Source organism: Synechococcus sp. CBW1002 (assembly GCF_015840915.1).
Classification (GTDB): domain Bacteria; phylum Cyanobacteriota; class Cyanobacteriia; order PCC-6307; family Cyanobiaceae; genus CBW1002.
Genome location: NZ_CP060398.1, coordinates 2,854,018 through 3,084,703, shown reverse-complemented (window position 1 = coordinate 3,084,703; position 230,686 = coordinate 2,854,018). Strand labels below are relative to the sequence as shown.

The following is a 230,686-nucleotide window of genomic DNA, read 5'->3' as shown; positions in this document are numbered from 1 at the left end:
CGCCAGGTTCCCGGCAGGAACTGGTAGGCACCGGCGGCGGCGCTGGTGTAGCGCCGCCTGACCGTCACCTCGGGATGGCGCGCCAGGCTGGCAAAGCGGCCGCCCCCGTAGAGAACCCGGTAACCGTCATGGCTGCCGCCCACCCAGGTGACTTCCGCGAAGCGGATGGTGTTGAGCAGGGCGCGGCGCTCTGGACTGATGGCATAGGCCGTGGCCTGGCCTCCGGCCAGAGCGGCGGCGGCGGCCTGGTGCTGCTGCACGGCCGGAACCGCCTCGGGCTGTCTGCCGGGTGCCGGTGCCACCAAGGGCAGGAGCGGCAAGGCGAGCAGCAGGGAGAAACGGGATCGGGTCGAAGAAATCAGAAGGGCTGATCGCGAGTCCAGAGAGACTGACGGTTAGCCGGGAGGGGCCGCCACCCCCATGCACTGGGGGGTGGACAAAGCTCCCACGGCGTGCTTTCGGACTGGGGATCATGAGTCCAGGCTCCATGAGCAAACCGCAACACAAGCCGAGCCAAGGGAGTTGACACGTGGGGCTTCGCCGTCGCTACCTGGGCATCACCACCGAGGGAACTGACAGTCTGATCAGCTGCACTGATCAACGAGCAGCCCTTCGATCAGCAGAAGATCACAATTGATGACGATCCACACCCGCAACGACTGATCGACCTACGGGCGTGGAAAGAAGCCCAACGCGTCGCGCAGGCGCTGGAGGGTGGTGCTGGCCACGGCCTCGGCCCGCTCTCTGCCCAGCTCCAGAACCTGCTGCAACTGGCTCGGGTCGCTGCGCAGATCGCGGTAGCGCTCCTGAACCGGACGCAGGGCCTCCACCACCGTTTCGGCCAGCAGTGGCTTGAAGGTGCCCCATCCCATGGAGGCGCACTGGGCTGTGGCCGCCTCGCGCCCCAGGCCACTCAGAACCGCATACAGGCCCAAGAGGTTGTCGGCTTCGGGACGCTCGGGGTTGCCGAACTCGAGGCCCATGGTGGGATCGGTCTTGGCACGCTTGATCTTTCTGGTCACCAGCTCGGGGGGGTCGAGCAGGGTGATGCGAGAGCCCTCGTTGGGATCGCTCTTGCTCATCTTGCTGCGGCCATCGGTGAGGCTCATCACCCGGGCCCCGTCCTGGAGGATCAGCGGTTCAGGCACCCGCAGCAGCGGCGCCTCCTCACTGCCGAAGCGGCTGTTGATCCGCTGTTGGGCAATGTCACGGGCCAGCTCGAGGTGCTGCTTCTGATCCTCGCCAACCGGCACCAGGTCAGCGTCATAGAGAAGGATGTCCGCCGCCATCAGCACCGGGTAATCCAGCAGACCGGCGGAGACGTTGTCGCCCTGCTTGACCGCCTTCTCCTTGAACTGGATCATCCGCTCCAGCCAGTTCAGCGGGGTGACGCAGTTCAGCAGCCAGCAGAGCTCGCTGTGGGCCGCTACGTGGCTCTGGACGAACACCGTCGAACGCTGCGGATCGATGCCGCAGGCCAGGTAGAGCGCCGCTGTGGTGAGGGTGTCCTCAGCAAGCCTGGCCGGGTCGTGGGGCACGGTGATCGCGTGCAGGTCCACAACACAGAAGAAGGTGTCGTGGCTGTCCTGCAGGCCGACCCAGTTGCGGATCGCGCCGAGCCAGTTGCCCAGATGCAAGGCACCGGTGGGTTGGACACCGGAGAGAACCCGTGGCCGAGCCATCGCAGTCAGCCGGCGGCGGCGGCCACTTCAGAAGCTGTCGCTTCAGGTGTGGCTGGTTCCGAATCGGTGGATTCGCTGCTGTCGGTCTCAGAGCTGATCAGCTGATCGTCAGCCGGGGCTTCGGCAGGAGCCACCTCCTCTTCGATCGGCGTCGCGGCGGGGCGGGCCGGACGGGCAAAGGGGTTGGCCCGGGCCGCTGGTGCCGGACGGCCTTCGCCACGACGAATCTCGTTGCGGCGCGTTGGGCGGGAATCACCCGATGGCCGGGCATCTCCCTGGGCGCGGTGCTCGGCCAGCAGGGCATCGAGCTGACCCTGGTCCAGCATCTGGCCCAGGCTGCGCACCGCAAAGCCCAGCACGGCCACGGTGGAGCGCAGACCGAAGGCCTCCTGCAGAGCCCGGGCCGAGCGCATCTCGTTGTCACTCAGGCGGATGCGAAAACCACCGGGCTCACGGTTGGGACCGGGGCGGCCACCACGGCTGGGTGCGTCGTGCCGGTCCTTGGAGATGGAGGGGGTGGTGTCGTCGGCCATTGCCGCAGCCCTGAGTCAGGCGCAAGTGTGCCGCATCGACGGACAGGTGGAGGCGAACGGTCGTTGCAGCCAGTGCAGACGGTGGGTCTCACCGCTGTCTTGGCGGGGCAGGACCAGCAGGGGCAGGTGAGGAACACCACACTCGAGGCTGTGCCGGTAGCAGCGCAACAACTCCAGGTAGGCCGGCAGGGTCCAGCCGTCATCACCGTGCGTCTGCCGGCTCCAGTAGCGCCGCAAGGCCTGCTGGAACGGCAGGAGGTCAAACTCCTCCCAGCACTGCAGCTGTGCGGCCCAGTCCTCCAGGCCTTCTGCCCGCAGCTGGCGGAATCGCGCGAGCTCAGGAGCCTCGCCGCTGCCATCGGGAGGCAGGGCCGTCGCCAGGGATTCGACCGGAACCACCTCGAGCCGCAACCAGCAGCGGTCCAGCAGCAGTACCGGCAGCTGACCATGCCAGGCGGGAGCGGCGCGCAGGTCGGCAATCAGGCGATTCACCAGCGCCATCTGGCTCGGCCGCAGCAGCGGTGGATTCCCAGGCAGCAGATCAGCCATGGGTTCCTCGGAAGGTGATCTCCGCACTGGCGTATTCCGGGGGCTCAAGGTGGATGGTGCAACGCACCGGGCCGAAACGCTCCTCCAGGTGTTCCTCCACCAACTCAGTGATGCGATGGGCGGTGGGCAGATCGTTGGCCGACACGACGAGGTGCATGTCGATGAACACCTGCTGACCGAGCACACCACGACTGGCGATGTCGTGGCAATTCAGCACTCCGGGTACGGCCATCGCCACGGCATGGATGGCTTCCGGAGCGATCGCGATCTGGTCCACCAGCCAGGGGAGATTCGTGGTGATCACCGACCAGCACACCTTGACCAGCAGCACGCAGAGCGGGATCGCCAGCGCCACATCCAGCCAACTCTGACGCAGGAACACCGCACCGCAAAGGCCGACCAGCACCACGAGGGTTGTCCAGATGTCGCTGCGGGTGTGCAGGGCGTCGGCGATCAGCAGCCGGCTGCCGAGTCTGCGTCCTTCGCCGTGTTCGTAACCAGAGAGGAGGATGTTGAAACCCAGGGCCAGCAGCAGCAGCAGCAGCTCCGGAGCATCCACCTGCAGCGGGGTCAGACCGACACTGATCCGCTGCACGGCCGTCTGCAGGATCTCGAAGGCCGCGAACAGGATGAAGGCGGCGATCGCCAGGGCACCGACAGCCTCGTATTTGTGGTGGCCATAGGGATGATCCCGATCGGGGCGAGGATCGGAGAGACCGTTGGTGAAAAGGCCCAGCAGGCTGGAGAGGCCATCGGTGGCGCTGTGCATGGCATCCGCCAGCACCGCCAGAGACCCCGTGAACAGTCCGACCGCCAGCTTCAGCAGGCTCATGACCACGTTGACCGCCAGGGCGATCAACAGGACCCGCTGCACCTGCCCGCGATTGTCGGACCCCGCCCCGACGGCCATGTCCGGATCTCGATGCGCGTGGCTCCCAAACCTATTGGCAAATCCACAGAACACGGTGCTCACAGAAGCCAGCGATGGTGGCCGGCGCTACGGGCGGCTGATCCGGAGGCGGCTGAGCTAGAGATTCGGCATGTTCGGGTCCCAGCCGTTCCTTCGTGACCAGCCCAGACCACCCCAGCCCAGCGGCTCCTGGTGCCGCCACGGATTCAGCGGCAACCGAACCGGCGACCGATCCTTCAGCTCTGGGTCCAGCGGTGCGGCATCTGCTGCGTCGAGGGCCCTGGTTGCCCGTGGTGGTCGTGGCAGGGAGCGGCTGGCTGGTCAGCGATCTGCTCGGCCATGTCGGCCATGGGCTGATGGCAGCGGCGCTGCCGGCCGCCGCCGCCGCCGCTGGCCTGGTCTGGCTCTCCGGCAGGGGGACGGTCACCGCCAGACTGCCGGCCACCGCAAGCGGACTGCTGCAGCGCTGCGAAGGCCTGATGGAGCAGTTCGTCCAGCTGGAAGGGGCGGAGGGGTCTCGGCAGCAGGAACGACGGCGCGAACTGCAGGAGTGGCGCTCCAGCCAGGAGGAGCCCGGCCTGAGCCTGGCGCTGGTGGGGGTTCAACTTCCGGAAGCCACCGCGATGACCCCGATGCGTGACGCCCTGCGGGGTCGGGCCGCCCTGGCGTTGCACTGGGCCCGGCCTCTGCCGGCGAGCAGCCCGGACTGGCGCTGGCCAACCCTGTTCGAGCGCTGTGATGTGCTCCTGTACCACCTGCGGCTGCCCCTCAGCGCCGCGGATCTCCGTTGGCTGGAAGGCCTGGACGACTGTCCCTGTCTGTGGCTGCTGGCCACGTTCCACGGGTCCGTGCAAGACGGGTCGGCGCAGCGCATGCGCCAGGAGCTGGCCGCCCAGCTGCCTGCGGGGCAGGCGGCGCGGGTTCTGTTCTGGGATGGGTCGAGCGAGTCTCTCGCGGCTGCCCTGGAACCGCTGGCGCTGGATCTGCGGCAGCGACCGTTGCAGCTCCGTCGTGACGCCCGGCTGCGCAGCCTGCGCCTGCTGCATCGCCGCTGGCAGGCCGACCTGGAACAGCTGCGCCGCCAGCGCTGGATCCAGCTGCAGCAGCGCACCCAGTGGATCGTGGCGGCGGGGGTCTTCGCCGCTCCGGTGCCCAGCCTGGATCTGCTGGTGCTGGCAGTGGCCAACGGCCTGATGCTGCAGGAGATGGCGCGCCTCTGGGGCTGCTCCTGGTCGATGGCACAGTTGCGCGACGCGGCCCTGGAGCTGGGCAAGGCAGCCCTGGCCCAGGGCGTGGTGGAGTGGAGCACCCAGGCCCTGGCCGCCGCGATCAAGCTGCATGGAGCCACCTGGTTGATCGGTGGCACGGTGCAGGCAGTCAGCGCGGCTTACCTGACGCGGGTCGTGGGCCATGCCATGGCCGACATGCTGGCCCTGACCGCCGGAGTGGCCGCCCCTGATCTGGAACGGATCAAGCGCCAGGCACCGCTGCTGGTCGCCCGGGCCGCCGAGGCCGAGAAACTCGATTGGGCAGCCTTCCTGCAGCAAGGTCGCAACTGGGTGCAGGAACAGTCCAACCGCATCAACGGCGCCGTACCAGCTCTGCCGCAGGCCTCGACCTGAACAGATGTAACAGGATCGTTACTTCTGAAGTAAAGCAACCTGAAGCAACGAAACAATGTATTTCCCAGGCAGCGAATCGCCGGCGCTCTCTAATCAGTTCACGTAACGTTTTTCTAACCGTTCGGGATCATCCCGTCGGCTGATCGCTTCGGTTGCATTCCGGGTTTCCCCGGCTGATGTTCCCTGGAGCGGTTGCGGGTTGCCCCTGTGTCGCCAGACGTTGCCCGGCCCATGGTCTCCCCATGGCATCGGCAACTCTCAGTGCACCAGCGCAGTGCACAAACGCAGTGCACTAACGCAGCGCACAAGCGGACCCCATACCTCCATCCCATCCGTCCTCTTCATCCATGACCACTGCCGTCCGCAGCGGCCGCAGCGGAAGCTGGGAAAGCTTCTGTGAGTGGGTCACCTCCACCAACAACCGCATCTACGTGGGTTGGTTCGGTGTGCTGATGATCCCCTGCCTGCTGGCCGCCACCATCTGCTATGTGGTGGCGTTCATCGCCGCCCCTGCCGTCGACATCGACGGCATCCGTGAGCCGGTCGCCGGCTCGCTGATCTACGGCAACAACATCATCTCCGGTGCTGTTGTTCCCTCCAGCAACGCCATCGGCCTGCACTTCTACCCGATCTGGGAAGCCGCCAGCCTCGATGAGTGGCTGTACAACGGCGGTCCCTATCAGCTGGTGGTGTTCCACTTCCTGATCGGCATCTCCGCCTACATGGGCCGGCAGTGGGAACTCTCCTACCGCCTCGGCATGCGTCCCTGGATCTGCGTCGCCTACAGCGCTCCGCTGTCGGCCGCCTTCGCCGTGTTCCTGATCTATCCCTTCGGTCAGGGCTCCTTCTCCGATGGCATGCCGCTCGGCATCTCGGGCACCTTCAACTTCATGCTGGTGTTCCAGGCTGAGCACAACATCCTGATGCACCCCTTCCACATGCTGGGGGTGGCCGGTGTGTTTGGTGGCAGCCTGTTCTCCGCCATGCACGGCTCCCTGGTGACCTCGTCGCTGGTGCGTGAAACCACTGAGAGCGAGAGCCAGAACTACGGCTACAAGTTCGGCCAGGAGGAAGAGACCTACAACATCGTGGCTGCCCACGGTTACTTCGGTCGCCTGATCTTCCAATACGCCTCCTTCAACAACAGCCGCAGCCTCCACTTCTTCCTGGCCGCCTGGCCGGTGGTCGGCATCTGGTTCACCTCCCTGGGCGTGAGCACGATGGCCTTCAACCTGAACGGTTTCAACTTCAACCAGTCGATCCTGGATGGCCAGGGCCGGGTCGTGAACACCTGGGCCGACATCCTCAACCGCGCTGGTCTGGGCATGGAAGTGATGCATGAGCGCAATGCGCACAACTTCCCGCTCGACCTTGCAGCCAGCAGTGCCGCACCTGTGGCCCTGACGGCACCCACCATCGGTTGATCCCAGGGGGCCGCTTCGCCACGCTGATCCCACGATCCCAGCGAAGCGTCTCGATTCGATCCACAGCCCCGCAGGGTAACTCCTGCGGGGCTTTCTGATGCCTGCCCGTAGCTGGTTCAGCGGCGGGGTCTGCCCGCCAGGGTGCCTAGGCTCATTCTGGTTATGCCGGCCAGCTTTCCGGCTTTCTGTTTCACCGTGCCATCCCCGTGCTTCGTCCATCGACACCACGCTGACCAGACCAGATGGCCCAGGCGAGCCGGCCTGGCCCTGATCGCGCTCCCCCTTCTGCTGGTCACGGCGGGGTGCTCCGCTCCTCCCACGGTGACGCCACGGGATCAGGTTTCAGCAGGCTCACCCTCAGCATCCGAGGGGCGTCCCTTGGTGCTCACCACCTTCACGGTGCTGGCGGACATGGCCCGCAACGTGGCCGGAGATCGACTGGAAGTGGCCTCGATCACCAAGGTGGGGAGCGAAATCCATCACTACGAGCCCACGCCCAGCGATCTGCGCCGCGCCCAGGGTGCGGTGATGGTCCTGGAAAACGGCTTCAATCTGGAGCGCTGGGCCCAGCGTTTCACCGACACCATCCAGGGAGCACGACGGGTCGTGGTGACCGAGGGTATGGATCCTCTGCCGATTCGCAGCGATGGACTGGAGTCCACCGGCAGCACAGGCCCAGACGTGCCCAATCCCCATGCCTGGATGTCGCCCAGCCGTGCCCAGCACTATGTGGACACGATCCGGGACGCCTTCATCGACCTGGATCCGGCCGGAGCCGCCACCTACCGCCGTAATGCCGAGGCCTACAAGCAGAAGCTCGCCCAGCTCGATCAGGATCTGCGTCGCTCCCTGGCGAGGGTGCCGCCCAACCAGCGGATGCTGGTGACCTGCGAGGGAGCGTTCAGCTATCTCGCCCGCGACTACGGATTGCAGGAGGGCTACCTCTGGCCAGTGAACGGTGAAGGGGAAGCCACCCCTCGGCGACAGGCCCGTCTCACCGACGAAGTGCGTCGCCGGAAGGTCCCGGCGGTGTTCTGCGAAAGCACCGTCAGCGACAAAAGCATGCGCCAGTTAGCGGCGGCCAGTGGAGCCCGCTTCGGCGGTACGTTCTACGTCGATTCGCTCTCGGATCCCACAGGTCCCGCGCCTAGCCTGTTGAAGTTGCAGCGACACAACGTCGATCTGATCGTGAAGGGGCTCACGAATGACTGACGCCGCCTGGGGTGCCGATCACAGCACGGCAGGCCAGCTCCGCTCAGGCCTGCGGCTGGAGGTGGAGAACGTCAGTGTGGATTATCACGGAAGCGTTGCTCTGCACGGAGCCAGCCTGGTGCTACCTGCCGGCAGTATCTGTGGTCTGGTTGGCATGAATGGGGCTGGCAAATCCACCCTGTTCAAGGCCTTGATGGGCTTCATCCAACCCTCCTGCGGACGCATCCGCGTCAATGGACTGGGGGTTCAGGATGCGCAGCGCCAGCACGCCGTGGCCTACGTGCCCCAGAGCGAGATGGTCGACTGGGACTTCCCGGTGAGTGTGGAGAACGTCGTGATGATGGGGCGCTATGGCGCCATGAACCTGCTGCGCATCCCCCGTTCCTCCGACCATGCCGCCGTGCGTCATGCCCTCGAGCGTGTGGAGCTGTGGGCCCTGCGCCACCGCCAGATCGGTTCGCTCTCCGGCGGACAACGCAAGCGGGCCTTTCTGGCCCGTGCCCTCGCTCAGGGCGCCTCGGTGCTGCTGTTGGATGAACCCTTCAATGGGGTCGACATCCGCACCGAAAAACTGATCGTTGATCTGCTGCTGCAGTTCCGCCAGGAAGGTCGCTCGATCCTGATTTCGACGCACGACATGGCCCACGTGCGCAGCTTCTGCGATCAGGTGGTGCTGATCAACAAGACCGTGCTGGCCTACGGCGAAACATCCGAGGTGTTCACACCCGAGAATCTGGCCCGCACCTTCGGTGGCGAGGTGCCCGTGATGGGACCGGCCGCCACTGGTGGCGAGGGCTGCTGAGATGGATCTCGCCACCCTGTTGCTGGAGCCCCTGCGCCACGACTTCATGGTCAAGGCGCTGCTGGTGAGCCTGTTGGTGGCAAGCGTCTGCGGCATGCTCTCCTGCTTCATGACCCTCAAGGGCTGGGCCCTGATGGGGGATGCCGTATCCCACGCCGTGATGCCGGGCGTGGTGATCGCCTACGCCCTGGGGCTGCCCTACGCCCTCGGTGCCTTTGTGTTCGGTGTGGGCTCGGTGGCCTCGATCGGTTTCATCAAGCAGAAGACACGGGTGAAGGAGGACACGGTGATCGGCCTGGTATTCACCGGATTCTTTGCCCTGGGAATCACGCTGGTCTCGAAGGTGCGCAGCACGATCGATCTCACCCACATTCTCTTCGGCAACGTCCTGGGAATCTCGCCGGAGGACGTGACCCAGACCCTGGTGATCTCCCTGATCGTGCTGGCGGTGTTGCTGGTGTTCCGCCGCGATCTGGTGCTGTTCTGCTTCGATCCGACCCACGCCCGCTCGATCGGCATCCGCACCGGAGTGCTCCACTACCTGCTGCTGTCGATGCTGTCGCTGGCGGCGGTGGCCGGGCTGCAGACCGTGGGCATCATCCTGGTGGTGGCCATGCTCGTCACCCCTGGGGCCACCGCCTATCTGCTCACCGATCGATTCGACCGGATGTGCTGGCTGGCCATGGCCAGTGCCTCCCTGGCCAGCCTGCTGGGGATCTATGCCAGCTATTGGTTCGATGCCTCCACGGCCGGCTGCATCGTGCTGTGGCAGACAGGCCTCTTCCTGATGGCCCTGCTGTTCGCGCCTCGCCATGGACTGCTGGCCCACCGCCGCCACCAATCCCAGCCACGATGATGGCTCCTGAGTCTCTGGCAGATCAGCGCTGGCCCTGGTGGCCCCTGCTGCCCCTCTACCCCTACGGCCAACGTCGCACCCTGGTGCGAGAACTGATCGCCGATCAGGTGTGGAGCTTCGAGCAACTGCAGGGGATCTACTACGTGGCCGTGCCGATCCGGATGACGGTGCTGCGGCTGCAGCAGGGACTCCTGCTCTACGCGCCGGTGGCACCAACGCCAGAAGTACGGCGCCACCTGGCTGCCCTGGAGCAGATCCACGGACCGGTCTGCACGATCGTGCTGCCCACCAGCTCCGGCCTCGAGCACAAACTGCCGGTTCCGGCCATGGCCCGCGCCTTTCCCAAGGCGCAGGTGTGGGTCAGTTCAGGTCAGTGGAGCTTTCCGCTGAATCTGCCCCTGAGCTGGCTGGGATTTCCTGCCAGGCGCACCCACATCCTCGGCAGCGAGGGCTATCCCCATCCCGGTGAGCTGGAGTGGTGCAGCCTCGGTCCACTCAATCTCGGTCTGGGAACCTTCCAGGAGGTGGCCTGCCTGCACCGCGCCAGCGGCAGCGTGCTGATCACCGACGCCCTGGTGAGCATCGGGGACCAGCCACCGCAGCTGTTCGACGCCGACCCGACGCCACTGCTCTTCCACGCCCGTGAACGGGCTGAAGAGCCCCTGGTCGACAGCCCGGCCCAGCGGCAGCGCGGCTGGAAGCGGCTGGTGCTGTTCGCGTCCTACCTCAGGCCCGCCAGTGTGGCCGTACCGCCCCTGGCGCAGGTGCTCGGCCACAGCCTCGCGGCAGGTCTTCGCCAGAAGCGGGCCCACTTCGGCTTCTATCCCTTCCGCTGGCAGCCGGGCTGGGAGCAGGACTTCGAGACCCTGCGGGGCGGCCAGAGCCTGCAGGTTGCCCCGGTGCTGGAGCGGCTGGTATTTCCGCGCTGCCGTCAGGCGCTGGTGGACTGGCTGGTCCAGCTGGGCCGCTGGGGCGAGATGCGGTGGTTGATCCCTGCCCACTACGACGCCCCGGTGCCCTGCCACGGCTCCGATCTGGAAGGATTGGCCAGCCAGATTGAGCAGCGCAGCTGGGCACCGGATAGCGGCGGATGGGAAGTGCTCGCCAGCATCGACCGGCAATTGCTGCGCCTGGGGCTGGTTCCAGAAAATCCCTGATCTGGGATCAGAACTGTCAGTTCAGAGCTTCAGTTCGCCTGGGCAGGCTTCGTCGTCGTCGTCAAGGCCGCCGATGCCGATCAGGGAGGAATCCAGTTCCATGCGCTGCTCCATCTGGCGAAGGAAATAGCCCGTCATCATCGCGGAGGCCAGAAGACCGGCGAGATTGTCACGGCTGGCCTGGATCTTCACCTCAAACTGTTCACCCGGCAACATTCCGAGCAGACCCTGCACATTGTGGCGAATGATTTCCTGCATATCCGGGCTGGCCGAGCGCGCCACGCGCTGGAGCACATCCGGGGATTGTTCCTGCAGGTACTGAATCAGCGAATTGCTGCTGATCGCTTCGGTATCGGTCTTCAGGAACTCCGGGTTGAACATCTCCCTCCGGGGTGCTCTGGAACACGCCTGCACCCTAACCCAAGTGTTCGGTAGCACCATCGAGATCAGCGGACGGCAATCGCGGCAACGATCCGAAGCGTTGCAACGGCCAGTAACGCCACAGGGCCGAGCCGATCAGGCAGTCATCCGGCAAGCTTCCCCAGAGGTGGGAATCGAGGCTGCTGTTGCGGTTATCGCCCAGCACGAAATGATGTCCCGCAGGCACGGTGAGGGGTTCCAGGTCGTAATCGATCAGCTCAGGAGCCCAATCGAGGGAAACGGGTTCGCCGTTGCGCCAGAGGCGGCCCTGCCGCACCTCCACCCGATCGCCAGGTTCGGCCACGATCCGCTTGATCAGGGCAGCCCTGGGGTCATAACCCGCCGCGATCAGAGGGCTGGGGGGATGGAATACCACGATCGTGCCCAGGGGCAGGGGCAGATCCAGCCGGGCGCGCAGCTTCTCCACCAGCACCCGATCCTCCAGCTGCAGGGTGGGCAGCATCGAGCCGGAGGGAATCCAGCGCGGTTCCAGCACCCACCAACGCAGCAGCAGGGCCAGCACCAGCCACAGCAGCAGCGACTGCAACTGGCGCCGCACGGCCTGCCACCAGCTCGCGCCCTCGGCTGCCATCGGGGAGGTGGACTCGTTGCTCGGCATCGCGAGAATTCGGGGGCGGGCCGGCCGGTGAGGATGATCGGCCCATCTTGACCAACGGAGGCAACGCCAGTGGCGGCCGCGGCCCAGCGCAACCTGCAGGCGGCCCTCACCCTGCTGGCGGAGCTGCAGAGCGCTGGCCTGCAGCATCTGGTGTTGTGTCCCGGCAGCCGCTCCGGTCCTCTGGCAGTGGCCGCAGGGCTGCAACAGCAACGGGGCCTGTGGCTGCACACCGCGATCGACGAGCGCTCGGCAGCCTTCTTCGCCCTCGGATTAGGTCGTGCCGAGGGTCGGGCCGCCGCGGTGGTCACCACCTCCGGCACGGCGGTGGCGAATCTGCTGCCGGCCGTGGTGGAGGCCGACTACGGCGCCATCCCCCTGCTGCTGCTCACGGCCGACCGGCCCCTCGCCCTGAAGGGATGCGGTGCCAATCAGACCGTGAACCAGCAGGACTTCCTGCGGGCCAACTGCCGCTGGTATGGAGAAGGCCCGCCCGAGGGACTGGCCGATGCCAGCGAGACATCGCTGCGCAACCTGGCGTGGCAGGCCATGGCCGCCACCGCCGGATCCCCTGCTCCATCAGGACCGGTGCATCTGAATCTGCCCTTCAGCGAACCCCTGCACGGCAACGCCACCGACCTGCTGGCTCTGGCGGCGGCAAGCCTTCCAGAAACACCCAATCGAGCGTCTTCAGAGCTCCTCGATCCATCCGTTGCACACCCGTTCAATCCTGAGCCTCCTGATCAGCCCGTCAGGCAACGTGCCGAGCCCTTAGGACAACCTGCCCAGCCAGCGGCCACCCACTCCAGCCCTTTGGCCGGTTCACCTGGCGATGCACCCCACCTGGATCCCGACCTCCCCGGAGTGGTGGTGGCGGGACCCTGGCGCGGGCCGATGGCAGCCTTTCCTGCCTTCCTGGAGGCCCTGCGCCAGTGGCAACGGCGCAGCGGCTGGCCGGTGCTGGCCGATGCGCTCTCCAGCCTGCGTGGCTGTCCTGGTCTGGAACTGATCTGCAGCTACGACCTGCTGTTGTGCCACCCCGACCTGCTGCTGGGCCCGACCGATCTGGCCAGCCCTCAAGGGCAGCCCTTGCAGGTGCTGCGGCTGGGTCCACTGCCGGCCAGCCGACGGTTGCAGCAGTGGCTGGGCACTGGCCACCAGCGGCAGGTACTGATCAGCGAAGCGGAACCACGGCCCCTGGATCCGCTCGGCACCGGAGCCCTGCAGTGGGATGGGGGGTTGGTCTCCTGGCTGGCCTCCGCCCCACCGGCCTGGCGATCGGGCTCCCCGGCGCCCGACTGCCTGGCCCTGGGGAGGCAATGGCACCAGGCAGAACAGGCGATGCAGACGTGGCTGGATCAGAAGCTGCAGCCAGACCCTTCCGCCGGGCTCAACGAACCGGGCCTGGCCCGATGGTTGAGTCAGCGGCTGCCGGCCGATCTGCCGCTGCTTCTGGCCAACAGCAGCCCCGTGCGGGACTGGGAGAGCTTCGGGTCATCATGCGCCCCGCACCGCCCCGTGTTCTCCTTCCGCGGCGCCTCCGGCATCGACGGCACCCTCTCGCTCGCCTGCGGCATCGCCGAAGCCCTGGGGGCGGCGGTGCTGGTCTGCGGTGATCTGGCCCTGCTGCACGACTGCAACGGCTGGCTCTGGCAGCAGCAGCTGCGCGGCCGGCTCACGGTGCTGCTGATCGACAACGGCGGCGGCGGCATCTTCGAGCAGCTCTCGATTCGACCCAGCGACGAGGCACTGGTCGATTTCGAGCGTCTGTTCGCCATGCCGCAGGCGGTCGATCCTTGTGCCCTGGCCGCCGCCCACGGAGTCCCGGCCCGTTCGATCAACAGTTGGAGCACCCTGGAGGAAACCCTGGCCTGGGCCCTTCAACTCCCGATGGCCCTGGTGCGGCTGCGGACCGACCGCCGCGCCGATGCCAGCCGGCGCCAGCACTTGCGCACAATGGCGGCAGCACGACCCGATCCCTCTTGAGCACGCCCCCCCAGCCGGTGATCTGGCAGAGCACCGGGTCGTACGAGGACATCCGCTTCGAGATCAGTGAGGAGGGAATCGCCCGCATCACGATTGATCGTCCCCATAAACGCAACGCCTTCCGGCCCCGCACGGTGCAGGAGCTCTGCGACGCCTTTTCGCGGGTGCGCGACAACCCCCGCATCGGCGTGGTGCTGTTCACCGGTGCCGGTCCGGCGGCCGATGGCGGTTGGGCCTTCTGCGCCGGCGGCGACCAGAGCGTGCGGGGTGACGGCGGTTACCTGGATGAGACGGGCCTGCCCCGCCTCAATGTGCTCGACCTGCAGCGACTGATCCGCAGCCTGCCCAAGGTGGTGATTGCCCTGGTCGCCGGCTACGCCATCGGCGGCGGCCAGGTGCTGCATCTGCTCTGTGATCTGAGTCTGGCGGCGGAGAACGCGGTGTTCGGCCAGACCGGGCCCCGGGTCGGCAGCTTCGACGGCGGTTTCGGCGCCGGCTACCTGGCCCGGGTGGTGGGGCAACGCAAGGCCCGCGAGATCTGGTTTCTCTGCAGGCAATACAACGCCCAGGAGGCCCTGGCGATGGGGTTGGTGAATCAGGTGGTGCCCCTGGAGCAGTTGGAGGCCGAGGGAGTGAGCTGGGCCCGCCAGGTGCTGCGCCACAGCCCCACGGCGATCCGCTGCCTCAAGGCCGCCTTCAATGCCGAAACCGACGGGCTGGCGGGCCTGCAGGAACTGGCGGGTCAGGCCACCCATCTCTTCTACCGAACCGATGAGGGCCAGGAGGGTCGCAATGCCTTCCTTGAAAAACGCGAGCCCGACTTCTCCTCCTCAGCCTGGCTACCTTGAAGGTGGATCACTGCCATCGGATCTGCTCCAGCTCGTGCGCCCCGCCCACCGATCCGAACCGCTACCTGAACCGCTGTTGTGGTCATGGCCGATGCCGGACAAGCGGTTCCAGCCGTTCCAAAAGGCGGATCCCATCTGCCGCGGGCTGCGCCAGACCGCCCTGGCTGGACTGATCACCCTGGGGCTGGCAGCGGGAATGAGCGCTCCTGACGCCCATGCCAGCACTCAGACCAGTGCCGGCAGCCAGCTGGTTGACACCAAGCAGGGCGTGGCGGTGGCCACCCCAGCCTCAGACGAGGCCCCCGGTGGACGGGAGCTGGTGCTGGATCGCCGCCAGCGACGCCTGCTGGTGCTCGAGAACGGCCAGGAAATCCGGCGCTTTCCGGTGGCGGTCGGCATGCCGGGCTGGGAAACCCCCGTGGGCCGGTTCGAGGTGATGGAGCTGCGGACCAATCCGGTCTGGCAGCACCCGGCCAACGGCCGCCTGATTCCCCCCGGACCGGCCAACCCCCTCGGCAGCCGCTGGATCGGCTTCTACCGCGACTGCAAGGGCCGCCGCGGCTTCAACGGCCAGGAGCACCTGGTGGTGCAGGGGTGCGTCACCGCCGGCTTCCATGGCACGCCCAACCGCGCCAGCGTCGGGCAGGCGGTATCGCACGGCTGCGTTCGCCTGTACGACGAGCACGTGCAGGCGCTGTACAACCTGGTCCAGCTGGGAACCCCCGTCACGGTCCTGCCGTGACGGTGCCGAGCCGACAGGACTGACCAGGCTGAACGGGGCAGTCCGTTGGCATGGCTCTGTGGAAAGCGCCCGTAATATGCCGCCACCTCTGGCAGGATTTCGATGCGGGTGTTGTTCGCCGCCGCAGAATGCGCGCCCATGATCAAAGTGGGCGGCATGGGGGACGTAGTGGGCTCCCTGTCCCCTGCCCTGGCTGCGCTTGGCCATGACGTGCGTATCATCATGCCGGGTTACGGCAAGCTCTGGAGTCTTCTGTCAATTCCAGACGAACCGATCTGGCGTGGACACACGATGGGCACCGATTTCTCGGTGTTTGAAACCCGCCACCCCACCAACGGGCTGCCGATCTATCTGGTGGGTCATCCGGTGTTCGATCCGGAGCGGATCTATGGCGGTGAGGATGAGGATTGGCGCTTCACCTTCTTCGCCAGCGCCACCGCAGAATTCGCCTGGAACGGCGGTTGGAAGCCGCAGGTGCTGCACTGCCACGATTGGCACACCGGCATGATCCCGGTGTGGATGCATCAGGACCCCGAGATCAGCACGGTCTTCACCATCCACAACCTCAAGTACCAGGGTCCCTGGCGCTGGAAGCTGGAGCGGATGACCTGGTGCCCCTGGTACATGCAGGGCGATCACACCATGGCGGCGGCCCTGCTCTATGCCGATCGGGTGAATGCCGTCTCACCCACCTATGCGATTGAGATCCGCACCCCCCAGTACGGCGAACACCTCGACGGGCTGCTCAATTACATCAGCGGCAAGCTGCGCGGCATCCTCAATGGCATCGACACGGAAGACTGGAATCCGGCGACCGATCCCACCCTGCCGGCCACCTTCACGCCGGCCGATCTGAGCCCTCGGGCGCGCAACAAGCGGGCGCTCCAGGAACGCATGGGTCTCAGCCTGAACCCGCGCACCTACCTGATGGGCATGGTCAGCCGGCTGGTGGATCAGAAGGGGGTGGATCTGCTGCTGCAGGTGGCAGACCGGGTGCTCGCCTACACCGACAGCCAGATCGTGGTGCTCGGCACCGGCGATCGCGGCTATGAATCGGGCCTCTGGCAGATGGCGGCCCGTCATCCAGGCCGCTTCGCTGTGTTTCTCACCTACGACGATGCCCTGTCACGGCTGATCTACGGCGGCAGCGATGCCTTCCTGATGCCCAGCCGCTTCGAACCCTGCGGCATCAGCCAGATGCTGGCGATGCGCTACGGCTCGGTGCCGGTGGTGCGCCGGGTCGGCGGACTGGTGGATACCGTGCCGCCCCACGATCCGATTGCCGGCACGGGGACGGGCTTCTGCTTCGATCGCTACGAGCCGGTCGACTTCTTCACCTCGATCGTGCGCTCCTGGGAGGCCTACCGCCACCAGAGCAGCTGGGAGGAGTTGCAGCGCCGCGGCATGACCCAGGACATGAGCTGGAGCCGCTCCGCCCTCGAATACGACGTCATGTACCGCGATGTCTGCGGCGTCAAGGAACCCACCCCCCTGGCGGAGGACGTGGAGCGCTTCTCCCAGGGCCAGGATGCCGATCCCAGTCTGCGGGGTGGCCAGGCACCCGCTCCGGATGCCTCCCTGAGTCAGGAAGGGCGTGGCAGCCGCAATCCGCTCAACCTGCTGCGCCGCCGCCTCAATGGGTGAATGGGAACGGGGCGAACCGGTCACCCTGGAGTCTCGCCCCGCCAACACCTCCCCCCTGCCGGTTGTCTACGAAAGTCCGTGGCGGCTGCTGGGCCGCGACCTGACCGCCCTTGCGGCCAGCCTGCGGCTGTTGGCCCGGGAGCTCTTGAGGCGCAACAACAGCGGCGATCTGCCGCGACCGGGGCCCTGGCCCCGCGACCTTGCGCCCCTGTTCTGGCCGCTGGTTCTGGCGGTGACGCTGACGCTCAGCGGTCTGCTGGTCTGGACTCTGCAGCGCCGCCCAGCAGCGTCTCCGACTCCTGCTGCCCAGGGGGTGATCGACAGCACCCCGCTGGCCAGTGGTGCTGAAAGCCCAGGCACCCAAGCCCAGCTGCCCCCGAGCGAGCGCAACACAAACAGCCAGCAGGGCAGCGCGACGCTTGAGCAGGACAGCGGGACGATCAAGACCGCCAAGGGGACAGCAACAGCCAGCGGCATGGATCAAGCGCTGCCCCAATCGGAGGACATCACCGGATCCGCTGACCCGCAGCCCACGGACACCTCGACCAGGGACACCCCGACCACGGCCAGTCAGGCGGACAGCGGCTACATCGCCGATGGCGACGGTCTGATCGAAGGACCGGCCACCTGGCTGGAGCTGATCGAGCAGCCGAAACTCGGCAGCGTGATCCTGCGGCTGGATGCGCCCTACAGCCTGCTTCGGCCGGAACAACGGCAACAGCTGGCCGAGCGCTGGTGGGAGCGCGCCCAGAGCCAGGGGTTCGAACGCCTGGAGCTGCGCGACATCCATGGGCGCCTGCTGGGGCACTCCGCAAGGCTCGGATCCGGCATGATCCTGCTCGATCCTGGCCTGCTGCCCCCATGGCGATCCGCCTGAATGAACTGGAGGAGCTCTGGGGCGCGCCCCTGCGGGCAGCAGCGGAGCATCAGGACGTCCAGCCCGGGGCAGGGCTGACGGAGCTGCGCACGGAGCTGCGTATCGAACCCGATGCCATCTGCACCGACAGCCGCCGCCTCCAACCGGGAGATCTGTTCGTGCCCCTGGTGGGAGAGACCTTCGATGGCCATGCCTTCCTGGAGCAGGCCCTGGCCGGCGGCGGTGCTGCGGCAGCGATCGCCCAGGCCGATCGGCTCACGGAAGCCCAGCAGCAGCAAATGGCCGACCTCGGCCGCCCGCTCTGGCTCGTGCCGGACACGCTGCTGGCTTATCAGCAGCTGGGAAGGCTCTGGCGCGACCAACTGCGGGCTCCCGTGGTGGCCGTGACCGGCTCAGCCGGCAAGACCACCACCCGGGAGCTGATCCGCGCTTGCCTGGACTCCTTGGGGCCGGTGGTGGCGAGCAGCGGCAACGAGAACAACGACATCGGCGTGCCCCTCACCCTGCTCAAGGCCCGCACGTCCACCGCCGCCCTGGTGGTGGAAATGGGCATGCGCGGCCTGGGCGAGATCGAGCGGCTCAGCCAGTGCGCGGCTCCGGATGTGAGCGTGATCACCAACATCGGCACGGCCCACATCGGCCGCCTCGGCAGCCGGGAGGCGATCGCCCAGGCCAAGTGTGAAATCTGCCTCGGCCTCAAACCCGACGGCCTGCTGGTGATTCCGGCGGGGGATCCGCTGCTGGAGACGGCCCTGGCCAGGGTCTGGTCGGGAGAGGTCTGGCGGGTGGCCCTCAGCAACGATCCAGCCTCAGACACGCTTCCACCCGCTGATTGGATCGGTCATCTCAGCGACGATGGCAGACGCCTGGAGGTGCACCACAACGGCCGGATCGAGTCGGTGAGCCTGCCCCTGGAGGGACAACACAACGCCCGAAACCTGTTGCTGGCTCTGGCCGTCGCCGATCGGCTGGGCGTGGCACCCCAGGCCCTCACGGCTCTGGAGGTGGACGTGCCCGGCGGCCGCAACCGGCGGCGGCAGATGGGTGGCCTCACCGTGCTGGATGAGACCTACAACGCCTCGCCGGAGGCGGTACTGGCGGCCCTGGAGCTGCTGGCATCCCAACCGGGACGCCGGTTCGCCGTGCTCGGCACGATGCTGGAGCTGGGTGATCGCAGCCTGGACCTCCACCGTCAGGTGGCCGAACGCGCCGCGGCCCTGGGATTGGATGGACTGGTGATCGTGGATGGTGGCGCGGAAGGCGAGGCCATGCTCGAAGCGGCACGGTCTCTGCCCAGGCTGGCGCGCGTCTCTGAGGCGATTGAAGCGATGGATCCGCTACGGGGCTGGATCAACGCCGGCGATGTGGTGCTGCTCAAGGCGAGTCGGGGCGTGGCCCTGGAACGGCTGTTGCCGTGTCTGGAGCGGGAGAGCTGGAACTGATCGAAGCCTTCAGCCCGTTGTGAGCGCTCAACCCGGCTGACGACGAGAGGCGAGCAGCCGATCCATCTGGCAGGTGTTCCAGGTGGAGCCGCCCCAGCGCTCGCCGATCGCCGCTGCCAGGGCTGAGGCCACCAGCAGCCAGGGCAACAGCTGGGCATCACCCTGCAGGGTGAACACAAACACCCCACAGAACAACGGGGTGCGGCAGGCCCCGCTGAACAGCGCCGCCGCCGCCACCGCCGCCACCGCCGCCTGCTGATCGGCTGGCAGGGCCTGGATCCAGGGGGCGATCAGCACCGCACCGAGGCTCATGGTGTCGTGCATCAGGCCACCCGGTGCCCCCACGGAAATGCTGAGCAACGGACCCAGCAGACGGGGCAAGCCAGCCCAGACCGGCGAGGACGAGTCACCAGCCAGGCCCGGGCCGAGGGACAGGGAGCCATCGTTGAGGCTGAGACCACTGCTGGCGAGGGCCAGCAGGGCAAAGGCCGTGGCCAGCGCCAGGGCCGCCCGCCAGGGGTGGCTGCGCAGCAGGCCGGCCACCCAGGCGCTGCAGGGAATCAGCAAGCGCACGAACAGCACCCCGAGCAGACCCATCACCAGCGTGGTGAGCAGCAGGGTGGGCCAGAGGGCAGGAGGCAGAAGCCGCCCCAGGGGCAGCTGGGCCAGCGCCGCCAGCCGGGCCGGCTGAGCCTCTGAGGCGGAGCCGAAGGCCTCGGACAGCACCGTGCCGAGACCCGCCAGCAACAGGGTCGGGAAAACCAGCGGAAAACCCTTGACGGCGCTCAGCTCCTCGAGGCCATAGGCCACCCCCAGCAAGGGGGAGCGGAACGCGGTGCCAAGACCGGCCGCTCCTCCGATCGCCACCAGCAATGAGGTGGGCAGCAGGCGAAGTGGGGTGAGCCAGCGGCGCAGGCCCAAGAGGCAGGAGGCGCCCAGGGCGGCAGACGGGGATTCCGTCCCCACCGACAACCCAGCCAGATGGGTGAGGGCCAGGAGCGGCAGCCGTGCGAGCTGAACCCGCCAATCCAGGCTGGCCAGATACGCACCTTCGTCGCGGGAGTAGCTGCCGTCGGACGCCTCAGGGGCCGAGCGCTGCAGCAGCAGCAACCCCGTGAGGCCCCCACCTCGGCCCCTTGCCAGCGGACCCCAGGCCAGCCGCACGAACAGCAGCGTTCCCGCCAGGGTGATCAGCGGCAGCCAGAACGGCAGGGCCTCGGACCCGCCCAGGGGCCACAGCCGCTGCAGACGGAATCCCTGCGCCGACAGCCATTGATAGGGCTGCTCCGCCGCGGTGATCACCACGGCGGAGAGCAGCAACGAGAGCAGCAGGGGCAGGGAGAGCAACATGGTGAACCCCTGGCGATCAGGCCGGACCGGGCCAGTTCTCCTTGATCAGCTGGCGGGCCCGGCCGATTGCCAGGGCACCGCTGGGTACGTCCTTGGTCAGGGTGGAGCCGGCCCCCACCGTGACCCGTTCCCCGAGATTGATCGGGGCCACCAGCACCGAGTTCGCCCCGGTCTTGCTGCCGGCCCCGATCACGGTGCGGTGCTTGCGGAGGCCGTCGTAGTTGGCGGTGATCGTGCCGGCACCCACATTCACGCCGGAGCCGAGATCGGCATCGCCGATGTAGCTGAGGTGATTCACCTTCACCTCCGCCTCCAGCACGCTGTTCTTGATCTCCACGAAGTTGCCGACGCGGCAGCCAGCCGCCAGGTTGCTGCCGGCCCGGAGCTGGGCGAAGGGCCCGATCGCGCAGCCATCGGCGACAACGGCGCCGCGCACCACCGAGTGGAGCACCTCCACGCCACAACCGAGTTCGGAGTCTTCGATCAGGCAGCCTGGACCGATGCGGCAGCCATCGCCGATCACGCTGCTGCCCCGGAAATGGCATTGCGGTTCCACCACCACGTCGCGGCCGAAACGGCTGCCATCGCTGAGGGTGCAACTGGGTGGATCCACGAAGGTGACCCCCTCGGCCATCCAGTGGCGCCGCAGCCTGTCCTGGAGCACGGCTTCACACTGGCTGAGCTGCAGGCGGTCGTTGACGCCGTTGATCTCATCGGGATCGCTCACCTCCAGATGGAAGGCCGGCTGCAACAGAGCCACCGTGTCGGTGAGATAGAGCTCCCCCTGGTCGTTGTCTGAAGTGAGCAGGGGCAGCACCGCCGCCAGTTTTGGCCAGTCGAAGCAGTAGATGCCGCCATTGATCAGGTCGGTGTCTCGCTGGGCCGGGTTGCAATCGCGATGCTCCACGATGGCGCTCACCTGCCCCTCGGCATCGGCGAAGACGCGGCCGTATCCGGTGGGATCGTCGAGCCGGGCGGTGAGCAGGGTCACGGCAGCGCCGCTCTGGCAATGGCGGTCCAGCAGCTGCTCCAGGGTCTCCGGCTGTAGCAGCGGCACATCGCCGTTCAACACCAGCAGCTCGCCGCTGAAACCGGCCAGAGGCTCGAGCAACTGCTGAACGGCGTGGCCGGTGCCGTTCTGCGGCTGCTGCAGCACGTACTCCAGACCGGTCAGATGGCCCAGCTCCTGCTCAACCCGCTCGGCCTGGTGGCCAACAATCAGCAGCTGCCGCTCAGGCTCCAGGGTTCGGCAACTGCGCAGCACCCGCTCCACCAGGGTGGCGCCGGCCAGCGGCTGCAACACCTTGGGGCGGTCGCTCTTCATGCGGGTGCCCTTTCCGGCGGCCAGAACGGCAACGGCGAGCATCAGTGAAGGCGGCATCTGCGGCGGAATCTACCGGCGGTGACCCTCCAGGCCCCAGCGACGGCGCCAGGCACTGCTGGGTTCAGCGCCCGCCATGGCCTGCTCCAGCTGGCGACGCTGATGGATCGCGGCCGCCGTGGAGCACCCACTTGGATCGCGGTAGGGGTGACCGGCGCTGGTCGTGAGGTGCTCCCACTCCATCGGCGTGAGCGGCCGCAGCCTGTCGGATGGGGGCAGCGGCTCTGGACTGGCGGCCGTGCCCCCACTCCAGCGGCGGCGGCCAGAACCCGCGCCAGGCATCGCCGGATTCGGGGGCGAGGGGATCGTGCTCAACTGAAGACCAGCCCGACGCAGGGTCTGGCGCACGGCCGCCGCCGAGCAGTAACTCAGCCAGCGCCCCTGGGGGGCCAACAGGCTCGCCATCGCAACTAAGACCTCCTCCGTCCAGAGCTGCGGGCAATGGGCTGGCGAGAAGGCATCCATCAGCACCAGGTCACAGCGGCCGGCCAGCTCAACGGCCAGGCGAGGCAGGCTGCGGCGCGCATCGCCCCAGAGCATCGAACCGCGAAACACCGGATCCAGCGGTGGAGGATCCAGAACCGCCCGATCCAGAAGACCCGAACCCTGACAACCTGAATCCTGCGGGGCCAAAACCTGACCCACTTGGCGGTGAAGGGTCTGCAGCACTGCCAGGGTGGAGGGCAGCCACTGGGAGCGGAAGCCTGGGTCGGCCAGGGCAAGGGCGAGCGGTTCGGGATCCAGCTCCAGGCCCCACCAGCGCAGCCGCAGGCCTTGAGCTGCGGCGGCCTCGATCAGGGCGGCAGTGTTGGTGCCGGTGCCCACACAGCACTCGACCACCAGCAGTTCCCGGCCGGCCGGGAAACGCTTCAGATCGGCCGGCCCCACGAACTTGGCCAGGGCTTCGGCCAGGGCTCCCTCGGCGCTGTGGAACGCCTCACGGAAGGCGGTGCTGTAGAGGCTGAAGCTGCCGTCGGCCGTGCAACGGGACTGGAGAGCGCTGCTGGAAAGGCCGTGCAGGGAGCCGGCCGAGCGGTTCGTGGCTGAGGCGGCCACGGACCTCAGGCCCGCAGGCGAGCCAGATCGTCCCAGAAGCCGGGATAGGACACGGCTGCCGCCTCGGGCCGCGCCAGGCTGGTGGCACCCTCTGCCACCAACGACGCCACCGCCAGGCTCATGGCCACCCGGTGGTCGGTCTCGCTGTCCACGCCGGTGCCGCGCAGCACGGTGGGACCCGTGATCGCCAGGCCATCGGCGAACTCCTCCAGGCGAGCGCCCATGGCGCCGAGCTGGCGAGCCATCACCGCCAGCCGGTCAGTCTCCTTGACCCGCAGCTCTTCGGCATCGCGGATGCGGCTGACCCCCTCGGCAAAGCAGGCCGCGACGGCCAGCACCGGAATCTCATCCACCAGACGGGGAATCAGATCGCCGCCGATGTCGAACGCCTGCAGGGGCCCATGGCAGACGTGCAGATCCCCCACCGGCTCGCCCGCCACATCACGGGCATGGCGCACCTCGATGGCGGCACCCATCTGCTGCAACACCTCAAGAATGCCGGTGCGGCTGGGATTGAGTCCCACATTTTCGACCGTGAGCTCGGCTCCAGGGGTGATGGCGGCAGCCACCAGCCAGAAGGCCGCGGAGCTGATGTCGCCAGGCACCACCACGCTCTGCCCCCGCAGAGCCGGGCCTGGGGTCACGGTCACGTCGTTGGCGGCGGAGCCACCCACCACCAGGTGGGCGCCGAAGGCCCGCAGCATCCGTTCGCTGTGGTCGCGCGACTGGGCCGGTTCGATCACGGTGGTGGGACCCTCGGCGGTGAGGGCCGCCAGCAGGATGGCGCTCTTCACCTGGGCCGAGGCCACCGGGGTGTAGATGGTGGTGCCGCGTAAGGGCTGACCCAGCACCGCCAACGGCGCAAAGTTGCCACCCTTGCGGCCATGGATCTGGGCACCCATGCCGGCCAGGGGTTCCCCGACACGCCGCATCGGCCGACCCCGCAGGGAACGATCGCCGCTGAGTACGAAGTGGCGGCCGCAGCGACCCGCCAGCAGCCCCAGCATCAGCCGCATCGTGGTGCCGGAATTGCCGCACTCGAGCACATCGCCCGGTTCCTGAAGCCCATCCAGCCCCACCCCCTGCACCAGCACCGGCTGGCCGGCCTCGATCGGCGAGACCTCCACCCCCATGGCCCGCAGGCAATCGGCGGTGCTGAGCGGATCCTCGGCGGGCAGCAACCCCTCAATGCGGGTCTCCCCCTCGGCGATGGCGCCGAACAGCAGAGCCCGGTGGGAGATCGACTTGTCGCCCGGCACCCGCACCGTGCCCCGCAGGGAGCCTCCGGCCGGCAGGTGCAGCGGGGCTGGAATCGCGGCGGCGGAGGTCAAGGGAACCGGTCGGAGCGGGATCTTGATCCTATGGAGAGCCCGCTGCGGGCTTCCGCTGGGAGGGCTCAGCCGGGGTTGGGCTTGCCAGGGCACCGGGCGAGCAGGGCCGCTGCAGCCAGGATCAGGGCCACCAGCAGGGCCGACAGCAGCATCGCCGCCACGATCTGCCCCTGCTCCAGGGCAAAGGCGACGCCGAACGCCCCCACCACGCCGATCAGCCCAACGGGTCAGATCAGCCGATCAACCCAGCAGCAGGCCCTGCTCCTCCCCGATCGAAGCCTCGGCACTGCGCAGATCGAACAGCAGTTCAGCCAGAGTGAGGCGGCCCAGCTCCCGCTCCATGGCGCGGCGCAGGCGCTGCTCCAGGGCCGCCGCGACCCGATCGCTGGCCTTGGGCAGCTCCAGGGAGGCGGGGTCTTCGCTGGGGTCGGCGGAGACCGCCGCCAGAATGGCCGCCAGGGGGATTTCCTCTGTTGGCAGAGCCAGACGGAAACCGCCGCGGCGACCCCGGCGGGATTCGAGCAGCCCGGCGCGGCGCAGCCCCAGGAGCTGCTGCTCCAGCATCGGCGCGGGCAGCTCCAGAGCAGTCGCCAGGTCGGTGCTGGATCGCCAGACCTGCGGCGCCAGGGCCAGCTGCAACAGGGCCTTGAGGGCGTAGAGCCCACCTTTCTTCAGCATGGCTCTGGCCGCTGGGGCGTCATCGCAGGTTGGCCAGCCGCTCCAGCACGTGCTCGAGGGTGTACCCGAACAGGGCCGGATCGGGCTGGTTCTGGCCCACGTCCGCCAGCCCCAGCTCCTGCCAGCGGGCATCGAGGCGGGCCTCCAGCTCGGCAGGCCGGCGGAGTGGTTCACCCCAGGGATGGCGCTTCTCGGGGCCGATCTTGGTGGTGGCATCAATCGCCAGGCGGCCACCCAGACCCAGCCGCTCGCTGGCGAAATCAAGGCTGTCGAACGGGGTGTTCTCCAGCACGAACAGATCCCGCTGGGGATCCACCTGGGCACTGATCGCCCAGATCACCTGGCGGGGATCGCGGATGTTGATGCTCTGATCCACCACCACCACGAACTTCGTGTAAGTGAACTGCGGCAGAGCACTCCAGAAGGCCATGGCGGCACGCCTGGCCTGGCCGGGATAGGCCTTGTCGATGGCGATCACGGCCAGCTTGTAGCTGAGGCCCTCCATCGGCAGGAAGAAATCGACGATCTCCGGGATCTGCTGCCGCAGGATCGGGGTGTAGATGCGGTTGAGGGCGATGGCCAGCATCGCGTCCTCCTTGGGGGGCCGGCCGCTGAAGGTGGTGAAGTAGATCGGGTCGCGCCGCTGGGTGACGCACTGAAACCGCACCAGCGGTGAGGCCTCGACACCGCCGTAGAAGCCCATGTGGTCGCCGAACGGGCCATCGGCCAGCTCCTCGCCGGGAGTGATCGTGCCCTCCAGCACCAGCTCACTGTGGCTGGGAACTTCCAGATTCACCGTCTTGCACTTGGCCAATCGCACGCCCTCACCGGCGTAGAGGCCGGCAAACAACCACTCGCTCAACTGCACCGGGATCGGCGTCGCCGCCGCCATCACCAGCAAGGGGTGCACCCCGATGGCGATCGCGATCTCCAGCGGCTTGCCCAGCGCCGCCGCCTTGCGCAGGTGGCGAGCGCCGCCCCGCACACTCAGCCAATGCACCGTCATCGTGTTGATCGACTGACGCTGCAGGCGGTAGACGCCCACGTTGGGGGTCCCCGTTTCCGGGTCCTTGGTGATCACCAGACCCAGGGTGATGATGCCGCCGGCATCGCCCGGCCAGGGCCGCAACAGGGGCAGGGCATCGAGATTCACCTGGTCCCCCTTGAACACCTGCTGGTGGCAGGGGGGGGTGAGGTCGAGATCGGGGCGGGCCTTGACCAGATCCCAGAGCAGGCCGCCGAACCTGGCTGCTTCCTGCAGCCCCTTGGGGGGGCGAGGCTGTTGCAGCAGGGCCAGCCGCTCGCCGAGAGCCTCGAGCTCCTCGGGTCGCTCCATGCCCATGCTCCACAACACCCGCTCCTGGGTGCCGAGCAGGTTCACGGCCACCGGCATCGTGCTGCCGATCACGTTCTCGAACAGCAGCGCCGGCCCGCCAGCGCTCAGCACCCGATCGGCGATGGCCGCCAGCTCCAGATCGGGATCCACCGGGGCGGTGATGCGGCGCAGCTGACCGCGCTGCTCCAGCAGGGTGAGATACCCGCGCAGATCACGGCGGGAGGCGCCGTTGAAACCCCGGAATGAACCCGCGTCCACCGTAGGCCCGCCAGCCTGAACGCCGATGCTCCGCACCATCACCAATCCCTTGCGGTGCCTACTGTGACGCACCCCTGTGGCGACCGCGGCCGTGCTCCTGTCCTATTTCCATACCTCCGAATGCGTCCCCCCGGTGACGTCCGTGGCGGAAGGCGGCCCGGATGCCGCGGTGGTGATCGATGTGCTGCGAGCCACCACCACGATCGCCTGGTCCCTGAAGAACGGCGCCGAAGCGATCCAGGCCTTCGCCGACCTGACGGAACTGAACACCGCCGCCGCCGCCTGGCCCGCCGAACATCGCCTCAAGGCCGGCGAGCGCGGCGGCAAGCGGGTGGAGGGCTACGACCTGGGCAATTCGCCCCTGGCCGTGGTGCCGAAGCTGGTGGCCGGCAAACGCATCTTCATGAGCACCACCAACGGCACCCGCTCCCTGGCGGCGGTGCAGGCGGTGCCCCAGCTGCTCACGGCCTGCCTGCCCAACCGCAGCGCCGTGGCCCGGCGACTGGTGGAGACCGGCGCTGAGCGGGTCTGGATCGTGGGCAGCGGTTGGGAGGGGGATTACTCCCTGGAAGACAGCCTCGCGGCCGGCGCGGTGGCCTCGGCCGCCATGGAGATGGCGGTGGCCCCCCACGTTGGCGTGCGCTGCGGCAATGACGAAATGCTCGCCGCTCTGGCCCTCTGGCAGCAGTGGCGCCACGACACCGAAACCTGCCTGCGTGCCGCCAGCCACGGCCAGCGGCTGATCGGGCTTGGCAACCACGACGAAGACTTCGCCTGCTGCGCCGCCGTGGACACCCTGACGATCGTGCCGCGGCAGAGCGCTCCAGGGGTGCTGGAAGCCAGCTGAACCGGCCCTTTTCGGTGGAGAGAGCGGCGGGCTGGAAGGGGCTGGGCATGTCCCTTACAGTTCGCCGGTCGTGACGGGATGACGGGTGAGCAGTTTTCTGGCGGCAGCACTGCAACTCACCAGCACTCCGGATCCTGACGCCAATCTCGCGGCTGCCGAGGAGCAGATCGAACTGGCGGCCCGCCGTGGCGCTGAGCTGGTGGGGCTGCCCGAGAACTTCGCCTTCATGGGAGAAGACAGCACCCGGATCGACCTGGCCGCCGACCTGGCCGAGCGCTGCAGCCGCTTCCTGGTCACCATGGCGCGCCGCTACCAGGTGACCCTGCTCGGTGGCGGTTTTCCCGTGCCGGCCGGTCCTGGTCACACCTTCAACCGGGCCGAGCTGGTGGGCAAGGAAGGACAGCTTCTGGCACGTTACGACAAGATCCATCTGTTCGATGTCGACCTGCCGGACGGCATCACCTACCGCGAGTCGGCCACGGTGCAGCCCGGCCAGCAGCTGCCCCCCGTGGTGGATGTGCCCGGCCTCTGCAGGATCGGTCTGTCGATCTGCTACGACGTGCGCTTTCCGGAGCTCTATCGCCACCTGGCCCAGGCGGGAGCCGAACTGCTGATGATCCCGGCGGCCTTCACCGCCTTCACCGGCAAGGATCACTGGCAGGTGCTGCTCCAGGCCCGGGCGATCGAAAACACCGCCTATGTGGTGGCCCCGGCCCAGACCGGCCTTCACTACGACCGGCGTCAGACCCATGGCCATGCGCTGGTGATCGATCCCTGGGGCACGGTGCTGGCCGACGCGGGCGTGGCCCCCGGCCTGGCCGTGGCACCGGTGGATCGGGATCACGAAGGCCGGGTCAGGGCTCAGATGCCGAGCCTTCAGCACCGCCAACCGGCGTTGTTCTGACCGGTATGCCGTTCTTTCGCATGCCCCTGTTTCGGATGACGCTCAAGCGCCTGCCGCTGTTCCTTGCCCCACTGCTGCTGGCGTTCGCCGCGCTTCCCGCGTGGGCTGCCAGCACCCTTGGCGCCTGGCGCATCACCCGCGAGGGCATTCTTGAGCTGCGCACGACCCCGGGCGTTCAGATCCAGGCCTTCTTCGAGGAGGGATCCGGGGGGCGCGGCCCCCGGATCTGGGTGGATCTGCCCGGCGCCCCCCAGCGCAGCCGCTCGATCAGCGGTGGCGGAGCGATTCGAGAAGTACGGATCGGAAAGCCCGATCCCGGAACCACGCGACTCGTGGTCGAGTTTCAGCCAGGCACCCGTCTCGACCCCCGCCAGCTGAGACTGGTCGGCACCTCCCGCGACCGCTGGCGCATGGATCTGCCGGGGCTTCCGAGGCGCTCGGCAGTCGCCATGGGCGAGGGCGATATCAACGCTGCCACGGTGGCCAGCGCCGGATGGACCAGAGGTGGCGGCAATTTCAGTTCGGCCACCACACCACTGTCAGCCGATGGCCTGCCAGTGGTGCCGAGAGGCCGCTTCAAGGTCGTGATCGATCCAGGCCATGGCGGCCCCGATCCAGGTGCGGTCGGGATCGGTGGATTGCGTGAAACCAACGTGGTGCTTGATGTGGGGCTGCAGGTGGCCCAGCTGCTCCAGGCCAGAGGCGTGCAGGTTCTGATGACCCGCACTTCCGAGGTGGACGTCGACCTGCCCCCGCGGGTGTCCCTGGCCAACAGCAACCGCGCCGATGTGTTCGTGAGCATCCATGCGAACGCTCTGAGCATGGCGCGGCCGGACGTGAACGGAATCGAGACGTTCTATTTCCAGGGCAGCAATTCCAGACAGCTGGCCGCGTCTCTGCAGCGGCAGATGCTGGCGATCTCTCCCGGCACTCCGGATCGGGGTGTCCGCACCGGGCGCTTCTACGTGATCCGCCGCACCGTGATGCCGGCCTCCCTGGTGGAGATGGGATTCGTGACCGGCAGGATCGACGCCCCCCGCCTGGCCGATCCGAACTTCCGCCGCCGCATGGCCCTGGCCCTGGCGACCGGAATCCTCGAGTACCTGCAACGCTCTTGAGCCTTCTCATCGGCCTGTTCGACAGTGGTCTCGGTGGTCTGACCGTGCTGCGCCAGATCCAGGCGCTCTACCCCCATTCCCCCTGCCTCTACCTCGGGGATACCGCCCGGGTTCCCTATGGCGAGCGCACCCCTGACGACATCCGCGCCATCGCCGCTGAGGTGGTGCACTGGCTGCGGCTGCAGGGGGTGGGTGTGCTGGTGATGGCCTGCAACACCTCCAATGCCCTGGCCCTGGATGTGGCCGTGGCCGAAGCAGGTGTGCCAGTGGTGGGCCTGATCGACAGTGTCGCCAGCGAACTCTGCAGCGACCGGATCGGGGTACTCGCCACCCCAGCCACGGCGGCCAGCGCGGCCTATGGCCGAGCGATCCATGCCTGCCGTCCGACGGCCCGGGTGATCGAGGTGGGCTGCCCGGCCTTCGTGCCCCTGATCGAAGCGGGCAATCTGGAGGATCCGGCCCTGGAAGAGGCGGCTCGGGGGTACCTCCAGCCGATGATCGCCGGCGAGGTGGACACGATCGTGCTGGGCTGCACCCACTACCCCCTGCTGCGCCCCTTGCTGCGCCGGCTGCTGCCTCAAGGGGTTCGCCTGGTCGATCCGGCCCAGGCTGCCGCCCGGCGTCTCGGGCCCCTGCTCGGCAACCTGGGCGATTCGCCGGAAGTGGACCTGGAGGACGATCCGATCGACCCGCCGAGGCTGCTCTACCGCTACTGCGTCACCGGCTCGGCCAGTGGCTTCGCCAAGGCCGCGACCCGTTGGCTGGAGCGGCGGCCACGGGTGGAGACCGTGGAGCTCCGGACGCCCTCCTGATCCTTCTAGGATCGGCTCACCAGGGAGGTGTCGTGGCCACGGTTGCAGAACTTCTTCAGCCGGTCGAGGCCGATCTCGACGCCTTGCTTGCCGATCTGCGCAGCCTGATCGGAGCCGGTCATCCGATCCTTCAGGCAGCTGCTGAGCACCTGTTCGCCGCCGGCGGCAAGCGCCTGAGGCCTGGCATCGTGTTGCTGCTCTCGCGGGCCATCGATCCTGATGGGACCCTCGGTTCCCGCCATCGGCGTCTGGCCGAGATCACCGAGATGATCCACACCGCCTCCCTGGTGCATGACGACGTGGTGGATGAAGCCTCCACCCGCCGTGGTGTGGCCACCGTGCACAGCCGCTTCAACTATCGGGTGGCGGTGCTGGCAGGGGATTTCCTCTTCGCCCAGGCCAGCTGGCATCTGGCCAACCTCGACGACCTCGAGGTGGTGAAACTGCTCAGCCGGGTGATCATGGACCTGGCGGACGGGGAAGTACGCCAGGGCCTGTTCCGCTACGACACCGGCCAGAGCTTCGAGACCTACCTCGAAAAGAGCTACTGCAAGACCGCTTCCCTGATCGCCAACAGCGCCCGCTCTGCCGGCGTGCTGGCGGAACTGCCGCAACCACGCCTGGAAGATCTCTATCGCTTCGGTCGTCAGCTGGGCCTGGCCTTCCAGGTGGTGGACGACATCCTCGATTTCACCGGCAGCGACCAGCAGCTCGGCAAGCCCGCCGCCAGCGACCTGGCCGCCGGCTACCTCACGGCTCCGGTGCTCTACGCCCTGGAGGAGAAGCCAGCTCTGGCTGGGCTGATCGAGCGGGAATTCTGTGAAGCGGGCGATCTTGACCAGGCCCTGGCTCTGGTGCGGGGCTGCGAGGCCATTCCCCGTTCCCGTGCCCTGGCCGAACAGTTCAGCCGCGAAGCCCATGAAGCCCTGCAGTGGCTGCCGGCCTCCGAAGCCAGCACCGCCCTGCTGGCCCTGCCGGAGTTTGTGCTGAGCCGTCTGTACTGAGACCGGGCCGGTGCATCCTGGGTTGGCTGACGCCGCAGAATCACGGACCTAGAACGCAGGCAGCTGCACTCCACCTCATGGGCCTGCCGTCGTTCTCGCTCCGGAGCCTTCCGCTGGCTGCCACCACCGCAGCCGCCGCCCTGGTGATGGTCTGCGCATCCCCTGGGGTCGCCCAGCAGATGGACGCCAGCCAGGTGCGAGCCGCCAACCTGGCCCGGATGGAGGCGGAACGCATCAACGGCGGGCTGAGCCGCTACACCACAGCTGCATGCATGCACCAGCGCGGCGGCGGCGACTGCATGATCCAACGCACGGATCAGGGTTATCTGTTCGAATTTCTGGGGGGCGTGCCCGGCTGGCAAACCATGAACAAGCCCGCCACCATTCAGACGACGATTCTAATCTCGCCTGACGGCCGTGACATTCGCCAGGTGGACTACAACGGCACTCCCCGTTAACCGTGACCCAGAACCCGCTCGACTCTGACGCCACTGCTTCCGCCGTCTCCCCGGACGGCCCCGACGCCCCACCCGATCCGGAGCTGATCCTGCGGTCGATGGGCCACCAGTTAAAGCAGGGGCGGGAAGCACGGGGACTGACCACATCGGCGCTGGCCGAAGAGCTTTATATGCGGGCCGAACAGGTGGAGGCCCTGGAGGCAGGCGACCGCGCCCATCTTCCAGAGATGGTGTATGTGATCGCCCAGGCGCGGCGCATCGCCAAGCGCCTCGGACTTGATGCCAACGGCGTGATTGAGCCCCTGCTCGACATCCGGCCCGGGGCTCACCACCCGGCTGGATCCATCAGGTCCGCCACCGTCGAGCCCCAGCGCCCGCTCACCCCCTCCTCAAGCGCAGCGCCGCCGGTCCAGGCCCGGCCTGCCACGCAAAGCTCCACCTCAGCCGCGGTCCCGGGGTTGACCTCCACAAAGCTGGTGGGTCCCACGCCAGTTGCCGGCTCTCCATGGGTCGGGCGGCTTTTTCCCCTGGCGGTGCTGCTGCTGGCCCTGCTGGGGGCTGGCCTGGCCTGGCAGCGCTGGGGCAGCGGTGGCTTCAAGGGTGGCGATGCGATACCGGCCGCAGGCAGCGGCTCCCAGCCAGCGGATCAAGCCAAAGCCAGCAGCACCAGCCTGCAGCTGAGCAGCCGCGAACCCACCTGGCTTGAAGTGAAAGACGACAAAGGCAACAGCCTGTACCGCGGGCTGTTCAAGGGCTCGAGCCGGTTCTCCCTGGGCGAGGGCCTGGAGGTGCTGGCCGGCCGGCCGGATCTGCTGATGGTGGAGCGCGCCGGCCAGACCGCCGAGCCATTGGGCCGCATCAACGATGTGCTCTGGTATCGCTTCTCAGCCGAAGGCCAACGCCTCGAAGACCCCTCCTGACGCCAGATCCACCCTCAAGGCTCACGAGAGCTCGATCGTCTGCTCGGGCCCGTCAGGGTCGCTGGCTCAGCCCCTGCCGGGCCACGATCCATCGGATCCTTGGCCTGCTTCTGGCCGGAATGCTCAGCATCGGCCTGGCGAGCTGGGCCGGCGACGCGCCTCCCCAGGGCGGGTCATCCCCGCCGGACGGAGTGTCCAGCTACGACCTGGCCCAGCAGGCGGCATTCAACCGGCCGGCCTTCTACCCGGTGGATCAACGGCTGGATCCGGAGCTGTTTCGATCCAATGGCGACTGGATCGGTCGGCTGATCCTGCCGGAGGCCCGCCCTGGCACCGCCGGCGTCGAGACCGCCAGCGGCGGGGCCGACGACGACTGGGTCTGGATCCAGCTGGAACAGACCCCCGCCAGCTTCCGCCGGCTGCAGGGCCAGACCCTGCGACTGACCTGGCGGGACACCCCCCGACTGCGGGCACTGGTGGAGGCCGTCCGCACCGACATCCACCTCGGCGCGGCTGCCGATCGGGCCGAGGTCGCCGGCAATGTGGTGCCGCGCCGCCTGGATGGACGCCGCCGGGTCGGTCCGCTGCAGAGCCTGGCGGGGTCACGGCCCAACGACGATCTGCAGGTGCGCCTGGAGCAGGTGGAGGTTGTGGCCGGAACACCGCCAACCCTGACCATCGGGCGGCCACCGCTGCAGATCACCGGTCGCTGGGTGGCGCTGGTGCGGATCGTGAAGCAGAGCGGACCCAACGGCGAGAGCCTGCTCGTGCGGCATTTCAACCGCCGTAGCGGCAGATTTGATGGCCCCGAGCAGACCGTGCGCCTGCCCCAGCAGCCCCGGGATCGCAACGGCCGTTGGCTGTCGACCCCCAGGGGGCTGGCAGGCAGCCCGGCCGGTTCGGATGGCTGGTACCTCTACGGAGCCCAGGACGCCAACGGGCTGTTCACCGTGCAGGCCCTGGAGCCCCGCCAGCTGATCCGCCCCGGCGCCGATCAACAGGTGCCGGGCCTGAATGCGGGGCTTCGGTATCTGCGCGAGGGGAACTGGCTCCACACTCCGGAGCGGCGCGGCAGCCTCGGGCGGATCCTGCTGCAGGGCTCTTCTGATGCCATGGGCGTAGCGGCGACCACGGGCGGGGCAACAGCCACGGGGACCGCTGAAACGATTGGCCCTGCCTGGACGCTCGGCCGCCGCGCCCTGGTGCTCCACCTGTTCGGCGGCATCGGTGGCCCCGGCGGAGAGGCGCGGGGCAGCACCACGATCACGGGCCACTTCGCCCTCGGTGAGGCCAGCGTGGTGGAAGACCCCTTCACGGGCCAGCCGCGCCTGGCGATCCGCTACCACCAGATCTACGCCAACAACCCCAACGGCATCGTCGCCGGCACCCAGGACTGGTCGGCCTACATGGGCAATCTGCAGCGGGGCTGGCTGGGTAGCCGCCCTGTCTCGGATGTGCTGATTCCCGAGGACACCTTCAGTGAGCTGCGCATCGGCGGCACCCGGCTGTCCCTGCTGGATGAACTGGGGCTTCAGGCGGAAGTGCTGATGGCCCGCTACCGCAGCGGCGACGGCACCGGTCTCTCGAGCGTCACTCCGGCCACCTCCTGCGTGCAGGACTCCAGCCAGGCGCTCTATGCCGCCCTGCGCCGACTGCGCACCCAGGTGCAGGCGGATCCGGCCCTGCTCGCCTGGCTGAAGGCCCATCCCGACGACCCCAGCAGCCGGGTGTTCCGCCAGCAGCAGGAGCTGGCCGATGACCTGGATCGGTTGCTCACCCCCCTGGGGATGGCCCGCTCCGACTGGCAGGGCAATGCTGAACGGGTCGAGGTCGCGATCAGTCGTGCCGGCCTCACGGGTGCCGAGGCCACATCGTTCCGGCGCGGCCAATCGGTGACGGACATCCTGCTGAGCTGGCGGTCGCTGCTGCCGCGCGGTGCCCACGACGCCATGGCCAGCGTGTTTCTGCGCCATGGCTCACCGCTGCTGCTGCTGCGCACCAACCAGGTGGCCGGCGGCGATCCCAGCCTCGAACCCCTGGCCCCGACCCTGCTGCTGGGCCGGATCCCCCCCCTGGCGACCCTGCTGAGCCGCATCGCCTCGGCCCTGCTCACCCCCCTGACGCCCACCGGAGTGACGCTCACGGCGGTCCTGCTGGTGGGCTACTGCGCAGTGGCGCTGGCCTGCGGACGGCGTAACGGCTTCCTGCCCCGCCACTGGCGCTGGCCGAAGCCACTGCCGGGGCTGGTCTCCAGCCTGGCCCTGCTGCCGATGCCGGCGATCGGCGAGGAACTGCTGTTCCGGGTGGCCCTGCTGCCCCAGCCCGATTCCGGCGCGTCTCTCGCCACAGGCCTGGCCTGGGGAGCCCTCTCCACCGGCCTGTTCGTGCTGTATCACCCCCTGGCGGCGGCTCTTTGGTACCCAGCGGCGCGCAGGGTCTTCAGCGACGGCCGTTTCCTGAGCCAATGCCTGGGGCTGGCCGTGGTCTGCCTGGTGGCCTACGCCGCCACCGGATCCCTGTGGCCACCGGTGCTGATCCATTGGCTGGCCGTGAGCCTGTGGCTGGGCCCCCTGGAAGGCCGCCTAAGATTCGACACCAGGCCAGTCGAGGCCGCGGAAGCAGCCCCTGCCCCAGTGCGATCACGGTGAACCAAGGCAGCTCCACAACCGCCGACCCTTCACCAGACGCGGGAGCCGACGGGGGCATTCCGATCCCGTCTGATGAAGCCGGCCGACTGCGGGCCCTGCGGCGCTACCAGATCCTCGACCAGCCACCCAGTCAGGCTTTCGACCAGATCACCCAGCTCACCAGCCAGCTGTTCGGCGTTCCGATCGCCGTGATCTCGCTGGTGGATGAGGATCGCCAGTGGTTTCTGTCGCGCACCGGGCTGGAGGCGCGGCAGACGGACCGCCAGGTGGCCGCTCCAAGGTTCTCGACTTCGAAGACGTGATCAAGATGGATCTGCGCTATCAGGAGAACTGGAGCCTGGCCTATGACCTCAAGCTGATCGTGCGCACCTTCCTGGTGATCTTCAGCAAGCGTTCCGGAGCCGCCTGATCCATGGCTCTACCAGGCCCCGGCGGCGATCGCGAGCGTCGCTTCGCCAGCCACCTCGATGTCATTGCTGAGCTGCTCGACTGGTTCGAGCAACAACAGCCCGCCGGGGTGGATCCCATGGTGTGGATCCAGGCACAGACAGCCCTGGTGGAGGCCTTCACCAATGCGGTGCGTCACGCCCATGCCACCCTCCTGCCGCCACCGGAGGTGGTGGTGCGCCTGGATTGCACTAGCGGCACCCTACGGCTCTGCATCCACGATCAGGGCGATCCGTTTGACATGGAAGCGGCCTGGAGCGAACCGGAGGAGGGGGCCGACTCTGATGATGGCTCAGAGGATCTTCCCAGCCTCGATGACGACGGCCTGCCGATCCTGCCGATGCGGGATGCTCACTGGGGCCTGATCATGCTGCGCAAACTGCAGCAGGATTTCGGCTGGTCCATCCGCTACGACGGACTTCCCGACGGCGGCAATGTGCTGGTGCTGGAGCACCCCCTGGACTGAGACTGCCTGCGATGACGAACGCCTGGGCTGAGAACGCCTGAGCTCAGCCCCGGTGAGCTGAATGCCCTGAATTGGCATCGGGACCAGCCGGTGGAGCGAACAGATCAACGCGGAACCAGTCTGGCCGGCCACAGGCCTCTGGATGCAGCCAGGTCCAGCGTGTCCAGAGTTCCAGAAAGAGGTTGGTGTCCTGCGGACCCCTGGCCCAGCCATAGCCCACGGAATCACCCCAGACCACCGGAGGTCGACCGGCGTAGACGTGGCGCCCCCGAGCGGCTCCAACTTCGCTCACATGCAGGATCGGACTGCCCTGGTAAGTGAACACCGGGCGCTTCTGCCGAACCCGCTCCGGATCCGGCACCCGGAACCACACCTTCTTGCTGTGCTGCAGATACCAGAAACGCCAGGAACAGGCGGGCGACACCCGATCATGATGGGTGGTGAAGAGTGTGCCGCGCACCTGCAGATCAGGAGGAGCCGAGGGCAGCTTCACAGCGCGAAGAGGGAAAAACGACGTCGGGCCCAGCCCGCAGGACCCGACCATCATCAGAGCGGCCAGCTGTGGCAGGAGCCGCGACAGAGAACGCTCAGGACAGATGGACCTGCTCCAGGGACGTCAGGCACACCACGCCGGCAGGGTAAGCCGTGCAGGCGGATCCCGGTGGCACCAGAACGTGCACGTGGCAGCCAGCCGCCAGGGCCGAGCGACAACCGGCCTGGGAGTCTTCAAAGGCCCAGCAGTCGCCTGGGTTCACCCCCAGGCGTTGGGCAGCCAGCTGGAAGATGTCCGGTGCCGGTTTGCCCTGGCGCAGCTCCGGATCGTCCCCATACACCCGCTCCACAATCAGTGAGAGCCAGGGATGGGGAGCGGCCTTGATCGCCACAGAGGCCTCTGCACTGCTGGTGGCCAGGGCCATGGGGATGCCGAGCTGGTGGCAGCGTTGCACCAGTTCGGGGGCACCGGGCATCGGCAGGGCCTGGCCCAGCAGGGCTTCCGCAATCGGCTGGCGCACCGCCAGCAAAGCCTCCACACTCACAGACCCCGGCAGCAAGCTCCGCACCTGCTCCGCGCAATCGGGGCGCCGCCGACCCCGCAGATCGAGCAGCTGGGCCTCGGTGAGATCCCCACCGAAATGGCAGGCCGCCTCGCGCCAGGCCCGGCCGTGCAGGGGCTCGGTATCGAGCAGGAGACCATCCAGGTCGAACAGGCAGGCGGCAGGGGGAGGCATCAGCGCATCCTCGCGCCTGAGGATGCTTCACTGCAGCCGCATCACCACAGCCGCAGCCCCGCAGCCTCCCGCAGCCGCAGCCTGGACCTGCACACTTGAACAAGCGTGTCACCCCACAGCCGCCGTCCGGGGCGCCTCGCTTGAATGCCATCTGGCCGGCAGGTTGGTTGCGATGGGCGAAACCACGATCGAATCCGTGCTCCAGGAGGGGCGGGTGTTCGCGCCGCCAGCGGAGCTGGCCGCTTCCGCCGCCATCGGCAGCATGGAGGCCTACGAGGCCCTGGTGGCACGCATCGAAGCCGATCCCGATGCCTTCTGGGGTGAGCAGGCACGCCAGCACCTGCACTGGTTCGAGCCCTTCGACACGGTGCTCGACTGGAGCAACCCTCCCTTCGCCCGCTGGTTTGAGGGGGGCACCACAAACCTCAGCTTCAACTGCCTCGATCGGCACCTGGAGGGCCCCCGAGCCGACAAGACAGCCCTGATCTGGGAGGGAGAGCCCGGCGATGAGCGGCGCTTCACCTACCGGCAGCTGCACGCCGCGGTGTGCCAGGCGGCCAATGCGCTCAAGGCGCTCGGCATCGGCAAGGGCGATCTGGTGGCCCTGTACATGCCGATGGTGCCGGAGGCGGCGATCGCCATGCTGGCCTGCGCCCGCATCGGCGCCCCCCATTCGGTGGTGTTCGGCGGCTTCTCCGCCGATGCCCTGCGGGATCGGCTCAACGATGGCGCCGCCAAGGCGGTGATCACCGCCGATGGCGGCTTCCGCAAGGACAAGGCCGTAGCCCTCAAGCCAGCGGTGGATCAGGCCCTGGCCGGTGGCGCCTGCCCGAGCGTGGAACAGGTGCTGGTGGTGCAGCGCACCAACCAGGAGGTGGCGATGACCTCCGGCCGCGATCAGTGGTGGCACGAGCTGGTCGAGGGCCAGAGCAGCGATTGCCCCGCTGAGCCGATGGCCAGTGAAGACCGCCTGTTCGTGCTCTACACCTCAGGATCCACGGGCAAACCGAAAGGGGTGGTGCACACCACCGCCGGCTACAACCTCTGGGCCCATCTCACCTTCCAGTGGATCTTTGATCTGCGCGAGCACGACATCCATTGGTGCACGGCGGATGTGGGCTGGATCACAGGCCATACCTACATCGTCTACGGCCCCCTTTCCAATGGCGCCACCACCGTGATGTACGAGGGCGCACCACGGCCCTCCAAACCGGGAGCCTTCTGGGAGGTGATCCAGAAGCACAGGGTGACGATCTTCTACACCGCACCCACCGCCATCCGCGCCTTCATGAAAAACGGCCGGACTGTGCCCGACCAGTACGACATGAGCAGCCTCAGGATCCTTGGCAGCGTGGGGGAGCCGATCAACCCCGAGGCCTGGATGTGGTATCGGGATGTGATCGGCGGCGACCGCTGCCCGGTGGTGGATACCTGGTGGCAGACCGAGACCGGCGGCGTGATGATCAGCCCCCTGCCGGGCGCCATCCCCACCAAGCCGGGCTCCTGCACCCTGCCCCTGCCGGGCATCGCAGCCGATGTGGTGGATCTGGAGGGCAACTCCCAGGGACCGGATCAGGGCGGATATCTGGCGGTGCGTCGTCCCTGGCCCGGGATGATGCGCACAGTGCATGGCGATCCGCAGCGCTTCCGCAAGAGCTATTGGGAGCACATCCGTCCAGCCGATGGCAGCTGGCTCTATTTCGCCGGTGATGGCGCCCGTCGCGATGCCGATGGCTACTACTGGGTGATGGGCCGGGTCGACGACGTGATCAATGTCTCGGGCCACCGTCTGGGCACGATGGAAATCGAATCGGCTCTGGTCAGCCATCCGGCCGTGGCCGAGTCGGCAGTGGTGGGTCGACCCGACGAGCTCAAGGGCGAAGGCATCGTCGCCTTCGTGACCCTCGATGCCGGCCAAGAGGGCGAGGAGTCCCTGATCGCCGAGCTGCGCGCCCATGTGGGGAAAGAGATCGGACCGATCGCCCGACCCGATGAGATCCGCTTCACCGATGCCCTGCCCAAGACCCGCAGTGGCAAGATCATGCGCCGGATACTGCGGGCCCTGGCTGCCGGTGAAGAGGTGAGCGGCGACACCTCAACCCTGGAAGATCGTTCGGTGCTGGATCAGCTGAGAGTCTGAAGCATGGTCACCAACCAGGCGCTCCATCCAGGAAAACGAGACGATCCATGACCCGAAAGCCCGTCCAGGACTTTTTCCTGTTCCTGATTGGCAGTGCTCTGTTTGCAGCCGGGATCTTTCTGTTCACCAATCAGGTGATCGTGGGTTCCAGCACCGGGATCGGCTTTGGCATTCACTCGGGGCGCGGATGGAACCGGGGAGGTGGATCCTTCTTTGGTGGGCTCTTTGCATTTGGGAGTGGCCAGGGATTCGGCCTGCTGATGATCCCCTTTGGAACAGGAGTTGCCTTCCTGCTGGCGGATGTCTACCGAAAACTGGGCTGGTTCCTGATCTGGACATCCTCTGCCGCGATTGGAGCTGCCGTACTGCAGAGCCTCCTGTTCAGCTTCAGACCAGCCAGCCTCTGGAGCCTGATCGCCATGGTCTTCATGATTGGAGGGGGAGCTGGGCTGATGCTCAAGTCGTTACGCAACTACCAGGATGAAGAGCGCGGTCGCGTGGACCGCAATATCGACAACTCCAGACAGGTGATCGAGGAGATGAGGGAAGAACTGGAACGGCTGAAGTCAAAGATCGATATGGACTCCAAAGGCTAAGCAGAGTCTGGACAACTGGGCAACCCAGCAATCGGATCGAACCAGGGCTCGAGACTCAACTCCATGGTTGAAGACAGTATCTCAAGAGGCTGGCCAGCAGATTCAGAGTCAGAGTCAGGTTTTATCTTCATTGAGTAGTTGCTGCTTGGCGGCTTCGAGATGCTGACGAGCCTCTTCAGTGACCACAGGATACTTCAGATCCAATGAATCCAGAGTCTCAATGATGGCTGCCGCCACCACGATCCGCGTAAACCACTTGTTGTCAGCTGGCACGACATACCATGGGGCGACCTTGGTTGCGGTGTTTCGGATCATGTCCTCGTAGGCATTCATGTAGTCGTCCCAGTAGGCGCGCTCCTTGATATCATTGGCCGAGAACTTCCAGTTCTTTTCGGGAGTCTCAAGCCGCTCAAGAAAGCGTTTCTTCTGTTCCTTTTTTGAGAGATGCAAGAAAAACTTGCGCACAACCACACCATTATTGGAGAGGTATTGTTCGTAGTGTCGGATATCGCGGAATCTCTCTTGCCAGATGTCCTTGCCCATCAACGGCTCCGGCAGTGTTTGTTGATGCAGAAGCTCAGGATGGACACGCACCACCAGCGTCTCCTCATAGTAGCTACGATTGAAGATGCCGATTCGCCCACGCTCTGGCAGGGCGAGATTACAGCGCCAGAGAAAGTCGTGATCCAGGTCCACAGATGAAGGCGCCTTGAAGCTGCTGACCTGACAACCCTGGGGGTTGACCCCGCTCATCACATGCTTGATGGTGCCGTCCTTGCCGGCAGCATCCATGGCCTGAAAGGCCAGCAACAGAGCCCAGCGGTCCTGGGCATAGAGCATGTCCTGAAACGCCGCCAGCAGCTCAACGCCCAAGGCCAGAGCTTCCTTGGCCTGGGGTTTGTGCTCCTGTTCAAGATGGAGCGTATTGTTGGGATCGATATCCTTCAGCCTGAACGACTCTCCGTCATCGACGCGGAAAGGCTTGGCGAAGTCCTTGGCTCGTTGAATCAGTTTCCTTTGTTCTTTGTTCATGGTGGGTTTGGTTCTAACCACTCCTGACATCCAATCTATGGGCTAACGAGAAGTCTCGATTGAACAGGACCATAAAGTTATTGTATCCGTTCAGGGGCCGTGACGCAGCAGCGCAGCATTCCACCCCTGATCGTTGATCAACGAGCAACCACAGACACCACGATCGATGACGGCCGGCTCAGGGATTCGGCAACATTGATGGCATCTCACCGCCGCGATGATGGGCGATCAAGGCCTGCTCCAGGAACTGCCAGATATCACGGCCCTGTTGCCGCAGGCTGGTGGTGACCGTGAGCAACCTGCTGCGGCAGATTGCACCCTGGCGGGATTGGACGCCATGGCTGATCTTGCGCTGAATCACCGAATGGCGCAGGGCACGCTCGGCTGCGTTGTTGGTGGGCTCGATCCCTTCAATCTCCAGGAAGGTCCAGAGGCCATCGCTCACTTGCAGCAACTGATGGCAGGTACGCACCGTCTTGGCCCACGGCGTTCGCTCGCCGCGCTGGCAGCCCAGCTCCACAACCCGCTGCAGCGTGCCCACAAACGCCTGGCGGATCGGCCGACAGCCCTGCTGCAACGTGGACCAGTCGATCGTTCCGTCTTTGTAGCGGTGCCACTGGGCAAACAGCTGCTGCTGCAGGCCCAGCAGCTCCGCTCCAATCTCACCGCTGGCGCCCTGACGGTCAGCGATGGCGGTGAGATCGCGGATCACGTGCGCCCAGCACAGCTGGCGCTGCTCCAGCGGGAGATGGTTGTAGGCGGAGAAGCGATCGCTCACCACAATTCCGCCAAAGGCATTCCCGAGCAGGTCGATCGCGGCGGCAGCCGAGCGGCTCAGGCTCTGCAAGAACACTGTCACCCCCATGGCGGTCACCATGACCCACTCCCAGCCGCGCCGGCCATCGGGGTTGCCCCCATCGGCATTACCGGTGGGGGCACCGGTTTCATCGACATAGACCACCGACTGCTGACGGGCAAACGCAAGGGCCTCCTGCATGGGCTGCTCCAGTGCTGCACTCAAGCGCTGGCGGATAGTGGCCATCGCTCCCCGGCTGATCTGTACCCCCAGCAGCTGATCCAGCAGCGCCTGGGTCTTGCTGAAACTCAACGGGAAGGCACTACCCAGCAGACCCACCAGAGCACTGAGCCGGGGACCGTAATGGCTTACTTCCACCTCCGCCGGTAACGAGGCACAGGTGCTGGTGGTACAGCAGGGGCAGACCAGGCGGTGCAGCCGGTGCTCGATCACCAGAGGCGTGATCGGTGGAATCTCGATCACCTGGTGCCTCAAGGGCTCGGGATCCTGACCCTGTAGCAACGTGCCGCAGCGGCGGCAGGCCTGGGGGTGGTGCTCGACCACCTCATCCACCCGCTCGATCGGCAGCAGCTCCGGCCCAGATCCGGGATGGCCCGGCTGGCCGCCGCGCTTGCGGCCACTGCCCTTGCGTCGTTCGGGCGGCCTAAACCCCTGGCCATCACTGGAGGGAGGCTTGGAAGAATTGCGGGAGCTGCGGCCGATCCGCTCGCGCAGATGGGCCAGTTCGGTCGCCAGGGCGGTGAGCTGGATGCGGAGCTGCTCGATCTCCTGTTGCTGCCTCTGGCACTGACTGACCAGCTCAAGAAATCCAGCCTTCACTCCCACCGGGGTGGCGGCCCAATCGGCTTCTGAAATCCCGGCCGGTGGGGTGGTCATCGCAAGGAGTCTCTTACTGAGATGCAACCAGGAATCAAGCCACCGTCAAGGGTTCAGCAAGCCCGATGTTCGTTGCGAGCTGTCCCGACTCCTGAACGGGTACAAGTTATTGATGATGCAGGTCTCAATGCGAAAGCCGCCCTGACAGGCATCTCTGAAGTTCATTCGGGTCAACTCCGTCAGGGCGTGCAGACAGCAAGGCTGCCAAAAAGTGTGATCAGGCCGTGTTGCATGTCGTCGCCACCATCACCACACCCGAGAGCATGCCCCGCGAGAATCGCCCAGCCCCACCCACAGGGCTCCGCCTATCTCTCCCTCCAGCTAAGGCCAGAGGCCCTCGACATGGAACTCTGGCTGTAGGTCCCTGTATCGCATCAGTCCCTTGCCCACATGCCAAACTCAATTGCGGCGAACTCTTTGCAACTGTGCAGCCCGACTCTCCCGTCGGCTTGTTTGTCCCTTGCGCCCTATCGTGGCGACTCCATCAACTGCGGGTGGGCTTGCCATCAAGTCAGACTCAACATACAGCCAGCGGGAGCATGCTTCGGCATTCATCCCAGGAGGAACGGGCCGAACAGGGGAGCCAGCCAGGTGCGGCCGTAGAGGAAGCTGATCCAGTCGATTCGGCTGACCGTCGCGGGGATCGCCGCCAGGGTGCAGATGCCCGGGGTGATGGGCCGACCCGGGTAGGCCATCCCATGGAAATAGAAGTGGCGGAACCCCCAGAGACTCACCAGGATCAGGATCAGGTCTGCGAGCAGGTAGATGCCCCGCGATGGCGTGGCACAGGGATGCTCTGCGGGTCTCTGGCGGGTGCCATCGGCCAGGGAGTTCCTGCCCGGGAGATGGCGTTGGCGAGGCGGAATCCTCCCGCCCCCGGCCACAGCTCCGCCGGCGGTGACACACAGCGCAACCCACCGCCCTTCTGCCGCGCATGGCGTTCACGAAGGCCCGCAGCCGCTGCTGGGCAGCGTCTCCAGCAGCCGCACCACCAGATAGAGGCGCGCAGGCAGGCTGCCGAGATCCATCCACTCGGCCGGGCTGTGCAGGTCGCCCCCCACCACGCCCAGGCCCTCGAGCACGGCGGGGCAGCTGCTGCCGCTCTGGAACGCATGGCCGGCATCGGTGCCGAACCCCATCGCGATCGCCGGGAGGGGCAGCTGCAGCTCGCGGAAGATCGCCTGGGCCCGCAGTACCAGCGCCTGGGTTGCCGGATTGGGCGGGAAGGGCGGCCGCCGCGGCGTGAGGGTCAGGCTGGCGGTGGTGTCGGGGATGTGACGGCGACTGATGGTTCGCTCCCCCTGCTGGCGCACCCGCTCCAGTTCCAACGGATCACTATAGCGCAGGTCGGCGGTGGCGGTGGCTTCGGCGGGGATCACGTTGGGACGCTCACCGCTGCGCAGCACCGTCCAGTTCACCGTGGTGCCCCGGGCCGGGTCGCCCAGGTTCTGCAGGGCCACAATCTGGTGGGCCAGCTCCACGGCCGCGTTACGGCCGCTGGCCGGATCGGCACCGGCGTGGGCCGCTCGGCCCCGTACCGCGAGGCTGAGGAAGGCGATGCCCTTGGTGGCATCGATCACGCCGTTCTGCGGGCTCGGCTCGAACGAAAGCACCACCGCGTGGCGGCGGGCCAGCTCGGCAATCAGCGGCGCCGATCCCGGTGAGCCTATCTCCTCGTCGGGGTTGAACAGCACCGTGATCGGAGTGTGGTCGTTGCCGTTGCGCGTTCTGAGCAGCTCCAGCGCCTGCAGGATCATCACCACCCCGCCCTTGGCATCCGCCACCCCCGGCCCCGTGGCGCGGCCCGCCTCGATCCGGAATGGGCGCCGTCCCGCCTCGCCGTCCGGGAAGACCGTGTCGTAGTGGACCATCAGCAGGATGCCCCGATCGCCGCGCCCCTCGAGGCGCGCCACCAGGGTGTCGCCGGCGGCGGGCCTGGCCGGGTGCCGCTCCACCCTGGCCCCGAGCCCCTGCAGCCGCTGCTCCAGGTGGGTGGCCATCCGGTCCAGACCCTGAGGCCGGTCGCTGCCGCTGTCGATCGCCACCAGGCTGCCCAGCTCGGCCAGGAAGGGCTCGATCCGCGCCTGGCTCTGCCGCTGCAAGGTTCGATCCGCTGCGGGAGCCTGGGGCAACTGCGCCGCCACCGGCTGAGCAACGTGCAGGGCCAGCAGAACTGCCAGGGGTCTCAGCATCGTGATCGGGGCGGATGGTGAGGATCGTTCGCCCGCGCAGCGGCTGAGGGCGCGGGCTCTGCCGCAGTCTGTTGCGTGCCTCGGTGGGTGGGCATGGCGCGTGGCTGCGTCGCGGAATCCCATGCCTGGGCCGGCACCTGCAATCGTCCTGATCTCGATTGTGTCGGAGCACGTTCGCAGCGTGGGTTTTGGCATCGAACTTGCGATTCGTTGGGAATCACAGAGCGATGCTCGAGCACAGTTCGCAGGAGCACGTGTGGCGTGCTGATCGAATGGCCATTGGTTCAGGGCTACGCAAGGTAGAGAGAACCAATCCGCCAAGGCTGGCAGGATTGGATCAGATTCTTGGCTGCGTCGATGCGTATCTGCACCACAGATCCCACGACCGCAGGCTGGACAAAGACCGCCCTTGTCTGCCTGGCTGCGTGCATCACAACCGGCTGGTCTCTGCCTGCCAGGGCTGACGCCAGGGCGGTCGTTCCCGAGAACGAGCGGCGGGGGCTGGAGCACGTCCTGCCCGGTGCCCCGAAGGAAACGCGTGGGGTTCGATCTGTGCGCCTGCTCGGATCCACGGATCTGGAGCAGGATTTCCCAGCGATGAAGGGTTACGTGCTGCGCGCCCGCGAAATCACCGTTGCCCCCGGCGGCCAGATCGGCGTGCATCGCCATGAACGCCGCCCGGGTGTCGCCGTGATGCTGGAAGGGGAGATGACCGAGCGACGCGCCCCTGCTGCCCAGCCGAAGCCGCTCGCTCCAGGGGAGGTGGCCTTTGAAGCGGCCGGGGTGGTGCATTGGTGGCGCAACGAGACCGATGCCCCGGCGAAGGCGATCGTGATCGACATCGTGCCGAAGGATCTGCCCTGACCCTGTTCCTGCCCTGCGGAGATGCCCAGGCCCAGGCCGGTTCCGCCGTTCCCCAGGCCGCGGCCAAGAGCCCGCAGGATCGTCTCACCGCTGGCGGCCAGTTCGCCAGGCCATGACCAAGCTGAGGCTGATTCTCCACCCGACTCTTCTCTCCTCATGACCGGCTCCGCCAGGCCCAGGTCGTCAGACGGCTCCCTCAGGCTCGCCGTATTCGCCCTGATGGTGGTGTGCTTCGTGGATGTGATGGGCCAGGGGCTGGCCTTCCCGATCTTCGACACGCTGCTGCTGAAGAGCGGCTCCGGTTTTCTGCCGGTGGCAACCTCCCGATCCCAGGCGGAGCTGCTCTACAGCATCGCCATCGGCACGTTCTTCCTCACCTGGCTGTTCGGCTCGATCTATGTGGCCCGACTTTCCGACAGCATCGGCCGCAAACGGGGCATCCTGATCTGCCTGGTGGGAGCCTTCGCGGGGTACGCCCTGGCCGCGGCTGCCATCCCGCTGCGGAGCTACCCGCTCCTGGTGGCGTCCCGCGCCATCACCGGTTTCACTGCCGGCACCCAGCCGATCGCCGCCGCGGCGATGATCGACCTGGCGCGCAGCGAGGCGGAGAGCACCCGCAACCTCGGCCTGGTGAACGTGGGTGTGAGCGGCGGCCTGGTGATCGGGCCGATCATTGGCGGAGTGTTCTCCGATCCGGCGATCCTGGGGCCCTGGGCCTCCCCCACCCTGCCGTTCATGGTGGGCGGCGGGCTCTGCCTGGTGGCGCTGGTGTTTGTGGCGCTGAGCTTCCGCGATGCCCGCCAGGCCCTGGCGCCGCTGCGGCTCAGCCCACTGGAGGTGGGTCAGCTACTCGGCCGTGGCCTGCAGCGGCGCGCCGTGCGGCGGGTCACCGCCGTGTTCTTTCCCTACATGCTCTGCTTCATGGGGTTCTATGTATTCGCCGCCGCCAGCCTCACGGCACGCTTCGGCTACGGCACCCAGGCGGCCAGCCTGGCCATGTTCCTGCTCGGCACCGGCCTTGCCCTGGCCAGCGGCCTGCTGGTGGAGCCGCTCAACGCCCGCCTGTCGTCAGGCGCACTGCTGGGCTGGGTGGCGCTGCTGCTCTGCGCCGTGATCGCGGCCTTCGTGGCGGTGCCGTCCGGCCCGCTGGCCCTGGCGCTGCTACTGCCTGCCGGCGCCCTGCACGGCATCGGCTATCCCACCCTGCTGGCGGCCTACTCCCGCTCCGCCTCGGCCGAGGAGCAGGGCTGGGTGATGGGCTTCTCCACGGCGGTGTTCACCCTCGCCGCCGCGAGCGTGTCGTTCCTCGGTGGTGAGCTCACGGCCTCCGGGCCGGCGGCGCCGTTCCTGTTCGCCCTGGCGTGCGGAGCGGCGGCATGGCTGGCGATCCAGACGATCTGGCGGCCCGAGCGGTGGCCTGGAGGAGCCCATCCATGACACCCGATCCCCTGGCGGTCGACCTGCGCGGCTATGGCGGCGCCCCGCCCGACCCGAGCTGGCCGGGCGGGGCGCGCGTGGCCGTGTCGCTGGTGATGAACCTTGAGGCCGGGGCCGAACTTTCCCTCGCCTACGGCGACGAGACCAACGAATCCTTGTACGACATCGTGGAGCCGGTGGCCGGGGCGCCCAATCCGGCACTCTCCTCCCATTTCGGCTACGAGAGCCGCGCCGGCTACTGGCGCATCGTGCGGCTGCTGGAGCGCTTCGGCGTGAGCTGCACCGTGAGTGCCGCGGGCCGAACCATGGATCGCGCTCCCTGGCTTGGCCGAGACGCCGCCGGGCGCGGCTACGAGGTGGCCGCCCATGGCTACCGCTGGGAGCGCCATGCCGGCATGGCGGTCGAGCGGGAACGGGAGGTGATCGCCGCTGCGGTGGAAGCGATCGAGCGGGCCTGCGGCACCCGGCCGCTTGGATGGCACACCAAGGGAGCTGCCTCACCCCACACCCGCCAACTGCTGGTGGAGGACTTCGGCTTTGCATACGACTCCGACGCCTACGACGACGACCTGCCCTATCTGGTGTCGGTGGCGGGCCGCGAGCACGTGGTGCTGCCCTATGCCTTCGACACCAACGACATGCGCTTCATGGCCGGCGGCACCTTCGTGCAGGGGGACGACTTCGCCAGCTACTGCATTGCGGCATACGACTGGCTGGCGCGGGAGGGCGAACACCACCCGACGATGCTCTCGGTGGGGATCCATCCGCGCCTGATCGGCCGCCCCGGCCGGATCGCCGGTCTGGAGCGGTTCCTGAACCATGTGGCAGGCACCGGCTCCGCCTGGATGGCCCGGCGGATCGACATCGCCCGCCATTGGCGTCAGCGCTTCGGCAGCGGCAGCCCAGCTCCAGCCAACACCCCTCAGCCTGGATCCCTTTAGGAGTTTGCTGAAAAACCCGGCCATCTCTGCGAGAATGGGCCAGCTGTCCAGCCCAGATGCGAGGTCAACGGGAGCGCAGCGGCTCCCTGTTCTCCTACGTGTCGATTGAGGATCGGATCCCGGCCGGCCATCCGCTGCGGCGGATCCGCAAGCTGGCCGATCAGGCCCTCGATCGCCTCAATCCCACCTTCTGTGATCTGTACGCCGCAGAAGGCCGGCCATCAGTGCCGCCGGAGCAACTGCTGCTGGCCTCGTTGCTGCAGGCGTTCTACGGCATCCGCTCGGAGCGGTTGCTGCTCGAGCAGCTCCACTACAACCTGCTGTTCCGCTGGTTTGTGGGGCTGAGCCCAGATGATCCGATCTGGCATCCCACCACATTCACAAAAAACCGGGAGCGGCTGCTGAACGAGCAGGTGATGGGGAAGTTCCTGGAGAAGCTGATGGGTGCTCCGGAGGTCAAGCCGCTGCTCAGTGACGAGCACTTCTCCGTCGATGGCACCTTGCTGCAGGCCTGGGCCTCCCATGCCTCACTGGAGCGGATCGATGGGCAGGACGATCCGCCGCCACCGCCGTCAGGCCCTGGCGAGGGTTTTGGCGCTCCAAAGCCCGGCAAGAAGCGAGCGAAAGGGGATTTCCGAGGCATCAAGCTCAGCAACAAGACCCACCGCTCCGGCAGTGATCCCGACGCCTTGCTGGCCCGGAAATCCAACGCCCACCCGGCTCAACCGAGCTACCGGGGTCATGTGCTCATGGACAACCGCCATGCCCTGATCGTCGATTGCAAGGTCACGCAAGCCACGGGCACCGGGGAGCGGGATGCCGCCAAAGCCATGGCCGCGGATCGTCCCGGTGCCCACCAGAAAACCATCGGTGCCGACAAGCACTACGACACCAGGGGCTTTGTCGCCGAGATGCGCCGCATCGGCGTGACGCCGCACGTGGTGCAGAACACCGCCCGATCTGGTGGTTCCGCCATCGATGGCCGCACCACCCGCCACGTGGGCTACGCCAAGTCGATCCATGCCCGCCGCGGCATCGAGAAGGTGTTTGGCTGGATCAAACAGTGGGGAGGTCTGCGCCAGTTCAAGCTGCGCGGCACCGAGAAGGTGAGTGCGGTGTTCGGCCTGAATGTGATCGCCTACAACCTGATCCGCCTGGGCAACCTGCTCAAACCGGCGATGGCGGCGGCGTGAACAGGTGGTTGCCCAGAAGTGTGCCCAGACGGCAGTGATCAGGGAGCCCCAAAGGGGCAAAACACACCAAAAGGGGAGCTCTGAGCCGCTGAAACTCTGAAAACCAGACCGAAATGAGCTGCACCAGCTCTCAGGAGGGAAAAACGCTGCTTCTCAGGCGGTTTTTCCGCAAACTCTTAGGCCACCACCGCTCTCGGCTCAGCCCAGAGCACTCACCTCCAGCAGCCAGATGGCGATGCCCACGCTCTGGTCGATGAGGGTGAGCAGCGGGGCGTCCGCCAGCCAGGTGCCGTCGTCGTTCTGGCCCGCGAGCAGGCGGCGCACGATCGCCTCGCTCAGCGCCCGCAGGGCGGCCTCTTCAAGCGCAACGCCGAATTGCCGCTGGAGTGCGACCTGCTGGTGGTGGATGAAACCTCCATGGTGGATGTGCCGTTGATGGCCGCCCTGCTGGACGCCCTCCCAGCCGAGGCGGCCCTGCTGCTGCTGGGCGATGTGGACCAGCTGCCCTCGGTGGGGCCCGGCCAGGTGCTCGCCGATCTGATCAACAGCGGCGCGCTGCCGGTGGCCTGGTTGACGGAAGTGTTCCGCCAGGCGGCCTCCAGCCGCATCATCACCACCGCCCACGCCATCAACGCCGGCACCATCCCCGATCTGCGGCCCCCGGCTGCTGAGGCCACCACCGACTTCTATTTCCTGCCTGCCGACACCCCCGAGCAGACGGTGGCCCTCATCCTCAAGGTGGTGGGCGAGCGCATCACGTCCCGCTTTGGCCTCGATCCCATCGCCCAGGTGCAAGTGCTCTGCCCGATGGCGCGTGGGGGCTGCGGGTCAAGGTCGCTCAACATCGAGCTGCAGCAGCTGCTCAACCCCGATCCACCTGAGCAGGTGGATCGTTTCGGGTGGCGCTTTGCCCCGGCCGACAAGGTGATGCAGGTGGCCAACGACTACGAGAAGGAGGTGTTCAACGGCGATGTGGGCACGGTGGAAACGATCGACGCCGATGTCAGCGAGCTGACGGTGCGATTTGACGGCCGCGAGGTGACCTACAGCTGGGGGGAACTCGACAACCTGGTGCCCGCCTATGCCTGCACGATCCACAAGAGCCAGGGCAGTGAATACCCCGCCGTGGTGATCCCCCTGCTCACCCAGCACTACGCGATGCTGCAGCGCGACCTGGTGTACACCGGCATCACCCGCGGGAAGCAGCTGGTGGTGCTGGTGGGCCAGAAGAAGGCGTTGGCGATGGCCATCAAGAATCACCTGGGGCGCAGGCGCTACACCAATCTGGCGGAGTGGCTCAGCTGAGCAGTTACCAGGGCGACGAGGCGGTCATGGCCTTTCCTTTCACAGGGCAACTGAACCCACCCCAGCGCCGGCGGCGCTCGAGGGTTCGGCTTGCCTTACTGACAAGGCATGCCAGCGGATCTATCAATGAATCAGAGGCCTCGACCAGGGCAGCGCGAACCGAGACCCTGCAACCGGCCCAAGGGCGCCCGACACGGGGCGCCCTTCTCAATGTTGTCTCCCCGATGTGAGGGAGCCGGGTGATGAGGCCACCGGGCTCTGAAGCAGTTTGGTTGGTGGGGGCGGATCGTCGCGGCCGCCGGCCACTCCCCACCTCCAGCAGGCCGATGCGATCGACGGCCCGGCGCTGTTGATCACCGACGCCCGCTCTCTGCTCCGATGCCCGCTTCTGCGACTGGCTGGACGGTACCTGGAGGCTGGTGAAGCGCTCCGACGACCCCGACATCCGCCGCGATGTGGAGTTCCAGGCGGCTCACTGCCCTTCCGCCCGTCTGGTCGTCTGGGACCGCGGCACGGCCCGCTCTGCCACAGCGGCCTCTCGGCTAACGAGCCCTTCTGCGACGGCTCGCACACGCCGCCGGCAGCGGACACCCCATCGACGGGTGCGGAGGCATGACCGTGCTCAGCCCAGCAGCAGGCCGCCATGGCCGAGATCCGCCGAGAGCACGCCGGTCAGGGAGATGCTCTGGTCGTTGAAGGCCAGATCGATGAGGGTGCCGAACGAGTGGTCACTGATGCCGGGCTGCAGGGTCTCGTGGGCGAAGGCCGTCAGATCCAGCACATCCTCGGTCGCATCGAATCCCTGGATGGTGAGGTCACGGCCCCAGGCGTAGGAGATCACGAACCGTTCCGCGACGCCCTCCCTGGCCAGAAGGTGAGTGTCGGTGCTGTTCACCTCGATGCCGGTCACGCCATCGACCGGCCCCTGCGTGCCGGGGTCTGGGAGACCGGGGTCGTCGCTGCCGGGATCCATCGGTTCGATGGGATCCCCGGTGATCACGTCCACACTGCCCGTCACCGCATGGATCTGCCCATCGGCATCGACGAGCTGCACATCTCGCCCCACCTGGAAGGCGGAGGCATCAAGGGTCGGGTCGATGTTCTCCAGTACGGCGATCCCGGTGCCGGCAACGGTGCTGATCGTCAGACCGTCGCTGGCGCTGAAGGTGAAGCGCAGATCCGCCCCGGAGCTCAGGCCTGCATAGGCCTGCATGGCGATCTGGATCCGGTCCTCGCCGCCGACGAAGTCCTCGATGGTGTTGCTGCCGCCGCTGAGGATGAAGGTGTCAGCACCTCCACGACCGGCCAGGATATCATCGCCCAGGCCGCTTGTGATCCTGTTGGCATGATAGTCACCACGGATCACATCCTTGAACATGCTTCCGGTAATGTTCTCGATGTCGAACAGATGGTCGGTGAAAGTTGTGGCGTTGGCCACGTCAGGAACGGTTCCGTGAAAGACTGAGCTGTAAGTGCCTGATGACGTGGTATTTGTTTGAGCCATATCAACTTCAATCCCTAAAGCACGAGGGTTTCCATTCATGTCATAGTTGTAGTAAGCCGTATCATTTCCCGTGCCGCCATAGAGCTGATTGTTGCCCGCGCCTGCCATCAGAATGTCATCGCCGGCGAATCCGAAAAGCTTCACATCGTTGACGATGGGGGCTTCAGGGGCCCAAGAGCCTGTTGAGAATCCTGCCAGGATCTCGTCCCCGTTGGTGCCCGTGAGGAAGTTGACGTTCCGTAGGCCTCCCATCTCAATCAGTGGGGCGCCAAAGGCCCCAAAAGCAGCAATCTTGTTGCTGCCGAGCCAGCCAACGTCACTGGAGAATCCTTTGTCAAGGTTGGAACCGAAGGCGAGTTCAGCCTTGTTGCCATCCATGTAGAGATAACTCCGCTCCATCGAATACATCAATGCTGCGCTCAAGTCGCTGTCGCTGAGGTTGCCTGCGGTGCCGCCAATCTGGCTTCTGATTTCAGCGAGATTGAGGGTGACATCCAGTAGTGGCGTGCTGATGTCGGCTTGGCTGACGTAGAAGCCATGTCCTTGAGCACTGTGCTTGGCTGTGAACGTCAATCGTGACTCATTGTCTGGGGCGAGATCGACGATCAGGACGTCCTCCAGTGGGTTGAAGTCTGTAATGAGCTGAGACTGTTCGGGAACCGGAACGTCTATCTGAAGGGAGGGAGGTGTGTATGTACCAGCATAGGTGGGAGCGACATATCCGCTGATCCTGTCGGCCATGCCTTTGGCAAATCCGATGAAATCGCCGACTACAGGGGCGTATGAAGTTATCTCTAGAGAGATGTCACGGAATTCCTCGGTCCAGCTTGTGCTTTGGTGATGCTGTCTGAAGCCACCGGGATCAAAGCTGTAGTTCAAGTGCTGTTGAGCGAAGGTGCTCACGACAAATGTATCGGCGCCAGTTCCTCCCTCCAGCACGTTCTGATCGAAGACCATCTTCCCTCCCTCAAGGGTGTATTTCCCCATGGCATTCAGCCAGATCACATCGTCGCCAGAGCCTCCCTTTACGGTGTCGCTCCCATAGCCGGTGATGATGAAATCATCTCCATCACCACCATCCATGAAATTTGTGGCCGTCCCGGCCGGTCTGCTTGGCTGTACGACCTCAAAGAATGTTGAGGCAGTGGCAGTGTCCCAGTCTTCCTGGCGAATGCCACCATGGTCGATAAGAATGTCAGCTCCTCTGCCGCCCTCCAAGGTGATCAGGGTACCCCCATACCCGTGAGTTTCCTGGGACACGAGGATGGCATCTTGCTGACCCTCTACTTTGATCCTGGATCCATCCTCTACGGCCACCGCCAGGGTTGCCTCGTGACTCAGATCCGGTCGACCCACGGGATCGACAATCGACAGGGTCCCTTTGCCGAGGTACACCACTTTTTCACCGGCCTTGGCGAGCATGTCATCCTGCTCGCCTGAATTAGCTGCAATGATTGAGTTCACAACTAGATCATTCATGAGTCTTCTCCTGATGGATGAGATCGGTTTCGGGCAGGTCTCGACGTGACGACATCAGAGCTGATCCATCGGCATTTCGATGACCCTCTGCCAGTGATTTGATGCTCGCTCAGGGTGTTGCTGGCCACATCCTTCAAGTGAAGGAAGCAGGTCATCAATCCTGCGCATGAAGGAGCATTTGGGAAGATCCTTCATCTGAAGGATTCCACCGGATCGCTGCAAAGCCATGCGAGGTGGTGGCCTCTGCCTGATGACGAGTCGGCAGCGATGCCGGCTGCGGAATTTCCGTCAGATCGCTTTCACGATCCGGAGGGACGCTTCTGCGCGCAGCCTGGGGAGGTCTTCCTGTTCAGGTGTTCGTCCAGTGCAGGTAGCCCTCGCGCACCCCCGCCAGCACGGCGGCGGTGCGGTTGTCCACCCGCAGCTTGCGTAGGATGTTTTGCATGTGGTCGCGGGCCGTGACCTCGGCGATCGTGAGCCGGCCCGCGATCTCCCGGTTGGAGCAGCCCTCCGCCACCAGCTGCAGGATCTCGACCTCGCGCTCCGAAAGCTCGTCGGAGACCCGCTCCCGTGAATCCAGGGCCAGACGGCAGTCCGGTCGAGGTAGCGCTCACCGGCTTCCAGCGCCTCCAGGGCTTCCAGCAGCGCACCCTGGCCGATGTTGTGCTGCACCAGCAGCGCGTCGACTCCGGCCTCGACCGCGGCCTTCACCCTGGCGCGATGGGCGGCATCCATCAGCATCAGAACCCTGGTGGGGGTGGTGCGACGGTGCAGCTCCGCCAGTCAGCCGTGGACCGGAGCATCCTGAAGGGCCACGGTGGTGACCACGAGGAGCCGCTCATGGATCCGTTCGATCAGCGAGCGCGCCTCGTTACTCGTGTGGGCAATGCCCACGAGCCGCTGGAGCGGACCCATTGCGCTCCACTCCTGGAGATGGCTCATCAGCAGCACGCTGAAGGTGCGGTTGGGGTTGCAGACCAGGACCTGATAGTTGCTCAACAGCTCCATCACCTGGCGGGTGCGCTCTACCAGCGCGAGGTGATGGGCCGCATCGCGGATGGCCCTGAGCCCACCGATTCCGGAGTCGACCGGCGCTTCGGGAGCCTCCATCTCTCTCCTATTCTCAGGCATTGGCATGCCTTGGAAACCTAAGCGGGCCAGAAGCGCTCGATGCTCCGCACCCTGCTGCGCCAGTGGACCCTCCTCACTGGCGAAAAGCTGGCGGATGAACCGGCATGCAGCGTGAAGATCTGCCCGCTGGCGTGCAGATCGCGCCAGGAAGGCGGCACCTTGAGGGCAAAGCCGTGATCCCGCAGGTAATGGGGATCTCACCGTTGGCGAAGGTGCGGGCGTAGGGGCGGAAGGGGCGGCCGGAGCTGGGGTCAAAGCGATCTGCGGCCTTGAGCAGACCGATCACGCCGAGCTGGCGAAGATCGTCGAAGGGATGGAAGGTGCGGCGGGCGAAGTTGCCGGCGATCTTGTCTGCAAGGTCCAGGTGCTCCAGCGCGAGGGCGTGCGCCGTGGCGCGGGGGTGGATGCGTCGCTGCCGCCGGGGCCGTGATGGCGGGAAGGAGAGCACCAGCTGCAGGGTGCAGGAAGGGCAGCGACCCCGGGCTCGGCGCAGGGTCTGAGTTGGGCCGGTGACGATCAGCAGCTGGAGCTGAGGCCTGGGCGGCGAGGCTGATGACCGGGGAGGCGGCACTGACGGAGCAACTGCACCAGGAGAGCGCCGGTTTCGACGCCAATCCCATGGACGGGTGATCCCACCAGGGGGCAACCACACACCTTGACGGCGGCCCTGGGCCTGCTGCTCTGCTCCGCAATAGGCGCCACGGACCAGGGCCGTGCCACGCCGACGGCGGCTGCCTGTCAGACCCTGCAGGGCGAGTCCAGGCACAGCGGCCATCAGGCTGCCGGAGGCCCAACCGGCAAGCAGTCTCCAGACTCCCCCTGCCACCATCCGCTCACACTCCCAGGGCCTCCAGCCAGAGGGAAGCCACGATCACCCCAAGGGCCAGAACCAACACGCGGCTGAGCTGACGGGCACCACGGATCTGGGTCTGGTGGATGGATCCCAGCACGTAGCCGGCGAGGTTGAGTCCGGCCAGCCGCCCGATGGCCCATGGCTCCACCCAGTCAGACTCCAGCATCTGGCGACCCAGAGCCTCGAAGTCGAACCGCACCACTCCCAGTCCGAGCGCAATGGCACAGGCGCCAGCGAAGATCCGAGATCCACTCCCCCGCGGCCAGGCCATCGCTGGGCCATCTGTCATCTGGATCAACTACCCGTGGCGTTTATGACCCTGACACATCCTTTACAAAGGGCTCACAGCCAACCACGAAGCCTAATATCAGCCACATTGTTTCGAGCCCCTGATGGCCGGTTTAGCGTCACCTGAGTCGCCAGATGCCCGTGGCGCAATGGGACGACATCGTCATCGGGAGTGGGCTCACCGGCGCCTGTGTGGCCCGCACGCTCGCTGATGCCGGTCGCCAGGTGTTGATGGTCGAGCGTGGCCAGCCTGTGAGCGAACCAGCAGGCTCCCACCTGCGCAACCGGAGTGATTACCGCAAGGATCCTGACGGATGGTTCGGGACGGTCGACCGCTATGTGACCTATCTCGATTCGGATGCTGACGATCCTGCCCTGCCGGGGGCCTACACCTCCTCGATCGTGGGTGGCAGTGGCATCCTCTGGACCAACAACTGCCCCAGGGCCACAGCCGGCCTGGACCAGCCTGATCACCTGCAGGAGCGCGAGTGGGAGGAGGCCTACCGGCAAGCGGAGATCTACCTCGATGTACGCCGGGAGGAGTTTGCCGACAGCCGCCGTGCCTCCGTCATCCGTGCGGCCCTGCAAGACACCCTGTCGGAACAGGGGCGGAGCCTCTGCCATCTGCCTCTGGCCGGGCGGAGACTGGGGCCCGAAACCATCCACTACAGCGCCCCCGCAGACGTGCTCGCCGCGGGCTCCCGGAGGGTGACACGCCTGGATGGCTCAGCCGAACGTCTTGAGCTGAACGGGAATCAGGTGAGCGGAGTGTGGGTGGGGGAAACCCTGCACACCACGCACCACGTGGTGCTGGCCACGGGAGCCGTGGATGCCCCCTTGATGCTCTGGCGATCCGGAATTGCGAACCCTGCGCTCGGACGCCATCTCTCCTTCCACCCCGTCCTCGCGACCCAGGTCGTCCTTGATGAGGGCTCGATCGCTGTGTCCGAGAACGACCCCCTGCCACGCCTTGGGATCCCTGCCACCCCGAGCCACCCCTGGTTTGTGATGGTGCTGCGCGACACGAATCCCCTCCCCGTCGATCCATCTGATCTTGCGGTGCCTCCCCATCGCCTGGTGGAGATCCAGGCGTTCGGTCCGATCGATCCCCACCCCGACAACCGCATGTGGCTGGACGGCAGCGGTGCTGTGCACTTCGACGTGCCGATCAGGCCCACTGATCAGGAACGGCTGAACGCCATCGAAAGCGATGTGATGGGGTTGGTGCAGGGTCTCGGTCGCCTGCGGCGCGGCTGTGAGCCCCGCTGGTCTCCCCCCGGCACCGCCCACCTGATGGGGAGCTGCAGGATGGGCGCTGAGGACGGCACGTCCGTCACCAACCAGAACGGCACGTTGCATGGTTTCGAGGGTGTCGACATCGCCGGCAATGCCGTGATTCCGACGCGGCTTCTGGTGAACCCCACCCTCACCTCCCTGGCCCTGGCCATCCATGGTCAGCGTGCACGCCTGAGCTAGTTGGAGACCAGCCAGGAGCGATGGAGGTGGTGCCCGCTGTGCTGTCCACCGCCCCCTGCAGAGTGGTGATGGAAGACCAGACAGCAGCACAACCACGGCTCAAGAAGCAAGACCCAACGACCCGGGATGAGACCGATGCCCCAACGCCCTCACCGCTTCGATGTTCTCGCAGGTGCGCTTGCCACCGGCCTCTTGGCTTCCCCGGCGGCCTCCGCCCAGACCCTCGCCCCCGCCGCCATCCTTCCCCTGCAGTGCAGCGGCGATGGCCTCGTGTCACTCACGGCCATCAGCCCCAGGCCCCTGCTGGAACTGCGCTATGCGAGTCCGTACAACTTCATGGGGGAAGTGCTCTATGACCAACCCCTGGCGCAGCTGCGTTGCCCCGTCGCCCTCGCGCTCCAGCAGGTGCAGCAGGACCTCGCCCGAGAAGGGCTTGGACTGAAAATCTGGGATGCCTACCGGCCCCTCAGTGTTCAGGAGAGGATGTGGCAGAAGATCAGGGATCCACGCTATGTCTCGGATCCATCCGTAAATGCGGGGCGCCATACCCGCGGCACCGCCGTGGATGTGACGCTGGTGGACCGGAAGGGCAAGGCCTTGGTGATGCCCTCCGACTTCGACGATTTCACAGCAGCGGCCCATGTCGGCAGTCCGATGGCTACCTCCGAGCAGGCTACCCATGCCCGTCGCCTGCAGGAGGCGATGGAACGGCGGGGGTTCGTGGTCTTCCCCACCGAATGGTGGCACTTCGACTGGAAGGACTGGATGTCCCTGCCGCCCGTTCGATGATCCAGTCCATCCAACGGATTGATGGGGGCGTTGCCGCGGTGGTTCTCTGTACCAAGCCGGTATGTCCGTTCGCCTCCTGCTGCGCCTTGGTGATCCGTGCCTGTGGTTGGCGGCGTGAGGGGAAGCCACAGCGGGAGGACAGTGGGAAGATCTCATGGGTGACTGGCTGATGCTGCTGAATCGGTACGTGGTGTAGATGGCGGAAGCCGTTGTTTTCTTCGTGATCCATTGAGCACCGAACACAGGCAGTTATCGCTATAGGTGCCCTCAGTGCCAGAATCTGAGGACATCTTCCGTACTCACATTTCAACCTCCCTGGTGGGAATCCATCTGAAGACCCCTGACATCTCCAGCCATGAAGATTGATCCCAAGCTCCGCCGACACGCACTGCAATCTGCTGTGGCTCTGCTGGAGACGGCCAGGAATCCGGCCTCCGTGGTCGTGCATGCTCTGCCGGTCCTGAAGATGGTCGATGAGTCGGCGCTGGGAAAGATCACCCGCAGTTGCCTGCTTGAGGATCCTGAGCTCCGAGAGCTTGCCGCCGTGCGGTATCAGCGCGAATGGCCAGACCCCGTAGAGATGCGGGCGATGCCTGAGGGAAGCCTTGGGCGTCTGCATCAGGATCGTTTTGACCGACTGGGGCTGCATGCTCTGCCGCCTCTGGAGATCAACGACGGGCTGGATGACGGTGCCTATCTTCAGAAGCGGCGGCTGACCACCCATGACATCCACCACACCGTATTTGCACTCCCGATAAGTGTGGCGGGAGAGGCGGCTGGGGCTTCGTACTACGCCGCAGCTCTCAATGAGTTCGGCTCCGGGGCGATCCTTTCGGCCTGGATGTTCCATGCCATGGAAAACCCGCAGGAGAGCAGACTGATCTGGGAGGGAGTGCGCTTCGGTCTGGATCTTGCTGCGCAGGTCGGCAAGCGTCTGCTGGCCATGCGCTGGGAGGAAGGATGGAGCGAACCCATCACGGTATGGAGGGATCGACTCGGGATCACGGATCTCCTCCACTCCACGCCCTTCCCCGAGGAGCTGGAGAGGTTGAGCTGAGGCGCGCTCCTTTGCCGTGACCGGCCGGCCTCATTGAAGCCACCATGGGGTGGCAGCCTGCAGGGGACCGGTCTCCATTTCATTCCTTCGGGCCAGGCTGCGCAGCACTCAGCACGTTGTGGACAGCCAGGGAATCTCTGGGCCAGCCGGGCCCACGCACGAGCCTTGACCCTCCTGAAGCCATGAACCTGCCACCTTCGGAAACCACCATCGCCGAGCTGCAGTCCGCCTACGAGCAGGGCGTCTGCACGGCGCTCACTGTGTGCCAGGCCTGTCTCGAGCGGATTGCAGTGTTCGATGCCGCCGGCCCCACCCTGCGTTCGGTGATCGAGACCAATCCCGACGCCCCGGCGATCGCCGAGGCGCTCGACCGGGAGCGACGCCAGCAGGGACCCCGCGGCCCCCTGCACGGGGTGCCGTTGCTGGTGAAGGACGGCCTCGACACCGCTGACCGGATGATGACCACCGCCGGCTCCCTGGCCCTGGTGGGCAACGTGGCCGGCCGCGATGCCTTTGTGGTGCAGCGGCTACGGCAGGCCGGCGCTGTGCTGCTCGGCAAGACGAACATGAGCGAGTGGGGCTACATGCGCTCCACCAGGGCGTGCAGCGGCTGGAGCAGCCGAGGCGGCCAGGTGCGCAACCCCTACGTGCTCGACCGCAGTCCCCTCGGGTCCAGTTCGGGTTCGGCGGTGGCGGTGGCGGCGGGTTTCTGCGTGGCGGCCATCGGCGCCGAGGTGGATGGCTCGATCGTGCGGCCAGCCTCCAGCAACAGCATCGTGGGCCTCAAGCCCACCGTGGGCCTGCTCAGCCGGTCCGGCATCATCGGGGTGGCTGACCCTCAGGACACCGCAGGGCCGATGGCGCGCAGCGTGGCCGATGTGGCCACGCTGCTCAATGTCCTCACCGGCCATGACCCTCTCGATCCGATCAGCGCCGAAGGGGCGCGCCGGGCAGCACCCGATTACCGCGCCTTCCTGAATCCGGCGGCCCTGCAGGGTGCCCGCCTGGGGGTGGCGCGGGAATGCTTCGGCCAGCACGAGGGCACCGACGCGCTGATCGAGCAGGCCATCGCGCAGCTCAGGGAGCTGGGGGCGGTGATCGTGGATCCGGTGCGCGCCAGTGAGCTGCCCTTCTTCGGCGAACTCGAGCTGCAGTTGTTCCTCTACGGCGTGAAGGCCAGCCTCAACCTTTACCTGGCCGACCACCCCGGCGCCCGCGTGCGCTCGCTGGAGGAGCTGATCCGCTTCAACCGCGACCATGCCGCCGCCGTGATGCCCTTCTTCCAGCAGGAATTCCTCGAGCAGGCCCTGGCGGCCGGCGAGCTCGGTGATGCCGGCCATCGGCGCATCGTGGCGGAGCTGCGGCGGCTGGGCCGCAGCGACGGCATCGACAGAGCCCTGCAGGAGCACCGGCTCGACGCGTTGATCGCCCCCACGGAGGGCTCCCCCGCTTTCATGATCGATCCGGTGGTCGGCGACCACATCCTCAGAGGTGGCTGCTCCACGCCCCCGGCTGTGGCCGGCTATCCCCACATCACCGTGCCTGCCGGCTACGTGCACGGCCTGCCGGTGGGTCTGTCGTTCTTCGCCGGCCCCTGGCAGGAGGGGAAGCTGCTGGGCTACGCCCATGCCTTCGAGCAGGCCACCCGGCACCGGCGGCCGCCCAGCTTCCTCCCCACCCTGGGGGCTGGCACGCCTCAGCGGGGATCCTTGTAGGCCACCACGGCGCTGGAGGGGCCGTCCAGCGGGATGGTCTCGAAGCGGCTGAAGCCGGCGGCGGAGCACCACTGGCGGAACTCGGCCGCCGTGAAGTCGAAGGCGTCGCCGAACTCGATCAGCATCATCAGCGACATGAACAGCCCGAAGGTGTTGTGCCGGCGGGCATCGTCGATGAACGCCTCGATCGCGATCAGCGCCCCCCCTTCCGGCAACGCGTCGTAGGCCTTGCGGATCAGGGTCTGTTTCCGCTCCAGGTTCCAGTCGTGCAGGATCATTCCCATCGTGATCAGCTGCGCCGGCGGCCAGGGATCCGCAAAGAAATCACCGGACACGGCGTGGATCCGCTCCCCCAGGCCGGCCGCGGCGATCCGGCGATCGGCGATCAACGTGACGGGCGGCAGATCGAAGCTCACGCAGTGGAGGCCGGGGTGCACGGCGGCCACCTCGCGGCACAGCAGTGCATCGGCTCCGCCGATGTCGCTGAGCGTGGCGTAGGAGCCGAAGGGGAACGCCTTCGCCAGGGCCTGGAAGTTGCGGAGCGAGGAGCCATTCATGGCGTTCATGAAGGCCTCCAGCCGCTCCGGATCGCGGTACATCGCCTCGAAGAACGGAGTGCCGGCATGCTTCGCCTCGTTCTGCAGCCGGCCGGTGCGCAGGGCTTCGGTGAGGTCGGCCCAGAAGCGGTAGTCGCGCAGCTCCCAGATCTCGGGCAGGCCGCCGATGTACTCCGGCTGGCCGCGATCCAGAAAGCGCGCGGTGGCCGGTGTGTTGCCGTAGAGCGCCTCCGGGCCGTCGCCCTCCCGGGCCAGCATGTCCACCGACACCAGCAGATCGAGGAAGTCGCGGGTTGGCCGGCTCTGCAGCCCGAAGGCGGCCGCGATCTGCTCGCACGTCATCGGTCCGGCCGCCAGCCGTGTGTGCAGCCCGAGCCCCACGGCCGAGAGCAACGCCTTGGAGACGCCGTAGCCACTAGCGATGGCCAGGATGGCCGAAGGATCAGATTCGCTTACTGGCACGTGGGGGAGAGAAGGGCGTGGGCGCCGGATCGTGGGCCACTGCTGCGCACACCACGGCGCCGCCGGAAACCATCGGCAGGGGGATGGCTCTGCTGGGAGACGTCAGGCCCGATGGTGATCAATCTCCTTGACCCTATCCACGTCGGCTCAGCGCGGCCCATGGGCTGCATCGCCTCTTCAGTCCCATGTCGGTGGCCGAGGCCGTGAGCACGATGGGGAACGATCCACCTCCCCACCTCGACATAAGCGGAGCTGCCATCCACGGATCCCCTGCAGATCGCCGTAAAGGCGTGCTCTGGCCGAGGCCCGTCCCCTCCGGCCTGATGTTCAGGTTCTTCAGCAACCGGCCAGCCAGATCAAGCCTCTCTCTCAGCACACAGGGAACTCCCAGAACCGCCGTGTGGTGTACCTCAACATCAGCAAGGTATCGGACGCGATGCATCGGGAGGCGGCGGTAGCGGCATCCAAGCGTTCCAACATTGCCGCAGGGTCGCGGACCGGCCAGGAGCCGTGACGAGACTCTCCAGCCAGAACACCCTGTAGCCTCTGACCAGGCTTCTATTCAGGCCGGGGTCCAAGGGCTCGTTCACCACATCGAGCAGGGGCACTCTCATCCGAGTGCGCTGACCTCCAGCAGCCAGATGGCAATCTCCACGCTCTGGTCAATGCGGGTACTGAGCGGCGCCTCGGGCAGCCAGGTGCCATCGGCGTTCTGATCCTTGAGCAGCTGACGCACGATCGCCACGCTGAGTGAGCGCGGGGCGGTATCGCCCGTGGCGGCAGCCAGTTCGGCACAACCCCAGGCCACCTTGTGGGCAAGCGGCTCCCCCACCATCCGGGGCGCGCAGGCTTCGGCGAAGACGCCGTAGGCCCGGGCCGTGGCAAGCGGCACCGGTTCCCCGGTGGCCTGGTTCAGGCGGCAGAGAAAGGCCATCGGATAGCCGAGGAAGAACCAGGCCTGGCCTGGTTGGCCGGCGTCGACCACATGCAGACCGGCTGCCTCTGCGGGAAACTCGGTCTGCAAGCGCTCCTCGGGGGTCATCCGCAGATAGAAGCGGCTGGAGGGAGAGGGCTGCAGGTCGAGAAACCGCTGCAGGGTACTGGCCGCCCCCCGGGCCCGCTCCAGGTCTCCCAGATACAGCGACACCAGACCGAGATGGGCGCAGGTGAGCAGTTCCAGCACCGCGCCGGCAGGCCCCCCATCATCATCAGGTTCAGTAGCGGCGGGATTGGGCCGGGGCTGCAGGGTGAAGCCGGGCGGGTCGTCGCTCCAGAAACGCTGCAGGAAGCGCCAGGCCGGCAGGCTCAGGTCAAAGCGGCCGACCTTGTGGGCCGCCATCGCGATCCAACCGGTCATGTAGGCGGGATAGCCGGCCAAGACCGGGTCGGCGGTGCGGAGGTGCGGGCCACTGAGAAAGTCACCGTTGCTCTGCTGGAAGCGGGCCGCGATGTCATCCAGAAGCAGGCTGGCCTGGCGGGGCCGCCCGGCCAGCTGCATCAGGTAGGGAGCCTTGTAGTGACCCACAAGGTCGTCACCCAGGCCGTCAGAGGACTCAATCAGAGCCGCGATCCACTCCACCGTGCGCCCGGCAGCAATCCCGCAGCGGGCCACCAGTTCTGTGTGCATGACGACCGACCCCCGTACACCGGCTTCCCCCTCCACCATGCCAACCCCCGCCCCGCACGCCACTACGGTCAAGGGGAGTTGAGAGGTGGTTCGATGCCCTCCGTTCCGGCTCGCTGTCGCCCCTCGGCCTCGCTGGGAGTGCTGGCCTCGGGGTTCCTGCTCCTGCCGCTGCCGGGGAGAGCCGCGCCGAAGGCGGACTCCTGCCCGCCCCCTCTGTTGGGGCGCTACGTGGTGATGGAGAGGGGATCGCAGGGCAAAGGCACTGATCAGCAGCCGCTGGCCCGGCTGCGGCAGGAGAACTGGAAAGCCGACGGCACGATGGAGGGAAGCGTGTTCGAGCGCAGCGGCAAAGCCTTCCGTCAGTTCCGCTACAACGGCACGTTCCGGCCCCTGGGCAGCTGTCTGGTGCGGCTGGAGCGCAACACGCCAGGCGCCGGGTCCGGCGCCCGCCACGAGGCCGAGGCCGTGCTCGATGCCGCCGGCCTGCCCCGCTACAGCCTCAGCCTCTCGCCCGGGAGCACGATCACCGGCGTGTGGCGCCGGCAACCGGCGGTGGCCTGCTCAGCCGCGACGCTCACTGGAACGGTGCTCAGCCAGCAGCAGGGGCTGAGCTGGAAGGACGGCTGGGGGGCCAACGCTGTTGTGCAGCGCGAAACCTGGCAGAACCGCCGCGTGCAGGGAGTGGCCCTGAGCAGCTACGCGGGCGAGCTCGAAACGGCCACCTACACCGGCACCATCGCGCTGACCGCAGACTGCCTGGCCACCGTGGTGCAGCGCGACAGCGCCGGGGTCGACTACCACTACCGCGCCGTGGTGATGGCCGATGGCAGCGGCTACTTCTATCTGCAGGAGGATCCGCTCGATCTCACCATCGGCTGGCTGGAGACGGTGGATCCAGCGATGGATCAGATGGTGGATTTCCGCCGCTGATCCTGCGGTCGTTGCGTTTGCTCAGCGGCACTGCAGCTGCGACGCATACCCCCCTAGCGCGTCCCGGTGGTCGGTGTCGGCCCGCAGGCCGATGAAGCCGTCGGGCCTCACCGCCAGCAGGGTGAGGGGGCCGAGCCCCAGGCTCGCGGCATCCTCCAGCCGCTGCAGCACCACGGCTTCCACCAGCACCTGGGTCTGCACGCCGGCGGCGAGGTCGGCCTCCAGCTGCGCCTGCAGGGTGGTGAGGGCCTGCATGGATGCCTGGCTGTCTGCCAGCAGCAGCAGCGTGTGGTTGCGCCTGTGCGTGAGCTGATGCAGGTGGGTTGCCCCTTGACCGCACGGCAGCGCGATCGTGGTGGGAAGCCGCTGACCCGCACCGAGTGGCCCGCTGTCTGACCCGCTGGTGATCGCCGAGCCGGCGTAGCTCACGTTCAGCTCCGCTTCCGCCACCGCCTCCTGCCGGCGGGCCACCGGATCGGCCAGCATCGCCGCAATCGCCCGGTCGCGCGCGGCCAGCTCGCCGCTGCCCTCGAGCAGCTGGGCCTGGTCGGCGGCATCGCTGCGGCCGGTGAGCTGCTCGGCCACCGGCCGCCGCTCCTGCTCGTAGCTGTCGAGCAGAGCGGGGGCCGCCACGCCCTGATGCACCAAGGCCAGCTTCCAGGCCAGGTTGGCGGCATCCTGCAAGCCGCAGTTCATGCCGTGCCCCTTGGCGGGGGAGCACACGTGGGCGGCATCGCCCGCCACGAATACCCGCCCGGCCCGGAAGGCGCTGGCGATCCGGGTGTGGCAGTGGAAGCGGCTGGGGTTCTCCACGTCGCGAAAGCGGGCCGCAGGCAGGTAACGCCGCAGCACGGCACTGGCCTCCGCCACCAGATCGCCCTGCTCGGAGGCGGGCCGCATGTACACACGCCAGCGTTGCCCGGGCAGGGCCGTGAGGATCAGCGGCAAGGCGTCGAGGTAGGCCGCGTTGGCCTCATAGGTGTCGCGCCAGCCCTCCACCGCGGCATCGAACACGGCCCAGGAACGCGCGATGGCATGGCCCTCGAAGCCGATGCCACTCAGCTCGCGGGTGCTGCTGCGCAGGCCGTCGCAGCCCACCAGCCAGCAGGCCTCCACGGTCTGCTCCTGCTCGCCACAGGCGATCGTGGCGGTCACGCCGCAATCGTGCGTCTGCAGGTTATGCAGCCGGCAGGAGCGCTGAACCGTTCCCCCGTGGCGCTCGAGATGGCCCGTGAGGATGGCTTCGGTCACCTCCTCCGAGAGGCCGAGGTTGAAGCCATAGCGGCTGCCGTTGCCAGCCAGGTCCACCTCCCCCAGCCTGTGGCCGTTGGTATGGATCAGGATGCGGCGCTGGCGACAGCCGGCGGCCAGGAAGGCCTGCTCCAGCCCCAGTGCCTCGAACAGCTCCAGCGACAGCGAATGGATCACCGTGGCGCGGTCCCAGTGCAGCGCCTCAGGGAGGGCGTCGATCAGCAGGGTGGGCACCCCGCGCCGCTGCAGCTCCGCCGCCAGCAGCAGCCCCGTGGGGCCGGCACCCACCACGAGAACGGCGGTCTGGCGGGGCAGAGGCGACGACACGGATCAGCGGCAACAACAGGTCAGGCGAGCCCGGCGGGCAGGCTCAGGGGGGTGCGCAGCACCTCGAACACCTCCGCGTGGCTGCCGGCGAAGCTCATCACCCCGCGATAGCGCGCAAGTCCGAGAAAGGCCTCGTCGTAGTGCATGGATTCGATCTGGGACCGGTGGCAGCGGAGGGCATCCATTTTCCGCTCCACCGTGGCGGTGATGTCCACCGCCAGCTCATGGCTGCTGAGGGGATGCCACACCTCGTAACCGAGGATCGTGGCCGGGCGATGCGGTTCTCCGGTGGATTCCTGGTACCAGGGCCCCGCAGCGCCGGCCACGGCGTTCATCACCAGCTCATGCACCACGCGGTGATCGGGGAAGCTGTCGCTGCTGGCATGCAGGAAAAGGATCTCAGGGCGCACCTCTCGGATCAGATCAATTACGGCGATCTTCTGGTCGCGGGAATACTGCGTCAGCCCATCAGGGGCGCCCAGAAACACCACCCGCTCCGAGCCCAGCACTTCTGCGGCCCTGCGGGCTTCCTGCTCCCGGGTGGCGGCGAGAACGGACTTGTCGATGGTGCTGCTACCGGCCTCGCCGGAGGTGACGCACACATGCACAGCCCGCCATCCCTGTTGGATCAACTTGCGCACCGTCCCGCCGCAGCCGATCTCGATGTCATCGGGGTGGGCGCCAATGGCAAGGATGGTGGACATGGCCGGGGGCTTTGGACGGGATAGGCGGACATGGGGCTCAAGGGAAGGCAGCCCCCTGGGTTTGCACATACGTGTCATAGACCGACTGGGCGACCGTGATGAACAGGCGAGTGCGCAGGTGCCCGCCGAAGCAGAGATTGGAGACAACCTCCGGCAGGTGGATCCGGCCGATCAGCTCTCCCCCCGGAGAAAACGAGCTCACACCGTCGAGACTCGGATCGACCCAGCCGGACCTCGTCCACACAGTGCCATCCAGAACACAGGTGAGGCCATCGGCCATGGCCGGGCCCATGTCGCAGAACATCCGGCCATTGGCGAAGCGTGAGCCGTCGATCACGTCGTACACAAGGATCAGGCTGGGGTGGCCCTCCTTGTGCGAACCCCCCTATCGGTAATGGGCACCTCGAAAAATAAGCGGTTTCCCAGTGTTCTGCAGGCATGCAAAAAAAGCCGCCAATGGCGGCAGGCAGCAGAATCTTGTATCGGCGAGTGAGCTTTTTACTGCGCTATCGGGCCCTCCTTCGAGGATTTACGCCACCACTGGTGCATGGCTGATGCACTGAAGATAGCGAAGGAAGTTGTAGGCCATATTCTTGAGCCCCCACCATGCCTCGTTCCTGGCCAGCCCAATCTTTCGCGTCAGCATCCCACCCATTGACATTGTCATGCAGCCGAAGACATGCTCCACACACGCTCTGATGGCTGACTTGACGCGATTCAGGTCCTTGGCGGCATCGCTGAGCGGGTGATTGCGAGCGCCCTTTTCGTGGATCAAGCTTTCGAAGCGCCCCAAGCTCAGCAGATCTTCAAAGCACTCATCTGAATAAGCTGAGTCTGCCCAGACATAATCATGCTCATTCTCCGGGTCCAGCAGCCGTGGAAGCAACTGGCTGTCATGAATATTGGCAGGCGTAATGGCATATCGGCGGATAAAGCCATGGTCGACGTCAATGCAGATGCTGTTCTTGTAACCGAAGTAGTTGATGCCGTTCCTTTTAACCCAGCGAGCGTCTAGATCCTTCTGCCGCAGACGATCTGGGTTTTCATCCCAGTCTTACGGCAGCCTACCTGCTCTGATCACCATGTTCTTGTCACGGGTGTTGCGTTGTTTGGGAACAGGTACGAGAGTCGCATCAAGAATCTGACCACCACGGGCTTGGAGTTCCTGTGAGCGAAGGTATGCCTCGAACATCTCGACGAGCTCCCCAATCACTCCTGCTTTGCGCAGCCTCTCCCTGAAAACGGCGACTGTGGTTGCATCAGGAATGATGTTCATCACACCCAGTCCCACAAACTCCTCAAAGGAACGCCTGTCATTCACCTGAAACTCAACCTCGTCATCACTGAGGTAAAATAGCGGCTGGAGAACAAGCATCTTGATAAAGATCAGCGGATCAAGGGCACCTCGAAAAATTGCCTCCACCAAGACGGAGCCCTCAAGCCTGGCCTGACGTGGCAATGAGTCTCAATTGCCGGATCCCGCAGATCCCGAATTTATCGAGGTGCCCTCAATCCGCTTCCGGCCAGCATTGCTCCTACGTTCATAGCTGTAACTCTGCTCCAGCAGTGGCCGGAAGGCATCCCAAGGAATCGCCTAGTGTTCCGTCCCGCAAATACACGGTAAGATATGGGGGTGTCTCCTCGCGGGGTCGTTTCATGCCGACCGGTCGGCCCATGGCTCCTCTGGAGCTTTCGGCTGATGAGGCCAGCCAGCTCCAGAGCCTGGCTGGATCAAGAACCTTGCCGCATTCGATCGTTCATCGGGCCCAGATCGTGCTGGCCTGCGCTGCTGGTGACACCAACACCGCTGTCGCGAAGCGCTTTGGGGTCCGCGGCTCAACCGTGGGCAAATGGCGGCAGCGCTATATCGATCTGGGCATCGAGGGCCTGCATGACGAACTGCGTCCCGGCCGTCCCCGCACCTACGAGGACGACAAGGTGGCCGAGGTGATCAACCGGGCTCTGCAGACCAGGCCTCCCGATGGCAGCACCCACTGGAGCGCACGGACTTTGGCTGCAGCGACTGGGATCTCCAAGACCACGGTTCACCGCTGGCTGCAGACCTTCTCGGTCCAGCCCCACCGGCAGAAGCACTTCAAGCTCTCGACCGATCCGTTCTTTGTCGAGAAAGTCCGGGACATCGTCGGCCTGTACCTGAATCCGCCCGACAAGGCGATGGTGCTCTGCGTCGACGAGAAGACCCAGATCCAGGCCCTGGACCGCACCCAGCCGCTGCTGCCCATGGGTCTGGGCTACGTGGAGGGGGTGACCCATGACTACATCCGCCACGGCACCACCACCCTGTTCGCCGCCCTGGACGTGGCCACCGGAGAGGTGATCACCCAGTGCAAACCCCGCCACCGGCACCAGGAGTTCCTGGGATTTCTCCGGCAGATCGAGACGTCGGTTCCCGATGACCTGGACATCCACCTGATCGTGGACAACTACTGCACCCACAAGCACGCCAAGGTGAGGGCCTGGCTGGCGCAGCGGCCCCGCTTCCACGTGCACTACACACCGACCTACGCCTCCTGGATCAACCAGGTGGAGCGTTGGTTTGGGATCATCACCCAGCGGGCGATCCGACGCGGCAGCTTCTCCAGCGTCAAGGAGTTGATCTCCAAGATCGAGCAATTCGTGGCGGCCTACAACAAGACCAAGGCGCCGTTCAACTGGACGGCCACAGCGGATTCAATCCTGGAGAAGCTCCAGCGACTTTGCTCGCAGATCTCCGGGACGGCACACTAGGAGTTTGTTGCCAATAGAGCAGCGAGCCCCTGGTCACGACGAATCCCGGTGAGGTGAGCTCTGAGGTCTACCTCTCCCGCTGAGCTGGTTCATTGGGGCGAGGTTGACTCAGCCCTGGCGGCATTGCCAGGGTCTCTACCCCTCATCCCGTCGCTGCTGCCCAGAGCTGCTGCTGTGATCGCCTGTACCGGAACAACTTGAGCAGGTTGTGGGTGGCAGCGATCAGATGCCATTCACCATCGACCTTCTCCAGGCCCCGCAAGAGAAACCGCCGCAGGCCCCGGCCTTCCTTGATCTGGCCGTTCACCGGCTCCACGATCGCTTTGCGCTGGGCGTAGATCCTGGATCCCTTCTTGCTTCTGATCTTGCGGGCCATGCGGGTTCTGGCGTCGGCATCTCTGGGCAGCGGTCCTCGCTGTGGCGGTGGCGGCTTCCCATGCGGCAGACGGCCGGTGGCGATGTAGGCGTCAATGCCAAGGTCCTCACAGTGACCTGCGTTGTCGTCGCTCCAGTAGCCCGCATCCATCGTCATCACGTCCGGCAGTTCACCGGCGCTGGCGGCGATCCGCTCCAGCATGGGCTCCAGGTGCTCCACGTCCGGTGGCTGGTTGCTGACGCCCACCGCCACGATCACCTGGTGGTCACTGTCGACCGCCAGCTGGCAGTTGTAGCCCTGCAGGTAGGTGCCGCCGGACTGCATGAGGTGGCTGTCGGAATCTGTGAAATTCCGTTGGGTCTTGGCCGTCGGTGTGCCGTCAGCCTTTCTCGCCAGACCACGCCTGGGCATCGCGTCAGAGGCGAGTGGCTCCAGATCTGGTGGCTCGAGGCCAGCGCTCTCGGCGGCCTCGATGGCTTTGTCCCCCGCCGCTGCTGCCTTTGCCGCTGCGGCTTCCGCTTTCCTGTTCAGCTCGGCCTGCTCAGGGGCCGATCCATCCGATTCCTCGGCTGCGGTCGCTTTGGCTCTGGCCTTCTCGGCTTCCTCCTGCCGCTGCCGCGCTGCAGCTGCAGCGGTTTCCGCCTCCATCTCCTTGCGGGCCTGACGGATTTTTGCGAGGCGGCCCTGCTTGTGGCGCAGCTCATCGGGAAGTTCACTGCCCAGGTTTCCTTTGCCGTAGCGCCGGTCTTCCTGGGCATCCAGGATCTCGGCCTTGCGGATCAAGGCGTTGATTTCCTTCTGGAGCTCCTTCTCCGCCCTGAGCATCCGCTCGTGGCTCATCGCCTTGTGCTTGGAGGCATTGGCCTGCACCTTGGTGCCATCGAGGGCCACATGGCCCAGGCTCACCATCCCCGCCTTCTGGCACAGGCGCAGGATCTGAATAAACAGGCCCTTGAGGGCATCAAGGTTGCGCCGGCGGAACTCGCTGATTCGGCTGTGGTCCGGCTGCTGGTTGCCGGTCAGCACGCGGAATGCCAGATCCTCGTAGCAGGCCCGCTCGATCTTCCTGGAGGAGACGATGCCCACGCAGTAGGCGTAAAGCAGCAGCATCGTCATCATGCGTGGATCGAATCCCTTCTCTCCGCGGGGGTCCTTGGCCTGAGCGGGTACGAGGATCGCGGAGAGATCCAGCTCATCCACCAGGTCCAGCAGGAAATACACCGCTTGCGTCCCCTGTGTTGGTGTAAATCCCTGGGGACCTCAACCCCGGCGTAGCCGGGGTTGAGCGCGCACCTCAGACGTTCCGCTCAGCGGCCAGCGTTGCAAGGGGTGGGCAGGCCCGTGACCCTGGTTTGAGCACTACCTCAACCAGACGAACCATGTCGAGTCACCCCGGGGAACTTCCCCCCGAGGTGCTCACAGAACCGTACGTGACACTCTCGCGTCATACGGCTCCCATCATCCACATGCCACTTCACTGACTCGACGCCAGTGCGCGAACAGATCACGATGTCCAGACCTGATCCTGGCAAGTACTCGCCAGCTTTGGAGCCGACGACCCCGCAGCCTTTTGTACTTCTGCCGTAACCAGGCTGCAATTCTGTCATCCAGGTAGCGATACAACTTCCTGATCAGTTCTGTCCTATAGAAACGACCGTAGTACTGAATCCAGCCACGAATCACTGGATTCAGCACTTTAGCGATCTCCTCAAGCGACAGATACACGAGCGATGGAAGCCCTATCGACCTAATCCTCTCCCGCATACGCTGGAGAGCCTGCGGACTCACTGCCGGCAAAAAGCCTGTGTAGATGGGGACTCCTGAAAAAGATTCTCGGCCCATCGGCGCCGGATTCGTCCGTTTGCTTCGCGTTAATCAGGCTGGCAAGCGCGGTGACATCAAGTCGGCCAGATCTCAAAAGCATGGCTTGCAGATGCCCTCAGGCGCTCTGATCGCTGACCAGGCCATAAAAAAGCTGTAGATCCACCCAAAAAGAAGGACAAAAAAGAGGCGCAGCAGCCTCAAGACCTTTTCCGCGCACATCACGACAAAGGCCATCGAGATGGAGGATTCGGCACCAGCTGGTAGACGAGCCATGATCAGATCCAGGGAATACTTGCGCTTTCCAGAGCCAAAGACGCCTTCCACTTCATTGCGTCGAGCTTGATCAGATCGGAGCTGGTGCTTGTGTGCAGTGGTGACATCAGGATCCTTGGGCGGGCGACCCAATCGCTTGCCGGAGAGGCGAATACCGTTCCTCGTGCAGAAATGCCTATTCTTGGCCGTGATATAAATCCGGTCGGCGCAGATTCGCTCTGGGTAAGATCCTGTATCCAGCTTGTATTTTTCCGCCTGAGCGATAAGGTCTTCTCCTTCGTTGTAGGGGTTCCAGCTTATGCGGTGCAAGAACGGAAAGCCGTTTTGAACCGAAACACTGATTTTGGCTCCAAACTCCACCGCAGCACGTGCTTTGCCTCGCACCATTGGGCGGATATGGGTCTGCACAAGATTCACCAGGCGGTCTGGAATGCTGTTGGTCTGAGAGGCGAGCAGAAGGCCCTGTTGCCGCTCCAACTCGCTGCAGGCCAACAACTTCTGCCACCAATGCCTCTTAAGCTCGGAAAGCCTTGCCCCGCAGCCGATCAGAGCATCAATGGCCTTGAGATTCTGCCGCACATAGCCAAGCTGATGTTTAATGGCAGCCTTCACTTTGCGGCGACGTGGTCGTTTTTGCTTCGCCACTCTCAGGAAATGAGCACGAGCAAGGCCACGGTCGTAGCGAGGTCGATGTCTCCTGAATCCCGATGACTGACTGCACAGATCATCAATGACTCGCTCGGTCGTTGTGCGAGCCTCGTTGAGGAGCTTGAGGTCTCTGGGATAGGTGATGTCGGCTGGAGTGCAACTGGCATCAATCGTGAGAGTGCCCCAATTCTTTCCTTCTGGCCAGTCAGCAGGCTTGATCAACGCATCAAGTTCTAGCTGAGCGCCTCCTCCACTGGAATCACGATCATCATGGTCGTCATCGTCTGCTGCCTGAGCAAGTGCTTCCAGAAGGATCTCTTTGCCGCGCTGCACCACCAGCTCGTTGATACGGCGCAGATCCTCGTCAGAAAAACGCTTGCGAAAGTGCACCATCATCGAGGCATCAAACGGTGCCTTAGCTGTGTAGCCCGCAAAGCCGAGAAAGAACTGAATATAGGCGTTCTCTCTGATCTGATGGACTGTCTCTTCGTCGGTGAGCCCTAACTTCTGTTTGATGTAGAGAGCACCAAAGGCCATTCTCACTGATTTGGCTGGAGCGCCAATTGTGGCGCTGAATTGAGGGGCATAGGTTTCTTCCAGCTCATCCCATGGGATCAGCCCCTCCAGTTGAACCCAGCGATTCTCGGGATCAAGTGTGCCGCCAAATGGCAGGTGGAACTCCTTGATTGAGATCTGACCGTTATTGTGCCTCCGGTACATATTGAGCGATCAGGAGTAAAGGCAATCACGGATTGCCTGATTCACGGCCACTTTAGCGGTTTCTCATGCTTGAGACCAGCTGCGGCGCAATGGATCTGGATTGTTCAGGAGTCCCTAGATGACTCCGCGAGAATTGCGAGACACACGTGGCCGAAACGCGAAACCAAGAAACGTGAACGTGACATCAGCAAGCGGTGCCCGGCGGTTGCTATCCCTGCAGTAGACCACCTGGGTCTTCTGGGGATGAAGCTGGAGGCCACAGGACGCAAAGCGATCCTGCAATGCCTCCAGCAACCGCCGAGCTTCCTTCTCGCTGTGGCAATGACAGATCACATCATCTGCATAGCGCTCAAAGGCAATGGCCGGGTGGCTCCGGCGCATCCACACATCAAACGCATAGTGCAGGAACAGATTGGCCAGCAGTGGACTGATGACACCACCTTGCGGTGTGCCCCGGTCCCTGGGATGGAGCGTGCCATCCGGCAACAGAACCGGTGCCTGCAGCCATCGTTGCAGGTAGAGCACCACCCAGCGCTCGGAGGTATGGGCCTTGATCGCGCGCATCAACAGGTCGTGATCGATAGCATCGAAAAACCCCTTGATGTCGAGATCGAGAACCCAGTTGGACCTCCAGCAGCGCTGACGGCAGACCTCTACTGCCTGATGCGCTGACTTGCCCGGTCTGTAGCCGTAGGAATCCTGATCAAAGATCAGCTCCAGCTCTGGCTCCAGCACCTGCTTGACCACCATCTGTGCGATGCGATCAGCAACCGTCGGGATACCCAGCGGCCTGACGCCTCCACCGGATTTGGGAATCTCCACACGCCGAACTGGTGGCGGAAGATAACTTCCTGATGCCATCCGATTCCAGAGTTTGTAGAGATTATTCTCCAGATCCTTGTTGAAGTCGTCCAGGCTTTGGCCATCCACACCGGCCGCCTGTCCGTTCCGTTTCACCTGTTGATAGGCCTTCCAGACCATCACCTTGGTAATCGGTAGCGGCTTGTCTGTTGTCATCCCATTCCTCCTGCCGTAGGCAGTTGATGGGAGACTCCAAACGGGATGATGCAACCCCTTGGCTCCGAGTCCGTTACAGACCCATCATCGCTACTACGGGTTGCTCCGCCCCTGCCACAGACATCGGTATTGACCCTCATGGTGGTGACCACTTGGGATGTTCCCTTGGCATTCCATGGCAGGTTCTCACGTTCCGCATCAGGGCCTGCGATGAGCTCGTGCCGTCTATACGCCGGCTGCCGTGTGGTCCATAGACAGGCTCTGTCCACACTGATCCAGGAGATTTGGGCCGCCTCCCGTTTTGGCAGCGTCTGAAATAGATATCGGCGCGTCATCAACGGTTCGCTTGCGCTCACCTTCTCGTCGCACACCTGACGGATCCAGTCCGCCGTTTCCCCGTCGCTCACCACCACGTCTTTTGAACGCAGCAGCACGGGGTGGTTTGGTACCAGCCCCTGCAGGCCGATCCCGGGAGGCCACACTCCCATCCCCGATGCAGTTTCATCAGCCTTGGCTTTCACCTGCTGACTCGTGACACACGCCCACGTCCAATCGTGCCGCAATTGAGCTGGCGCCGCTACTGGATGGCAGCAGCGCCGGTGAGCTGATCCCCGAGCTGGTGCGCCACGGCCTGCAGCAGCTGATCGAGCTGGAGGTCGCTGCCGTGCTCGGCGCAGAGCGCCATGAGCGCAGCGAGGAGCGGCTCGGCTACCGCAACGGCTACCGGCCGCGCACCCTGGCCACCCAGGTGGGGGACATCGATCTCCGCATCCCCAAACTGCGCTCCGGCAGCCACCTGCCCTCGATCCTGGAGCCGCGCCGCCGTGTGGACCAGGCCCTCTACGGCGTGGTGATGGAGGCCTATGTCGGCGGCATCTCAACGCGCAAGGTCGACGCCCTGGTGGCCGCCCTGGGAGTCCAGAGCGGCATCTCCAAATCTCAGGTGAGCCGCATCTGCGCTGACATCGACATCCAGGTGCAGGCCTTCCTGAACCGCCCCCTTGAGGCCACCGGCTACGCCTACCTGTACCTCGATGCCACCTATCTCCACGGGCGTCTCGGCAAGGCGATGCAGGTCTGCTCCAGGGCTGTGGTGGTGGCCATGGGCGTCAATGCCGATGGTCGCCGCGAGCTGCTCGGCATCAAGGTGGGCGACAGCGAAACCGAGAGCTTCTGGAGCGAGTTCATTGGCTCGCTCAAGGAGCGCGGCCTCACTGGGGTCAAGCTCGTGATCAGCGACGCGCACGTGGGCCTCACCAAGGCGATCCGGCGGATGCTGCAGGGCAGCTGCTGGCAGCGCTGCAGGGTCCATTTCGCCAGAAACCTGCTCCAACGGGTGCCCAAGGCCCACCAAGGCATGGTCACCGCTGCCTTGCGCTCGGTGTTCGCCCAGGAGAAAACGGACGAAATCGAGGCCCGCTGGGACGATCTGGCCAGCTCACTGGTGGATCGCTTCCCCAAGGCTGCTGAGCTCATGCTGCACGCCCGGGAAGACGTGCTCGCCTTCCGTCACTTCCCGCCTCAACACTGGAAAAAGACTTGGAGCACCAACCTGCTCGAGCGCCTCAATGAGGAGATCAAACGCCGCACTCGGGTGGTTGGCATCTTCCCGAATGACGCCTCGATCACCCGCTTGGTGGGGGCTGTGCTGCTGGAGCAGGACGAGCACTGGCAGCTGGAGGGCCGGCGCATGTTCTCCGCCGAGAGCATGGCCGCCATCCCCTCACTGGCGGAGCTGCCCACGCAGCCTTCCTTGCAAGAAGCAGCGGCCTGAGCCTCAGGCCCCAGGAGATCGCGCCGTAGCGCCCCCACAGGGCGCAGCGGCGGCGATCACCGCCCGGGGGCCGGCACCGCAGACGTCACGACCAAGATTGCAGGTGTAGCCCACAACCGATCGGCAATCCAGACGAAAGACTTGACAAGTCAATCGTCTGGATTCATCGTGAAATAACGAGGTGCACATGCGCCTCGAGAATGACAGCCCGTCATTCACCCCTGTTCTCCCTCAGTCCAGGGCAATCGGGCCTCGGGATTTACACCACGCCAAGGGACGCGGCCAATACACCTGGTGGTCTTCTGAGAGCCACTCACGCGGTGACGGCGGCAGCAGGGTGGCCTGCTGCGGCTGCCAGGGGCGAAAGGTCTTGCGCTTCTGCATGCCCGAGTGTATCGCCCAGATCCATTGCAGTCACTGGGATCTGGGCAGATTGATGGGCGGCTGTGGAGAGACTGGGTGCTGATCTATGCGCGACAGGCTCCTAGGAAACCTAATGCCGCTCTGACCCAGCGAGGCCGGCTCCGGCTTGTGAACCAGCACTTGGAGCATGGCCGCAGACTCTCGGAGCTGGCGGACGAAAACGGGATCAGCCTGCACTGTGCCTACCTCTGGCTGACCCAGTATCGCTTCGGTGGCCCAGCCTCACTGTCGATTCATCGCAGCATGAGCCACACCCAGCGGCGGGCGCTCAATCCGCTGGGGTCACGTCAGTTTGGAGGAATTACGGGAGCTACGAACGATCCCTTCCCGCAGCCGGGCCAGTGAAGTGGCCATGTCGATGATCTGGAGCTGCAGCTGCAGCTCCTCATTGCGTTGGCTGAGTTCCTGAATCTGCTGCTGCTGAGCAAGGATCAGCATTCGGATCCTTGCTGGAGTTACCAAGCAGTCCACTGCTGGAATCCGGGCCGGAGGTGTCCTCATCGCAAGCGCTCCCAGCCTAAGTTGATGCCGGAATTCAGGGAGGCGTAAGGGGTTCAGCAGAGTCGGCCTTCCCCTAGTGCTGTCCCGCTTCCCTGAACACTTAAGAAACCGAGCTTGGATTCGGGTCGAGCCCCCCCCCTGAAGGTGTCGACCAAGCTGAGCTTCAGACAGCGGAGATGTTACTAACTTCAACCGAAACTCCTTGACAACGCACCATCGCTGGGAGCCACTGAAAGTATCGCGAGGCCGGAGTATCCAGTTGCCGCAATGGATCATGCTCGCGCATGAAGGGAGAAGACGACTCAGCGCCAGGAGACATCGGCCGTTTCGCACATGACAGCCGCTGTCATGTCCCTTGACTATTCCAGGTACAATGCCCTCAAGAAGCACTCGAAGACGTTTCTGTTCAAAGCATCGACCTCATCCATCGAACTCAAAGGAGGAAACATGGCAAAACAATTCATGGTTCAACGAAACTATTTTAGTTTCAACTCTCCACCAAACAAGAAGTCACGATCTCAGAGCCGAACCAAGGCAATCCTTGCAGGCCCGCATGCAGAGAAGGTTTCACAACCGCCGGGTAGAAAATGGAAGTCTTCGCTGCTGCTCTTGGCCATCTTGCTGCTGACGGAAACCATACTCTCAAGCTGCGCTATGGCCAGGTCATTCCAGCGCCGCATGCAGGGCGGCCCTAGGCAGTCTGCAGCAGCTAAACCAGTCAATGTATCAACAGGTGGATGGCCCTATTCAGCATTGATTCCAGGGGCTCCTGCAGGCAGCAATACTCTCGAAATATTTGCTTGCAGGCAGTCATCTGGGCCTCCTTGTCCGACACTTGTATATATTCATGGAGGATCTCTGATGAGAGGCGATAAAAGGAGTGTCGGATCCATGCCCGAGCTGCTGAATCGCAATGGCTTCTGCCTTGTCTCCTTAAACTATCCAGTGTATGGACGCCCGATCGAGGGGCTGATCGCGCAGCAGATGAGTGCAGTTGCTTCCGCCACAGCATGGCTTGAAGGCAATCTAAGAAGAACCTCACCTTCATGCACCATGAAAGATGCATCCATGATTGGGCATTCAGCAGGGGCCTATCTAGCAGCACTTACCCTCACAAGTCCATCCTATCGGAAAACAGCAGACATCTATAGCAAATTTATCCTGAACGACTCCAATTGGTATACAGGCAAAGTTCGTCGATACAAGGATAGCCTTGTCGCAATTTTTGGGCAGAGTGCCGTAAGCGAGCCAGGCAAGAATTCCCTTATTGCAGAATGGGTTCCTGCTCAACTTGTCAGGACATCATGTCCAAAGAAATCATCTCCGACTGAGGTGATGGTCATGTATTCAACCCAGCGGCCAGAAAAACAGCAGGACGAAATCAGGTCGTTCGCGAGTGCCCTCAATGAATGCTCGGCGTTCAACGCCTCGGTCTCGTCTCATCCTTATGACCACAAAGAGATGCACACGAGCATCGGAGAACCTGGAAGCAGCACAGGAGCGGCCATCCTTGGAGCCCTAAAACATTGACATGTATCCGCGTACTTCCAAATGCCCATCTATCCGTCAATCGCATTCGCCAATCTGCACAGACTGAACATGACCACGACTGCACTGCTTCTCGTGGATCAATAGCTGAGGTCTGCAGTGCTGGCAGATGTCAGACTCATCGGTTTAGAGCAATGAATATAAGATAAGTTCTTGGGATCGGAAGTCCCTTCGTTACAGAGCAGTTCAGCTTGCTCAGTGCAGCATGAAAGAGCCTGCGTCAGCACCGCAGCCGATGGTGGTGCAGACAGGGAGGGATTACTTGAGTGCGAAGGCGGCGTGCCTACAGTCTGCACTGCTCATAATCATGCTAATCTGAAAGACAGCTAAAAAAGTTCGATGCAGGGCTACGCAATTGTAGGCATGGCATGCAGATATCCAGGGATCAAGGACACCTCATCTTACTGGCAAGCACTTGTTAGAGGGGAATCACTCCTAAAGGAGATGACTGATCCTTGGGCCAGTCTTTACTACAGCAAAGACCAGGACAGGTCCAACCCACGAGAATCTTACTCCACGATATACACCAAGAAATATGGGTCAATCGCCGAAAATAGCTGGATAGATTGCCTTCGGTTCGCATTTCCTCCAAACCTTGTTGAAGGCGATCCATCGCAGTACCTTTGCCTCCAGGTGGCCGCCGAGGCAATGGCTGACGCATTGCGCGGACGGGCACCGGAATGGATTCCCCATGAACGGACCGGAGTGGTGGTCGGCATGGGTGACCATCCTCATCGAGGCATCGTCGGGGCGTTGATGAATGGGATGATCTTGGAGCATTTCATTGATGTTCTTGCAGATTCCGTGGGTGCAGTTCTCAAAGGAGCGCGAAGGAAGCAACTCCGATCACTGCTTTCGTCCGCTTTTGAGCTGGTTACTGACCCCGCAATAACGCCCAATCTCATCTCTAACGTTGTTTCTGGGACGATTGCGAACAGGCTTGGCCTACTTGGTCCAAACCACCTTGTAGATGGTGCCTGCACTTCGGGCATGATCGCAGTAGATCATGCAATCAAGCAACTAGATACTGGCGACGCTGATCTAATGCTTGTTGGCGGAGTTCAGGCCACGATGAATTTCCCAATTTACCAGTTGTTTTGCACAATTAATGCCTTATCGGAAGAAGGAATATTCCCAATGTCAAAGTCCGCATCCGGAACACTGCTTTCCGAAGGAGTTGGCTTCATTGCTTTGAAGCGTTTGTCAGATGCAGTAGAATCTGGCGACCCGATATATTCTGTTATCCGTTCAGTCGCCTTGGCCAGCGATGGCAAAGGTGAGGGTTTGCTTGCACCAAATCGTCAAGGACAGGTGCTGGCAATGAAGAGAGCATATCAGAAATGCGACATTAAGCCTTCAGATGTTTCACTAGTAGAAGTTCATGCTACAGGAATTCCGCATGGTGACAACACCGAACTTTCATCGATGCTGGAAGTCTTCGAGGGCTGTCATCGTGGCCTATCCACAATTGCCGTTGGATCAAGCAAATCTCTGATTGGCCATACAATTCCCGCCTCTAGCGTTGCCAGCCTGATCAAGGCCTCGCTCGCCCTTCAGAATAAACTACTTCCACCATCAGTTTGTCCAGATCCGTTAGAAGCTGTCGCTGATCACTCCACCCCTTTCTATATTAATCGCACGCTTCGACGTTGGTTCCATTCACCCGCAAAGCCACGTATTGCAGCCATTAATTCCTTCGGCTTTGGAGGAATCAATGGGCACTTACTGCTTCAGGAATTCACGGATTCTAATCAGCAGGCTGGATCGCCCGTCATTCTGTTCCCATATACGGCCTCAAAGTCGCCAGATCTCCTTGCTGATACTGATCCAAGCATTGGCAATGATTCATCTGGAAAGACTTACCGTGGATTACTCAAATATCAGCACCAAGGCTATACCACAACTGGTCGAGCTATCTTTCTTGAGGCAGACTCGCGCTCTGAATTACAAGACTTAATTGCTGGTCTTGAAGTTGACAAGATACATCAGGCAGTCCTGTTCAAATCGACCCATAGCAACAACCAGTCATCGAGAGCTGCAACCCGACTAGTTATCTTTGCATCATCGCACAGAAATCTTGGCGAGGGTCTGCAGGATGCCTCATCTTGGCTGGCATCCAATCCATCGTCATCAAGTCATCGTGGACGTCACTTTATTTATTCTGAGTCGGCAGATTCACGAGGAAAGATAGCATTCCTAATTCCTGGAGAAGGAGTACAATCGCCTGAAATGCTCGGCGACCTGACAACGAACATTGATTTATTTGCGTATTGGTATAATTTCATGGATGAGGCTTTGGGCCGTGAGATCCCACTCGGATTAGTCACTTGCTTGCCGAATGCTGACTTAGACTGTGCCAGATCAGCCAATGCAAGGCGAATTGAGCTTCTTTATGCTCAGGATTCAGCCACGCAAATTATTGCTGCGTGCCTGATGTCCTTCTATGAAATTGCCTCTCGCATAGGACTGCGGCCAGATCAGCTGGTTGGACATAGCCAAGGAGAGTCTAATGCAGTGATGCTGTCAGGTAGCCTAGCCACAATGAAGAATCAGGATGACCTTAGGACAAGGATAAAGCAAATTCATGAGTTCTTCTCGAAAGCCGATTCGATCGATGAGTTCCCTGAGGGGTCGACGTTTGCAATCTCTGGACTTGAACTAGGCCAACTTAATACTATTTTAAAGATGCGATCTGAATGGTCGTTAATTTCTGACAACTGTCGCTCACAGCGCGTCGTATTTTCTGAGGCTGACTTCTGCGAGGAGCTGGTTGAGCACATAGCTGCTGCTGGAGGCAACATCTTGCCGACCCCATTAACACGACCATATCATACACGATACTTCAAAAATGGTGCCGAAACGCATCGTAGACTCTATAGAGAGTTTCCTCATTCGATACAATTCGAATCACATCATGCAGTCGCATACAGCTGCTTGACAACCAAGCCCTATCCCTCTGACTATGAGCAAGGGATGCAGATTTTTATCGATCAGTGGCTCAATCCTGTCAGGTATGAAGAGACGATCCGAAATATGTATGCCGACGGAGCCAGATACTTTATTGAGCTGGGGCCAAATACTACGCTCACTAGTTATACGAAGGAAGCACTTTCTGAATTCCCAGACATTGTTGCTGTCTCGCTAGGGACCTCCCGTAAAGACAGCACCACTGCCTTTCTCCAGTCGGTGGCAATCCTGTGGACATCGGGGCTGGACCTCAATCTGGGAGCTCTCGATGGCCTTTTCATCGAACGCTATCGAACAGGCCTGGCGACCGTGATCAAGCCAGCAACCGCAGTCCCGGTTCATTCAGAAATTCCTCAATATAACTCCGTCGGGCTCAGGGACTTTCTGACCTCACTAGCTTCAGACGTCGTCCCCCCTTCTTCAGGAAGCCGAAGTGAGTCGTCTAGCCAGACCGTGTCTGCCCAGGACCCTACCTCCATGGCGGTTATCAGTGATCCCACCTCCTCTGGAGCCAGATCCACATCCAGCCCGAACGCATTACCTGTCCCGGTTGTCAAAGAGCAGGATCCTGTGCTGGGCCAACAACTTCTGCTGGAGCACAGCCGAACCATCTTGACGATTCTGGCCAGCGCAGAAGCCAGCTCAAAGCAGATCCTAAAACAGGTTGATTAATCAATGTCAATGCTACTGGCAAAGGCACCTGACACACTGTTATGCCAGTATCTTTCCGAGAAGTATTTATCCGATCAAGAGAAGTGGTATGTTTCTAGGCTTCGTCATAACAAGCGAATAGCTGACTATGTGGCCAGCCGTCTAATGGGCAAGCTTCTGTTGCAACAATGGCTGAAACATGGTTCTATTGCTGCATCTCAACTGGAGCTCTACGGTCCGCCTGCCAGCCCACCCAAGCTTTATTACTGCCAGCAGAATCTCCACGGTCTATTTGTATCTGTTTCACATTCTCGTGGACTGGTGCTCGTTGGCATTACAGATCACTCTGCAATCGGTCTAGACATCGAACATGTCGCAGGCCATGATTGGCAAGCCATTTTTGCTTACATGCGGTGGCCCATGCCTGTACCAGCAAATCAGTTGCCAACTGAGATTGTATGTTGTTGCATCTGGACAATCTTTGAAGCTGGCTTCAAGTTATATGGTGGTCTCGTTTCCGAAGCCGACTTTCGTCTATTGTCCATCAGCTTCTACACAGGTGAATCAGTGGCTTGGCCCTGCACATTTTCATTTGAAGCAGCTTTTCAAGACCATTACTATGGCGGGAAAGGAATAGCCGAGGCTGACTGGACTATTTCCGTGGCCAAGCAGCGCTTGTAGTACTGTGACTGCTTGACTGAACCCTCTTTAATTCGACAATCATAGACATAAGGATACGTGAATCATACGAATTCCCACCCCATAAGGCCAGTCTCTCAGCCATCCAACAGGCCATTACATATTGCCTAACAAATGGGCGATGTCCCTGCCAATCTCGCTATCTGGGTAGGCTATCTCTCGCGAGATATCCACATGGCTGAGCGGGTAGGCTTTGACCGAAGCATGCATGTTCAACTTACTCTTAAGAAGTGATGCAAGGACAGTGGAACTGTCAAGACTGAAACGCTTCCTCGTAGTTGCGAGATAGACCCAACCCATGTCGGGACCAGGGCCACCTGCAGGGCATTGCAGCAGATTACTTACGGGAGAATAGGCACTGATGAGCTCATCTAGGCTACCTTTATTGCCATCCTCATAGCCGACTAGGCGTTCTATCTCAAGCCTAACATTCGGACGAGCCGCCCCATATCGCTTAGACAAGTCATATGCCGCTGAATCAACAAGAATAAATGATGTACGAGGATTGCAGAAGAGCCCCTTGGAGACCGCCAATGCGAGCAAGTATGCGCCTGCCGAATGCCCCAGGAAGATGACTGGCGAAGAAGGTTCGACTTGAGAAAGTGTACGCAACTCGGTTCCGACCCACTTGTCAAGTGATCGCAGAGCCAGCAGCTGGTCATCGATCAGACAAGCAGTACATTCAGCGGACAAAGGATAGTTGCATGAGACAAAGTTATAACCGAGAGAGTTAAAGTATAAATCCTTGCCTAGGACATGCTTCTTGGATCCCCTCCTAAGCCCTCCTCCATGCAGAAAGATAACAGCTCCCTTGGCAGGCGTAGACGCAAGCTTAAAGACATCAAGGGTCACCTTGTCACCATGAGAGGCCTTGAGCGACGGCGCGTAACAAATATCACTATGACAATGAACAGAAACCTCTGAGGGCAAGCGTGATGACGATAGCTGAGAGGACGGCTTACGAAGAAATCGCTTGCAACGGAGCAAAGACTTCCAAAGGTTAGATGCCATGAATGCTTGTGCCAGTAATTAGCCAGACAAAGACGGAGAAAGACCTAGCAATTGCCAAATGTATCAACCATGAATAGACAGGAGCAAAGGGCAACATTCGGAGCGCGTGGTGCGGTAGCGCCCCTGCGAGTGGTGTAACTCAGGAGGTCCTGTGACCCTTTCAGGAGGGTGATCAGGAGCAGTCAGGGGATGACTGCTTGGGAGCTGATTGCGCAGCTCCATCGTTCCACTATGAACCCTGATCGCTGAATGTGCAACTCAGCGATCGAGGGGATTCGTGTAGATCGAGGAAGGAGTTGGTGCGTTTCAGCTCATGGCTACTGCCGCCCGCTTGGCCGGATCACCATCGGTGGGCTTCAACATTTCCTCGAGCTCGGGGATTTTGGCCATGCCCCCAGTGTCAGCAAACGAACCAGTACGCGCGTACGCCCTCGCGCCCGAAACACCCACGGCCAAGCCAGAGCGCCCTTGCCACTCTGGTCATGAGGACATCGGGCCATGGCCGATGACATCTTTGGAGGCCTGACCCCGAAAGCAAACGTGGCCTGGGATTCGAATTGCGCTCCCTGCCCTGGCGACGGCTCGACTGACCAATGAGTTAGTCGGCCGATCCCGATTAGGAATTTGCTGATTTTAGTGCGCGAATCCTGCCTGATGCCCTCCCGATCACCTAGTGAGTCCTTAAGCCATGGGAGAACCAATTTCAGCAGGCAAGCGCCGAGCTCGTCTGAAAGTCATTAACCCTCGTTCCGCTGGAATTGATGTCGGCAGTAGATTCCACGTTGTTGCTGTTCCTGTCGAGCTTGATCCGAATCCCGTCCGCAAGTTTTCAAGCTTCACAAAGGATCTAATCGCACTCGCCGAATGGCTGCTGGCAGTTGGAATTAGCACCATTGCCATGGAGTCCACTGGAATCTACTGGGTTCCGCTTTACGAGATTCTCTCTGGCAAAGGCATTGACGTCTTTCTTGTTAATGCCAGGCACGCCAAGAATGTTCCGGGCCGCAAGACGGATATCAACGATGCACAATGGCTTCAGCAGCTCCACAGCTACGGCCTGGTGAGAGCAAGCTTTCGTCCAGACCAAAAAATCACAGAACTACGCTCATATCTGCGGCAGCGTGATCAACTTGTTCGATACCGCTCGTCTCATCAGCAACACATCCAGAAGGCGCTGATGCTTATGAATCTTCAGCTTCATCATGTTGTCAGAGATATCAGCGGACTAACCGGTAGGCGAATCATCGATGCCATACTTTCAGGTGAGAGGGACCCCGAAAGACTCGCTTCTCTCCGAGACAGACGCTGCAAGGAGAGCGCGGCAACAATTGCGGCTGCTCTTGAGGGGAACTACCAAGACGATCACTTGTTCTCTTTGAAGATCGCAGTTGAGCTCTTTGACACCTATTCAGAGAAGATCAGGGCCTGCGAGCTTGCGGCACAATCATTGATGACAGAGCTTGCCGGCTCGGACTATCAAGATCCAGGCAGTCAACCTGGGGATTGGAAGATATGCGGACATGGCTTTGCATTTAACCCAACCCACCTAATTCAAGCCTTGTCAGGCCACAATCTTCTAAGGCTTCCGGGATTAGGACCAACAACAGTTCTCACGCTCATTAGTGAGTGTGGGTTGGACATGAAGCGCTGGCCCAGTGCCCAGCATTTTGTGTCATGGCTGGGACTCAGTCCTCAGAACAGGATCTCAGGGGGAAAGGTACTTTCTTCACGAACACGACAGGGCACTACGCGAGCAGGTAGTGCCTTTTGGATGGCTGCCGTACCGCTGGGAAGAACGAATACTGCACTGGGTGCTTTTCAACGTCGTCTGGCAGCACGTGCCGGAAAGAGTAAAGCATTAATTGCTACTGCCCGAAAGCTTGCCATTCTTTACTACAAGACGCTCCGTGATGGTTTGGTATATCAGGATCCCGGTGCTGCCGCATATCAGGAGGAATCAAGGGATCGTCAGATTCGTGGTCTCCAGCGACGCGCCATTGCCCTTGGTTTTCAACTTGTTGCCTCTGCTTGAGGTGTGGTCAGTCAGCCGAGATCCCTGTTGGCCGTTGGTGTTTCTTAGGAAGAAGTCCGCTCGGTTTGACCCGTCCACCTGGGGGCCCAACCGACGACTATGCAACCGCCCTATGACGCCGCTCTGCGGGAAGCCGTCCGCCTGCGGATGAGCCCTCCGAACCTTGAGAGCGTGGCTGAGATCGCCCGCGACACCGGGATCACGGCGCAGACCATCTACAACTGGCGGAGCCAGTGGCAGAAGCAGGGCCAGCTGGTGCCTGCCACGAACCGGCCGCCGGAGCAGTGGAGCGCTGCCGACAAGCTGGCAGCCGTGATCCAGGCCGCAGGACTGAACGGAAGCGAGCTCGGGTCGTTCTGCAGGGAGCGGGGGCTGTACCCCAAGCAGGTTGCCCGTTGGCGCCAGGCCGCCGAGGATGCCAATGGCCCCAGCGCGCCGAGCATGGCTGATCAGCGGGAACTGCAACGCAAGAATCAGGAACTGGTCCGGCGGAATCGCCAGCTGGAGCGTGAATTGCAGAAGAAAGAAAAAGCACTGACAGAAGCGGCGACGTTGTTGATGCTCTCAAAAAAGTTCAACCAGATCTTTCAACCGGACGAGGATCCTTGATTCCGTCTGGCGATCGCGGTGCGATCGTCGCGCTTCTACAGGAAGGCATCAGTCGTGGCCTTTCGGCCAAGGCCATTGCTGATCTTTTCGGCCTGGCGACACGCACGCTGAGGCGATGGGGCTTGATGATTCGGACCCAGGGATTCAGCTGCGATCAACGCAAGGGAGCGTCCAGGCATGTCATGCATCGTTTCAGCGAGGAGGAGCGCCAACAGGTGTTGTCCACTGTCAACGATCCACGCTTTGCCGATCTCACGCCTGGTCAGATCGTGGCGATCCTTGCCGAGGAGGGAGTCTACGTGGGATCGGAGTCAACGATTTACCGCATCATGCGCCAGGAAGGCCTGTTAAATCATCGCGGCAGGAGCCGCCCACCGCGGGAGCCAAGAGAGCCACCCGTGCTGGAGGCAACGGGCATCCATCAAGTGCTGGCCTGGGATATCACCCTGTTGCCGGGGCCTGTGAAGGGTCAATTCTACTACCTTTATATGGTGATGGATGTGTGGAGCCGGCGCATCCTTGGCGTTGAGGTGCACGATCGTGAATGCGGCGAACTGGCCAAGCACTTCTTTGATCGTGTCTGCCGTGATGAAGGGATCAGCTCGGGGTCGACCACGATCCTGCACGCCGATAACGGAGCACCCATGCGCTCCTACACCTTGGCCGCCAAGCTGGCCGAGCTCGGCATCTCCCTGTCATTCTCGCGGCCGCGGGTGAGCAATGACAACGCCTACGTTGAGTCATGGTTCCGAACCATGAAATATCACCAGAGCTATCCAGTGCGTCGTTTCCGGGATCTTCTCTCAGTGCGTGCCTGGGTCGATGGTTTTGTTGACTGGTACAACGCTGAGCATCGTCACAGCGGCATCAAGTATGTGACGCCCAATCAACGTCACTACGGAGAAGCTGACGCGATCTGCAGAGTCCGTCAGCAGACCTATGAGCAGGCGCGTGCGCAACATCCACGCCGCTGGGCCAGGCCACCTCGCGATTGGGCTCAGCCAACAGTCGTGCGGGTCAACCATCCCAGACCGCAGGACACTGTCGCTGCTTGAAGATCAGAAACCCAGGCCCCAGGGGGTTGTGGTTGGACCGCCCGCAAGAGGCGGGCCGGCCTCAGCCTCCGACCGGGGGCCGGCCGCTCAAGCCTGCGCTCCTGATCAACGCGCGATGACGATCAACATCCGATCTCGAAGCCCATGATCCTCCATCCGGAGTAGGCTTTCGAAGGTGCTCAGATCAGTACCCTGAGCGGACATCTTTGCTGATAGGCGCCGCCTGAGCAATCAACCGGCTGCAGCCCGAGCAACACTCAGAGGTCAGCCGGCCCTCCCCATATTGTTGCCCTGGGGGTGGTTCTTACCTTCTCAGGAGGCCCTACCTCGACGCCACCTACCTACACGGCCGCCTCGGCCGCAACATGCAGGTGGTCTCCCGGGCCGTTGTCGTCGCCATCGGCATCAATGCCCTCGGCTACCGCGAGGTGTTGGGCATTGCCGTCGGCGACAGTGAGGCCGAGGGCTTCTGGAGGCAGTTCCTTGGTTCACTCAAGGAACGAGGCCTGGACGGCACCCGGCTGGTGATCTCGGACGCCCATCTGGGGCTGACGGCGGCGATCAAGCGGATGTTCCAGGGCTGCTGCTGGCAGCGCTGCCGGGTGCACTTCCTGCGCAACCTGCTCTCCCACGTGCCCAAAGCTGGCCAGGACATGGTGGCCGCTGCCATGAAAGCCGTGTTCGTGATCCAGGCCCCCGATCAGGTGCGCGCCCATTGGCTGCCCGATGTCAACTACGTAGGCGGGTCGCGTCAATTACGTAGGCGGGTTACCCCGGGTCCTCCCCCTGCCATGGCAGGGGGAGGCGACAGCGAAAAGTGAGCCACCCTGGCCCGGTCCTCTGCCATGGAGCCGGGATCTTCTGATCGGCCCCAGGCGTCAAGCCCGTTGGCCGGTGCTCTTGCTGCTGTCCCGCCTGAGCGCTGCAGCGGAGCGCACGAGCCGGCGGACCCCACTGAGGTGGTCTGGCTTTTCTGGACAGGCCCCATCGTTAACCTCTGAGGCGGGGTACCGCCCCTGAAAGGGGCTCCCACCGATGAGCAAGCGCCGCACCCACAGCCCCGAGTTCAAGGCCAGGGTCGCCATGGAGGCGATCAGTGGCCGCAAGACGATCCAGGAGATCGCCGCCGACCACGCCATCCACCCGATCCAGGTGAGCCAGTGGAAGCGGCAGCTCCTGGACGGTGCCAGCGAGCTCTTCACCCGAGGCAAGAAGACCAAGGACAAGGAGGAGGGGCAGGCCAAGGAGGCGGAGCTGTTCCAGCAGATCGGACGGCTGCAGATGGAGCTGGAGTGGCTCAAAAAAAAGTCTCAACTGCTCTGATGCCCGTGAACTGCGCAAGCTGGTCGATCACGACCACCCCGAGCTCAGCATCAGCAGGCAGTGTGCGCTGCTGGGGCTGCCTCGATCCACGCTGTACTACCGGCCGACACCGGTCCGTGTATCGACGCTGCGGATCATGGCCAGGATCGATGCTCTCTACCTGGAGGATCCCTGCAGCGGCAGCCGCCGGATGGTGGACTATCTGGCCCAAGATGGTATCCCGATCAGCCGAGATCGAGTGCGAAACCTCATGCGGCGCATGGGATTACGGGCGATCTACCAGAAGCCCCGGACGACGGTTCCAGGTGATCCGTCCGTGCGGTTCCCCTGCCTGGTGGACCTCACGCAGGTCACGTCGGTGGATCAGGTCTGGGCGACCGACATCACCTACATCCCTCTGCAGAAAGGGTTCCTCTATCTGGTGGCGATCATGGATCTCCATTCCAGGCATGTGCTCAGCTGGAGGCTCTCCAACAGCCTTGACACGAAGTTCTGTCTGGAGGCCCTGGAGATGGCCTTGGGAGGCGGCCGTAGGCCAGAGATCTTCCACTCCGATCAAGGCTGTCAGTTCACGTCCGCTGACTTTGTGGCCAGACTCAAAGGGGAGCGGATCCAGATCAGCTGGTCCGGCAGAAAGCGGTGCTACGACAACATCCTTGTTGAACGGCTGTGGAGGACTGTCAAGTACGAGGAGGTCTACCTACGGGCATACAGCGATGGCTGGGACGCTGAAATCAGCCTGGCCCGCTTCCTGTGGCGGTATTGCCATGTAAGACCTCACAGTTCCCTTGGAGGCAAAACTCCCCACGCGGTCTACACTGAGGCCGAACCATGTTCCACCCGTCCTGGGTTAACGATGTCAGGGGCCGGAACTGTCCAATAAAAGGCACCCACCTCACACGGTCCGACGGCAGCGCGGAGCTCATCACCGGCACCTGGCGCCAGGGGTTGGCTTGTGGTTGGCGGGTAATTGACGCCTGGTCGCGGCGACGAATCAGCCTGCGCTGGAGCGGTCAATCCGCCGTGCCCGTTTGCGGCGGTAGCTCTCGCCATTGATCTGAATCAGCGTGCTGTGGTCCACCAGCCGGTCCACCGCTGCCACGGTCATGGCGCTGGTGGAGAAGACGTTCTCCCACTCGCTGAACGGCTGGTTACTGGTCACCAACAGGGATCTGCGCTCGTAGCGGTGCATCACCAGCTCGAACAGCACCGAGGTCTCGGCCTCGTCCTTGCGGACGTAGCCGATGTCATCGATCACCAGCAGGGCAAAGCGATCCAGTCGGGTCAGGGCCTTAGCCAGGGCGTAATCGGCTTTGGCGCGCTGCAGCTCCTGCACCAGCGTGGTGGCGGAGAAAAACCGCGCCGTGCGGTCCAGGGCGATCAGGCTGCGGCAGATGCCTGCTGCCAGGTGGGTTTTGCCCACACCGCTGGGACCGAATAGCAGCAGGTTCTCGGCCCGATCCAGCCAGCCGGTGTCGTGGGCGAGCTGCTCGATCTGAGGACGCTCAAGATCCGGGATGGCGTTCCAGTCGTAGTCCGCCAGGGTCTTGGGGACCGGCAGCTGGGCCTCATGCAACAGCCGCCGTTGACGGGCTTGATGCCGCTGCTGGTGTTCCTGCTCTGCCAGCACATAGAGGTAGCTGGCTGGACTCCAGCCAGCGGCTGTGGCCTGCTGCTCGGCCGCCTGCCACTGGCTGCGGAACTGGGGCAGTTTCAACTGTTTCAACACCGATGGCAGAGCCGTTTCCAGTGCCGGCCTGCTCGGGGGTTCCAACCAGGAGTTCGTCATAGCTGCTGAGGGTGTGTTCGGGGATGTCGAGCTGGGGCATGGCCGCCAGGCCCCGGGGGGGCCGCAGGCCGTAGTGATCGCGCAGGGCCGTGAGGTTCAGCTCACCGCGGCGGAGCTGACGCCGCAGATACCGCTCCACACCGGCCAGATCGTCCGTCCGGGCAGCGACATGGAGGGCGTCCACCATGACCTTGGCGGCCTCATCCGGCGGCAGGGCCGCCAAAAGCAAGCGCCACAACTGACGCCAGGTCTCTCCGGGGAGCAGGTCGGACTGCAGCTGGGCACGCAGCAGCGCCCGGGGTTTGCGGCGCAGACTCTCGATCACGTGGCGGAAATCGATCCGCCGCAACGGCCCGCTTTCTCCCGCTCGCCGACGCAACCGTGGCAGGGTCTCCACGAACTTGCTGCGCAGGAACAGATCCAGCCGGTCATGGCGCAAGTGCACCGTCAGCTGCTGGCCGATCAGCCGCGAGGGGACGCTGTAGGTGACCGAGCGCACCTCGATCGTGCTGGTGCTCCGCACCCGCGCCACCACCGGCTCGTAGTCGGCAAAGCGCTCCACCGGCAGGGGCTGGAGATGCAGCTGCTCAATCTCCAGGTTCCCCTGCACCTGGTAGCGGCTGTTGAGCGTGTTGGTGACCTGGGCGACGAGCTGCCGGTAGTCGGCCTCGGTGGCGAAATCACGGCTGCCGCGCTGGATCAGCTGCTGCTCCAGCCGATGTTTCCAGTGCCGGTGCGGGCCCTCGATCGCGCCGTTCTCGTGGGCAACGCCGCGGTTGTTGCGGGTGGCGATCACCCCCAGGTGGGCGCACAGCTCGCGGTAACGGCTCGTGTAATCGCCGGCGTAGCTGCCGTCGCGGTTGCGGAAGCAAGCACTCAGGCTGTCGGTGCGGTGCTCCGCCGGCACCCCACCGCAAAGAGCGAGAGCGTTTTGCAGGGCCTCGGATAGGGCGACAAAGCTTTCGCCGCCGTGGATCACCGCCACATGGCACCAGCCCGAATAGGGCAGGCGGAAGTGGAACAGCCGGTGCTCCAGCACCTCCCCCGCCACGGTGATCGGCTCACCTTTGAGCAACGTGAAATCCGAGATCCCCAGTACACCGGCCCGGTGCTGCTGCAGGAACATCACCTCCTGGGCCGGGCCGTGCAGGGCCCGCCACTGCTCGACGCGGCGCTGCAGGGTCCGCTTGCGCCGGTACCACTCCTCGCCAGGCCTGAGCTGTTCCAGGTGAAGCAGCAGGGTCTGGGGTTCCAGTTGCGGCGCCTTCTCAAGCATCGGCACCAGCACGCTCTCCCAGACCTCGGCCAGGGGATCGGCTCGGGTGCGCCAATGGCGACCCCGCTGCTGCTGTTGCCCCTCGGGCTGCAGCTCACCCCGATCGATCCGTTGCGCGCTGCGCACCGAAATCCCCGCCGCATCAGCCGCCACCTGTTGGCTGAGCCCATTGGCCCGTTTTGCCATGTACCGCTCCTTGATCCGCAACGACAGAGGGGCGGGCATGGCAGGGCTCCAGACCGGAATCGGAACCCTGTTGTCGCGTCCTGAGACCCGCCTATGTAGTTGCGCGGACCCGCCTACCTAATCGTCGCCGGACACCCATTGGCAGCGGGTCACCGAGATGCTGCGCAAGCAGTTCCCCTCCGCCGCGCCGATGAAATCTGCTCGGATCCACTGCGGCGCAGCCGCTTTGCCCTTTCTCAGGAGGCCCTAGGTAATATCGCCGAACCGCTGTCCTGACGGCAGGGCCGGAACGCCTTGCGGGTTCTGCCATTGAGCTGTGCACGTCTCATGAGCCGGGCGACGCGGTGACGAAAAACCCTGTGGCCGGAAGCCATCAGTTCACGGTGCAAGCGCGAGGAACCGTAGTAGTCACGATGCTGCTCGAAAACCAACTGAATCTCAGCGGTAATCAGAGCGTTCTGAGTTACCTGCATTCCCGGCGTCTCCTGCCGTTGCCACTAGACATAGAAGCCACATATGGCAAGGAGCATAACTGCAGATATAATGCAATCTACACATTACGACGAGAAATTCAAAACTTAACTCATGGTATGAACGAGTTGCAAATCAGAAAAGTTGTGACCTGGCACAAAGGTTATGAAATGAAAAAATTATTTAAGAAATAAATAGCTGAGCGATCAACTCGAGAGGAATAAAAGAGGGTTTGGGAATGATCAAGATGATGAATAAGCATCGGCACAAGGTCATGATCACGATGCACTACTTTATCGACTAAAAAAAATGTAGAACCATTGTCAGATGAACAAAACATAGAAGTTGTGGTATAATCTAGGCTTAATACACAAAGCATGTTAGACTGACAAACCTTAGCAGACAAGTCACAATCATGTGAAGAGGCTAAGACTAAGCCTAGTGATGGGTGAACTAAGCCTGACGCAGAAGGTGCTATCGATAATGAATTATCAATGGAGAAGAGAGAACGTCCAAGAACAAGGGTTGGCTTAGCCGAGCCCTTACAGGTAAACAGTCTGGATTCAACCCCACAACTCAAAGTTCTTATAGAAGAATCATTGGCTATAAGTACAACCGAATGATCACGGAGCTCAATAGCATCAACAAGCGACAGGTACGGATAGTGAGATTGAAAGACAGAGATAGCGTTGGCAATGCTTGAATTGCATTCATAACAAGATGATATTGGCAGTGTAATATTTCTAATAGATAAAACATCGCGATAACTATGGAATGGAACACAAACAGAAGTTAAGGTAGCCTCGTTGAGCGCATTATCATTAAGTAAAGGAGAATTATTCAAAGTAGAAGAACCTGCCAGGTCAATACGAGGCTTACAGTATTTAAGTAGTTCATTCAAATGACTGGGCTTAAACTTAATATTAACGTTAGTCACCTTGATGCCAAAAGAAGGATCAAAATTTATAATATACAACAAGGATTTAGCGCTTTCGGTTTCGTCAGTTATGAAAAATAACTCACCATTGAGCGATGAACCAAGATAAACAAAATTGTACGGAAGTACAAAGCATGAATCAGAATTAGATGATGTACAGTAGACAAGAGTGCGAGAAGAAGTCGTAGAAAGAAGAATCCACATTCCGACAGAATTAATTGACTGATGGACAGCCAATATTTGCTGAGTATCGTTGGTCCCTCCAGGGAGGGGAATAGAAAGTAAATTCATTCGTTCAGGCGTAGCCAAGTTGTGCCTCCATATCCATAACTAGTTCAAGCATAGAGTAATCCCAGGAATGTAGGCGTTCTATAGTTGCTTCATCATCAAGCTTATCAAGGTAGGAACGAGTAAATGCAGGTCGTCCATTAGAAAGAAGATACTCCCGTACATCGTATTGAGAATATTTTTTTCGCCTCATTTGCCGAAACTCCGGATTAGTTATAAACTTCGGATCATTGCCACAAGGTGCCATACGTGGACCATAAAAGGCATAAGGGGACGCCTCAGGCTTGAGCATCTCATCAATGCATAAACTATCGTCCGAGACACCAAGCCAGCGACATAGTTGAGGTAGAACTACTCGTGGATCAGATAGAATTGCCTCCCCACTAACAGTAAGGAAGTTGGAAGGCGGAACAATAGAGCGAAACTTCAGTATATTGCGATGCATGGCATACCACATTAAAGCATAGTTCTCCTTAACCATAGGATGCCCTGCCGCAGGACTATTAACTGTACGCCTAAACTCGAAGAACTCCTTCAAAGATTTTGAAGCACCGACAACACTTCGCGTAAGATGAATAAATTTGGCATTTGGATAGTATTTAAATAATCTGATCATGCGATCAATTGTCTTAGTATTTGGCGGCGACTTCTCGATACAGACCCTAGGATAATAGGCATTGCATAGATATTCAAACAGCTGCTTGCTAGTCATTGACTGATTGTTCGCCAGCCACATCCAAGCACGGCTACAGGCTGCACTATCTTGTTTGTTTTCGTGAACCTGTGCGATTGCTCTCAGAAGGCCACTAGGTGCAAATCTTGCATACTTGATGTTTGACTTATTAGATAGTAAATGACCTATGTCATCACGATAAAGAAGGTGGAGCTCAGGAAAACAATAGAGATCAGGATGCTGGCCAATAATAGACGAAACAACTGATGAGAAAGAACGAGGCGGACTCAATAAAAAAATAGGATCAATCATGACCATTTGAGCTGTTGAAAAGATTGCGCCTTATGACATTGTAGCGATGTTGCATCCTGTCCTTCAGGTCCTGAAGATCATTAATGAGTTCAGTGGAAAGAACTAAATCAGGTGACTCGTCATTTACAGTAGAAGAATCAATTGGCTCAAACAAAAATTTAAATAACGCTACATGAGCATTTTCAGACTCCATCTCACTGAAGGGCTCCGCTACAAGCTCAGAACTTGATGGCTGTGGATCAAGCTGATGTTCAGCATCTTCGTCATCGGAGACATCAACGTAAGATTGATCAGCATCTTTTCGGGAAACTGAAACAATCTGCGTCAGTGTATTGTATTCAATACTATTTTCTCGACCAGCAACAGTGCTGTCAAGATTAGCTCGTTCCATCAAGACTTCGAGATAAGAGTCGATGGAATTGGCGATCTCGTGCTGCGAATCTTCATTGTCATGAGGTTCATGAGAAGAGTTGTCCACAGATGCAGGGGGAAGGAAATTAAAAAACGGGGAGGTCTTCATTGCTGAATCGATTAAGTTCAATTAACGCGAGTAAGTACTCATTAAAAAGGCACTAGAGCTGAATTATGTTTGGCAATAACTGCAGATAAATATAACTTATTGAAGTCATCAAGCTTTTCGGAATCGAACGTCAAGCAGTCATGTGATTTTAAGGGGGGCAAGGGCCGTGTGTCAATGACAACTTGACTGGATATGATATCTTCTAGTTTAGATGACTCCGTGAGTACGCTAATATTCTGTAATCCAAGAAGTGTTGAATGGTATAGACACATTCTCGAATGTCTATCTTCAGCATGGACAAACATTTTATAACGACTTCTGGAAGTTCTTGCCCTGATCCCGGTCCAGGAAGAAGGAACATGCTGGTATGAATCAGCTGGTCCTGAAATGAGCAGTACGCCGTTAAGACTGTTATCCATAGCAATAACTGCGGCGTGCCCTGCTCCTTGACTATGACCAATGATTAGTGTTTGAGAAAGGATCTCATGATCAGAAATTGATTTGCCATGACGTTTCCTAACTTGCCCTAAAAATGATCCAATGACTGACTCCTCATAGGCAATCGAAAGTCTTGAATCTGATGTTGATTGGCTACCATAGATTAGTTCACGACGAACCTGTAGTAAACAGTCTGAAACATAGAACTCAGAGTTTAATTTGGCTACAGTAGAGCTAACCGGATAATCAACAGTATAAAAGTCGCTATTATGAGCCAAGCATTTACTCAACCAGACATAATCTGAACTGCGGCGAAAACTGCCAGGCAGGAAAAGAGTAAACATGGATACTGTGGATCACAGATTAAGATTAAACCAGGATTGGTGAGGGTTCACCATTCGTGCTGACAATCAAACAAGGGGAAGGCCGCGCTTCGAACAGTCCTTTCAGAACGGGAAACGAGCAATAGAGACGCCGAAACGACGGCTGATGCTCAGAGAGCATGGCATGGCTGTGTTCAATATGGCATCCATTGTTCCACTTCGGCGATCTACCGAGAGCACCACGCAGTGATCATCTAGTGGTTGAGGCAGAGGCCGACCACGTTGACTATACTGATTGAGGCTTGTCTGAGCGATAGTGAGAATTATTCAGATTAGGTCGGTCTGATCAAGTTATTGCATCTGCTATTTGAAGTGATCCCACGCCCAAGACCAATAAGACAGGCATAGACATTGTCTTTGCATCCCATTAGTTAGAGGCAAATAATATTTGGGTTAATATAAGCTGCCATGAATAGACATACGTCAAAAAGTATAGCTGCTTTAACGTAATGTTCATTTTAGATGAGTAATTGATGTGTGTTCGACTCGACACATCTTAACTTGCGCAACTACGCTAATCTCGATTGACTATGCTTAGGGTTCAAGCTCACGAGAAGAGCAACCTAGCAACAAACTTGCAAGCGAGGAAGCCAAGGATATTGTTCACTCGAACAGACGAGGTTTGGCAAAGTCAATCAATGGTGGTTGTCGAACGGTGTGTTTTTCTTTAGGGACTCTGAGGTGGGTGCCTTTTATTGGACAGTTCCGGCCCCTGACATCGTTAACCCAGGACGGGTGGAACATGGTTCGGCCTCAGTGTAGACCGCGTGGGGAGTTTTGCCTCCAAGGGAACTGTGAGGTCTTACATGGCAATACCGCCACAGGAAGCGGGCCAGGCTGATTTCAGCGTCCCAGCCATCGCTGTATGCCCGTAGGTAGACCTCCTCGTACTTGACAGTCCTCCACAGCCGTTCAACAAGGATGTTGTCGTAGCACCGCTTTCTGCCGGACCAGCTGATCTGGATCCGCTCCCCTTTGAGTCTGGCCACAAAGTCAGCGGACGTGAACTGACAGCCTTGATCGGAGTGGAAGATCTCTGGCCTACGGCCGCCTCCCAAGGCCATCTCCAGGGCCTCCAGACAGAACTTCGTGTCAAGGCTGTTGGAGAGCCTCCAGCTGAGCACATGCCTGGAATGGAGATCCATGATCGCCACCAGATAGAGGAACCCTTTCTGCAGAGGGATGTAGGTGATGTCGGTCGCCCAGACCTGATCCACCGACGTGACCTGCGTGAGGTCCACCAGGCAGGGGAACCGCACGGACGGATCACCTGGAACCGTCGTCCGGGGCTTCTGGTAGATCGCCCGTAATCCCATGCGCCGCATGAGGTTTCGCACTCGATCTCGGCTGATCGGGATACCATCTTGGGCCAGATAGTCCACCATCCGGCGGCTGCCGCTGCAGGGATCCTCCAGGTAGAGAGCATCGATCCTGGCCATGATCCGCAGCGTCGATACACGGACCGGTGTCGGCCGGTAGTACAGCGTGGATCGAGGCAGCCCCAGCAGCGCACACTGCCTGCTGATGCTGAGCTCGGGGTGGTCGTGATCGACCAGCTTGCGCAGTTCACGGGCATCAGAGCAGTTGAGACTTTTTTTTGAGCCACTCCAGCTCCATCTGCAGCCGTCCGATCTGCTGGAACAGCTCCGCCTCCTTGGCCTGCCCCTCCTCCTTGTCCTTGGTCTTCTTGCCTCGGGTGAAGAGCTCGCTGGCACCGTCCAGGAGCTGCCGCTTCCACTGGCTCACCTGGATCGGGTGGATGGCGTGGTCGGCGGCGATCTCCTGGATCGTCTTGCGGCCACTGATCGCCTCCATGGCGACCCTGGCCTTGAACTCGGGGCTGTGGGTGCGGCGCTTGCTCATCGGTGGGAGCCCCTTTCAGGGGCGGTACCCCGCCTCAGAGGTTAACGATGGGGCCTGTCCAGAAAAGCCAGACCACCTCACTCCTGAAAAAGATTCTCGGCCCATCCGCGCCGAATTCGTCCGTTTGCTTCGCGTTAATCAGGCCGGCAAGCGCAGTGACATCAAGTGGGCCAGATCTCAAAAGGCTGGCTTGCAGATGACCGCAGGCGCTCTGATCGCTGACCAGGCCATAAGAAAGCTGTAGATCCACCCAAAAAGAAGGGCAAAAAAGAGGCGCAGCAGCCTCAAGACCTTTTCCGCGCACATCACGACAAAGGCCATCGAGATGGAGGATTCGGCACCAGCTGGTAGACGAGCCATGATCAGATCCAGGGAATACTTGCGCTTTCCAGAGCCAAAGACGCCTTCCACTTCATTGCGTCGAGCTTGATCAGATCGGAGCTGCTGCTTGTGTGCAGTGGTGACATCAGGATCCTTGGGCGGGCGGCCCAATCGCTTGCCGGAGAGACGAATACCGTTCCTCATGCAGAAATGCCTATTCTTGGCCGTGATATAAATCCGGTCGGCGCAGATGCGCTCTGGGTAAGATCCTGTATCCAGCTTGTATTTTTCCGCCTGAGCGATCAGGTCTTCTCCTTCGTTGTAGGGGTTCCAGCTGATGCGGTGCAAGAACGGAAAGCCGTTTTGAACCGAAACACTGATTTTGGCACCAAACTCCACCGCAGCACGTGCTTTGCCTCGCACCATTGGGCGGATATGGGTCTGCACAAGGTTCACCAGGCGGTCTGGAATGCTGTTGGTCTGAGAGGCGAGCAGAAGGCCCTGCTGCCGCTCCAACTCGCTGCAGGCCAACAACTTCTGCCACCAATGCCTCTTGAGCTCAGAAAGCCTTGCCCCACGGCCGATCAGAGCATCAATGGCTTTGAGATTCTGCCGCACATATCCAAGCTGATGTTTAATGGCAGCCTTCACTTTTCGGCGGCGTGGCCGTTTTTGCTTCGCCACTCTCAGGAAATGAGCACGAGCAAGGCCACGGTCGTAGCGAGGTCGATGTCTCCTGAATCCCGATGACTGAGTGCACAGATCATCAATGACTCGCTCGGTCGTTGTGCGAGCCTCGTTGAGGAGCCTGAGGTCTCTGGGATAGGTAATGTCGGCAGGAGTGCAACTGGCATCAATCGTGAGAGTGCCCCAATTCTTTCCTTCTGGCCAGTCAGCAGGCTTGATCAACGTATCAAGTTCCAGCTGAGCGCCTCCTCCTCTGGAATCAGGATCATCATGGTCGTCATCGTCTGCTACCTCCCCCAGTGTCAGCAAACGAACCAGTACGCGCGTACGCCCTCGCGCCCGAAACACCCACGGCCAAGCCAGAGCGCCCTTGCCACTCTGGTCATGAGGACATCGGGCCATGGCCGATGACATCTTTGGAGGCCTGACCCCGAAAGCAAACGTGGCCTGGGATTCGAATTGCGCTCCCTGCCCTGGCGACGGCTCGACTGACCAATGAGTTAGTCGGCCGATCCCGATTAGGAATTTGCTGATTTTAGTGCGCGAATCCTGCCTGATGCCCTCCCGATCACCTAGTGAGTCCTTAAGCCATGGGAGAACCAATTTCAGCAGGCAAGCGCCGAGCTCGTCTGAAAGTCATTAACCCTCGTTCCGCTGGAATTGATGTCGGCAGTAGATTCCACGTTGTTGCTGTTCCTGTCGAGCTTGATCCGAATCCCGTCCGCAAGTTTTCAAGCTTCACAAAGGATCTAATCGCACTCGCCGAATGGCTGCTGGCAGTTGGAATTAGCACCATTGCCATGGAGTCCACTGGAATCTACTGGGTTCCGCTTTACGAGATTCTCTCTGGCAAAGGCATTGACGTCTTTCTTGTTAATGCCAGGCACGCCAAGAATGTTCCGGGCCGCAAGACGGATATCAACGATGCACAATGGCTTCAGCAGCTCCACAGCTACGGCCTGGTGAGAGCAAGCTTTCGTCCAGACCAAAAAATCACAGAACTACGCTCATATCTGCGGCAGCGTGATCAACTTGTTCGATACCGCTCGTCTCATCAGCAACACATCCAGAAGGCGCTGATGCTTATGAATCTTCAGCTTCATCATGTTGTCAGAGATATCAGCGGACTAACCGGTAGGCGAATCATCGATGCCATACTTTCAGGTGAGAGGGACCCCGAAAGACTCGCTTCTCTCCGAGACAGACGCTGCAAGGAGAGCGCGGCAACAATTGCGGCTGCTCTTGAGGGGAACTACCAAGACGATCACTTGTTCTCTTTGAAGATCGCAGTTGAGCTCTTTGACACCTATTCAGAGAAGATCAGGGCCTGCGAGCTTGCGGCACAATCATTGATGACAGAGCTTGCCGGCTCGGACTATCAAGATCCAGGCAGTCAACCTGGGGAGTACCCGTTCAGGAGTCGGGACAGCTCGCAACGAACATCGGGCTTGCTGAACCCTTGACGGTGGCTTGATTCCTGGTTGCATCTCAGTAAGAGACTCCTTGCGATGACCACCCCACCGGCCGGGATTTCAGAAGCCGATTGGGCCGCCACCCCGGTGGGAGTGAAGGCTGGATTTCTGTATCCGTTCAGGGGCCGTGACGCAGCCGCGCAGCATTCACCGCCCTTGATCGCTGATCACCAAGCGACCACAGACACCACGATCGATGACGGCCGGCTCAGGGATTCGGCAACAGCGATGGCATCTCACCGCCACGATGATGGGCGATCAAGGCCTGCTCCAGGAACTGCCAGATATCACGGCCCTGTTGCCGCAGGCTGGTGGTGACCGTGAGCAACCTGCTGCGGCAGATTGCACCCTGGCGGGATTGGACGCCATGGCTGATCTTGCGCTGAATCACCGAATGGCGCAGGGCACGCTCGGCTGCGTTGTTGGTGGGCTCGATCCCTTCAATCTCCAGGAAGGTCCAGAGGCCATCGCTCACTTGCAGCAACTGATGGCAGGTACGCACCGTCTTGGCCCACGGCGTTCGCTCGCCGCGCTGGCAGCCCAGCTCCACAACCCGATGCAGCGTGCCCACAAACGCCTGGCGGATCGGCCGACAGCCCTGCTGCAACGTGGACCAGTCGATCGTTCCGTCTTTGTAGCGGTGCCACTGGGCAAACAGCTGCTGCTGCAGGCCCAGCAGCTCCGCTCCAATCTCACCGCTGGCGCCCTGACGGTCAGCGATGGCAGTGAGATCGCGGATCACGTGCGCCCAGCACAGCTGGCGCTGCTCCAGCGGGAGATGGTTGTAGGCGGAGAAGCGATCGCTCACCACAATTCCGCCAAAGGCATTCCCGAGCAGGTCGATCGCGGCGGCAGCCGAGCGGCTCAGGCTCTGCAAGAACACTGTCACCCCCATGGCGGTCACCATGACCCACTCCCAGCCGCGCCGGCCATCGGGGTTGCCCCCATCGGCATTACCGGTGGGGGCACCGGTTTCATCGACATAGACCACCGACTGCTGACGGGCAAACGCAAGGGCCTCCTGCATGGGCTGCTCCAGTGCTGCACTCAAGCGCTGGCGGATAGTGGCCTGTCCCGTGTCAATCAGGTTGATGGCTTGTGCCAATCAGGTTGACCGGTGAGCCGGTTGAATTTTGCTGCGGCACCAGGCCTGAAATCCTGATGGGGCCTCGATCGTGCCCATGGCTGTCGTGGCGCGTCAATCAAGTTGTGGTTCTGGCCTCAATCTCATGGCGAGAGGGCCAGTTTTCGTGTCGCCGCCTTGGTTTTGCCGGGCTGGGCCGGTGTTGCCGTTGATCGTGGCGGCCATGACGTCCGCGTCAATTACGTTGGCGGGTTGCTGGAATCCTTGGAAACCCTTGCGGCAGCTGCCTTCTGCCGGTAGCTCTCGCCCTTGATCCCGATGATGTGGCAGTGGTGCACCAACCGGTCCACCGCGGCCACGGTCATCGATCCGCTCGGGAAGATGTCGTCCCACTCCCGGAACGGCTGGTTGCTGGTCACCAGCAGGGATTTCCGCTCGTAGCGGTGGCAGATCAGCTCAAACAGCACCGAGGTCTCCAGTTCGCTGCGGCGCACGTAGGAGATGTCGTCGATCACCAGCAGGGCATAGCGATCGAGCTTCTGGAGCATCGCCGGCAGGTCGTAGGCCGCCTTGGCCTTCTGCAGCAGCTGCACCAGCGTGGTGGCCGGGAAGAAGCGGCAGGCCTGGTCCTGCGCCGCCATCGCCATCGTGATGGCAATGGCCAGGTGGGTCTTGCCCACACCGCTGGGACCAAACAGCAGCAGGTTCTCCGCCTGCAGGAGCCAGGTGGTCTGCCGCGTCAGGCCTTGGAGCTCCTGCCAGTGGTGGGGCTCGAGGTGCTGGTGGTCAAAGCCATCGAGACCTTTCTGCCACGGGAGATGGGCACCGCGCAGCAGGCGTTGCTGGCGGGCAATCTGCCGTTGTTCCAGTTCCTGCTCACAGAGGGCGTAGAGGAACTGGCCCGGGCTCCAGCCCTGGGCATCAGCCTGATCGGCCAGCGGCTGCCAGTGACTGCGGAAGCGCGCCAGTTTCAGCTGTTTGAGCAGGAGCGGCAGCGCCGCTTCCACCGCCGCAGAGCGCGGGCATGGGGACGAGGTGGTCATAGGTAGCCAGCAGGTGTTGGGGGATGGCGGGATCGGGGAGGCTCTGGCAACGGGGAGGAACGCGGAATCGCTGCTGCAGAGCCGACAGCGAAAGGGTCTGGCGGCGTTGGGCCTGCTCCAGGAAGGCGAGCACCAGCGCATAGGAGGCCACCCGCACCGCCACATACAGGGCCTCGACCATCAGCCGGGCAGCGGCGTCACGGTCACCGCCGACCAGGAGTTGCTGCCAGAAGTCCCACCAGCGGGAATCAGGGAAGAGGTAGCGCTGGTAGCGGCAATGGAGCAGGGCCCGGGGCTTGGCCCGCAGGGCATCGATCAGGTGCTCCAGATCGATGCACCAGGCCCGCTTGCCACCAGAGGCGCCATAGAGGCGGGGGAGCTGGCAGACCCAGTCGCTGCCCAGGAACACCACCAGCCGGTCGTGGTGCAGCCGCACCATGACCTGGCGGCCGATCAGGGTGGGCGGCACTGAGTAGATCACCTGCCGCACCTCGATCGTGCTGGTGCTGCGCACCCGCACTGTGAGCAGCTCGTAGTCGGCAAAGCGGAAGGCCGGCAGGGGCCCCAGGTGCTCCAGCTCCTGCTCGTAACGCTGCTGCCGGGGGGCGTTGAGGGCACAGAACACCTCAGCGAGCAGCTGGGCGTATTCGGCGGGCTCCTCGAAATCGCAGCTGCCCCGCAGGATCAGCTTCTGCTCCAGCCGACGTTTCACATGGCCATGGGGAGCCTCGATGATGCCGTTCTCGTGAGCCACGCCGCGGTTATTGCGGCTGGCACTGAGGCCGTAGTGGGCGCAGAGCGCCTGGTGGCGGGGGGTGATGTCGAGGGCGTAGCTGCCATCCCGATTGCGGCTGGCGGCCGACAGTCGATCGGTGCGCAGCTCCTTGGGCACCCCACCGCAGGCGGCCAGGGCGTTCTGCAGCCCTTCTGAAAGGGCGACAAAGCTCTCGCCACCATGGATGAGTTGCCCATAAGCCCAGCCGCTCCAGGCCAGGCGGTAGTGGAACAGCAGGTGGGGAAATGGTTCGCCGCGCAGGGTGATCGCCACCCGTTTCAGCCGGGTGAAATCGCAGAAGCCGATCTCTCCAGGCTGGTAGGCCAGCGGGAACATCACCTCCGGCGCTGGACCGTGCAAGGCCTTCCACTGCTGCACCCGCCGCTGCAGGGTGCGTTTGAGCGAACTCCAGTCTTGATCTGGCTTCTGCTCCTGCAGGTGCTCCAGCAGGGTGGTGGGCGTCAGGGCTGGATGGCGCTCCAGAAGCGGCAGCAACAGGGGCTCCCAGACCTCAGCCAATGGATCGGGCCGCCGCCGGCCACGGGGCTTGGCGGCTTTGGGTTGGAGGCGGCCAGCATCAATGCGGTGGGCACTGCTCACCGAAATGCCCGCCGCTGCGGCAGCCACCTCCTGGCGGCTGCCGGCTCGTCGTTTGGACATGTACAGCGCAATCTGTTGAGCGGTGAGGGGAGCAGGCATGAGCCGGTGCCCTGCGCATGGCAACCGGATTCAGCAGAGCCCCTCAGGAGCGGTCAACCTGTTTGGCGCGCCCCTCAACCAGATTGTCGCCGGATAGTGGCCATCGCTCCCCGGCTGATCTGTACCCCCAGCAGCTGATCCAGCAGCGCCTGGGTCTTGCTGAAACTCAACGGGAAGGCACTACCCAGCAGACCCACCAGAGCACTGAGCCGGGGACCGTAATGGCTTACTTCCACCTCCGCCGGTAACGAGGCACAGGTGCTGGTGGAACAGCAGGGGCAGACCAGGCGGTGCTGAGGTGGTCTGGCTTTTCTGGACAGGCCCCATCGTTAACCTCTGAGGCGGGGTACCGCCCCTGAAAGGGGCTCCCACCGATGAGCAAGCGCCGCACCCACAGCCCCGAGTTCAAGGCCAGGGTCGCCATGGAGGCGATCAGTGGCCGCAAGACGATCCAGGAGATCGCCGCCGACCACGCCATCCACCCGATCCAGGTGAGCCAGTGGAAGCGGCAGCTCCTGGACGGTGCCAGCGAGCTCTTCACCCGAGGCAAGAAGACCAAGGACAAGGAGGAGGGGCAGGCCAAGGAGGCGGAGCTGTTCCAGCAGATCGGACGGCTGCAGATGGAGCTGGAGTGGCTCAAAAAAAAGTCTCAACTGCTCTGATGCCCGTGAACTGCGCAAGCTGGTCGATCACGACCACCCCGAGCTCAGCATCAGCAGGCAGTGTGCGCTGCTGGGGCTGCCTCGATCCACGCTGTACTACCGGCCGACACCGGTCCGTGTATCGACGCTGCGGATCATGGCCAGGATCGATGCTCTCTACCTGGAGGATCCCTGCAGCGGCAGCCGCCGGATGGTGGACTATCTGGCCCAAGATGGTATCCCGATCAGCCGAGATCGAGTGCGAAACCTCATGCGGCGCATGGGATTACGGGCGATCTACCAGAAGCCCCGGACGACGGTTCCAGGTGATCCGTCCGTGCGGTTCCCCTGCCTGGTGGACCTCACGCAGGTCACGTCGGTGGATCAGGTCTGGGCGACCGACATCACCTACATCCCTCTGCAGAAAGGGTTCCTCTATCTGGTGGCGATCATGGATCTCCATTCCAGGCATGTGCTCAGCTGGAGGCTCTCCAACAGCCTTGACACGAAGTTCTGTCTGGAGGCCCTGGAGATGGCCTTGGGAGGCGGCCGTAGGCCAGAGATCTTCCACTCCGATCAAGGCTGTCAGTTCACGTCCGCTGACTTTGTGGCCAGACTCAAAGGGGAGCGGATCCAGATCAGCTGGTCCGGCAGAAAGCGGTGCTACGACAACATCCTTGTTGAACGGCTGTGGAGGACTGTCAAGTACGAGGAGGTCTACCTACGGGCATACAGCGATGGCTGGGACGCTGAAATCAGCCTGGCCCGCTTCCTGTGGCGGTATTGCCATGTAGGGACTCCTGAAAAAGATTCTCGGCCCATCGGCGCCGGATTCGTCCGTTTGCTTCGCGTTAATCAGGCTGGCAAGCGCGGTGACATCAAGTCGGCCAGATCTCAAAAGCATGGCTTGCAGATGCCCTCAGGCGCTCTGATCGCTGACCAGGCCATAAAAAAGCTGTAGATCCACCCAAAAAGAAGGACAAAAAAGAGGCGCAGCAGCCTCAAGACCTTTTCCGCGCACATCACGACAAAGGCCATCGAGATGGAGGATTCGGCACCAGCTGGTAGACGAGCCATGATCAGATCCAGGGAATACTTGCGCTTTCCAGAGCCAAAGACGCCTTCCACTTCATTGCGTCGAGCTTGATCAGATCGGAGCTGGTGCTTGTGTGCAGTGGTGACATCAGGATCCTTGGGCGGGCGACCCAATCGCTTGCCGGAGAGGCGAATACCGTTCCTCGTGCAGAAATGCCTATTCTTGGCCGTGATATAAATCCGGTCGGCGCAGATTCGCTCTGGGTAAGATCCTGTATCCAGCTTGTATTTTTCCGCCTGAGCGATAAGGTCTTCTCCTTCGTTGTAGGGGTTCCAGCTTATGCGGTGCAAGAACGGAAAGCCGTTTTGAACCGAAACACTGATTTTGGCTCCAAACTCCACCGCAGCACGTGCTTTGCCTCGCACCATTGGGCGGATATGGGTCTGCACAAGATTCACCAGGCGGTCTGGAATGCTGTTGGTCTGAGAGGCGAGCAGAAGGCCCTGTTGCCGCTCCAACTCGCTGCAGGCCAACAACTTCTGCCACCAATGCCTCTTAAGCTCGGAAAGCCTTGCCCCGCAGCCGATCAGAGCATCAATGGCCTTGAGATTCTGCCGCACATAGCCAAGCTGATGTTTAATGGCAGCCTTCACTTTGCGGCGACGTGGTCGTTTTTGCTTCGCCACTCTCAGGAAATGAGCACGAGCAAGGCCACGGTCGTAGCGAGGTCGATGTCTCCTGAATCCCGATGACTGACTGCACAGATCATCAATGACTCGCTCGGTCGTTGTGCGAGCCTCGTTGAGGAGCTTGAGGTCTCTGGGATAGGTGATGTCGGCTGGAGTGCAACTGGCATCAATCGTGAGAGTGCCCCAATTCTTTCCTTCTGGCCAGTCAGCAGGCTTGATCAACGCATCAAGTTCTAGCTGAGCGCCTCCTCCACTGGAATCACGATCATCATGGTCGTCATCGTCTGCTGCCTGAGCAAGTGCTTCCAGAAGGATCTCTTTGCCGCGCTGCACCACCAGCTCGTTGATACGGCGCAGATCCTCGTCAGAAAAACGCTTGCGAAAGTGCACCATCATCGAGGCATCAAACGGTGCCTTAGCTGTGTAGCCCGCAAAGCCGAGAAAGAACTGAATATAGGCGTTCTCTCTGATCTGATGGACTGTCTCTTCGTCGGTGAGCCCTAACTTCTGTTTGATGTAGAGAGCACCAAAGGCCATTCTCACTGATTTGGCTGGAGCGCCAATTGTGGCGCTGAATTGAGGGGCATAGGTTTCTTCCAGCTCATCCCATGGGATCAGCCCCTCCAGTTGAACCCAGCGATTCTCGGGATCAAGTGTGCCGCCAAATGGCAGGTGGAACTCCTTGATTGAGATCTGACCGTTATTGTGCCTCCGGTACATATGGAACGATCAGGAGTAAAGGCAATCACGGATTGCCTGATTCACGGCCACTTTAGCGGTTTCTCATGCTTGAGACCAGCTGCGGCGCAATGGATCTGGATTTTTCAGGAGTCCCCATGTAAGACCTCACAGTTCCCTTGGAGGCAAAACTCCCCACGCGGTCTACACTGAGGCCGAACCATGTTCCACCCGTCCTGGGTTAACGATGTCAGGGGCCGGAACTGTCCAATAAAAGGCACCCACCTCAGCCCCTCCAGTTGAACCCAGCGATTCTCGGGATCAAGTGTGCCGCCAAATGGCAGGTGGAACTCCTTGATTGAGATCTGACCGTTATTGTGCCTCCGGTACATCTGGAGCGATCAGGAGTAAAGGCAATCACTGATTGCCTGGTTCACGGCCACTTTAGCGGCTTCTCATGCCTGAGACCAGCTGGGGCGCAATGGATCTGGATTTTTCAGGAGTCCCTCTTTAAGTTCTAAAGCAGCTCAGAATTCACTGGAAAAGGAATTCATGCAACCTTAAAGCGGATAAAATCTCCCTGTTGAGCATTCTAAAAACTCAGATTTTCAGATTGTAATTATATCTTAGATCAACGCCAGGCATCCGGAGTTGACTGCCGCTAGTTCACGGTGCTAAAATGCACGTGTTTAGGAATGCTTAACAATGGCTTCGGTGCTTCCAGGTCACTTGAAATCTACCTTTAAGCAGGTGCGCTCTCTGATCGTTAATGAGAAGAATTTTCCTGAAGCAAGGCGGATCTTGGCCGGAGTTCCTGATGGGGAACTCTACGCTCCATATCACGTAGCCATGGCTGCAATTGCTCGATCAGAAAGTGATGCCGCAGTTGCAATGGCTCACCTTGAAAAAGCACTTTCATTAACACCTGAAGACATCAGATTGCTTTCTCGTATTGGTAAGCTGAGGCTTCAAGAAGGTAATAAAGTTTTAGCACAAGAGTACGCGAGCAGGGCTCTTCTACAGAAGCCGACCAAGAAGCTGGATGTAACTGCACTAGCATCATTCTTGCAACAGCTCGGAGATGCTGATAACGCAGCCAAAATTTTACGAGAAGCAGTTCTTCAAAATCCTAACGACACAAAGCTACGCAGGATGCTTGCTATTGCTCAACTTCAGCTAGGACAGCTTGATGAATGCGAACGCAATCTTAATAACTGCTTGAGACTTGATCCGAAGAATCATTATTCACAAATCCTCCTTGGTGAAATTCTCATCGCACAGGGTAATAAAGTGCGTGGTTTGGCGGTGCTTCGTTCAGCAGACAATGATGAATGTCCTTCTAAACTCAAAGAGCGCCTATCAATTGATGCGGCTGAATGCTACATAGATCTTGGTGAATACAGTGCTGCCAAGGATGAACTTACCCGAGTGCAAAGCAGCAACAGTCCTCGCTTTAACTATTGTTGGGGTAAGATTCAATATCAAGACAAAGATTATGAATTTGCATTGTCCAGCTTGATGTCTGCTTCAAAGTCCATTGGACCAGATGGAGACTCGACCGATGCTCCAATTGTAGATCCCTCAAGCCTTACCAAAGAGGATCAGCAGAGCCGCTGTGAGCAGCTGATTCACGATTTGGCAGGAAAACTGGAAAAGTTGAAAACAACTGGATATGGATCATCTCAAAGTGGAGTGAATCAAAGTACTATATTCGATAATAATGACGATGAATTCTAAAGTCCTTTGTACTCCCTAATCTTTCATTCATTATCATGATAGTAGGTGATAGTTGTTTTTACTGTATCAATCCATCAGTACGAACTTCTCCCCTGGTAGAAGGGCAATATCGTTTATATTTTGGTGACCGAACCACTTCGTTTAAGTTGTCCGCATCTGAATGGGATGCCATTCTCAATGCTGATTCAAGTGGTGGTTCGGTCGACTTTCTTTTTTCTAATTGCAAGAACTTTTTTGATACATCTCGCTCTGAGATTAAGCGAGATGAATACATTTCTTGGTTATGTGAAAAAGGAATATTGCTTCCAGTTGATCCTCATCTTTATCCGACAAACTCAAAGACAGACTCATTGTCTTCGAATGGATCTACAAGTTCCTTATATCAAGCTAATGGCTCAAGAACGGATCGCACTAAGGTAACAACATCAAAGGAAGATCGTAAAATATTACTTTTCAGTTTTAATTGGATTACCTCCCGTGGACTGCTAAGACCTCCGAGAGCCTTAATCAGCCTGCAAGCTTGGCTTTTCCCTTTGACAGTAATACTGTTTGTAGGTACTATATACAGTTTTTACTTTGGGGTAAAGCCACTAGCCGTATTATTGTCACAAAGGTCTGATCCACTGACAGGTTTGTCGCGCCTCTTGATCATGTTAATTGTGATTAACTTGATCAGTGTCATGATATCTATTCTTCTGTCATATTCCCTAAATATAGATGATCAAAAGTTATATCTTAGACTAAAATGGGGCTTTTTGCCCAGATTAGCCAAAGAACAAAATAGCAAGGAAATCAAGCAACGAGCAACTAAGCTTGAAGAATTGATATTAGTCGCCCAACCACTGCTAGTACGCTTATATCTTGTTGTTTTTTCAATCCTGTATTTATATATTTATACCCCAATACCTGACACCTCACCTTATTCTCGCCTCAATATCCTAGTTGCAATCATACAAGGCGCATTGGCCAGTATGATTATTTTGCTGATACCAGTACGGAATACTCCAGGCAGAAGACTGCTTGAGTTCTTTGGGGTCATGCCTAAGAACTATCTCAAGATTTCAGTAAAGCGTACTTTTACAACATTCTCTCATCTTTTTAAGGGGCAATTCAGTCAAATATCCTTATCAAAGTCTGATATCAATAGCTTGCTTTTCCTAATTGCTTTATTGATAGCATTTACCATCAAAATGCTTATACTATACAATATTCTTATACCAAACATATCTGCTGAGGTTCCACAGTTTGCCGGTCATTGGACTGCATTAATAGTCCGGATTGCACTAACTGTTTTACTTATCCGCTTTTTATACTTAACATTTTTCACTAAACTTATAGCAAGTCGTACTTCAAAAAAAACTGATGAGTTGTCTATACGTGCTACGCCACAATCATATACATTAGGTACACCTGATGAACCATTGCCAAATCAATCCCTTGGTGCGGCAAATTCATTTCTACATTCTTTGCACTTCGGTATTACAAGTTTTTTTAGCAGCAAAATTTTCCTAGCCTTTATCCTAATTATCATATTCTTGTTTCCATTCAGGGCATCCGTAACAGGTTCTGCAAATGTAACCGAAGGTGAATCTCTTGACATACGTTCTACGGAAACGGCAGTCGTTAAACAAATCTTTCAAGCTGGACCATCATCGATTATCTTTAAAAAGGGAACAAAGATACTTGAAATGTACTCACCAACATTAAGTTCTCAGCTTAGCCAGCAGATGCAACTCATTTCAAAATTGGATTCAGATATTCGAACTCAAAGGACACTTATTCAATCTATACGCACGGGAAGTATTAAACTTGAAGGAGAGAATCGCGATGAAGAACTCCAAAGCGCATATGCAATGGTTCAGAAAGTAAAGTCAAAGATTACATCCCTACAAAATCAGATTAAGATTCAGAATGATCAAATAACCAAATTGAGAGGTTTAACAAAGTCTGGAGCAATCAGCGAATTTCAACTTCAAAACCTATTATCTTCTCAAGAAGCGCTTACAGGCGAATTAGAGGGTGCCAAAAGTGAGTTAACATCTGCTTTGGCAGATGTAACAATCGCGCAGAGAAAACAGAAAATCGATCAAGATGTAAACTCAGAAGAGCAACTATCCAAAGCTCTAGATGAATTGAGTTCAGCCGAAAGTAGCTTGAAAGTTGGCAAAATTGCATTAGAAGCTCTAGAGGCTCGTATCAGTAAGCTCACGCTTGTAATGCCTTTTGACGGAGTTATCAGTTCAAATACTAGAGCATTGTTGAACAGAACTGTAACACCAGGAGAGACAATATTAACCGTGAAAGCCCAGCCGCTAACTCAGACAAATGCCTTGATTCCTGAATATGATCGGGCACGAGTTCGTACTAAGTTGCCTTGTGTCCTGAGACTGTATTCTGTTTCGGATCAGGAATTTAAAGGTACAGTTTCATCTATTAGTCCATCAACAGTTGAGCTTGATGGCCTACAATACGTTGAACTTCAGATACAATTAGATGATAGTCTGCCTACAAATTTTATTGGATCAAAAGGTTATGCCAAAATTGATGTTGGCTATACCTGTATTCTTTTAAATCTCATATCCCCCATTACTAGGTTTATCAACGTTGATCTTTGGTCTCTCCTTCCCTAGCCAAGTAATGACTACCATTCATCGTGCATTACCGCATGCAAGTACGTCGCCAAACCCCATCGACTTTTACCGATTAAACTTTGTTATCAGTGCTCCTAGAGGTGGCGCAATATCATTCAGCAACAGAATGAGTCAGTTGGGGCAGATTGGTCTTCCACATACTCACCTTCCTATAAGAAGCGATTCTAAGCACCTCAAACAAGTTAATTCTATTCTCGATCTTTACAGCATTGATGATGGCTTAATTCGTGCCTTGTCTGGAATTATCTATGGTGGCTTTGAAACCTATCAGCTTGAAGCAGCACATCATGATCTCAGCATGATGTATTCAAGAGATACTTTTGGACAGGTATATCAAAGGCTCTTGGCCAACAGCAGCTGCAATCTGTATGATCCTTCGTTCAGCTTAGCATTATTTCCTGATGAGATTCCGCAGCTAGAATCTCATTATCCAGGTGCGCGCTATATATATCTTTTTAGAGATCCTTATTTTTATGCTTCTTCAATACTGACCACGATTCACGGCTTAGACTCACTTCTGATTTGGTGGTCAATTGCTAAGGAGTTTCATTCCGACATAGCGCTGGATCCACTCATAATGTGGTGCTCAATCAATGAATCACTGCTTGTATCAAAGGACAAGCATCGTACGGCTAGCTCTGTGCACGTAATGCGTCACCCTGAAGCAACTGGTCGTTATTCATTTGAACGAATTAATCAGTTCATCGGTTCAGAATATGCAAGCTATGAGCCACCACTTACTCGCTCTAGTCCTAGTACTTTTGTAACCTCGCTTTTCAAGCGAAGGATGTCCATGAGCACACGACTAAGTAAAATGACTTCTATAGTATCAGGGACTACCATCTCACCGATACAAGATAAAACTTCTTGGTGGCTTGATATCACCTTAGGTGGTGATCCATCGGCAAACTTATCTTACCATTCAAATCCAGGCGAAATAGTACCTGATTACTGGAAACAGATAATGCACAATTCCCAGCTGATTGATCGCTGCGATAAACTATGTAGAGCCCTAAGGTTTACGCCCCTTTCCACAAGGCTGTCTACCAATGAATAGGTATTTCAGGGGTCTAGGGACATCACTCCACAACGGACTAAGGGTTCTCTCTCAGGAGGTTGACTAGTCGCCAATCAAATGTGAGGTCGCTAAGGGTTGTAGTGCTACCCACCTACTTCGACCTCACGCCACATGCATGGTTACGTTAAAGTCCGTCCGAGACAGTGGGGCACCTGCGGCTGCTCCAGAGGAACCTCGATCAGGGCCGTCCACCGTCGTACTCGCTGTTGGCACTTGGATAAGCCTTGGCTGCTCCTACAGGTGGCAGGTCCGCATCCAGTTTTGACGGCCCAGCCGAACCGGCGTATCAACACGGTCACCGCAGCGCGCTGTGGATCTGCGGCACAAGCGTCCACACCTCTTGCAGATCGCCCGACTGCTCGCAGCTTGCTTGACACCCGCGAACGCATTCACTCCCAATGCAGTCGTGTTTGAACCGGTGGCGTTGACCATGTCGGCTGGGATCACAGTGAGTCCTGCCTTGTCGCCAGCCTTGGACCGACCACTGCTCCTGCGTGCAAGGGAGCTCAAGCGTCAGTTGGGGCCTCCTGAGAAAGGGCAAAGCGGCTGCGCCGCAGTGGATCCGAGCAGATTTCAACTGTAGAATGTGCTCAATTCGGCTCGATATCGCCGAAAAGCAGTCCAGAGTTTTCCACATGTATCGGCGCGAGCATCGTCATCAGCTCTCGTTTGAGGATTTCTTCTTGCCGTTTGGCGGCAAACTCTCTGGTGACAATCGCTGGATCAAGCTTGCTGAGCTCATTCCCTGGGATGAGCTGGAGGACGACTACGCGTCCCCCAGTGTCAGCAAACGAACCAGTACGCGCGTACGCCCTCGCGCCCGAAACACCCACGGCCAAGCCAGAGCGCCCTTGCCACTCTGGTCATGAGGACATCGGGCCATGGCCGATGACATCTTTGGAGGCCTGACCCCGAAAGCAAACGTGGCCTGGGATTCGAATTGCGCTCCCTGCCCTGGCGACGGCTCGACTGACCAATGAGTTAGTCGGCCGATCCCGATTAGGAATTTGCTGATTTTAGTGCGCGAATCCTGCCTGATGCCCTCCCGATCACCTAGGAGTTTGCGGAAAAACCGCCTGAGAAGCAGCGTTTTTCCCTCCTGAGAGCTGGTGCAGCTCATTTCGGTCTGGTTTTCAGAGTTTCAGCGGCTCAGAGCTCCCCTTTTGGTGTGTTTTGCCCCTTTGGGGCTCCCTGATCACTGCCGTCTGGGCACACTTCTGGGCAACCACCTGTTCACGCCGCCGCCATCGCCGGTTTGAGCAGGTTGCCCAGGCGGATCAGGTTGTAGGCGATCACATTCAGGCCGAACACCGCACTCACCTTCTCGGTGCCGCGCAGCTTGAACTGGCGCAGACCTCCCCACTGTTTGATCCAGCCAAACACCTTCTCGATGCCGCGGCGGGCATGGATCGACTTGGCGTAGCCCACGTGGCGGGTGGTGCGGCCATCGATGGCGGAACCACCAGATCGGGCGGTGTTCTGCACCACGTGCGGCGTCACGCCGATGCGGCGCATCTCGGCGACAAAGCCCCTGGTGTCGTAGTGCTTGTCGGCACCGATGGTTTTCTGGTGGGCACCGGGACGATCCGCGGCCATGGCTTTGGCGGCATCCCGCTCCCCGGTGCCCGTGGCTTGCGTGACCTTGCAATCGACGATCAGGGCATGGCGGTTGTCCATGAGCACATGACCCCGGTAGCTCGGTTGAGCCGGGTGGGCGTTGGATTTCCGGGCCAGCAAGGCGTCGGGATCACTGCCGGAGCGGTGGGTCTTGTTGCTGAGCTTGATGCCTCGGAAATCCCCTTTCGCTCGCTTCTTGCCGGGCTTTGGAGCGCCAAAACCCTCGCCAGGGCCTGACGGCGGTGGCGGCGGATCGTCCTGCCCATCGATCCGCTCCAGTGAGGCATGGGAGGCCCAGGCCTGCAGCAAGGTGCCATCGACGGAGAAGTGCTCGTCACTGAGCAGCGGCTTGACCTCCGGAGCACCCATCAGCTTCTCCAGGAACTTCCCCATCACCTGCTCGTTCAGCAGCCGCTCCCGGTTTTTTGTGAATGTGGTGGGATGCCAGATCGGATCATCTGGGCTCAGCCCCACAAACCAGCGGAACAGCAGGTTGTAGTGGAGCTGCTCGAGCAGCAACCGCTCCGAGCGGATGCCGTAGAACGCCTGCAGCAACGAGGCCAGCAGCAGTTGCTCCGGCGGCACTGATGGCCGGCCTTCTGCGGCGTACAGATCACAGAAGGTGGGATTGAGGCGATCGAGGGCCTGATCGGCCAGCTTGAGGTGGTCTGGCTTTTCTGGACAGGCCCCATCGTTAACCTCTGAGGCGGGGTACCGCCCCTGAAAGGGGCTCCCACCGATGAGCAAGCGCCGCACCCACAGCCCCGAGTTCAAGGCCAGGGTCGCCATGGAGGCGATCAGTGGCCGCAAGACGATCCAGGAGATCGCCGCCGACCACGCCATCCACCCGATCCAGGTGAGCCAGTGGAAGCGGCAGCTCCTGGACGGTGCCAGCGAGCTCTTCACCCGAGGCAAGAAGACCAAGGACAAGGAGGAGGGGCAGGCCAAGGAGGCGGAGCTGTTCCAGCAGATCGGACGGCTGCAGATGGAGCTGGAGTGGCTCAAAAAAAAGTCTCAACTGCTCTGATGCCCGTGAACTGCGCAAGCTGGTCGATCACGACCACCCCGAGCTCAGCATCAGCAGGCAGTGTGCGCTGCTGGGGCTGCCTCGATCCACGCTGTACTACCGGCCGACACCGGTCCGTGTATCGACGCTGCGGATCATGGCCAGGATCGATGCTCTCTACCTGGAGGATCCCTGCAGCGGCAGCCGCCGGATGGTGGACTATCTGGCCCAAGATGGTATCCCGATCAGCCGAGATCGAGTGCGAAACCTCATGCGGCGCATGGGATTACGGGCGATCTACCAGAAGCCCCGGACGACGGTTCCAGGTGATCCGTCCGTGCGGTTCCCCTGCCTGGTGGACCTCACGCAGGTCACGTCGGTGGATCAGGTCTGGGCGACCGACATCACCTACATCCCTCTGCAGAAAGGGTTCCTCTATCTGGTGGCGATCATGGATCTCCATTCCAGGCATGTGCTCAGCTGGAGGCTCTCCAACAGCCTTGACACGAAGTTCTGTCTGGAGGCCCTGGAGATGGCCTTGGGAGGCGGCCGTAGGCCAGAGATCTTCCACTCCGATCAAGGCTGTCAGTTCACGTCCGCTGACTTTGTGGCCAGACTCAAAGGGGAGCGGATCCAGATCAGCTGGTCCGGCAGAAAGCGGTGCTACGACAACATCCTTGTTGAACGGCTGTGGAGGACTGTCAAGTACGAGGAGGTCTACCTACGGGCATACAGCGATGGCTGGGACGCTGAAATCAGCCTGGCCCGCTTCCTGTGGCGGTATTGCCATGTAAGACCTCACAGTTCCCTTGGAGGCAAAACTCCCCACGCGGTCTACACTGAGGCCGAACCATGTTCCACCCGTCCTGGGTTAACGATGTCAGGGGCCGGAACTGTCCAATAAAAGGCACCCACCTCAGCTTGCGGATCCGCCGCAGCGGATGGCCGGCCGGGATCCGATCCTCAATCGACACGTAGGAGAACAGGGAGCCGCTGCGCTCCCGTTGACCTCGCATCTGGGCTGGACAGCTGGCCCATTCTCGCAGAGATGGCCGGGTTTTTCAGCAAACTCCTAGTGAGTCCTTAAGCCATGGGAGAACCAATTTCAGCAGGCAAGCGCCGAGCTCGTCTGAAAGTCATTAACCCTCGTTCCGCTGGAATTGATGTCGGCAGTAGATTCCACGTTGTTGCTGTTCCTGTCGAGCTTGATCCGAATCCCGTCCGCAAGTTTTCAAGCTTCACAAAGGATCTAATCGCACTCGCCGAATGGCTGCTGGCAGTTGGAATTAGCACCATTGCCATGGAGTCCACTGGAATCTACTGGGTTCCGCTTTACGAGATTCTCTCTGGCAAAGGCATTGACGTCTTTCTTGTTAATGCCAGGCACGCCAAGAATGTTCCGGGCCGCAAGACGGATATCAACGATGCACAATGGCTTCAGCAGCTCCACAGCTACGGCCTGGTGAGAGCAAGCTTTCGTCCAGACCAAAAAATCACAGAACTACGCTCATATCTGCGGCAGCGTGATCAACTTGTTCGATACCGCTCGTCTCATCAGCAACACATCCAGAAGGCGCTGATGCTTATGAATCTTCAGCTTCATCATGTTGTCAGAGATATCAGCGGACTAACCGGTAGGCGAATCATCGATGCCATACTTTCAGGTGAGAGGGACCCCGAAAGACTCGCTTCTCTCCGAGACAGACGCTGCAAGGAGAGCGCGGCAACAATTGCGGCTGCTCTTGAGGGGAACTACCAAGACGATCACTTGTTCTCTTTGAAGATCGCAGTTGAGCTCTTTGACACCTATTCAGAGAAGATCAGGGCCTGCGAGCTTGCGGCACAATCATTGATGACAGAGCTTGCCGGCTCGGACTATCAAGATCCAGGCAGTCAACCTGGGGATTGGAAGATATGCGGACATGGCTTTGCATTTAACCCAACCCACCTAATTCAAGCCTTGTCAGGCCACAATCTTCTAAGGCTTCCGGGATTAGGACCAACAACAGTTCTCACGCTCATTAGTGAGTGTGGGTTGGACATGAAGCGCTGGCCCAGTGCCCAGCATTTTGTGTCATGGCTGGGACTCAGTCCTCAGAACAGGATCTCAGGGGGAAAGGTACTTTCTTCACGAACACGACAGGACACTACGCGAGCAGGTAGTGCCTTTTGGATGGCTGCCGTACCGCTGGGAAGAACGAATACTGCACTGGGTGCTTTTCAACGTCGTCTGGCAGCACGTGCCGGAAAGAGTAAAGCATTAATTGCTACTGCCCGAAAGCTTGCCATTCTTTACTACAAGACGCTCCGTGATGGTTTGGTATATCAGGATCCCGGTGCTGCCGCATATCAGGAGGAATCAAGGGATCGTCAGATTCGTGGTCTCCAGCGACGCGCCATTGCCCTTGGTTTTCAACTTGTTGCCTCTGCTTGAGGTGTGGTCAGTCAGCCGAGATCCCTGTTGGCCGTTGGTGTTTCTTAGAAAGAAGTCCGCTCGGTTTGACCCGTCCACCTGGGGGCCCAACCGACGACTATGCAACCGCCCTATGACGCCGCTCTGCGGGAAGCCGTCCGCCTGCGGATGAGCCCTCCGAACCTTGAGAGCGTGGCTGAGATCGCCCGCGACACCGGGATCACGGCGCAGACCATCTACAACTGGCGGAGCCAGTGGCAGAAGCAGGGCCAGCTGGTGCCTGCCACGAACCGGCCGCCGGAGCAGTGGAGCGCTGCCGACAAGCTGGCAGCCGTGATCCAGGCCGCAGGACTGAACGGAGCCGAGCTCGGGTCGTTCTGCAGGGAGCGGGGGCTGTATCCCAAGCAGGTTGCCCGTTGGCGCCAGGCCGCCGAGGATGCCAATGGCCCCAGCGCGCCGAGCATGGCTGATCAGCGGGAACTGCAACGCAAGAATCAGGAACTGGTCCGGCGGAATCGCCAGCTGGAGCGTGAATTGCAGAAGAAAGAAAAAGCACTGACAGAAGCGGCGACGTTGTTGATGCTCTCAAAAAAGTTCAACCAGATCTTTCAACCGGACGAGGATCCTTGATTCCGTCTGGCGATCGCGGTGCGATCGTCGCGCTTCTACAGGAAGGCATCAGTCGTGGCCTTTCGGCCAAGGCCATTGCTGATCTTTTCGGCCTGGCGACACGCACGCTGAGGCGATGGGGCTTGATGATTCGGACCCAGGGATTCAGCTGCGATCAACGCAAGGGAGCGTCCAGGCATGTCATGCATCGTTTCAGCGAGGAGGAGCGCCAACAGGTGTTGTCCACTGTCAACGATCCACGCTTTGCCGATCTCACGCCTGGTCAGATCGTGGCGATCCTTGCCGAGGAGGGAGTCTACGTGGGATCGGAGTCAACGATTTACCGCATCATGCGCCAGGAAGGCCTGTTAAATCGTACCCGTTCAGGAGTCGGGACAGCTCGCAACGAACATCGGGCTTGCTGAACCCTTGACGGTGGCTTGATTCCTGGTTGCATCTCAGTAAGAGACTCCTTGCGATGACCACCCCACCGGCCGGGATTTCAGAAGCCGATTGGGCCGCCACCCCGGTGGGAGTGAAGGCTGGATTTCTTGAGCTGGTCAGTCAGTGCCAGAGGCAGCAACAGGAGATCGAGCAGCTCCGCATCCAGCTCACCGCCCTGGCGACCGAACTGGCCCATCTGCGCGAGCGGATCGGCCGCAGCTCCCGCAATTCTTCCAAGCCTCCCTCCAGTGATGGCCAGGGGTTTAAGCCGCCCGAACGACGCAAGGGCAGTGGCCGCAAGCGCGGCGGCCAGCCGGGCCATCCCGGATCTGGGCCGGAGCTGCTGCCGATCGAGCGGGTGGATGAGGTGGTCGAGCACCACCCCCAGGCCTGCCGCCGCTGCGGCACGTTGCTACAGGGTCAGGATCCCGAGCCCTTGAGGCACCAGGTGATCGAGATTCCACCGATCACGCCTCTGGTGATCGAGCACCGGCTGCACCGCCTGGTCTGCCCCTGCTGTACCACCAGCACCTGTGCCTCGTTACCGGCGGAGGTGGAAGTAAGCCATTACGGTCCCCGGCTCAGTGCTCTGGTGGGTCTGCTGGGTAGTGCCTTCCCGTTGAGTTTCAGCAAGACCCAGGCGCTGCTGGATCAGCTGCTGGGGGTACAGATCAGCCGGGGAGCGATGGCCACTATCCGCCAGCGCTTGAGTGCAGCACTGGAGCAGCCCATGCAGGAGGCCCTTGCGTTTGCCCGTCAGCAGTCGGTGGTCTATGTCGATGAAACCGGTGCCCCCACCGGTAATGCCGATGGGGGCAACCCCGATGGCCGGCGCGGCTGGGAGTGGGTCATGGTGACCGCCATGGGGGTGACAGTGTTCTTGCAGAGCCTGAGCCGCTCGGCTGCCGCCGCGATCGACCTGCTCGGGAATGCCTTTGGCGGAATTGTGGTGAGCGATCGCTTCTCCGCCTACAACCATCTCCCGCTGGAGCAGCGCCAGCTGTGCTGGGCGCACGTGATCCGCGATCTCACCGCCATCGCTGACCGTCAGGGCGCCAGCGGTGAGATTGGAGCGGAGCTGCTGGGCCTGCAGCAGCAGCTGTTTGCCCAGTGGCACCGCTACAAAGACGGAACGATCGACTGGTCCACGTTGCAGCAGGGCTGTCGGCCGATCCGCCAGGCGTTTGTGGGCACGCTGCAGCGGGTTGTGGAGCTGGGCTGCCAGCGCGGCGAGCGAACGCCGTGGGCCAAGACGGTGCGTACCTGCCATCAGTTGCTGCAAGTGAGCGATGGCCTCTGGACCTTCCTGGAGATTGAAGGGATCGAGCCCACCAACAACGCAGCCGAGCGTGCCCTGCGCCATTCGGTGATTCAGCGCAAGATCAGCCATGGCGTCCAATCCCGCCAGGGTGCAATCTGCCGCAGCAGGTTGCTCACGGTCACCACCAGCCTGCGGCAACAGGGCCGTGATATCTGGCAGTTCCTGGAGCAGGCCTTGATCGCCCATCATCGCGGCGGTGAGATGCCATCGCTGTTGCCGAATCCCTGAGCCGGCCGTCATCGATCGTGGTGTCTGTGGTTGCTCGTTGATCAACGATCAGGGGTGGAATGCTGCGCTGCTGCGTCACGGCCCCTGAACGGATACGTTAAATCATCGCGGCAGGAGCCGCCCACCGCGGGAGCCAAGAGAGCCACCCGTGCTGGAGGCAACGGGCATCCATCAAGTGCTGGCCTGGGATATCACCCTGTTGCCGGGGCCTGCGAAGGGTCAGTTCTACTACCTTTATATGGTGATGGATGTGTGGAGCCGGCGCATCCTTGGCGTTGAGGTGCACGATCGTGAATGCGGCGAACTGGCCAAGCACTTCTTTGATCGTGTCTGCCGTGATGAAGGGATCAGCTCAGGGTCGACCACGATCCTGCACGCCGATAACGGAGCACCCATGCGCTCCTACACCTTGGCCGCGAAGCTGGCCGAGCTCGGCATTGCCCTGTCATTCTCGCGGCCGCGGGTGAGCAATGACAACGCCTACGTTGAGTCATGGTTCCGAACCATGAAATATCACCAGAGCTATCCAGTGCGTCGTTTCCGGGATCTTCTCTCAGTGCGCGCCTGGGTCGATGGCTTTGTTGACTGGTACAACGCTGAGCATCGTCACAGCGGCATCAAGTATGTGACGCCCAATCAGCGTCACTACGGAGGGACTCCTGAACAATCCAGATCCATTGCGCCGCAGCTGGTCTCAAGCATGAGAAACCGCTAAAGTGGCCGTGAATCAGGCAATCCGTGATTGCCTTTACTCCTGATCGTTCCATATGTACCGGAGGCACAATAACGGTCAGATCTCAATCAAGGAGTTCCACCTGCCATTTGGCGGCACACTTGATCCCGAGAATCGCTGGGTTCAACTGGAGGGGCTGATCCCATGGGATGAGCTGGAAGAAACCTATGCCCCTCAATTCAGCGCCACAATTGGCGCTCCAGCCAAATCAGTGAGAATGGCCTTTGGTGCTCTCTACATCAAACAGAAGTTAGGGCTCACCGACGAAGAGACAGTCCATCAGATCAGAGAGAACGCCTATATTCAGTTCTTTCTCGGCTTTGCGGGCTACACAGCTAAGGCACCGTTTGATGCCTCGATGATGGTGCACTTTCGCAAGCGTTTTTCTGACGAGGATCTGCGCCGTATCAACGAGCTGGTGGTGCAGCGCGGCAAAGAGATCCTTCTGGAAGCACTTGCTCAGGCAGCAGACGATGACGACCATGATGATCGTGATTCCAGTGGAGGAGGCGCTCAGCTAGAACTTGATGCGTTGATCAAGCCTGCTGACTGGCCAGAAGGAAAGAATTGGGGCACTCTCACGATTGATGCCAGTTGCACTCCAGCCGACATCACCTATCCCAGAGACCTCAAGCTCCTCAACGAGGCTCGCACAACGACCGAGCGAGTCATTGATGATCTGTGCAGTCAGTCATCGGGATTCAGGAGACATCGACCTCGCTACGACCGTGGCCTTGCTCGTGCTCATTTCCTGAGAGTGGCGAAGCAAAAACGACCACGTCGCCGCAAAGTGAAGGCTGCCATTAAACATCAGCTTGGCTATGTGCGGCAGAATCTCAAGGCCATTGATGCTCTGATCGGCTGCGGGGCAAGGCTTTCCGAGCTTAAGAGGCATTGGTGGCAGAAGTTGTTGGCCTGCAGCGAGTTGGAGCGGCAACAGGGCCTTCTGCTCGCCTCTCAGACCAACAGCATTCCAGACCGCCTGGTGAATCTTGTGCAGACCCATATCCGCCCAATGGTGCGAGGCAAAGCACGTGCTGCGGTGGAGTTTGGAGCCAAAATCAGTGTTTCGGTTCAAAACGGCTTTCCGTTCTTGCACCGCATAAGCTGGAACCCCTACAACGAAGGAGAAGACCTTATCGCTCAGGCGGAAAAATACAAGCTGGATACAGGATCTTACCCAGAGCGAATCTGCGCCGACCGGATTTATATCACGGCCAAGAATAGGCATTTCTGCACGAGGAACGGTATTCGCCTCTCCGGCAAGCGATTGGGTCGCCCGCCCAAGGATCCTGATGTCACCACTGCACACAAGCACCAGCTCCGATCTGATCAAGCTCGACGCAATGAAGTGGAAGGCGTCTTTGGCTCTGGAAAGCGCAAGTATTCCCTGGATCTGATCATGGCTCGTCTACCAGCTGGTGCCGAATCCTCCATCTCGATGGCCTTTGTCGTGATGTGCGCGGAAAAGGTCTTGAGGCTGCTGCGCCTCTTTTTTGTCCTTCTTTTTGGGTGGATCTACAGCTTTTTTATGGCCTGGTCAGCGATCAGAGCGCCTGAGGGCATCTGCAAGCCATGCTTTTGAGATCTGGCCGACTTGATGTCACCGCGCTTGCCAGCCTGATTAACGCGAAGCAAACGGACGAATCCGGCGCCGATGGGCCGAGAATCTTTTTCAGGAGTCCCTACGGAGAAGCTGACGCGATCTGCAGAGTCCGTCAGCAGACCTATGAGCAGGCGCGTGCGCAACATCCACGCCGCTGGGCCCGGCCACCTCGCGATTGGGCTCAGCCAACAGTCGTGCGGGTCAACCATCCCAGACCGCAGGACACTGTCGCTGCTTGAAGATCAGAAACCCAGGCCCCAGGGGGTTGTGGTTGGACCGCCCGCAAGAGGCGGGCCGGCCTCAGCCTCCGACCGGGGGCCGGCCGCTCAAGCCTGCGCTCCTGATCAACGCGCGATGACGATCAACATCCGATCTCGAAGCCCATGATCCTCCATCCGGAGTAGGCTTTCTGAGGTACTCAGATCAGTACCCTGAGCGGACATCTTTGCTGATAGGCGCCGCGGCTTCAGATCCGGCGGGTCGACACCATCGTAATGAGCTGAAAATGGCTGCCCCCCGGACGGCCACTGCGATTGCCTCTGCCGCATCAGCCGACTTTACGGTCTCGGTCGGCTCCGCAGCCATTACATCCACCTCCTGGGCAGCTGCCTCTCTGTAAATAGCCCCCATAGCCTCATGCTATCGGTGCCATGCCGCTACCACACACGTGCTGCTGCCACATCTGCTGTAGCATCCATCACTATGCGGGCCTAGCGTACCTTCGCCAGGAAGAGCTGTTTGTACCTCACCACCTCCGGAAGCTCGCTAATATGGCTAGTGTTGTCAATACGGGGATCCTGCTAGACATCTGAGATCTCGACCTAGCGCATCAAGGCGTTGTTCTCTTTCTTCATAAGTGTACATATGAAAAACTCCAACCAGGTTTTCGTTACGATTCGCCCAATTGGAGATTGGCTTAAAGCCTGTGAGAAGGTAGTGGCAGCAGGAGCGTCTATATGCTTTGAAAGTTTTGGTTTTGAACACCAGCTCGAGGAGATCTGGAAGCAATATCTCACTAGATTCAGAACTGGCATTTTTGCTGTGTCCTGCAACAGTTTTGAAACTGCTAAAGTGTTGCAGGAGCTGACTCGGGAGCTAGAAGTACCGTCTAGCAGTCCGCTGCGGGCAATCATCCCATGGCACCGAATCAGTAGAGAACAAGCCATAGAGCTCAAAAGCATGAATCCAATCCCGAGGATTGGTTCCATTCAGGAAGTAGAACAATATGCCAGGTTTCCATGGGAACAACAGATCGATCCTAGCGCGATCCTCGAGGGCTACGAGTCGGGAGGATTATGCGGACGCGATTCTCAGTACATTCTGTTTCAGAAGGCTCTAGGCTGTCTTCAAGACTGCAGGTTAATTGCAGCCGGCCCAGTAGGGCTTCTTTCATTCTCTGCCCTCAAAAGCCAAGGGATCCGTTCTATCATACTCGACGAACAGATCCTGCTTCTTCAAGATAGCTATCTCCCGCAGCGCACTAAGCTTGCCCTTAGCAGGGTGAACGGCAGACAGTCTATTGTCATCCGATCAGCCGAGGACGATACAGTAGAAGTCAGATGCATTATCAAACCCGGGAAGGAGTCTTCAGAACACTTCTTTGGAAGCAGAGTAGAGACTTCTCGGCTAAAGGAAATTGCGACCTGGAGTAGCGAGGGGACATTCCCCGTTGGAGAGGGAATTGATCTTGCGAAAGACTACTCTTCCGAATGCCTAACCATTGGCAGAGTTATTTCTTCTTACCGAACGATCACACAAAATAGGCATTCGTCTCAGCTTCAGGCTAATTCCATTGCTGAGCAGTTTGGCGTAGAGTATCCAGTCATTCAAGGCCCGATGTCCCGGGTGAGTGATAATGCCGAGTTTGCTTCTAGCGTCGCGAAGGGAGGTGCTCTGCCGACAATAGCCGCCGCTATGTTGACAGACCAAGCACTGGAGGAGATTCTGATCAAGACAGCAGAGTTGATTCCAGGAATGCCCTGGGGAGTTGGCCTGCTTGGGTTTATTGATTCTACTCATTTACAGTCTCAGATTGCTGTCCTAAAACGATCTAGAGCCAGCTTTTGCATCCTGGCCGGTGGAACACCAGCACAAGCAAAGGAGATCGCCACCAATGGCCTTCGTGTTTTCATTCATGCGCCAACACCTGAATTGCTGGAGCTGTTCATCAAGGAGGGATGGAGAGACTTTATTCTTGAAGGGCGAGAGTGTGGAGGACACATCGGTCCACTCAGCTCACTAAATCTTTGGGAACGATCCATCAAAGCTGTCCTTAAGCAGAGTGTGGTAGTAAGGCGAGAAGTGTGTCTAGTCCTTGCAGGTGGTATCCATGATCAGACCTCGGCAGCTTTTGCTGCCTACATGTTAGACGATTTGGTGAAGGCAGGTACAAACTATGGGTTGCTGGTTGGCTCCGCTTATCTGGCAACTCGAGAGATAATTGAGGATAGGGCCATCACTAGTACATACCAGAAGGTTTCACTAGAATGCGCCAGAACTGTGTTTCTCGAAACATCTCCGGGGCATCAGAGCAGATGTGCTGATACTGCTTTTTCACGCGAGTTTAATGCCATACGTGATGAGCTGATAAGAGCTCAGGTGCCCGTCAGAGAAATCTCTAATCAGCTGGACCGGCTGATCCTTGGTCGCCTGAGACTTGCATCCAAGGGCTTACAAAGAAGCGAAGGTGGCCTTGTCCAGGTTACCGACCAAGCTCAACGTGAACTTGGCATGTACATGCTGGGCGAAGCTGTGTGCTTAATTAACGGCCAGACCACAATACGCCAGCTACATGAGAGTATTAAAGCTGGATTGGAAGCCCCAAGCGGAAACCCTCAACAGCAACATGTCACGCAGACTTCTCGCTATCAGACAGAAAGTGCAAACAGAGGCAAGTTAGACATAGCAATCATTGGCATGTCTTGCAGGCTGCCCGGTGCAAACAGTCCACAGCAGTTCTGGGACTTAGTAATGCGCGCAAAATGCCAGATTCAAGAGATCCCAGAGAACAGGTGGTCTATTGAGGACTTTTATTCAGCTGACCCCAAAGTGCCTAATAGAGTCCATTCCAAGTGGGGTGGCTTCTTGGATGCAGTTCGATTTGATCCGATAGAGTTTGGGATACCACCACAATCACTCTCCTCAATCGATCCAGCGCAACTTTTGGCGCTTGTCTGCGTCAAGGACGCTCTTCAAGATGCTGGATATTCAAAGGATAGCTTATACGATCGTGAATCTACCTGCGTTGTTTTGGGATATAGTGGTGGCCTCGGCGAGCTTGGACAGGGATATGTAATGCAAGCAGAGCTAGCACCACTATTAACTGGCCATCCCGATATCGAAAGACAGTTACCAGCTTGGACTAGCGACAGCTTTGCCGGCATTCTACCAAATGTGTCGGCCGGAAGAGTAGCGAACAGATTTGGTTTTGGCGGCACCAATTGCGCCGTGGACGCTGCATGTGCGTCATCACTTGCCGCCTTGGATATAGCTATTAATAAGCTCAGGCAAGGGGACGCGAGCATGGCAGTTGTAGGAGCAATTGATACGCTTCAGTCTCCGTTTGCTTATTTTTGTTTTTCAGAGACTCACGCACTTTCGCCAACCGGTCAAGCCAAGTCGTTCACCAATGAAGCCGATGGAATCGTGCTAGGTGAGGGCGCAGGGATTCTGATCCTAAAGAGACTTGAAGATGCGGAAGCAGATGGAGACACAATCCACGCTGTGATCAAAGGTATTGGTAGTTCCAGTGATGGCCGTTGTAGAACAATGACCGCGCCGTCACATCAAGGACAAGTCCAAGCTTTTGCAAGGGCATACTCAGATGCCGGAGTGGATCCAGCGACGCTTGGCTACTATGAAGCTCATGGGACCGGCACTCCTGTTGGAGATCGTTCAGAGATCAGAGCTTTGACTACATTCTTAGAAGCTCAGAAAAGCCCTAATACATACTGCGCAGTGGGCTCAGTAAAAACCCTGATCGGCCATACGAAAAGTACTGCCGGATTAGCCGGTCTTCTCAAGGCCACCTTGGCTTTAAAGCATAAGTCTATTCCATTACATAGCAGAACTGAAGAACAAATTGACGAAGTGATAAGTTCTTCAGCCGTTTATCTACCTACTGGCAGTCTTCCCTGGCTTAAGAATGATCAGCGCACGCCCAGAACGGCTGGAGTAAGCGCATTTGGATTTGGGGGAACAAATTTCCATGCTGTACTGCAGGAGTACGTCCCACAACCAGTTATCAACAATGATGTAACAGACCTTTCGCCACAACTGCCGTCTGGCTACAGGCTTTTGTATTTCAAGGCAAAGCAGGGATGCCTTTCTGAATGCATCAGGTTGGCACTTGCACAAGCGCTGGAAGTCGAAAGAGAGTGCGCAGTCAATGGGTGTTTGACATCTGTCAACCAACTAATAGCCGACACAATCACCTGCCACGACATATGCACTCATCAGCATGGATGTACTGATGACTTTGCGATTGTCTTAGCCGATCTCAGCGCGGCTGACATTGGCCAGAAGCTGGCTATTGTTTCTGAACTGCTTAATAAAACCACTCGCTACACAGATGCCATGAGGCAGTGGCTGGTATGTCAGTCGAAAACAGCAGACTTACAAATTGAGTTCAAGCAGGCCAGACAGACAGCACTTTTGTTTCCAGGGCAGGGCTCAGATTATCCTGGGATGGGAGCAACATGCATGGTGGCTACCCAACTCCGCTCGCATGAGCTCTTGCTCCAACTAATACCTGACAAACCTACACTAACAGATGTATTGAGTCGATATCTGTTTAGCAGATCTGAAAAGAGCATTGCTCCGCCTCCTGAGCTGAAACAGTCATTGCTAGCCATCACAGAGATGGCCTACCTAGATATTCTGAACTATTTGGAGATTCCTTGGTCAATAGCACTTGGCCATAGCCTCGGTGACTTTGTCAGCCTATTTGCGACAGGGTGGATGACAGACAGTGAGTTAGTTGACTTACTTCGGGCTCGAGGTGAAGCCGTCAGCACTTACAGTGATGATGGCTATGGCATGCTGATTCTCTTTTGTTCCATTGACCAAGGAAAGGAACTATTGAAGAATGTGGCGGAACATTCACTTACGTTAGCAAATATCAATTCTCCATCACAGATCGTTTTATCTGGCCTGCTATCTGATATCGAACGCGTAGAAGCAGCGTGCATGATGAACGGAGTCTCATCACAGCGGATGCAGGCAAAGCAGCCATTTCATTCCATCCTTATGCAAGAGTGTAACAATAGATTCATCAATAGCCTGAGTATCCTTAATTTACGGACGGGTCGATCACATTCTCACAGTGCCATTCTCAGTACATCCCCTGAGTCAGGCCCGGTGAGTGAAAGCAATATTGATAAGCTTATTACTGATCACATGACTTCAAGCGTCGACTTTATCGAGTCTGTGAAGCAGGCAGAGAGACTTGGCTGTACCTTGTATATCGAAGTTGGGCCAAAAAAGGTCTTGTCTAAATTGGTGCAGTCATCACTCAGTTCGACTGGTTCTGTAGCGGTTTCGCTAGATGGTCCGCAAGGAACAGACTCATTCGTCGGTTCAATCATGCGCCTTGGGAGTTATGGTGTTACGTTAACTTGGTCAAGGCTAGATCAGATGCTGCGACATACAGGTTCGGGGTATCAAGCCCAGCAGAAGCGTATTCGCAGAGAACCTGGACTCAGTTATTTCATTAATGGAGCTAGTTCGTGGCAGTCGGGACATAGAGTTCAAAAAAGTGCCCAACACAATGTTCACCATACCTTCTCGACGACAGGCAAGTCAACTAATCAGAACATCCCCGAGCCTAATTCAGCGGATACAGCTCTGCTAGAATCTGTCCAATTGCATCCGCACCGCAACGAAATCTTACCCATGAACGAGCTCAACCTCTCCAACCAGTCGAATCCTCCGAACGAAGTTAGCAGCCTTCGCCTAGAAGCTTTTCGCACCTATCATGAAACGCTTCGGATGATGATAGATTCACAAACTCAAGTCTTTTCAGCATATCTGAATCAATCTGGTGATAATCCTGCATCCCTTGCTAGTCCCCCTTTGATAGTGACGAGCTCGCCTCTGTCCGAATCTCCTACTTCATTGAGTTCGGATTCGCCTGAAGCACAGACAATAGTCCGCAATAGTGCTTCGACTATTCTACCCAATGTCCAACAACAGCAATCTCAATCTCCCGCACCTTCATCGCATGCCCATGGCAATGTGGCGATGATCGATACCTTGGTTCCAGCTCCATCTACTCCAGTACAAAGTACTTTTGACAGTCAAGCGACTGAGCCCACTTCTCTCTTAGCCTCAAATGGAGATGCTCTAACAGATAGGAAGTCAAGGCAAGGACTGGTACAACTTGATACCGGATCCATCTTGTCACAGCTCACTTCTATCTTATCTGAGAAGAGTGGTTACCCTGTTGAACTACTTGATCCAGACCAAGACCTAGAATCTGACCTTGGAATCGATTCCATCAAGAGAATTGAAGTCATGGGTGGCTTCATGGCAACATTGTCAGATATTGCCCCTGAAACGATTCAGAACATCCAGACTGGCACTCGAGATCTTAGAAGTCTAAAAGAAGTGTCCCAGTACATTTCTTCAGCTCTTAGTGCAGGTACAAGTATTGATCTTGCTGCAGAGGAATCTCAGCCGGGAAAGTAACAAGCGGGAGAGATGAATTAATAAGACATCAGCTTTCCCACTTCCAAAGTGTCTCGTATCGTCTATCAACCCCGAGGTCTGGCCAATGCCTTGGGAAGAAGACGCGTCCGTATGTCATCTTTTGTCCGGAGGACAAGCAGGGCTTTTATTCTGAGTTATTTAATGGGGCTCCTAATGTTCAGTTCTACGCATCATCGATAGACTCTTCATCTAAGGAGCCCCTCTCTGAGCTTCTGCTCAATGCTCTTCAAGTATTTGGTGAGTCTAAGCCAGATAGTCAAGATGGCATCACTGTTGTAGTACATTTAGATGCCTTTGGACAAAAGCTGGACAGTCTAGCGGAGTTCTCTCCAAGTGATGCCGTCACGTCGCTTTGGGCCGCATTTGAGAATTTGCGAAATATTTTGTATCCGCTCAGCAAAGACTGTAGAAGTCACCAGTTGATTATTCTTCACTACGGACAAGGTAATTTTGGCCGATGCCTTCCTAGTGATGCCAGCACAGGGCCTAAGCAGTTCAATATGACCTATGTATCTGCCCTTTCAGGGATGATCAAGTCAATTGTATCTGAGTATCAATCTGTACGCCCTACTGTAGTTGACATCTGCCGTCAAGAGTTTGATTCCGACACAACAAGGTGCCATTTAGACTTTATATGTGCACTTGAAGAGCCCGAACGCGAATACACAATAAGTCACAGTGGACTATATGTTCACGCTATAATACCCTACCAGCCCTCCATAGAACAGCCCCTCCGTACAGAGATTCATTCACAACCAAAGTGTGTACTGGCTATTGGCGGCGCGAGAGGGATAGCCGTCTCTGCCTTGGAAAGAATTGGCACTAAACATATATCCTTAGTTCTTACTGGAAGATCGGACCTCACTCTGCCATCATGGATTCGGCCTGATAGTACAACTGCTCAAGTGAGGTCACATTTGATTGAGCTTCACCAAGAAGCTGGTGACCAGTTTACTCCAGCTTCCATTGAAAGAGAGCTGAGGACTATTAGTTCTTCACGTGAAGCCATTTCAACTATTGAGCGGCTATCAAGCCTCTATGCTTCCGTTGCCTACATAAAGGTTGACTTTCTTGATCGATCATGTGACAGTATCGTCCTTGATTTCCTAAAGCAGAATGAGTTGAGAGTTGATACGGTTGTAAATGTGGCGGGCATTATCGAGGATTCATTGGTTCACAAGAAAGCTAAAGACAGCTTTGAGCGAGTCTTGCTGACTAAGCTGAACGCTCTCAAACTTACTTTTCGGTTGGTTGAGACTCATCCAGTTACTAGAGTGCTGAATTATGCATCAGTTGCGGGGAAAGTGGGTAACCTGGGTCAATCTGATTACTCAGCTGCCAATGAGCTTATTAATGCCGGCAGTTGGCTGTCTGCCTCGTTATACCCAAGCATAAAGATTAATTCGGTCAACTGGGGGCCATGGGCGTCGGCGGGGATGGCGACTAAGGAAGTAAATGACGCCTTTGCTCACAAAGGAATAATTCCAATCCCCCTTGATCTTGGTGCTCAGTGCATTGCAGAGCTTTTAACTACAGACTACACCCTACCTCTTGAAATCACAACAGGAGTTTATGATGTATCAAAGTTCTCCCAGTCGGAAGTTGATATTGACAGTATTTCAGAGTCATATCCCTATCTTGGGGCTCACTCACTTTCGTCTTCAATGCTAACTATTGAAGGAAAGTTATCTAAGACCTATCGATTTCTGCTAGATCCCAACTATTTACCTTACCTTAGGTCACATCAAAAGTTTGGTCGTCCTGTAATGCCAGCTGCGCTTTCCTGCGTCTTTGCAGTTGAAGCCTATCAGAGAGAGAACGCTACTACTTCTCTTCCACCCCCAGACTCTGTTCTTAGGATAACGACAGAAGTGCTGTCAGGAATAGTTTTTGACAACTCGGAACCGCAAGAGTTTCTCTACGAAGTCTCCAGCCCAAGCAATCGTGCAGTAATCTGTACTCTAAGAAATAGCCATTCAAGTCGTTGCTCTTATCGTACTCATGTCCAAGAGATTCCTCGGCCAGTCATAAGCAGTGATCTGTTGTCTGCTCTCTCAACTGAGAAGCTTGATGTTGATAACATAATTACCATTGGCCAGTCAGAATGCTATGATAGATACCTATTTCATGATGGCGTCTTCACTGTAATTAATGGCCCTTCCTTGATTTTGCCAAGGATGGGCGTTATTGTTTCCACCTTAAGATCACACGGTGCATCGGAACTATTAGGTGTGCCCCAGTCTGCAGAGGGATTTCTCGATCCATCTCTCCTTGATGGTCTTCTTCAAATGACGCTAGTTATACTTCGAGAATTGCATCAGACTAGTGCACTGCCCAACAATATCGTCGTCGACATCTACTCATTGCCTGTACTTGGCTGCAACTATCTAGCGAGTAGTCGCATATCAAGTTTCGATCCTGTCAGCAGCAGAGCTTGCTACGAAGGCCTAATCACATCAGAAGACGGTAGCCCTCTCTTGTCCATCTCTCATTCAGAGATGACCCATTCGAAAAGCATGATCGACTAAAGGCATGATTTTAGCTATCTCTGACTTGAGATCCTAGACATATAGATCCGCACATGCGAGTTGGTGAATGTTCTGTGTCTAGTTGTGCTTGCATCTATCGAGCCCATAATTCGGCACTAGTCTGCTGCGTCTGCGAGGAGGCTGAATTCAAGAGCCCTCTCTGAGAGGATGGTGGAGTCCTCTGTGGTGCGACCATTCCCACCGCCATAAAGTGCCATGCAAAGGAGCGATGTGTCTTTATAGCCAGCGATTAAGTCTGATGTAAGTCGGCGATTGAATACTCATCCCGTATCCCCCCTCCACCCACACACATAAGTGGCGTCAGACGGGGCCGGCCGCAGGGGGAGCGAAAAGGCTTCGTGTATAAGGATGGGAGTCCGAGTACAGTACCTAGTGCACAACCACAGGATTTGGGAGAGCGCCTCGTTTTCACAGTATATAGAGATATAGCAACATCAAGTAAGCAGTAGCAAGAACGGGGGAAGGAGAGAGCGTGGATGAATGCAGAACGATGCCCATAGTCATAGTCATCCCATATCCCAGCCCAAAAGCAGAGCGAATAAAGAAGTTCGCCAGGCTCTACCCGGTGTCAACAGTTTTAAGAGTTTGCGGAAAAACCGCCTGAGAAGCAGCGTTTTTCCCTCCTGAGAGCTGGTGCAGCTCATTTCGGTCTGGTTTTCAGAGTTTCAGCGGCTCAGAGCTCCCCTTTTGGTGTGTTTTGCCCCTTTGGGGCTCCCTGATCACTGCCGTCTGGGCACACTTCTGGGCAACCACCTGTTCACGCCGCCGCCATCGCCGGTTTGAGCAGGTTGCCCAGGCGGATCAGGTTGTAGGCGATCACATTCAGGCCGAACACCGCACTCACCTTCTCGGTGCCGCGCAGCTTGAACTGGCGCAGACCTCCCCACTGTTTGATCCAGCCAAACACCTTCTCGATGCCGCGGCGGGCATGGATCGACTTGGCGTAGCCCACGTGGCGGGTGGTGCGGCCATCGATGGCGGAACCACCAGATCGGGCGGTGTTCTGCACCACGTGCGGCGTCACGCCGATGCGGCGCATCTCGGCGACAAAGCCCCTGGTGTCGTAGTGCTTGTCGGCACCGATGGTTTTCTGGTGGGCACCGGGACGATCCGCGGCCATGGCTTTGGCGGCATCCCGCTCCCCGGTGCCCGTGGCTTGCGTGACCTTGCAATCGACGATCAGGGCATGGCGGTTGTCCATGAGCACTGAGGTGGTCTGGCTTTTCTGGACAGGCCCCATCGTTAACCTCTGAGGCGGGGTACCGCCCCTGAAAGGGGCTCCCACCGATGAGCAAGCGCCGCACCCACAGCCCCGAGTTCAAGGCCAGGGTCGCCATGGAGGCGATCAGTGGCCGCAAGACGATCCAGGAGATCGCCGCCGACCACGCCATCCACCCGATCCAGGTGAGCCAGTGGAAGCGGCAGCTCCTGGACGGTGCCAGCGAGCTCTTCACCCGAGGCAAGAAGACCAAGGACAAGGAGGAGGGGCAGGCCAAGGAGGCGGAGCTGTTCCAGCAGATCGGACGGCTGCAGATGGAGCTGGAGTGGCTCAAAAAAAAGTCTCAACTGCTCTGATGCCCGTGAACTGCGCAAGCTGGTCGATCACGACCACCCCGAGCTCAGCATCAGCAGGCAGTGTGCGCTGCTGGGGCTGCCTCGATCCACGCTGTACTACCGGCCGACACCGGTCCGTGTATCGACGCTGCGGATCATGGCCAGGATCGATGCTCTCTACCTGGAGGATCCCTGCAGCGGCAGCCGCCGGATGGTGGACTATCTGGCCCAAGATGGTATCCCGATCAGCCGAGATCGAGTGCGAAACCTCATGCGGCGCATGGGATTACGGGCGATCTACCAGAAGCCCCGGACGACGGTTCCAGGTGATCCGTCCGTGCGGTTCCCCTGCCTGGTGGACCTCACGCAGGTCACGTCGGTGGATCAGGTCTGGGCGACCGACATCACCTACATCCCTCTGCAGAAAGGGTTCCTCTATCTGGTGGCGATCATGGATCTCCATTCCAGGCATGTGCTCAGCTGGAGGCTCTCCAACAGCCTTGACACGAAGTTCTGTCTGGAGGCCCTGGAGATGGCCTTGGGAGGCGGCCGTAGGCCAGAGATCTTCCACTCCGATCAAGGCTGTCAGTTCACGTCCGCTGACTTTGTGGCCAGACTCAAAGGGGAGCGGATCCAGATCAGCTGGTCCGGCAGAAAGCGGTGCTACGACAACATCCTTGTTGAACGGCTGTGGAGGACTGTCAAGTACGAGGAGGTCTACCTACGGGCATACAGCGATGGCTGGGACGCTGAAATCAGCCTGGCCCGCTTCCTGTGGCGGTATTGCCATGTAAGACCTCACAGTTCCCTTGGAGGCAAAACTCCCCACGCGGTCTACACTGAGGCCGAACCATGTTCCACCCGTCCTGGGTTAACGATGTCAGGGGCCGGAACTGTCCAATAAAAGGCACCCACCTCACACATGACCCCGGTAGCTCGGTTGAGCCGGGTGGGCGTTGGATTTCCGGGCCAGCAAGGCGTCGGGATCACTGCCGGAGCGGTGGGTCTTGTTGCTGAGCTTGATGCCTCGGAAATCCCCTTTCGCTCGCTTCTTGCCGGGCTTTGGAGCGCCAAAACCCTCGCCAGGGCCTGACGGCGGTGGCGGCGGATCGTCCTGCCCATCGATCCGCTCCAGTGAGGCATGGGAGGCCCAGGCCTGCAGCAAGGTGCCATCGACGGAGAAGTGCTCGTCACTGAGCAGCGGCTTGACCTCCGGAGCACCCATCAGCTTCTCCAGGAACTTCCCCATCACCTGCTCGTTCAGCAGCCGCTCCCGGTTTTTTGTGAATGTGGTGGGATGCCAGATCGGATCATCTGGGCTCAGCCCCACAAACCAGCGGAACAGCAGGTTGTAGTGGAGCTGCTCGAGCAGCAACCGCTCCGAGCGGATGCCGTAGAACGCCTGCAGCAACGAGGCCAGCAGCAGTTGCTCCGGCGGCACTGATGGCCGGCCTTCTGCGGCGTACAGATCACAGAAGGTGGGATTGAGGCGATCGAGGGCCTGATCGGCCAGCTTGCGGATCCGCCGCAGCGGATGGCCGGCCGGGATCCGATCCTCAATCGACACGTAGGAGAACAGGGAGCCGCTGCGCTCCCGTTGACCTCGCATCTGGGCTGGACAGCTGGCCCATTCTCGCAGAGATGGCCGGGTTTTTCAGCAAACTCTTAAGAGTTTGCGGAAAAACCGCCTGAGAAGCAGCGTTTTTCCCTCCTGAGAGCTGGTGCAGCTCATTTCGGTCTGGTTTTCAGAGTTTCAGCGGCTCAGAGCTCCCCTTTTGGTGTGTTTTGCCCCTTTGGGGCTCCCTGATCACTGCCGTCTGGGCACACTTCTGGGCAACCACCTGTTCACGCCGCCGCCATCGCCGGTTTGAGCAGGTTGCCCAGGCGGATCAGGTTGTAGGCGATCACATTCAGGCCGAACACCGCACTCACCTTCTCGGTGCCGCGCAGCTTGAACTGGCGCAGACCTCCCCACTGTTTGATCCAGCCAAACACCTTCTCGATGCCGCGGCGGGCATGGATCGACTTGGCGTAGCCCACGTGGCGGGTGGTGCGGCCATCGATGGCGGAACCACCAGATCGGGCGGTGTTCTGCACCACGTGCGGCGTCACGCCGATGCGGCGCATCTCGGCGACAAAGCCCCTGGTGTCGTAGTGCTTGTCGGCACCGATGGTTTTCTGGTAGGCACCGGGACGATCCGCGGCCATGGCTTTGGCGGCATCCCGCTCCCCGGTGCCCGTGGCTTGCGTGACCTTGCAGGGCTGCCTAAAAGTGTGATCAGCCCAAGCTCCCTCGGCTGGCCACGCCGCCAAGTGCCAGCATTCCCTTGATGTCGTAGGCCAACTCCCGCAGGCCTTGGCGGATCGAGCGGTAGCCGCCCCGCCGCAGCAAGTTCATCACGATGGTTCGCAGGAAGGCGAACACCGGGGCCCCGATCCGGTTGGCGTAGCGATGAGCGTCCTCACCCAGCTGGACGTCACGGGCCCAGTGCCATTCGTTCTCAATGCTCCAGCGCTGACGGATCAGGCGCAGCAGGGCTTGTGGCGTGGTGCGCACGCTGGTGAGGAACAGGTGGTGCCTGATCTTGCGCTTGCCCTTGCGGGTGAGGGTGCCTGTGATCACCTCAACGATCCAGGCGCTGCCGGGCCAGTTGGCTTTGATGTGCTCCGGTGCCTCTCTGGCTCGCAGTTCCCAGACGGTGTCGCGCCCGTGGCGCTTCTCGTGATCTGTTGCAGTGAAAGGGATGTGACGCTTTCCCTGGAACTGGCAGCCGATCTGGCGGTAGAGGGTCTTCTGGTTCGATTTGACGGTCAGGAGCACGTCGGCCCCCTGGGAGAGGCACCAGCGAAAAACGCCTGCGTCGTGTGCAGGGCATCCGCCTGGATCAACACGCCATCGAGATCCAGGCTGCTGAGCAGCTCTTTCAGCGCCGCACGCTCACTGGATTCGTGGGTGTCATAGGTCGTCTGGGCCAGGGCGACGCCAAGGGCCCGGGCGTACACCGTGACCTGGGCGACAAACCGGTGACTGCCGTCTTCTGTCTCCACGGCAGAGCCGCGCAGGGTCTTGCCATCACACACCAGCTGATCCAGACCCGTTGCCCCGCTTGGGACCTGGCTGATCATCCAGGCCTGCAGCACCTGGCCAAACTCCTGCAGGTGGGCCTTGTTGAACAGGTAGAGGAAGGTGGCATCGGAGGGCCAGCGCTTGAAATTCAGGCCCAGCGCCTGGTTGAGTGCCTCACGGTGCCGCCGGGCAAAGGCCTCCAGATCACGGGAGCTGCGGCAGCCGCTCAGGATCCCGAGCACAGCCACCAGCAGCAGGAACCACTGCGGGTAACGCACCCCGCGGCGGTAACGCCCATCCGGGATGGCCTTGAGGAAGCTGATCAGGTCATCCGGTGCGGGCTGATCGACTCCGGTGGAGCGGGTTTCGGGCATTGGGGGCACTGAGACCCGCCGACCAAACCCAATGCTGGCAGACCTGCCAAGAGCTACCAGGACAGACTTTTAGGCGACCCTGCGTGACCTTGCAATCGACGATCAGGGCATGGCGGTTGTCCATGAGCACATGACCCCGGTAGCTCGGTTGAGCCGGGTGGGCGTTGGATTTCCGGGCCAGCAAGGCGTCGGGATCACTGCCGGAGCGGTGGGTCTTGTTGCTGAGCTTGATGCCTCGGAAATCCCCTTTCGCTCGCTTCTTGCCGGGCTTTGGAGCGCCAAAACCCTCGCCAGGGCCTGACGGCGGTGGCGGCGGATCGTCCTGCCCATCGATCCGCTCCAGTGAGGCATGGGAGGCCCAGGCCTGCAGCAAGGTGCCATCGACGGAGAAGTGCTCGTCACTGAGCAGCGGCTTGACCTCCGGAGCACCCATCAGCTTCTCCAGGAACTTCCCCATCACCTGCTCGTTCAGCAGCCGCTCCCGGTTTTTTGTGAATGTGGTGGGATGCCAGATCGGATCATCTGGGCTCAGCCCCACAAACCAGCGGAACAGCAGGTTGTAGTGGAGCTGCTCGAGCAGCAACCGCTCCGAGCGGATGCCGTAGAACGCCTGCAGCAACGAGGCCAGCAGCAGTTGCTCCGGCGGCACTGATGGCCGGCCTTCTGCGGCGTACAGATCACAGAAGGTGGGATTGAGGCGATCGAGGGCCTGATCGGCCAGCTTGCGGATCCGCCGCAGCGGATGGCCGGCCGGGATCCGATCCTCAATCGACACGTAGGAGAACAGGGAGCCGCTGCGCTCCCGTTGACCTCGCATCTGGGCTGGACAGCTGGCCCATTCTCGCAGAGATGGCCGGGTTTTTCAGCAAACTCTTAAAGATGCAATGCGGGACCAAAAGCAGATGTCGCTTGACAACCCGGAAGGGATGCTCACCTTTGGAGCGGATGTGGGCCTTGGCCGTTTCGATCAGATCTTGCAGCCTTCCCTCTAGCGTCTCCGGTAGCGCCCTGCGTTTACCGGGTCGCATGGCCACTCTGAATTCCGTGGTCTTGCCTGCCATCTCAGGCCTTTTGGCGATGCCCTGGTAGCCGGCATCGGCGTAGACCACCTCCTCATCACCATGCAGGAGGTCGGCTGCCGGTGTCAGGTCGTGCACGTTGGCTGCGGTGACCACGACCGAGTGGATCAGGCCTGAGTCCTTGTCCACGCCGGCATGGACCTTCATCCCGAAAAACCACTGATTGCCCTTCTTGGTCTGGTGCATCTCCGGATCCCTCTTCCCCTCCTTGTTCTTGGTGGAGCTGGGCGCCGCGATCAAGGTGGCATCCACAATCGTGCCTTGGCGCATCGTCACGCCCCGATCCGCCAGGATCGCCTTGACGGTCTCAAAAATCTGCTCGCCCAGCCCGTGCTTCTCCAACAGGTGGCGGAAAGTGAGGATTGTTGTTTCATCTGGGATTCGGTCACTGATCAGCTCGATGCCGGCAAAGCGGCGCATGGTGGGCACCTCGATCAGGGCTTCCTCCATGGCCGGATCGCTGTGCGAATACCACTGCTGCAACAGATGGATCCGCAGCATCGTGGCCAGTGGGTATGGAGGACGGCCGCCTTTCTTGCTCGCTTTGGGGTAGTGAGGCTCAATCAACGCCATCAACGCCTGCCACGGCACCACCGCCTCCATCTCGGAAAGAAACTTCTCCCGCTTGGTCTGCTTTTTGGCCGTAGTCAGCTCATAGTCCGAAAAGTCGAGCTGCTTGCCGCCCACCACTCCAGTCCTGGCCCGCGATCACAGGGTCATTGTCCCGTGAATCGCTTCGGTTTTCCAGAGCCTCCTTAAGGTACACACATCAAGGATGTCACCCGCCAAGCAGCGGTTCGGCGCCAGTGGCGCATCTCCTGCTGTCGAATGTTCTCGGTGAAGCCAGTAGGTCCACCCCAGGGGTGACAGTATGGCCGGAACGTCCTGCCCCCACTCCGCCACACCGCATCACTCGGGCAACCCGGTGGGGAGCCCCACGAACCGGCCTGCGGCGCACGGCTCCTGGCGGACTCCGGACGTGGCATAGAACAACCCACACCACCATGGGAAATCGAACACGTGCCAGCTCCGTCGACGCGGGCTGCCTGATCAGCAGCAGGGGCGAGTTGTGCCCTGGCAGCCATCGGCCTGCAGTGATGAAAGGATCAGAGAGCTTCTCAAGAGCATGTCTGACTGTGGTACATGTTATTATCGGGCAGCTTTTGTCCGACGATGCTCCAAGACGTCATAGACATTATTGACGATTACTGCACCAGTCACGACATATTCTACGATCAACCTCTTTCGCCAAACACGCTGCTGATTGCCGACCTTGGTCTTACATCAGTTGATTTTGTCTCGATTTTCCAGAAGTGCCAGGCACTAAAAGACGATCGACTGTCGTTCATAAGACTAGTCATGCCTGTGGAGGGTCAATACGTATCCGACCTGAGCATTGGTGAACTGAGTGATTATATACTTAAACAATCAGATCTTCGGAATACAGGGCCAAGAGAAGGCACCGAACCCTACACTTCAGGCTCGGAAATCGCCGTTGACGAGAGCAAATATAAGCACTCTTTATTTGCGGGAAGTCAGTTTGCAGATTTTAAGGCCTTAATTCAAAAAACAACATTCAAAGATCCATGTCCTTTTAACACAGGCTATCAGCTCGTCTTCGTTCTTTCTTCGCCCCGCTCAGGTTCAACCTTGCTGCAACGGATGCTCGATCAACATCCGGACATCGAGTCACCAGAAGAATTGCATCTTCTTCATTACGATACATATGCGCAACGACATGCAGCATTGATTCAAGACGAGACCAAGCATCTGCTGGGTGGAACTGTTCGGCTCAGGGCCAGGGTGAATGGGTTGAGCATTGAAGAGTCGAGTCTAATCGAAGCCAACTTCATCAAGCATGAAGAGCCTGTCTTGAATTTCTTCCTGGAGATCGATGGCAACTTTTCAAAGCAGTATCTAGTTGACAAAACGCCTTCGTACGCTTACAGCAAAACAACCCTTGAGAGGATTTCAGCACAGTTTCCTCAGGCTCGCTTCATCTATCTTGTGCGTCACCCATCAGCTGTTGTGAAGTCACTTATTGACTCACAGTTGCAAGACATCATTCCTTTCACTCGTCGCTACATAGACGACGCATCAGCCATTCCAGAAATGATCTGGGCACTGTGCAACGAAAACATTCAATCAATTCTTCCAGGACTTGACAGTAGCCGGTTGCATTATGTCAGCTATGAAGACCTCGTCATGGACCCTACTGAAGCCATGATCTCAATACTTCATTTTTTGCAGCTGCCTTTTCATCCAGCATGCGTTAATCCATATGGCGCCAATCAGAATCCGCAGATTGAAACCAATGAGTACGCAGGAGACTTGAAGTTCTTTCTTGAGAACAAGGTTGCAAATGAGCGCGCCGACGCATGGAAAGGCTTCTCATCGCTTCACCCCTTGTCACTCGTGAGCAAAGAATTGATGCGCAACATCCCTTTCTATGGGGCTTGATCGATGTCAGTGGCTCAACATATGCATATCAGTCCTGCCCCAGTATGCGCCAACGGATTCGGGGATCCCTACAATGCCTATGCTTATTCGGCCGCAGTATTCAAGGGGTCTTTGTACATTGGCACGGGCCGTGCAAATCTTGTCTTTCTGCGGTTTGGGATGCCCAATGTTCATATAGATATGTGGCCTGTCCCAATTGAATATTCTAATTATGAGCAGGCCTTTGAAGAGACAGTTTCCGCTGCAGAGATTTGGCGTTTCAACCCGCAGTCCCCTTTGCCAACGCGAGTTCATCAGGCTGATTGGTTTCATCCTGAGACAGGGACATCGTTCAGGCGACATTACGGCTATCGGAGCATGTGTACCTTCAAGGAAGGGGAGAAAGATGTAGCTCTCTACGTAGCATCAACATCCCGCTCCAGGGGAGATGGGCCTGATTTAATGGTCAGTTATGACGGCAATAGTTTTCAGCGACTTCCCAAGCCAAGCATCATATCTGATTTTTCCTCTAATGATTTTACGCTTACTTCGATAAGGTCTCTCCTCCAGTACGACGAGCTCTTAATTACAACTATTACCGGTGCATCGAATGGAAACGTAAACGGTGCCGGTATCACCACCATTTTCGCGACTGATGATCCGACAACCGGGAAATGGTTCTCCATTAATGGGAACGGTCTTGGAACTTTCCCTGAAGTCGTAGTCGTCTACGAACTTTGTATTCACCAAGGATTGCTGTATGCTGGCACTGGCGGAATCAACGGCTTTCAGCTTTGGAGGGGTAAGCGCACAGGAAAGTATGAGTTTCAATGGGAGTTAGTGATTATGGATGGTGGTGGACGAGGAGCCCTTAATCAGGGAATTATCTCGCTATGCAGCCACCGAGATTATCTTTACATTGGAACTGGCATTCAGAATGGTGGACATGATCGTACCAACAATGTGGGGCCAGCGGCTGCAGAAGTGTTACGGCTCGCTCCTAACGACGAATTAGAGCTGGTTTGCGCCAATCCGCGCGATGGCTTGTTACCATTAAGTGGGAGTGGGCCCGGCTTCGGCAACTATTTCAATGCTTATATATGGAAAATTGTAAGCATTGATGACCTCCTGCTCCTAGGAACTATGGACTGGTCCATATTTGGCTTGTGGGCATTAAGGGATAAGCGCAAGACAAGATTTGGTCAACTTCTAGACTGGGACACGATGCAGGTCTTTTTGTCCTCTTATGGTGGCGCTGAGCTTTGGTGCTCGGAAGATGGGGCCGACTGGAACTGCATGACGCGCAATGGCTTCAATAATATATACAACTTTGGAGTTAGAAATATCATCAAATGGAATAAGCGAATCTACGCTTGTACAGCAAATCCATTCGGACCCAAAGTCTTAATGCGCACATCTGACACGGATCACGGCGAGTACAAGCTAAATCCCAAGGGCGGCTGCCAAGTTATAGCCATATGAGGAAATGCATCCTTGCCAAGGAAGAATGCATGGCGTCATGGGCTTCGTGTTATTGCTGGCGCAATTCCGTTTGATTTTTGCGATGCGCCTACCACAGACAGGCGCCATTCAGCCGAGAAGGACTATGCCTTAGGATGATCCTTAAATGTGTTTGCAAATCCCCCCAGTTTCTTCGCGGCAATCGGGCCAATCGGTAGCAACATTTCCAGATTCGAGAACAGTCTCATGGCCGCTGAAGTCAGAGACAATTGACGTTCAGCTTCCTCGACCGAGATTTCGTTCAAGTGATCAAGATCTTCAGCGGAGATCTGATGAAACTTATTCGGAAGCAACTTTAGTTGCGTAACCATCTCAAGGTGGAACGACTGATCGTCAGATGACTTTTGGGTTTCCATGGATCCGGTTCAGAGCTCTATGGAAATCGTACTGCATGCTTCCGGCTCAGAAGCAGCGGTTCCAAGTATTCGTATTCTCTGAAGACCATTCTCGTCTGAAGTTCATACCATCATCAGCCATGGAGGGATGGAGGTGGTCCTCCATCCCTCGCCACTGGACTACTAGTTTGCCTAGAGTGGTGCTAGCGGAATGATCCTATTCGCACGCGTGACCAATCACGCATTCGATGAATAACCCGATCTCAGCTGAACAGGATCGATCCCTAGGCCGACTGACGTGGACCCCAGAAACCGGTCCAGGCTGAATGAGAGTCCTCAGCCGGCCAGACCGGGCCGGGGACTCGACCATGAAACGCACCAGGCACACAGCGGAGCAGATCATCCGCAAGCTCAAAACGGCAGAGCAGCTGATCGCCCAGGGCAAGACCGTCCCCGACGTCTGCCGCGTGATCGAGGTGACGCAACCGACCTACCACCGCTGGAGACAGCAGTACGGGGGGATGCAGGCGGAGGAGGCCAGGCGTCTGACCCAGCTGGAGAAGGAGAACGCCCGGCTCAAAAAGCTTCTGGCAGAGGCCGAGCTGGAGAAGGCAATGCTCTAGCCGAAGGCCGGCGAAGCCGTAGGACCTTGCAGAGGGAAACTTCTGAGCCCGGAACGCAGGCGTAGGGCCGTCACGGTCCTGCAGGAGCGTTACCGGGCATCCGAGCGGCAGGTCTGCCGGGTCGTGGGCCAACACCGCAGCACCCAGCGCCATCCGCCAAGGTCGTCTCCATCGAGGAGGGGAAGCTGCGGCATCGTCTCCGCGAGATCGCGGCTGACCACATCCGCTGGGGGCGACGGATGGCCTACCGCCTGCTCAGGCGGGAAGGCTGGAGCGTGAACCACAAGCGGGTTCAACGGCTCTGGCGGGAGGAGGGTCTGCAGCGGCCCACGCCCAGGAAGCGCAAGCGGGCACGGCCGGCGGACGGCTCCGTGCGGCGTCACCGGGCCGAACGTCCCCACCAGGTTTGGGCCATGGATTTCCAGTTCGATGCCACCGCCGATGGGCGGCGGCTCAAGTTCCTCAACGTGATCGACGAGCACAGCCGCCTCTGCCTGGCCATTCGGGTAGGCAGGCGCTGCAAGGCCAAGGACGTAGTGGCGGTGCTGGAGGAGCTGACCAGCATCTACCCGGCTCCGGCGTTCATCCGCTCCGACAACGGGCCGGTGTTCATTGCCCAGGCCCTACGGGACTGGTGCGAGGCCACCGAGACCACCAGCACGGCCTACATCGAGCCAGGATCCCCATGGGAGAACGGCTTTGCCGAGTCGTTCAACGGCCGGTTCAGGGATGAGTTCCTGAACATCGAGCTGTTCGCCACTGCTCCAGAGGCTCAGCTCCTGGCTGATCGCGGGCGCTGGGAGTACAACACGTTCAGGCCACATTCGGCCCTCCAGGGGCGTACACCCCTGGAGGCAGCTCAACAGGGAGTTGCTGCATGACTACGACCACCCACTCTCATAAGCACTGGACCGATAAAGGGGGTAACGTCACGACCATCTAGTGTACCGTCCCGCAAATAGACAGTAGAATGTGGGGTGTCTCCTCGCGGGGTCGTTTCATGCCGACCGGTCGGCCCATGGCTCCTCTGGAGCTTTCGGCTGATGAGGCCAGCCAGCTCCAGAGCCTGGCTGGATCAAGAACCTTGCCGCATTCGATCGTTCATCGGGCCCAGATCGTGCTGGCCTGCGCTGCTGGTGACACCAACACCGCTGTCGCGAAGCGCTTTGGGGTCCGCGGCTCAACCGTGGGCAAATGGCGGCAGCGCTATATCGATCTGGGCATCGAGGGCCTGCATGACGAACTGCGTCCCGGCCGTCCCCGCACCTACGAGGACGACAAGGTGGCCGAGGTGATCAACCGGGCTCTGCAGACCAGGCCTCCCGATGGCAGCACCCACTGGAGCGCACGGACTTTGGCTGCAGCGACTGGGATCTCCAAGACCACGGTTCACCGCTGGCTGCAGACCTTCTCGGTCCAGCCCCACCGGCAGAAGCACTTCAAGCTCTCGACCGATCCGTTCTTTGTCGAGAAAGTCCGGGACATCGTCGGCCTGTACCTGAATCCGCCCGACAAGGCGATGGTGCTCTGCGTCGACGAGAAGACCCAGATCCAGGCCCTGGACCGCACCCAGCCGCTGCTGCCCATGGGTCTGGGCTACGTGGAGGGGGTGACCCATGACTACATCCGCCACGGCACCACCACCCTGTTCGCCGCCCTGGACGTGGCCACCGGAGAGGTGATCACCCAGTGCAAACCCCGCCACCGGCACCAGGAGTTCCTGGGATTTCTCCGGCAGATCGAGACGTCGGTTCCCGATGACCTGGACATCCACCTGATCGTGGACAACTACTGCACCCACAAGCACGCCAAGGTGAGGGCCTGGCTGGCGCAGCGGCCCCGCTTCCACGTGCACTACACACCGACCTACGCCTCCTGGATCAACCAGGTGGAGCGTTGGTTTGGGATCATCACCCAGCGGGCGATCCGACGCGGCAGCTTCTCCAGCGTCAAGGAGTTGATCTCCAAGATCGAGCAATTCGTGGCGGCCTACAACAAGACCAAGGCGCCGTTCAACTGGACGGCCACAGCGGATTCAATCCTGGAGAAGCTCCAGCGACTTTGCTCGCAGATCTCCGGGACGGCACACTAGGAGTTTGTTGCCAATAGAGCAGCGAGCCCCTGGTCACGACGAATCCCGGTGAGGTGAGCTCTGAGGTCTACCTCTCCCGCTGAGCTGGTTCATTGGGGCGAGGTTGACTCAGCCCTGGCGGCATTGCCAGGGTCTCTACCCCTCATCCCGTCGCTGCTGCCCAGAGCTGCTGCTGTGATCGCCTGTACCGGAACAACTTGAGCAGGTTGTGGGTGGCAGCGATCAGATGCCATTCACCATCGACCTTCTCCAGGCCCCGCAAGAGAAACCGCCGCAGGCCCCGGCCTTCCTTGATCTGGCCGTTCACCGGCTCCACGATCGCTTTGCGCTGGGCGTAGATCCTGGATCCCTTCTTGCTTCTGATCTTGCGGGCCATGCGGGTTCTGGCGTCGGCATCTCTGGGCAGCGGTCCTCGCTGTGGCGGTGGCGGCTTCCCATGCGGCAGACGGCCGGTGGCGATGTAGGCGTCAATGCCAAGGTCCTCACAGTGACCTGCGTTGTCGTCGCTCCAGTAGCCCGCATCCATCGTCATCACGTCCGGCAGTTCACCGGCGCTGGCGGCGATCCGCTCCAGCATGGGCTCCAGGTGCTCCACGTCCGGTGGCTGGTTGCTGACGCCCACCGCCACGATCACCTGGTGGTCACTGTCGACCGCCAGCTGGCAGTTGTAGCCCTGCAGGTAGGTGCCGCCGGACTGCATGAGGTGGCTGTCGGAATCTGTGAAATTCCGTTGGGTCTTGGCCGTCGGTGTGCCGTCAGCCTTTCTCGCCAGACCACGCCTGGGCATCGCGTCAGAGGCGAGTGGCTCCAGATCTGGTGGCTCGAGGCCAGCGCTCTCGGCGGCCTCGATGGCTTTGTCCCCCGCCGCTGCTGCCTTTGCCGCTGCGGCTTCCGCTTTCCTGTTCAGCTCGGCCTGCTCAGGGGCCGATCCATCCGATTCCTCGGCTGCGGTCGCTTTGGCTCTGGCCTTCTCGGCTTCCTCCTGCCGCTGCCGCGCTGCAGCTGCAGCGGTTTCCGCCTCCATCTCCTTGCGGGCCTGACGGATTTTTGCGAGGCGGCCCTGCTTGTGGCGCAGCTCATCGGGAAGTTCACTGCCCAGGTTTCCTTTGCCGTAGCGCCGGTCTTCCTGGGCATCCAGGATCTCGGCCTTGCGGATCAAGGCGTTGATTTCCTTCTGGAGCTCCTTCTCCGCCCTGAGCATCCGCTCGTGGCTCATCGCCTTGTGCTTGGAGGCATTGGCCTGCACCTTGGTGCCATCGAGGGCCACATGGCCCAGGCTCACCATCCCCGCCTTCTGGCACAGGCGCAGGATCTGAATAAACAGGCCCTTGAGGGCATCAAGGTTGCGCCGGCGGAACTCGCTGATTCGGCTGTGGTCCGGCTGCTGGTTGCCGGTCAGCACGCGGAATGCCAGATCCTCGTAGCAGGCCCGCTCGATCTTCCTGGAGGAGACGATGCCCACGCAGTAGGCGTAAAGCAGCAGCATCGTCATCATGCGTGGATCGAATCCCTTCTCTCCGCGGGGGTCCTTGGCCTGAGCGGGTACGAGGATCGCGGAGAGATCCAGCTCATCCACCAGGTCCAGCAGGAAATACACCTGGTGGTCTTCTGAGAGCCACTCACGCGGTGACGGCGGCAGCAGGGTGGCCTGCTGCGGCTGCCAGGGGCGAAAGGTCTTGCGCTTCTGCATGCCCGAGTGTATCGCCCAGATCCATTGCAGTCACTGGGATCTGGGCAGATTGATGGGCGGCTGTGGAGAGACTGGGTGCTGATCTATGCGCGACAGGCTCCTAGGATAGGGTCGTTAGCGAGGGCTTCTTCTGCTGAAGTCTGTGGATGCGCTTCCCCTCACTTCAGATTCCACGCTGTCCCATTCAACTATGTTGAACTGATCCATTTCTATTGCATCTTTAACAGGCTGTCAGTGCGTAGCGTGAATGTTTCGAGGTGCCCCTAATGGCGTTCCAAACTTCACAGTTTCCTAACAGGACCCATGAGTCAGGGGAGTAGAGTGGAGGCTTAGACAGCTGAGATAAGAGCTGCTGATCTGATGCCGGCAAACTACCGCTTGCCATGGATCGACCAGTGTGGCGTCATGGGGTCATTCCTACCTTTGTCTCATGCCCCTTTTCCTCCTGCGTGACGGTTCTGTTCAGCGCTGCTCGAAGGTCCCTGAGGACGTGTACTTCACAACCTATCTTGACAGTCAGCGGCTGCCTCGGCTCCCCGCATTGGTGATCTTCACCAGCAGGCATTCTCGGTTCGCAGAAACGATCACTCCTCCGATGCGTCCGTCATCAAACGCGATCCGCTGTCCAGGCTCCACCTGGCAGAACACCCCTGGAAGGGTGCATCCGATCTGTGCCGGCTTGAGTACGTGTCCCTCTGCATCAATCACGGCAGGCCGGCCGTGATCGCAGGCATCGGTCAGTCGCAGGTGGTCGCCCGGTCGCAACAGGAGACATCCATCTTGGGCGGGAAGGGCATCGATCCTCAGCTCCAGGCGGGGCTTCTCCACCAGAAGGCGCAGACCCGGAGTGAAATGCCAGTGATGAGTCGCCGTGGTCCAGAGGCCTTCAGGACCGAGTCTCCGCACCCGCAGAGTGCGTTGTCGCCCTGAAGCATCGATACCGCGAAGAGCAGTGCCCGGCTGCAGCGCCTTCCAGCCGTCTCCAACGAAAGGAATCACAGCATCGACTCCCCGGGCCGACGCTGTGGCCTGATGGGTCTGCCCAGCTTGAACAGGAACGAGCAAGATCTGGGCCGGCTCGCACAATCGTCCGCAGGCATCCCGCCGAGGCTTGGCGCTCAGCACGGGGGAGGCAGGTTGCAGCGGTCCCGTCCGCAGCTTTGGCCCGGCCAGATCCATGGTGATCCTGCAGGGGCGGCCAGTTGCAGCAGAGGCCTGGCGGACGTTGTGGACCATCTGCTCCCAGACCGGCACGTCGTCGTGAGCGGCATTGATCCGGGCAATCGTCATCCCCGCCTCAAGCAAATCCTCCACCAGCTTTGGATTCGTGGCGGCTGCGACGGGCAGCGTGACAAGGATCGAGGCGTCTTCCAGATCGATCGGAGCCCCGAGAAGTCGGGCGGCGTTTCGGGCAACAGCCTCGGCACCGCCACGGTGATCGACAGCCTGGCCGGAGGAACGGGGCGGTGGGATCTCGGGAAGGTCCCCAATGCGGCGAAGGATGGTGTGAACGTTCTCCACTGAGTGACGCACACTGGCTTCGCAGCGACCCAGGGAGGAGAGGCCCAGGCTGGCAAGCTCATCCTGCAGTGGCCTGAGGTCTTGGCGCCGCAGCGCCAGGTAGTCAATCAGGTTCTGGGCGGACGTGACGTAAGGGGTGGCAACGCGATCGCGTCGATCGGCCTCTTCGGCCTGCAGCAACTCCATGTCCCTGAGCAGGCTCTCCAGATTGGCTGCCAAGCGCGGTGCAGCGGCTGTGAGCCGATCATTCTCGGCGGATGAGGAGGGCAAGGGCTCTCGATCGGCGACTGGCATGGCGGGATGGGCACCGACCCCAGGCTGGCGATGCCAGCCGAGCTTGCCGGTGCTGCTCAATACCAAGGGTTTGGCCAATCCCTCTGGAATACCCAGGCGCAAACAGCGGCTTCGAATAGGGCGGGTTCAGCGAAGTGGCTGATCTGCTGGCGACAATGGCTCGCTCAGCAGTTACCCGGCCAGCTCTCGATCGAGCTTGTGCTGCGGAGCTGTGAATGAAGCTGGAGGAGGGGGGCGTTACTGAGAGGCTGAGGTCGCTGTCTTTCAGGTCAATTGTGCGGCCAGCAGAGCAGGTCCTGGAGGCTCCCAATGCCTGTGCTCCTCGGCAGTGTGGATGCGCCTCTCGCGCCAACCCCAGACGATCGCTGCTCTCGGAGCGATGATCGCTGCGTCCAATCTCGCTGAGTTGGCGGTTTCTGGGGCGGTCAGCCTGTTCGGCCTCAATTCCAAGGCCATCTTAGCCAGCCATGTAATCACCAACCGTAAGCAGATGCCTTATCTGCGCTTCTGATCGATTGGCTCGAGGAGCAGACTGATGCGATGAACTGTGTCAGAAGGCCAGTTCTCATTCATCCCTTAACCAACAATTCTCCTTGATGGGTCAGGGTGAGTGGAGTCTTGCTCTGCAGCCATGGCTGGCCTGCCTTCTAGTTCTGATTGCAAGCGTGAGCCGTTCCGGATTCCTGCAAGACCCAGTTGCCTGGCCTTGGCAGCTGTCCTGGCAGCCCTGCTGAGTTCCTGCGGGGGCCGTGACCCGAGCAGCGGTGACACGATCGCCGTCAGCGGCTCGAGCACGGTCTTTCCAATCATCGAGCGTGCGATCAAGTCCTATAGCGGCACCGAGCAGGGCCGCAACGTCACCGTGACCCTCAGCGAGGTGGGCACCACCGGAGGCCTGAGGCAGTTCTGCCAGGGTGCCATTCCAATCGCCAATGCCTCGCGGCCGATCAGCAGCACCGAACTCAAAGCCTGCGCCGACAAGAACATTACCTTCATCGAGCTGCCGCTGGCCTTCGATGCACTCACCGTGGTGGTGAACGCCCGCAACGACTGGGCCTCGGAAATCACCACCAAGGAGCTGGGCAGAACTTGGTCAAAACAAGCCGAAGGGAAGGTGAAGGCCTGGAGCCAGATCAACATTGACTGGCCCAATCGCCCTCTACACCTCTGCGGCCCCGGCAGTGATTCGGGCACTTTCGACTACTTCAACGAGGCGATCAATGGCGGCAAAGCTAATTCACGGACCGATGTAGACACCAGCGAAGACGACAATGTGATCGTGTCGTGTGTGGCCGACGAGCCAAATGCAATGGGCTACCTTGGCTTCGGCTACTTTCGGGCCAATGCCAACCGGTTGAAGGCCCTCGCGATTGCTCCCCCCAATGGCATGGCCGTAGCCCCATCGGTGGCCTCAGCCCAGAACGGCAGCTACAGGCCGCTATCGCGGCCGCTGTTCATCTATGTGAACGACCAACAGATGCGCGCCAACGACGTGATCCGAAGCTTCGTGGGATACACGGTTGGCAATGGCCTTCGTCTCGTGGAGGAGGCAGGGTACATCCCCCTGCCAGCCGACACCTACAGACTCGTGGAATCGAAGCTCTACCGGCATGTGCTGGGAACATCCTTTGGGGGGGACCTGCCGGTGGGGCTGACAATTGACGAGGCCCTGCAGCGCAGCTTCGATCAGCACAAACGGCCAGAATTCCGTTAAGTGGGGCCTCCTGAATAGTCTTTTACTCGGGCCAGCGTCTGATCCAGAGATGCCTGCGCCGTGATCATCTCAGCATGTGGCGATATTCAGTCCCGTAGAAATTAGCAGTGTGGGACGCCTCTCAGAGGCGATGCATGCCATTTTTAAGCCATGGAATATGGCAATCAAGACAACAAGATGCTCCAGGAGATTCGTCTCGAGGTTCATGACCAACAGATTCATGGCGATGGTGCAATCTGAGGTCTCGGCCAGCTTCTCACGAACGAGCCCAAACCCGAAACGGTGCTTTCCTTGGCCGAACTTCCCCTCTGCCCCGTTGCACCGCCTCTGATCATCATGAGCGATCGTCTTCTCTGCAACGACGAGATCAGGATCATTGAAGCCATCGGATCCCTTGACACCGCACTTCACATCCACGCCAAAGGGCTGAACCTGCTCGATCGCCTGGCCCAGGTTCGGGGCATCGAGGCCACCGGCCAGATTGAGCGACACGGGCAGGCTGCCCCGGATGGGGATCACGTTGGGGCTCTCGCCAGGGCGGATGCGGGTCCAGTGGACCGTGGTGCTCTTGGCTGAATCGCTCAGGGTCTGCAGAGCCAGGATCAGGTGGGCCTGGCGGGCAATCAGATCCGCCGATCCGCGCGAGCCGATCTCCTCATCGGGGTTGAACAGCACCGTGATCGTGGCGAAATCGCGGACGTTCCGTTCGGCCGTCAGCTCCAGGGCCCGCAGGATCATCACGGGCCCACCCTTGGCATCCGCCACACCGGGAACATGGTGTCGTAGTGGACCATCAGCAGGATCCGGCGGCTGCCGGCGCCTCGGATCCGGCCCACCACGATGTCGCCCACGGAGGGCTTGGCCGGCAGACGCTCCTGCTCCGCCTGCGTTCAACCCTGGAGGAGGAGGTTGCCTGGACCATCACCATCCACTTGGGAGTTGTCATCCGCCTGGCGGCAGCAGGTTCACCCAACAGAGCCAGATGCTCAGGCCACTGATCAACACCATGGCCAGGGGCCAGATGTCATCAAGGCGATGCAGCCGCTGCTGCAGGATCTCCTTGCCGTCCCCATCGGGCATGGCTTCCATGTCGCTGTAGCGGCGGCCGATCCAGATCACCAGCACAAACGCCATCAGGGTGACCACGTAGGCCACCACGTACACCTGATCGAGAAAGGTAAGGAATGGCAGCTGGGGCAACTCCGCGCGGTAGGTCTGCTGCAGAAACACGAGGGTCAGCAGCACCGTGACCGGGATACTGGCGCGGGCATCCTGTTCATCGGGCCGCACCTTGAACACCAGCAGCACCATCACCATCAGCACCGCCAGGGGCAACAGCAGGCGCCAGAAGGCTGCCCAGGCGGAGATGCCGAAGGAGATATCGAACACCACCTGGCTGTAATCGTTCTCGGCACCACCCAGGCCGAAGTTGGTGGCGTAGTGGTGCCGGTACTCCGCGATCGACCAGCCGCGGTTGAGCCAGCCGATGATGCCGGCGTAGAGCCCCATGCCACTGTTCTGGAGATCCGGTTCGAGCCGGAGGCTGGTGTAGTCGAGGCCGCCATCGACGTCGTCGACCTCCAGCACCAGGGGCAGACTCACGGTCATGAAGGGAAAGTGGCGGAAACTGGCCTTGTCGATGTAGAAGCGCCCGATGTAGTTGAACAACTGGTAAAAGCTGCCATCAGCGAGGCGTACCGGACGATCGACCAGGGGCCGCAACACCGGATCAGCATCGGACAGCAGGCCGTTGAGCAGGGTGAAGCGGCGGTCGATGCTGGTGTTCTGCGCTTCGAGATAGCGCTGCAGCGGCTCGTCCCAGCGCAGCCACACGTAGCCACTGGACGAATAGCTGGGGATGTTCAGTTCGAGGTCGTAGGTGCTGTTGACATACACCCCCACCTGCACGTGGTTCGCGGCCCGTTCCAGAGCCACCTGGTCTTCGCGGGCTTCCGTCGCGTTCAGCCGCTCCCCTCGCAGGGAGGTCCAGCCACCGCCGGCCAGCAGGGCCGGATCGGTGCTGAGGGCCCGGGAGGCCGAGGACAGCCGCAGCGAGTCTCGGCTGCGCACCTGGGCGACATCGATCCGCATCAGCCCCAGAATCAACAGGGCGACGGCAAGAACAACGGACCCAATGGCCAGACCATTCCAGCGCTTCCGCCGTCGACCGGGCGCCCTGCCTTCGGAACCTCTCGGTTCTGGACCTGGCGGTTCCGGGAGACCGGACTCAGGCAAGGGCTCATCGGAGTGCATTGGCGCCTTGCCACCACGCCTGACCCTAGGGATGACCGGCAGCACTGCCGGCAAGGCGGCCCTGGCCCTGGTCGTCCTTCCCCTGGCTGCCCTACTGCCGAGCGTGCTGCGCCTGCCCTCGATGGCGACGGCAGCGACAGCAAGGATCTCCGGTGCTCCTGGATCAGCCGCAAGCGCTCCGGAGCTCGTACTGGGACAGTCAGCACCCTTCAGCGGCCCCTCTGCCCAGCTGGGCCAGGAGTATCGGCTCGGCGCCCAGGCCTGGTTCGCGGAGGTCAACCGCCGCGGTGGGATCCATGGACGCCGGATCCGCCTGGTGAGCCACGACGACCGCTATGAACCGGAACTGACCCGCCGCAACACCGACAGGCTGATCCAGCAGGACAGGGTCCTGGCCCTGTTCGGCTACGTCGGCACCCCCACCGTGAAGGCCGTGTTGCCGACGGTGGAGCGCGAACACATCCCCCTGGTCGCCCCCCTGACCGGAGCGATGCTGCTCAGGGAGCCGCGGCGGCCGCTGGTGTTCAACCTGCGGGCCAGCTACCAGGCGGAACTCGACCAGATCGTCGCTGCCCTGGTGCGCGCCGGCCGCCACCGGATCGCCGTGCTGCACCAGAACGATGCCTTCGGCGACGACGGGCTGGCCGCCACGCGACGGGCCCTGCAGCGCCATGGACTCCAGCCGGTGGCCACGGCCGGCGTGGAGCGCAACTCCAGCGCCACCAAGGCTGCGGCCCGCACCCTGCAGGCGGCCAACCCCAGCGGGGTGGTGATCATCAGCTCTTACCCCGGTGCGGCGGCCATCAGCCGCGACCTGCTGACCCTGGGCAGCAAGGCGCAGCTGATGACGGTCTCCTTCGTGGGCAGCCGGGCCCTGCAGCAGGCCCTGCCCGATGGCCAGTCGACCGGGATCGGCATCAGCCAGGTGGTGCCCTTCCCCTGGAACCGCCGGATCCCGGTGGTGGCGGAGTACCAGCGGCTGATGCAGCGGCAAGCCACCGAGCCCCAGTACGGCTTCACGAGCCTGGAAGGGTTCCTCGCCGCCCGCCTGATCAGCGAAGGGCTGCAGCGGGCCGGGCCCAACCCCAGTCGCAAGGGGCTGACCCAGGCCCTGGAGTCGATGGGGCGCGTCGATCTGGGCGGCTTTCCCCTGGAACTGAGCCCCAGCGACCGGCAAGCCAGCGACTTCGTGGAGCTGACCTACCTGGGCTCCCAGACGTGGGAGCCCTGATCTGTGGCGCTCCTGGCTAAGGCACCCCAGACCAGGCCGTGATCTGATCCACTAGCCGTTCCATCCCCCGTTGCCGGGCTGGATCGTCGGCCCAGGCGCCCAGCAGCTGCTTGCGCAGGCCGCCGCTGGCGGGGGTGAGGTGGTCACCGGGCAGCTCCAGCAGCTCGGAGCAATCACCGGACCGCGCCTGCAGCACCCCCAGCAAGCGGTTGCTCTGATCAATGCCGTCGCGGTTGAACCGCACCAGCAGGTTGCGGGGCTGGCGGTAGGTGGCCCCAACCTGGAGCAGGGTTTCCTCCGGCGAGGGACTGAACTCACTGCGGAACTTGAATTGTTGTCCCAGTTCCGCCAGCAGCGGCACCGAACGCTCCGCCGAGAAGTTGTTGAAGCTCAGGGCCACCAACCCGTCACAGCGGCGACCGCCATCCGGAGCCAGCAGATGCAGCTTGCAGCCGAGACTGTGGCCCAGCCGCAGCAGCGGACCGGAGGCGGGTCCCGGCGTTGGGAAGCCACTCGTGGTGGCGTCGTCGCCGAGCCGGAACCGTCGGAACAACCGCCAGGCGGCACTGGCCTGGGCCTGGTGATCGAAGCCTGGCACGTAGCTCCAGGCATGCACCCGCCAGTGGCGAGCCGCCAGGGCCTCAAGGAAACGCCGGTAGCTGAGCTGGGGGGTGGCAGCCAGATAGCTGCCACCGATGAACTCGATCAGGCCCCGCGGCGCGCCGGCCGGCTCCAGCTGCCAGAGCTCCCCCTGCTGCCTCCATCGCGCCATACCCGCTGCTCCTGTTGATCGACCGACGCCCCTCTGGCCTCAGGTTGGCTGAAGCTGCTGCAGGGCCTGGATCGCCTCACGCCGGTGGGCGGGGCCATCGAGAAGGTTGTTGAACACATGCCGCACCGTGCCCTGCCCATCGATCACATAGGTGACGCGCCCCGGAAGCAGGCCCAGCACCCCTGGCACCCCGAAGGCCTTGCGCAGGCCGTTGCCCCGATCCACCAACAGCGGATAGGGGAGCTGGTGACGGCTGGCGAAGCGCTGATGGCTGGCGGTGTCATCGCCGCTCACGCCCCATACCTCAGCGCCGAGGGCCTGCAGGTCGGTGTAGCTGTCACGGAAGGCGCAGGCTTCCATCGTGCAGCCCGGGGTGTCGTCTTTGGGATAGAAGAACAGCACCAGGGCTTTGCCGCCCAGCTGATCGCTGCGCCGCTCAACGCCGTTCTGATCAGGCAGGGCCACCAGGGGGGCCCGATCACCGGGGGCAAGGGGGCGTGCCAAGAGCTTATGGAGAGAACCCAAACCCTAAGCAGGCTGACTGACAGAACGCTGCGGATCCACTGGGACGGAGGGTGCTTGCTGCGCAGAGCCCCTGCGGCTGAGAGCATGGGGCGGCAAGCAGGGCGGTGATGGCGTCGCACTCCAGTCAGTCGCACTCCAATCAGTGGCACCAGGACGACCTGCTCAGCCTGCTGGGCGGATCTGTGGAGACGGGCGCTCCTGCGCCCAGGGATCCAGAACCTGCGCCGGAGCCGGCCCTCGATACAGCAGACCCTGCTCTGAAGACAACCACCGCCTCCCAGAAATCAGAGGGCGAGCAACCGGAACCATCGCGGCAAACGGAGCCGCAGAACCCGGCATCCACGCCAGCGCCCATGCCGGTTGAGATCCCCAGAGCCGTGTCCATCTCCCATTCCGAGTCCCAGACCCCAACCACCACTGCTTCGCAATCGGCTTCGCAATCGGCTTCGCAACCCGCTGCGCGGTCAGCGGTGCCGCAGCGCCTCCTGATCCTGGACACCGAAACCACGGCCCTCTCCCCTGCCGATGGCAGCTGCATCGAGGTGGGGGCGGTGCTGTTCCATGTCCCCAGCCGCGCCGTGCTCAGCCAGGTGTCGTTCCTGCTGCCCTGCAACGCCAATCCGGCAGAGCATGTGAACGGCATCGCCGCCGACTGGACACGACTGGAGCAGCCCTGGCAGGCCGGGCTGCAGTGCTTCCTGGCGATGGCCGCCGCCGCCGATGCGGTGCTGGCCCACAACGCCGCCTTCGATCGCCAGTGGTTCGGCCACGGGGAGCTGCCGGCCCTGGAGCGGCCCTGGATCTGCTCGATGGAGGAGATCCGCTGGCCGGCCGAGAAGCACCTGCGCTCCAACCCCTCCGTGCGGGACCTGGCCCTGGCCTACGGGGTCCCCGTCTGGGCCGCCCATCGCGCCCTCACCGACTGCATCTACCTGGCCCAGGTGTTCGAGCGTTGCAGCGATCTGGACACGCTGCTGGCCGCGGCCCAGGAACCGCGCCATCTCTACCGCGCCAACCTCAGCTATGCGGAACGCCACCGCGCCAAGGAGGCGGGTTTTCGCTGGAACGACCCCGTGCCAGGAGCCTGGAGCCGCCGGCTGAGCGAGTCTGAGGTGCAGGCCCTGGGCTTTCCCGTCCAGCAGGTGGAACTCGATCGAGAGGAGCGACCAGCAGGCTCTGGAGCCATCACCGGCAGCAGCCAGCCCACCCGGCGGACACTGCCTCGCTCGGCCTGACCGGATCAATCCGACCGAAACAAGCGGATCTGAGTCGCCGTCCAACTCCGAACTCCTGCGACTGAGTTGAAGACAAAACAGCCAGGACTCAACAGGCTGGAGAAGCCACGTGCCGGGCTGCAGTGATGACCAGCGGAAGTGAGCCCGGCCCCCACTGGTCTCTGGTCGATGTGCCGCAGCAGCGCATCCGCCGTTGGAAGAACGTGCGCACCTGGGCGCGGCTGATCCGGGAGGCCGAAGCGCTCTGGCGGGTGGACGTCCGGGCCCTGCATCGCCTGGCGGCCCTGGAACTGGGCCAGTTGCTGCAGGAGGTGCCGCCACGCCTGCGGCGACGCGTCAATCGCTGGCTGCGCAGGATGGGCGTGGTGACACGGCTGGAATGAGCCCAGGGCGATGACCGAACTTCTCGTGATTCAGCACCTCGATCGGGAAGGGCCTGGCCGCTTCGCAGGCGCAGCCCGCGCCAGGGGCTGGCAGGTGAGCGTCTGCCGGCCGGATCGGGGTGAGGCTCTGCCGGCAGCGACCCCCAACGGCACCCCCACCGACCAGGTGCTGCTGGTACTGGGCGGACCGATGGGCGTGGCCGATCTCGGCAACGATGCCTTTCCCTGGCTCGAGGCGGAGCTGGAGCTGATCCGCCAGCGGGTGGAGGCGCAGCAGCCAGTCCTGGGGATCTGTCTGGGTGCCCAGTTGCTGGCCCGGGCGATGGGGGGCGATGCGGTGCCCCTGGAGGTGGGAGAGCCGCCCCGGCCATTGCGGGAAGTGGGATGGGGAGCCGTGACCTGGACGACGACGGCGGAGCAGGAAGCTGTGCTGCAGGGGCTGGCCGCCAGTGAACTGGTGCTGCACTGGCACGGCGATCGGATTGTGTTGCCACCGGGCGCCACCCTGTTGGCCTCAAGCCTTCACTGCGTCGAGCAGATGTTCCGAATCGGCCGGCACGCCTGGGGCCTGCAGTTTCATCTGGAGGTCACACCGGAGCTGCTGGAGCCGTGGCTGCTGCAGGATCGGGCCTACGTGATCGAAGCCCTCGGGGCTGATGGCGTCGAGCGCATCCGCCGCGACGGACGGCACTGGCAGGCCAGCACCGAGCGCAGCGCGACGCTGCTGATCGAGAACCTGCTCAGTGCCCTGGAGGCGTGCCTGCGTCGATGAGCCTCGGGCCATCCATCGAGGGCACGCTTGTCAACCGGAACAAGCCACTGAACAGAAGCACTGGGAAGAACAGGTCAAGGAGGAGAAGCAAGACGACGAGAAGGAATCCGCTTGCCGCCGAGAGATCATGAAAATGGAGGATTCAGAGTTCAGATCCAAACCCAGAGTTCTGATCGTGACTGCCGAGACAGGGTGAGATTTTCAAAGCAAGCGTTCTGTATTCAGAGCCAGTGCCAGTGTTCTGAGCCCAGAGCTCAGTGCTCAGAGCTATGTGCTCAGTGCTCGAAGAATGTGCTGAACAACCCTGTCGGCGACTCCTTCGTCACCAAGTACTGAGTGGTGCGCTTTGAGTTCTAAGTCAAAAACAGCAGGCATAAAAAACCGCCCTGTTCAGGACGGTTATGAGATAAAGAAGCGGCTGGATGGAAACCGCTGCGTTGTTGCCGTTGATTCAATCGGAGCGGCGGGATTTGAACCCACGACCCCCACTACCCCAAAGTGGTGCGCTACCAAGCTGCGCTACGCCCCGGCAAGTGAAAATTATCACAGCGTCTGCCGGGCTCGCCCCTGGATCTGACGGCGCTTCAGGCGACGCAGCAGCCGGGCCGTGAGCTTGTCGCGGCTCAGACCGGCGTAGCCGCACACCCGCAGCTGACGGGCCAGCAGGCGCAGCTGGGCCAGGGTCATGGTGGCGAGTCGCAACTCAGGCAACCGCTCCCACGCCTGGCTGGTGACCGGCAGATCTGCACCGCCGCGACCCTCGCGGAATCCGACCAGGGCACTCCCGGCCATCCACTCGGGAATCAGAACGAACAGCACCGCCAGCAGGCCGTAGAGCTCCACCAGCCCGCGGGGCAGGGGATGCAGCTGGCGGCGGCTTCCAGGGGGCCTGGAAGGGGTCACAACAGACCCCGCTCCGTTGAGCCAGCCATCGGTCGGTCGATGGTGGCGGATGGGGCGGAATCGCGCCACTGCATCGGGGGTTCTCCACCGGGGTTGAGGCGCACGGTCCAGAACACCAGGGCGAAACAGAGACCCACCGTGGCCAGGATGCCCACGATCACGATCCGATCGGGAAGTGGCGTCATACCTGTTCGGTGCGGATGCACTGCAACCGGATTGGCAGCTTCTCCAGGGTGAGCTCATCGCCGCGCAGGATGACCAGCATGCCGTCGTTGCGGTAGCGGATCCCCGGCTCGGCGGAATCCTCGCGGAACAGAGTGGAACGGAAGCGGCCGGCGATCAGGGAGGCCTGGGCGTCGTTGCGTTCCAGCACCAGCTGAGCCTTGTCGGCGCAGAGAAACTTCTCCTTGATGCCGTAGTCCTCCCACCAGGGGGAGGACATGGCGATCAGGGGTCCGAAAAGCAGGCCGAACAGGGGGACAGTCATCCTCCGCAGGGTGGTGGCGGGCTGATGATCAGCGTTCATAACGCACCCACGGCTCTCAGGCAGCGGCCCGTGCGAAAAGCACCATAGCCAGGCTCTGCAGGGAATCCTTCGCGGCGGATCATGGTTTGAACCATGCGCCCCGCCTTCCGCCCGTCACCTCAGCACGCAACTGGTCGAGTTCGGTCTGCATGCACCCCACCACCCGGTCGTAGCAGGCCTGCACGTAAGCGCGGTCGCGGCTGGCGGCATGGCCGCTGCGGGGCAGATGGATTGGCTGGCAGACCCGCGTATGGATCACCGTGGGCAGGGGGAGATTGGGCAGAGGCCCCACCGCCAGGCCCCAGGGAAGTCCCAGGTAGAGCGGCATCACTTCCGGATCGAGGCCCAGTAGCCAGGGCATGCCGTGGTCATGCAGACGCCGGGCGGCGGGGTAGCAGTCCTCGATCACGTACAGGCTGTCATGACTGCCCCAGGAGATCAGAGGCACAAGCGGCAGGCCATGCCAGATCGCCAGCCGCAGAAAACCGGTGCGGCCGCCGAAGTGGATGCGACCCCGCAGCCGATGGGGCCGGAAGGCATCCTGGCCACCTCCGGGATAGACCAACAGACTGTCGCCCTGGCGCAGGACTGCTAGGGCCTGGCGCGGATAGAAGGGAATCGCCCCGACCCGGGCAGCCAGATCCGCCGCGAAGGGATAGGCCTGCCACACCTTGGCGTGGGCCAGTCCATAGACCCGCCGCTCCAGGCCGTAACGGCGAAACCAGTCGTAGAGAAACATCGGCAGGTCCGGTGTCGCCAGACCACCGTTGTGGGAGCCCACGAACATCAGCTGGCCCGAGGCCGGCACATGCTCCCAACCGCTGGTCTGCACCCGGAAGTAAGACCGGTAGAACCAGCCCCACAGCGGCATCAGCCGCCGGATCAGATCGGGATCCCGCTGCCTCCCCGGATGGGGATCAGGATCGGGCGAGCGGTTCAGGGGCCTGGCCAATACCGAGGCTCAATGTATGGCCGTTTCCAGCTGCAGCGTGATGGAATCCAAGCCAGGCGGGCTCCAGCGAGAACGGCTCAGGCCGAGACCTCAGGCCTGCTGGGCCATCCAGGTATGCACCGCCTCCACCGCCTGGTCCGGCGTCTCCCAGGGGAGCACGTTGCGACCGCCCAGCAGACGGGCGGAGGCCCTGGGCAGCCGACCCGCATAATCTGCTGCCTTGATCTGGGGGGTATCGCGTTTGCCGCGGCGGCTGATGCCGCTGGCCTGGTCGCCGAACAGGGCCAGCACCGGCACCTCCAGCTGGCGGAGGCGGTCGCTGTAATCGCGGCGCCAGAACCCGGCCAGAAACGAAAACACGGCATGGCGACTGGCCAGATCGCGCGATCCCTCCCGCAGCATCGACAGCCACTCCGCGTCGACATCCGAGGAGCGGGCGAACAGTTCCTTTTCCGAAAAGGAGCGCAGGAACCGCTCGGTGCGGGCGTAGCGGTAAAAGAGGCCGCCCAGGGGGGTGTGGAAGAAGCCACGCCAGAGAGCGTTGGCCAGCCGCTCATCAGCCGGCCCCGTCATCACCTTCCAGGAGGGAGGGCCGAACAGCACCATGCCGCGAATCGCCTGCGGCCGCAGGGCCTGCAAGTCCAGGGCCACCGGCAGGGAGGCGCCCTGCACCAGCAGCCACACCGGCCGGCGCACCCGTTGATCCAGCAGCACGGCAATCTGGTCCGCCCAGTGCTCGGGGCGGAGGATCCGGTCCGGCATGGCGGAACGGCCGCAGCCGATCAGATCCGGATGAATCAGGGGTTGGGACAGGCGGCGAGCGTTCCATTCATGGCTGAACCGCTGCCAGAAGGCACCGGACAGCCCTACACCGATCGGGTGAAGCGAAAGGATCGGATCGGCGCTTCCGGCCTCCAGATCGCCCTCCACCCGGCAGAAACAGGCCTGGCCCTCCCAGTCGTAGGCAAAGGTGGAGCGGGGCACAGGGCGAAAAGAGCGACCTTACGAGGACTGGATTACGAGGCCTGGATCGGTGTGTTGTCGCTGCGCAGCACGCAGTGGGCGATGCTCCAGTCGTACTGCTTCCAGACCGCATCCCCGAGCCGGTAGGCGGCAGCGGGGAAGGCACCGAGGCGCACACCCGTGGGCTGGGCGGAGCAGTAGGGCCGGCTGCCGGGCTTGGCCAGATACTGCTGGTGGTAGGCCTCGGCGTAGAAGAAGGGCCGATCCGCGGCGATCTCGGTGGTGATCGTGCCCAGACCAGCCGCCTGCAATTGCTCCTGATAGGCGGCGCCACTGGCCCGCGCCAGGCTCAGCAATGCCGGATCGTTGGCATAGATGGCGGAGCGGTACTGGCTGCCGCGATCGTTGCCCTGGCGATTGCCCTGGGTGGGGTCGTGGCACTCCCAGAACAGCTTGAACACATCGCTGGCGTCCACCACCGCCGTATCCCAGACCACCCGCACCACCTCGGCGTGGCCGGTGCGGCCGGAGCAGACCTGGTCGTAGCTGGGATGGGGCGGGTCACCGCCGGCATAGCCCACCGCCGTGGTGACGACGCCGGGCAGGCGCCAGAACCCCTTCTCGGCGCCCCAGAAGCAACCGCAACCGAACAGGGCCTCGGCCTGCCCCTCCACCAGCGGAGCCGCCAGGGGCGTTTTCAACACGGCATGCAGAACGTCGCCTGCAGGGGTGTGATCACGGGTCGACGAACCGGACGGGGAGGTGGCAAAGAGCCCGAACACAGAGATGGGAACCGAGAGAAAACGAGCCTAGGAAGGGCCACCGCCAGTCGCGCTGGGCTCCAGGGCAATGTGGTTCAACAGGGTGGTCGTGAAGGCGAACAACAGGAACGGCAACGACAGCACCAGGATCACGCCCACTCCCACCAGGGCGAAGATCGGCTTGCTGGCTCCCATCAGCGCCATGCCAGCCGCAAGGCTGGCGAAGATCACCAGCATCCAGATCAGGATCTGGCCGTAGATGTCACCGAAGGTGAGCGTGCAGCGCAGGTTGTAGCCCTTGGAGGGATCCATGGGGTCGGGGTCCCGGCAGAGAAGATGGGTGCTCTCACATAAGCGGGCCGCAGCGGTGTTGTCCGCAGCCCTCAACATCACTTCAGGCAGTCGATCCCAACAGGGAGGGTTCAGGCCTCGACCACCTGCAGCCGCTCCTCAGCCTGTTGCCGCTCCCACAGGCGCCGGTAGGTGCCGCTCTGATGGATCAGATCGCGGTGGTGACCCTGTTGCACCAGGCGGCCATCCTCCAGCACCAGCACGCGGTCGCAGGCGGCGGCGGCCGAGAGCTGGTGGCTCACCATCAGGATCGTGCGGCCCTGCTGCTGACGCACCGAGGCCAGGATTTCAGACGCCGTGGTGTTGTCCACGCTGGCCAGGGCATCGTCGAGCACCAGCAGGGGTGCCTCCACCAGCAGGGCCCGGCCGAGGGCGGCACGCTGGCGCTGGCCGCCGCTGAGGGTGATGCCCCGCTCGCCCACCAGGGTGGCGTAGCCATCGGGGAAACCCTTCACATCAGCCTCGAGGCGGGCCTGCCGGGCCGCCAGCTCGACCCGCTCCTGCGGCGCCTCCGGAACTCCGTAGCGCAGGTTGTCCGCCAGGGTTGCCGTGAACAGATAGCCCTCCTGGGGCACCACCGCCACCCGCTCGCGCAGATCCGGCAGCGACAGGTCGGTCACGTCGACCCCATCGAGGAACAGCTGACCGGGCTCCACGGTCACCATCCGCCCCAGGGCCCGCACCAGGGTGGTCTTGCCGCAGCCCACCGGCCCCACCACCGCCACCAGCTCACCGGGCTCCAGCCGGAAGCACACATCCACCAGGGCCGGTCGGGGAGCGTCGGGGTAGCGCACACAGAGGCCGCGGGCCTCCAGCCCCCCCCGGGGCGGCTGGGTCGCGGGCACAGGCTGTATGGGCGACACGATCTGCGGCTGACGCTGCAGCAGCTCTTCGACCCGCTCCAGGCTCACCTGCCCGGTCTGGAAGGTGTTGAGCGTGAAGCCGAGCAGGGCGGTGGGGAACACCAGCCGCTCCACAAAGAGGATCAGGGCCACCAGATCGCCGATCGTGAGCCGGCCGCTCTCCAGCTGGCCGCTGCCCAGGGCCAGGAGAAGCAGCAGGCTGATCGAGGAAATGCCCTCCAGCAGGGGGAACAGGGTGCTGCGGGTCCGGGCCAGCCCCAGGGCGGCATCGCGATAGACGCGGTTGCGGGCTGCGAAGGCCCCCTGCTCGGTGCGCTCCTGGCCGTAGATCTTGATGGCGCTGATGCCGGAGAGGTCTTCCTGGATCAGGTCGCTGAGGCCAGCCAGGCTTTCCTGCTGGCGACGCTGCTGACGCATCATGCGGCCGCCGAACAGGCGCACCACCATCAGCATGAGCGGATACAACCCCACCGCCGCCAGGCTGAGCCAGGGGTCGATCATCAGCATCGCCGGCAGGGTCAGGGCATAGGCGAGGGCGGTGTTGGTGAGGCTGAGCACGGCAAAGCCCAGCAGCCGGCGCACGTTCTCGACATCGCTGGTGGCGCGGCTGATCAGCTCACCGCTGCCGGTGGCCTGCACCCAGCCCGGCTCCTGGCGCAGCAGGTGGCTGAAGATGCGCTCCTTGAGGGTCGCCTCCACCTGGCGGCCCACGCCGAACACCAGCATCCGTGACCACAGCCGCGCCGCCCCCATCACGGTGGCCAGCGCCAGGATCAGCGCCGCCTGGCGCAGCACATCCTGCATGGAGAAGCCATCCTGCAGATCGTCGATCACCCCCCGCACCTGCAGGGGAATCGACACGCTCAGCAGGTTCACCACCACCAGCACCGCCGCCCCGAGCAGCACCGTTCGTCGGTGCGGGCGCAGGTAGCGAAGGATGAGGGCGAGCCGTGGGGCGCTCATGGCAGGGCCGTGCGGCGAAGCGAAGGTCCAACTTACGGAGGGTGCTCCACCGCCGCGTCGGCGCCATGCCCCAGGCTGGAACGCTGCCCTGCCCGCGCAGCCCATGGCCTCCGATCCGTCGGCCCCCAACCAGAACGAGCAGAGCCATCCGCTCCACGCCAGCGACCGCGACACGGTCGATCGCCTGCTCGCCGCCGCCACGCCCACCGAGGCGGATCTGGTCGATGCGGCCCGCCTGTTGATGCGCTACCAGGGCTTCCCCGGCGCCCGCGACGTGCAGGACGATCTGGAGAAAGTGCTGCGCCTCTGGGGACTGGAGCGGCAGGCCTTGCATCAGCGCACCCGCGCCATCTGGGCGGCGGGCTTCCGGCCTGGAGCCGCCGCCGCCGCCAACGAACCGGTGGGGTCGGGCTTCGACACAGCCGATCAGGAGCCCTGACGGCCCCGATCCCTAGCCTGCCGGCAGCCGCAGTGATTCGATGGCCCATCCCCTGTCGCCGCCGGTGCTGCTGGAGCAGTTGCTGGCGGGGCGCGACCTCAGCGGCGAGCAGGCCACCGCCCTGATGCGGGCCTGGCTGGAGGAGCAGCTGGAGCCGGTGCAGACCGGGGCCCTGCTGGCCAGCCTGCGGGCCAAGGGCGTCAACGGCGAGGAACTGGCCGCCCTGGCAGAGGTGCTGCGCCAGGCCTGTCCGCTGCCCGGGCCCCGGCCGCCCCTGTTCCTGGTGGATACCTGCGGCACCGGTGGGGATGGGGCCGACAGTTTCAACATCTCCACCGCCGTGGCCTTCGTGGCGGCGGCTGCCGGCGCCCATGTCGCCAAGCACGGCAACCGCAGTGCCAGCGGACGGGTGGGCTCGGCCGACGTGCTCGAAGCCCTCGGCCTGCGGCTGCAGGCTCCCCAGCCCCAGGTGGTGGCGGCCCTGGAAGAGACGGGGCTCACCTTCCTGTTCGCGCCGGGCTGGCATCCGGCCCTGGTGGGACTGGCCCCGCTGCGCCGCAGCCTGGGGGTGCGCACCGTGTTCAACCTGCTCGGACCGCTGGTGAACCCGCTGCGACCCGATGCCCAGGTGCTCGGCGTAGCCCGTGACGATCTGCTGGATCCGATGGCCGAGGCCCTGCAGCGCCTCGACCTGGAGCGGGCCGTGGTGGTTCATGGCCACGGCGGCCTCGATGAAGCCTCCCTCTCGGGCCCCAATGCGCTGCGGTTGCTGGAGAACGGCACGATTCGCCAGGAGACGCTCGACCCCACCGACCTTGGCCTCACCCCGGCACCTCTGGCGGCCCTGGCCGGCGGGGATGTCGCCACCAATGCGGCGATCCTCGAAGCCGTGCTGCAGGGCCGCGGCACCACCGCCCAGCGCGATGTGGTGGCCCTCAACGCCGCCCTGGTGCTGTGGGCCGCCGGCCGGGCAGCCTCGATCCCGACGGGCCTCGAACAGGCTCTGGGCGTGCTGACCGGCGACGGGGCCTGGCAGCGTCTGCTGGCCCTGCGGCACCAGCTGGCGGCGGCCTGAGGCGGAGCAGCGAGGCGAAGCAGCAAGGGACCAACGGCAGCGAACACTCACCGCCGGGGTCTTCAGGGATGATCGGGGCGATGTCGCACCTGAGCGCCGTGCCAGAGCCCACCTCCGCCGCCCTGCTGGTGCTCGCCGATGGCACCCTGCTGCGCGGCACGGCCTTCGGGGCCATCGGCACCGCCCTCGGTGAGGTGGTGTTCAACACCGGCATGAGCGGGTATCAGGAAGTGATGACCGACCCTAGTTACACGGGCCAACTGGTCACCTTCACCTATCCGGAGCTGGGCAACACCGGGGTCAACGCCGCCGATCAGGAGGCGGAGGCGCCCCACGTGCGTGGCGTGATCGCCCGCCAGCTGTCGCCTGTGGCCAGCAGCTGGCGGTCCGAGGGTGATCTCGATGGCTGGCTGCAGCAGCATGGGGTGGTGGGCATCCGCGGCATCGACACCCGTGCCCTGGTGCGCCATCTGCGCGAGGGCGGCGCCATTAACGGGGCGATCAGCAGCGACGGCACCACCCCCCAGGCCCTGCTGGAGCAGGTGCGTGAGGCCCCGGTGATGACAGGCCTGAACCTCGCCGAACAGGTGAGCACCCGCCAGCCCTACGACTGGGATCGACCCTGCGCTGCCGGCTTCGATACGCGCCTGCAGTCGGGGCCTGAGCAGCCCTACCGGGTGGTGGCGATCGATTTCGGCATCAAGCGGGCCATCCTCGATCGGCTCGTGGCCCACGGCTGCACGGTCACGGTCCTGCCGTCCGATGCCAGCCTTGAGCAGGTGCTGGCACTGCAGCCGGAGGGGGTGTTCCTCTCCAATGGCCCCGGTGATCCGTCGGCGGTGAGCAGTGGCATCCATCTGGCCAAGGGCCTGCTGAAGCAGCCCGATCTGCCGGTGTTCGGCATCTGCCTCGGTCACCAGATCCTCGGTCTGGCCCTGGGCGGCACCACCTTCAAGCTCGGCTACGGCCACCGCGGCCTCAACCATCCCTGCGGCTCACCGGGTTCGGTGGAGATCACCAGCCAGAACCATGGCTTCGCGATCGACGCCACCTCCCTGCCCGAAGAGCGGGTGACGGTGACCCATCTCAATCTCAACGACGGCACGGTGGCGGCTCTGGCCCTGCGGCACCAACCGGTGTTCGGCGTGCAGTACCACCCGGAAGCCAGCCCCGGCCCCCACGACGCCGATCACCACTTCGGCCGCTTCGCGGCGCTGATGGCGGACCGGCGTCTGGACAAAACGCCCTGAAAAGGCTGAGCCCAGCCTGCCTCATCTGCAGTCTGTGTCACCTTCAGGACGTTGGCGGCGATATCCCTACACTGCGCGCATTCGTCCTGTGACGGGAGCTGGAGCGATCAACGACCTGCAACGACTCACGGTGTCCCTGCGCGGCGGTTGCGAGCGCCGCAGCGATTGTCTGCTGTTTCATTTCACCGGTCAGCTCGACGCCTACTCGGACAAGCAGTTCAACGAATTCGTCGTTGCCCAGCTCACCGGCGAGGCCCTGCCTGTGGTGATCGACCTCAGCCGGATCGATTTCATCGATTCCTCCGGCCTCGGCGCCCTGGTGCAGCTCGCCAAGCAGTGCACCACTGATGGCACCGGCTTCGTGGTGGTGGGCAACGCCCGCGTGGTGCAGACCGTGAAGCTGGTGCGGCTCGAAGCCTTCCTCCACCTGCAGCCCGACCTGCCCACGGCCCTGGCCAGCCTTGCCACCGCCTGAGACGGCAGCCAGTGCCAGCTCGGCAGGAGCTTCCTCCACTGCCTGGCTCGCGGCCATTCCTGCCGTGCCACCCGGCATGCCTCTCGGCCCCCTGCAGCTGGCCTGGCTCGGTGATGCCGTCTGGGAGCTGCACCAGCGACGGCGCCACTGCGACCGGGCCGAGCGCTCCGTCACCCTGCATCGGGCCGTGGTGGGAGCTGTGAAGGCGGAGGCCCAGGCCCGTGCCCTGCTGCGGCTTGAGCCGCTGCTGGACGAGCAGGAGCGCGACCTGGTGCGACGGGGTCGGAATCGGGCCGGTCGCGGGCCGCGGCGGGGTGATTCAGCCACCTACGGCCAGGCGACGGGATTTGAGACAATGGTGGGCTGGCTCTTTTTGCAGAATCCGCAGCGGCTCGCCAAGCTGCTCGATCACCTGGAGGAGACCGACCCATAACCCCGTTCCATCCGCCGACATCACCATGAGCCCACGGTTCGATCGCCAACCGGACAAATCCATCGGCCGGGGAGGACGGGACGGAGCACGGGACAACGGACGGGATGGCGGACGCGAGAGTGGACGGGACGGAGCCCGGGATGGCGGGCGCGACGGTGAGCGACATCCCCGCTTCGGCCGACCGCGCCCGGGAGGCGCCGCCGGTCGAGGCAGCTGGGGCGGACGCACAGAGGCTCGGGGCGAGGGGTCAGCGGCAGGTCGGCCTGATGGGCGGCGACCGGATGCGCGCCGAATCGAGCGAAGCCGGCCGGAAGGCGGCCGCAGCGAAGGGCGACGCCCCGCCGGCCAGGGAGGGCGTTTCGAGCCCCGCGGCCAGATGCGTGATCGCGGCGGCGATCGGCCCTTCGGCAAGCCGCCCCAGCGTTTCGCCGGCCGCAGCGATGCTCGCGACGAGCGCGGCGATCGGCCGGAGCGGCGGCCGGAAGGACGCAGCTTCGAACGACGGCCCTTGGAAGCCCGCGGCGACGACAGCACGGGCGAGCTGCGTCGTGGCATGAGTCGTGGGGAACCGCGCCGTTTCGAAGGGCGTGCAGCCGGCAGCAGCCGCTTTGCCGCCGGGGGTTCCCGCTTCGGTGGCGGCGGTTCGCGCTCCTCCAGCGGTGGCTCCCGCTTCGCCGGCGGCGGCTCCCGCTTCGCGGGCAGCAGCAGCCGCGATGGCAACCGGTTCAGCCGGCCGGGCCACAGCGACGAGCGGCCGCCGGCCAGCCGACAGGAGCCCGAACCCAGCGGCGAATCGGAAAGCTTCGGCGGCGACACTCCTCCGGACCTGCTCTGGGGCCGTCATGCCGCCCAGGCGGCTCTGGAAAGCGGCCGGCCGATTCACCGGGTCTGGTGCACGCCGGAGATGCGCTTCAGCCCCAAATTCCTGCAGCTGCTGCGGGAGGCCAAGGCCAGTGGTGTGCTGGTGGAGGAGGTCACCTGGGCCCGCCTCGGCCAGCTCACCAGCGGGGCCGTGCATCAAGGGATCGTGCTGCAGACCGCCGCGGCCGAAACCCTCGATCTGCCCAGCCTGATCGAGGGCTGTCGCGAGATCGGCGAACCGCCCCTGCTGATGGCCCTCGACAGCGTCACCGATCCCCACAACCTGGGCGCGATCGCCCGCAGCGCCGAAGCCCTCGGGGCCCACGGCCTGGTCCTGCCCCAACGCCGCAGCGCCGGCCTGACCGGCTCAGTGGCCAAGGTGGCCGCCGGCGCCCTCGAACATCTGCCGGTGGCCCGGGTGGTGAACCTCAACCGCGCCCTGGACACCCTCAAGAAGGAGGGCTATCGCGTCGTAGGCCTGGCCAGCGAAGGCAGCGTCACCCTCGAGGAGGCTGACCTGGATGGTCCGCTGGTGATCGTTACCGGCTCAGAAGGTGACGGGCTGTCGATGCTCACCCGCCGCTCCTGCGACCAGCTGGTGCGCATTCCCCTGCGGGGCGCCACCCCCAGTCTCAATGCCTCGGTGGCCACGGCCCTGATGCTCTACGAGGTGGCCCGCCGCAGCTGGATGAAGACCGTGCTGGGCTCCGCTCCGGCGCCGCGGATTGTGCGGCCGGCCCTGCCCAGTGCCGCAGCTGTCACCATGCCGGCTGTCTCCAGCGAACCAGAGTTGGACGACGAAGACGCACCCGAGGCAGCCGCATCCGCGCAACCTGTCGACAGCCAGGGACTGATCCAGGAGGCCATCAACTTGGTCGACACCCCTGATCCCGACCCTGCCGATCGCAGCACTCTCGATCTCGCCAATTCCCCGCTCGACACGGCCGAATTGGACCCAGCCCCCCTGGAGGCCGCCCCTCCAGAGTCTGCTCAGCTTGGGTCTCCCCTCCTGGGCACCGTCGGTCACGACGCTGCCGACCTCCCGATGGCCGGCACCAGTGCTGCCCTGGTCCATTCCGGTGGCAGCAGCGCTGCTGAGGATCACGGGCTGCAGGACCAGGGAGCTGGCACCCCGTTGGAGGATCCGGCCCCGGACGCGCTCGTCAGCGACGACTTCACCGCCTCCGAGACTGGTGATGCCTACGGCGCCGCTTCCGGCTTTGACGGAGATATCCGGCTCTGACGGCATGGCGGATCAGAGGCCGATGACCTGGGCAGAATGGAAAGGACTGGCGCCCTTTTGATGAATCCCCTGCTCTGGCCCACGCGGAGTGTTGTGAATGGGCTGGGACTGGCCTGGTGGGCCCGGATCGAAACCCATGACCCCGAAGCCGTGTACTGGTTCGGCCCCTTCCTGCGGCGCCGTTCGCTGGAGGCCGCCCTGCCGGCCTTCCTCGCCGATCTGTCCGAAGAGAAGCCCGGATCGATCGAGCACGAGCTGGTACGCACCCACAAGAGCGAACCCCTGACCGAATTCCCCGACGACGGCGAGGGTGCCGACTGATAGCGTCCATCGCAGTCGGGATCAGGGTGGATGGGGATCGCCGCATGGCGTGAGCAGCTGAACAGCGGCGAGGTGTCCGCCCGCGAGCTCACCGATCACCATCTGGCCCGCATCAAGGCCGTGGATCCCGCCATCCACGCCTTCCTCGAGGTGACCGCCGATCGCGCCCGCGCCGACGCGGATCGCATCGATGCGGCCCGGGCCGCGGGTGAGGAGCTCCCCCCCCTGGCTGGCGTTCCGCTGGCGATCAAGGACAACCTCTGCACCAAGGGGATCCGCACCACCTGCTCCAGCCGCATGCTGGAGAGCTTCGTTCCGCCCTATGAATCCACCGTCACCGAGCGGCTCTGGAACGCCGGCGGCGTGCTGCTCGGCAAGACCAACCTCGACGAGTTCGCCATGGGCAGCTCCACCGAGACCTCGGCCTTCGGACCCAGCCGCAATCCCTGGGACCCCGACTGCGTACCGGGCGGCAGCTCCGGTGGAAGCTCCGCCGCCGTGGCAGCCGGCGAAGGCCTTGCAGCCCTCGGCTCAGATACAGGTGGATCGATCCGCCAGCCCGCCTCCTTCTGCGGGGTGGTGGGTCTCAAGCCGACCTACGGCCGGGTGAGCCGCTGGGGGCTTGTGGCCTTCGCCAGTTCCCTCGATCAGGTGGGTCCGTTCGCCACCAGCGTGGCCGATGCGGCCGAGATCCTGCAGGTGATCGCCGGCGCCGACCCCCGCGATGCCACCTGCCTCAAGGCTCCTGTTCCCGATTACCTGGCCGCGCTGCGCCAGCCGGTGGCGGGCCTGCGGGTGGGCCTGGTGCGCGAGTGCTTCGAAGCCGAAGGGCTCGACCCGGAAGTGAAGGCCTCGGTGATGGCCGCCGCAGCCCAGCTCGAGGCCCTCGGCTGTGACCTGGTGGATGTGAGCTGCCCGCGCTTCAACGACGGCATCGCCACCTACTACGTGATCGCCCCCTCGGAGGCCAGCGCCAACCTGGCCCGTTACGACGGCGTCAAGTACGGCTACCGGGCCGAAGGAACGGGCAGCCTGGCCGAGATGACCTCCCGCAGCCGCGCCGAGGGCTTCGGCGACGAGGTGCAGCGCCGCATCCTGATCGGCACCTACGCGCTCTCGGCCGGCTACGTGGACGCCTTCTACAAGAAGGCCCAGCAGGTGCGCACCCTCATCCGCCGTGATTTCAATCGCGCCTTCGAGACGGTGGACGTGCTGCTCACCCCCACCTCCCCCACCACCGCCTTCCGCTTCGGTGCCCACAGCGACGACCCCCTGGCCATGTACCTGGCCGACCTGCTGACCATCCCGGCCAACATGGCCGGCCTGCCGGCGATCAGCGTTCCCTGCGGCTTCGATTCCAAGGGCCTGCCGATCGGCCTGCAGCTGATCACGGGCGTGCTGGAAGAGGAGCGCCTGCTGCAGGTGGCGCATCACTACGAGCAAGCCGCCGATGTGATGGCCAGCCGACCGGAAGCCGCCCTGGTGCCCTGAGCCATACCGCTGCCCTGGCCCGGAATCGCAGGCGGCACCAGGACCACCAGATCCGGTGTTTCAGAGCGATCCAACTGCTCTGAAACACTGGATCTGGGGTGAATCGGGTCCGGCGGGCCTAGGGTGCACGGGGCCCCGTTGTCTGCGGTGGCCTGCCGTCTTCAGCCCGCTTCACCCCCGGCAACCCCTTGGCCTTCGTCCCTCTCCACAACCACAGCGACTACAGCCTGCTGGACGGGGCCAGTCAGCTGCCGGCGATGGTGGAGAGGGCTGTGGAGCTGGGTATGCCCGCCCTGGCCCTCACAGATCACGGTGTGATGTACGGCGCGATCGAGCTGCTGAAGCTCTGCAAGGGCGCCGGCATCAAGCCGATCATCGGCAATGAGATGTATGTGATCAACGGTTCGATCGAGGATCCACAGCCGAAGAAGGAGCGCCGTTACCACCTGGTGGTGCTGGCCAAGAACGCCACCGGCTACCGCAACCTGGTGAAGCTCACCAGCATCAGCCACCTGCGCGGCATGCGAGGCCGCGGCATCTTTTCACGCGCCTGCATCGACAAGCAGCTGCTGCAGCTATACAGCGAGGGACTGATCGTGGCTACCGCCTGCCTCGGCGGCGAAATCCCCCAGGCGATCCTGCGGGGCCGGCCCGATGTGGCGCGGGAGGTGGCGGGCTGGTACCAGAGCGTCTTCGGAGACGATTTCTACCTCGAGATCCAGGACCACGGCGGCATCGAAGACCGGATCGTCAATACCGGCATCGCCGCGATCGGTGCCGAGCTGGGAATTCCGCTGGTGGCCACCAACGATGCCCACTACCTCAGCGTGGGGGATGTGGAAGCGCACGATGCGCTGCTCTGCGTGCTCACCGGCAAGCTGATCACCGACGAGAAGCGGCTGCGCTACACCGGCACCGAATACATCAAGAGCGAGGCGGAAATGCGCCAGCTCTTCAGCGATCACCTCGAGCCGGCGGTGATCGAGGCGGCGATCGCCAACACCGCCAAGGTGGCCGACAAAGTGGAGGACTACGACATCCTCGGCCGCTACCAGATGCCCCGCTTTCCGATCCCGGAGGGGCACACGGCCGTGAGCTATCTCACCGCCGTGGCTGAGCAGGGCCTGCGGGCGCGGCTGAAGCTGGCCGAGGGAGACGGCTTCGATCCCACCTACGGCGAGCGCCTCGCCTTCGAACTGCAGGTGATGGAGCAGATGGGCTTCCCCACCTACTTCCTGGTGGTGTGGGACTACATCCGCTTCGCCCGAGACAACGGCATCCCAGTGGGTCCGGGGCGGGGATCGGCCGCCGGATCCCTGGTGGCCTACGCCCTGGGGATCACCAACATCGACCCGGTCACCAACGGTCTGCTGTTCGAGCGCTTCCTCAACCCGGAACGCAAGTCAATGCCGGATATTGACACCGACTTCTGCATCGAGCGCCGCGGTGAGGTGATCGAGTACGTGACCCGCCGCTACGGCGAGGAGAAGGTGGCGCAGATCATCACCTTCAACCGCATGACCTCGAAGGCGGTGCTCAAGGACGTGGCCCGCGTGCTCGACATTCCCTATGGCGAAGCCGACCGCCTGGCGAAGCTGATCCCGGTGGTGCGGGGTAAACCCGCCAAGCTGAAGGAGATGATCGGACCCGAATCACCGGCGCCGGAGTTCCGCGAGAAGTACGAGAACGACCCGAAGGTGAAGCACTGGGTGGATCTGGCCCGCCGGATCGAAGGCACCAACAAGACCTTCGGCGTCCATGCCGCGGGCGTTGTGATCGCCGCCGATCCCCTCGATGAGCTGGTGCCACTGCAGCGGAACAACGATGGTCAGGTGATCACCCAGTACTTCATGGAGGATGTGGAGTCGATGGGGCTGCTGAAGATGGACTTCCTCGGCCTCAAGAATCTCACCATGATCGAGAAGACGCTCGATCTGGTGCAGCAGAGCTGTGGCGAACGCATCGATCCCGACGATCTGCCGCCCGCCGATGAAGGCACCTTCGCGCTGCTGGCCCGCGGAGATCTGGAGGGCATCTTCCAGCTGGAATCGAGCGGTATGCGGCAGATCGTGCGCGACCTCAAGCCCTCATCCCTTGAAGACATCTCCTCGATCCTGGCCCTGTACCGACCAGGGCCTCTGGATGCGGGCCTGATCCCCAAATTCATCAACCGCAAGCATGGCCGCGAAGCGATCGACTTCGCCCACGAGACCCTGAAGCCGATTCTGAACGAAACCTACGGGATCATGGTCTATCAGGAGCAGATCATGAAGATCGCCCAGGACCTGGCCGGCTACTCCCTCGGTGAGGCCGATCTGCTGCGGCGGGCGATGGGCAAGAAGAAAAAGAGCGAGATGGAAAAGCACCAGAGCCTCTTCGTGCAGGGTGCCACGGAACGCGGAGTCGATCCGAAGCTCGCCGAAGCGCTGTTTGAGCAGATGGTGCTGTTCGCCGAATACTGCTTCAACAAGAGCCACTCCACCGCCTACGGCGCGGTGACCTACCAGACCGCCTATCTCAAGGCCCACTACCCGGTGGCCTACATGGCGGCGCTGCTCACGGTGAATGCCGGCGACAGCAGCAAGGTGCAGCGCTACATCGCCAACTGCAACGCCATGGGCATCGAAGTGATGCCGCCGGATGTGAATGCCTCCGGCATCGATTTCACCCCCGTGGGTGATCGCATCCTCTTCGGCCTCTCGGCCGTGCGCAACCTCGGCGATGGCGCCATCCGCCAGTTGCTTGAGGCCCGCGGCAGCGATGGAGCCTTCCGCTCCCTGGCGGATCTCTGCGACCGGATCCCCTCCCAGCAGCTCAACCGCCGCGCTCTGGAGGCCCTGATCCACTGCGGTGCTCTCGACGCGCTCGAACCCAGCGCCAACCGGGCCCAGCTGATGGCGGATCTGGATCTGGTGCTCGACTGGGCCAGTTCCCGCGCCAAGGACCGGGCCAGCGGCCAGGGCAATCTGTTCGACCTGCTCGGTGGTGGCCTGGCCAGTGGTGGTGCCGCGCAAGACAGCACCGCAGCCGGCGGTTCGACGGGCAGCGACCTCAGCACCGCCCCCAAGGCGGCCCCCGTGAAGGACTATCCCCCCACCGAGAAGCTGCGGCTGGAAAAGGATCTGGTGGGGTTCTATCTGTCCGACCACCCGCTCAAGCAGCTGGCCCAGCAGGTGAAGTTGCTGTCACCGGTGAGCCTGGCGGCCCTGGAGGAGCAGGCGGACAAGGCCAAGGTGAGTGCGGTGGTGATGGTGCCGGAGCTGCGTCAGGTCACCACCCGCAAGGGCGATCGCATGGCGGTCCTGCAGCTGGAGGATCTCACCGGCAGTTGCGAGGCGGTGGTGTTCCCCAAGAGCTACGCGCGGCTCGCCGATCACCTGATGGTGGATGCGCGGCTGCTGATCTGGGGCTCGATCGACCGGCGCGACGACCGGGTTCAGCTGATCGTGGACGACTGTCGCAGCATCGAAGACCTGCAACTGCTGCTGGTGGAGCTGCCCGCCGAGGCCGCTGCCGACATTGGTGTGCAGCATCGGCTGCGCGAATGTCTGCAGCGCCACCGTCCGCCCCAGGACGAAGCGGGGTTGCGGGTGCCGGTGGTGGCGGTGGTGCGACAGGCCGAGAAAACCCTCTATGTGCGCCTGGGCCACCAGTTCTGTGTGGCCGATGCAGAAGCTGCCGTCGCCACCCTGGGCTCGGCAGACTTCCGAGCGACGTTGCGCTCTCCCCTCAAGGCGGGGTAGGACTCAAGGCGGGTAGGACCTCACTCAGCCGGGCTGCCCTGACGCATGGCCCGCACAGACTGACGCAGTCGTCCGAGATTGACGCGGATCTGCTCCAGCCCCAGCAGGCTGCCCGGCACATCTTCCCAGCTGGAAGACAGAACGCCGTAGCTCAGGCCGACCAGACCCAGCAGGAAAAACGCTCCGGAAGTCACCAGGGTGAGGGCGGGAGCGATGTCCACCACACCTCGGCTGACCAGAAAATAACTGGCCACGAACACCCCCATGCCAAGAGCGGAGGGAATGCCGGTGGCAATGGCGATACGACGGGCCATGCGATTAGCCACCATCTCAGGAATGGCCTGCTGACCACGGGAGGCTTTGGCGCTGCCCGAGGCTTTAGGGCTGATTGAGGATTTGGCAGTGGCCTTTGCAGGCTTCCTGGACCCGCGGGGCTCAAACGGCTTGGGCTGTCCCTGGCGGGCCATGGCGAGACCTCAGCCGCGGATGCCGAGGGTGGCGATCAGAGAGGTGTAGCGATCCTCGCTGTTGCTGCGCAGGTAGGCGAGCAGCCGCTTGCGGCGACCGATCATCTTCAGCAGACCCTGGCGGGAGGAGAAATCGTGGATGTTCTTCTGCAGGTGTCCGCTGAGCTGACTGATGCGCTCGCTCAGCATCGCCACCTGCACTTCGACCGAACCCGTGTCGGTGCCGTGGGTCTGATGGCTGTTGATCAGTTCCTGCTTCTGGATGGTGTTGAGCGGCATGGGGGCGGCGTCTGGCCCGTAACGAACAAACATCTACCCTACCTTCCGGCAGAACAGCTCTCTGGCAGGCCATTCCTTCCCTGTTTTGATCAGGCCGCTGGCCGCGACAGCCAGCGCAGGCAGGCCGCCAGCCAGGTCTCGGCGTCGCCGCAGAGGCCGAGCTCGCCCTGGGCAACAGCGGCGGCATCACTGGCCGCCACGGCCCGCAGGGCCCGGTGAATCTCCAGCACCTCATAACCGAGGGCCTCGAGCGTCTGCTCCACCTCGCTGCGGGTGGACGCGACCAGGGCCGTCGCCGCGCCCTCCGCTCCAGCGGTCGGACTCTCCGCCCAGTCGTCGAAGCCATCCACCACGCCGTCCAGCAGGTCAGCGAAGCGCTCCTGCAAACGGCTCCGCAGTTCCACCGACAACCGCTCCGCCGTGCGCTTGCCCACCCCGGGGGCACTGCTGAGCTGGCGCAGATCCGCCTGGACGATGGCGCGGGCCAGCTCCTCGGCCGCCATCGCACCCAGCAACCCCAGGGCCATCTGCGGGCCCACGCCACTCACGGCCACCAGCTCTCGGAACAGGTCGCGCTCCTGCCGTTGGGGGAAGCCGTAGAGCGTCCAGGCATCGTCCCGGATGGCGTGATGGATGTGCAGGCTGAGCCGCGACCCAGCCGACGGCAGCTCCCGCCAGTGCCGCTGGCTCAGTTGCACCTCATAGCCCACGCCCTGGCAGAGCAGCAGCAATCCGCAGCGCGCCCCCTGCTGCCAGGGATCGCTCACCTGCCCTTGCAGCCAACCGATCATGGGGAAGCTCGCTTCGTCGCCCCCATGCTGCCCGCCCTGCCACCCCCCTCGCAGTTGCGCCGGCTGCTCACAGGCAGCCTGATCCTGCTGGCGCTGCTGCTGCCGCTGAGCCTGGGGGGATGTGGCGGCGTGGGGCAGCCGCCGCGATCGGTGCTGCTCAGCGCCCTGGGCCTGCAGATCGACCTCACCCAGGGAGCCATTGCCCAGGCCCTGGCCCTGGAGCCGGCCGGCCCGCCCGAGGTGAGCCGGGTGCGGGTGGAGCACCAGGAAAGCCTGGCCATCGGCGAGGCCAAGGGCCTGCACCTCAACGGCCGTTTCGACTGGCGCCTGGCCGGCGATCCCATCCGGGTCGATACCCCCTTCGATCTCTATCTGCAGCGGGGCGAGCGGGGCCAGAGCTGGCGGCTGGCCCAACCGACCGGCAGCAGCGACGGTCTCAACCAGGACTGGCTGACCTACCCCCTGCCTCTGAACGGCCGCTCAGGCTGAGCAGGGTGGCCAGCAGCACCAGGGCCGCGCCCAGGAGCGTCCAGCCATCGATCCCCTCCTGGAAGATGAGCCAGCCCCAGAGCCCGGCGAACACCACCTGGGCGTAGCTGATCGCCGTGGCCGTGGCCGCCGGCAGGGCGGTGAGGCCCCGGGTGAGCCACACCTGGCCCAGCTGGGTGAACAGTCCGACCCCCACCAGCCAGAGCAGCTCCACCGGCGTGGGCATCACCGGATCGAGCGCCACCAGCGGCAGGCTCAGGGGCACGGCCACCAGGGGGAAATAGAACACGATCACCAGGGGATGCTCACTGCGGCCCAGCTGGCGCACGCTCACGTAGGCCAGGGCAGTGCACAGGGCTCCGGCCAGGGCGATCAGCACCGGAATCAGCGGCAGGGAAGGGGCGGAGGCCCGGCCCATCCCGCCCAGCAGCGCCGCCGGCTGGGCCACCAGCAGCACCCCCAGCCAGCCCACCGCCATGGCCGCCAGCACGCGCCGGCCGATCCGCTCCCCCAGGGCCAGCCAGGCCAGCAGGGCGGTGAAGGTGGGGTAGAGGTACTGCAGCACCGTGGCTGAAGCGAGCGGCAGCGCCGCCAGGGCCGCGTAGACGCACAGCAGCGCCAGGGTGCCGATGGCCCCCCGCACGATCAGCAGGCCACGCCGGCGGCCCCAGGGGTCGATGTCGGCGCGGCGCAGCAACCACCAGCTCAGGGCCACGCTCAGCAGCGCCCGGGCCAGCACCACCTCGGCGGCGGGGATGCGGGCGCCCACCTGCTTGACGCACACCCCCATCAGGCTGAAGCTCAGGGCGCTGAGCAGCATCGCCCGCACGGCGGCGGCCTCGATCGGGGTTGACCCCAGCGGCAGAACGCGCACGAGTGTCCCTGGCGGGCTGCTCAGGATCGCACTCTGCAGCCAGGCTGTGCCATCGAAACGGCAGCGGCTCCCTCCTGATCCCTGCAGAATCGCCCTCAGTCTCTCTCCTCCCTCCTCTCTCCTTTCCCCCTCCGCCTTTTCCTTGAGCCTGCCCCGCCTCCACCCCCGCACGATCGAGGCCGTCAAGGAACGGGCCGACATCGTCGATGTGGTCGGCGAGCACGTGGTGCTCAAGAAGAAGGGGCGCGAGTTCGTGGGGATCTGCCCCTTCCACGACGACAAATCACCGTCGATGACGGTGTCGCCGGCCAAGCAGTTCTATTACTGCTTCTCCTGCGGTGCCGGCGGCAACGCCATCAAGTTCCTGATGGAACTGCAGCGCCAGAGCTTCGGCGATGTGGTGCTGGAGCTGGCGCGCAAGTATCAGCTGCCGATCGAGACCGTCGACGGACCCCAGCAGGAACGGCTGCGCAAGCAGCTGTCCCGCCGTGAGCAGCTGCATCGGGTGCTCACCCTGGCGGCGGGCTGGTTCCGCAGCCAGCTGCGCAGTCCCGAGGGCGCCGCGGCCCTCGCCTACCTCAAGGACAATCGCGGCCTCAGCGAAGGCACTCTCGAGACCTTCGAGCTGGGCTACGCCCCGGACCGTTGGGACGGTCTGCTCACCCACCTGCAGCAGGTGGAGGGCCTTGGGGTGGATCTGCTGGAGGCCGCCGGGATGGTGGTGGCCCGCAAGGGCGGTGAGGGCTTCTACGACCGCTTCCGCCATCGCGTGATGGTGCCGATCAAGGACCGCCAGGGCCGGGTGATCGGCTTCGGTGGCCGCAGCCTCGATGGCGGCGAACCGAAGTACCTCAACTCCCCGGAAACGGAGGTGTTCGAGAAGGGCAAGCATCTGTTCGGCCTCGACCGGGCCACCGCCGCGATCCGCAAGGACGACCAGGCGGTGGTGGTGGAGGGCTATTTCGATGTGATCGCCCTCCATGCGGCCGGCATCACCAATGCGGTGGCGGCCCTGGGGACAGCGTTGAGCAGTCAGCAGATCACCCAGATCTGCCGCGGCTGCGACAGCAAGCGGCTGATCCTCAATTTCGACAGCGACGGCGCCGGCGTGCGGGCCGCCCAGCGGGCGATCGGCGAAGTGGAGCAGCTGGCCCTGCAGGGGCAGCTGGAGCTGCGCGTGCTGCACCTGCCCGCCGGCAAGGATCCCGACGAGTTCCTCAGGCAGCACGGCCCCGGCGAGTACCGCGCCCTGCTGGAAGCCGCGCCCCTCTGGCTCGACTGGCAGATCGAGCAGGTGCTGGCCGACCGCGATCTCGCCCGGGCCGACCAGTTCCAGCAGGCGGTGGCTGGCCTGGTGGAACTGCTCGGCAAACTCCCCCAGAGCGCCGTGCGCAGCCACTACCTGCAGCAGGTGGCGGAGCGGCTCAGCGGCGGCCAGGCCCGCCTGGCCCTGCAGCTGGAGGAAGACCTGCGCCAGCAGGTGAAGGGCCAGCGCTGGCACGGACGCTCCCAGAAGTGGGAGCAGCCCGGCGAAGCGGGACTGCGGGAACGGGCCGAGGCGGAGGTGCTGCGGCTCTACCTCCACTGCCCGCTGCACCGTCCCCTGATCCGGCGGGAGCTGCGGCAACGGGACCTGGAAGACTTCGCCCTGCAGCACCATCGCCTGCTCTGGGCCGCGATCAGCGCCCTCGAGGAAGACAACCTCGGGGCCGGCCGGCTGGAGGCGATCAACCGCGGCAGTGATGGCGGAGAGGATCTGGCTGATCTGGATCTGCCACGGTTGCTGGGCGATCAGCTGGTGGTGGAGCAGAGCGCCCTGCTCAGCCGTCTGACGCCGCTGCTGGAACCTTGCGAACTGCATCGCATGGCCCTGGCCCAGCCCGAGCTGCAGCTGCGTGGCACCACGGCCGTGCTCGAGCGGCAGCGGGCCCTGAAGCGCTGCCGACACCTGCTCGATGCCTGGAGGTCCCAGAACCTGGAAACTCTGGAACGCTGTCTCGCCCGCCTGCTGAACCCCATCGATGCCCCCACCGCCACCAATCCGCCGGGAGCGGCAGAGGCCAGCACAGCAGCAACCACGGATCCGGCACGAGCCACGGCTCCGGCGGAAGCCGCCCTGGACATGGAGAGCCGCATCGAGGCCATGTTCGCGGAGCTCAACAGCGACGCCCTGCGCTTCCAGGACCTCTATTACAACGAGCGTCGCTATCTCGAGCAGCTCGATGCCCGCCGCCGCGCCGGCTATGAGGAGCTGGTCCGGGAAGCCAGATCGGAGCTGACCTCGGGCCCGGCCTGAGGCTGTCTGCCTTCACAATGAAGACAGCGTGCATGGTGTCGCCATGGGCTTCTACGAGGTTCTCTGGCATGGCGAGCAGATCGGCGACGGCGCCGACCTGGCCGAGGCCCTGGAATGCTTTGCCGCCGTTCGCCCGGATGATCAGGATTGGGAGCAGGCCTGCGCCGCGCCGGGCGCCGAACCGATGGTGCGCCGCTACGCCTCCTTCGATGCCTTTCTCGACAACGCCGATGAACTTGAGACGCTGCCGGTGACCGCCGCCATGATCAGAGAGGCCCTTGGCGATACGCCGCCGGACGGCCACCTGCTCTGATCGCCGTCCTCCGGCCTCACCGGCACTCCCTGTTTGTCTCCGCACCGCCATGGCCAGCTTTCCGATTCCTGCCGATGAACAGGAGCGCCTGCGTGATCTGGAGCGGCACGATCTCAAGGGCCATGCCGATGATCCCCACTTCGATCGGATTCTGACCCTGGCCCGGAGCCTCTACCAGACTCCGATCGCCGTGATCTCCCTGGTGGAAGCCGATCGGCAGTGGTTTCTCTCCCGTCAGGGCCTGACGGTGCGGGAAACACCGCGGGAGCAGGCCTTCTGCGGCCACACCATTCTCGGAGACGAGGTGCTGGTGGTGCCCGATGCCCTGGCCGACGAGCGCTTCTCCACCAATCCCCTGGTCACGGGCGATCCCCACATCCGCTTCTACGCCGGAGCGCCGCTACGCACGCCCGATGGGCACAAGCTCGGCTCTCTCTGCGTGATAGACCGGGAACCGCGCCAGCCCAGCCCTGAGCAGATCGATCAGCTGAAGCTGCTGGCCGACCTGGTGATGCGCGAGATCGAACTCCGGCGGATGAGTCACCACTGTCCGGTGACCGGACTGCCGCAGCGCACCCTGCTGCACAAACTCGGCACCAAGGAGTTCGAGAGAGCGCTGCAGCACGACCTGCCCCTGTCACTTCTGTGCATCGACCTCGACAATTTCCGCCTGATCAACAACCGCTGGGGCCACCCCGCCGGTGATCAGGTGCTCCGCGACGTGAGCCAGCTCTGCCGCAGCCTGCTGCCGGAGCATGATCTGGTGGTGCGCATGGGGAACAGCGAATTCGCACTGCTGATGCTGGAGCGCGACAGTGACTCCGCCCTGCAGATCGCCGAACAACTGCGCGAGAGCGTTCACCACCTCCCTGGCGTGTTCTCCCATTCCGGCTACCAGCTCCAGATCAGCGGTGGACTCACCAGCCGCACCGCCGGCGACACCAGCTTCAACGATCTGCTGCACCGCGCCGAACATGCCCTGGATCTGGCCAAGACCAACGGCCGCGACCAGATCTCACGCCTGATGGGAGCTGACTGAGCCAGCCACCGCCTGCCGCGCTACAACCTCGCGACTGCGCTGATCGTCCTGGCGGGCACGTTTCAGATCGACGGCGCTGATCCCATAGCCGAGACGCCGTGCCGTGCGAATCAGATCGGCGGTGTTGCGGCAGCGGCGCAGACGGGCACGCATCCGCTCGTCCCTCTCGGCATCCACCACCAGGCGGTGAAGATTCTGCATGCTCATGACAACCTCCCAGAAGGATTTCGGCCGGAGCGGATGTCACTCAGGGGCTCCGGAATGCATCGACCTTATCGGTGTCATCACGCCAGTCCAGCGCCAGTCGCATCCGGTCGGATCTCAGCGGCCGCCAGTCACGATTCGGTTGGATGTTCAGCCGGCCTGCACCCAGGGCAGATCGCTCAGACGCGTGGTGGCGGCACGGGAGAGCCGGGAACGGCGCATCATCCAGGCGGGCCGCAAGCCACAGGCCGCCCACTGCACCGTGCCTCGACCGTAGCGGCGGTTCAGGGCATCGATCGTGGCCAGAAGGGCCTCACGGCGCTGCTGCTGCTCCAGCGGCATCGGTGCCAGCAGATGGTGCTGCAGCTGCTCGAGGGGCTGGAGCTGCTGCAGCAGCACACCGGCCTTCTGCAACGGCTTGTGGGGCCGGAACAGACGCTCGGCCAGGGGAAGGGCGGCGGCCAGCAGCACGGCGGTGTCGTTGCTGGCCAGGGGCAGCTGCACCGTGGCGGCATTGCTGTAGAAGCGGCTGCCATCGAAGGGGCTGCTGCGCACGAACACGGTGATCGCCCCGGCCCGCTGCCGCTGACGCCGCAGCTTCTCGGCGGCGCGGCTGAGATAGGTGGCGATCGCCTCGCGCAGATCCGTCAGCGTGGTGACGGGCTGGCTGAAGCTGCGGCTGACGCAGGTTTCCTGCTTGGCCGGCGGCAGGCTCACCAGGGGCAGACAGCTCCGGCCGCGCAGTTCCTCCTGCAGCCGCAGACCCACCACGCCACACCGGCGGCGCAGCTCGCCGCTGGCCAGATCGCGCAGCTGGCGGGCATCGGCGACGCCGCGCAGGCGGCACCAACGCGCCAGCTGGCGGCCGATGCCCCAGACGTCCTCGATGGCGACGGATTCCAGCCAGGGGTCAGGATCCGCCACCGCCCCCAGATCGAACACCCCACCGTGGCGGGGATCGCCCTTGGCCAGACGGTTGGCGATCTTGGCCAGCACCTTGGTGGGCGCGATGCCCACCGCCACCGGCAGACCGAGATGGCGCTGCACCTGAGCCCGCAGCCGCCGCCCCCAACTCGTGAGATCACCGCCAGGCCTGAGATCCGCGCCGCTGGGATCGCCGGCTGCAGGCCGATGCAGGCGACCAAAGGCCTCGTCGATCGAATAGACCTCCAGCTCCTCCACCCAGGGCTCGATCGTGGCCATCAGCCGCTGGCTCATGTCGGCATAGAGGGCGTAATTGGAGCTGCGCACGATCACCCCCAGCCGCTCCAGCTCGCGACGCACCTGGAAATAGGGCTGGCCCATGGGAATGCCCAGGCTGCGCGCTGCGGCGCTGCGGGCCACGATGCAGCCGTCGTTGTTGGAGAGCACCACCAGCGGCCGGCCGGCCACGGCGGGATCGAGGGCCGCCTCGCAGGAGGCGTAGAAATTGTTGGCGTCGATCAGCACCGTGGCCAGGGCCATGGGAGAGCGCTCAGAGCGGGTGGATCACGTGAATGGCCACGCCCCAGAGCCGGTCATCGTCCGCCGCCCCCAGCTCCAGCAACGGATAGGCCGGATGGGCCGCCTCCAGCAGCCAGCGCCCCTGCTGCCGCACCAGGCGCTTGAGCGTGAAGGCCCCCTCCAGCACCGCCACCACAATCCGCCCGGGGCGCGGTTCCAGGCTGCGATCCACGATCAGCAGATCGCCGTGGTGAATGCCGGCCCCGATCATCGAATCACCGCTGACCCGCAGGAAAAAGGTGCTGCTGGGATGGCGGATCAGCACCTCGTTGAGATCGATGGCCGCCTCCATGTAATCGTCCGCGGGGCTGGGGAAGCCGGCCGCCACCGCCTCGGCGGCGAGGGGCAGGGCCAGCGGCGGGCGCTGCGGCTCCAGGCGCCAGGGCCCGGCAACGGCCGGCTCCGGCGGCGGCGCGGGTGGCGATGCGGGTGGCGGAGCGGGCAAGCAGGAACGGGGACGGGATCCGGACACGGCAACCAGCCGAACCAGCTCACAGTAGTTCATCTGTACCAGATTCAGACCAGAATCTGCATCGGCAGGCCCGTGCCGTCGAGGTCGCCGCCGAGGCGCAGGGCCGTGCCGGCCTCGATGCGCGCGGCGCTCCACAGGGCCGCCAGGGCATCGAGGATGTCGTCATCGGCCACCTGGCGGCGCAGGAAACGGGCGCGGATCGCGGCCGCCGCCCCCGGGAAGGTCCGCTCCACCAAGGCCAGGCGATCGGCGGCGCCGGCGGCGCTCTTCTTGGGGTGCGGCATCGGCACACCACCGTTCCACTCGCGGAAACACAGCTCCGGGTGCACCTCCACCAGGCAGCGGGCCTGCCCTGGATCGCGCTGCAACCAGGCGTCCACCTGGCGCACCTTGGCGAGGATGTGGAACGCCTGCTTGCTGAGTTTGCAACCCTGGGCCGCCTGGGACAAGGCACAGGCCTCCGGGTAGCTGGTGGCGGCCAGCACGCCGCGCAGGGGCGCTGAAAAGACACTGCTGCGGCGGGGGCCCAGCAGGCGGCGGGCTTCGCGATCGCAGCGGCGGGGCCCGGCTTCGGGCAGACCGATGGGGATGTCGATGGCGGTGAGCTGCCAGCCCGGCCCCTCCAGCAGCTCAAGGGCGGAGGGGAACAGCCGGGCGGTGACGGGCTCCCCCGGTCCCTCGCAGGACACCGCCAGCCAGCCGGCCCGGCAGCCATCCACCCCGCGCAAGCCCTGCATGCCGTTCCGTCCGTGCTGGGGAGGCGATCCTGGCGCGCGGCTGTTGGCCGCGGCCCTCAAGGCCCTGGGGCAATCCATTCCAGCCGCCGCACGCTGCGCCGCAGCACCTCCACCAGCTCGCCGCGCATCAGCAACCCCGTCCCGCCCCACACCAGGCGCAGGGCAAGATCGAGCGGACCGGCGCCGAGGTCGCGCAGCGGCATGAAGCCAAGTCGCTCGAAATAGCGCACCAAGCGGCGGTGCTGACGCGGATCGTCGCGGATGGCGAGCAGGCGCGCCTGGCGGCAGGGCGTGCACTCCAGGGCCCAGGCGCCGGTGGCGGCCCAGATCAAGGGGCCCACCGCGGCGGTGTCCTGTCCCTGCACCCGCATGGTGTCGAGCTGCAGGCCCGCGGCCGTGGGGAGCGCCCAGCCCTTGAGCTCCCCCAGCAGCAGGGGAGGCTGCTGCGGCCGGGGCCGGGCCACCACCACCCGCAGGCCCCGGATCCCCAGACGGTCGGACACCTGCAGGCGCAGAAGCAGGCCGCCGCCTGCGGCACGGCGTTCCAGATCCGCCAGGGAGGGCAGCGCTGCCGGGGCCGGCAGCGCTGACGGGGAGGCAGGGGCCATCGCACCGGCAGCCAGACCAGGCCATCCTGACGGCGGGCCGCCGCGCAGGTGTCAGACCAGCCGGGAACCGCTGGCACGCCGGCGCTGCTCCGGATCGAACACCGCGGCGATCGAGCGGATCAGCCAGCGGCCCTGGGACGTGACCTCGACCAGGCCCTGATCGCCCTGGCGCTGCAGCTGCACCAGGCCATCCGCGGCCAGGGCCTGAAGGTCGTGCCACTCCTGCGCGAAACCCTCCAGGGGCAGCGCAACCCGGAAGCGGCACATCACCTCCTGAATCAGCCGGCGCCGTTCCAGCACCGCCGGATCGCGCACCACCAGGCCCCGTTCCACCGGCAGGCGACCGGCCTCGAGCGCGGCGTAGTAGGCGCGCAGATCACGCAGGTTCTGGCTGAACAGATGGGGGAACTGGCTGATCGCCGTGGGGCCCACCCCCAGCAGATCGAGCTCACCACCGGTGGTGTAGCCCTGGAAGTTGCGGTGCAGCCGGCCCTCGCGGGCCGCGACCGCCAGGCTGTCGCCCGCCAGGGCGTAGTGATCCATGCCGATGGCGTCGTAGCCGGCGGCGGCCAGCAGCTGGCTGGCGGACTCCAGCATGGCCAGCCGCTGGTGCTGGCTGGGCAGATCCTCGGCCGCGATCTTGCGCTGCAGGGGCAGTTGCTGCGGCAGATAGGCGAAGGAGAACAGGGAGATGCGATCGGGCCGCAGCTCCCGCACCAGCTCCAGGGTGGTGCGGAAGCGCTCCGGTGTCTGCAGCGGCAGGCCGCAGATCAGATCCACGTTGACGCTCTCGAACGAGGCCTCCCGCATCCAGGCCATCGCCCGACGGAGCTGCTCGACGGGCACCACCCGATTGACCGCCTTCTGTACCTCGGGATCGGCATCCTGGATGCCGAAGCTGATGCGATTGAAGCCGAGCCGGCGCAGGCCGAGCAGCTCGTCACGGCTGAGGAACTCGGGATTCACCTCGATCGAGGCCTCCAGATCGGTGGCGAGATCGAAGTGCTGATCCAGCAGCTCCCACAGCTGCCCCTGTTCCGCCGGCGTGAGGTAGTTGGGGGTGCCGCCGCCCCAGTGCAGCTGCCCCACCCGCCACCGCTGGCCCGCGGCGGCCCCGATCAGCTGCAGCTCCCGCTCCAGCGCCTGCAGATAGGGGCCCACCACCCGGGAGCCGGCCTGGGTGGTGACCCGGTTGCAACCGCAATACCAGCAGGCATGGCGGCAGAAGGGCACATGGACATACAGCGACAGGGGTTCGGCAGCGGGCCTGGCCAGCTGGGCCGCCAGATCGGCGGCGCCCACCGCCTCCGAGAAGGCGGCGGCGGTGGGGTAGCTGGTGTAACGCGGCACCGGCTTGTCGTACTTGAGCAGCAGCGCGATCGGGGTGGAAACCGAGGGCTTGGTGGCAGAAACGGAACGGGATGGCGCGAACGTCATCAGATCGGGGGCTAGGGGAGCGAAGGGTGCGGCGAGAGCGGATGGGGAACGGCTGGACAGCGGCGCTCCGCTCAGACCAGCTCGCCCAGTTCGGCCAGCAGGCGCTGGGTGGCGAGGAAGGCGTCCTCCGCTTCCTGCAGCAGCTCCTGCTCCTGGGACTCGCTGAGCCGCAGCTGCTCGAAGCCGTCGTGGAGACCCTGCTTGAGCTCACTCAGGGGCCGGTCGAACTGCCAGAACTCCACGGCGGGCAGGCCGTGGCGGCGCAGGATGGCATTGGCCTGCTCGCTGAGCTGCTGCCCGCCGGAGAGATCACCGCCGTAGCGCACGTACACGTGGGCGAGGAAGCGGTGGGGCGCGGTCTCAGCGAGGGTGGAGAGCTGCTCGAGCCAGGAGCTGGCGGCGGCAGACGGAGACGTGGCGGGAACGGCCGCAGCCTCCAGCTGGGCCAGGTCATGGCCGAGGGCGGCGCTGCGAGCCAGATCAGCCCAGGGCAGCGTGGCCCCGAGGGCCTCCGCCAGGGCCGGCCCCCGCCGCTCGATCAGGGCGTAGGCGGGTGCCAGGGCCCGCAGCAGGGCGGCCAGCTGCAGCGGACTGGCTTCTCCGGCCAGCAGCGAGCGGGAGAAGGCCATGCCTTCCGCTTTGTGGTGCGCGGCGCCGATGCGGCCATGCAGCCGCCGGACGCGTGGCCCGAACCCCTTGCGCATCACGGCATCGGCAGGCCGGGCATGGTCCGAGATGGACCCGGGGATGGCAGCAGTCATGGGCGGACACGCCGAAAGCGACGAAGAAACAGTCAAACTGTATAACGCTACTGTTGTTACGCAGAAAGACTGTTACATGGCTTCCGGGGCGCCGGCCTCACTCACCCCACATCCGCAGCAGGTTGGTGTAGCTGCGGCAGAGCAGATCGAAGATCTCCCCCTTGCCCTGCTGCTGAAACAGGGCCCGCCGCGCCGCGTCCAGCTCAAACAGCAGTTCCCGCTGTTCACTGCTGCGGATGCGACTCTGGATCCAGCCCACCGCCACCAGGCGCTCACCGGCGGTGACCGGCTCGACCCGATGCAGCAGGGTGCTGGGATACACGATCGCCTGGCCTGAGCCGAGACGCACGCGCTCCTCCCGATCCGGCGACTCCAGCACCAGATCACCACCCTCGTAGGCCGCTGGATCGGTGAGGGCCACCGTGAAGGACAGGTCAGAGCGACCACCGGCCATGAAGGCGTTGTCGACATGGCGCCCATAGCCCTCGCCAGGGCCGGTGAGGCTGAACAGCACCCCATGGACATGCAGCGGCAGGGCCGCCGAACGCACCAGCGGATCGGCCAGCAGGGCCTCCCGCACCTGAGCCTCCAGCTGGTGATGCAGGTCGGAGCCCCGCTCCAGCTGCCGGTTGCGTTTCACCCCGCGGGCATGCCAACCGGCGGTTTCGGCACCGGGCCGCCAGGGAGCGTCGTCGGCCCGCAGCGCCTCAGCCAGGGCACGGGTCGCCTCAGGGCTGAACAGGGGCTCGACAATGAAGCGCATGAACGGAGGCCGTCGGTGGATCCCACCATGCTTTGCCGTTGGATCACGCCGCGCTGTGCCTGTTGATCCGCACCACTGCGGCGGTTGATCACATCAGTGAGACCGATGGATCACGACCTGCTCCGCCCAGCAGCCACCGCCGGGCGCGGACTCCTCAAGAATGGTGGCCAGCCGCACCACCTCCATGGCCCGCCCCAGCATCGCTCTGTTTCTTGCCACCGCCGGCCTGATGGCCGGAGCCGTGGGCTGCGGCAAGGCACCCGACTCCGGCAGCGGCGGCGAAGAGTCGTCCGGCATGAGCACGCCGGCTCCGCAGACCGCACCGAAGATGCAGAAGGAAGCGATGGGCGAGGGGGCGATGCAGGGCAAGACCAAGGATCAGGAGATGCACGGTTCAGATGAAGGCGGTGAAGGCGGCGAAGGCGGCGAGGAGTGAGCCAGAGGCGGCCGCAGCGCCGACCCGAACAACGGGAACAGGCCAGACGCCTGAGGGGCCTGCTCACGATCACCGAGGCACAGAGCGGCTTCCGCCACTGGCGAGAGCCCTACCTGCTGATGCTGTCCGTGTCGTGGCCCCTGTTCCTGGGGCTGATCACGACGCTGTACCTGCTGATCAACCTGCTGTTCGCCGCGCTGTACCGGCTGGATCCGGCCGGCATCGGCGGGGTTTCAGGCGGAGGCGCGGCCAGTTTCGCGGACGCCTTCTTCTTCAGCGTCCAGACCCTGGGCTCGATCGGCTACGGCGTGCTCCACCCCAGCAGCCTCACCGCCCACCTGATCGTGACCGCCGAGGCGCTGACGGGGCTGATCTTCATCGCCCTCACCACCGGCCTGGCCTTTGCCCGCTTTTCCCGCAGCTCGGCCCGGATCCGTTTCTCCAGCCTGGCGGCGGTGCATCCCTACAACGGCGTTCCCACCCTCACCTTCCGGGTGGCCAATGAGCGACGCAACACCATCCTGGGAGCGAATCTGAAGGCCTACCTCAGCATCGACGAGCGCAGCAGCGAAGGCCACCGGATGCGGCGACTGCATCCCCTGCGCCTCAGCCGGGAAGACGGCATCGCCTTCACCCTGGCCTGGACGGCGATGCATCCGATCAACCGCGACAGCCCCCTGTGGGGACTGGGTCCCGACCAGCTGGCGGTGGACCATGCCGAGGTGGTGGTGTCCTTCAGCGGCACCGACGGAATCCTGGAGCGTCCGATCCACGCCCACGCCAGCTATCCGGTCGACTGCATCGCCTTCGGGCGCTGCTTCGTGGACATGGTGGAAACCGACGGTGCCCGGGCGGTGATCGACTTCTCCCGCTTCCACCAGACGCGCGCCTGCCCAATGCCAGACCCCGGGGAAGAACGGGCGGAGGAAGGCTGACCGTTCAGTCGAGCCATGTCGGCTGCCTAGGATCAGTCCTGCTGTGAGCTGATTTCTGATCCCTCTTCGCCGCCGGCTGGCCTACGGATGTGGCCCCGTTCTGATCATCCTCAGCCATCTGGGCTGCCTGCTGCTGCTGAGCACGGGCCTGGAGCTGGGAGCAGCGCTGTGGGCCGTGGGGCTGTATCTGGCGCGGATGCTGGCCACCACGGCGATCTACCACCGGTTGATCACCCACGGCAGCTACCGGGCACCGCGGCCGATCTGGTGGCTTGGCTCCCTGGTGGCGGCCTCCGCCGGACAGATGGGACCGAGCTGGTGGAAGGCCCATCACCAGCAGCACCATCGCCATGTGGACACCCCCCGCGACCCCCACAGCCCCCTGCAGCCGGCGACGGGCTGGTGGCATGGCCTCTGGCGTTCCCAGGCGGGCTGGCTGCTGGGCAGCAGCTTCTTCCCCGAACAGCTGCCTGCGGATGTGGAAGCCGATCCGGTGCTGCGGGCGATCGACCGCTTGCACATGCTGCCGGTGCTGGCCCTGGCGGGCCTCTCCTACGCCCTGGGCGGCCTGCCCTGGCTGGCGGCCTTCTGCCTCAGCACCACGGTCCTGTTCCACGGCGTGGCGACGGTGAACTCCGCGGCCCACCTCTGGGGAGAGCAGCCCTTCGAGAGCGGCGATGCCAGCCGCAACAGCCGCTGGGTCGCCCTGATCACCCTGGGTGAGGGTTGGCACAACCTGCACCACGCCTTCCCCTCCTCAGCCCGCCAGGGCCTGGGCCTGCGCCAGGGCGAACCGGTTGTCCTGCCCGATCCCACCTATCGCTTCATCCTGCTGCTGAAGCAGCTGGGCCTGGCCAGCCAGCTGCGCCTCCCCTCCGACCAGGCCCTGCGGGCTCGTCGCCGCCAAAGCGGTGGCAGCACAGCTGACCTGATCCGACTGGACAGCCATCAGGCCAGCCGCATGCGGGCCTGACGCCGAAGCCCGGGCGAAGCTTCAGCTTCAGGGACGAGGAGCCAGGAACGGAGGCCCAGGAGCTCGAGAGATCAAGAGCTCAGGGGGTTCGAGCCGGAGCGGATGGATAGGGAGGTCGACCGGACGAGATGCTCATAACATGACTACATATTTCGTGAGCAAACGCATCATTCAAGCAGTAGATTCGTAGAGTTTGCATACAGCGACGCCGTTGCATGATTTCCTCGGACAGTTACACCTAGCATCGCGCCGGCCATGACTGTTGCCATGTGCCCTCCCCTAGCCCTTTTGCCATTCTTCGCATGACCCTGGTCAGAGCGCCCCAGCTGGGCATTGATCGCTTCGCCAATGATCGCGACAAGGAAAGCTGGTCGCATGCTTCTTCCGACGACAAAAGCACCATCATCCGGGCGGTCTATCGGCAGGTTCTCGGCTATCAATACGTGATGGCCAGCGAACGGCTGAGCGCCGTGGAATCCCTGTTCCGCAACGATTACCTCAACGTCCGCGAGCTGGTGCGGGCCGTCGCCAAGAGCGGCCTCTACCGCAGCCGCTTCTTCGAGAACAGCAATCCCTACCGTTTCATTGAGCTCAACCACAAGCATCTGCTCGGCCGGGCTCCCCAGAACAAGGCGGAGATGCTGCATCACTTCACAATCCTGCAGGAGCAGGGTTATGATGCAGAGATTGATTCCTACATCGATAGCGTCGAATATCAGGAGCGTTTTGGTCAGGATACCGTTCCCTATCTGCACGGCTGGGATTACTCCAAGGGCCATGAGGGCCGCCAGTTCTCCTGGCTGATGCAACTGGCCCGTGGCGCCGCCGCCTCAGCCAAGGGCGATGCCTCCGGCAACCAGTTCCGGCTTGGGAAAGCCCTCCATCAGGATCGGGCTCTGCCCGTCCAGGGTTCGGCACCCCGAGTGGTGATTGTCTCCACCGAAGGACCGTTCCAGGCCCTGGTGAGCACGACCCACGATCTGGGCGAGTCGTTCGAGTCCGGTGAGTTCCGCAGCACCCCCACCCAGAGCCATCGCCGCGAAGCCCTGCGGGTGGATGCCGGCAGCCGCAGCAGCGACGCCTCTGGCCGCGTGGTGACGATCACCGCCACCGGCATCGCCGACAATTCCTACGTCCGCAGTGGTGCCTACGTGCTGCGGATTCCCTTCAGCCGCATGAATGAAGCCCTGCGTCGGGTCAATCGCCTCGGCGGCCGGGTTGTGGATGTAGCGGTGAGCTGAGAGCTGCTGCCCAGGGTCGCCAACAACACCTGAGCAGTGGGGGCTCCCCGATGGCGGGAGCCCCTCAACCAAAAGTTTTCGGCGCGTCGTCATGCTTCGGGCCAGCACATCTGGTGCCCGCAGCTCTGGCATCAGCACCAACAACGCTTATGGTGTCAACGAGAATCCCGTGAATCCACCCAGCAATCCTGCCACTGCACCGGTGAGCAGGCAAGCCAGCGTGGAGGCCAGCAGCACGCGCCAGGCCAGTGTTCCCACCACTCCCTTCTGCTCGGGCGCCAACGCACACAACCCCCCCACAAAGATTCCCAGCGAGGGGAGATGGGCAAAGCCGCAGAGTGCGTAGGCGAGGATCACCACCGAGCGCGGATCGCTCCATTGGCCCGCCTGCAGGCTGCTGGCCAGGCTGACGAACGCAGGCACCTCCGTGGCCACCAGCCGCAACGCCAGCAGTTCCGAAGCTGGTACCGCGTCGCTGAAGGGCACTCCGATCATCCACACAAACGGAACAAACACCCAGGCCAGCAGGGATTGCAGCGTGGCCTGCGGCTGGCCGAACCAGCCGCCCACCCAGCCGATGCCTGAATTGGTCAAGGCGAGCAGTCCAACGAAGGCAATCAGCACGGCCGTGATGCCCACGGCCAGCTTCAGTCCATCGTTGGCGCCCTGGGTGATGGCCTCCACGCTGCTCCCATAGCGCACCTCTTGCACCGGCTCGGGCAGCAGCGGCCGTGATTCGCTGGCTGGTACAGGCAGCCGCACCAGCGGTGCCGGCACCAGGAGGCGCGCCATCATCACTGCCGCCGGAGCACTCAGCAGGTTGGCCGTGATCAGATGGCCGGCAATGCCCGGAAAGTGGGGCTGGAGCACACCCACATACAGCCCCAGCATGGTGCTGGCGATGGTGGCCATGCCGGCGGTGAGTACCACCGCCAGTTCATGCGGCTGGGCAGTGGCCAGATAAGGGCGAATCGTGAGCATCGATTCAATCCCCACAAACACATTGCTGGCGGTCACGGTTGCCTCCACGCCTGTGATTCCCAGGCTCCGGCGGAAGAAGCGCGCCAGAGTGGCAATCACCCTCTGCATGACCCCCAGGTGATAGAGCAGAGCCGTGAGAGCTGCGAAAAAAATGGCAATCGGGAAGGCCTGGAAGGCCAGGATCAAGCCCAGGCTGCCCTGTTCGCCCGCGGGCACCGCCAGCGGGCCAAACACGAATTCAGCACCCGTGCGGGCAGGCGCCAGTAGCGCCACCACAGCCCCATTCAGCCAGGAAAACACCACCCGGCCGAACGCCAGCTGAAACAGCAACACCCCAAGCCCCAGCTGGGTGGCCAGGGCCACCCCGATCAGCCGCCAGGGCGTGGCCCTCCGATCCTGCGAGAACAACCACGCCACCAAAAGCAGCAATGCAATTCCCAGAGTTCCTCGCACCGCCTGCCAGAGCATGGTCCTTTTGCCACGGGTGCTGTAGCGGCGTCAACTTAAGGCGGCGCGGCCCATCCTGCGGCCATGGCTGCGATGGCTGGACCTTGGAAATCGACGAAGCAGTCGCCCTTGAAGCCCCTGACGCAGTCCAGGCCAGCAACGGATCAACGGGTTGAAAAGTCTCCATGCCGATTCGCGTCCTGACACCAGGGCTCGAAACAATCGAACAACGGCGCGAAGGCATGGTCAGGATGGGCCTTGAGAGGGCGGTCGATGAGGATGGAACGCCAGGTGCCGATGTATTCCGTGAGGCAGAACGAATCCAGCACCCAGCTGAGCGGAAACCAGGTGATCGGTCGCTTGGTGCCGAGGCTGGGCAGATCGATCTCGATGCCTTCGGCCATCAGGGCACGGTTGAGAAAGCCGGCATGGCGCGCCTCATCGCGGGCCATCAGGTTGAACAGGCGGCTGAGCTCCGGACGGCCAGCCTTCTGCAATCGGCGGGAGAGCTCCTTGAACAGCAGAAAGCCGGAACATCCAATACGCACGACTGCACCAGATCACTCTCTTGGGCCTCCGTCTCCGCTGCTGAACGATGACCCAGCCGGTTCAACGGCGCCTTGCGATCAACGTGCTCGCGGTTGTCATCGGCCTCCATCGCGCCGAGCATGGAATGGACTCGAAGCCGGGGCGAGGGCGCGACCGGAACGGCCGGGCTGTGCCGGGCTGGGACAGGACAACTTGAAACAACGTCATCGCAATACAACGTCTTGCCAGTTTCCTTGAAACAGCAGAGCGCGTTGAGCAGATGATGGAGATCCGCGCTAGGCTTGGACTTCAGCCATCGCCGCCTGCTGCGGCCTTCTCCGCGATGGACGCCCTCGCCGAATACTTCAAGGTCTTCTCCGAACCCAACCGGCTCGCCGTGCTCGACGCCCTGCGCACCGGACCGCTCAATGTGACGGCCGTGGTGGAGAAGACAGGCCACAGCCAGGCCCTGGTATCGAAACACCTCAAGCTGCTCACCATCGCCGGTGTGGTGCGGCGACGGCCGGAGGGAAGCCTGGTGTTCTACGAGGTGATCGATAAAAGCGTGTTCAAGTTGCTGGCCCGCGCCGAAAAGTTGATGCTCTCGGCGAAGCGCCAGCAGCTCGACGCCCTGGCGGCGATCCTCTGACAGGCTGCCGAGCTGCTGTGTCGTCTCCCTCCTCTGCAGACGTGCCTGTCTCGCCAGGTCTGCCCACCGATCTTGAAAGCCTGCGCCAGGCCCTCGCCGCTGGAGATCGGCAGTTCCCGGGCCTGCAGCTCCGTGATCTCGATGGTGTCGATCTCGACCTGAGCGACTGTGACCTCAGCGGAGGCACCTTCCAGGAAGCCCGCTTCGGCCGCAGCCGCTGGCAACGGGCCCAGGTGACCGGTTGCCGTTTCCAGGGGGCCCTGCTCCGGGGAGCGGATCTCTCCGGGCTGCAGGCCGCGGGTTCCTTCTGGCACGACGCCGATCTCTCCGGCGCCCGGCTCCAGAACGCCGACTTCTCCGGGGCCCTGATGCACCGCTGCTGCCTGCGGGGGGTGGTGGCAGCCGGCAGCCACTGGCGCGACACCCGCCTGGTGGAGGCCGATTTCCGCAGCGGCCTCGACCAGCTCACTGATCTGGGCCGGGCCGATCTGCGGGGTGCCGATCTCAGCTATGCCCAGCTGCAGGGCTCCCAGCTGCACGGCGCCGACCTGCGCGGCGCCTGCCTCTACGGCGCCAACCTCTCGGGCGCCGATCTGAGTGAAGCCGATCTGAGCGGCTGCGACCTGCGCGACACATCCCTGGCCAGCGCCCGGCTCGACAAGGCCGTCCTCAGCGGCACCCTGCTGCCCGACTGAACGCCCGCTGATCACCTGACCTCAGAGACCTCGCCCGAGTGAGTTCGCCCGATTGACATAGCTTGAGGCCCAGCGATAGGCATCGAGAGCTCCCCTGCCATGAGCGACCACTTCGATCTGATCGTGCTCGGTGCCGGCTCCGGCGGCCTGGCCGCCGCCAAACGGGCCGCCTCCTACGGCGCCCGCGTGGCGATCGTGGAGGGGGATCGGGTGGGCGGCACCTGCGTGATCCGCGGCTGCGTGCCCAAGAAACTGCTGGTCTACGGCTCCGCCTACAAGCACCTGCTGGCCGATGCGGCCAGCTACGGCTGGTCGATGGGAGAGGTGCGCCACGACGCCGGCACCCTGCTCGCCAACGTGCGCGCCGAAGTGGATCGGCTCAACCAGTTGCACATCGGCCTGCTCGAGAAGGCGGGGGTGGAGCTGGTACGTGGCTGGGGCCACTTCCTCGATTCCCGCAGCGTGGCAGTGACGGCAACACCAGCCACCCTCCGTGACCAGTCCTCGGAATCGGATCCGGCCCCCGGCAGCCCGCCCCGCATCCTGCGCGGTGAACGGATCCTGATCGCCGTGGGGGGCCGACCCACCCGCCCGCTGATCCAGGGGGCCGAGCATTGCTGGGTGAGCGACGACCTGTTCCTGCTCGAATCCTTGCCGGAACGGGTCGTGATCGTGGGTGCGGGCTTCATCGCCTGCGAATTCGCCTGCATCCTCAATGGGCTCGGCGTCCAGGTGACCCAGCTGGTGCGCGGTGATCACCTGCTGCGCGGCTTTGATCTGGAGGCCGCCCACGCCGTGCAGGAGGGCATGGAAGCGGGCGGCATCGACATCCGCTTCGCCCACAGCCCCGCCCAGATCGCAGGAGAGCCGGGGGCCCTGGTGGTGACAGCCCAGAGCGGCGAACAGATCGCCTGTGGTGGGGTGTTGCTGGCCACCGGCCGCCATCCCCATCTGGAGCCTCTGCACCTGGATGCGGCCGGCGTGGCCACAGACAATGGCCGGCGCATCCCGGTGGACAGAAACCAGGCCACCAACGTGCCCCATATCTACGCGGTGGGAGATGCCACCGACGTGATCAACCTCACCCCGGTGGCGGTGGATGAGGGGCGCGCCTTCGCCGACTCGGTGTATGGCGGCAAACCCAGGCAGGTGAACCACGACCTGGTGGCCAGTGCCGTGTTCAGTCAGCCGGAACTGGCCACGGTGGGCCTGAGCGAAGAGGAGGCGATCGCCCGCTGCGGCCCTGAGGGCCTGCGGGTGCATCGGGCCCGGTTCCGCCCCATGGCCCAGGCCCTGCCCGCTCGAGGTCCGCGGGTGCTGCTCAAGCTGGTGGTGGAGGCGGCCACCGACAGGGTCCTGGGGGTTCAGATGGTGGGTGAGCACGCCGCCGAGATCATCCAGATGGCCGCCATTGCGATCGGCATGGGAGCCACCAAGGCGGACTTCGACCGAACCATGGCCCTGCACCCCAGCGTGTCTGAAGAATTCGTGACCATGGCCAACTGAGCCTGTCAACCGGCACGCTGCAGCGGCAGCAGACCCTTGCGCAGATCATCCGCCAGCAGGATGGTCACCGGAGCCACCAGCATCCAGGGCAGCCAGGCGGCAGGGAAGGGGGCCATGGCGAACAACTCCGCCAGGGCCGGCGTCAGGATCAAGGCGGCGGTGAGGGCCAGCTCAGCCATGACCCCAATCCAGAGCAGGGGATTGTCCCGCCAGGCCGGCAGCGACCAGCCGCTGCTCCGCTCCCTGCGGCAGGCCAGCAACACACCCACCTGGGAGAACACGATCAGGCAGAAGGCCACGGCGGAGGCCTGCCGCTGCAACCAGAGCAACTCGGCTGGAGCACTGCGATGCAACAGGGCCGGCGCCAGCTGCCGCAGCGCCGCCAGATCAAAGCCCGCCCCCTGCCACACCAGCAGATAGCCCCCCATGGCCAGCACGGCCTCGATCAAGCCGAGGAACAGGTAGGCCCGCAGCAACAGGGCTCCGCTCAGCAACGGCGTATCCCGCTTCCGCGGTGGTCGGCGCATGCCACCGGCCTCCGGTGGCTCCGCCCCCAGACCCAGGGCCGGCAGCAGATCGGTGCCCAGATCCACCGCCAGGATCTGCAGCACCGTGAGGGCCGCGGGGATGCGCAGCGCCACCATCGCCAGAAACGGCAGGATCTCCGGCACGTTGGAGGCGAGGATGTAGGTGAGAAATTTGCCGATGTTGCTCACCACGGCCCGCCCGTAGCGGATCGCCTCGATGATCGTGGCGAAGTTGTCGTCCAGCAGCACGATGTCCGCCGCTTCCCGGGCGACATCGGTACCGTTGCATCCCATCGCCAGGCCCACATCAGCGGCGCGCAGGGCCGGGGCATCGTTGACACCGTCGCCGGTCACGGCCACCACCTCCCCGAGGGCGCGATAGGCCTGCACCAGCCGTAGCTTCTGCTCTGGAGCCATTCGGGCAAACACCAGACGGGTGCGGTGTTTGAGCAGCTGGCGCAGCTGCACATCACTGATCCGGGCCAGGGCGCCACCCTCGATCACCCGCACCGGATCCGCCTAACGGACGGCGCTGGGCTCGAGCAGGCCGATCTGCTGGGCGATGGCCTGGGCGGTCACGCCGTAGTCGCCCGTCACCATGGTGACCTTGATGCCGGCCTCGCGGCAGCGCCGGATCGCCTCGGGAACCTCCGGCCGTGGGGGGTCGTACAACCCCAGTAACCCCACGAACACCTGCTGCTGCTCCACAGCCTCACTGGCATCCGTGCCGGACCCGCCATCGTGGGGCAGCAGCCGTATCGCCACGGCGATCACCCGATAACCCTGGCTCGCCAGCCGGTCATTGGCCTCGCGGATGCGGCGACGCTCAGGCTCCAGCAAGGGGATCGGACCCGCCGCAGCCATACCCGACACGCAATGGTCGAGCACTTCCAGCGGCGCCCCCTTGGTGATGACCAGAGCCTGGGACTCCAGCCAGCCCCAGCCCATTCCACCGGACTGCCAGCCAGGGCCCGCCTCCACCACCACGCTCATGCGACGGCGGTGCGAATCAAACGGAATCTCCTGGCGGCGGGGATGGAGCTGGGGCAACCGCTCGGGGTTCAGTCCGGCCGCATCGGCCGCCACCAGCAGGGCCGCCTCGGTGGGATCGCCCACCACATGCCGGGCCGGGGCCAGCTCGAGATGGGCGTTGGAACACAGGCACGACCAGACCAGCAACCAGTTGTGCAGCAGCGGGTCCGGGTTCGGCAGCCAGGTGTCCTCCACTGCCATGCGATTGCAGGTGAGGGTGCCGGTCTTGTCGCTGCAGATCACGCTCACCGAGCCGAGCGTTTCGATCGCCGACAGACGCCGCACCAACGCGTTGCGCTGGGCCATGCGGCGCACATTCAGGGCCAGGGCGAGGGTGACGCTGGGGAGCAGTCCCTCCGGCACATTCGCCACCAGGATCCCCACGGCGAACACCAGGCCCTCCAAGGGCCCCATACCGACAAACACGAGGCTGAGACCGAACACGAGCAGCCCCATCGAGACCGCGATCGTGGTGATCACCCGCACGATGCGGGCCACCTGCCGTTCGAGGGTGCTGGGGCTGCGTTCGGTGCTGGCCGTGAGGTGGGCCACCTGACCGAACTCGGTCTCGGCGCCGGTGGCATAGACCACGGCGATGCCACGGCCGGCGGTCACGGTGGTGCCGGCCAGCACCAGATTGGAGCGCTCGCGCGTGGGGATCGGATGGTCACTGCGCTCCGGCGGCAGCGTTTCGGCCTGACGGGCCACCGGCAGGGATTCGCCGGTCAGAACCGACACATCCAGATAAAGCCGGATCGATTCGAGCAGGCGCCCATCCGCCGGCACCTGATCGCCTTCCTCCAGGGCGACCCGATCGCCTGGAACGAGCTGATCGGCCTGGCAGGTCTGCAGCTGACCATCGCGCCACACCTGCACCTGGCGGGGCAGGGCGCGCGTCAGGGCAGCCAGGGTGCGTTCAGCCTGGAATTCCTGCCAGAAGGAGAACGCCCCGTTGATCAGCACCACGGCCCAGATCGCCCAGCCGAGGGCCGGGGTCCCTGCAACAAAGGCCAGGCCGCCGGCGATCCAGAGCAACAGGGCCATGAAATGCACCAGCTGATCCACGAACCGCAGCCAGAGGGAGCGGCGACGCAGGGCCGGCAGACTGTTGGGCCCGAAGCGCTCCAGTCGCCGCAGAGCCTCGGCGCTGCTCAGCCCGGTCGGGGTGGTCTGCAGGGCGTCGCACACCTCGCTCTGCGGGAGCGACCAGATCGGCTGGGCGGCGGAGAGCAGCACGAAGCCTGAGCGGCAGGGTGATCCAAGAGTGGATCGCCAGACTCACGGCGTCAGTGCTGGCGGGCAGTGCCTTTTTGAAGCTCAGGAGACGTCGATGCCCCAGGCCTGGCGGATCGCTGGATTGGTCAGTTCCCAGGCGTGCTCGGTGGGAACCACGGCAGCCCGATGCCGAGCCGGCTGAAGCTCGCGGCGCTCCATCTCAGCGTGCAGCAGGCTGATGAAGCGTTCACTCTCCTGGCGCAGCAGGGCCACATGGGCGGCACCGCCGGCCGCCGCGCGCATCTCTGGCTTGCTGGCACAGAGATCCAGACCCTGCAGATGCTCTTCCAGCCAGACCGCCTCGTATTGGAGCATCGAATCGCTGCAGTCGTGCAGCTGCCGTTCGTAGGCAGTCAGGTGCCCCTCCAGCTGGGCCGGCGGCGTGGCTGGAGAAGGCGCCTTTGCATTGAGGCGCTGCATGATCTCGCGGAGATGGCTCATGCCTCGGCTGCAGACGGAACAATCGGTTTGTTGGGAGGGTAGGAGCGGCCGTCAGCTCCGCGACCCAGGCGGTGCCATGCCGTTACGGAAGCCATGATCGACTGAAGCCGCTCCAGACCAGGCCGGTTCTGACCGAAATCCGTCGTGACCAGGCCTAACCCAGCAGATCCTTGCGGATCTGGTGGATACGGCTGAGCAGCTCGGCGCGCTTCTGCTGCCGCAGGGCGTTGCGGGCGAGAAAATTAAGCACCGCCACCAGACCGACCAGCTCCAGCAGGCCACCAATCAAGGGCAACTCATCGATAGCCTGCAAGGTGGCACCCGTGAGCTTGAGCGCCACACCGGCCACCACGGCCAGGAGCAGCAGCCGCGCCACCGGCAGCAGATCCTCGAAGGACTTCAGCTGGGATGCTCCAAGCTTGCCCAGCACCTGATTGAGAAACTGGAGCGGCAACCGCAGGGCCTCTGCGGCAGAGGTTTCGGCCGCTGCCCCTGCTGGCTGCGCTGGCCGCGGGGCCAGGGGCGCGGGCTCAGCCACCGGAATCACAGGATGGATCGCCTGCACCACAGGCTTCTCAGGCAGATCCTCCAGAACGGGGGCGGGGGCAGGGCTCGCCACCGGGACAGCCGTCGCAGACATGACCTCAACGTGAACATCCCCCTCTCTGGCGGCTTCGGGCGCTGACGCGATGGCCGCAACAGGGTTCTCGAGCGGCGGGGCCTTCAGCTCAGAACCGGACTGCAGCTCAGCGACAGGCTCCGGCACCGGCACCGGCACCGGCGACGGCACCGGCTCAGCGACAGTCCCTGGCACACCCGCTGAAGGCTGGTGCATCTCGGGCTTAGAGGGAGCTGACTGCGCTGGCTCAGACGACTCGGCTGGTGGATGAAAAGCTTCTGGCTGAGCATCAACTGGTTGCTCTTCAACTGGTTGCGCTTCAGCTGGTTGCGCTTCAGCTGGTTGCGCTTCGACAGGTTGCGCTTCGGCTGGGATACCAGCTGGGGAGTCGTTCTCCGGCATCGGACCTTCGGCTGCGACGGATCCTCCCCTTATACAAGGCCTCTCCCGCACCCTTCATCGGTGTCAACACGGGTTGGTTCAGACCGCCAGGCCACGCTCGTTGAACACGCCTTCGAAGAGGGCCGAACTGAGATAGCGCTCACCGGAATCGGGAAGCACCACCACGATCGTCCTGCCGGCGAAAGCCTCCTCCCGCGCCAGCCGCAAGGCAGCAACGGTGGCTGCTCCGCAGGAAATGCCGGCCAGGATGCCTTCCTCACACATCAGACGGCGCGCCATGCCCATCGCGTCGTCGTCGCTCACGGTTTCGACGCGATCGACCAGATCCAGATCCAGGTTGTCGGGCAGGAAACCGGCCCCGATGCCCTGGATCTTGTGGGATCCGGGCTGCAGCGGCAGGTTGGCCTTCGCCTGGCTGATCACCGGACTGTTGACCGGCTCCACCGCCACCGAGACCAACGGCTGGCCCAGAGTGGTCTTGATGTAGCGGCTCACGCCGGAGATCGTGCCGCCGGTGCCGACCCCCGCCACCAGAACGTCCACCTCGCCATCAGCGTCGTTCCAGATCTCGGGGCCCGTGGTGTCGTGGTGAATCTGGGGATTGGCGGGATTGCTGAACTGCTGCAGCAGCACGTAGCGATCCGGATCAGACTCGGCCAGCTCCTTGGCAGCCCCGATCGCCCCGCCCATGCCCAGCCGCCCCTCGGTGAGCATCAAACGGGCGCCATAGGCCGTAAGCAGCTTGCGCCGCTCCAGGCTCATGGTTTCCGGCATGGTGAGCGTCAGGGGAATACCGCGCGAGGCCGCCACAAAGGCCAGGGCGATGCCGGTGTTACCGCTGGTGGGTTCGATCAGTTCCTTGCCCTGACCCAGCCGTCCGGCCTGCTCGGCCTGCCAGATCATGGCCGCACCGATGCGGCACTTCACCGAATAGGCGGGATTGCGCCCCTCGATCTTGGCGAGAACCCTCGCCCCGCAACCGGCCGTGACCCGGTTAAGCTGCACCATCGGGGTATTGCCGATGCTGAGGCTGTTGTCGGTATAGATCGGGCTCATCCGCCGGTACCAAATCCGCTGGCACCCTAGGCAGCCCCTTTTCGGATGCCTTCATCAGCAGGAGCAAAACCCTGGGAAAACAGGCCATACGGACAGTGTCTTTGTGAAGAGCGATGGCCCGGTTTCCGGATGAGCCCACGCGAACGGAGCCTCCTCCCTAATGTTCGCGTCACTCCGGCGGCCTGTATCGGGCAAGCATCTGACGCTGTGCCTTCGGAACATTTCCCTTGTCTGCATCTCCATGTCGCCTCCCGCTGCGCCGGCGTTCTCGCCCTCGGCAGTGTTCAACCGGATCAGCTCCCAGCACATCAAGGGGGACCTGTTCGGTGGCGTCACCGCCGCGGTGATCGCCCTTCCCATGGCCCTGGCCTTCGGTGTCGCCTCCGGAGCTGGTGCCGCCGCAGGCCTCTGGGGGGCCGTGCTGGTTGGCCTGTTCGCCGCCCTGTTCGGCGGCACCCCCACCCTGATCTCGGAGCCCACCGGTCCGATGACAGTGGTGATGACGGCGGTGATTGCCAAACTCACCTCCCAGAATCCGGAACACGGCCTGGCCATGGCCTTCACCGTGGTGATGCTGGCGGGTCTGTTCCAGATCCTGTTCGGCTTCCTGAAGCTGGGCCGTTACGTCACGATGATGCCGTACACCGTGATCTCGGGCTTCATGTCCGGGATCGGCTTCATCCTGATCATTCTTCAGATCGGTCCCTTTCTGGGGCAGGCGATTCCCAAAGGTGGGGTGCTCGGCACCTTGAATGCCCTGCCGGGCCTGATCACCAGCGCCCGGCCCACCGAAGTGATCCTGGCGGTGATCACCCTGGCGATCCTCTGGCTGACGCCATCGAAGGTCAAGACGATTGCGCCGCCCCAGCTGATCGCCCTGATCCTGGGCACGCTCCTGTCCCTCTCGCTGCTGAGTGGCGGCGGCGATGGTGAAGAGATCCGCCGGATCGGCGAGATCGCCTCCGGTTTTCCGAAGCTGCAGCTGCCCTACTTCTCCCTGCCCCAGCTGGAGACGATGCTCGTCAACGGCGCCGTGCTCGGGATGCTGGGCTGTATCGATGCCCTGCTCACGGCGGTGATCGCCGACAGCATCACCCGCACCGAGAGCGATTCGAACAAGGAGCTGATCGGCCAGGGCCTCGGCAACCTCGTCTCGGGCCTGTTCGGCGGCATCGCCGGTGCCGGCGCCACCATGGGCACGGTGGTGAACATCCAGGCCGGTGGCCGCAGCGCCCTTTCGGGCATCACCCGCGCCCTGGTGCTGATGCTGGTGATCCTGGCGGGCACGCGCCTGGCGGCCCAGATCCCCCAGGCGGTGCTGGCCGGCATCGCCCTGAAAGTGGGTGTCGACATCGTCGACTGGAGCTTCCTCAAGCGCGCCCATCGGATCTCGATCAAGGGCGCCCTGATCATGTATCTGGTGATCGGCCTCACCGTGCTGGTCGATCTGATCGCGGCCGTGGGCATCGGCGTGTTCATCGCCAACATCCTCACCATCGACCGGATGAGTTCGCTCCAGTCGAAGCAGGTGAAATCCGTCAGCACCGCCGACGGCGAGCTCAATCTGCCCAGTGAGGAGAAGGCCCTGCTGGATCGGGGCAACGGCAAGGTGCTGCTGTTCCAGCTGACCGGCGCCATGATCTTCGGGGTGGCCAAGGCGATCGACCGGGAGCACAACGCCATCGGCAGTTGCCAGGCCATCGTGTTTGACCTCACGGAGGTGTCCCACCTGGGGGTCACCGCAGCCCTCGCCGTTGAAAACGCGGTGGAGGAGGCCCTGGAGAAAGGTCGGCAGGTGTTTGTGGTGGGGGCCAACGGCACCACCCGCAAGCGGCTCGAGAGGCTTGGTCTCTACGCCAAGCTGCCGGTGGATCACCTCGAGATCAGTCGTCATGAGGCGCTCGAGCGAGCGGTTGCGGGGCTCGTCTGAACGCAGGGAGATTCTGCGGGGCTCGGCTCAGGCGGCGGGTACTGCTGGGGTCAGTCCATAGGGCTCACCATCGGCGGGTTCGAGGATCCCCAGCTCCTCCCGCCAATCGGCCACCGGACTGTGCCAGCCCTCTTCCCAGTGGGCCACGGCCAGGCAACTCGCCTGCCGAGCCATCGCCATGCCGTGCGCCACAGCCGCGCTCAGTCGCGGCAGGCGCTCGGTCTGGAAGCGGAAGGTGGCCAGTTGTCCGGCTGTGGTGAGCAGCACGTAGGCGGGAAAGCCGATCTGACAGGCGGTGATCGCCAGCACCCCACTTTCCCCTTCGGAAACCGTGCCGAATCCACTCACCACATGGTGGATGTCGTGGGTGGTGGCGATGCGCTGGGTCAACCAGTGGGCCTGGGTTCCCGTGGGCCTGGGCCGGAAGAATTCAGGGTCGTAGTCGAGCTGACGAATCAGCTGGGCGTAGCTGCGGCCCAGGCTTCCCTCCGGCAGCTGGATCAGCCGATCCAGATCCGGCTGCAGGGGCGGGTATCGGGCATCCATCATCGCGGCACCACCAGGGACGCTGCGAAAGCGGCCGATGCAGGCCTCCATCTGCGGTGTGTCGAGCATGTTGTCGACCAGATCCGCCACCGAACCCAGGTCGCCGCCACTGCGGCCGATCGCCGCCAGCAATTTGAGGTTGTTGGCGGCCCTGAGCAGTTCACCGAATCGAGCCATCCCTGGACGCGCGCCTACCTCCAGCATCGCCCCACCTCTGGCAACGCTGACCGGTGGGCGCCTGCGACGCTGGACAGCCAGCCAACAGATACCCAAACTCCTGATGCAAGTCCCGCTGCGCGAGTGGTGGCAGCAGCCCCACCGCGACGTCCTCTCCGGCCTGGTGGTGGCCTTCGCCATGATCCCCGAGGCGATCGCCTTCTCCGGCATCGCCGGGGTCGATCCCAGTGTGGGCCTGTTCGGTGCCTTCTGCCTGGCGGTCACCCTGGCGATCGTGGGCGGCCGCATGGCGATGATCACCTCGGCCACCGGCTCCACGGCCCTGCTGATGACCGGCCTGGTGCAGCAGGGCGATGCTCTGGGGGCGGGCCTGGGGCTGCAGTTTCTGCTGGCCGCCGGCATCCTCACGGGCCTGCTGCAGATCGCCTGGGGCTATCTGCGCCTGGCCCATCAGATGCGCTTCGTGCCCCAGCCGGTGATGGCTGGTTTCGTCAATGCCCTGGCGATCCTGATCCTGCTGGCCCAGCTCCCCCAGCTCGGCCTCGACGCCTTCCACCCCGAGGTGGTGACGGTGCAGCCCGCCCAGTTGCCGGCGGTGTGGGGCCTGACCCTGCTCACCCTGGTGCTGATCTATCTGCTGCCACGGGTCACCAAGGTGATTCCCTCGGCCCTGATCGCCATCTTGATCACCACGGGGATCGCCATCCAGCTGAAGCTGGATGTGCCCACGGTGGCGTCGCTCGGCACCCTGCCCCAGGGTCTGCCGAGCTTCGGTCTGCCCCAGGTGCCCTTCAACCTCAACACCCTCGGGCTGATCCTGCCGACGGCTCTGGCCATCTCCCTGGTGGGGCTGATGGAGACCTTCCTCACCCAGGACATCCTCGACGACATCACCGACCAGACCAGCCACAAGAACGTCGAGGCCCGCGGACAGGGGATCGGCAATATCGTCAGCGCGCTGTTCGGCGGCATGCCGGGCTGTGCCCTGGTGGGCCAGTCGGTCATGAACGTGGGGTATGGCGGCCGCACCCGGCTCTCCACCCTCACCTCGGGCATGAGCCTGCTGGCGATGATCCTGCTGGCCCGCGAGTGGGTGAATCAGATCCCCATGGCCACCCTGGTAGGCGTGATGATCATGATCGCGATCAACACCGCCAATCTGCGCTCGATCACCGAAATCCGCCGAATCCCCCGCAGCGACACCGCCGTGATGGTGCTCACGGTGGTCATCACCGTGCTCACCCACAACCTGGCCATCGGTCTGCTGGCGGGTGTGGCCCTGGCGGGCATCCTGTTCAGCCGTAAGGTGGCCAAGGTGATCGAGGTGGAGAGTCGCCTCGACGGCGACGACCATCGCATCTACACGGTGCGGGGTCAGCTGTTCTTCGTGAGCAGCATCTATTTCCGCCAGGGCTTCGATGTGCATGAGCATCCGGCCCGGGTCAGCATCGATATGGGAGAGGCGCACATCTGGGATCAGAGCGGAGTCACCGCCCTCGATCAGGTGATCCGCCGCATCAAGCTCGGAGGCAGCTCCGTGGAGGTGATTCACCTCAACCCCGCCAGCACCGACCTGTTCGCCCGGATCGGCATGGCAGAGGAGGCCGGCGGACGCGGCGGAGACCTGGCTGGAGCCCACTGATGACCTGGACAGCCGGATTGCCATCCCAGACTGACGGCCTTAGCGGCCCGATGGCCAGGCGCTGAACGGACGCTCCCGCCGGCGTGTGCCCCGCTCCGGCAACCACAACTCCAGAACCGCACCCCCCTCGGGGTGGTTGCGGGCCTGGACCCGTCCACCCTGGGTCACGGCGATCTGCTGCACGATCGACAGGCCCAGGCCACTGCCGGTCCGTTTGCTGCGCACCCGGGAGGGATCGCCGCGATAGAAGCGCTCGAACAGATGGGTCAGATCCTGCTCGCTGAGGCCGGGGCCGTGATCACGAACGCTCAGCAGTGTCCAGTCGCCACTGCTGACCAGATCCACCTGAACCGCCGTGCCATCAGGCGCATAGCGGATGGCGTTATCGAGCAGGTTGAGCAGGGCCCGATGCAGCCGCGACCCATCGCCCCACACCACCGTCGGGGCCGGATCCTCCCCTTCCGGCTCCGGTGGCTGTCGGGGCACCCGGTGCAGGGCCAACTCGATCCGGCGCTGTTCCGCCAGGGGACGCAGACCTGCCCACACCTTTTCCACCAGGGCACCCAGATCGACCGGATCGCTGCGACCCGGATCTCCAGGCAGGGCGTTCTCCAGCCGCGACAGCTCCAGCAGATCCCCCACCAGCTGCTGCAACCGCAGCAACTCCCGCTGCAGCCGCTCCACCAGCACCGCATGGCGGCTGTTCACCTGGGAAGCGAGGCTGTCGCCCACCAACAGCAGGGCCGTGAGGGGGGTCCTGAGCTCATGGGCCACATCGCTGACCCAGCGCTCCTGCTGCTCCAGCTGGGCTTCCAGGGAGCGGCGGGTCTGCAGCAGCACCGCCACCCAGCCATCGTCACCGGGGAGGGCATGCACCTCCAGATCCTCTTCCCCGTGCTGCCATTCCAGCCGTTGAAGCCGCTGCTGGCTGCGGGCGCTGTCGATGGCGCTGCGCAGCTGCGGTGCACGGCAGAGTGCCTGAAGCGGCTCACCCCGGTGGAGACCAGCCGCTGATAACTGCAGCAATCGCACAGCACGGGGATTGATGGTGCGGATCACACCCTCCCCATCCAGCAGCATCCAGCCCAGGGGTGCCGCCTCAATCCAGCGCAGCAGCTGACGACGGCCGGGGCGTTGCGACGGTATGGCGCGCCCCCGCCCTCGCCGCCGAGACCAACCCGCCAACCACCAGCCAGCCAGCAGACCCGCTGCCACTCCAAGCCCAAATCCGACCACAACGTTCATCTCACGGCCGCAAGCGGCCCCACCGGCACGCCTCAGCCGAAGCGATAACCGAAGCCCCGCACCGTCTGCACATGCTGCGGTGCCGACGGATCATCTTCGATCTTCTCGCGCAGCCAGCGGATGTGGACATCAACGGTCTTGGGATCACCGAAATAATCGAATCCCCAGAGACGTTCCAGCAGTTTGTCGCGGCTCCAGACCCGGCGTGGATGCTGCATGAACAGCTCCAGCAGCCGGAATTCGCGGCGGGAGAGGTTGACCTCCAAACCATCGCGCAGAACCCGGCATTCCTCCGGATAGAGGCAGAGGTTGGCGTGCTGCAGCATCTGGCGCTCATCCCGCTGCTGCAGGGTGCTGCGGCGCATCAGGGCGCGGCAGCGGGCGACCAGCTCACGCATGCCAAACGGCTTGACAAGGTAGTCATCAGCTCCCACCTCGAGGCCCAGCACCCGATCCGTTTCCGAATCGCGCGCGCTCACCACCAGAATCGGGGTCTGGTTGTGCACCTGGCGCAGCTTTCGACAGAGATCAAGGCCCCCCAGACCGGGCAGCATCAGGTCCAGCACCACCAATGCAAATCCTTCGCTCCCCTGCTCCGTCGCATCGGAGTGGAGGAGATCAAGGGCCTTGCGGCCATTGCTGCAGCCAGTCACGGCATAGCCCTCGAGGGCCAGGGCCTCACAGACGGTCTCACGGATGGTGTCGTCATCCTCGACGACCAGAACAGAGGCAGGCATACCCCCATTGTTGGTGATGGAAGCCTGGTTCAGCAGAGTGGACTGCTCGGCCTCACCCAACGGTGCCACGACCAGGGTCGCCGTCATGGGCGGATCTTGCGGGACGGGGTGAAGCCGATCACCAGGCGACGCTCGTCGTCGATCTGCAACCAGCCTTCGTCACGCAGCACACCGAGGATGCGCGTCACGGTGACGCGGGTGGTGCTGAGGGCACTGGCGAGATCCTGGTGGGTGAGGCGCAGATTGAGGCGCAGCCCCTGGGGGCAGGGCTGGCCATACTGCTCAGCCAGCAGCTCGAGGAAGCCGCGCAGCCGCTCCTCGATGCGTCGCAGACCCAGCAGGGCCAGCATCGCCTCACTCTGGCGTTGACGGGCCGCCACGGCACGCAACATGGCCGTGGCCAACTGAGGATCGTTCTGGATGTCCTGAGAGGTGAAGCAGAGCAGGTCCGTATCGGTCACCGTGATCGCCTGGAAGGCCTGCACATCGGTGAGTGGCTCGCCGAAGGGTTCATTCGGACCGGCCAGACCAAGCAACAACTCATCGCCGTGAATCGATACCGCACCGAGTTTCACCATGCCCCGCACCACCAGCCAGATGGTGTGACGCAGTAACGGCACACTGCTGCCGGCAGCGAGATGAACCAGGCTGCGTTTCTGATAGCACTCCTCCAGCACAGCCCGGAAGCCATCGCTGCGGCCTGCTTCCGGGGAAGGGGTGAACACCATGAGGAGTGCCGGGTGGCGGTTTGCAGGCGATTGTATGGAGCGCGACACGCCCCAAGCACCAAGATGAGGTAGTGCCTTGATTAAGTCGAGGCTAAGAGCGCCTGGACAGGTCGTTCAGGCCAGGGGTTGGGCAAAGCATTACGCCGAACATTGACCTCGAACCCAGTCAGAAAGCCGCCAGAGATCGAGGGAACAAGAACCCTCAACCCTGGCGGGAGCCAAACCACGGATTCTTCCCAGACGATGCCCAGCGTTGCTGAGAACCGTTTCGTGAGAATCCATTGGTGAGAAGTCAGTGGGGAATCATCAGCTGCCGATCTTGGCCACTTCGGCGCGGGCCTTGTTCAGCACCTCACCGGTGAGGGGGACATAGCCGAGCTCAGCTGCCTGCTTCTGCGGGGCCTCACCCAGGGACCAGTCGAGGAAGTTGCGCACGGCCTCGGCCTTCTTGTCGCCATAGCCAGTTTCGTAGGCCAGGATCCAGGTGAAGGCCACGATCGGGAAGCTCTCAGCTCCAGCGGGGTTGCAGTCTTCACCACCCAGTTTGTCGTTGAGTACGACATTGTTGAGCGCTGCGGCGCCACTGGCCACACTGGCAAGCACGAATTGACCATCCTTGTTCTGCAGCGCCACTGGGCGCAGCGGATCCCGCACATAGGCAAGGTTCACATAGCCGATCGAACCAGGAGTGTTGGACAGCAGGCCAGCCACGCCCTCGTTACCCTTGGCCCCCACGCCAACGGGCCAGTTGACGCTCTTGCCCTTGCCCACACTCTTGCTCCACTCAGGCGAAAAACAAGCCAGGGAGTTGGTGAAGGCGTAGGTGGTGCCGGAGCCATCGGATCGGTGGGCCACCGTGATCGGCTTCGACGGACAACCGAGATCCTTCCAGTCCTTGATCTTGCCGAGGAAGATATCGGCGAGTTGAGCCTGGGTGAGTTTCAGATCGGGACAATCGGCATTGTTGTAGGCCGGCGTGACTGTGCCGCCCAACATCGGAATCTGCAGAGCACCCCGCTGGCCCGCCGCACCTGCCTTGAAGTCTTCCTCGCTGAGTTGCTCATCACTGGCACCAAAGTCCACCGTGCCGGCGGCAAACTGACGCACACCCGCACCTGAACCCACCGACTGATAATTCACCTGATTCCCGGTTTCAGCCGCATAGTCGCTGCTCCAGCGTTGATAAGCCGCCGCAGGAAAGGTTGCCCCTGCTCCACTGATGGTGGTACCGCCTCCACCTCCGCAGCCGGTCAGACCGATCGCCGTGAGAGTCGCCACCGCCGCGATGGCACGCGGACGGAGGAGGGAGCAGGGAAAAGCCATGGACAGAAAGAGGGGTTACAGGACGTTGATCGTAGACAGCGTGCTCGAGAGCGAGCTCCTGAGGTGGGTGCCTTTTATTGGACAGTTCCGGCCCCTGACATCGTTAACCCAGGACGGGTGGAACATGGTTCGGCCTCAGTGTAGACCGCGTGGGGAGTTTTGCCTCCAAGGGAACTGTGAGGTCTTACATGGCAATACCGCCACAGGAAGCGGGCCAGGCTGATTTCAGCGTCCCAGCCATCGCTGTATGCCCGTAGGTAGACCTCCTCGTACTTGACAGTCCTCCACAGCCGTTCAACAAGGATGTTGTCGTAGCACCGCTTTCTGCCGGACCAGCTGATCTGGATCCGCTCCCCTTTGAGTCTGGCCACAAAGTCAGCGGACGTGAACTGACAGCCTTGATCGGAGTGGAAGATCTCTGGCCTACGGCCGCCTCCCAAGGCCATCTCCAGGGCCTCCAGACAGAACTTCGTGTCAAGGCTGTTGGAGAGCCTCCAGCTGAGCACATGCCTGGAATGGAGATCCATGATCGCCACCAGATAGAGGAACCCTTTCTGCAGAGGGATGTAGGTGATGTCGGTCGCCCAGACCTGATCCACCGACGTGACCTGCGTGAGGTCCACCAGGCAGGGGAACCGCACGGACGGATCACCTGGAACCGTCGTCCGGGGCTTCTGGTAGATCGCCCGTAATCCCATGCGCCGCATGAGGTTTCGCACTCGATCTCGGCTGATCGGGATACCATCTTGGGCCAGATAGTCCACCATCCGGCGGCTGCCGCTGCAGGGATCCTCCAGGTAGAGAGCATCGATCCTGGCCATGATCCGCAGCGTCGATACACGGACCGGTGTCGGCCGGTAGTACAGCGTGGATCGAGGCAGCCCCAGCAGCGCACACTGCCTGCTGATGCTGAGCTCGGGGTGGTCGTGATCGACCAGCTTGCGCAGTTCACGGGCATCAGAGCAGTTGAGACTTTTTTTTGAGCCACTCCAGCTCCATCTGCAGCCGTCCGATCTGCTGGAACAGCTCCGCCTCCTTGGCCTGCCCCTCCTCCTTGTCCTTGGTCTTCTTGCCTCGGGTGAAGAGCTCGCTGGCACCGTCCAGGAGCTGCCGCTTCCACTGGCTCACCTGGATCGGGTGGATGGCGTGGTCGGCGGCGATCTCCTGGATCGTCTTGCGGCCACTGATCGCCTCCATGGCGACCCTGGCCTTGAACTCGGGGCTGTGGGTGCGGCGCTTGCTCATCGGTGGGAGCCCCTTTCAGGGGCGGTACCCCGCCTCAGAGGTTAACGATGGGGCCTGTCCAGAAAAGCCAGACCACCTCAATCCAATGGCGACGAGTTGGTGTTCCTGCTAGCGGGCAAGCTTTGGAGAACGCTGCATCGGCGGATCCAAGGAAGAGCGGGCTGAACCAGCAGCGATGGATGGCGCCGGTCCAGCCCGCGGAAATCACTTGCCGATGCGAGCCACAGCCTTGCGGGACGCGGCCAGGATATTGCCCTTGAGCGGAACATAGCCGAGGTTATCGGCCTGGTCCTGGGCAGCGGGGCTGAGCAGATAGTTCATCGCCCTCTGGATCGTGGCGGCCTTGGCACCGTTACCTTTCTGATAGGCAAGGATCCAGGTGAGGGTCGAAATCGGATAGCTGGCTGCACCGGCGGGATTGGGATCCTCCCCGGCCAGGTTGCTATCCAGACGGATGTTGTTCAGTGCCGCGGCGCCGCTGGCCAGATTCGGCAGCACAAACTTGCCTGCCTTGTTCTGCAGAGCTGCTGCCTTGATCTTGCCCCTGACAAAGGCCTGGTTCAGATAGCCGATTGAGCCACTGGTGTTGCTGATCACACCAGCCACTCCCTCATTGCCCTTGCCGCCGATACCAACGGGCCATTTGACGGTCTTTCCCTCACCAACCTTGCTTTTCCAGGTGGGAGAAAAGGCCGAAAGCGAGTTGGTGAAGGCGAAAGTCGTGCCGGAACCGTCAGAACGGTGCACCACCTTGATCGGGCCCTTGCCGCACTTGAGCTGATCCCAGGTCTTGATGGTGCCCAGGAAGATATCGACTGCCTGCTTCTGCGTGAGCTTCAGGTTCGCGCAATCAGGCTTATTGTAGGCAATCGCGATCGTGCCTCCCACGGTGGGGAACTGAACCACGCCGCGCGACACCTTGGCAGCTTCAGCAGCTTTAATCGGTTCATCGGTGGCGCCAAAATCCACGGTGCCGGCAACGAACTGACGCACACCGGCGCCAGAACCAACAGCCTGGTAGTTCACGCGCGTCCCGGTCTTGGCAAGCCCATCAAAGGCACGCAGGTAGAAGGGAGCCGGGAATGTGGCGCCGGCCCCATTGAGAGTGGACTGGGCGGATGCTGCGGCTCCGGCGCCAAGTGCTGCCAGGGTTCCGAAGATCAGGGCCTTCTTGACGAAGGTCATTGAATAGCCATGGGGTGGGGCCCATCCTGGATAGCAACTGGCCGGTACGCCAGTCGTTATTGCAGGGTTAAGGCGAGGCATCCCCGTCGTCTGCGCGACACCCAACCGGGGATTCAACGACGCGGCGTCGTCCAATCTTCGAACCAGCCACGGCGCCAAAGCCAGGAGGCCTGGAGAACAGCAACAGCGCCCATCAGCAGGATCACTGTCAGATAACCATAGCGCCAGTGAAGCTCGGGCATCACGTCAAAGTTCATGCCATAGATTCCTGCAATAAAGGTAAGCGGGGCAAAGACACTGGTGAGGATTGTGAGTGTCTTCATGACCTGGTTCATGCGATTGCCGATGCTGGCGGCATAGGCCTGTGTGATCGCATCACACTGGGCCCGCAGCGATTCACACTGATCAAACAGCAACTCCACCAGGTCAGCCATCTCCTGAAATCCGCCCAGGGCCTCGGGGCCCAGCAGCTGCTGGCGCTGGCGCAGAAGGGCTCGGATCTGATGGCGCAACGGCCAGATCTGGCTGCGGATCGTGCGAACGCCACTACGAAACTGTGTGGTTCTTCCCAATACAGTTGGCTTGGGTTGGCGTAGGGCGGCAGCTTCCAGGTCATCCAGTCTGTTAGCAATACTCTCCAGCATCGGGAACAGATCATCAAGCAGATCATCGATCAGAAAATGCAGCAGATCGTCCAGATCGCGATGCTCCACTGCTCCGGCCCGAGAGATCAACCAGTCGGTAAGGTCCGCAAACGGTTCTCCGCTGCTGGCCTCCTCCAGCGTGACCAACAGATCGGGCAACAGAAGCAATCCCACCTGCTCACTCACCAGATGGGCAGGATCCTTGGCGAAACCCAGCCGGTGCAGCACCACCAGCACCGCCTCGCCAAAGGAATCGACCCTGGGCCGCTGAGGCACGTCCAGCAGGGGAGGCAGCAGCTCCGCTGGCACGTCGAGGCGCGCCAGCAAGGCCTCGATCCGACGGCGATCCCGCAGCCCACTGATCCGCAACCACACTGGCAACTGCCGCTGTCGTGCCACATCCAGCAGGCTCTCGTCGCCGGTCTGCACCTGACGGAGCACAGGCCCCTCAGGCAGAAACACGACAGCGGAAAACGTGGTGGGCCGTTGCCCGCCGTGCACGTACAGGTGACTGGGCAGATTGGCCGGTCTCTCCTCCAGACGCTGGGAGGTCAGAGCTCCAGGCGTGAGACGCAGCACCGTTCCTCCGGGATGAGCCAGCCATGGAACACCCTGCCCCCACTGAGAAGGGCCGCCTGAAGAAGCAGGCAGATGCCCACCGGTTTTAGCCAGGAACGCTGCAGGAAGGCCATGGCGTTGACAGTGGAATCACGCCCCCCATTCCAGACTTGCTGCAGCCGTGGAACAGTGCCGTGCATCACAGCCGGCTGAAGCGTCGCAGCACCCCGGCAAACCGCCAGCTGAGGCGGAGCCGGAAAGCTTGAGCCAGTCTTAACCAACATCGCCGAACCAGCCTGACTAAATTGAGAGGATCAGAACGTTAAGGATGATCTTGGGCGACGAACGCTCAGAACTCGCCCAATCGAGCTCGGGTTGGGCTCCGGATGGAATCCAATCACCGATGGAAGCCCATGGAGGCTACCGGGGATCTGGGTGGTCTCCCGAGAGGCTGGTGTTCCATCAAAATCTTGAATCCTTTGCTGAGCAGGTCGGCCTGATCGTGGGATTACAGGCCAATGGCAAGATCTCCCAGGAACAGGCTTATGCCAAAATCCGGGCGATCTGGAAAGATTTGCGCTATAGTAAAGATGCGTTACTCGACACGAAGATTCCATGATCGTGGCGGCTCCGGTCGCCCCTCCTGCCGATCTGCCCTGTCCGCTCTCCGCTGGCTGGCAATTGCTCTTCACCCAGACCATGCCCCGCAGGGGAACGGAGGGAGAGCCGATCGGAGGCTTTTCAGGGGCTGTGTACGAGCCTGAAGACGATGTGCTCTGGCTGATCAGCGATACACCCCGCGGCCAGCTGCTCGGCTGGCGTGGTCTTCGTCAGATCCTGAGGGGCCCCAATGGGATGGGCCTCCATCCGATGGGATCGAACCGGAAGGAGGAACCGCAACTCCTGCAGCTGTTTGCCACCATTCCCTTGCAGAGCGGAGAAGCCGGCAACGGCAGCGGCAGCGGCAGCGGCAACAGCTTTCGACCTGAGATGGATGGCGAAGGGCTGGTGCTGCAGGGCTCTGACGCCTGGGTGGCCAGCGAAGGGCGCCTGACACCGGCACAGCCGGCCAGGTTGCTGCGCTTCGATCGCCACTCCGGGGCACTCAGGCAGGCCATCCCTCTGCCTGAGGCATGGCACCTTCGGACCCGATCTGGCCTTGCGCCGAACGGCGGACCGGAATCCCTCACCCTGCTGCCTTCTGGCTCGACAACACCGAACCCAACGCTGCGGCTGCTGATGGCGACAGAACAGCCGCTGTTGCAGGATTCAGCCCGGGAGCGTCGCACCCTGCTCTGGTCCGTGCCGGCCAGCTCAGCTGACATCACCAGCCGGGTGCTGCCTCCCTTGCTGGCTCCAGACGTGAGTGAAGCCTGGGGGCTCACGGATCTTCTGGCCTTGTCGGGTCCATCCGCCACGCTCCCCACCCTGGCCCTGTGGCGATCCTTCACACCTCCAGGCTCCTGGCGAGCCGAACTGAGCCTCGTCGAACTCCAACAGGACCAATGGCACAGGAAGGCCCGCTGGGATCTGATCAGCAGCGGGCTTCCACCCGACAACTGGGAAGGATTGACCCAGGGGCCCACTCTGGCGGATGGTCGCTCCAGCTTCGTGCTGGTGAGCGACGACAACTTCAACCCCTTCCAGCAGAACCTCCTGGCGGTGATCGCGCCCCGGCATCAGCCAGGCTGCAGTCACCAGGGAGACCTGGCGCCCTCAGGGCAGCAGAACCGTGCAGTGACGCTCCGCACACCTAAGGTCAGTGGAGGAGGCCAGGCAAAGCAATAACCCAGCCTGAACGTCTGACTCACCTCGCGCTGGCAGGTTGAACCATGAGCGGATTCTCAGTCCTGATCACCCTTGCAGACAGCAAAGCCATGGCCACGTCCCCCCGTTGTGGCGATTATGTGGCCGATCTGATTCAGAAGCAGACCCGGCGGATTGGCAGACTGCATCCCGAAGTTCTGGCGGATCAGGACCCCGAAGCTCTGCACCAGCTGCGGGTGACACTGCGTCGCTTACGCACGGTGCTGAATCAATTCGAAGCAGCTTTGATACTTCCCGATGGCGTAAGTGAGCAACGCCTGGCCCGCGTCACACGCCAGACGGGACTGACCAGGGATCTGGACGTGCTCAGGCAGCGACTGGAGCTCGATCTGTTTCCCGCCCTGCCCATCTCTGCCGATGGTGAGGACTCCGATCCAACGATCAAGGCGAAGGCCCTGAAGCGGCTGCTTAAAGGGCTCGCAAGCAACCGCCGCCAGGCCTTTGAAGGATTGGAAAAAGCTCTGCAGGATGCCAACTATCTGAAGATGTTGGCACGGCTGAGCAAATGGCTGAGAAAGCCGGATTTCACCATTCTTGGGCAGCAGCCGATCGGCGATTGGCTGGTCGAGTGGCAAGGATCTCTCAGCCATGGGTTGTTTCTCCATGCGGGTTGGCAGGAAGCCAATCCACGCGACAAGTCGTTACACGAACTCCGAAAGCGGATCAAGGAGGCGCGCTACGCGCTCGAAAACCTTGAGCCTTTCCTGCCCAGCGGCGGTCACCATTGGATTCAGGAGTTGAAGCTCGCACAGGAGTCCCTTGGTGAGCTCCATGATCTTCAGGTTCTGGCCGATGTGATCGGCGAACAGGAGCTGCGGCCACGGGTGGCTGACCTGCCTGAGCTGGGGGTAGCCATCCAGCATCAGCTGGACCGCTGCTGGGAAGACTGGCAAACGCTCGCCAGTCGCCTCAAGGCGAGGGAACGGCGCTGGGAATTTCAGGGCCTGTTTCTCAGCTCATGCCCAGGAGTGACCGATGAAACCTGACAAAAGGTCCGGCCAGCGTCGTCGCTCCCGGGGCCATGGCTCAGACCACCCGGCCTCACAGGCAGAGCATCCCAAAAGCTACCAGATTCACCAGAGCACAATCCGTCACTGGTGCAGCTTCGTATCGGATCCCGATCATCCCGGCCAGCAGATTCCTCTCTATGCCCTGGAGCAACGCCAGCGGGCTGCCAGTTACACCCAGCAGCACCATTAGGGGAGTTCAGGTAGGGGAGTTCAGGAGACGCCCGGCATGAACTGACGTTCATGTCCATAGCCCTTCAACATACGGTTCCAGTAGAGCCAGGGCAGCACCTTGGTCTTGACGATCCACATGGTCCATCGCTCCTGGGTGGGATCGCAGGGGAAGGATGGTTTGGGATTGCCATCATAATCAAACTCAGCCATGATCGTTTTGCCATAGCCAGTGATCAGCGGACAGCAGGCATAGCCGTCGTAACGGGCCTCCAGGGGACGTTGATCGAGGAAGGCCAGCAGGTTGGCCACCAGCACCGGCGCCTGGCCCCTCACCGCCGCAGCCGTCTTGGAGTTCGGTAGAGACGAGACATCCCCCAGGGAAAAAACGTTCGGGAAACGAACATGCTGGGTCGTGAACTTATCCACCTCGACCCAACCACCCGGGCCAGCCACGGCCAGGGGACTCTCGGCCACCACATCGGGCGCTGCCATCGGTGGGGTGACGTGCAGCATCTCGTAAGAGATCACTTCTTCACGGATGGTGTCCCCGTCTTTCACGTGAAACACGGCCTCCTTGCTCGAGGCACGCACCTCCTTGAGGGTGTGCAGAAAGTTGGTGGTGATGCCACGGCGTGCCACCACCTTCTTGAGGGGCTCAGCATAAATCGGGATGCCGAAGATTCCCGGAGTTGCCGTGGCATAGATCACCTTGGTACGGGAAGCGACCTCCGGCGAGCGTTTGAACACGTCGTCGGCCATGTACATGATTTTCTGCGGTGCACCGGCGCACTTGATCGGCGTCTCCGGATAGGTGAACACGGCATTGCCACCCTGGAAGTTCTGAATCGTCTGCCAGGTGTAGGCAGCGTGCTCCCGCGAATAGTTGCTGGTGACACCGTCGCTGCCCAGCGCCTCGCTCAGGCCCTTGATCCGCTCCCAGCAGAGCTTGATGCCGGTCGCGACCACCAGCACGTCGTAGGTGATCGTGGCACCTCCGGCGGTGCGCACCGCATTGGCATCAGGATCAAAGCTCGCGACGGCATCATGAATCCAGACCACTCCCTCCGGGATCAGGTCCACTTCCAGACGGTGGGTCTGCTCCAGGGTGAAGACACCGCCGCCCACCAGGGTCCAGCCAGGTTGGTAGTAGTGATCCCGCGACGGCTCGAGGATGGCGACCTCCAGCTCCGGCCGGGCCCGCCGCAGCTGGCTGGCCGCGGTGAGGCCGGCGGTACCGCCGCCAAGGATCAGGATCTGGTGATGGGCCATGGTCCGGCCGACAACGAAGCTGGCCTTGATCTACCTGGATCCTGCGCCTTCGTCCAGGAAACCGTCACGGGAGTGGTGCAAAGCCGGTGAGGCCGGCCACAGAAGACAAGCAAACGTGACGACCGATACCGAACCGCGGCGGTTGTGATCAGACTTGAGAAAACCCTGACCCCGTGGGGCTGGAGGTCGTCATGTTTCTGAAATTGCGCCAGGAGGACGAGGCCCTTGTTGAAGTGCTGGACCTGAAGCAGCTGTTCGATCCCTTCGCGGCGCGGGTGCTGGGGCGCTTCCACGCCGGAGAGGAGATGCAGGAACCCGAGCCTTTCGGCAAGGCAGATCTGCAGTTTCCCTCCGGGGAAGGCCTGCCGCGCTGCTGGGTCGATCCCGACTATCGGAAGCTCTGAGTTCATGGAGCGACGCTGCATCAACAGCAGACAACCAGACCGGAAAACAGAGCAGGCCGGACAACAGCCATGCCGTGGAACCCTGACTGGGGCCCAATCGGGTAGCAAGTAACACCAGAATCCCAGGAAGTTGTTGCAAGTCTTCATCCACTTGCGACAACTCCATGGGCCTGGCCCGACACATTGAGCTCCTGCAGATTCAGCGATCCTTCTCCGGTTACACCCTGTTCTGCGAGCCACAAGCCAGCGATGAAACCCTGATCGCCGAGGTGGGCACCGATCGGATCGATGAACTCTTCTGCCACCGAAACCAGACGGATCAGCTGATGGTGCTGCGCGGCTCGATTGATCTGGTGGTGTTGCAACAGAAGCGTCTGCACCACATCACCCTGCGTGAGGACGAGCCCGCATGGGTACGCATTCCCCCTGGGGTGCCCCATGGCGCGATCAACCGCGGCCGCACTCCAGCCCTGGTGGTGAACGCGGTGCTGCGCCATGGGCCAAACGACCCCCGCGACTACCGCCCCCGGCGGGTACCGGAGGCCCTGCTCGATCAGTGGCGCTCCCTGGCGGCCTGAATGCTCGTCACCGCAGTGCCGAGCGGGGCGACTCTGCCTAGAGTCCCGCCCAGCCGCCTCTGCCGATTGGGTTCCGCCCCTGCCCCCTGCTCTCGATCAGCAGCACCACTGCCATCACTTCCGTCTGCCCGTGGAGCCGCTGCCATCAGGACGGCCTCGAGGGTGGTACGTGGCTCCCTGGCAGTGCTGCTCCCCCTGAGCCTCGTCAGTGGTGGGGCCCTGGCAGAAGCCGTCATCCCGACGCAACCGGCAGTGAGCGCGCCACCCGGTAGCGCTCAGCTCTCCAGCGCCACGGTGATTCATGTGTCCACAGGTCAGGATCTGCTGGTCAACGTGAAGGGACAGGAGCGACGGGTGCGGCTGGCCTGCATTCAGGCCCCACGCCCCCAGCAGCAACCCTTTGCACGTCAGGCACGCCAGCTGCTGCTCGACAGCCTGCCTGCCGGGACTGCCGTGACCCTGGAACTGCGCGCCCGAGATGTGTTTGCCCGGGAGGTGGCGGTGGTGCGACACCAGGGCCAGGACGTGGCAGCCCGGCAGCTGCAGCGTGGCGCTGTCTTCGTCTTCGACGGTTATCTCGGCCTCTGTGACGATCTCCCCTATGCCTCCCTGGAGGCCGAGGCACGCCGCCGCAAGCTTGGCGTCTGGTCGACGCCCGGAGGGATTGAACGCCCCTGGGACCTGATCCAACGGTTGGGCGACACCACCGCTGAACCTTGATCCAGCGCGAACACGCCCCATTGCTGCTGCACCCGCATGACTCCTGAACCTCGCGAACGTCCCGCCTGGATGAACTGGATGTTTCTCGTCATTTTCCTCTGGTCGTCCTGGCAACTGGCCGGCTACTGGATCGAGCGGCTGCATGGCTAGGTTCACATCCCGATTCAGGGATAACAATTGGGCACGAAGAATCGCTCATTGATCGGCGGCCGGTCAATCCATGGGGCCGACCGGCGGGGTGGCAAAGCAATCTTGGGTGGGTCATGTCGGTATACGGCACTTTGCTCAGCAGGTGGTGAATGGTATTGAGGCGAGCCCGGCGTTTGTCATCCGCCTCCACCGTGAACCAGGGTGCCTCCGGGATGTTGGTGTGGGCGAACATGTCATCCTTGGCCTGCGAAAACTCGATCCATCGATCGCGAGCCTCCAGATCCATCGGTGAGAGTTTCCAGCGCCGGGTGGGGTCATCGATGCGCGCCTGAAACCGGGCCTCCTGTTCCTCGTCGCTCACGGAAAACCAGTACTTGAGCAACACGATGCCGGAACGTACGAGCATCCGTTCGAACTCCGGACACGACTGAGCGAACTCCTCCACTTCAGCCTCACTGCAGAACCCCATCACCCGCTCCACTCCGGCGCGGTTGTACCAGCTGCGATCGAAGATCACGATCTCACCGGCGGAGGGGAAATGCTCCACATAGCGCTGGAAATACCACTGGCTCTTCTGCTGATCCGAGGGGGTTCCCAGTGCAACCACACGGCAGCCGCGTGGATTGAGCGGTTCGGTGATGCGCTTGATCGTGCCACCTTTACCTGCCGCATCCCGGCCTTCGAACAACACGATCAGGCGAAAACCGCTGCTCTTGATCCAGTACTGCATCTTCACCAGCTCCTGCTGCAGGCGGGTGAGCTCCCGCTCATAGGCTTTACGATCGAACTTCGTCGTGGACTCGCCAACGCCCCTGAGCTCAGCCATGGGCAGCGAATCCACCGCCACGTCGGTGAGGTCATCAAGCTGGGCGGAGGGGTAATACCGATCGCTCAATGCTCCGAAGTGAAGACGCACGGCCGGAATCGCGTCGTCGGTCCTGCGACCGCGGGTGGTCTTGGAGGTTGGTCTCGATAGGCGCGGCTTCTGATCTGTGGGCGCCACGTGTCTGGCACCGTTCTCCAGGGCTCTGGCACTCTCCTTGCCTTTGCCACTCCCCTTGCCTTTGCCACTGCTCCTGGCTTTGCCCTCCACGTCAGACCTGGCCGGACTGGATTTGCCGCGTTTGACCATCGCTTCATCACCGGGAGGACACTCCTGATGGATAGCGCTGATCAACTCGGCCGGCGAGGCTGAGGCAGGAAGGCCCGCACGAAGCGAAGAACCGCCGCCACAAGCAGCAGCAGGCCCGCCACCGCCACCGCAAGCACCAGCGCGAGGGCGGCAAGCTGAAGCATTCCCAGCAGGAAACTCCCGAGGCCGTCGATCAGGTTGGCGATCGCCGTGCTGACCAGAAGGATCGTGTCAAAGCGACTGGGCAGCTGCAGCAGGCCCACCAGCAGACCGGCACCGAGCGCGCCCAGGGCCAGAGCGGCGAACACCTGGCGCCAGCGGGGCGGGCGACGACGCCTTCCCCTGAACACATTGCGCTGCTTGGGCCCACTGGTGCGGGGCAGATGGATGGCGGGTTGATCGCGGCTCATCCTTCAAGCCGATGACCGGCCCCTCGCATCCAGCGCTCGAATTCCATCAGCACCAGCTCGTTGGGGCAATCCACCAGGGACAGATCTCCCACCGTGCAGTCGCCCTGGCCGCCGTGGTGCAGGGAGAGATGGAACGTCCGGCCGCTCAGCCCGCAGACCTCAGGGTCGCTGCGCACCACCACATCGAGGCTGGCGCCGAGGCGGGTGACGCGGCGCCGCAGTTCCGACCAGGTGAGAGACATGGGATGGCTGCCGCCTACAACCATTCCAGTGTGACCAGCCACCGTTCAGGGGGGAGACGCAACCGGGGCCTCGTTGGCGGCGGCCGGTGCGGCCCGCTCATCGGGGGCGACAGGCTTCAAGGGAGCCGGTGGCGGCACCAGCCAGCCGAGGCCAACGCTGACCGCCAGCACCACGACCCCTCCCAACGGCGCCGCCAGACGTCGACGCAAAGGGACCCGCTCCAGGAGCTCGCGGGTGCGCAACGGCTGGGGCTCCGGCACCTCCCAGCGCAGGGTGACGCGCCCATCGAGGCGCACCTGATCCAGCACCCGCACCAGATCCGCAAGCTCGGCGTCGTCGAGCACCACCTCCAGAGGGGGCGTATCGGGCTGACTGCTGCGCAGCTGCAGCCGGTGTCCACCACCGGACTTGCCCCGGATCTCCACCGGCAGGTCGGCACCACCCACGGGCCGGTCCACGCCGCTGATCAGTTGCCGCGCGTAGGGAAGCACCACCTGCATGAGCGCCATCAGGTGCTCCTTGCGTCCCTCCAGTTCGGGCCGGCCGGTCCACTGCAGCGACCAGCCGGTGAGGATGCCGATCACCGCACCGCTGTGCCCCACCGACACATCGGGCAGGCCCTCCAGTTGCAAGCGGCAGCTGGTCTGGTCGTAGCGAAAGGTCTGCTTCAAGGGAACGGGGAACGGGCAGGGGGCGGAGGAAGGGAAGGCGGCCGGCGAAGCAACGTGAGGGTCAAAGCAGGCCGCTGATCAGGGGGCTCCTGATCTGGAAGCAACCGATCAGGGTGCCGCATCCCGCAGGCTGGCCCGCATCCGCTCGAAGCCGCCGGGACCGGCCCCCAAAGCCAGGGCCTGAATGAGGCGACGGCGCTGGTCGGCGCCGCCCTGCGGATCGAGCAGTTGCTGCACGCCACCACGGCGAGGGTTCATGCGCTCATTCAGCAGCTCGGCCAGCCGGGCTTCGAACAGGGCCCAGCGCTGGCGGGTCAGCGCCTCCGGTTCCGCCTGGGAGAGCAGGGCACGCAGCATCGGATAAAGCCGATCCGCCAGGGCGCAGAGGATGCGGATCAGGGCATCGGTCTCAGCCTCGACGAGCGAGCCGCGGCGGGTGGTGCGGCGCAGGGGGTTGTGGCAGCGGCGCTTCCACAGCTCCACCCGGTTGGGGAAGAGGCCGGAGAAGCCCAGCTGCTCGCTCATCCACACCATGGCTTCGCCGCCGTTGAGATCAAGGGCCTCAACGGCGAGCAGCATCAGGTCGAGCCGCTCGACGCCGCGCCTGGGCAGCGGCTCGCCCCCCACAGGCTGAGTCTCGGGGTGCTGCACGGGGAGGGTCTGGACCATGGCTGCGATGATGCCAGCGGCAGAGCCCTTCCGTCACGCCCGCTGGGGTTTCCGCCGCGCCGCTTCCGTCCGATTCACCCCTCCGTCAGCCCCGCCATGGTCGCCAGCCCATCCCCGCTCGATCTGCGGCAACTGGTGCGCGACATCCCTGACTTTCCCAAGCCGGGCATTCTGTTTCGCGATCTCACGCCCCTGATGCGGGATCCGGATGGCTGGCAGGAGGTGATCCGCCAGCTGGCGGTGCTGTGTGAGCGCCTCCAGCCGGATCTGATCGTGGGCATCGAATCACGGGGCTTCATCGTGGGCACGGCCCTGGCCACGGCCACCCGGCTGGGCTTCGTGCCGGTGCGCAAACCCGGCAAACTGCCTGGCGCCGTGACCGGTGTGGATTATGAGCTCGAGTACGGCAGCGACCGGCTCGAGATCCACAGCGATGCCCTGGCCGCCGGCGAACGGGTGCTGATCGTCGACGATCTGCTGGCCACCGGCGGCACGGCCTCAGCCTGTGCCGAGCTGGTGCAGGCGGCCGGCGGTGAGCTGTGCGGCTTCGGCTTCGTGGCCGAACTGGCGGCTCTCAAAGGCCGTCGCCGCCTGCCGGAGCAGCACCCGATCGAATCGCTGATCATCTACGCCTGAACCATCTCAGGTGTGGCTGTTCTGCCAGCGCAGCACCTGATCGAACTGATCGAGGCTGATCAGCCCGAAGCGCCACAGCACCACCGGTAAGGGCGCCTGCTCGAGCCGGGCCTGGCGCAATCCCAGCGCCAGGGCGCTCTCGCTCAGGCCCAGCTGCAGCCGCAGATACTGCACCAGGGCCGAGGGCGGGGTGGGTTGGGGCGTGGTGCTGATCACCATGGCGTCATGGTGTCAGGTGCGGCTGGGAAGGCAAGTCCCGTTGGTCATCTGCGACAGCACCAGCCGCCGCAGCGGCGCGAACCTCTGCAGCAGCAGCACGGCCAGGCGGCGCGGCGGCAGCAGCAGGGGCAGGCGGGTGGAATAGAGCCGCACCAGCAGATCGGTCACGAGCAGGGTGGCAAGCAGATCGGGCCAGCGGCGGCGTGCGTAGGCGGCGGGCAGCCGGCGGGGCCGCAGCCGGCCCGAGGCGACGCGAAGGGCCAGCCGGTGCAGCACCGCCACGTCGCGCCAGCAGAGGTTGAGGCCCTGGCCGCCCACCGGATGGCAGCGGTGGGCGCTCTCCCCCACCAGCACCAGCGAACCGCTGTGCAGGCGATGGGCCAGCAGCCGCTCCACCGGGAAGGCCCGCGGGGTGTCAAGCAGAGCGTCGGGCTGGAAGCGATCCGGCAGGGTGCCGGCCAGGGCATCGAGAAAGGCCGGGCCACCGAGCTGCTCCAACTGGCGGCAGCGGGCCACCGGCGCGCTCCAGACCACCTGCACCTGCTGGCCGCCGAGGGGCAGCAACGCGAAGGGACCTTCGGGGCGGAACAGCTCCCAGGCCTGGTCGGGGGCGCTGCCACGCAGCTGCACCTGGGCGGTGAGGCAGGCCTGCCGGTAGACACGCCGCCAGACACCGATGCCGCGGGCGGTGCGCAGGGGCGAGGCCGGCCCATCGGCAGCCACCAGCAGATCGCAGGCGCCAACCGCGGCATCGTCCGGGCGGCTGCCCTGCCCGAGCTGCAGGGTCACGGCGGGATGGGCCTGCAATCGCTCCAGCAGCACCGCCAGGAGGGGGCCATGCTCTGCGATCCAGCCCACGGCGGCAGCGCCTCCTGCCGGCACTGGATCCACCGGAGCGAGATCCGCGGCCACGAACCCAACGCCAAAGTCACCGCCTGGATCGAGCGCCAGATCACGCAGCTGCAGGTCCCGGAAGGGAGTCAACAGCGGCTCGAGCGCCTGCCACAGCCCCAGCCGCTGCAGCAGGCGCCGGCTGGAGTGGGTGAAGGCATAGGCGCGGCTGCGTTGCTGCAGCCGCTCGGCATCGAGGGGATCCACGAGGCGAACAGCCCAGCCGGCATCAGCCAGGGCAAGGGCCGCCAGGGCGCCGGTGGGGCCGGCTCCGTGAACCCGCGCCTGCAGCGGCAGGGTCATCCGATCGGGTGGCAACAACAAAAAACCGCAGCGGTTTTCCGCTGCGGTGGGGAGATTAAAGCGAGCGGCTGGCTCAGCCGATGCCGAGCAGACCGCGGGTGAAGGCTTCGCCGCCGAGGGCGATTTCCGTGGCGATCAGGGCGATGAAGCCGAGCATGGCCATGCGGCCGTTCAGCTTCTCGGCGCGCTCATGGAAGCCCCAGCCGCTCTCGGCGCTCACCACTTCCATGCGGGGCTCGCTGGCGAAGGCATTGAGGCGACCACCGTCTTCGGTGGTCACGGTGGCGCCGCGGATGACGGCGGCGGCAGCGGCGGGGGTGGTAGCGGTGGCTTGAGCCATGGAGACCTCGTTACGGGGTGTTACGAAGACTGTAACGCAATGTTTCGTTTCTGTCAGCAAACCCGCCTTGATGGGCAGCTGGCTCAGGCCAGGCCCGCCTCAGCGCAGCCGCCGCAGGCAGAGCTCCTCAAACGCCGGCCGCAGCAGGTAGGGGTACTCGCCCACCCACAGCTTCGGCTGCGGCAGCCAGGCATCGCTGATCGCGCCGATGCGGGCGAAATCCTTGCGTTCACTCAGCACCAGGGCGCGCACCACCATGCCCCGCCGGATCGCCTGGTGCTTCTTCTCCATCGGAAAGCGCACCTGGCCCAGGTAGCCCTCCTCATCTTCGAGCTCGAGGCAGAGCCAGGTGCGCTTGTTCTCCACCAGTTCCAGCCGCCCCTGCTTGCCCGCCTGCTCGCGCCGCTCCTCCACCACCTCACGGGTGTAGAGATCGCCCACCTCACCCTCGAACAGGGCCGCCACCGGATAACGGCGCAGGGTGGCGTTGCGGCGCCCCGCCTCGAGGATCGGACCCCAGAGCATGTAAAGCAGGAACACAAAGCCCACCACCAGCCACACCGGCCCGAAACGGCTGGAGAACAGGCTCTGGGCCACCAGCAGGGAGATCACCCCGCCGATCAGCGAGATCAGCAGCCGCTGCAGCACTTTGCGCGGATTGCCGCTGGAGGCCGCGAACTGGGGACCGGTGGCCACCGCCGGAATCAGCCGCGATAGTTCACCCGGTTTCAGGGGCAGCAGCATCAGAGCAGCCGCTCCAGGCCGTAGACCAGGCCCCCCAGCTTGCGCACCTGCCGCACGGTGAGCAGCACCCCGGGCATGTAGGCCGAGCGGTCGATCGTGTCGTGGCGCAGGGTGTAGGTCTCGCCGGGGGCGCCGAACATCACCTCCTGATGGGCCACCAGGCCCGGCAGGCGGATCGAATGCAGCCGCAGCCCGCTCTCCCGCAGACCACCGCGGCAGCCCGCCAGGCTTTCGTGCTCCTCCACCTGGGCCGGATTGAAGGCCTTGCCCAGATCCTCCATCAGTTCGGCGGTCTTGATGCAGGTGCCGCTGGGAGCATCGGCCTTGCGGTTGTGGTGCAGCTCGGTGAGCTCGGCGAAGTCGTAGAAGCGGGCGGCGGCGGCGGCGGCCTGCTGCAGCAGCACCATGCCCACCGAGAAGTTGGGGATCACCGCTCCCCCCACCGACGCCTTCTCACTGAAGCTGGCCAGATCCGCCAGCTGCTGCGGGCTCAGCCCCGTGGTGCCGATCACCGGATGCACCCCGTAGGCGATCGCGGCGCGGGTGTGCTCGTACACCACCGACGGATGGGTGAAATCCACCAGCACGGCACCGCCGCCGGGGCCGGCGTTGCGCACGCTCTGGCTCACCTGGCAGAGGGTGCCCTCGAGATCGGCGGTGATCGCCAGCTCCAGCTCCTCCAGCCCCAGCTCAAGCCCGACGTCGACACCTTCCTTGCCGGGGGTGGTGTCGATCGCGCCGACCAGGGCGCAGTCCGGTGCCGCCAGCACGGCCCGCACCACCTCGGCGCCCATGCGGCCCAGGGCACCGGCCACCACCACCGGGATCGGAGCAGCGGCGGGGGTGGCGGAAGGCATGGCTGGGGGAACGGGAGCGCTCGTCATGGCGATCGGCGGAACCAGGCGAGCCTATGCGGGCTTCCGAACCGGCCATTACGCCGGCAAGGGCCGATCCGCAAGCCCTGTAACGCCTTGAAAGAAGGGCTCGCGAGAGTGCACGGCCCTTCGTAGGCTCCTTCACATTGCTCAATCCGCCCGCATGTTCACGCAGGTCCGCTCCGCCAACCGCCGGGTCAGCCCTGCCAGCCGTGAGGGCCGCGCCGTGATGAAGGCGGTGTATGTGGTGCTGGAGCCCCAGTACCAGAACGCCCTCACCACCGCTGCCAACAGCCTCAACGACCAGAACGGTCCCCTGGCGATCGAACTGAGCGGCTACCTGATCGAAGAACTGCGCGATCCGCAGAACTACGCCGATTTCTGCGCCGATGTGGCCGATGCGGATGTGCTCATCGCCTCGCTGATCTTCATCGAAGACCTGGCCCAGAAGGTGGTGGAGGCGGTGGCGCCCCACCGCGACCGGCTCAAGGCCGCCGTGGTGTTCCCCTCCATGCCGGAGGTGATGCGTCTCAACAAGCTGGGCACCTTCTCGATGGCCCAGCTGGGCCAGAGCAAGAGCGCCATCGCCAGCTTCATGAAGAAGCGGAAGGAGGCCAACAGCGCCGGCTTCCAGGACGCGATGTTGAAGCTGCTCAACACCCTGCCCACGGTTCTCAAGTACCTGCCGGTGGAGAAGGCGCAGGATGCCCGCTCCTTCATGCTCAGCTTCCAGTACTGGCTGGGCGGCACGCCAGACAACCTGCGCAACTTCCTGTTGATGCTGGCCGATAAGTACGTCTTCCCCCGCAGCGGCCATGACCGGCCGGAGCTGCAGGTGGCCGAGCCCGTGGTGTTCCCCGACCTGGGCATCTGGCATCCCCTGGCTCCGGGGATGTTTGAAGATCTGAAGGAATACCTCAACTGGAACACCAGCCGATCCGACCTCTCCGACCAGGCCCGCCAGGGCCCGGTGATCGGCCTGGTGCTGCAGCGCAGCCACATCGTGACCGGCGATGAGGCCCACTACGTGGCCGTGATCCAGGAACTGGAATACCGCGGCGCCACCGTGATCCCGGTGTTCTGTGGCGGGCTCGATTTCACCAAACCGGTGAATGCCTTCTTCTACGACCCGCTCAACCCCGACCAACCGCTGGTGGATGGGGTGGTGAGCCTCACCGGCTTCGCCCTGGTCGGTGGCCCCGCCCGGCAGGATCACCCCAGGGCGATCGAGGTGCTCAAGACCCTCAACCGCCCCTACATGGTGGCGCTGCCGCTGGTGTTCCAGACCACCCAGGAATGGGAGGAGAGCGACCTGGGGCTGCACCCGGTGCAGGTGGCCCTGCAGATCGCCATCCCCGAGCTGGATGGGGCGATCGAGCCGATCGTGCTGAGCGGCCGCGACGATGCCACCGGCAAGGCCCACACCCTGCAGGACCGGGTCGAGGCGATTGCCGAGCGGGCGATCCGCTGGGCGTCGCTGCGGATCAAGCCCCGCAGCGACAAGAAGCTGGCAATCACCGTGTTCAGCTTCCCTCCCGATAAGGGCAATGTGGGCACCGCCGCCTACCTGGATGTGTTCGGCTCGATCCACCGGGTGCTGGAGGAGATGAAGCGCAAGGGCTACGACGTGCAGGGCGTGCCCCACACCCCCAAGGCACTGATGGAGGCGGTGATCAACGATCCCGAGGCCCTGCAGGGGGCACCGGAACTGGCGATCGCCCACCGCATGAGCGTGGAGGAATACGAGCGGCTCACCCCCTATTCCCAGAGGCTGGAGGAGAACTGGGGCAAGCCCCCCGGCAACCTCAATTCCGACGGCACCAACCTGCTGATCTACGGCCGCCACTTCGGAAATGTGTTCGTGGGGGTGCAGCCCACCTTCGGCTACGAGGGCGACCCGATGCGGCTGCTCTATTCCCGCAGCGCCAGTCCGCATCACGGCTTCGCGGCCTATTACACCTATCTGGAGAAGGTGTGGGGCGCCGATGCGGTGCTGCACTTCGGCACCCACGGCTCGCTGGAGTTCATGCCCGGCAAGCAGATGGGCATGAGCGAGATGTGCTATCCGGATTCCCTGATCGGCGCCCTGCCGAATCTGTACTACTACGCCGCCAATAACCCGTCCGAAGCCACGATCGCCAAGCGACGCGGCTATGCCGCCACGATCAGCTACCTCACCCCCCCGGCCGAAAATGCCGGTCTCTACAAGGGGCTGAAGGAGCTGGGCGAGCTGGTGGGCTCCTACCAGCAGTTGCGCGAAAGCTCCAGAGGTGTGCAGATCGTCAACGCGATCGTGGAAACGGCGCGCCAGTGCAATCTTGATAAGGATGTGACCCTGCCGGAGGGGGAAGCCGCCGAGCTGAATCTGGATGGCCGCGATGCCGTGGTGGGGGCGGTGTACCGCCAGCTGATGGAGATCGAGAGCCGGCTGCTGCCCTGCGGCCTGCACACGATCGGTAAGCCCCCCACCGCCGAAGAAGCGATCGCCACCCTGGTGAACATCGCCGCCCTGGAGCGGGAAGAGGAGGGCATCCGCTCCCTGCCGGCCCTGCTGGCCCAGAGCCTGGGGCGCACGATCGAAGCGGTGTATCGCGGCAACGATGAGGGGGTACTGGCCGATGTGGAGCTCAACCGCCGTATTACCGAAACCAGCCGCCTGGCAGTGGGGGCGATGGTGCGGGAGGTGACGGGCCGCGATGGCCGGGTGACGCTGCGGCGCAACTTCGGCTGGCTGGTGAGCCTGCTGGAGCGGATCGGCTTCAAGCTGCCCAGCCCCTGGCTGCGGGCCTGCTGCGCTGCGGGCTTTGTGAGCGTGGATGCGGGCGAACTCGACAAACTGTTCGCCTACCTGCGCTTCTGCCTCGAGCAGATCTGCGCCGATATGGAAATGGAGAGCCTGCTCAAGGCCCTCGATGGCGAATACGTGATTCCAGGGCCGGGCGGCGATCCAATCCGCAACCCGGGGGTGCTGCCCAGCGGCAAGAACATCCACGCCCTCGATCCCCAGGCGATCCCCACCCGCGCCGCCATCGCCGCCGCCAAGGTGGTGGTGGATCGGCTGATCGAGCGCCAGAAGGCTGAGCAAGGCGCCTGGCCCGAAACCATCGCCTGCGTGCTCTGGGGCACGGACAACATCAAGACCTACGGTGAATCCCTGGCCCAGATCCTCTGGTTCATCGGTGTGCGGCCGGTGCCCGATTCCCTGGGCCGCGTCAACAAGCTGGAGCTGATTCCGCTTGCAGAGCTGGGCCGTCCGCGGATCGATGTGGTGGTGAACTGCAGCGGTGTGTTCCGCGATCTGTTCATCAACCAGATGGGCCTGATCGATCAGGG

216 protein-coding genes, 1 tRNA gene and 10 pseudogenes (2 of these 227 running past the window's edge) are annotated in these 230,686 nt (G+C 62.7%); 107 read left to right on the top strand and 120 right to left on the bottom strand.

The features are described 5' to 3' along the window. From H8F24_RS15195 to H8F24_RS15175, 5 genes are all read right to left on the bottom strand, one after another. Positions 1-320, bottom strand: the 5' portion of a protein-coding gene (locus tag H8F24_RS15195) for a glycoside hydrolase family 104 protein (RefSeq protein ID WP_197170143.1). 271 nt of this gene lie to the left of the window's left edge; 320 of the gene's 591 nt are visible here — the first part of the coding sequence; its start codon is at positions 318-320; its stop codon lies off the left edge, out of view. Positions 321-668: 348 nt separating this feature from the next. After that, positions 669-1,682, bottom strand: a complete 1,014-nt coding sequence (gene trpS, locus H8F24_RS15190) for a tryptophan--tRNA ligase (protein ID WP_197170142.1) — start codon at positions 1,680-1,682, stop codon at positions 669-671. 5 nt (positions 1,683-1,687) lie between these two features. Next, entirely contained in the window at positions 1,688-2,215 is a 528-nt protein-coding gene (locus H8F24_RS15185; protein ID WP_197170141.1) for a hypothetical protein, read from the bottom strand. Between the two features lie 15 nt (positions 2,216-2,230). Further along, positions 2,231-2,764 (bottom strand): hypothetical protein, encoded by a 534-nt coding sequence (locus tag H8F24_RS15180; protein WP_197170140.1) that lies wholly within the window; start codon positions 2,762-2,764, stop codon positions 2,231-2,233. Continuing rightward, a complete protein-coding gene (locus tag H8F24_RS15175) occupies positions 2,757-3,674 on the bottom strand; it encodes a cation diffusion facilitator family transporter (protein ID WP_197170139.1) in 918 nt (305 codons plus the stop codon). The genes H8F24_RS15180 and H8F24_RS15175 overlap by 8 nt, the downstream gene beginning before the upstream one ends. 155 nt (positions 3,675-3,829) lie before the next feature. On the opposite strand from H8F24_RS15175, the gene H8F24_RS15170 reads away from it, so the two are divergent. The 6 genes from H8F24_RS15170 to H8F24_RS15145 all read left to right on the top strand — a co-directional run bounded on the left by H8F24_RS15170 (position 3,830) and on the right by H8F24_RS15145 (position 10,747). Beyond that, complete coding sequence (locus tag H8F24_RS15170; protein WP_197170138.1) at positions 3,830-5,296, top strand: YcjF family protein; 1,467 nt, start codon at positions 3,830-3,832, stop codon at positions 5,294-5,296. Between the two features lie 347 nt (positions 5,297-5,643). Then, positions 5,644-6,720, top strand: coding sequence for a photosystem II q(b) protein (gene psbA / locus H8F24_RS15165; protein WP_197155171.1), 1,077 nt, complete (start codon positions 5,644-5,646; stop codon positions 6,718-6,720). Between the two features lie 381 nt (positions 6,721-7,101). Continuing rightward, complete coding sequence (locus H8F24_RS15160; protein WP_370594835.1) at positions 7,102-7,932, top strand: metal ABC transporter substrate-binding protein; 831 nt, start codon at positions 7,102-7,104, stop codon at positions 7,930-7,932. Beyond that, positions 7,925-8,734 (top strand): metal ABC transporter ATP-binding protein, encoded by an 810-nt coding sequence (locus tag H8F24_RS15155; RefSeq protein WP_197155167.1) that lies wholly within the window; start codon positions 7,925-7,927, stop codon positions 8,732-8,734. Before H8F24_RS15160 ends, H8F24_RS15155 begins: the two co-directional genes overlap by 8 nt. 1 nt (position 8,735) lies before the next feature. After that, positions 8,736-9,590, top strand: a complete 855-nt coding sequence (locus H8F24_RS15150; RefSeq protein WP_197155166.1) for a metal ABC transporter permease — start codon at positions 8,736-8,738, stop codon at positions 9,588-9,590. After that, on the top strand, positions 9,587-10,747 hold the full coding sequence (locus tag H8F24_RS15145) for a DUF4336 domain-containing protein (protein WP_197170136.1): 1,161 nt from the start codon (positions 9,587-9,589) through the stop codon (positions 10,745-10,747). Before H8F24_RS15150 ends, H8F24_RS15145 begins: the two co-directional genes overlap by 4 nt. A gap of 21 nt (positions 10,748-10,768) precedes the next feature. On the opposite strand, the gene H8F24_RS15140 is transcribed toward H8F24_RS15145, so the two are convergent. Together H8F24_RS15140 and lepB are read right to left on the bottom strand one after the other, a co-directional pair. Beyond that, positions 10,769-11,128: a DUF760 domain-containing protein gene (locus H8F24_RS15140; protein WP_197155164.1), complete on the bottom strand. Its 360-nt coding sequence runs from the start codon at positions 11,126-11,128 to the stop codon at positions 10,769-10,771. Between the two features lie 34 nt (positions 11,129-11,162). Next, positions 11,163-11,759 (bottom strand): signal peptidase I, encoded by a 597-nt coding sequence (gene lepB, locus H8F24_RS15135; RefSeq protein ID WP_197172403.1) that lies wholly within the window; start codon positions 11,757-11,759, stop codon positions 11,163-11,165. A gap of 96 nt (positions 11,760-11,855) precedes the next feature. On the opposite strand from lepB, the gene menD reads away from it, so the two are divergent. From menD to murF, 6 genes are all read left to right on the top strand, one after another. Beyond that, positions 11,856-13,769 carry a 2-succinyl-5-enolpyruvyl-6-hydroxy-3-cyclohexene-1-carboxylic-acid synthase gene (menD, locus tag H8F24_RS15130; protein ID WP_231597877.1) on the top strand — a complete coding sequence of 638 codons (1,914 nt, stop codon included), beginning with the start codon at positions 11,856-11,858 and terminating at the stop codon, positions 13,767-13,769. Then, entirely contained in the window at positions 13,766-14,617 is an 852-nt protein-coding gene (gene menB, locus H8F24_RS15125; RefSeq protein WP_231597876.1) for a 1,4-dihydroxy-2-naphthoyl-CoA synthase, read from the top strand. Before menD ends, menB begins: the two co-directional genes overlap by 4 nt. Positions 14,618-14,708: 91 nt before the next feature. Continuing rightward, positions 14,709-15,359, top strand: a complete 651-nt coding sequence (locus H8F24_RS15120; protein ID WP_231597875.1) for a L,D-transpeptidase family protein — start codon at positions 14,709-14,711, stop codon at positions 15,357-15,359. A gap of 102 nt (positions 15,360-15,461) precedes the next feature. Further along, a complete protein-coding gene (glgA, locus tag H8F24_RS15115) occupies positions 15,462-17,003 on the top strand; it encodes a glycogen synthase GlgA (protein WP_197170135.1) in 1,542 nt (513 codons plus the stop codon). Then, entirely contained in the window at positions 16,954-17,880 is a 927-nt protein-coding gene (locus tag H8F24_RS15110; RefSeq protein ID WP_197170134.1) for a hypothetical protein, read from the top strand. Before glgA ends, H8F24_RS15110 begins: the two co-directional genes overlap by 50 nt. Next, positions 17,865-19,322, top strand: coding sequence for a UDP-N-acetylmuramoyl-tripeptide--D-alanyl-D-alanine ligase (gene murF / locus H8F24_RS15105; protein ID WP_197170133.1), 1,458 nt, complete (start codon positions 17,865-17,867; stop codon positions 19,320-19,322). The genes H8F24_RS15110 and murF overlap by 16 nt, the downstream gene beginning before the upstream one ends. Before the next feature lie 27 nt (positions 19,323-19,349). Here the strand turns inward: murF and H8F24_RS15100 are convergent, their stop codons facing one another. The 7 genes from H8F24_RS15100 to H8F24_RS15070 form a co-directional block, all read right to left on the bottom strand. Then, complete coding sequence (locus H8F24_RS15100; RefSeq protein WP_197170132.1) at positions 19,350-20,672, bottom strand: chloride channel protein; 1,323 nt, start codon at positions 20,670-20,672, stop codon at positions 19,350-19,352. Between the two features lie 16 nt (positions 20,673-20,688). Then, entirely contained in the window at positions 20,689-22,038 is a 1,350-nt protein-coding gene (gene glmU / locus H8F24_RS15095) for a bifunctional UDP-N-acetylglucosamine diphosphorylase/glucosamine-1-phosphate N-acetyltransferase GlmU (protein WP_197170131.1), read from the bottom strand. Positions 22,039-22,065: 27 nt separating this feature from the next. Then, the gene (locus H8F24_RS15090; protein ID WP_231597874.1) at positions 22,066-23,109 is read right to left on the bottom strand and encodes an MnmC family methyltransferase; all 1,044 of its coding nucleotides are present in this window, start codon (positions 23,107-23,109) and stop codon (positions 22,066-22,068) included. 5 nt (positions 23,110-23,114) lie between these two features. Next, positions 23,115-24,440, bottom strand: coding sequence for a 3-phosphoshikimate 1-carboxyvinyltransferase (gene aroA, locus H8F24_RS15085; protein ID WP_197170130.1), 1,326 nt, complete (start codon positions 24,438-24,440; stop codon positions 23,115-23,117). Between the two features lie 65 nt (positions 24,441-24,505). After that, positions 24,506-24,646: a hypothetical protein gene (locus tag H8F24_RS15080; protein ID WP_197170129.1), complete on the bottom strand. Its 141-nt coding sequence runs from the start codon at positions 24,644-24,646 to the stop codon at positions 24,506-24,508. 34 nt (positions 24,647-24,680) lie between these two features. Next, positions 24,681-25,118, bottom strand: coding sequence for an Rrf2 family transcriptional regulator (locus H8F24_RS15075; protein WP_197155152.1), 438 nt, complete (start codon positions 25,116-25,118; stop codon positions 24,681-24,683). A 19-nt stretch (positions 25,119-25,137) separates the two neighbouring features. Continuing rightward, positions 25,138-26,712: a UbiD family decarboxylase gene (locus H8F24_RS15070; RefSeq protein ID WP_197159244.1), complete on the bottom strand. Its 1,575-nt coding sequence runs from the start codon at positions 26,710-26,712 to the stop codon at positions 25,138-25,140. A 91-nt stretch (positions 26,713-26,803) separates the two neighbouring features. Between H8F24_RS15070 and H8F24_RS15065 the strand changes: the two genes are divergently transcribed. The 11 genes from H8F24_RS15065 (at position 26,804) to H8F24_RS15015 (ending at position 36,336) form a co-directional block, all read left to right on the top strand. After that, positions 26,804-27,559: a 2-phosphosulfolactate phosphatase family protein gene (locus H8F24_RS15065; protein ID WP_197155150.1), complete on the top strand. Its 756-nt coding sequence runs from the start codon at positions 26,804-26,806 to the stop codon at positions 27,557-27,559. An 85-nt stretch (positions 27,560-27,644) separates the two neighbouring features. Then, on the top strand, positions 27,645-28,463 hold the full coding sequence (locus H8F24_RS15060; RefSeq protein WP_197155148.1) for a carbon-nitrogen hydrolase family protein: 819 nt from the start codon (positions 27,645-27,647) through the stop codon (positions 28,461-28,463). Between the two features lie 35 nt (positions 28,464-28,498). Then, positions 28,499-29,581 (top strand): N-acetylmuramoyl-L-alanine amidase, encoded by a 1,083-nt coding sequence (locus tag H8F24_RS15055; protein ID WP_197172392.1) that lies wholly within the window; start codon positions 28,499-28,501, stop codon positions 29,579-29,581. Then, positions 29,578-30,393 (top strand): glutamate racemase, encoded by an 816-nt coding sequence (gene murI, locus H8F24_RS15050; RefSeq protein WP_197170128.1) that lies wholly within the window; start codon positions 29,578-29,580, stop codon positions 30,391-30,393. The genes H8F24_RS15055 and murI overlap by 4 nt, the downstream gene beginning before the upstream one ends. Positions 30,394-30,425: 32 nt before the next feature. Beyond that, positions 30,426-31,397, top strand: coding sequence for a solanesyl diphosphate synthase (sds, locus tag H8F24_RS15045; RefSeq protein WP_197170127.1), 972 nt, complete (start codon positions 30,426-30,428; stop codon positions 31,395-31,397). A 77-nt stretch (positions 31,398-31,474) separates the two neighbouring features. Then, the gene (locus H8F24_RS15040; protein ID WP_197155143.1) at positions 31,475-31,855 is read left to right on the top strand and encodes a hypothetical protein; all 381 of its coding nucleotides are present in this window, start codon (positions 31,475-31,477) and stop codon (positions 31,853-31,855) included. 98 nt (positions 31,856-31,953) lie between these two features. Next, positions 31,954-32,775 (top strand): helix-turn-helix domain-containing protein, encoded by an 822-nt coding sequence (locus tag H8F24_RS15035; protein ID WP_197170126.1) that lies wholly within the window; start codon positions 31,954-31,956, stop codon positions 32,773-32,775. 119 nt (positions 32,776-32,894) lie between these two features. Next, a complete protein-coding gene (locus tag H8F24_RS15030; RefSeq protein WP_197170125.1) occupies positions 32,895-35,423 on the top strand; it encodes a type II CAAX prenyl endopeptidase Rce1 family protein in 2,529 nt (842 codons plus the stop codon). Next, entirely contained in the window at positions 35,420-35,725 is a 306-nt protein-coding gene (locus H8F24_RS15025; protein ID WP_197172574.1) for a hypothetical protein, read from the top strand. The genes H8F24_RS15030 and H8F24_RS15025 overlap by 4 nt, the downstream gene beginning before the upstream one ends. Before the next feature lie 5 nt (positions 35,726-35,730). Continuing rightward, complete coding sequence (locus tag H8F24_RS19670; RefSeq protein ID WP_231597873.1) at positions 35,731-35,832, top strand: sugar transferase; 102 nt, start codon at positions 35,731-35,733, stop codon at positions 35,830-35,832. Between the two features lie 3 nt (positions 35,833-35,835). Further along, on the top strand, positions 35,836-36,336 hold the full coding sequence (locus tag H8F24_RS15015; protein ID WP_197170124.1) for an ATP-binding protein: 501 nt from the start codon (positions 35,836-35,838) through the stop codon (positions 36,334-36,336). Between the two features lie 43 nt (positions 36,337-36,379). On the opposite strand, the gene H8F24_RS15010 is transcribed toward H8F24_RS15015, so the two are convergent. Together H8F24_RS15010 and H8F24_RS15005 are read right to left on the bottom strand one after the other, a co-directional pair. Continuing rightward, positions 36,380-36,796, bottom strand: coding sequence for a hypothetical protein (locus H8F24_RS15010; protein WP_197170123.1), 417 nt, complete (start codon positions 36,794-36,796; stop codon positions 36,380-36,382). A gap of 127 nt (positions 36,797-36,923) precedes the next feature. Continuing rightward, complete coding sequence (locus H8F24_RS15005; RefSeq protein WP_197170122.1) at positions 36,924-37,565, bottom strand: HAD family phosphatase; 642 nt, start codon at positions 37,563-37,565, stop codon at positions 36,924-36,926. 172 nt (positions 37,566-37,737) lie between these two features. Here H8F24_RS15005 and acs point away from each other — a divergent pair, with 172 nt between their 5' ends. Both acs and H8F24_RS14995 read left to right on the top strand, forming a co-directional pair. Next, positions 37,738-39,705 (top strand): acetate--CoA ligase, encoded by a 1,968-nt coding sequence (gene acs, locus H8F24_RS15000; RefSeq protein WP_197170121.1) that lies wholly within the window; start codon positions 37,738-37,740, stop codon positions 39,703-39,705. Positions 39,706-39,839: 134 nt separating this feature from the next. Further along, complete coding sequence (locus tag H8F24_RS14995) at positions 39,840-40,301, top strand: hypothetical protein (RefSeq protein ID WP_197170120.1); 462 nt, start codon at positions 39,840-39,842, stop codon at positions 40,299-40,301. Positions 40,302-40,415: 114 nt separating this feature from the next. Here H8F24_RS14995 and H8F24_RS14990 read toward each other — a convergent pair whose 3' ends face one another. The 4 genes from H8F24_RS14990 to H8F24_RS14975 all read right to left on the bottom strand — a co-directional run bounded on the left by H8F24_RS14990 (position 40,416) and on the right by H8F24_RS14975 (position 45,218). Then, positions 40,416-41,333 (bottom strand): polyphosphate kinase 2 family protein, encoded by a 918-nt coding sequence (locus H8F24_RS14990; protein ID WP_197170119.1) that lies wholly within the window; start codon positions 41,331-41,333, stop codon positions 40,416-40,418. Between the two features lie 178 nt (positions 41,334-41,511). Beyond that, the gene (locus H8F24_RS14985; protein WP_197170118.1) at positions 41,512-43,026 is read right to left on the bottom strand and encodes an IS66 family transposase; all 1,515 of its coding nucleotides are present in this window, start codon (positions 43,024-43,026) and stop codon (positions 41,512-41,514) included. A gap of 551 nt (positions 43,027-43,577) precedes the next feature. Next, positions 43,578-43,760 carry a hypothetical protein gene (locus H8F24_RS14980; RefSeq protein WP_197170117.1) on the bottom strand — a complete coding sequence of 61 codons (183 nt, stop codon included), beginning with the start codon at positions 43,758-43,760 and terminating at the stop codon, positions 43,578-43,580. Positions 43,761-43,967: 207 nt separating this feature from the next. Continuing rightward, positions 43,968-45,218, bottom strand: coding sequence for a glutamate carboxypeptidase (locus H8F24_RS14975; protein WP_197170116.1), 1,251 nt, complete (start codon positions 45,216-45,218; stop codon positions 43,968-43,970). Positions 45,219-45,575: 357 nt separating this feature from the next. Here H8F24_RS14975 and H8F24_RS14970 point away from each other — a divergent pair, with 357 nt between their 5' ends. The 4 genes from H8F24_RS14970 (at position 45,576) to H8F24_RS14955 (ending at position 49,653) form a co-directional block, all read left to right on the top strand. Then, positions 45,576-46,082 (top strand): cupin domain-containing protein, encoded by a 507-nt coding sequence (locus H8F24_RS14970; RefSeq protein ID WP_197170115.1) that lies wholly within the window; start codon positions 45,576-45,578, stop codon positions 46,080-46,082. Positions 46,083-46,238: 156 nt separating this feature from the next. Beyond that, positions 46,239-47,519: an MFS transporter gene (locus H8F24_RS14965; RefSeq protein WP_231597872.1), complete on the top strand. Its 1,281-nt coding sequence runs from the start codon at positions 46,239-46,241 to the stop codon at positions 47,517-47,519. Continuing rightward, complete coding sequence (locus tag H8F24_RS14960) at positions 47,516-48,460, top strand: polysaccharide deacetylase family protein (RefSeq protein ID WP_197170114.1); 945 nt, start codon at positions 47,516-47,518, stop codon at positions 48,458-48,460. Before H8F24_RS14965 ends, H8F24_RS14960 begins: the two co-directional genes overlap by 4 nt. A 56-nt stretch (positions 48,461-48,516) precedes the next feature. Then, positions 48,517-49,653, top strand: coding sequence for an IS5 family transposase (locus H8F24_RS14955; RefSeq protein ID WP_197169629.1), 1,137 nt, complete (start codon positions 48,517-48,519; stop codon positions 49,651-49,653). Between the two features lie 198 nt (positions 49,654-49,851). Here H8F24_RS14955 and H8F24_RS19975 read toward each other — a convergent pair whose 3' ends face one another. Next, a complete protein-coding gene (locus tag H8F24_RS19975; protein WP_255518212.1) occupies positions 49,852-49,977 on the bottom strand; it encodes a hypothetical protein in 126 nt (41 codons plus the stop codon). 51 nt (positions 49,978-50,028) lie between these two features. On the opposite strand from H8F24_RS19975, the gene H8F24_RS14950 reads away from it, so the two are divergent. Then, positions 50,029-50,958, top strand: coding sequence for an ATP-dependent RecD-like DNA helicase (locus H8F24_RS14950; protein WP_370594757.1), 930 nt, complete (start codon positions 50,029-50,031; stop codon positions 50,956-50,958). Positions 50,959-51,580: 622 nt separating this feature from the next. Here the strand turns inward: H8F24_RS14950 and H8F24_RS14945 are convergent. The 5 genes from H8F24_RS14945 to H8F24_RS14925 form a co-directional block, all read right to left on the bottom strand. After that, the gene (locus tag H8F24_RS14945; RefSeq protein WP_231597871.1) at positions 51,581-53,884 is read right to left on the bottom strand and encodes a hypothetical protein; all 2,304 of its coding nucleotides are present in this window, start codon (positions 53,882-53,884) and stop codon (positions 51,581-51,583) included. A gap of 406 nt (positions 53,885-54,290) precedes the next feature. Further along, positions 54,291-54,458: a LuxR C-terminal-related transcriptional regulator gene (locus tag H8F24_RS14940; RefSeq protein WP_197170112.1), complete on the bottom strand. Its 168-nt coding sequence runs from the start codon at positions 54,456-54,458 to the stop codon at positions 54,291-54,293. A gap of 266 nt (positions 54,459-54,724) precedes the next feature. Next, positions 54,725-55,051: a hypothetical protein gene (locus H8F24_RS14935; RefSeq protein ID WP_197170111.1), complete on the bottom strand. Its 327-nt coding sequence runs from the start codon at positions 55,049-55,051 to the stop codon at positions 54,725-54,727. A 94-nt stretch (positions 55,052-55,145) separates the two neighbouring features. Continuing rightward, the gene (locus tag H8F24_RS14930; RefSeq protein ID WP_231597870.1) at positions 55,146-55,847 is read right to left on the bottom strand and encodes a sigma-70 family RNA polymerase sigma factor; all 702 of its coding nucleotides are present in this window, start codon (positions 55,845-55,847) and stop codon (positions 55,146-55,148) included. A 58-nt stretch (positions 55,848-55,905) separates the two neighbouring features. Continuing rightward, positions 55,906-56,196, bottom strand: a complete 291-nt coding sequence (locus tag H8F24_RS14925) for a YbfB/YjiJ family MFS transporter (RefSeq protein WP_197170110.1) — start codon at positions 56,194-56,196, stop codon at positions 55,906-55,908. Positions 56,197-56,348: 152 nt separating this feature from the next. On the opposite strand from H8F24_RS14925, the gene H8F24_RS14920 reads away from it, so the two are divergent. The 4 genes from H8F24_RS14920 to H8F24_RS14905 all read left to right on the top strand — a co-directional run bounded on the left by H8F24_RS14920 (position 56,349) and on the right by H8F24_RS14905 (position 61,250). Next, positions 56,349-57,689, top strand: a complete 1,341-nt coding sequence (locus H8F24_RS14920; RefSeq protein ID WP_197170109.1) for a GMC oxidoreductase — start codon at positions 56,349-56,351, stop codon at positions 57,687-57,689. A gap of 135 nt (positions 57,690-57,824) precedes the next feature. Further along, positions 57,825-58,478: a M15 family metallopeptidase gene (locus H8F24_RS14915; RefSeq protein WP_197170108.1), complete on the top strand. Its 654-nt coding sequence runs from the start codon at positions 57,825-57,827 to the stop codon at positions 58,476-58,478. A 355-nt stretch (positions 58,479-58,833) separates the two neighbouring features. Beyond that, the gene (locus H8F24_RS14910) at positions 58,834-59,535 is read left to right on the top strand and encodes a Coq4 family protein (RefSeq protein WP_197170107.1); all 702 of its coding nucleotides are present in this window, start codon (positions 58,834-58,836) and stop codon (positions 59,533-59,535) included. A gap of 182 nt (positions 59,536-59,717) precedes the next feature. Then, on the top strand, positions 59,718-61,250 hold the full coding sequence (locus H8F24_RS14905) for an amidase (protein ID WP_197170106.1): 1,533 nt from the start codon (positions 59,718-59,720) through the stop codon (positions 61,248-61,250). Here the strand turns inward: H8F24_RS14905 and H8F24_RS14900 are convergent. Both H8F24_RS14900 and H8F24_RS14895 read right to left on the bottom strand, forming a co-directional pair. Further along, positions 61,232-62,269, bottom strand: coding sequence for a methyltransferase (locus H8F24_RS14900; RefSeq protein ID WP_197170105.1), 1,038 nt, complete (start codon positions 62,267-62,269; stop codon positions 61,232-61,234). The two genes, H8F24_RS14905 and H8F24_RS14900, sit on opposite strands and share 19 nt — an antisense overlap. Before the next feature lie 610 nt (positions 62,270-62,879). Then, the gene (locus H8F24_RS14895; protein WP_197170104.1) at positions 62,880-63,896 is read right to left on the bottom strand and encodes a hypothetical protein; all 1,017 of its coding nucleotides are present in this window, start codon (positions 63,894-63,896) and stop codon (positions 62,880-62,882) included. Between the two features lie 93 nt (positions 63,897-63,989). Here H8F24_RS14895 and H8F24_RS14890 point away from each other — a divergent pair, with 93 nt between their 5' ends. Beyond that, a complete protein-coding gene (locus tag H8F24_RS14890) occupies positions 63,990-64,826 on the top strand; it encodes a hypothetical protein (protein ID WP_197170103.1) in 837 nt (278 codons plus the stop codon). Positions 64,827-64,847: 21 nt separating this feature from the next. Here the strand turns inward: H8F24_RS14890 and H8F24_RS14885 are convergent, their stop codons facing one another. The 5 genes from H8F24_RS14885 to H8F24_RS14865 all read right to left on the bottom strand — a co-directional run bounded on the left by H8F24_RS14885 (position 64,848) and on the right by H8F24_RS14865 (position 68,531). Further along, on the bottom strand, positions 64,848-66,404 hold the full coding sequence (locus H8F24_RS14885) for an FAD-dependent monooxygenase (protein WP_197170102.1): 1,557 nt from the start codon (positions 66,402-66,404) through the stop codon (positions 64,848-64,850). 20 nt (positions 66,405-66,424) lie between these two features. Next, positions 66,425-67,108, bottom strand: a complete 684-nt coding sequence (locus H8F24_RS14880; protein ID WP_197170101.1) for a PIG-L deacetylase family protein — start codon at positions 67,106-67,108, stop codon at positions 66,425-66,427. A gap of 37 nt (positions 67,109-67,145) precedes the next feature. Beyond that, positions 67,146-67,454, bottom strand: a complete 309-nt coding sequence (locus H8F24_RS14875) for an SMP-30/gluconolactonase/LRE family protein (RefSeq protein ID WP_231597869.1) — start codon at positions 67,452-67,454, stop codon at positions 67,146-67,148. 183 nt (positions 67,455-67,637) lie between these two features. Beyond that, positions 67,638-68,093 (bottom strand): transposase, encoded by a 456-nt coding sequence (locus tag H8F24_RS14870; protein WP_231598307.1) that lies wholly within the window; start codon positions 68,091-68,093, stop codon positions 67,638-67,640. 69 nt (positions 68,094-68,162) lie between these two features. Then, positions 68,163-68,531, bottom strand: coding sequence for a transposase (locus H8F24_RS14865; RefSeq protein ID WP_231598306.1), 369 nt, complete (start codon positions 68,529-68,531; stop codon positions 68,163-68,165). A gap of 233 nt (positions 68,532-68,764) precedes the next feature. On the opposite strand from H8F24_RS14865, the gene H8F24_RS14860 reads away from it, so the two are divergent. Then, complete coding sequence (locus H8F24_RS14860) at positions 68,765-69,856, top strand: IS630 family transposase (RefSeq protein WP_197170074.1); 1,092 nt, start codon at positions 68,765-68,767, stop codon at positions 69,854-69,856. A gap of 142 nt (positions 69,857-69,998) precedes the next feature. Here the strand turns inward: H8F24_RS14860 and H8F24_RS14855 are convergent, their stop codons facing one another. The 4 genes from H8F24_RS14855 to ltrA form a co-directional block, all read right to left on the bottom strand. Further along, positions 69,999-71,453 carry a transposase gene (locus H8F24_RS14855; protein WP_197170099.1) on the bottom strand — a complete coding sequence of 485 codons (1,455 nt, stop codon included), beginning with the start codon at positions 71,451-71,453 and terminating at the stop codon, positions 69,999-70,001. Positions 71,454-71,690: 237 nt separating this feature from the next. Then, positions 71,691-71,996, bottom strand: a complete 306-nt coding sequence (locus tag H8F24_RS20260) for a group II intron maturase-specific domain-containing protein (RefSeq protein ID WP_197170098.1) — start codon at positions 71,994-71,996, stop codon at positions 71,691-71,693. Positions 71,997-72,146: 150 nt separating this feature from the next. Beyond that, positions 72,147-73,697, bottom strand: coding sequence for an IS5 family transposase (locus tag H8F24_RS14845; protein ID WP_197155761.1), 1,551 nt, complete (start codon positions 73,695-73,697; stop codon positions 72,147-72,149). A gap of 114 nt (positions 73,698-73,811) precedes the next feature. After that, positions 73,812-74,714, bottom strand: coding sequence for a group II intron reverse transcriptase/maturase (gene ltrA, locus H8F24_RS14840; protein ID WP_197170097.1), 903 nt, complete (start codon positions 74,712-74,714; stop codon positions 73,812-73,814). Between the two features lie 562 nt (positions 74,715-75,276). Between ltrA and H8F24_RS14835 the strand changes: the two genes are divergently transcribed. Then, on the top strand, positions 75,277-76,488 hold the full coding sequence (locus H8F24_RS14835; protein ID WP_197158927.1) for an IS256 family transposase: 1,212 nt from the start codon (positions 75,277-75,279) through the stop codon (positions 76,486-76,488). Between the two features lie 231 nt (positions 76,489-76,719). On the opposite strand, the gene H8F24_RS14830 is transcribed toward H8F24_RS14835, so the two are convergent. Continuing rightward, positions 76,720-76,872: a hypothetical protein gene (locus H8F24_RS14830; protein WP_197157235.1), complete on the bottom strand. Its 153-nt coding sequence runs from the start codon at positions 76,870-76,872 to the stop codon at positions 76,720-76,722. Between the two features lie 6 nt (positions 76,873-76,878). Here H8F24_RS14830 and H8F24_RS20255 point away from each other — a divergent pair, with 6 nt between their 5' ends. Further along, a complete protein-coding gene (locus tag H8F24_RS20255; RefSeq protein ID WP_370594756.1) occupies positions 76,879-77,256 on the top strand; it encodes a leucine zipper domain-containing protein in 378 nt (125 codons plus the stop codon). On the opposite strand, the gene H8F24_RS14820 is transcribed toward H8F24_RS20255, so the two are convergent. Next, a complete protein-coding gene (locus H8F24_RS14820) occupies positions 77,194-77,349 on the bottom strand; it encodes a hypothetical protein (protein WP_197159377.1) in 156 nt (51 codons plus the stop codon). The two genes, H8F24_RS20255 and H8F24_RS14820, sit on opposite strands and share 63 nt — an antisense overlap. Positions 77,350-77,760: 411 nt before the next feature. On the opposite strand from H8F24_RS14820, the gene H8F24_RS14815 reads away from it, so the two are divergent. The 3 genes from H8F24_RS14815 to H8F24_RS14805 all read left to right on the top strand — a co-directional run bounded on the left by H8F24_RS14815 (position 77,761) and on the right by H8F24_RS14805 (position 83,259). Continuing rightward, positions 77,761-78,942 (top strand): alpha/beta hydrolase, encoded by a 1,182-nt coding sequence (locus H8F24_RS14815; protein WP_197157257.1) that lies wholly within the window; start codon positions 77,761-77,763, stop codon positions 78,940-78,942. A 357-nt stretch (positions 78,943-79,299) separates the two neighbouring features. Then, on the top strand, positions 79,300-82,599 hold the full coding sequence (locus tag H8F24_RS14810; protein WP_197170096.1) for a beta-ketoacyl synthase N-terminal-like domain-containing protein: 3,300 nt from the start codon (positions 79,300-79,302) through the stop codon (positions 82,597-82,599). A gap of 144 nt (positions 82,600-82,743) precedes the next feature. Next, positions 82,744-83,259: a hypothetical protein gene (locus H8F24_RS14805; RefSeq protein ID WP_197170095.1), complete on the top strand. Its 516-nt coding sequence runs from the start codon at positions 82,744-82,746 to the stop codon at positions 83,257-83,259. A gap of 114 nt (positions 83,260-83,373) precedes the next feature. On the opposite strand, the gene H8F24_RS14800 is transcribed toward H8F24_RS14805, so the two are convergent. Further along, positions 83,374-84,129, bottom strand: coding sequence for an alpha/beta hydrolase (locus tag H8F24_RS14800; RefSeq protein WP_197157249.1), 756 nt, complete (start codon positions 84,127-84,129; stop codon positions 83,374-83,376). Between the two features lie 847 nt (positions 84,130-84,976). Here H8F24_RS14800 and H8F24_RS14795 point away from each other — a divergent pair. From H8F24_RS14795 to H8F24_RS14780, 6 genes and pseudogenes are all read left to right on the top strand, one after another. Further along, on the top strand, positions 84,977-86,320 hold the full coding sequence (locus tag H8F24_RS14795; RefSeq protein WP_231597702.1) for an IS110 family transposase: 1,344 nt from the start codon (positions 84,977-84,979) through the stop codon (positions 86,318-86,320). Positions 86,321-86,419: 99 nt separating this feature from the next. Then, positions 86,420-86,929: a transposase gene (locus H8F24_RS19665; protein WP_197157219.1), complete on the top strand. Its 510-nt coding sequence runs from the start codon at positions 86,420-86,422 to the stop codon at positions 86,927-86,929. Continuing rightward, positions 86,926-87,984, top strand: a complete 1,059-nt coding sequence (locus H8F24_RS14790; protein ID WP_231597781.1) for an IS3 family transposase — start codon at positions 86,926-86,928, stop codon at positions 87,982-87,984. Before H8F24_RS19665 ends, H8F24_RS14790 begins: the two co-directional genes overlap by 4 nt. A 323-nt stretch (positions 87,985-88,307) precedes the next feature. Then, positions 88,308-88,703: pseudogene (locus H8F24_RS14785) on the top strand (transposase); the annotation flags it as partial. A 316-nt stretch (positions 88,704-89,019) separates the two neighbouring features. Next, a complete protein-coding gene (locus H8F24_RS19660; protein ID WP_231597691.1) occupies positions 89,020-89,307 on the top strand; it encodes a transposase in 288 nt (95 codons plus the stop codon). 10 nt (positions 89,308-89,317) lie between these two features. Further along, positions 89,318-90,190 (top strand): IS3 family transposase, encoded by an 873-nt coding sequence (locus H8F24_RS14780; protein ID WP_231598222.1) that lies wholly within the window; start codon positions 89,318-89,320, stop codon positions 90,188-90,190. A 111-nt stretch (positions 90,191-90,301) separates the two neighbouring features. On the opposite strand, the gene istB (H8F24_RS14775) is transcribed toward H8F24_RS14780, so the two are convergent. From istB (H8F24_RS14775) to H8F24_RS14735, 10 genes and pseudogenes are all read right to left on the bottom strand, one after another. After that, a complete protein-coding gene (istB, locus tag H8F24_RS14775; protein ID WP_231597868.1) occupies positions 90,302-91,096 on the bottom strand; it encodes an IS21-like element helper ATPase IstB in 795 nt (264 codons plus the stop codon). Between the two features lie 622 nt (positions 91,097-91,718). Continuing rightward, positions 91,719-92,558, bottom strand: a pseudogene (istA, locus tag H8F24_RS19655) (IS21 family transposase); the annotation flags it as partial. A 236-nt stretch (positions 92,559-92,794) separates the two neighbouring features. Continuing rightward, positions 92,795-93,031 (bottom strand): IS3 family transposase, encoded by a 237-nt coding sequence (locus tag H8F24_RS20250; protein WP_197170094.1) that lies wholly within the window; start codon positions 93,029-93,031, stop codon positions 92,795-92,797. Positions 93,032-93,192: 161 nt separating this feature from the next. Next, positions 93,193-94,257 carry a hypothetical protein gene (locus tag H8F24_RS14760; protein ID WP_197170093.1) on the bottom strand — a complete coding sequence of 355 codons (1,065 nt, stop codon included), beginning with the start codon at positions 94,255-94,257 and terminating at the stop codon, positions 93,193-93,195. A gap of 4 nt (positions 94,258-94,261) precedes the next feature. Beyond that, positions 94,262-95,239, bottom strand: coding sequence for a sulfotransferase (locus H8F24_RS14755; RefSeq protein ID WP_197170092.1), 978 nt, complete (start codon positions 95,237-95,239; stop codon positions 94,262-94,264). Beyond that, positions 95,232-95,759 (bottom strand): hypothetical protein, encoded by a 528-nt coding sequence (locus tag H8F24_RS14750; protein ID WP_197170091.1) that lies wholly within the window; start codon positions 95,757-95,759, stop codon positions 95,232-95,234. The genes H8F24_RS14755 and H8F24_RS14750 overlap by 8 nt, the downstream gene beginning before the upstream one ends. Positions 95,760-95,800: 41 nt before the next feature. Beyond that, the gene (locus H8F24_RS14745) at positions 95,801-96,541 is read right to left on the bottom strand and encodes a hypothetical protein (RefSeq protein WP_197170090.1); all 741 of its coding nucleotides are present in this window, start codon (positions 96,539-96,541) and stop codon (positions 95,801-95,803) included. A gap of 731 nt (positions 96,542-97,272) precedes the next feature. After that, a complete protein-coding gene (locus tag H8F24_RS14740) occupies positions 97,273-98,106 on the bottom strand; it encodes an IS3 family transposase (RefSeq protein ID WP_231598221.1) in 834 nt (277 codons plus the stop codon). 49 nt (positions 98,107-98,155) lie between these two features. Then, entirely contained in the window at positions 98,156-98,443 is a 288-nt protein-coding gene (locus tag H8F24_RS19645) for a transposase (RefSeq protein WP_231597691.1), read from the bottom strand. A 177-nt stretch (positions 98,444-98,620) separates the two neighbouring features. Beyond that, a complete protein-coding gene (locus H8F24_RS14735) occupies positions 98,621-99,673 on the bottom strand; it encodes a transposase (RefSeq protein WP_197170089.1) in 1,053 nt (350 codons plus the stop codon). Positions 99,674-100,041: 368 nt separating this feature from the next. Here H8F24_RS14735 and H8F24_RS14730 point away from each other — a divergent pair, with 368 nt between their 5' ends. Beyond that, a complete protein-coding gene (locus H8F24_RS14730) occupies positions 100,042-100,914 on the top strand; it encodes an IS110 family transposase (protein WP_231597867.1) in 873 nt (290 codons plus the stop codon). 217 nt (positions 100,915-101,131) lie between these two features. On the opposite strand, the gene H8F24_RS14725 is transcribed toward H8F24_RS14730, so the two are convergent. From H8F24_RS14725 to H8F24_RS14715, 4 genes are all read right to left on the bottom strand, one after another. After that, entirely contained in the window at positions 101,132-102,028 is an 897-nt protein-coding gene (locus H8F24_RS14725; RefSeq protein ID WP_197170088.1) for an IS66 family transposase, read from the bottom strand. Positions 102,029-102,246: 218 nt separating this feature from the next. Continuing rightward, the gene (gene istB, locus H8F24_RS14720; protein WP_231598236.1) at positions 102,247-103,014 is read right to left on the bottom strand and encodes an IS21-like element helper ATPase IstB; all 768 of its coding nucleotides are present in this window, start codon (positions 103,012-103,014) and stop codon (positions 102,247-102,249) included. Then, positions 102,929-104,524, bottom strand: coding sequence for an IS21 family transposase (gene istA, locus H8F24_RS19640; RefSeq protein WP_197169867.1), 1,596 nt, complete (start codon positions 104,522-104,524; stop codon positions 102,929-102,931). The genes istB (H8F24_RS14720) and istA (H8F24_RS19640) overlap by 86 nt, the downstream gene beginning before the upstream one ends. Positions 104,525-104,598: 74 nt before the next feature. Next, positions 104,599-104,760, bottom strand: coding sequence for a hypothetical protein (locus H8F24_RS14715; protein ID WP_197170087.1), 162 nt, complete (start codon positions 104,758-104,760; stop codon positions 104,599-104,601). 138 nt (positions 104,761-104,898) lie between these two features. On the opposite strand from H8F24_RS14715, the gene H8F24_RS19635 reads away from it, so the two are divergent. Both H8F24_RS19635 and H8F24_RS14710 read left to right on the top strand, forming a co-directional pair. After that, positions 104,899-105,186: a transposase gene (locus H8F24_RS19635; RefSeq protein WP_231597691.1), complete on the top strand. Its 288-nt coding sequence runs from the start codon at positions 104,899-104,901 to the stop codon at positions 105,184-105,186. Positions 105,187-105,196: 10 nt separating this feature from the next. After that, on the top strand, positions 105,197-106,126 hold the full coding sequence (locus tag H8F24_RS14710; protein ID WP_231598305.1) for an IS3 family transposase: 930 nt from the start codon (positions 105,197-105,199) through the stop codon (positions 106,124-106,126). Here H8F24_RS14710 and H8F24_RS14705 read toward each other — a convergent pair. Next, positions 106,060-107,610 (bottom strand): IS5 family transposase, encoded by a 1,551-nt coding sequence (locus H8F24_RS14705; RefSeq protein ID WP_197155761.1) that lies wholly within the window; start codon positions 107,608-107,610, stop codon positions 106,060-106,062. The genes H8F24_RS14710 and H8F24_RS14705 overlap by 67 nt on opposite strands. A 663-nt stretch (positions 107,611-108,273) precedes the next feature. Here H8F24_RS14705 and H8F24_RS14700 point away from each other — a divergent pair. From H8F24_RS14700 to H8F24_RS14690, 3 genes are all read left to right on the top strand, one after another. Next, on the top strand, positions 108,274-109,305 hold the full coding sequence (locus H8F24_RS14700; protein WP_197170086.1) for a lipopolysaccharide assembly protein LapB: 1,032 nt from the start codon (positions 108,274-108,276) through the stop codon (positions 109,303-109,305). A 146-nt stretch (positions 109,306-109,451) separates the two neighbouring features. Then, positions 109,452-111,935 (top strand): HlyD family secretion protein, encoded by a 2,484-nt coding sequence (locus tag H8F24_RS14695; RefSeq protein WP_197170085.1) that lies wholly within the window; start codon positions 109,452-109,454, stop codon positions 111,933-111,935. Positions 111,936-111,942: 7 nt separating this feature from the next. Continuing rightward, positions 111,943-113,013 (top strand): hypothetical protein, encoded by a 1,071-nt coding sequence (locus H8F24_RS14690; RefSeq protein ID WP_197157209.1) that lies wholly within the window; start codon positions 111,943-111,945, stop codon positions 113,011-113,013. 611 nt (positions 113,014-113,624) lie between these two features. Here H8F24_RS14690 and H8F24_RS14685 read toward each other — a convergent pair. Both H8F24_RS14685 and H8F24_RS14680 read right to left on the bottom strand, forming a co-directional pair. Beyond that, positions 113,625-113,873, bottom strand: coding sequence for a hypothetical protein (locus H8F24_RS14685; protein WP_197157207.1), 249 nt, complete (start codon positions 113,871-113,873; stop codon positions 113,625-113,627). A gap of 394 nt (positions 113,874-114,267) precedes the next feature. Then, the gene (locus H8F24_RS14680) at positions 114,268-115,308 is read right to left on the bottom strand and encodes an IS5 family transposase (RefSeq protein WP_370594834.1); all 1,041 of its coding nucleotides are present in this window, start codon (positions 115,306-115,308) and stop codon (positions 114,268-114,270) included. An 82-nt stretch (positions 115,309-115,390) separates the two neighbouring features. On the opposite strand from H8F24_RS14680, the gene H8F24_RS19630 reads away from it, so the two are divergent. The 11 genes from H8F24_RS19630 to H8F24_RS14635 all read left to right on the top strand — a co-directional run bounded on the left by H8F24_RS19630 (position 115,391) and on the right by H8F24_RS14635 (position 132,247). After that, a complete protein-coding gene (locus H8F24_RS19630) occupies positions 115,391-115,678 on the top strand; it encodes a transposase (RefSeq protein WP_231597691.1) in 288 nt (95 codons plus the stop codon). A 10-nt stretch (positions 115,679-115,688) separates the two neighbouring features. Continuing rightward, on the top strand, positions 115,689-116,561 hold the full coding sequence (locus tag H8F24_RS14675) for an IS3 family transposase (protein ID WP_231598222.1): 873 nt from the start codon (positions 115,689-115,691) through the stop codon (positions 116,559-116,561). A 186-nt stretch (positions 116,562-116,747) separates the two neighbouring features. Further along, positions 116,748-118,091 carry an IS110 family transposase gene (locus H8F24_RS14670; protein WP_231597866.1) on the top strand — a complete coding sequence of 448 codons (1,344 nt, stop codon included), beginning with the start codon at positions 116,748-116,750 and terminating at the stop codon, positions 118,089-118,091. Positions 118,092-118,190: 99 nt separating this feature from the next. Next, positions 118,191-118,700: a transposase gene (locus tag H8F24_RS14665; RefSeq protein WP_197170084.1), complete on the top strand. Its 510-nt coding sequence runs from the start codon at positions 118,191-118,193 to the stop codon at positions 118,698-118,700. Then, positions 118,697-119,104: a helix-turn-helix domain-containing protein gene (locus H8F24_RS14660; protein WP_197170083.1), complete on the top strand. Its 408-nt coding sequence runs from the start codon at positions 118,697-118,699 to the stop codon at positions 119,102-119,104. Before H8F24_RS14665 ends, H8F24_RS14660 begins: the two co-directional genes overlap by 4 nt. Before the next feature lie 53 nt (positions 119,105-119,157). Continuing rightward, the gene (locus H8F24_RS14655; protein ID WP_197170082.1) at positions 119,158-120,672 is read left to right on the top strand and encodes an IS66 family transposase; all 1,515 of its coding nucleotides are present in this window, start codon (positions 119,158-119,160) and stop codon (positions 120,670-120,672) included. Positions 120,673-120,820: 148 nt separating this feature from the next. Continuing rightward, entirely contained in the window at positions 120,821-121,387 is a 567-nt protein-coding gene (locus tag H8F24_RS14650; protein WP_197170081.1) for a DDE-type integrase/transposase/recombinase, read from the top strand. Positions 121,388-121,439: 52 nt separating this feature from the next. Continuing rightward, positions 121,440-122,990, top strand: a complete 1,551-nt coding sequence (locus H8F24_RS14645; RefSeq protein ID WP_197155761.1) for an IS5 family transposase — start codon at positions 121,440-121,442, stop codon at positions 122,988-122,990. Then, positions 122,981-123,250, top strand: a complete 270-nt coding sequence (locus tag H8F24_RS19625; protein ID WP_231597865.1) for a hypothetical protein — start codon at positions 122,981-122,983, stop codon at positions 123,248-123,250. The genes H8F24_RS14645 and H8F24_RS19625 overlap by 10 nt, the downstream gene beginning before the upstream one ends. A gap of 625 nt (positions 123,251-123,875) precedes the next feature. After that, a complete protein-coding gene (locus H8F24_RS14640; protein WP_197170080.1) occupies positions 123,876-129,698 on the top strand; it encodes a polyketide synthase in 5,823 nt (1,940 codons plus the stop codon). Between the two features lie 521 nt (positions 129,699-130,219). Then, positions 130,220-132,247 carry an SDR family NAD(P)-dependent oxidoreductase gene (locus H8F24_RS14635; RefSeq protein WP_370594755.1) on the top strand — a complete coding sequence of 676 codons (2,028 nt, stop codon included), beginning with the start codon at positions 130,220-130,222 and terminating at the stop codon, positions 132,245-132,247. Positions 132,248-133,025: 778 nt separating this feature from the next. Here H8F24_RS14635 and H8F24_RS14630 read toward each other — a convergent pair. After that, positions 133,026-133,538 (bottom strand): annotated as a pseudogene (locus H8F24_RS14630) (transposase); the annotation flags it as partial. Between the two features lie 17 nt (positions 133,539-133,555). On the opposite strand from H8F24_RS14630, the gene H8F24_RS19620 reads away from it, so the two are divergent. Together H8F24_RS19620 and H8F24_RS14625 are read left to right on the top strand one after the other, a co-directional pair. Further along, a complete protein-coding gene (locus H8F24_RS19620; RefSeq protein ID WP_231597691.1) occupies positions 133,556-133,843 on the top strand; it encodes a transposase in 288 nt (95 codons plus the stop codon). A gap of 10 nt (positions 133,844-133,853) precedes the next feature. Continuing rightward, entirely contained in the window at positions 133,854-134,726 is an 873-nt protein-coding gene (locus tag H8F24_RS14625; RefSeq protein ID WP_231598222.1) for an IS3 family transposase, read from the top strand. A gap of 15 nt (positions 134,727-134,741) precedes the next feature. Here H8F24_RS14625 and H8F24_RS14620 read toward each other — a convergent pair. The 6 genes and pseudogenes from H8F24_RS14620 to H8F24_RS14595 all read right to left on the bottom strand — a co-directional run. Further along, a pseudogene (locus H8F24_RS14620) lies at positions 134,742-135,431 on the bottom strand (transposase); the annotation flags it as partial. A 236-nt stretch (positions 135,432-135,667) separates the two neighbouring features. Then, a pseudogene (locus H8F24_RS14615) lies at positions 135,668-136,084 on the bottom strand (transposase); the annotation flags it as partial. A gap of 16 nt (positions 136,085-136,100) precedes the next feature. After that, complete coding sequence (locus tag H8F24_RS19970) at positions 136,101-136,643, bottom strand: ISAs1 family transposase (RefSeq protein WP_197158713.1); 543 nt, start codon at positions 136,641-136,643, stop codon at positions 136,101-136,103. Then, positions 136,634-137,263, bottom strand: a complete 630-nt coding sequence (locus H8F24_RS19965; protein ID WP_197158706.1) for an ISAs1 family transposase — start codon at positions 137,261-137,263, stop codon at positions 136,634-136,636. Before H8F24_RS19965 ends, H8F24_RS19970 begins: the two co-directional genes overlap by 10 nt. Positions 137,264-137,342: 79 nt before the next feature. Further along, positions 137,343-138,080, bottom strand: a pseudogene (locus H8F24_RS14600) (transposase); the annotation flags it as partial. Then, positions 138,028-139,029, bottom strand: a complete 1,002-nt coding sequence (locus H8F24_RS14595; RefSeq protein ID WP_197170078.1) for an IS5 family transposase — start codon at positions 139,027-139,029, stop codon at positions 138,028-138,030. The pseudogene H8F24_RS14600 and the gene H8F24_RS14595, both read right to left, overlap by 53 nt. Before the next feature lie 486 nt (positions 139,030-139,515). Between H8F24_RS14595 and H8F24_RS14590 the strand changes: the two genes are divergently transcribed. Together H8F24_RS14590 and H8F24_RS14585 are read left to right on the top strand one after the other, a co-directional pair. Then, the gene (locus H8F24_RS14590; protein ID WP_197170077.1) at positions 139,516-140,802 is read left to right on the top strand and encodes a sulfotransferase; all 1,287 of its coding nucleotides are present in this window, start codon (positions 139,516-139,518) and stop codon (positions 140,800-140,802) included. Positions 140,803-140,823: 21 nt separating this feature from the next. Then, the gene (locus H8F24_RS14585; protein WP_197170076.1) at positions 140,824-142,263 is read left to right on the top strand and encodes a hypothetical protein; all 1,440 of its coding nucleotides are present in this window, start codon (positions 140,824-140,826) and stop codon (positions 142,261-142,263) included. A 122-nt stretch (positions 142,264-142,385) separates the two neighbouring features. Here H8F24_RS14585 and H8F24_RS14580 read toward each other — a convergent pair whose 3' ends face one another. Next, complete coding sequence (locus tag H8F24_RS14580) at positions 142,386-142,658, bottom strand: hypothetical protein (RefSeq protein ID WP_197170075.1); 273 nt, start codon at positions 142,656-142,658, stop codon at positions 142,386-142,388. Between the two features lie 347 nt (positions 142,659-143,005). On the opposite strand from H8F24_RS14580, the pseudogene H8F24_RS14575 reads away from it, so the two are divergent. Both H8F24_RS14575 and H8F24_RS14570 read left to right on the top strand, forming a co-directional pair. Beyond that, positions 143,006-144,141 (top strand): annotated as a pseudogene (locus H8F24_RS14575) (IS3 family transposase). A 119-nt stretch (positions 144,142-144,260) separates the two neighbouring features. Beyond that, entirely contained in the window at positions 144,261-145,352 is a 1,092-nt protein-coding gene (locus H8F24_RS14570) for an IS630 family transposase (RefSeq protein WP_197170074.1), read from the top strand. A gap of 142 nt (positions 145,353-145,494) precedes the next feature. Here H8F24_RS14570 and H8F24_RS14565 read toward each other — a convergent pair whose 3' ends face one another. Both H8F24_RS14565 and H8F24_RS14560 read right to left on the bottom strand, forming a co-directional pair. Continuing rightward, on the bottom strand, positions 145,495-147,042 hold the full coding sequence (locus tag H8F24_RS14565) for an IS1182 family transposase (protein WP_197169597.1): 1,548 nt from the start codon (positions 147,040-147,042) through the stop codon (positions 145,495-145,497). A gap of 516 nt (positions 147,043-147,558) precedes the next feature. Next, entirely contained in the window at positions 147,559-148,935 is a 1,377-nt protein-coding gene (locus H8F24_RS14560) for a pyruvate kinase (protein ID WP_197170073.1), read from the bottom strand. A gap of 256 nt (positions 148,936-149,191) precedes the next feature. On the opposite strand from H8F24_RS14560, the gene H8F24_RS14555 reads away from it, so the two are divergent. Both H8F24_RS14555 and H8F24_RS14550 read left to right on the top strand, forming a co-directional pair. After that, complete coding sequence (locus H8F24_RS14555) at positions 149,192-149,368, top strand: hypothetical protein (RefSeq protein WP_197170072.1); 177 nt, start codon at positions 149,192-149,194, stop codon at positions 149,366-149,368. Positions 149,369-149,563: 195 nt separating this feature from the next. After that, positions 149,564-150,571: a PstS family phosphate ABC transporter substrate-binding protein gene (locus H8F24_RS14550; protein ID WP_231597864.1), complete on the top strand. Its 1,008-nt coding sequence runs from the start codon at positions 149,564-149,566 to the stop codon at positions 150,569-150,571. Positions 150,572-150,640: 69 nt separating this feature from the next. Here the strand turns inward: H8F24_RS14550 and H8F24_RS19610 are convergent. From H8F24_RS19610 to H8F24_RS14540, 3 genes and pseudogenes are all read right to left on the bottom strand, one after another. Continuing rightward, positions 150,641-150,949, bottom strand: a pseudogene (locus H8F24_RS19610) (transposase); the annotation flags it as partial. A gap of 42 nt (positions 150,950-150,991) precedes the next feature. Beyond that, positions 150,992-151,309, bottom strand: a pseudogene (locus H8F24_RS19605) (hypothetical protein); the annotation flags it as partial. A 204-nt stretch (positions 151,310-151,513) separates the two neighbouring features. After that, positions 151,514-152,662, bottom strand: coding sequence for a hypothetical protein (locus tag H8F24_RS14540; protein WP_231597863.1), 1,149 nt, complete (start codon positions 152,660-152,662; stop codon positions 151,514-151,516). A gap of 193 nt (positions 152,663-152,855) precedes the next feature. Between H8F24_RS14540 and H8F24_RS14535 the strand changes: the two genes are divergently transcribed. Further along, a complete protein-coding gene (locus H8F24_RS14535; RefSeq protein ID WP_197170069.1) occupies positions 152,856-154,055 on the top strand; it encodes an ABC transporter substrate-binding protein in 1,200 nt (399 codons plus the stop codon). A gap of 16 nt (positions 154,056-154,071) precedes the next feature. Here H8F24_RS14535 and H8F24_RS14530 read toward each other — a convergent pair whose 3' ends face one another. Next, a complete protein-coding gene (locus H8F24_RS14530; protein ID WP_197170068.1) occupies positions 154,072-154,827 on the bottom strand; it encodes a DUF1350 family protein in 756 nt (251 codons plus the stop codon). Between the two features lie 39 nt (positions 154,828-154,866). Beyond that, the gene (locus H8F24_RS14525) at positions 154,867-155,331 is read right to left on the bottom strand and encodes a peroxiredoxin (protein WP_197155118.1); all 465 of its coding nucleotides are present in this window, start codon (positions 155,329-155,331) and stop codon (positions 154,867-154,869) included. Between the two features lie 491 nt (positions 155,332-155,822). Here H8F24_RS14525 and H8F24_RS14520 point away from each other — a divergent pair, with 491 nt between their 5' ends. From H8F24_RS14520 to H8F24_RS14510, 3 genes are all read left to right on the top strand, one after another. Further along, a complete protein-coding gene (locus tag H8F24_RS14520; RefSeq protein WP_370594754.1) occupies positions 155,823-156,587 on the top strand; it encodes a 3'-5' exonuclease in 765 nt (254 codons plus the stop codon). Between the two features lie 125 nt (positions 156,588-156,712). Then, positions 156,713-156,970, top strand: a complete 258-nt coding sequence (locus H8F24_RS14515; protein ID WP_197155116.1) for a hypothetical protein — start codon at positions 156,713-156,715, stop codon at positions 156,968-156,970. Positions 156,971-156,980: 10 nt separating this feature from the next. Next, a complete protein-coding gene (locus H8F24_RS14510; RefSeq protein ID WP_197170067.1) occupies positions 156,981-157,742 on the top strand; it encodes a type 1 glutamine amidotransferase in 762 nt (253 codons plus the stop codon). Between the two features lie 455 nt (positions 157,743-158,197). Here H8F24_RS14510 and H8F24_RS14505 read toward each other — a convergent pair. From H8F24_RS14505 to H8F24_RS14465, 9 genes are all read right to left on the bottom strand, one after another. Then, positions 158,198-158,271 (bottom strand) — tRNA-Pro (locus H8F24_RS14505). Between the two features lie 14 nt (positions 158,272-158,285). Beyond that, the gene (locus H8F24_RS14500) at positions 158,286-158,645 is read right to left on the bottom strand and encodes a hypothetical protein (protein WP_197155113.1); all 360 of its coding nucleotides are present in this window, start codon (positions 158,643-158,645) and stop codon (positions 158,286-158,288) included. Continuing rightward, complete coding sequence (locus H8F24_RS14495) at positions 158,642-158,830, bottom strand: hypothetical protein (RefSeq protein WP_197155111.1); 189 nt, start codon at positions 158,828-158,830, stop codon at positions 158,642-158,644. Before H8F24_RS14495 ends, H8F24_RS14500 begins: the two co-directional genes overlap by 4 nt. Then, a complete protein-coding gene (locus tag H8F24_RS14490; RefSeq protein WP_231597862.1) occupies positions 158,827-159,171 on the bottom strand; it encodes a hypothetical protein in 345 nt (114 codons plus the stop codon). The genes H8F24_RS14495 and H8F24_RS14490 overlap by 4 nt, the downstream gene beginning before the upstream one ends. A 79-nt stretch (positions 159,172-159,250) precedes the next feature. Beyond that, positions 159,251-160,123 (bottom strand): lysophospholipid acyltransferase family protein, encoded by an 873-nt coding sequence (locus tag H8F24_RS14485; protein ID WP_231597861.1) that lies wholly within the window; start codon positions 160,121-160,123, stop codon positions 159,251-159,253. A gap of 90 nt (positions 160,124-160,213) precedes the next feature. Further along, complete coding sequence (locus tag H8F24_RS14480) at positions 160,214-161,107, bottom strand: alpha/beta fold hydrolase (protein ID WP_197170066.1); 894 nt, start codon at positions 161,105-161,107, stop codon at positions 160,214-160,216. A gap of 32 nt (positions 161,108-161,139) precedes the next feature. Next, entirely contained in the window at positions 161,140-161,787 is a 648-nt protein-coding gene (gene msrA / locus H8F24_RS14475) for a peptide-methionine (S)-S-oxide reductase MsrA (protein ID WP_370594753.1), read from the bottom strand. A 108-nt stretch (positions 161,788-161,895) separates the two neighbouring features. Further along, entirely contained in the window at positions 161,896-162,159 is a 264-nt protein-coding gene (locus tag H8F24_RS14470) for a hypothetical protein (protein WP_197155105.1), read from the bottom strand. Between the two features lie 110 nt (positions 162,160-162,269). Next, a complete protein-coding gene (locus H8F24_RS14465) occupies positions 162,270-164,024 on the bottom strand; it encodes an ABC transporter ATP-binding protein (protein ID WP_197170064.1) in 1,755 nt (584 codons plus the stop codon). 103 nt (positions 164,025-164,127) lie between these two features. On the opposite strand from H8F24_RS14465, the gene H8F24_RS14460 reads away from it, so the two are divergent. The 9 genes from H8F24_RS14460 to H8F24_RS14420 all read left to right on the top strand — a co-directional run bounded on the left by H8F24_RS14460 (position 164,128) and on the right by H8F24_RS14420 (position 175,355). Beyond that, a complete protein-coding gene (locus tag H8F24_RS14460) occupies positions 164,128-164,463 on the top strand; it encodes a DUF3288 family protein (RefSeq protein ID WP_197170063.1) in 336 nt (111 codons plus the stop codon). A gap of 40 nt (positions 164,464-164,503) precedes the next feature. Further along, positions 164,504-165,538 carry an anthranilate phosphoribosyltransferase gene (gene trpD, locus H8F24_RS14455; RefSeq protein ID WP_197170062.1) on the top strand — a complete coding sequence of 345 codons (1,035 nt, stop codon included), beginning with the start codon at positions 164,504-164,506 and terminating at the stop codon, positions 165,536-165,538. An 80-nt stretch (positions 165,539-165,618) separates the two neighbouring features. Beyond that, the gene (carA, locus tag H8F24_RS14450) at positions 165,619-166,788 is read left to right on the top strand and encodes a glutamine-hydrolyzing carbamoyl-phosphate synthase small subunit (protein ID WP_197170061.1); all 1,170 of its coding nucleotides are present in this window, start codon (positions 165,619-165,621) and stop codon (positions 166,786-166,788) included. An 88-nt stretch (positions 166,789-166,876) separates the two neighbouring features. Then, on the top strand, positions 166,877-167,263 hold the full coding sequence (locus H8F24_RS14445; protein WP_231597860.1) for an STAS domain-containing protein: 387 nt from the start codon (positions 166,877-166,879) through the stop codon (positions 167,261-167,263). A gap of 76 nt (positions 167,264-167,339) precedes the next feature. Continuing rightward, entirely contained in the window at positions 167,340-167,696 is a 357-nt protein-coding gene (locus H8F24_RS14440; RefSeq protein ID WP_197170060.1) for a ribonuclease III domain-containing protein, read from the top strand. Between the two features lie 25 nt (positions 167,697-167,721). Next, positions 167,722-169,800 carry a 23S rRNA (guanosine(2251)-2'-O)-methyltransferase RlmB gene (gene rlmB, locus H8F24_RS19600; RefSeq protein ID WP_231597859.1) on the top strand — a complete coding sequence of 693 codons (2,079 nt, stop codon included), beginning with the start codon at positions 167,722-167,724 and terminating at the stop codon, positions 169,798-169,800. Between the two features lie 60 nt (positions 169,801-169,860). Next, entirely contained in the window at positions 169,861-170,121 is a 261-nt protein-coding gene (locus tag H8F24_RS14430) for a DUF1816 domain-containing protein (RefSeq protein WP_197155078.1), read from the top strand. 30 nt (positions 170,122-170,151) lie between these two features. After that, positions 170,152-171,612: an Asp-tRNA(Asn)/Glu-tRNA(Gln) amidotransferase subunit GatA gene (gene gatA, locus H8F24_RS14425; RefSeq protein ID WP_197170059.1), complete on the top strand. Its 1,461-nt coding sequence runs from the start codon at positions 170,152-170,154 to the stop codon at positions 171,610-171,612. A gap of 188 nt (positions 171,613-171,800) precedes the next feature. After that, positions 171,801-175,355 carry a DNA polymerase III subunit alpha gene (locus tag H8F24_RS14420; protein WP_197170058.1) on the top strand — a complete coding sequence of 1,185 codons (3,555 nt, stop codon included), beginning with the start codon at positions 171,801-171,803 and terminating at the stop codon, positions 175,353-175,355. A gap of 20 nt (positions 175,356-175,375) precedes the next feature. Here H8F24_RS14420 and H8F24_RS14415 read toward each other — a convergent pair whose 3' ends face one another. From H8F24_RS14415 to ruvA, 3 genes are all read right to left on the bottom strand, one after another. Beyond that, positions 175,376-175,822 carry a PAM68 family protein gene (locus H8F24_RS14415; protein WP_197155072.1) on the bottom strand — a complete coding sequence of 149 codons (447 nt, stop codon included), beginning with the start codon at positions 175,820-175,822 and terminating at the stop codon, positions 175,376-175,378. A 9-nt stretch (positions 175,823-175,831) separates the two neighbouring features. Beyond that, on the bottom strand, positions 175,832-176,101 hold the full coding sequence (rpsO, locus tag H8F24_RS14410) for a 30S ribosomal protein S15 (protein ID WP_197155070.1): 270 nt from the start codon (positions 176,099-176,101) through the stop codon (positions 175,832-175,834). Between the two features lie 89 nt (positions 176,102-176,190). Continuing rightward, complete coding sequence (gene ruvA / locus H8F24_RS14405) at positions 176,191-176,892, bottom strand: Holliday junction branch migration protein RuvA (protein ID WP_197170057.1); 702 nt, start codon at positions 176,890-176,892, stop codon at positions 176,191-176,193. Between the two features lie 24 nt (positions 176,893-176,916). Here ruvA and H8F24_RS14400 point away from each other — a divergent pair, with 24 nt between their 5' ends. Further along, positions 176,917-177,381, top strand: a complete 465-nt coding sequence (locus H8F24_RS14400; RefSeq protein ID WP_197172375.1) for a hypothetical protein — start codon at positions 176,917-176,919, stop codon at positions 177,379-177,381. On the opposite strand, the gene H8F24_RS14395 is transcribed toward H8F24_RS14400, so the two are convergent. Continuing rightward, positions 177,329-178,201, bottom strand: coding sequence for a DMT family transporter (locus H8F24_RS14395; protein ID WP_197172374.1), 873 nt, complete (start codon positions 178,199-178,201; stop codon positions 177,329-177,331). The genes H8F24_RS14400 and H8F24_RS14395 overlap by 53 nt on opposite strands. Before the next feature lie 196 nt (positions 178,202-178,397). Between H8F24_RS14395 and dnaG the strand changes: the two genes are divergently transcribed. Genes dnaG through H8F24_RS14380 form a run of 3 tightly spaced genes read left to right on the top strand, consistent with a single transcriptional unit; the run spans position 178,398 to position 181,903 of the window. Next, positions 178,398-180,551: a DNA primase gene (gene dnaG / locus H8F24_RS14390; protein WP_197170056.1), complete on the top strand. Its 2,154-nt coding sequence runs from the start codon at positions 178,398-178,400 to the stop codon at positions 180,549-180,551. Between the two features lie 43 nt (positions 180,552-180,594). Continuing rightward, positions 180,595-180,864 (top strand): hypothetical protein, encoded by a 270-nt coding sequence (locus H8F24_RS14385; RefSeq protein WP_197155056.1) that lies wholly within the window; start codon positions 180,595-180,597, stop codon positions 180,862-180,864. Positions 180,865-180,913: 49 nt separating this feature from the next. After that, the gene (locus tag H8F24_RS14380) at positions 180,914-181,903 is read left to right on the top strand and encodes a sensor domain-containing diguanylate cyclase (RefSeq protein ID WP_197170055.1); all 990 of its coding nucleotides are present in this window, start codon (positions 180,914-180,916) and stop codon (positions 181,901-181,903) included. On the opposite strand, the gene H8F24_RS14375 is transcribed toward H8F24_RS14380, so the two are convergent. From H8F24_RS14375 to H8F24_RS14340, 8 genes are all read right to left on the bottom strand, one after another. Next, positions 181,880-182,104: a Nif11 family protein gene (locus H8F24_RS14375; protein WP_231597858.1), complete on the bottom strand. Its 225-nt coding sequence runs from the start codon at positions 182,102-182,104 to the stop codon at positions 181,880-181,882. The genes H8F24_RS14380 and H8F24_RS14375 overlap by 24 nt on opposite strands. Before the next feature lie 153 nt (positions 182,105-182,257). Next, a complete protein-coding gene (locus H8F24_RS14370; protein WP_197155039.1) occupies positions 182,258-183,571 on the bottom strand; it encodes a Y-family DNA polymerase in 1,314 nt (437 codons plus the stop codon). A gap of 10 nt (positions 183,572-183,581) precedes the next feature. After that, on the bottom strand, positions 183,582-184,055 hold the full coding sequence (locus H8F24_RS14365; RefSeq protein WP_370594629.1) for a LexA family protein: 474 nt from the start codon (positions 184,053-184,055) through the stop codon (positions 183,582-183,584). Between the two features lie 71 nt (positions 184,056-184,126). Then, positions 184,127-184,819 (bottom strand): DUF429 domain-containing protein, encoded by a 693-nt coding sequence (locus H8F24_RS14360; RefSeq protein ID WP_197155035.1) that lies wholly within the window; start codon positions 184,817-184,819, stop codon positions 184,127-184,129. A 56-nt stretch (positions 184,820-184,875) separates the two neighbouring features. Beyond that, positions 184,876-185,427, bottom strand: a complete 552-nt coding sequence (locus tag H8F24_RS14355; RefSeq protein ID WP_197170054.1) for a hypothetical protein — start codon at positions 185,425-185,427, stop codon at positions 184,876-184,878. A gap of 51 nt (positions 185,428-185,478) precedes the next feature. Then, positions 185,479-186,864: an oxygen-independent coproporphyrinogen III oxidase gene (hemN, locus tag H8F24_RS14350; RefSeq protein ID WP_197170053.1), complete on the bottom strand. Its 1,386-nt coding sequence runs from the start codon at positions 186,862-186,864 to the stop codon at positions 185,479-185,481. A 71-nt stretch (positions 186,865-186,935) separates the two neighbouring features. Continuing rightward, the gene (locus H8F24_RS14345; protein ID WP_197170052.1) at positions 186,936-187,625 is read right to left on the bottom strand and encodes a biliverdin-producing heme oxygenase; all 690 of its coding nucleotides are present in this window, start codon (positions 187,623-187,625) and stop codon (positions 186,936-186,938) included. Positions 187,626-187,722: 97 nt separating this feature from the next. Beyond that, a complete protein-coding gene (locus tag H8F24_RS14340; RefSeq protein ID WP_197155027.1) occupies positions 187,723-188,388 on the bottom strand; it encodes a Fe2+-dependent dioxygenase in 666 nt (221 codons plus the stop codon). 184 nt (positions 188,389-188,572) lie between these two features. Here H8F24_RS14340 and H8F24_RS14335 point away from each other — a divergent pair, with 184 nt between their 5' ends. The 4 genes from H8F24_RS14335 (at position 188,573) to H8F24_RS14320 (ending at position 191,973) form a co-directional block, all read left to right on the top strand. Continuing rightward, positions 188,573-188,824 (top strand): hypothetical protein, encoded by a 252-nt coding sequence (locus tag H8F24_RS14335; RefSeq protein ID WP_197155025.1) that lies wholly within the window; start codon positions 188,573-188,575, stop codon positions 188,822-188,824. Continuing rightward, the gene (locus H8F24_RS14330) at positions 188,821-189,759 is read left to right on the top strand and encodes an ion channel (RefSeq protein ID WP_231597857.1); all 939 of its coding nucleotides are present in this window, start codon (positions 188,821-188,823) and stop codon (positions 189,757-189,759) included. The genes H8F24_RS14335 and H8F24_RS14330 overlap by 4 nt, the downstream gene beginning before the upstream one ends. Before the next feature lie 175 nt (positions 189,760-189,934). Next, positions 189,935-190,732 carry an acyl-CoA desaturase gene (locus H8F24_RS14325; protein ID WP_231597856.1) on the top strand — a complete coding sequence of 266 codons (798 nt, stop codon included), beginning with the start codon at positions 189,935-189,937 and terminating at the stop codon, positions 190,730-190,732. A 302-nt stretch (positions 190,733-191,034) separates the two neighbouring features. Continuing rightward, on the top strand, positions 191,035-191,973 hold the full coding sequence (locus tag H8F24_RS14320; RefSeq protein WP_197172369.1) for a phycobilisome rod-core linker polypeptide: 939 nt from the start codon (positions 191,035-191,037) through the stop codon (positions 191,971-191,973). A 147-nt stretch (positions 191,974-192,120) separates the two neighbouring features. Here the strand turns inward: H8F24_RS14320 and H8F24_RS14315 are convergent, their stop codons facing one another. Next, on the bottom strand, positions 192,121-193,422 hold the full coding sequence (locus tag H8F24_RS14315; RefSeq protein ID WP_231597855.1) for a NupC/NupG family nucleoside CNT transporter: 1,302 nt from the start codon (positions 193,420-193,422) through the stop codon (positions 192,121-192,123). Positions 193,423-193,565: 143 nt separating this feature from the next. Beyond that, on the bottom strand, positions 193,566-193,949 hold the full coding sequence (locus H8F24_RS14310) for a ferritin family protein (protein WP_370594752.1): 384 nt from the start codon (positions 193,947-193,949) through the stop codon (positions 193,566-193,568). 263 nt (positions 193,950-194,212) lie between these two features. On the opposite strand from H8F24_RS14310, the gene H8F24_RS14305 reads away from it, so the two are divergent. The 3 genes from H8F24_RS14305 to gorA all read left to right on the top strand — a co-directional run bounded on the left by H8F24_RS14305 (position 194,213) and on the right by gorA (position 196,779). Continuing rightward, the gene (locus H8F24_RS14305; protein ID WP_231597854.1) at positions 194,213-194,578 is read left to right on the top strand and encodes a helix-turn-helix transcriptional regulator; all 366 of its coding nucleotides are present in this window, start codon (positions 194,213-194,215) and stop codon (positions 194,576-194,578) included. Between the two features lie 41 nt (positions 194,579-194,619). Beyond that, complete coding sequence (locus H8F24_RS14300; protein WP_231597853.1) at positions 194,620-195,273, top strand: pentapeptide repeat-containing protein; 654 nt, start codon at positions 194,620-194,622, stop codon at positions 195,271-195,273. Positions 195,274-195,372: 99 nt separating this feature from the next. Then, the gene (gorA, locus tag H8F24_RS14295; protein WP_197170048.1) at positions 195,373-196,779 is read left to right on the top strand and encodes a glutathione-disulfide reductase; all 1,407 of its coding nucleotides are present in this window, start codon (positions 195,373-195,375) and stop codon (positions 196,777-196,779) included. Between the two features lie 5 nt (positions 196,780-196,784). Here the strand turns inward: gorA and H8F24_RS20245 are convergent, their stop codons facing one another. The 5 genes from H8F24_RS20245 to cysK all read right to left on the bottom strand — a co-directional run bounded on the left by H8F24_RS20245 (position 196,785) and on the right by cysK (position 202,131). Continuing rightward, on the bottom strand, positions 196,785-197,816 hold the full coding sequence (locus tag H8F24_RS20245) for an HAD-IC family P-type ATPase (protein ID WP_370594751.1): 1,032 nt from the start codon (positions 197,814-197,816) through the stop codon (positions 196,785-196,787). Positions 197,817-197,825: 9 nt separating this feature from the next. Next, a complete protein-coding gene (locus H8F24_RS14285) occupies positions 197,826-199,574 on the bottom strand; it encodes a cation-transporting P-type ATPase (RefSeq protein WP_197170047.1) in 1,749 nt (582 codons plus the stop codon). Positions 199,575-199,655: 81 nt separating this feature from the next. Then, positions 199,656-200,054, bottom strand: a complete 399-nt coding sequence (locus H8F24_RS14280) for a hypothetical protein (RefSeq protein ID WP_197155004.1) — start codon at positions 200,052-200,054, stop codon at positions 199,656-199,658. 154 nt (positions 200,055-200,208) lie between these two features. Beyond that, a complete protein-coding gene (locus tag H8F24_RS14275) occupies positions 200,209-200,844 on the bottom strand; it encodes a CAAD domain-containing protein (RefSeq protein WP_197170046.1) in 636 nt (211 codons plus the stop codon). Between the two features lie 309 nt (positions 200,845-201,153). Further along, positions 201,154-202,131, bottom strand: coding sequence for a cysteine synthase A (gene cysK, locus H8F24_RS14270; protein WP_197170045.1), 978 nt, complete (start codon positions 202,129-202,131; stop codon positions 201,154-201,156). Between the two features lie 241 nt (positions 202,132-202,372). Here cysK and H8F24_RS14265 point away from each other — a divergent pair, with 241 nt between their 5' ends. Next, positions 202,373-204,061 (top strand): SulP family inorganic anion transporter, encoded by a 1,689-nt coding sequence (locus H8F24_RS14265; protein WP_197170044.1) that lies wholly within the window; start codon positions 202,373-202,375, stop codon positions 204,059-204,061. Positions 204,062-204,088: 27 nt separating this feature from the next. On the opposite strand, the gene H8F24_RS14260 is transcribed toward H8F24_RS14265, so the two are convergent. Beyond that, positions 204,089-204,784, bottom strand: a complete 696-nt coding sequence (locus H8F24_RS14260; RefSeq protein ID WP_197170043.1) for a Coq4 family protein — start codon at positions 204,782-204,784, stop codon at positions 204,089-204,091. 103 nt (positions 204,785-204,887) lie between these two features. Between H8F24_RS14260 and H8F24_RS14255 the strand changes: the two genes are divergently transcribed. Then, positions 204,888-206,426 (top strand): SulP family inorganic anion transporter, encoded by a 1,539-nt coding sequence (locus H8F24_RS14255; RefSeq protein ID WP_197154997.1) that lies wholly within the window; start codon positions 204,888-204,890, stop codon positions 206,424-206,426. A 39-nt stretch (positions 206,427-206,465) separates the two neighbouring features. On the opposite strand, the gene H8F24_RS14250 is transcribed toward H8F24_RS14255, so the two are convergent. From H8F24_RS14250 to corA, 8 genes are all read right to left on the bottom strand, one after another. Then, on the bottom strand, positions 206,466-207,671 hold the full coding sequence (locus tag H8F24_RS14250; RefSeq protein ID WP_197170042.1) for a cell wall metabolism sensor histidine kinase WalK: 1,206 nt from the start codon (positions 207,669-207,671) through the stop codon (positions 206,466-206,468). Between the two features lie 32 nt (positions 207,672-207,703). Further along, positions 207,704-208,483 (bottom strand): response regulator transcription factor, encoded by a 780-nt coding sequence (locus H8F24_RS14245; protein WP_370594833.1) that lies wholly within the window; start codon positions 208,481-208,483, stop codon positions 207,704-207,706. Positions 208,484-208,491: 8 nt separating this feature from the next. After that, positions 208,492-209,136 carry a Crp/Fnr family transcriptional regulator gene (locus tag H8F24_RS14240; protein WP_197154993.1) on the bottom strand — a complete coding sequence of 215 codons (645 nt, stop codon included), beginning with the start codon at positions 209,134-209,136 and terminating at the stop codon, positions 208,492-208,494. Between the two features lie 306 nt (positions 209,137-209,442). Continuing rightward, complete coding sequence (pstS, locus tag H8F24_RS14235; RefSeq protein ID WP_197170041.1) at positions 209,443-210,459, bottom strand: phosphate ABC transporter substrate-binding protein PstS; 1,017 nt, start codon at positions 210,457-210,459, stop codon at positions 209,443-209,445. A gap of 74 nt (positions 210,460-210,533) precedes the next feature. Continuing rightward, complete coding sequence (locus H8F24_RS14230; RefSeq protein WP_231598221.1) at positions 210,534-211,367, bottom strand: IS3 family transposase; 834 nt, start codon at positions 211,365-211,367, stop codon at positions 210,534-210,536. Between the two features lie 49 nt (positions 211,368-211,416). Continuing rightward, the gene (locus tag H8F24_RS19595; protein WP_231597691.1) at positions 211,417-211,704 is read right to left on the bottom strand and encodes a transposase; all 288 of its coding nucleotides are present in this window, start codon (positions 211,702-211,704) and stop codon (positions 211,417-211,419) included. A gap of 204 nt (positions 211,705-211,908) precedes the next feature. Next, the gene (gene pstS, locus H8F24_RS14225; RefSeq protein WP_197154990.1) at positions 211,909-212,889 is read right to left on the bottom strand and encodes a phosphate ABC transporter substrate-binding protein PstS; all 981 of its coding nucleotides are present in this window, start codon (positions 212,887-212,889) and stop codon (positions 211,909-211,911) included. Positions 212,890-213,002: 113 nt separating this feature from the next. After that, on the bottom strand, positions 213,003-214,112 hold the full coding sequence (gene corA / locus H8F24_RS14220; protein WP_231597852.1) for a magnesium/cobalt transporter CorA: 1,110 nt from the start codon (positions 214,110-214,112) through the stop codon (positions 213,003-213,005). Positions 214,113-214,425: 313 nt separating this feature from the next. Between corA and H8F24_RS14215 the strand changes: the two genes are divergently transcribed. The 4 genes from H8F24_RS14215 (at position 214,426) to H8F24_RS14200 (ending at position 217,118) form a co-directional block, all read left to right on the top strand. After that, the gene (locus H8F24_RS14215) at positions 214,426-214,710 is read left to right on the top strand and encodes a hypothetical protein (RefSeq protein ID WP_370594750.1); all 285 of its coding nucleotides are present in this window, start codon (positions 214,426-214,428) and stop codon (positions 214,708-214,710) included. Continuing rightward, complete coding sequence (locus tag H8F24_RS14210; RefSeq protein ID WP_197154988.1) at positions 214,707-215,879, top strand: esterase-like activity of phytase family protein; 1,173 nt, start codon at positions 214,707-214,709, stop codon at positions 215,877-215,879. Before H8F24_RS14215 ends, H8F24_RS14210 begins: the two co-directional genes overlap by 4 nt. Positions 215,880-215,968: 89 nt before the next feature. After that, positions 215,969-216,904: a CHAD domain-containing protein gene (locus H8F24_RS14205; RefSeq protein ID WP_197170040.1), complete on the top strand. Its 936-nt coding sequence runs from the start codon at positions 215,969-215,971 to the stop codon at positions 216,902-216,904. Next, positions 216,894-217,118, top strand: a complete 225-nt coding sequence (locus tag H8F24_RS14200; RefSeq protein ID WP_197170039.1) for a hypothetical protein — start codon at positions 216,894-216,896, stop codon at positions 217,116-217,118. Before H8F24_RS14205 ends, H8F24_RS14200 begins: the two co-directional genes overlap by 11 nt. Positions 217,119-217,138: 20 nt before the next feature. Here the strand turns inward: H8F24_RS14200 and H8F24_RS14195 are convergent, their stop codons facing one another. Further along, positions 217,139-218,368 (bottom strand): FAD/NAD(P)-binding oxidoreductase, encoded by a 1,230-nt coding sequence (locus H8F24_RS14195; RefSeq protein ID WP_197170038.1) that lies wholly within the window; start codon positions 218,366-218,368, stop codon positions 217,139-217,141. Between the two features lie 191 nt (positions 218,369-218,559). Between H8F24_RS14195 and H8F24_RS14190 the strand changes: the two genes are divergently transcribed. From H8F24_RS14190 to H8F24_RS14180, 3 genes are all read left to right on the top strand, one after another. Beyond that, entirely contained in the window at positions 218,560-218,772 is a 213-nt protein-coding gene (locus H8F24_RS14190) for an acetyltransferase (RefSeq protein WP_197154981.1), read from the top strand. Positions 218,773-218,936: 164 nt separating this feature from the next. Continuing rightward, positions 218,937-219,350, top strand: a complete 414-nt coding sequence (locus H8F24_RS14185) for a cupin domain-containing protein (RefSeq protein ID WP_197170037.1) — start codon at positions 218,937-218,939, stop codon at positions 219,348-219,350. Positions 219,351-219,533: 183 nt separating this feature from the next. Next, positions 219,534-220,070, top strand: coding sequence for a thermonuclease family protein (locus tag H8F24_RS14180; RefSeq protein WP_231597851.1), 537 nt, complete (start codon positions 219,534-219,536; stop codon positions 220,068-220,070). 164 nt (positions 220,071-220,234) lie between these two features. Here the strand turns inward: H8F24_RS14180 and ppk2 are convergent. The 5 genes and pseudogenes from ppk2 to H8F24_RS14155 form a co-directional block, all read right to left on the bottom strand. Then, positions 220,235-221,046: pseudogene (ppk2, locus tag H8F24_RS14175) on the bottom strand (polyphosphate kinase 2). Positions 221,047-221,393: 347 nt separating this feature from the next. Next, a complete protein-coding gene (locus tag H8F24_RS14170) occupies positions 221,394-221,762 on the bottom strand; it encodes a hypothetical protein (RefSeq protein ID WP_231597850.1) in 369 nt (122 codons plus the stop codon). Beyond that, positions 221,759-222,004 carry a hypothetical protein gene (locus tag H8F24_RS14165; protein WP_197154977.1) on the bottom strand — a complete coding sequence of 82 codons (246 nt, stop codon included), beginning with the start codon at positions 222,002-222,004 and terminating at the stop codon, positions 221,759-221,761. Before H8F24_RS14165 ends, H8F24_RS14170 begins: the two co-directional genes overlap by 4 nt. Positions 222,005-222,049: 45 nt before the next feature. Then, on the bottom strand, positions 222,050-222,676 hold the full coding sequence (locus tag H8F24_RS14160; RefSeq protein WP_197170035.1) for a DUF4335 domain-containing protein: 627 nt from the start codon (positions 222,674-222,676) through the stop codon (positions 222,050-222,052). Positions 222,677-222,784: 108 nt separating this feature from the next. After that, complete coding sequence (locus H8F24_RS14155; protein ID WP_197154968.1) at positions 222,785-223,345, bottom strand: DUF3038 domain-containing protein; 561 nt, start codon at positions 223,343-223,345, stop codon at positions 222,785-222,787. Positions 223,346-223,441: 96 nt separating this feature from the next. On the opposite strand from H8F24_RS14155, the gene H8F24_RS14150 reads away from it, so the two are divergent. After that, complete coding sequence (locus H8F24_RS14150) at positions 223,442-223,981, top strand: adenine phosphoribosyltransferase (protein WP_197154967.1); 540 nt, start codon at positions 223,442-223,444, stop codon at positions 223,979-223,981. A gap of 6 nt (positions 223,982-223,987) precedes the next feature. Here H8F24_RS14150 and H8F24_RS14145 read toward each other — a convergent pair whose 3' ends face one another. The 5 genes from H8F24_RS14145 to dapB form a co-directional block, all read right to left on the bottom strand. Then, on the bottom strand, positions 223,988-224,200 hold the full coding sequence (locus H8F24_RS14145; protein WP_197154965.1) for a DUF2949 domain-containing protein: 213 nt from the start codon (positions 224,198-224,200) through the stop codon (positions 223,988-223,990). Between the two features lie 12 nt (positions 224,201-224,212). After that, a complete protein-coding gene (locus H8F24_RS14140; protein ID WP_197170034.1) occupies positions 224,213-225,394 on the bottom strand; it encodes an FAD-dependent monooxygenase in 1,182 nt (393 codons plus the stop codon). 73 nt (positions 225,395-225,467) lie between these two features. After that, a complete protein-coding gene (locus H8F24_RS14135) occupies positions 225,468-225,734 on the bottom strand; it encodes a high light inducible protein (RefSeq protein WP_197154963.1) in 267 nt (88 codons plus the stop codon). Between the two features lie 99 nt (positions 225,735-225,833). Then, a complete protein-coding gene (locus tag H8F24_RS14130; protein ID WP_197154962.1) occupies positions 225,834-226,478 on the bottom strand; it encodes a hypothetical protein in 645 nt (214 codons plus the stop codon). Next, complete coding sequence (gene dapB, locus H8F24_RS14125; RefSeq protein ID WP_231597849.1) at positions 226,478-227,362, bottom strand: 4-hydroxy-tetrahydrodipicolinate reductase; 885 nt, start codon at positions 227,360-227,362, stop codon at positions 226,478-226,480. Before dapB ends, H8F24_RS14130 begins: the two co-directional genes overlap by 1 nt. Positions 227,363-227,516: 154 nt before the next feature. On the opposite strand from dapB, the gene H8F24_RS14120 reads away from it, so the two are divergent. Continuing rightward, on the top strand, positions 227,517-230,686 hold the 5' portion of the coding sequence (locus H8F24_RS14120; RefSeq protein ID WP_197154960.1) for a magnesium chelatase subunit H. It continues 838 nt past the right edge of the window; only the first 3,170 of its 4,008 coding nucleotides appear in the window; the start codon lies at positions 227,517-227,519; its stop codon lies beyond the right edge, outside the window.

Bases quoted from the DNA above. Each gene is read 5' to 3' on its own strand.
- pstS (WP_197170041.1), bottom strand. From the start codon at position 210,459: ATGGCTTTTCCCTGCTCCCTCCTCCGTCCGCGTGCCATCGCGGCGGTG.
- H8F24_RS14750 (WP_197170091.1), bottom strand. From the start codon at position 95,759: ATGAAGACCTCCCCGTTTTTTAATTTCCTTCCCCCTGCATCTGTGGAC.
- trpS (WP_197170142.1), bottom strand. From the start codon at position 1,682: ATGGCTCGGCCACGGGTTCTCTCCGGTGTCCAACCCACCGGTGCCTTG.
- H8F24_RS14130 (WP_197154962.1), bottom strand. From the start codon at position 226,478: ATGCTGCTGCCCCTGAAACCGGGTGAACTATCGCGGCTGATTCCGGCG.
- H8F24_RS14700 (WP_197170086.1), top strand. From the start codon at position 108,274: ATGGCTTCGGTGCTTCCAGGTCACTTGAAATCTACCTTTAAGCAGGTG.
- H8F24_RS14530 (WP_197170068.1), bottom strand. From the start codon at position 154,827: ATGGCGCGATGGAGGCAGCAGGGGGAGCTCTGGCAGCTGGAGCCGGCC.
- dapB (WP_231597849.1), bottom strand. From the start codon at position 227,362: ATGACGAGCGCTCCCGTTCCCCCAGCCATGCCTTCCGCCACCCCCGCC.
- H8F24_RS14645 (WP_197155761.1), top strand. From the start codon at position 121,440: ATGTACCGGAGGCACAATAACGGTCAGATCTCAATCAAGGAGTTCCAC.
- H8F24_RS15185 (WP_197170141.1), bottom strand. From the start codon at position 2,215: ATGGCCGACGACACCACCCCCTCCATCTCCAAGGACCGGCACGACGCA.
- H8F24_RS14860 (WP_197170074.1), top strand. From the start codon at position 68,765: ATGCCGACCGGTCGGCCCATGGCTCCTCTGGAGCTTTCGGCTGATGAG.
- H8F24_RS14640 (WP_197170080.1), top strand. From the start codon at position 123,876: ATGAAAAACTCCAACCAGGTTTTCGTTACGATTCGCCCAATTGGAGAT.
- rpsO (WP_197155070.1), bottom strand. From the start codon at position 176,101: ATGCCGCTCAACACCATCCAGAAGCAGGAACTGATCAACAGCCATCAG.
- H8F24_RS14140 (WP_197170034.1), bottom strand. From the start codon at position 225,394: ATGACCCTGCCGCTGCAGGCGCGGGTTCACGGAGCCGGCCCCACCGGC.
- H8F24_RS14570 (WP_197170074.1), top strand. From the start codon at position 144,261: ATGCCGACCGGTCGGCCCATGGCTCCTCTGGAGCTTTCGGCTGATGAG.
- H8F24_RS14535 (WP_197170069.1), top strand. From the start codon at position 152,856: ATGACCGGCAGCACTGCCGGCAAGGCGGCCCTGGCCCTGGTCGTCCTT.
- H8F24_RS15035 (WP_197170126.1), top strand. From the start codon at position 31,954: ATGGGCCACCAGTTAAAGCAGGGGCGGGAAGCACGGGGACTGACCACA.
- H8F24_RS14905 (WP_197170106.1), top strand. From the start codon at position 59,718: ATGAACCTGCCACCTTCGGAAACCACCATCGCCGAGCTGCAGTCCGCC.
- H8F24_RS15120 (WP_231597875.1), top strand. From the start codon at position 14,709: ATGCCGGACAAGCGGTTCCAGCCGTTCCAAAAGGCGGATCCCATCTGC.
- H8F24_RS14665 (WP_197170084.1), top strand. From the start codon at position 118,191: ATGCAACCGCCCTATGACGCCGCTCTGCGGGAAGCCGTCCGCCTGCGG.
- H8F24_RS20250 (WP_197170094.1), bottom strand. From the start codon at position 93,031: ATGCAGGTAACTCAGAACGCTCTGATTACCGCTGAGATTCAGTTGGTT.
- glgA (WP_197170135.1), top strand. From the start codon at position 15,462: ATGCGGGTGTTGTTCGCCGCCGCAGAATGCGCGCCCATGATCAAAGTG.
- H8F24_RS14375 (WP_231597858.1), bottom strand. From the start codon at position 182,104: ATGCAGAATCTTCACCGCCTGGTGGTGGATGCCGAGAGGGACGAGCGG.
- H8F24_RS14320 (WP_197172369.1), top strand. From the start codon at position 191,035: ATGACCCTGGTCAGAGCGCCCCAGCTGGGCATTGATCGCTTCGCCAAT.
- H8F24_RS14730 (WP_231597867.1), top strand. From the start codon at position 100,042: ATGGGAGAACCAATTTCAGCAGGCAAGCGCCGAGCTCGTCTGAAAGTC.
- H8F24_RS14250 (WP_197170042.1), bottom strand. From the start codon at position 207,671: ATGAACGTTGTGGTCGGATTTGGGCTTGGAGTGGCAGCGGGTCTGCTG.
- H8F24_RS14280 (WP_197155004.1), bottom strand. From the start codon at position 200,054: ATGAGCCATCTCCGCGAGATCATGCAGCGCCTCAATGCAAAGGCGCCT.
- H8F24_RS14670 (WP_231597866.1), top strand. From the start codon at position 116,748: ATGGGAGAACCAATTTCAGCAGGCAAGCGCCGAGCTCGTCTGAAAGTC.
- H8F24_RS14820 (WP_197159377.1), bottom strand. From the start codon at position 77,349: ATGCTGATCCTTGCTCAGCAGCAGCAGATTCAGGAACTCAGCCAACGC.
- gorA (WP_197170048.1), top strand. From the start codon at position 195,373: ATGAGCGACCACTTCGATCTGATCGTGCTCGGTGCCGGCTCCGGCGGC.
- murF (WP_197170133.1), top strand. From the start codon at position 17,865: ATGGCGATCCGCCTGAATGAACTGGAGGAGCTCTGGGGCGCGCCCCTG.
- H8F24_RS14795 (WP_231597702.1), top strand. From the start codon at position 84,977: ATGGGAGAACCAATTTCAGCAGGCAAGCGCCGAGCTCGTCTGAAAGTC.
- H8F24_RS14490 (WP_231597862.1), bottom strand. From the start codon at position 159,171: ATGAACGCTGATCATCAGCCCGCCACCACCCTGCGGAGGATGACTGTC.
- H8F24_RS14590 (WP_197170077.1), top strand. From the start codon at position 139,516: ATGCTCCAAGACGTCATAGACATTATTGACGATTACTGCACCAGTCAC.
- H8F24_RS14335 (WP_197155025.1), top strand. From the start codon at position 188,573: ATGGCCCGCCCCAGCATCGCTCTGTTTCTTGCCACCGCCGGCCTGATG.
- H8F24_RS14470 (WP_197155105.1), bottom strand. From the start codon at position 162,159: ATGGATCCCTCCAAGGGCTACAACCTGCGCTGCACGCTCACCTTCGGT.
- H8F24_RS14515 (WP_197155116.1), top strand. From the start codon at position 156,713: ATGACCAGCGGAAGTGAGCCCGGCCCCCACTGGTCTCTGGTCGATGTG.
- H8F24_RS14355 (WP_197170054.1), bottom strand. From the start codon at position 185,427: ATGGCCCCTGCCTCCCCGTCAGCGCTGCCGGCCCCGGCAGCGCTGCCC.
- H8F24_RS20260 (WP_197170098.1), bottom strand. From the start codon at position 71,996: ATGCGGGAGAGGATTAGGTCGATAGGGCTTCCATCGCTCGTGTATCTG.
- H8F24_RS14190 (WP_197154981.1), top strand. From the start codon at position 218,560: ATGTTTCTGAAATTGCGCCAGGAGGACGAGGCCCTTGTTGAAGTGCTG.
- H8F24_RS14555 (WP_197170072.1), top strand. From the start codon at position 149,192: ATGCGCCTCTCGCGCCAACCCCAGACGATCGCTGCTCTCGGAGCGATG.
- H8F24_RS15100 (WP_197170132.1), bottom strand. From the start codon at position 20,672: ATGTTGCTCTCCCTGCCCCTGCTGCTCTCGTTGCTGCTCTCCGCCGTG.
- H8F24_RS14415 (WP_197155072.1), bottom strand. From the start codon at position 175,822: ATGGCCCGCCAGGGACAGCCCAAGCCGTTTGAGCCCCGCGGGTCCAGG.
- H8F24_RS14495 (WP_197155111.1), bottom strand. From the start codon at position 158,830: ATGACGCCACTTCCCGATCGGATCGTGATCGTGGGCATCCTGGCCACG.
- H8F24_RS14395 (WP_197172374.1), bottom strand. From the start codon at position 178,201: ATGCTGCTCAGCGCCCTGAGCTTCAGCCTGATGGGGGTGTGCGTCAAG.
- H8F24_RS15055 (WP_197172392.1), top strand. From the start codon at position 28,499: ATGACGCTCAAGCGCCTGCCGCTGTTCCTTGCCCCACTGCTGCTGGCG.
- rlmB (WP_231597859.1), top strand. From the start codon at position 167,722: ATGAGCCCACGGTTCGATCGCCAACCGGACAAATCCATCGGCCGGGGA.
- H8F24_RS14430 (WP_197155078.1), top strand. From the start codon at position 169,861: ATGAATCCCCTGCTCTGGCCCACGCGGAGTGTTGTGAATGGGCTGGGA.
- pstS (WP_197154990.1), bottom strand. From the start codon at position 212,889: ATGACCTTCGTCAAGAAGGCCCTGATCTTCGGAACCCTGGCAGCACTT.
- H8F24_RS19670 (WP_231597873.1), top strand. From the start codon at position 35,731: ATGGATCTGCGCTATCAGGAGAACTGGAGCCTGGCCTATGACCTCAAG.
- H8F24_RS15145 (WP_197170136.1), top strand. From the start codon at position 9,587: ATGATGGCTCCTGAGTCTCTGGCAGATCAGCGCTGGCCCTGGTGGCCC.
- H8F24_RS14345 (WP_197170052.1), bottom strand. From the start codon at position 187,625: ATGACTGCTGCCATCCCCGGGTCCATCTCGGACCATGCCCGGCCTGCC.
- H8F24_RS14385 (WP_197155056.1), top strand. From the start codon at position 180,595: ATGGGCTTCTACGAGGTTCTCTGGCATGGCGAGCAGATCGGCGACGGC.
- H8F24_RS14935 (WP_197170111.1), bottom strand. From the start codon at position 55,051: ATGGAGGCTCCCGAAGCGCCGGTCGACTCCGGAATCGGTGGGCTCAGG.
- H8F24_RS14145 (WP_197154965.1), bottom strand. From the start codon at position 224,200: ATGGTGATCAGCACCACGCCCCAACCCACCCCGCCCTCGGCCCTGGTG.
- H8F24_RS14705 (WP_197155761.1), bottom strand. From the start codon at position 107,610: ATGTACCGGAGGCACAATAACGGTCAGATCTCAATCAAGGAGTTCCAC.
- H8F24_RS14930 (WP_231597870.1), bottom strand. From the start codon at position 55,847: ATGGCCGCTGTGCCTGGACTCGCCCTGCAGGGTCTGACAGGCAGCCGC.
- H8F24_RS14400 (WP_197172375.1), top strand. From the start codon at position 176,917: ATGCTGCCCGCCCTGCCACCCCCCTCGCAGTTGCGCCGGCTGCTCACA.
- H8F24_RS14340 (WP_197155027.1), bottom strand. From the start codon at position 188,388: ATGCGCTTCATTGTCGAGCCCCTGTTCAGCCCTGAGGCGACCCGTGCC.
- H8F24_RS14265 (WP_197170044.1), top strand. From the start codon at position 202,373: ATGTCGCCTCCCGCTGCGCCGGCGTTCTCGCCCTCGGCAGTGTTCAAC.
- carA (WP_197170061.1), top strand. From the start codon at position 165,619: ATGTCGCACCTGAGCGCCGTGCCAGAGCCCACCTCCGCCGCCCTGCTG.
- H8F24_RS14150 (WP_197154967.1), top strand. From the start codon at position 223,442: ATGGTCGCCAGCCCATCCCCGCTCGATCTGCGGCAACTGGTGCGCGAC.
- H8F24_RS14955 (WP_197169629.1), top strand. From the start codon at position 48,517: ATGCGAGGTCAACGGGAGCGCAGCGGCTCCCTGTTCTCCTACGTGTCG.
- H8F24_RS14755 (WP_197170092.1), bottom strand. From the start codon at position 95,239: ATGATTGATCCTATTTTTTTATTGAGTCCGCCTCGTTCTTTCTCATCA.
- H8F24_RS19595 (WP_231597691.1), bottom strand. From the start codon at position 211,704: ATGAGCAAGCGCCGCACCCACAGCCCCGAGTTCAAGGCCAGGGTCGCC.
- H8F24_RS14915 (WP_197170108.1), top strand. From the start codon at position 57,825: ATGCCCCAACGCCCTCACCGCTTCGATGTTCTCGCAGGTGCGCTTGCC.
- H8F24_RS15005 (WP_197170122.1), bottom strand. From the start codon at position 37,565: ATGCCTCCCCCTGCCGCCTGCCTGTTCGACCTGGATGGTCTCCTGCTC.
- glmU (WP_197170131.1), bottom strand. From the start codon at position 22,038: ATGCTCGCCGTTGCCGTTCTGGCCGCCGGAAAGGGCACCCGCATGAAG.
- H8F24_RS14580 (WP_197170075.1), bottom strand. From the start codon at position 142,658: ATGGAAACCCAAAAGTCATCTGACGATCAGTCGTTCCACCTTGAGATG.
- ltrA (WP_197170097.1), bottom strand. From the start codon at position 74,714: ATGACAACAGACAAGCCGCTACCGATTACCAAGGTGATGGTCTGGAAG.
- H8F24_RS19630 (WP_231597691.1), top strand. From the start codon at position 115,391: ATGAGCAAGCGCCGCACCCACAGCCCCGAGTTCAAGGCCAGGGTCGCC.
- H8F24_RS14745 (WP_197170090.1), bottom strand. From the start codon at position 96,541: ATGTTTACTCTTTTCCTGCCTGGCAGTTTTCGCCGCAGTTCAGATTAT.
- H8F24_RS19965 (WP_197158706.1), bottom strand. From the start codon at position 137,263: ATGCCCGAAACCCGCTCCACCGGAGTCGATCAGCCCGCACCGGATGAC.
- H8F24_RS14205 (WP_197170040.1), top strand. From the start codon at position 215,969: ATGGCCACGTCCCCCCGTTGTGGCGATTATGTGGCCGATCTGATTCAG.
- H8F24_RS14890 (WP_197170103.1), top strand. From the start codon at position 63,990: ATGCCCTCCGTTCCGGCTCGCTGTCGCCCCTCGGCCTCGCTGGGAGTG.
- H8F24_RS14815 (WP_197157257.1), top strand. From the start codon at position 77,761: ATGTCCCTTGACTATTCCAGGTACAATGCCCTCAAGAAGCACTCGAAG.
- H8F24_RS14565 (WP_197169597.1), bottom strand. From the start codon at position 147,042: ATGCAGAAGCGCAAGACCTTTCGCCCCTGGCAGCCGCAGCAGGCCACC.
- H8F24_RS14975 (WP_197170116.1), bottom strand. From the start codon at position 45,218: ATGCTGAGACCCCTGGCAGTTCTGCTGGCCCTGCACGTTGCTCAGCCG.
- H8F24_RS14880 (WP_197170101.1), bottom strand. From the start codon at position 67,108: ATGTCCACCATCCTTGCCATTGGCGCCCACCCCGATGACATCGAGATC.
- H8F24_RS14465 (WP_197170064.1), bottom strand. From the start codon at position 164,024: ATGAGCGCCCCACGGCTCGCCCTCATCCTTCGCTACCTGCGCCCGCAC.
- H8F24_RS14690 (WP_197157209.1), top strand. From the start codon at position 111,943: ATGACTACCATTCATCGTGCATTACCGCATGCAAGTACGTCGCCAAAC.
- H8F24_RS14970 (WP_197170115.1), top strand. From the start codon at position 45,576: ATGCGTATCTGCACCACAGATCCCACGACCGCAGGCTGGACAAAGACC.
- cysK (WP_197170045.1), bottom strand. From the start codon at position 202,131: ATGAGCCCGATCTATACCGACAACAGCCTCAGCATCGGCAATACCCCG.
- H8F24_RS14170 (WP_231597850.1), bottom strand. From the start codon at position 221,762: ATGAGCCGCGATCAACCCGCCATCCATCTGCCCCGCACCAGTGGGCCC.
- H8F24_RS14360 (WP_197155035.1), bottom strand. From the start codon at position 184,819: ATGCAGGGCTTGCGCGGGGTGGATGGCTGCCGGGCCGGCTGGCTGGCG.
- H8F24_RS14985 (WP_197170118.1), bottom strand. From the start codon at position 43,026: ATGACCACCCCACCGGCCGGGATTTCAGAAGCCGATTGGGCCGCCACC.
- H8F24_RS14195 (WP_197170038.1), bottom strand. From the start codon at position 218,368: ATGGCCCATCACCAGATCCTGATCCTTGGCGGCGGTACCGCCGGCCTC.
- H8F24_RS15180 (WP_197170140.1), bottom strand. From the start codon at position 2,764: ATGGCTGATCTGCTGCCTGGGAATCCACCGCTGCTGCGGCCGAGCCAG.
- gatA (WP_197170059.1), top strand. From the start codon at position 170,152: ATGGGGATCGCCGCATGGCGTGAGCAGCTGAACAGCGGCGAGGTGTCC.
- H8F24_RS14200 (WP_197170039.1), top strand. From the start codon at position 216,894: ATGAAACCTGACAAAAGGTCCGGCCAGCGTCGTCGCTCCCGGGGCCAT.
- acs (WP_197170121.1), top strand. From the start codon at position 37,738: ATGGGCGAAACCACGATCGAATCCGTGCTCCAGGAGGGGCGGGTGTTC.
- H8F24_RS19660 (WP_231597691.1), top strand. From the start codon at position 89,020: ATGAGCAAGCGCCGCACCCACAGCCCCGAGTTCAAGGCCAGGGTCGCC.
- H8F24_RS14920 (WP_197170109.1), top strand. From the start codon at position 56,349: ATGCCCGTGGCGCAATGGGACGACATCGTCATCGGGAGTGGGCTCACC.
- H8F24_RS14155 (WP_197154968.1), bottom strand. From the start codon at position 223,345: ATGGTCCAGACCCTCCCCGTGCAGCACCCCGAGACTCAGCCTGTGGGG.
- H8F24_RS15015 (WP_197170124.1), top strand. From the start codon at position 35,836: ATGGCTCTACCAGGCCCCGGCGGCGATCGCGAGCGTCGCTTCGCCAGC.
- H8F24_RS14925 (WP_197170110.1), bottom strand. From the start codon at position 56,196: ATGGCCTGGCCGCGGGGGAGTGGATCTCGGATCTTCGCTGGCGCCTGT.
- trpD (WP_197170062.1), top strand. From the start codon at position 164,504: ATGGCCCATCCCCTGTCGCCGCCGGTGCTGCTGGAGCAGTTGCTGGCG.
- H8F24_RS14315 (WP_231597855.1), bottom strand. From the start codon at position 193,422: ATGCTCTGGCAGGCGGTGCGAGGAACTCTGGGAATTGCATTGCTGCTT.
- H8F24_RS15155 (WP_197155167.1), top strand. From the start codon at position 7,925: ATGACTGACGCCGCCTGGGGTGCCGATCACAGCACGGCAGGCCAGCTC.
- H8F24_RS15075 (WP_197155152.1), bottom strand. From the start codon at position 25,118: ATGCTGAAGAAAGGTGGGCTCTACGCCCTCAAGGCCCTGTTGCAGCTG.
- lepB (WP_197172403.1), bottom strand. From the start codon at position 11,759: ATGGCAGCCGAGGGCGCGAGCTGGTGGCAGGCCGTGCGGCGCCAGTTG.
- H8F24_RS19620 (WP_231597691.1), top strand. From the start codon at position 133,556: ATGAGCAAGCGCCGCACCCACAGCCCCGAGTTCAAGGCCAGGGTCGCC.
- H8F24_RS14960 (WP_197170114.1), top strand. From the start codon at position 47,516: ATGACACCCGATCCCCTGGCGGTCGACCTGCGCGGCTATGGCGGCGCC.
- H8F24_RS14135 (WP_197154963.1), bottom strand. From the start codon at position 225,734: ATGGCTCAAGCCACCGCTACCACCCCCGCCGCTGCCGCCGCCGTCATC.
- hemN (WP_197170053.1), bottom strand. From the start codon at position 186,864: ATGACGTTCGCGCCATCCCGTTCCGTTTCTGCCACCAAGCCCTCGGTT.
- istA (WP_197169867.1), bottom strand. From the start codon at position 104,524: ATGCCTGCTCCCCTCACCGCTCAACAGATTGCGCTGTACATGTCCAAA.
- H8F24_RS14185 (WP_197170037.1), top strand. From the start codon at position 218,937: ATGGGCCTGGCCCGACACATTGAGCTCCTGCAGATTCAGCGATCCTTC.
- H8F24_RS14460 (WP_197170063.1), top strand. From the start codon at position 164,128: ATGGCCTCCGATCCGTCGGCCCCCAACCAGAACGAGCAGAGCCATCCG.
- ruvA (WP_197170057.1), bottom strand. From the start codon at position 176,892: ATGATCGGTTGGCTGCAAGGGCAGGTGAGCGATCCCTGGCAGCAGGGG.
- H8F24_RS15140 (WP_197155164.1), bottom strand. From the start codon at position 11,128: ATGTTCAACCCGGAGTTCCTGAAGACCGATACCGAAGCGATCAGCAGC.
- H8F24_RS14830 (WP_197157235.1), bottom strand. From the start codon at position 76,872: ATGCAGAAGCGCAAGACCTTTCGCCCCTGGCAGCCGCAGCAGGCCACC.
- H8F24_RS15150 (WP_197155166.1), top strand. From the start codon at position 8,736: ATGGATCTCGCCACCCTGTTGCTGGAGCCCCTGCGCCACGACTTCATG.
- H8F24_RS15175 (WP_197170139.1), bottom strand. From the start codon at position 3,674: ATGGCCGTCGGGGCGGGGTCCGACAATCGCGGGCAGGTGCAGCGGGTC.
- H8F24_RS14260 (WP_197170043.1), bottom strand. From the start codon at position 204,784: ATGGCTCGATTCGGTGAACTGCTCAGGGCCGCCAACAACCTCAAATTG.
- H8F24_RS15030 (WP_197170125.1), top strand. From the start codon at position 32,895: ATGCTCAGCATCGGCCTGGCGAGCTGGGCCGGCGACGCGCCTCCCCAG.
- istB (WP_231597868.1), bottom strand. From the start codon at position 91,096: ATGACGAACTCCTGGTTGGAACCCCCGAGCAGGCCGGCACTGGAAACG.
- H8F24_RS14540 (WP_231597863.1), bottom strand. From the start codon at position 152,662: ATGCGGATCGATGTCGCCCAGGTGCGCAGCCGAGACTCGCTGCGGCTG.
- H8F24_RS14440 (WP_197170060.1), top strand. From the start codon at position 167,340: ATGCCTCTCGGCCCCCTGCAGCTGGCCTGGCTCGGTGATGCCGTCTGG.
- H8F24_RS14945 (WP_231597871.1), bottom strand. From the start codon at position 53,884: ATGCTCGCCAAGGCCGGTGAAAAAGTGGTGTACCTCGGCAAAGGGACC.
- H8F24_RS14165 (WP_197154977.1), bottom strand. From the start codon at position 222,004: ATGTCTCTCACCTGGTCGGAACTGCGGCGCCGCGTCACCCGCCTCGGC.
- H8F24_RS14990 (WP_197170119.1), bottom strand. From the start codon at position 41,333: ATGAACAAAGAACAAAGGAAACTGATTCAACGAGCCAAGGACTTCGCC.
- H8F24_RS14655 (WP_197170082.1), top strand. From the start codon at position 119,158: ATGACCACCCCACCGGCCGGGATTTCAGAAGCCGATTGGGCCGCCACC.
- H8F24_RS14210 (WP_197154988.1), top strand. From the start codon at position 214,707: ATGATCGTGGCGGCTCCGGTCGCCCCTCCTGCCGATCTGCCCTGTCCG.
- H8F24_RS15040 (WP_197155143.1), top strand. From the start codon at position 31,475: ATGGGCCTGCCGTCGTTCTCGCTCCGGAGCCTTCCGCTGGCTGCCACC.
- H8F24_RS14370 (WP_197155039.1), bottom strand. From the start codon at position 183,571: ATGGCCCTGGCCACGGTGCTGATCGACGCCAACAATTTCTACGCCTCC.
- H8F24_RS14805 (WP_197170095.1), top strand. From the start codon at position 82,744: ATGGGCAAGCTTCTGTTGCAACAATGGCTGAAACATGGTTCTATTGCT.
- H8F24_RS14380 (WP_197170055.1), top strand. From the start codon at position 180,914: ATGGCCAGCTTTCCGATTCCTGCCGATGAACAGGAGCGCCTGCGTGAT.
- psbA (WP_197155171.1), top strand. From the start codon at position 5,644: ATGACCACTGCCGTCCGCAGCGGCCGCAGCGGAAGCTGGGAAAGCTTC.
- H8F24_RS19665 (WP_197157219.1), top strand. From the start codon at position 86,420: ATGCAACCGCCCTATGACGCCGCTCTGCGGGAAGCCGTCCGCCTGCGG.
- H8F24_RS14585 (WP_197170076.1), top strand. From the start codon at position 140,824: ATGCATATCAGTCCTGCCCCAGTATGCGCCAACGGATTCGGGGATCCC.
- H8F24_RS14305 (WP_231597854.1), top strand. From the start codon at position 194,213: ATGGAGATCCGCGCTAGGCTTGGACTTCAGCCATCGCCGCCTGCTGCG.
- H8F24_RS14635 (WP_370594755.1), top strand. From the start codon at position 130,220: ATGACCTATGTATCTGCCCTTTCAGGGATGATCAAGTCAATTGTATCT.
- H8F24_RS14965 (WP_231597872.1), top strand. From the start codon at position 46,239: ATGACCGGCTCCGCCAGGCCCAGGTCGTCAGACGGCTCCCTCAGGCTC.
- H8F24_RS19645 (WP_231597691.1), bottom strand. From the start codon at position 98,443: ATGAGCAAGCGCCGCACCCACAGCCCCGAGTTCAAGGCCAGGGTCGCC.
- H8F24_RS14910 (WP_197170107.1), top strand. From the start codon at position 58,834: ATGAAGATTGATCCCAAGCTCCGCCGACACGCACTGCAATCTGCTGTG.
- H8F24_RS14810 (WP_197170096.1), top strand. From the start codon at position 79,300: ATGCAGGGCTACGCAATTGTAGGCATGGCATGCAGATATCCAGGGATC.
- H8F24_RS14760 (WP_197170093.1), bottom strand. From the start codon at position 94,257: ATGAATTTACTTTCTATTCCCCTCCCTGGAGGGACCAACGATACTCAG.
- H8F24_RS14510 (WP_197170067.1), top strand. From the start codon at position 156,981: ATGACCGAACTTCTCGTGATTCAGCACCTCGATCGGGAAGGGCCTGGC.
- H8F24_RS14240 (WP_197154993.1), bottom strand. From the start codon at position 209,136: ATGGTGTTCACCCCTTCCCCGGAAGCAGGCCGCAGCGATGGCTTCCGG.
- H8F24_RS14255 (WP_197154997.1), top strand. From the start codon at position 204,888: ATGCAAGTCCCGCTGCGCGAGTGGTGGCAGCAGCCCCACCGCGACGTC.
- H8F24_RS19635 (WP_231597691.1), top strand. From the start codon at position 104,899: ATGAGCAAGCGCCGCACCCACAGCCCCGAGTTCAAGGCCAGGGTCGCC.
- H8F24_RS19625 (WP_231597865.1), top strand. From the start codon at position 122,981: ATGCTTTTGAGATCTGGCCGACTTGATGTCACCGCGCTTGCCAGCCTG.
- H8F24_RS14845 (WP_197155761.1), bottom strand. From the start codon at position 73,697: ATGTACCGGAGGCACAATAACGGTCAGATCTCAATCAAGGAGTTCCAC.
- H8F24_RS14895 (WP_197170104.1), bottom strand. From the start codon at position 63,896: ATGCACACAGAACTGGTGGCCCGCTGCGGGATTGCTGCCGGGCGCACG.